The organism is Fictibacillus terranigra, assembly GCF_030412265.1.
Lineage (GTDB): Bacteria > Bacillota > Bacilli > Bacillales > Fictibacillaceae > Fictibacillus_C > Fictibacillus_C terrinigri.
On sequence record NZ_JAUHLN010000002.1, the window covers coordinates 1,089,106 to 1,315,841 of the forward strand.

239 protein-coding genes, 17 pseudogenes and 4 riboswitches (1 of these 260 running past the window's edge) are annotated in these 226,736 nt (G+C 44.4%); of the genes and pseudogenes, 72 read left to right on the forward strand and 184 right to left on the reverse strand.

Annotation, left to right across the window (positions count from 1 at the left end):
• The 4 genes from QYF49_RS13480 to QYF49_RS13495 all read right to left on the reverse strand — a co-directional run.
• A protein-coding gene (locus QYF49_RS13480) for an aminotransferase (RefSeq protein ID WP_290400093.1) crosses the window boundary here: on the reverse strand, positions 1–427 show its beginning. Its footprint begins 746 nt before the window's first position; only the first 427 of its 1,173 coding nucleotides appear in the window; its start codon is at positions 425–427; its stop codon lies beyond the left edge, outside the window.
• On the reverse strand, positions 424–918 hold the full coding sequence (locus QYF49_RS13485; RefSeq protein WP_290400094.1) for an Lrp/AsnC family transcriptional regulator: 495 nt from the start codon (positions 916–918) through the stop codon (positions 424–426). The genes QYF49_RS13480 and QYF49_RS13485 overlap by 4 nt, the downstream gene beginning before the upstream one ends.
• A 719-nt stretch (positions 919–1,637) precedes the next feature.
• Complete coding sequence (locus tag QYF49_RS13490) at positions 1,638–2,963, reverse strand: GntP family permease (RefSeq protein WP_290400095.1); 1,326 nt, start codon at positions 2,961–2,963, stop codon at positions 1,638–1,640.
• A gap of 146 nt (positions 2,964–3,109) precedes the next feature.
• Positions 3,110–3,697 carry a GNAT family N-acetyltransferase gene (locus QYF49_RS13495; RefSeq protein ID WP_290400096.1) on the reverse strand — a complete coding sequence of 196 codons (588 nt, stop codon included), beginning with the start codon at positions 3,695–3,697 and terminating at the stop codon, positions 3,110–3,112.
• A gap of 127 nt (positions 3,698–3,824) precedes the next feature.
• Between QYF49_RS13495 and QYF49_RS13500 the strand changes: the two genes are divergently transcribed.
• A complete protein-coding gene (locus QYF49_RS13500) occupies positions 3,825–4,724 on the forward strand; it encodes a DMT family transporter (protein ID WP_290400097.1) in 900 nt (299 codons plus the stop codon).
• Positions 4,725–4,831: 107 nt separating this feature from the next.
• Positions 4,832–5,365, forward strand: a complete 534-nt coding sequence (locus tag QYF49_RS13505; RefSeq protein ID WP_290400098.1) for a DinB family protein — start codon at positions 4,832–4,834, stop codon at positions 5,363–5,365.
• A gap of 48 nt (positions 5,366–5,413) precedes the next feature.
• On the opposite strand, the gene QYF49_RS13510 is transcribed toward QYF49_RS13505, so the two are convergent.
• The gene (locus QYF49_RS13510) at positions 5,414–5,917 is read right to left on the reverse strand and encodes a GNAT family N-acetyltransferase (RefSeq protein ID WP_290400450.1); all 504 of its coding nucleotides are present in this window, start codon (positions 5,915–5,917) and stop codon (positions 5,414–5,416) included.
• A gap of 268 nt (positions 5,918–6,185) precedes the next feature.
• Positions 6,186–6,725, reverse strand: coding sequence for a DUF1697 domain-containing protein (locus QYF49_RS13515; protein ID WP_290400099.1), 540 nt, complete (start codon positions 6,723–6,725; stop codon positions 6,186–6,188).
• 194 nt (positions 6,726–6,919) lie between these two features.
• Here QYF49_RS13515 and QYF49_RS13520 point away from each other — a divergent pair, with 194 nt between their 5' ends.
• Positions 6,920–7,378: a NucA/NucB deoxyribonuclease domain-containing protein gene (locus tag QYF49_RS13520; RefSeq protein ID WP_290400100.1), complete on the forward strand. Its 459-nt coding sequence runs from the start codon at positions 6,920–6,922 to the stop codon at positions 7,376–7,378.
• A gap of 46 nt (positions 7,379–7,424) precedes the next feature.
• Positions 7,425–7,820 carry a competence protein ComJ gene (comJ, locus tag QYF49_RS13525; protein WP_290400101.1) on the forward strand — a complete coding sequence of 132 codons (396 nt, stop codon included), beginning with the start codon at positions 7,425–7,427 and terminating at the stop codon, positions 7,818–7,820.
• Positions 7,821–7,894: 74 nt separating this feature from the next.
• Here comJ and QYF49_RS13530 read toward each other — a convergent pair whose 3' ends face one another.
• The 6 genes from QYF49_RS13530 to QYF49_RS13555 form a co-directional block, all read right to left on the reverse strand.
• Complete coding sequence (locus QYF49_RS13530; RefSeq protein WP_290400102.1) at positions 7,895–8,206, reverse strand: hypothetical protein; 312 nt, start codon at positions 8,204–8,206, stop codon at positions 7,895–7,897.
• A gap of 19 nt (positions 8,207–8,225) precedes the next feature.
• A complete protein-coding gene (locus QYF49_RS13535; RefSeq protein WP_290400103.1) occupies positions 8,226–9,188 on the reverse strand; it encodes an aldo/keto reductase in 963 nt (320 codons plus the stop codon).
• 17 nt (positions 9,189–9,205) lie between these two features.
• The gene (locus tag QYF49_RS13540) at positions 9,206–10,057 is read right to left on the reverse strand and encodes a pentapeptide repeat-containing protein (RefSeq protein WP_290400451.1); all 852 of its coding nucleotides are present in this window, start codon (positions 10,055–10,057) and stop codon (positions 9,206–9,208) included.
• A 61-nt stretch (positions 10,058–10,118) separates the two neighbouring features.
• Positions 10,119–10,979, reverse strand: a complete 861-nt coding sequence (locus QYF49_RS13545; RefSeq protein WP_290400452.1) for an aminoglycoside 6-adenylyltransferase — start codon at positions 10,977–10,979, stop codon at positions 10,119–10,121.
• A gap of 25 nt (positions 10,980–11,004) precedes the next feature.
• Positions 11,005–11,259: a hypothetical protein gene (locus QYF49_RS13550; RefSeq protein WP_290400104.1), complete on the reverse strand. Its 255-nt coding sequence runs from the start codon at positions 11,257–11,259 to the stop codon at positions 11,005–11,007.
• Positions 11,260–11,337: 78 nt separating this feature from the next.
• The gene (locus QYF49_RS13555; protein ID WP_290400105.1) at positions 11,338–12,588 is read right to left on the reverse strand and encodes an MFS transporter; all 1,251 of its coding nucleotides are present in this window, start codon (positions 12,586–12,588) and stop codon (positions 11,338–11,340) included.
• Between the two features lie 404 nt (positions 12,589–12,992).
• On the opposite strand from QYF49_RS13555, the gene QYF49_RS13560 reads away from it, so the two are divergent.
• Positions 12,993–13,163 (forward strand): hypothetical protein, encoded by a 171-nt coding sequence (locus tag QYF49_RS13560; protein ID WP_290400106.1) that lies wholly within the window; start codon positions 12,993–12,995, stop codon positions 13,161–13,163.
• Positions 13,164–13,221: 58 nt separating this feature from the next.
• Here QYF49_RS13560 and QYF49_RS13565 read toward each other — a convergent pair whose 3' ends face one another.
• The 3 genes from QYF49_RS13565 to QYF49_RS13575 form a co-directional block, all read right to left on the reverse strand.
• Positions 13,222–14,184, reverse strand: coding sequence for a LacI family DNA-binding transcriptional regulator (locus QYF49_RS13565; RefSeq protein WP_290400107.1), 963 nt, complete (start codon positions 14,182–14,184; stop codon positions 13,222–13,224).
• Positions 14,185–14,272: 88 nt separating this feature from the next.
• Positions 14,273–17,620 carry a GH36-type glycosyl hydrolase domain-containing protein gene (locus tag QYF49_RS13570; protein ID WP_290400108.1) on the reverse strand — a complete coding sequence of 1,116 codons (3,348 nt, stop codon included), beginning with the start codon at positions 17,618–17,620 and terminating at the stop codon, positions 14,273–14,275.
• 23 nt (positions 17,621–17,643) lie between these two features.
• Positions 17,644–19,809 carry a glycoside hydrolase family 3 N-terminal domain-containing protein gene (locus QYF49_RS13575; RefSeq protein WP_290400109.1) on the reverse strand — a complete coding sequence of 722 codons (2,166 nt, stop codon included), beginning with the start codon at positions 19,807–19,809 and terminating at the stop codon, positions 17,644–17,646.
• A gap of 434 nt (positions 19,810–20,243) precedes the next feature.
• Here QYF49_RS13575 and QYF49_RS13580 point away from each other — a divergent pair, with 434 nt between their 5' ends.
• From QYF49_RS13580 to QYF49_RS13590, 3 genes are all read left to right on the forward strand, one after another.
• Positions 20,244–21,503 carry a sugar ABC transporter substrate-binding protein gene (locus tag QYF49_RS13580; protein ID WP_290400110.1) on the forward strand — a complete coding sequence of 420 codons (1,260 nt, stop codon included), beginning with the start codon at positions 20,244–20,246 and terminating at the stop codon, positions 21,501–21,503.
• A gap of 86 nt (positions 21,504–21,589) precedes the next feature.
• Entirely contained in the window at positions 21,590–22,474 is an 885-nt protein-coding gene (locus tag QYF49_RS13585; RefSeq protein WP_290400111.1) for a carbohydrate ABC transporter permease, read from the forward strand.
• Positions 22,475–23,356: a carbohydrate ABC transporter permease gene (locus QYF49_RS13590; RefSeq protein WP_290400112.1), complete on the forward strand. Its 882-nt coding sequence runs from the start codon at positions 22,475–22,477 to the stop codon at positions 23,354–23,356.
• Positions 23,357–23,454: 98 nt separating this feature from the next.
• Here the strand turns inward: QYF49_RS13590 and QYF49_RS13595 are convergent, their stop codons facing one another.
• Positions 23,455–24,798, reverse strand: coding sequence for a glucoamylase family protein (locus tag QYF49_RS13595; RefSeq protein ID WP_290400113.1), 1,344 nt, complete (start codon positions 24,796–24,798; stop codon positions 23,455–23,457).
• 248 nt (positions 24,799–25,046) lie between these two features.
• Here QYF49_RS13595 and QYF49_RS13600 point away from each other — a divergent pair, with 248 nt between their 5' ends.
• A complete protein-coding gene (locus QYF49_RS13600) occupies positions 25,047–25,472 on the forward strand; it encodes an acyl-CoA thioesterase (protein ID WP_290400114.1) in 426 nt (141 codons plus the stop codon).
• A gap of 46 nt (positions 25,473–25,518) precedes the next feature.
• On the opposite strand, the gene QYF49_RS13605 is transcribed toward QYF49_RS13600, so the two are convergent.
• Positions 25,519–25,917 carry a hypothetical protein gene (locus tag QYF49_RS13605; RefSeq protein ID WP_290400115.1) on the reverse strand — a complete coding sequence of 133 codons (399 nt, stop codon included), beginning with the start codon at positions 25,915–25,917 and terminating at the stop codon, positions 25,519–25,521.
• A 548-nt stretch (positions 25,918–26,465) separates the two neighbouring features.
• Positions 26,466–26,597, reverse strand: coding sequence for a hypothetical protein (locus QYF49_RS13610; RefSeq protein WP_290400116.1), 132 nt, complete (start codon positions 26,595–26,597; stop codon positions 26,466–26,468).
• A 181-nt stretch (positions 26,598–26,778) separates the two neighbouring features.
• Here QYF49_RS13610 and QYF49_RS13615 point away from each other — a divergent pair, with 181 nt between their 5' ends.
• On the forward strand, positions 26,779–27,231 hold the full coding sequence (locus QYF49_RS13615) for an SgcJ/EcaC family oxidoreductase (protein ID WP_290400117.1): 453 nt from the start codon (positions 26,779–26,781) through the stop codon (positions 27,229–27,231).
• Between the two features lie 102 nt (positions 27,232–27,333).
• Here QYF49_RS13615 and QYF49_RS13620 read toward each other — a convergent pair whose 3' ends face one another.
• The 9 genes and pseudogenes from QYF49_RS13620 to QYF49_RS13655 all read right to left on the reverse strand — a co-directional run bounded on the left by QYF49_RS13620 (position 27,334) and on the right by QYF49_RS13655 (position 34,602).
• Positions 27,334–27,702 carry an SET domain-containing protein gene (locus QYF49_RS13620; RefSeq protein WP_425589573.1) on the reverse strand — a complete coding sequence of 123 codons (369 nt, stop codon included), beginning with the start codon at positions 27,700–27,702 and terminating at the stop codon, positions 27,334–27,336.
• A 96-nt stretch (positions 27,703–27,798) separates the two neighbouring features.
• Positions 27,799–28,772, reverse strand: a pseudogene (locus QYF49_RS13625) (polysaccharide deacetylase family protein).
• Entirely contained in the window at positions 28,729–29,046 is a 318-nt protein-coding gene (locus QYF49_RS25780) for a competence protein ComK (RefSeq protein WP_354005826.1), read from the reverse strand. The pseudogene QYF49_RS13625 and the gene QYF49_RS25780 overlap by 44 nt, the downstream one beginning before the upstream one ends.
• Entirely contained in the window at positions 28,964–29,251 is a 288-nt protein-coding gene (locus tag QYF49_RS13630; protein ID WP_290400118.1) for a competence protein ComK, read from the reverse strand. The genes QYF49_RS25780 and QYF49_RS13630 overlap by 83 nt, the downstream gene beginning before the upstream one ends.
• 291 nt (positions 29,252–29,542) lie before the next feature.
• Complete coding sequence (locus tag QYF49_RS13635) at positions 29,543–29,752, reverse strand: hypothetical protein (RefSeq protein ID WP_290400119.1); 210 nt, start codon at positions 29,750–29,752, stop codon at positions 29,543–29,545.
• A 257-nt stretch (positions 29,753–30,009) separates the two neighbouring features.
• Entirely contained in the window at positions 30,010–31,020 is a 1,011-nt protein-coding gene (gene lsrB / locus QYF49_RS13640) for an autoinducer 2 ABC transporter substrate-binding protein LsrB (RefSeq protein WP_425589590.1), read from the reverse strand.
• Positions 31,021–31,077: 57 nt separating this feature from the next.
• Positions 31,078–32,073, reverse strand: coding sequence for an ABC transporter permease (locus QYF49_RS13645; protein ID WP_425589591.1), 996 nt, complete (start codon positions 32,071–32,073; stop codon positions 31,078–31,080).
• An 88-nt stretch (positions 32,074–32,161) separates the two neighbouring features.
• Positions 32,162–33,097 (reverse strand): annotated as a pseudogene (locus QYF49_RS13650) (ABC transporter permease subunit); the annotation flags it as partial.
• A complete protein-coding gene (locus QYF49_RS13655) occupies positions 33,094–34,602 on the reverse strand; it encodes a sugar ABC transporter ATP-binding protein (protein ID WP_290400122.1) in 1,509 nt (502 codons plus the stop codon). The gene QYF49_RS13655 and the pseudogene QYF49_RS13650, both read right to left, overlap by 4 nt.
• 194 nt (positions 34,603–34,796) lie before the next feature.
• Here QYF49_RS13655 and QYF49_RS13660 point away from each other — a divergent pair, with 194 nt between their 5' ends.
• From QYF49_RS13660 to lsrF, 4 genes are read left to right on the forward strand one after another with little or no spacing between them, the layout of a single operon-like run.
• Positions 34,797–35,759 carry a sugar-binding transcriptional regulator gene (locus QYF49_RS13660; RefSeq protein WP_290400123.1) on the forward strand — a complete coding sequence of 321 codons (963 nt, stop codon included), beginning with the start codon at positions 34,797–34,799 and terminating at the stop codon, positions 35,757–35,759.
• The gene (gene lsrK / locus QYF49_RS13665) at positions 35,744–37,306 is read left to right on the forward strand and encodes an autoinducer-2 kinase (protein ID WP_290400124.1); all 1,563 of its coding nucleotides are present in this window, start codon (positions 35,744–35,746) and stop codon (positions 37,304–37,306) included. The genes QYF49_RS13660 and lsrK overlap by 16 nt, the downstream gene beginning before the upstream one ends.
• A gap of 36 nt (positions 37,307–37,342) precedes the next feature.
• Positions 37,343–37,705 carry a cupin domain-containing protein gene (locus tag QYF49_RS13670; protein ID WP_290400125.1) on the forward strand — a complete coding sequence of 121 codons (363 nt, stop codon included), beginning with the start codon at positions 37,343–37,345 and terminating at the stop codon, positions 37,703–37,705.
• Positions 37,706–37,709: 4 nt separating this feature from the next.
• Positions 37,710–38,504: a 3-hydroxy-5-phosphonooxypentane-2,4-dione thiolase gene (lsrF, locus tag QYF49_RS13675; RefSeq protein ID WP_290400126.1), complete on the forward strand. Its 795-nt coding sequence runs from the start codon at positions 37,710–37,712 to the stop codon at positions 38,502–38,504.
• A 548-nt stretch (positions 38,505–39,052) separates the two neighbouring features.
• Here lsrF and QYF49_RS13680 read toward each other — a convergent pair.
• On the reverse strand, positions 39,053–39,802 hold the full coding sequence (locus QYF49_RS13680) for a gamma-glutamyl-gamma-aminobutyrate hydrolase family protein (protein WP_290400127.1): 750 nt from the start codon (positions 39,800–39,802) through the stop codon (positions 39,053–39,055).
• A 301-nt stretch (positions 39,803–40,103) separates the two neighbouring features.
• Positions 40,104–40,862, reverse strand: a complete 759-nt coding sequence (locus QYF49_RS13685; protein ID WP_290400128.1) for a TrmB family transcriptional regulator — start codon at positions 40,860–40,862, stop codon at positions 40,104–40,106.
• Between the two features lie 143 nt (positions 40,863–41,005).
• On the opposite strand from QYF49_RS13685, the gene QYF49_RS13690 reads away from it, so the two are divergent.
• Positions 41,006–42,178, forward strand: coding sequence for an MFS transporter (locus tag QYF49_RS13690; RefSeq protein WP_290400129.1), 1,173 nt, complete (start codon positions 41,006–41,008; stop codon positions 42,176–42,178).
• 227 nt (positions 42,179–42,405) lie between these two features.
• Here QYF49_RS13690 and QYF49_RS13695 read toward each other — a convergent pair whose 3' ends face one another.
• On the reverse strand, positions 42,406–44,229 hold the full coding sequence (locus tag QYF49_RS13695; protein ID WP_290400130.1) for an APC family permease: 1,824 nt from the start codon (positions 44,227–44,229) through the stop codon (positions 42,406–42,408).
• A 111-nt stretch (positions 44,230–44,340) separates the two neighbouring features.
• Positions 44,341–44,486: riboswitch (cyclic di-AMP (ydaO/yuaA leader) on the reverse strand.
• 142 nt (positions 44,487–44,628) lie between these two features.
• Between QYF49_RS13695 and QYF49_RS13700 the strand changes: the two genes are divergently transcribed.
• The 3 genes from QYF49_RS13700 (at position 44,629) to QYF49_RS13710 (ending at position 46,039) form a co-directional block, all read left to right on the forward strand.
• On the forward strand, positions 44,629–44,766 hold the full coding sequence (locus QYF49_RS13700; protein WP_290400131.1) for a hypothetical protein: 138 nt from the start codon (positions 44,629–44,631) through the stop codon (positions 44,764–44,766).
• Between the two features lie 141 nt (positions 44,767–44,907).
• On the forward strand, positions 44,908–45,483 hold the full coding sequence (locus QYF49_RS13705; RefSeq protein WP_290400132.1) for a hypothetical protein: 576 nt from the start codon (positions 44,908–44,910) through the stop codon (positions 45,481–45,483).
• Between the two features lie 280 nt (positions 45,484–45,763).
• Complete coding sequence (locus tag QYF49_RS13710) at positions 45,764–46,039, forward strand: hypothetical protein (RefSeq protein ID WP_290400133.1); 276 nt, start codon at positions 45,764–45,766, stop codon at positions 46,037–46,039.
• On the opposite strand, the pseudogene QYF49_RS25785 reads toward QYF49_RS13710, so the two are convergent.
• The 3 genes and pseudogenes from QYF49_RS25785 to QYF49_RS13730 all read right to left on the reverse strand — a co-directional run bounded on the left by QYF49_RS25785 (position 46,029) and on the right by QYF49_RS13730 (position 48,144).
• A pseudogene (locus QYF49_RS25785) lies at positions 46,029–46,638 on the reverse strand (hydrolase). The gene QYF49_RS13710 and the pseudogene QYF49_RS25785 overlap by 11 nt on opposite strands.
• A gap of 3 nt (positions 46,639–46,641) precedes the next feature.
• Positions 46,642–47,487 carry a 1,4-dihydroxy-6-naphtoate synthase gene (locus QYF49_RS13725; RefSeq protein ID WP_290400454.1) on the reverse strand — a complete coding sequence of 282 codons (846 nt, stop codon included), beginning with the start codon at positions 47,485–47,487 and terminating at the stop codon, positions 46,642–46,644.
• 9 nt (positions 47,488–47,496) lie between these two features.
• Entirely contained in the window at positions 47,497–48,144 is a 648-nt protein-coding gene (locus QYF49_RS13730) for a futalosine hydrolase (protein WP_290400136.1), read from the reverse strand.
• A 151-nt stretch (positions 48,145–48,295) separates the two neighbouring features.
• Between QYF49_RS13730 and QYF49_RS13735 the strand changes: the two genes are divergently transcribed.
• The gene (locus tag QYF49_RS13735) at positions 48,296–49,162 is read left to right on the forward strand and encodes an MBL fold metallo-hydrolase (protein WP_290400137.1); all 867 of its coding nucleotides are present in this window, start codon (positions 48,296–48,298) and stop codon (positions 49,160–49,162) included.
• A 12-nt stretch (positions 49,163–49,174) separates the two neighbouring features.
• Here QYF49_RS13735 and QYF49_RS13740 read toward each other — a convergent pair whose 3' ends face one another.
• The 8 genes and pseudogenes from QYF49_RS13740 to QYF49_RS13775 form a co-directional block, all read right to left on the reverse strand.
• Positions 49,175–50,389 carry an MFS transporter gene (locus QYF49_RS13740; protein WP_290400138.1) on the reverse strand — a complete coding sequence of 405 codons (1,215 nt, stop codon included), beginning with the start codon at positions 50,387–50,389 and terminating at the stop codon, positions 49,175–49,177.
• On the reverse strand, positions 50,386–51,423 hold the full coding sequence (locus QYF49_RS13745) for an ArsR/SmtB family transcription factor (RefSeq protein WP_290400139.1): 1,038 nt from the start codon (positions 51,421–51,423) through the stop codon (positions 50,386–50,388). The genes QYF49_RS13740 and QYF49_RS13745 overlap by 4 nt, the downstream gene beginning before the upstream one ends.
• 131 nt (positions 51,424–51,554) lie before the next feature.
• Positions 51,555–53,304, reverse strand: a pseudogene (locus tag QYF49_RS13750) (alkaline phosphatase D family protein).
• Positions 53,305–53,637: 333 nt separating this feature from the next.
• Positions 53,638–54,369, reverse strand: a complete 732-nt coding sequence (gene tatC, locus QYF49_RS13755) for a twin-arginine translocase subunit TatC (RefSeq protein ID WP_290400455.1) — start codon at positions 54,367–54,369, stop codon at positions 53,638–53,640.
• A gap of 72 nt (positions 54,370–54,441) precedes the next feature.
• Positions 54,442–54,624 carry a twin-arginine translocase TatA/TatE family subunit gene (locus QYF49_RS13760; protein ID WP_290400140.1) on the reverse strand — a complete coding sequence of 61 codons (183 nt, stop codon included), beginning with the start codon at positions 54,622–54,624 and terminating at the stop codon, positions 54,442–54,444.
• A gap of 179 nt (positions 54,625–54,803) precedes the next feature.
• Positions 54,804–55,439, reverse strand: a complete 636-nt coding sequence (locus QYF49_RS13765) for a DUF1345 domain-containing protein (protein WP_290400141.1) — start codon at positions 55,437–55,439, stop codon at positions 54,804–54,806.
• Positions 55,440–55,571: 132 nt separating this feature from the next.
• Positions 55,572–56,036 (reverse strand): DinB family protein, encoded by a 465-nt coding sequence (locus QYF49_RS13770; RefSeq protein WP_290400142.1) that lies wholly within the window; start codon positions 56,034–56,036, stop codon positions 55,572–55,574.
• Positions 56,037–56,100: 64 nt separating this feature from the next.
• Positions 56,101–56,289: a hypothetical protein gene (locus QYF49_RS13775; protein ID WP_290400143.1), complete on the reverse strand. Its 189-nt coding sequence runs from the start codon at positions 56,287–56,289 to the stop codon at positions 56,101–56,103.
• A 183-nt stretch (positions 56,290–56,472) separates the two neighbouring features.
• A riboswitch (SAM riboswitch) is annotated at positions 56,473–56,587 on the forward strand.
• Positions 56,588–56,708: 121 nt separating this feature from the next.
• On the opposite strand from QYF49_RS13775, the gene QYF49_RS13780 reads away from it, so the two are divergent.
• Complete coding sequence (locus QYF49_RS13780) at positions 56,709–57,542, forward strand: MetQ/NlpA family ABC transporter substrate-binding protein (protein WP_290400144.1); 834 nt, start codon at positions 56,709–56,711, stop codon at positions 57,540–57,542.
• 174 nt (positions 57,543–57,716) lie between these two features.
• On the opposite strand, the gene QYF49_RS13785 is transcribed toward QYF49_RS13780, so the two are convergent.
• On the reverse strand, positions 57,717–58,151 hold the full coding sequence (locus QYF49_RS13785; RefSeq protein WP_290400145.1) for an NUDIX hydrolase: 435 nt from the start codon (positions 58,149–58,151) through the stop codon (positions 57,717–57,719).
• Positions 58,152–58,295: 144 nt separating this feature from the next.
• A complete protein-coding gene (locus tag QYF49_RS13790; RefSeq protein ID WP_290400146.1) occupies positions 58,296–58,808 on the reverse strand; it encodes a PIG-L family deacetylase in 513 nt (170 codons plus the stop codon).
• A 150-nt stretch (positions 58,809–58,958) separates the two neighbouring features.
• Between QYF49_RS13790 and QYF49_RS13795 the strand changes: the two genes are divergently transcribed.
• Positions 58,959–59,699: a YqjF family protein gene (locus tag QYF49_RS13795; RefSeq protein WP_290400147.1), complete on the forward strand. Its 741-nt coding sequence runs from the start codon at positions 58,959–58,961 to the stop codon at positions 59,697–59,699.
• A 52-nt stretch (positions 59,700–59,751) separates the two neighbouring features.
• Here the strand turns inward: QYF49_RS13795 and QYF49_RS13800 are convergent, their stop codons facing one another.
• The 3 genes from QYF49_RS13800 to QYF49_RS13810 all read right to left on the reverse strand — a co-directional run bounded on the left by QYF49_RS13800 (position 59,752) and on the right by QYF49_RS13810 (position 63,417).
• Positions 59,752–60,594: a manganese catalase gene (locus QYF49_RS13800; RefSeq protein ID WP_290400148.1), complete on the reverse strand. Its 843-nt coding sequence runs from the start codon at positions 60,592–60,594 to the stop codon at positions 59,752–59,754.
• A 145-nt stretch (positions 60,595–60,739) separates the two neighbouring features.
• Positions 60,740–62,407, reverse strand: a complete 1,668-nt coding sequence (locus QYF49_RS13805) for a ribonuclease J (protein WP_290400149.1) — start codon at positions 62,405–62,407, stop codon at positions 60,740–60,742.
• Positions 62,408–62,556: 149 nt separating this feature from the next.
• The gene (locus tag QYF49_RS13810) at positions 62,557–63,417 is read right to left on the reverse strand and encodes a manganese catalase family protein (RefSeq protein ID WP_290400150.1); all 861 of its coding nucleotides are present in this window, start codon (positions 63,415–63,417) and stop codon (positions 62,557–62,559) included.
• Positions 63,418–64,014: 597 nt separating this feature from the next.
• On the opposite strand from QYF49_RS13810, the gene QYF49_RS13815 reads away from it, so the two are divergent.
• Both QYF49_RS13815 and QYF49_RS13820 read left to right on the forward strand, forming a co-directional pair.
• On the forward strand, positions 64,015–65,166 hold the full coding sequence (locus tag QYF49_RS13815) for a cation:proton antiporter (protein ID WP_290400151.1): 1,152 nt from the start codon (positions 64,015–64,017) through the stop codon (positions 65,164–65,166).
• A 377-nt stretch (positions 65,167–65,543) separates the two neighbouring features.
• Positions 65,544–65,774: a hypothetical protein gene (locus tag QYF49_RS13820; RefSeq protein ID WP_290400152.1), complete on the forward strand. Its 231-nt coding sequence runs from the start codon at positions 65,544–65,546 to the stop codon at positions 65,772–65,774.
• 17 nt (positions 65,775–65,791) lie between these two features.
• On the opposite strand, the gene QYF49_RS13825 is transcribed toward QYF49_RS13820, so the two are convergent.
• The 9 genes and pseudogenes from QYF49_RS13825 to QYF49_RS13865 form a co-directional block, all read right to left on the reverse strand.
• Entirely contained in the window at positions 65,792–66,496 is a 705-nt protein-coding gene (locus QYF49_RS13825) for a YjjG family noncanonical pyrimidine nucleotidase (RefSeq protein ID WP_290400153.1), read from the reverse strand.
• Positions 66,493–66,960 (reverse strand): DMT family transporter, encoded by a 468-nt coding sequence (locus QYF49_RS13830; RefSeq protein ID WP_290400154.1) that lies wholly within the window; start codon positions 66,958–66,960, stop codon positions 66,493–66,495. The genes QYF49_RS13825 and QYF49_RS13830 overlap by 4 nt, the downstream gene beginning before the upstream one ends.
• 20 nt (positions 66,961–66,980) lie before the next feature.
• Positions 66,981–67,679 carry a Crp/Fnr family transcriptional regulator gene (locus QYF49_RS13835; protein WP_290400155.1) on the reverse strand — a complete coding sequence of 233 codons (699 nt, stop codon included), beginning with the start codon at positions 67,677–67,679 and terminating at the stop codon, positions 66,981–66,983.
• A 25-nt stretch (positions 67,680–67,704) separates the two neighbouring features.
• The gene (locus QYF49_RS13840) at positions 67,705–68,130 is read right to left on the reverse strand and encodes a DMT family transporter (RefSeq protein WP_290400156.1); all 426 of its coding nucleotides are present in this window, start codon (positions 68,128–68,130) and stop codon (positions 67,705–67,707) included.
• A gap of 128 nt (positions 68,131–68,258) precedes the next feature.
• Positions 68,259–68,741 (reverse strand): DinB family protein, encoded by a 483-nt coding sequence (locus QYF49_RS13845; protein ID WP_290400157.1) that lies wholly within the window; start codon positions 68,739–68,741, stop codon positions 68,259–68,261.
• Between the two features lie 195 nt (positions 68,742–68,936).
• Entirely contained in the window at positions 68,937–69,296 is a 360-nt protein-coding gene (locus QYF49_RS13850) for a VOC family protein (RefSeq protein WP_290400158.1), read from the reverse strand.
• Positions 69,297–69,308: 12 nt separating this feature from the next.
• Positions 69,309–69,765, reverse strand: a pseudogene (locus tag QYF49_RS13855) (AraC family transcriptional regulator).
• Positions 69,766–69,944: 179 nt separating this feature from the next.
• Positions 69,945–70,499, reverse strand: coding sequence for a TVP38/TMEM64 family protein (locus tag QYF49_RS13860; RefSeq protein WP_290400159.1), 555 nt, complete (start codon positions 70,497–70,499; stop codon positions 69,945–69,947).
• A 116-nt stretch (positions 70,500–70,615) separates the two neighbouring features.
• The gene (locus QYF49_RS13865) at positions 70,616–71,911 is read right to left on the reverse strand and encodes an alkaline phosphatase (RefSeq protein WP_425589574.1); all 1,296 of its coding nucleotides are present in this window, start codon (positions 71,909–71,911) and stop codon (positions 70,616–70,618) included.
• 70 nt (positions 71,912–71,981) lie between these two features.
• On the opposite strand from QYF49_RS13865, the pseudogene QYF49_RS13870 reads away from it, so the two are divergent.
• Positions 71,982–72,247: pseudogene (locus tag QYF49_RS13870) on the forward strand (chromate transporter); the annotation flags it as partial.
• Positions 72,248–72,350: 103 nt separating this feature from the next.
• Here the strand turns inward: QYF49_RS13870 and QYF49_RS13875 are convergent.
• The 9 genes from QYF49_RS13875 to QYF49_RS13915 all read right to left on the reverse strand — a co-directional run bounded on the left by QYF49_RS13875 (position 72,351) and on the right by QYF49_RS13915 (position 77,354).
• Positions 72,351–72,557, reverse strand: coding sequence for a helix-hairpin-helix domain-containing protein (locus QYF49_RS13875; RefSeq protein ID WP_425589575.1), 207 nt, complete (start codon positions 72,555–72,557; stop codon positions 72,351–72,353).
• Positions 72,557–72,889, reverse strand: a complete 333-nt coding sequence (locus tag QYF49_RS13880; protein ID WP_354005839.1) for a dienelactone hydrolase family protein — start codon at positions 72,887–72,889, stop codon at positions 72,557–72,559. The genes QYF49_RS13875 and QYF49_RS13880 overlap by 1 nt, the downstream gene beginning before the upstream one ends.
• Positions 72,890–72,893: 4 nt before the next feature.
• The gene (locus QYF49_RS13885) at positions 72,894–73,136 is read right to left on the reverse strand and encodes a dienelactone hydrolase family protein (RefSeq protein WP_290400160.1); all 243 of its coding nucleotides are present in this window, start codon (positions 73,134–73,136) and stop codon (positions 72,894–72,896) included.
• Positions 73,137–73,196: 60 nt separating this feature from the next.
• The gene (locus tag QYF49_RS13890) at positions 73,197–73,346 is read right to left on the reverse strand and encodes a hypothetical protein (RefSeq protein ID WP_290400161.1); all 150 of its coding nucleotides are present in this window, start codon (positions 73,344–73,346) and stop codon (positions 73,197–73,199) included.
• 94 nt (positions 73,347–73,440) lie between these two features.
• Positions 73,441–73,632 (reverse strand): hypothetical protein, encoded by a 192-nt coding sequence (locus QYF49_RS13895; RefSeq protein WP_290400162.1) that lies wholly within the window; start codon positions 73,630–73,632, stop codon positions 73,441–73,443.
• Entirely contained in the window at positions 73,629–74,375 is a 747-nt protein-coding gene (locus QYF49_RS13900; RefSeq protein ID WP_290400163.1) for a type II toxin-antitoxin system SpoIISA family toxin, read from the reverse strand. Before QYF49_RS13900 ends, QYF49_RS13895 begins: the two co-directional genes overlap by 4 nt.
• Before the next feature lie 468 nt (positions 74,376–74,843).
• Positions 74,844–75,404 (reverse strand): hypothetical protein, encoded by a 561-nt coding sequence (locus QYF49_RS13905; RefSeq protein ID WP_290400164.1) that lies wholly within the window; start codon positions 75,402–75,404, stop codon positions 74,844–74,846.
• 23 nt (positions 75,405–75,427) lie between these two features.
• Positions 75,428–76,432: a hypothetical protein gene (locus tag QYF49_RS13910; protein WP_290400165.1), complete on the reverse strand. Its 1,005-nt coding sequence runs from the start codon at positions 76,430–76,432 to the stop codon at positions 75,428–75,430.
• 160 nt (positions 76,433–76,592) lie between these two features.
• Complete coding sequence (locus QYF49_RS13915; RefSeq protein ID WP_290400166.1) at positions 76,593–77,354, reverse strand: alpha/beta hydrolase; 762 nt, start codon at positions 77,352–77,354, stop codon at positions 76,593–76,595.
• A 199-nt stretch (positions 77,355–77,553) separates the two neighbouring features.
• Between QYF49_RS13915 and QYF49_RS13920 the strand changes: the two genes are divergently transcribed.
• Entirely contained in the window at positions 77,554–78,756 is a 1,203-nt protein-coding gene (locus QYF49_RS13920) for an aminotransferase-like domain-containing protein (protein ID WP_290400167.1), read from the forward strand.
• Between the two features lie 41 nt (positions 78,757–78,797).
• Here the strand turns inward: QYF49_RS13920 and QYF49_RS13925 are convergent, their stop codons facing one another.
• From QYF49_RS13925 to QYF49_RS13970, 10 genes are all read right to left on the reverse strand, one after another.
• Positions 78,798–79,487: an N-acetylmuramoyl-L-alanine amidase gene (locus tag QYF49_RS13925; RefSeq protein WP_290400168.1), complete on the reverse strand. Its 690-nt coding sequence runs from the start codon at positions 79,485–79,487 to the stop codon at positions 78,798–78,800.
• 290 nt (positions 79,488–79,777) lie between these two features.
• Positions 79,778–80,506, reverse strand: a complete 729-nt coding sequence (locus tag QYF49_RS13930) for an amino acid ABC transporter ATP-binding protein (RefSeq protein ID WP_290400169.1) — start codon at positions 80,504–80,506, stop codon at positions 79,778–79,780.
• The gene (locus tag QYF49_RS13935) at positions 80,503–81,147 is read right to left on the reverse strand and encodes an amino acid ABC transporter permease (RefSeq protein WP_290400170.1); all 645 of its coding nucleotides are present in this window, start codon (positions 81,145–81,147) and stop codon (positions 80,503–80,505) included. The genes QYF49_RS13930 and QYF49_RS13935 overlap by 4 nt, the downstream gene beginning before the upstream one ends.
• A gap of 59 nt (positions 81,148–81,206) precedes the next feature.
• Positions 81,207–81,965, reverse strand: a complete 759-nt coding sequence (locus QYF49_RS13940) for a transporter substrate-binding domain-containing protein (RefSeq protein ID WP_290400171.1) — start codon at positions 81,963–81,965, stop codon at positions 81,207–81,209.
• Positions 81,966–82,293: 328 nt separating this feature from the next.
• Positions 82,294–82,716 carry a VOC family protein gene (locus QYF49_RS13945; protein WP_290400172.1) on the reverse strand — a complete coding sequence of 141 codons (423 nt, stop codon included), beginning with the start codon at positions 82,714–82,716 and terminating at the stop codon, positions 82,294–82,296.
• Between the two features lie 105 nt (positions 82,717–82,821).
• Entirely contained in the window at positions 82,822–83,268 is a 447-nt protein-coding gene (locus tag QYF49_RS13950) for a DUF5085 family protein (RefSeq protein WP_290400173.1), read from the reverse strand.
• Positions 83,265–83,726 carry a DUF5085 family protein gene (locus tag QYF49_RS13955; RefSeq protein WP_290400174.1) on the reverse strand — a complete coding sequence of 154 codons (462 nt, stop codon included), beginning with the start codon at positions 83,724–83,726 and terminating at the stop codon, positions 83,265–83,267. The genes QYF49_RS13950 and QYF49_RS13955 overlap by 4 nt, the downstream gene beginning before the upstream one ends.
• A 29-nt stretch (positions 83,727–83,755) precedes the next feature.
• Positions 83,756–84,547, reverse strand: a complete 792-nt coding sequence (locus QYF49_RS13960; protein WP_290400175.1) for a hypothetical protein — start codon at positions 84,545–84,547, stop codon at positions 83,756–83,758.
• A gap of 33 nt (positions 84,548–84,580) precedes the next feature.
• Positions 84,581–85,723: a WXG100 family type VII secretion target gene (locus QYF49_RS13965; protein WP_290400176.1), complete on the reverse strand. Its 1,143-nt coding sequence runs from the start codon at positions 85,721–85,723 to the stop codon at positions 84,581–84,583.
• 177 nt (positions 85,724–85,900) lie between these two features.
• On the reverse strand, positions 85,901–86,929 hold the full coding sequence (locus QYF49_RS13970) for a serine hydrolase domain-containing protein (protein ID WP_290400177.1): 1,029 nt from the start codon (positions 86,927–86,929) through the stop codon (positions 85,901–85,903).
• Between the two features lie 210 nt (positions 86,930–87,139).
• On the opposite strand from QYF49_RS13970, the gene QYF49_RS13975 reads away from it, so the two are divergent.
• Entirely contained in the window at positions 87,140–87,280 is a 141-nt protein-coding gene (locus QYF49_RS13975; protein ID WP_290400178.1) for a hypothetical protein, read from the forward strand.
• A 303-nt stretch (positions 87,281–87,583) separates the two neighbouring features.
• On the opposite strand, the gene QYF49_RS13980 is transcribed toward QYF49_RS13975, so the two are convergent.
• Positions 87,584–88,093 (reverse strand): GNAT family N-acetyltransferase, encoded by a 510-nt coding sequence (locus QYF49_RS13980; protein WP_290400179.1) that lies wholly within the window; start codon positions 88,091–88,093, stop codon positions 87,584–87,586.
• A gap of 39 nt (positions 88,094–88,132) precedes the next feature.
• Entirely contained in the window at positions 88,133–88,657 is a 525-nt protein-coding gene (locus QYF49_RS13985; protein ID WP_290400180.1) for a DinB family protein, read from the reverse strand.
• Positions 88,658–88,849: 192 nt separating this feature from the next.
• Between QYF49_RS13985 and QYF49_RS13990 the strand changes: the two genes are divergently transcribed.
• On the forward strand, positions 88,850–89,167 hold the full coding sequence (locus tag QYF49_RS13990; protein WP_290400181.1) for a hypothetical protein: 318 nt from the start codon (positions 88,850–88,852) through the stop codon (positions 89,165–89,167).
• Positions 89,168–89,200: 33 nt separating this feature from the next.
• Here QYF49_RS13990 and QYF49_RS13995 read toward each other — a convergent pair whose 3' ends face one another.
• The 5 genes and pseudogenes from QYF49_RS13995 to QYF49_RS14015 all read right to left on the reverse strand — a co-directional run bounded on the left by QYF49_RS13995 (position 89,201) and on the right by QYF49_RS14015 (position 94,043).
• On the reverse strand, positions 89,201–91,642 hold the full coding sequence (locus tag QYF49_RS13995) for a DEAD/DEAH box helicase family protein (protein ID WP_290400182.1): 2,442 nt from the start codon (positions 91,640–91,642) through the stop codon (positions 89,201–89,203).
• Positions 91,643–91,966 (reverse strand): nucleoside triphosphate pyrophosphohydrolase, encoded by a 324-nt coding sequence (locus QYF49_RS14000; protein WP_290400183.1) that lies wholly within the window; start codon positions 91,964–91,966, stop codon positions 91,643–91,645.
• A 280-nt stretch (positions 91,967–92,246) separates the two neighbouring features.
• Positions 92,247–92,384 (reverse strand): annotated as a pseudogene (locus tag QYF49_RS14005) (TetR/AcrR family transcriptional regulator); the annotation flags it as partial.
• A gap of 286 nt (positions 92,385–92,670) precedes the next feature.
• Positions 92,671–93,075, reverse strand: a complete 405-nt coding sequence (locus QYF49_RS14010; RefSeq protein WP_290400184.1) for a hypothetical protein — start codon at positions 93,073–93,075, stop codon at positions 92,671–92,673.
• 626 nt (positions 93,076–93,701) lie between these two features.
• On the reverse strand, positions 93,702–94,043 hold the full coding sequence (locus tag QYF49_RS14015; RefSeq protein ID WP_290400185.1) for a VOC family protein: 342 nt from the start codon (positions 94,041–94,043) through the stop codon (positions 93,702–93,704).
• A 227-nt stretch (positions 94,044–94,270) separates the two neighbouring features.
• Here QYF49_RS14015 and QYF49_RS14020 point away from each other — a divergent pair, with 227 nt between their 5' ends.
• A complete protein-coding gene (locus QYF49_RS14020; RefSeq protein WP_290400186.1) occupies positions 94,271–95,215 on the forward strand; it encodes an aldose 1-epimerase in 945 nt (314 codons plus the stop codon).
• A gap of 110 nt (positions 95,216–95,325) precedes the next feature.
• Here the strand turns inward: QYF49_RS14020 and QYF49_RS14025 are convergent, their stop codons facing one another.
• Positions 95,326–96,276 (reverse strand): nucleoside hydrolase, encoded by a 951-nt coding sequence (locus QYF49_RS14025; RefSeq protein ID WP_290400187.1) that lies wholly within the window; start codon positions 96,274–96,276, stop codon positions 95,326–95,328.
• 350 nt (positions 96,277–96,626) lie between these two features.
• On the opposite strand from QYF49_RS14025, the gene QYF49_RS14030 reads away from it, so the two are divergent.
• On the forward strand, positions 96,627–96,839 hold the full coding sequence (locus tag QYF49_RS14030) for a hypothetical protein (protein WP_290400188.1): 213 nt from the start codon (positions 96,627–96,629) through the stop codon (positions 96,837–96,839).
• A gap of 12 nt (positions 96,840–96,851) precedes the next feature.
• Positions 96,852–97,025, forward strand: a complete 174-nt coding sequence (locus QYF49_RS14035; protein WP_290400189.1) for a hypothetical protein — start codon at positions 96,852–96,854, stop codon at positions 97,023–97,025.
• Between the two features lie 151 nt (positions 97,026–97,176).
• On the opposite strand, the gene QYF49_RS14040 is transcribed toward QYF49_RS14035, so the two are convergent.
• The 24 genes from QYF49_RS14040 to QYF49_RS14155 all read right to left on the reverse strand — a co-directional run bounded on the left by QYF49_RS14040 (position 97,177) and on the right by QYF49_RS14155 (position 117,838).
• Entirely contained in the window at positions 97,177–97,848 is a 672-nt protein-coding gene (locus QYF49_RS14040) for a YflT domain-containing protein (RefSeq protein ID WP_290400190.1), read from the reverse strand.
• 162 nt (positions 97,849–98,010) lie between these two features.
• Entirely contained in the window at positions 98,011–98,547 is a 537-nt protein-coding gene (gene cobO, locus QYF49_RS14045) for a cob(I)yrinic acid a,c-diamide adenosyltransferase (protein WP_290400191.1), read from the reverse strand.
• Positions 98,544–99,308: a uroporphyrinogen-III C-methyltransferase gene (gene cobA / locus QYF49_RS14050; RefSeq protein ID WP_290400192.1), complete on the reverse strand. Its 765-nt coding sequence runs from the start codon at positions 99,306–99,308 to the stop codon at positions 98,544–98,546. Before cobA ends, cobO begins: the two co-directional genes overlap by 4 nt.
• Positions 99,301–99,936: an NAD(P)-binding protein gene (locus tag QYF49_RS14055; protein WP_290400193.1), complete on the reverse strand. Its 636-nt coding sequence runs from the start codon at positions 99,934–99,936 to the stop codon at positions 99,301–99,303. Before QYF49_RS14055 ends, cobA begins: the two co-directional genes overlap by 8 nt.
• The gene (locus QYF49_RS14060; RefSeq protein WP_290400194.1) at positions 99,937–101,475 is read right to left on the reverse strand and encodes a cobyric acid synthase; all 1,539 of its coding nucleotides are present in this window, start codon (positions 101,473–101,475) and stop codon (positions 99,937–99,939) included.
• Positions 101,468–102,844 carry a cobyrinic acid a,c-diamide synthase CobB gene (locus tag QYF49_RS14065; RefSeq protein ID WP_290400195.1) on the reverse strand — a complete coding sequence of 459 codons (1,377 nt, stop codon included), beginning with the start codon at positions 102,842–102,844 and terminating at the stop codon, positions 101,468–101,470. The genes QYF49_RS14060 and QYF49_RS14065 overlap by 8 nt, the downstream gene beginning before the upstream one ends.
• Positions 102,845–102,864: 20 nt before the next feature.
• Positions 102,865–103,992, reverse strand: coding sequence for a cobalt-precorrin 5A hydrolase (locus QYF49_RS14070; RefSeq protein WP_290400196.1), 1,128 nt, complete (start codon positions 103,990–103,992; stop codon positions 102,865–102,867).
• Entirely contained in the window at positions 103,989–104,762 is a 774-nt protein-coding gene (gene cobM, locus QYF49_RS14075) for a precorrin-4 C(11)-methyltransferase (RefSeq protein WP_290400197.1), read from the reverse strand. The genes QYF49_RS14070 and cobM overlap by 4 nt, the downstream gene beginning before the upstream one ends.
• Positions 104,762–105,463 (reverse strand): precorrin-2 C(20)-methyltransferase, encoded by a 702-nt coding sequence (gene cobI / locus QYF49_RS14080; protein WP_290400198.1) that lies wholly within the window; start codon positions 105,461–105,463, stop codon positions 104,762–104,764. Before cobI ends, cobM begins: the two co-directional genes overlap by 1 nt.
• 1 nt (position 105,464) lies before the next feature.
• A complete protein-coding gene (gene cbiE / locus QYF49_RS14085) occupies positions 105,465–106,673 on the reverse strand; it encodes a precorrin-6y C5,15-methyltransferase (decarboxylating) subunit CbiE (RefSeq protein ID WP_290400199.1) in 1,209 nt (402 codons plus the stop codon).
• Positions 106,657–107,772 carry a cobalt-precorrin-5B (C(1))-methyltransferase gene (locus tag QYF49_RS14090; RefSeq protein ID WP_290400200.1) on the reverse strand — a complete coding sequence of 372 codons (1,116 nt, stop codon included), beginning with the start codon at positions 107,770–107,772 and terminating at the stop codon, positions 106,657–106,659. Before QYF49_RS14090 ends, cbiE begins: the two co-directional genes overlap by 17 nt.
• A gap of 3 nt (positions 107,773–107,775) precedes the next feature.
• Positions 107,776–108,423 carry a precorrin-8X methylmutase gene (locus QYF49_RS14095; protein WP_290400459.1) on the reverse strand — a complete coding sequence of 216 codons (648 nt, stop codon included), beginning with the start codon at positions 108,421–108,423 and terminating at the stop codon, positions 107,776–107,778.
• On the reverse strand, positions 108,423–109,199 hold the full coding sequence (gene cobK, locus QYF49_RS14100) for a precorrin-6A reductase (RefSeq protein WP_290400201.1): 777 nt from the start codon (positions 109,197–109,199) through the stop codon (positions 108,423–108,425). Before cobK ends, QYF49_RS14095 begins: the two co-directional genes overlap by 1 nt.
• Positions 109,196–110,098, reverse strand: coding sequence for a sirohydrochlorin chelatase (locus tag QYF49_RS14105; protein WP_290400202.1), 903 nt, complete (start codon positions 110,096–110,098; stop codon positions 109,196–109,198). Before QYF49_RS14105 ends, cobK begins: the two co-directional genes overlap by 4 nt.
• 11 nt (positions 110,099–110,109) lie before the next feature.
• Entirely contained in the window at positions 110,110–111,732 is a 1,623-nt protein-coding gene (cobJ, locus tag QYF49_RS14110; RefSeq protein WP_290400203.1) for a precorrin-3B C(17)-methyltransferase, read from the reverse strand.
• 1 nt (position 111,733) lies between these two features.
• Positions 111,734–112,435 carry a HoxN/HupN/NixA family nickel/cobalt transporter gene (locus tag QYF49_RS14115; protein WP_290400204.1) on the reverse strand — a complete coding sequence of 234 codons (702 nt, stop codon included), beginning with the start codon at positions 112,433–112,435 and terminating at the stop codon, positions 111,734–111,736.
• The gene (locus QYF49_RS14120) at positions 112,435–112,824 is read right to left on the reverse strand and encodes a (2Fe-2S) ferredoxin domain-containing protein (RefSeq protein ID WP_290400205.1); all 390 of its coding nucleotides are present in this window, start codon (positions 112,822–112,824) and stop codon (positions 112,435–112,437) included. The genes QYF49_RS14115 and QYF49_RS14120 overlap by 1 nt, the downstream gene beginning before the upstream one ends.
• Positions 112,825–113,021: 197 nt before the next feature.
• Positions 113,022–113,209: riboswitch (cobalamin riboswitch) on the reverse strand.
• Between the two features lie 90 nt (positions 113,210–113,299).
• Positions 113,300–113,521 carry a hypothetical protein gene (locus tag QYF49_RS14125; protein WP_290400206.1) on the reverse strand — a complete coding sequence of 74 codons (222 nt, stop codon included), beginning with the start codon at positions 113,519–113,521 and terminating at the stop codon, positions 113,300–113,302.
• 185 nt (positions 113,522–113,706) lie between these two features.
• Positions 113,707–114,696: a DUF4003 family protein gene (locus tag QYF49_RS14130; RefSeq protein WP_290400207.1), complete on the reverse strand. Its 990-nt coding sequence runs from the start codon at positions 114,694–114,696 to the stop codon at positions 113,707–113,709.
• A 73-nt stretch (positions 114,697–114,769) separates the two neighbouring features.
• Positions 114,770–115,027 carry a VOC family protein gene (locus tag QYF49_RS14135; protein ID WP_354005827.1) on the reverse strand — a complete coding sequence of 86 codons (258 nt, stop codon included), beginning with the start codon at positions 115,025–115,027 and terminating at the stop codon, positions 114,770–114,772.
• 176 nt (positions 115,028–115,203) lie between these two features.
• Positions 115,204–115,626, reverse strand: coding sequence for a VOC family protein (locus QYF49_RS14140; RefSeq protein WP_290400208.1), 423 nt, complete (start codon positions 115,624–115,626; stop codon positions 115,204–115,206).
• A gap of 95 nt (positions 115,627–115,721) precedes the next feature.
• Positions 115,722–116,240 (reverse strand): histidine phosphatase family protein, encoded by a 519-nt coding sequence (locus tag QYF49_RS14145; RefSeq protein WP_290400209.1) that lies wholly within the window; start codon positions 116,238–116,240, stop codon positions 115,722–115,724.
• A 26-nt stretch (positions 116,241–116,266) separates the two neighbouring features.
• On the reverse strand, positions 116,267–116,431 hold the full coding sequence (locus tag QYF49_RS14150) for a hypothetical protein (RefSeq protein ID WP_290400210.1): 165 nt from the start codon (positions 116,429–116,431) through the stop codon (positions 116,267–116,269).
• Between the two features lie 189 nt (positions 116,432–116,620).
• A complete protein-coding gene (locus QYF49_RS14155; protein ID WP_290400211.1) occupies positions 116,621–117,838 on the reverse strand; it encodes an MFS transporter in 1,218 nt (405 codons plus the stop codon).
• A gap of 199 nt (positions 117,839–118,037) precedes the next feature.
• Between QYF49_RS14155 and QYF49_RS14160 the strand changes: the two genes are divergently transcribed.
• On the forward strand, positions 118,038–118,634 hold the full coding sequence (locus tag QYF49_RS14160; protein WP_290400212.1) for a YczE/YyaS/YitT family protein: 597 nt from the start codon (positions 118,038–118,040) through the stop codon (positions 118,632–118,634).
• A gap of 48 nt (positions 118,635–118,682) precedes the next feature.
• Here the strand turns inward: QYF49_RS14160 and QYF49_RS14165 are convergent, their stop codons facing one another.
• Positions 118,683–119,900, reverse strand: a complete 1,218-nt coding sequence (locus QYF49_RS14165; protein ID WP_354005840.1) for a dicarboxylate/amino acid:cation symporter — start codon at positions 119,898–119,900, stop codon at positions 118,683–118,685.
• 78 nt (positions 119,901–119,978) lie between these two features.
• Positions 119,979–120,287 (reverse strand): hypothetical protein, encoded by a 309-nt coding sequence (locus QYF49_RS14170; RefSeq protein ID WP_290400213.1) that lies wholly within the window; start codon positions 120,285–120,287, stop codon positions 119,979–119,981.
• 73 nt (positions 120,288–120,360) lie between these two features.
• On the opposite strand from QYF49_RS14170, the gene QYF49_RS14175 reads away from it, so the two are divergent.
• The 6 genes and pseudogenes from QYF49_RS14175 to QYF49_RS14200 all read left to right on the forward strand — a co-directional run bounded on the left by QYF49_RS14175 (position 120,361) and on the right by QYF49_RS14200 (position 125,228).
• Entirely contained in the window at positions 120,361–120,519 is a 159-nt protein-coding gene (locus tag QYF49_RS14175) for an FAD-dependent oxidoreductase (protein WP_290400214.1), read from the forward strand.
• Between the two features lie 51 nt (positions 120,520–120,570).
• Positions 120,571–121,314, forward strand: coding sequence for an alpha/beta fold hydrolase (locus tag QYF49_RS14180; RefSeq protein ID WP_290400215.1), 744 nt, complete (start codon positions 120,571–120,573; stop codon positions 121,312–121,314).
• A 235-nt stretch (positions 121,315–121,549) separates the two neighbouring features.
• Positions 121,550–122,302 carry an IclR family transcriptional regulator gene (locus QYF49_RS14185; protein WP_290400216.1) on the forward strand — a complete coding sequence of 251 codons (753 nt, stop codon included), beginning with the start codon at positions 121,550–121,552 and terminating at the stop codon, positions 122,300–122,302.
• A gap of 121 nt (positions 122,303–122,423) precedes the next feature.
• Positions 122,424–123,764, forward strand: a complete 1,341-nt coding sequence (locus tag QYF49_RS14190; RefSeq protein WP_290400217.1) for an APC family permease — start codon at positions 122,424–122,426, stop codon at positions 123,762–123,764.
• Positions 123,765–123,775: 11 nt separating this feature from the next.
• Positions 123,776–124,585, forward strand: a complete 810-nt coding sequence (locus QYF49_RS14195; protein ID WP_290400218.1) for a creatininase family protein — start codon at positions 123,776–123,778, stop codon at positions 124,583–124,585.
• Between the two features lie 123 nt (positions 124,586–124,708).
• Positions 124,709–125,228 (forward strand): annotated as a pseudogene (locus QYF49_RS14200) (YfiT family bacillithiol transferase).
• 48 nt (positions 125,229–125,276) lie between these two features.
• On the opposite strand, the gene QYF49_RS14205 reads toward QYF49_RS14200, so the two are convergent.
• The 6 genes from QYF49_RS14205 to QYF49_RS14230 all read right to left on the reverse strand — a co-directional run bounded on the left by QYF49_RS14205 (position 125,277) and on the right by QYF49_RS14230 (position 132,589).
• Positions 125,277–125,942 (reverse strand): O-methyltransferase, encoded by a 666-nt coding sequence (locus QYF49_RS14205; protein WP_290400219.1) that lies wholly within the window; start codon positions 125,940–125,942, stop codon positions 125,277–125,279.
• Positions 125,943–126,086: 144 nt separating this feature from the next.
• Positions 126,087–126,338 carry an alpha/beta fold hydrolase gene (locus tag QYF49_RS14210; protein ID WP_290400220.1) on the reverse strand — a complete coding sequence of 84 codons (252 nt, stop codon included), beginning with the start codon at positions 126,336–126,338 and terminating at the stop codon, positions 126,087–126,089.
• Between the two features lie 7 nt (positions 126,339–126,345).
• A complete protein-coding gene (locus tag QYF49_RS14215; protein WP_290400221.1) occupies positions 126,346–126,504 on the reverse strand; it encodes an alpha/beta fold hydrolase in 159 nt (52 codons plus the stop codon).
• A gap of 262 nt (positions 126,505–126,766) precedes the next feature.
• Positions 126,767–129,982, reverse strand: a complete 3,216-nt coding sequence (locus QYF49_RS14220) for a DEAD/DEAH box helicase (protein WP_290400222.1) — start codon at positions 129,980–129,982, stop codon at positions 126,767–126,769.
• A gap of 158 nt (positions 129,983–130,140) precedes the next feature.
• On the reverse strand, positions 130,141–130,680 hold the full coding sequence (locus QYF49_RS14225) for a GNAT family N-acetyltransferase (protein WP_290400223.1): 540 nt from the start codon (positions 130,678–130,680) through the stop codon (positions 130,141–130,143).
• 409 nt (positions 130,681–131,089) lie between these two features.
• The gene (locus tag QYF49_RS14230; RefSeq protein WP_290400224.1) at positions 131,090–132,589 is read right to left on the reverse strand and encodes a multicopper oxidase family protein; all 1,500 of its coding nucleotides are present in this window, start codon (positions 132,587–132,589) and stop codon (positions 131,090–131,092) included.
• Positions 132,590–132,827: 238 nt separating this feature from the next.
• On the opposite strand from QYF49_RS14230, the gene QYF49_RS14235 reads away from it, so the two are divergent.
• Entirely contained in the window at positions 132,828–134,357 is a 1,530-nt protein-coding gene (locus QYF49_RS14235) for an FAD-dependent monooxygenase (RefSeq protein WP_290400225.1), read from the forward strand.
• Positions 134,358–134,382: 25 nt separating this feature from the next.
• Positions 134,383–134,664, forward strand: coding sequence for a hypothetical protein (locus QYF49_RS14240; protein ID WP_290400226.1), 282 nt, complete (start codon positions 134,383–134,385; stop codon positions 134,662–134,664).
• Positions 134,665–134,693: 29 nt separating this feature from the next.
• On the opposite strand, the gene QYF49_RS14245 is transcribed toward QYF49_RS14240, so the two are convergent.
• Positions 134,694–135,416 carry an SGNH/GDSL hydrolase family protein gene (locus tag QYF49_RS14245; RefSeq protein WP_290400227.1) on the reverse strand — a complete coding sequence of 241 codons (723 nt, stop codon included), beginning with the start codon at positions 135,414–135,416 and terminating at the stop codon, positions 134,694–134,696.
• Positions 135,417–135,787: 371 nt separating this feature from the next.
• Here QYF49_RS14245 and QYF49_RS14250 point away from each other — a divergent pair, with 371 nt between their 5' ends.
• Entirely contained in the window at positions 135,788–136,552 is a 765-nt protein-coding gene (locus QYF49_RS14250) for a MerR family transcriptional regulator (RefSeq protein WP_290400228.1), read from the forward strand.
• 45 nt (positions 136,553–136,597) lie between these two features.
• Here QYF49_RS14250 and QYF49_RS14255 read toward each other — a convergent pair whose 3' ends face one another.
• A complete protein-coding gene (locus QYF49_RS14255; protein ID WP_425589592.1) occupies positions 136,598–136,882 on the reverse strand; it encodes a WGxxGxxG family protein in 285 nt (94 codons plus the stop codon).
• Between the two features lie 41 nt (positions 136,883–136,923).
• Here QYF49_RS14255 and QYF49_RS14260 point away from each other — a divergent pair.
• A pseudogene (locus QYF49_RS14260) lies at positions 136,924–137,277 on the forward strand (DUF3231 family protein); the annotation flags it as partial.
• Between the two features lie 33 nt (positions 137,278–137,310).
• On the opposite strand, the gene QYF49_RS14265 reads toward QYF49_RS14260, so the two are convergent.
• The 3 genes from QYF49_RS14265 to QYF49_RS14275 are packed head-to-tail and all read right to left on the reverse strand — an operon-like array spanning position 137,311 to position 138,862.
• The gene (locus QYF49_RS14265; RefSeq protein ID WP_290400230.1) at positions 137,311–138,111 is read right to left on the reverse strand and encodes a cytochrome c oxidase assembly protein; all 801 of its coding nucleotides are present in this window, start codon (positions 138,109–138,111) and stop codon (positions 137,311–137,313) included.
• On the reverse strand, positions 138,108–138,599 hold the full coding sequence (locus QYF49_RS14270; RefSeq protein ID WP_290400231.1) for a DUF2243 domain-containing protein: 492 nt from the start codon (positions 138,597–138,599) through the stop codon (positions 138,108–138,110). Before QYF49_RS14270 ends, QYF49_RS14265 begins: the two co-directional genes overlap by 4 nt.
• 50 nt (positions 138,600–138,649) lie before the next feature.
• Positions 138,650–138,862 (reverse strand): hypothetical protein, encoded by a 213-nt coding sequence (locus QYF49_RS14275; protein WP_290400232.1) that lies wholly within the window; start codon positions 138,860–138,862, stop codon positions 138,650–138,652.
• Positions 138,863–138,943: 81 nt separating this feature from the next.
• Here QYF49_RS14275 and QYF49_RS14280 point away from each other — a divergent pair, with 81 nt between their 5' ends.
• From QYF49_RS14280 to QYF49_RS14290, 3 genes are all read left to right on the forward strand, one after another.
• Positions 138,944–140,296 carry a TrkH family potassium uptake protein gene (locus QYF49_RS14280; RefSeq protein ID WP_290400233.1) on the forward strand — a complete coding sequence of 451 codons (1,353 nt, stop codon included), beginning with the start codon at positions 138,944–138,946 and terminating at the stop codon, positions 140,294–140,296.
• A 23-nt stretch (positions 140,297–140,319) separates the two neighbouring features.
• The gene (locus QYF49_RS14285; RefSeq protein WP_290400234.1) at positions 140,320–140,982 is read left to right on the forward strand and encodes a potassium channel family protein; all 663 of its coding nucleotides are present in this window, start codon (positions 140,320–140,322) and stop codon (positions 140,980–140,982) included.
• A 139-nt stretch (positions 140,983–141,121) separates the two neighbouring features.
• The gene (locus QYF49_RS14290; protein WP_290400235.1) at positions 141,122–141,661 is read left to right on the forward strand and encodes a dihydrofolate reductase family protein; all 540 of its coding nucleotides are present in this window, start codon (positions 141,122–141,124) and stop codon (positions 141,659–141,661) included.
• Positions 141,662–141,732: 71 nt separating this feature from the next.
• Here QYF49_RS14290 and QYF49_RS14295 read toward each other — a convergent pair whose 3' ends face one another.
• Positions 141,733–142,803, reverse strand: a complete 1,071-nt coding sequence (locus QYF49_RS14295; RefSeq protein WP_290400236.1) for a permease — start codon at positions 142,801–142,803, stop codon at positions 141,733–141,735.
• 164 nt (positions 142,804–142,967) lie between these two features.
• Here QYF49_RS14295 and mnmH point away from each other — a divergent pair, with 164 nt between their 5' ends.
• From mnmH to bioA, 5 genes are all read left to right on the forward strand, one after another.
• Positions 142,968–144,020, forward strand: coding sequence for a tRNA 2-selenouridine(34) synthase MnmH (gene mnmH / locus QYF49_RS14300; RefSeq protein ID WP_290400237.1), 1,053 nt, complete (start codon positions 142,968–142,970; stop codon positions 144,018–144,020).
• A 355-nt stretch (positions 144,021–144,375) separates the two neighbouring features.
• Entirely contained in the window at positions 144,376–146,163 is a 1,788-nt protein-coding gene (gene pepF / locus QYF49_RS14305; RefSeq protein ID WP_290400238.1) for an oligoendopeptidase F, read from the forward strand.
• A gap of 144 nt (positions 146,164–146,307) precedes the next feature.
• Entirely contained in the window at positions 146,308–146,892 is a 585-nt protein-coding gene (locus tag QYF49_RS14310; RefSeq protein WP_425589576.1) for a biotin transporter BioY, read from the forward strand.
• Positions 146,871–147,593 (forward strand): dethiobiotin synthase, encoded by a 723-nt coding sequence (gene bioD / locus QYF49_RS14315; protein WP_290400240.1) that lies wholly within the window; start codon positions 146,871–146,873, stop codon positions 147,591–147,593. Before QYF49_RS14310 ends, bioD begins: the two co-directional genes overlap by 22 nt.
• A complete protein-coding gene (gene bioA / locus QYF49_RS14320) occupies positions 147,574–148,950 on the forward strand; it encodes an adenosylmethionine--8-amino-7-oxononanoate transaminase (protein ID WP_290400241.1) in 1,377 nt (458 codons plus the stop codon). The genes bioD and bioA overlap by 20 nt, the downstream gene beginning before the upstream one ends.
• Positions 148,951–149,213: 263 nt before the next feature.
• Here the strand turns inward: bioA and QYF49_RS14325 are convergent, their stop codons facing one another.
• The 16 genes and pseudogenes from QYF49_RS14325 to QYF49_RS14395 form a co-directional block, all read right to left on the reverse strand.
• Positions 149,214–151,634, reverse strand: coding sequence for a transglycosylase domain-containing protein (locus QYF49_RS14325; protein ID WP_290400242.1), 2,421 nt, complete (start codon positions 151,632–151,634; stop codon positions 149,214–149,216).
• A 481-nt stretch (positions 151,635–152,115) separates the two neighbouring features.
• Positions 152,116–152,247, reverse strand: coding sequence for a hypothetical protein (locus QYF49_RS14330; protein WP_290400243.1), 132 nt, complete (start codon positions 152,245–152,247; stop codon positions 152,116–152,118).
• A gap of 32 nt (positions 152,248–152,279) precedes the next feature.
• Positions 152,280–152,459 (reverse strand): hypothetical protein, encoded by a 180-nt coding sequence (locus tag QYF49_RS14335; RefSeq protein WP_290400244.1) that lies wholly within the window; start codon positions 152,457–152,459, stop codon positions 152,280–152,282.
• Between the two features lie 55 nt (positions 152,460–152,514).
• A pseudogene (locus QYF49_RS25790) lies at positions 152,515–152,721 on the reverse strand (GNAT family N-acetyltransferase); the annotation flags it as partial.
• Between the two features lie 293 nt (positions 152,722–153,014).
• Positions 153,015–154,469, reverse strand: a complete 1,455-nt coding sequence (gene proP, locus QYF49_RS14340) for a glycine betaine/L-proline transporter ProP (protein ID WP_290400245.1) — start codon at positions 154,467–154,469, stop codon at positions 153,015–153,017.
• Between the two features lie 137 nt (positions 154,470–154,606).
• Positions 154,607–156,088 (reverse strand): MFS transporter, encoded by a 1,482-nt coding sequence (locus tag QYF49_RS14345; protein WP_290400246.1) that lies wholly within the window; start codon positions 156,086–156,088, stop codon positions 154,607–154,609.
• Between the two features lie 56 nt (positions 156,089–156,144).
• Entirely contained in the window at positions 156,145–157,584 is a 1,440-nt protein-coding gene (locus QYF49_RS14350; RefSeq protein WP_290400247.1) for an aldehyde dehydrogenase family protein, read from the reverse strand.
• Positions 157,585–157,606: 22 nt separating this feature from the next.
• Positions 157,607–158,662, reverse strand: coding sequence for a homoserine dehydrogenase (locus QYF49_RS14355; protein ID WP_290400248.1), 1,056 nt, complete (start codon positions 158,660–158,662; stop codon positions 157,607–157,609).
• Positions 158,652–159,899: a M20 metallopeptidase family protein gene (locus tag QYF49_RS14360; protein ID WP_290400249.1), complete on the reverse strand. Its 1,248-nt coding sequence runs from the start codon at positions 159,897–159,899 to the stop codon at positions 158,652–158,654. The genes QYF49_RS14355 and QYF49_RS14360 overlap by 11 nt, the downstream gene beginning before the upstream one ends.
• A gap of 35 nt (positions 159,900–159,934) precedes the next feature.
• Complete coding sequence (locus tag QYF49_RS14365) at positions 159,935–161,134, reverse strand: cystathionine gamma-synthase family protein (protein ID WP_290400250.1); 1,200 nt, start codon at positions 161,132–161,134, stop codon at positions 159,935–159,937.
• A 14-nt stretch (positions 161,135–161,148) separates the two neighbouring features.
• The gene (locus QYF49_RS14370) at positions 161,149–162,153 is read right to left on the reverse strand and encodes a cyclodeaminase (protein WP_290400251.1); all 1,005 of its coding nucleotides are present in this window, start codon (positions 162,151–162,153) and stop codon (positions 161,149–161,151) included.
• Positions 162,154–162,171: 18 nt separating this feature from the next.
• Positions 162,172–163,359: a M24 family metallopeptidase gene (locus QYF49_RS14375; protein WP_290400252.1), complete on the reverse strand. Its 1,188-nt coding sequence runs from the start codon at positions 163,357–163,359 to the stop codon at positions 162,172–162,174.
• 556 nt (positions 163,360–163,915) lie between these two features.
• The gene (locus tag QYF49_RS14380; protein WP_290400253.1) at positions 163,916–165,607 is read right to left on the reverse strand and encodes a PucR family transcriptional regulator; all 1,692 of its coding nucleotides are present in this window, start codon (positions 165,605–165,607) and stop codon (positions 163,916–163,918) included.
• A gap of 143 nt (positions 165,608–165,750) precedes the next feature.
• Complete coding sequence (eutB, locus tag QYF49_RS14385) at positions 165,751–166,755, reverse strand: hydroxyectoine utilization dehydratase EutB (protein WP_290400254.1); 1,005 nt, start codon at positions 166,753–166,755, stop codon at positions 165,751–165,753.
• A 151-nt stretch (positions 166,756–166,906) separates the two neighbouring features.
• The gene (pulA, locus tag QYF49_RS14390) at positions 166,907–169,819 is read right to left on the reverse strand and encodes a type I pullulanase (RefSeq protein WP_290400255.1); all 2,913 of its coding nucleotides are present in this window, start codon (positions 169,817–169,819) and stop codon (positions 166,907–166,909) included.
• Between the two features lie 132 nt (positions 169,820–169,951).
• Positions 169,952–170,707 (reverse strand): DUF2161 domain-containing phosphodiesterase, encoded by a 756-nt coding sequence (locus tag QYF49_RS14395; RefSeq protein WP_290400256.1) that lies wholly within the window; start codon positions 170,705–170,707, stop codon positions 169,952–169,954.
• 207 nt (positions 170,708–170,914) lie between these two features.
• Between QYF49_RS14395 and QYF49_RS14400 the strand changes: the two genes are divergently transcribed.
• The 3 genes from QYF49_RS14400 (at position 170,915) to QYF49_RS14410 (ending at position 173,813) form a co-directional block, all read left to right on the forward strand.
• Positions 170,915–172,318, forward strand: coding sequence for a hypothetical protein (locus QYF49_RS14400; protein ID WP_290400257.1), 1,404 nt, complete (start codon positions 170,915–170,917; stop codon positions 172,316–172,318).
• A gap of 130 nt (positions 172,319–172,448) precedes the next feature.
• Positions 172,449–173,210, forward strand: a complete 762-nt coding sequence (locus QYF49_RS14405) for a SurA N-terminal domain-containing protein (protein WP_290400258.1) — start codon at positions 172,449–172,451, stop codon at positions 173,208–173,210.
• Between the two features lie 147 nt (positions 173,211–173,357).
• Positions 173,358–173,813 (forward strand): cupredoxin domain-containing protein, encoded by a 456-nt coding sequence (locus QYF49_RS14410; protein WP_354005841.1) that lies wholly within the window; start codon positions 173,358–173,360, stop codon positions 173,811–173,813.
• Positions 173,814–174,154: 341 nt separating this feature from the next.
• Here the strand turns inward: QYF49_RS14410 and QYF49_RS14415 are convergent, their stop codons facing one another.
• From QYF49_RS14415 to QYF49_RS14430, 5 genes and pseudogenes are all read right to left on the reverse strand, one after another.
• Positions 174,155–175,405 carry a helix-turn-helix domain-containing protein gene (locus tag QYF49_RS14415; RefSeq protein WP_290400260.1) on the reverse strand — a complete coding sequence of 417 codons (1,251 nt, stop codon included), beginning with the start codon at positions 175,403–175,405 and terminating at the stop codon, positions 174,155–174,157.
• 187 nt (positions 175,406–175,592) lie between these two features.
• Positions 175,593–175,775 carry an aspartyl-phosphate phosphatase Spo0E family protein gene (locus QYF49_RS14420; RefSeq protein ID WP_290400261.1) on the reverse strand — a complete coding sequence of 61 codons (183 nt, stop codon included), beginning with the start codon at positions 175,773–175,775 and terminating at the stop codon, positions 175,593–175,595.
• 198 nt (positions 175,776–175,973) lie between these two features.
• The gene (locus QYF49_RS14425; RefSeq protein ID WP_290400262.1) at positions 175,974–176,180 is read right to left on the reverse strand and encodes a hypothetical protein; all 207 of its coding nucleotides are present in this window, start codon (positions 176,178–176,180) and stop codon (positions 175,974–175,976) included.
• On the reverse strand, positions 176,152–176,268 hold the full coding sequence (locus QYF49_RS26105; protein WP_486599197.1) for a mannosyltransferase YkcB-related protein: 117 nt from the start codon (positions 176,266–176,268) through the stop codon (positions 176,152–176,154). The genes QYF49_RS14425 and QYF49_RS26105 overlap by 29 nt, the downstream gene beginning before the upstream one ends.
• Positions 176,254–176,702, reverse strand: a pseudogene (locus QYF49_RS14430) (glycosyltransferase family 2 protein); the annotation flags it as partial. The pseudogene QYF49_RS14430 and the gene QYF49_RS26105, both read right to left, overlap by 15 nt.
• A 334-nt stretch (positions 176,703–177,036) precedes the next feature.
• Here QYF49_RS14430 and modA point away from each other — a divergent pair.
• Together modA and QYF49_RS25795 are read left to right on the forward strand one after the other, a co-directional pair.
• The gene (modA, locus tag QYF49_RS14435; protein WP_290400263.1) at positions 177,037–177,834 is read left to right on the forward strand and encodes a molybdate ABC transporter substrate-binding protein; all 798 of its coding nucleotides are present in this window, start codon (positions 177,037–177,039) and stop codon (positions 177,832–177,834) included.
• A 71-nt stretch (positions 177,835–177,905) separates the two neighbouring features.
• Positions 177,906–178,241 carry a hypothetical protein gene (locus QYF49_RS25795; RefSeq protein WP_354005828.1) on the forward strand — a complete coding sequence of 112 codons (336 nt, stop codon included), beginning with the start codon at positions 177,906–177,908 and terminating at the stop codon, positions 178,239–178,241.
• 58 nt (positions 178,242–178,299) lie between these two features.
• On the opposite strand, the gene wrbA is transcribed toward QYF49_RS25795, so the two are convergent.
• From wrbA to ybaK, 9 genes are all read right to left on the reverse strand, one after another.
• Positions 178,300–178,911, reverse strand: a complete 612-nt coding sequence (gene wrbA / locus QYF49_RS14445) for an NAD(P)H:quinone oxidoreductase (protein WP_290400264.1) — start codon at positions 178,909–178,911, stop codon at positions 178,300–178,302.
• An 82-nt stretch (positions 178,912–178,993) separates the two neighbouring features.
• Positions 178,994–179,770 carry a rod shape-determining protein MreC gene (gene mreC / locus QYF49_RS14450; protein ID WP_290400265.1) on the reverse strand — a complete coding sequence of 259 codons (777 nt, stop codon included), beginning with the start codon at positions 179,768–179,770 and terminating at the stop codon, positions 178,994–178,996.
• A gap of 253 nt (positions 179,771–180,023) precedes the next feature.
• Entirely contained in the window at positions 180,024–180,878 is an 855-nt protein-coding gene (locus tag QYF49_RS14455; protein WP_290400266.1) for a dimethylarginine dimethylaminohydrolase family protein, read from the reverse strand.
• A gap of 148 nt (positions 180,879–181,026) precedes the next feature.
• Positions 181,027–181,872, reverse strand: a complete 846-nt coding sequence (gene mle, locus QYF49_RS14460) for an alpha/beta fold macrolide esterase (protein WP_290400267.1) — start codon at positions 181,870–181,872, stop codon at positions 181,027–181,029.
• A 261-nt stretch (positions 181,873–182,133) separates the two neighbouring features.
• On the reverse strand, positions 182,134–182,649 hold the full coding sequence (locus tag QYF49_RS14465) for a YbaK/EbsC family protein (protein WP_290400268.1): 516 nt from the start codon (positions 182,647–182,649) through the stop codon (positions 182,134–182,136).
• A 114-nt stretch (positions 182,650–182,763) separates the two neighbouring features.
• On the reverse strand, positions 182,764–182,976 hold the full coding sequence (locus QYF49_RS14470) for a hypothetical protein (protein WP_290400269.1): 213 nt from the start codon (positions 182,974–182,976) through the stop codon (positions 182,764–182,766).
• Between the two features lie 15 nt (positions 182,977–182,991).
• On the reverse strand, positions 182,992–183,435 hold the full coding sequence (locus QYF49_RS14475) for a GNAT family N-acetyltransferase (RefSeq protein WP_290400270.1): 444 nt from the start codon (positions 183,433–183,435) through the stop codon (positions 182,992–182,994).
• A gap of 480 nt (positions 183,436–183,915) precedes the next feature.
• Complete coding sequence (locus QYF49_RS14480; protein ID WP_290400271.1) at positions 183,916–184,500, reverse strand: undecaprenyl-diphosphatase; 585 nt, start codon at positions 184,498–184,500, stop codon at positions 183,916–183,918.
• 159 nt (positions 184,501–184,659) lie between these two features.
• Positions 184,660–185,136 (reverse strand): Cys-tRNA(Pro) deacylase, encoded by a 477-nt coding sequence (ybaK, locus tag QYF49_RS14485; RefSeq protein ID WP_290400272.1) that lies wholly within the window; start codon positions 185,134–185,136, stop codon positions 184,660–184,662.
• 136 nt (positions 185,137–185,272) lie between these two features.
• Here ybaK and QYF49_RS14490 point away from each other — a divergent pair, with 136 nt between their 5' ends.
• Positions 185,273–185,536, forward strand: a complete 264-nt coding sequence (locus QYF49_RS14490) for a phosphotransferase (RefSeq protein WP_290400273.1) — start codon at positions 185,273–185,275, stop codon at positions 185,534–185,536.
• Positions 185,537–185,616: 80 nt separating this feature from the next.
• Here QYF49_RS14490 and QYF49_RS14495 read toward each other — a convergent pair whose 3' ends face one another.
• On the reverse strand, positions 185,617–185,982 hold the full coding sequence (locus QYF49_RS14495; RefSeq protein WP_290400274.1) for a winged helix-turn-helix transcriptional regulator: 366 nt from the start codon (positions 185,980–185,982) through the stop codon (positions 185,617–185,619).
• Between the two features lie 147 nt (positions 185,983–186,129).
• Here QYF49_RS14495 and QYF49_RS14500 point away from each other — a divergent pair, with 147 nt between their 5' ends.
• Positions 186,130–186,765, forward strand: coding sequence for an FMN-dependent NADH-azoreductase (locus QYF49_RS14500; protein ID WP_290400275.1), 636 nt, complete (start codon positions 186,130–186,132; stop codon positions 186,763–186,765).
• Positions 186,766–186,815: 50 nt separating this feature from the next.
• On the opposite strand, the gene QYF49_RS14505 is transcribed toward QYF49_RS14500, so the two are convergent.
• Positions 186,816–187,226, reverse strand: coding sequence for a hypothetical protein (locus QYF49_RS14505; RefSeq protein WP_290400276.1), 411 nt, complete (start codon positions 187,224–187,226; stop codon positions 186,816–186,818).
• 241 nt (positions 187,227–187,467) lie between these two features.
• Between QYF49_RS14505 and QYF49_RS14510 the strand changes: the two genes are divergently transcribed.
• Positions 187,468–188,547: an NADH:flavin oxidoreductase/NADH oxidase gene (locus QYF49_RS14510; RefSeq protein WP_290400277.1), complete on the forward strand. Its 1,080-nt coding sequence runs from the start codon at positions 187,468–187,470 to the stop codon at positions 188,545–188,547.
• Positions 188,548–188,671: 124 nt separating this feature from the next.
• Here the strand turns inward: QYF49_RS14510 and QYF49_RS14515 are convergent.
• Positions 188,672–189,061: pseudogene (locus tag QYF49_RS14515) on the reverse strand (GNAT family N-acetyltransferase); the annotation flags it as partial.
• Positions 189,062–189,192: 131 nt separating this feature from the next.
• On the opposite strand from QYF49_RS14515, the gene QYF49_RS14520 reads away from it, so the two are divergent.
• Together QYF49_RS14520 and QYF49_RS14525 are read left to right on the forward strand one after the other, a co-directional pair.
• Positions 189,193–189,621, forward strand: coding sequence for a cell wall hydrolase (locus tag QYF49_RS14520; protein ID WP_290400278.1), 429 nt, complete (start codon positions 189,193–189,195; stop codon positions 189,619–189,621).
• Complete coding sequence (locus tag QYF49_RS14525; protein WP_290400279.1) at positions 189,602–190,033, forward strand: YolD-like family protein; 432 nt, start codon at positions 189,602–189,604, stop codon at positions 190,031–190,033. Before QYF49_RS14520 ends, QYF49_RS14525 begins: the two co-directional genes overlap by 20 nt.
• Before the next feature lie 34 nt (positions 190,034–190,067).
• Here QYF49_RS14525 and QYF49_RS14530 read toward each other — a convergent pair whose 3' ends face one another.
• Positions 190,068–190,889, reverse strand: a complete 822-nt coding sequence (locus QYF49_RS14530) for an STAS domain-containing protein (protein ID WP_290400280.1) — start codon at positions 190,887–190,889, stop codon at positions 190,068–190,070.
• A gap of 228 nt (positions 190,890–191,117) precedes the next feature.
• Here QYF49_RS14530 and QYF49_RS14535 point away from each other — a divergent pair, with 228 nt between their 5' ends.
• Positions 191,118–191,654 carry a GNAT family N-acetyltransferase gene (locus QYF49_RS14535; RefSeq protein WP_425589593.1) on the forward strand — a complete coding sequence of 179 codons (537 nt, stop codon included), beginning with the start codon at positions 191,118–191,120 and terminating at the stop codon, positions 191,652–191,654.
• A 44-nt stretch (positions 191,655–191,698) separates the two neighbouring features.
• Here QYF49_RS14535 and opuFB read toward each other — a convergent pair whose 3' ends face one another.
• The 5 genes and pseudogenes from opuFB to QYF49_RS14560 form a co-directional block, all read right to left on the reverse strand.
• On the reverse strand, positions 191,699–193,213 hold the full coding sequence (opuFB, locus tag QYF49_RS14540; protein ID WP_290400282.1) for an osmoprotectant update ABC transporter permease/substrate-binding subunit OpuFB: 1,515 nt from the start codon (positions 193,211–193,213) through the stop codon (positions 191,699–191,701).
• Complete coding sequence (locus tag QYF49_RS14545) at positions 193,206–194,174, reverse strand: ABC transporter ATP-binding protein (RefSeq protein WP_290400283.1); 969 nt, start codon at positions 194,172–194,174, stop codon at positions 193,206–193,208. The genes opuFB and QYF49_RS14545 overlap by 8 nt, the downstream gene beginning before the upstream one ends.
• Positions 194,175–194,281: 107 nt before the next feature.
• Positions 194,282–194,503, reverse strand: a pseudogene (locus QYF49_RS14550) (sensor histidine kinase); the annotation flags it as partial.
• 125 nt (positions 194,504–194,628) lie between these two features.
• A pseudogene (locus QYF49_RS14555) lies at positions 194,629–194,787 on the reverse strand (ABC transporter transmembrane domain-containing protein); the annotation flags it as partial.
• Positions 194,784–195,152 (reverse strand): ABC transporter transmembrane domain-containing protein, encoded by a 369-nt coding sequence (locus tag QYF49_RS14560; protein WP_290400284.1) that lies wholly within the window; start codon positions 195,150–195,152, stop codon positions 194,784–194,786. The pseudogene QYF49_RS14555 and the gene QYF49_RS14560, both read right to left, overlap by 4 nt.
• A gap of 542 nt (positions 195,153–195,694) precedes the next feature.
• Between QYF49_RS14560 and ppc the strand changes: the two genes are divergently transcribed.
• Positions 195,695–198,454, forward strand: coding sequence for a phosphoenolpyruvate carboxylase (gene ppc, locus QYF49_RS14565; RefSeq protein ID WP_290400285.1), 2,760 nt, complete (start codon positions 195,695–195,697; stop codon positions 198,452–198,454).
• Between the two features lie 62 nt (positions 198,455–198,516).
• Here the strand turns inward: ppc and QYF49_RS14570 are convergent, their stop codons facing one another.
• The 6 genes and pseudogenes from QYF49_RS14570 to QYF49_RS14595 all read right to left on the reverse strand — a co-directional run bounded on the left by QYF49_RS14570 (position 198,517) and on the right by QYF49_RS14595 (position 202,002).
• Positions 198,517–199,338: a prohibitin family protein gene (locus tag QYF49_RS14570; RefSeq protein ID WP_290400286.1), complete on the reverse strand. Its 822-nt coding sequence runs from the start codon at positions 199,336–199,338 to the stop codon at positions 198,517–198,519.
• On the reverse strand, positions 199,307–199,471 hold the full coding sequence (locus tag QYF49_RS14575; protein WP_290400287.1) for a hypothetical protein: 165 nt from the start codon (positions 199,469–199,471) through the stop codon (positions 199,307–199,309). Before QYF49_RS14575 ends, QYF49_RS14570 begins: the two co-directional genes overlap by 32 nt.
• 64 nt (positions 199,472–199,535) lie before the next feature.
• Positions 199,536–199,913, reverse strand: a complete 378-nt coding sequence (locus tag QYF49_RS14580) for an ATP-binding cassette domain-containing protein (protein ID WP_290400288.1) — start codon at positions 199,911–199,913, stop codon at positions 199,536–199,538.
• A gap of 179 nt (positions 199,914–200,092) precedes the next feature.
• Positions 200,093–200,530: a DUF2512 family protein gene (locus QYF49_RS14585; protein ID WP_290400289.1), complete on the reverse strand. Its 438-nt coding sequence runs from the start codon at positions 200,528–200,530 to the stop codon at positions 200,093–200,095.
• A 137-nt stretch (positions 200,531–200,667) separates the two neighbouring features.
• A pseudogene (locus tag QYF49_RS14590) lies at positions 200,668–201,680 on the reverse strand (HTH domain-containing protein).
• Positions 201,681–201,798: 118 nt separating this feature from the next.
• Positions 201,799–202,002 carry an alpha/beta-type small acid-soluble spore protein gene (locus QYF49_RS14595; protein WP_290400290.1) on the reverse strand — a complete coding sequence of 68 codons (204 nt, stop codon included), beginning with the start codon at positions 202,000–202,002 and terminating at the stop codon, positions 201,799–201,801.
• Positions 202,003–202,131: 129 nt separating this feature from the next.
• Here QYF49_RS14595 and QYF49_RS14600 point away from each other — a divergent pair, with 129 nt between their 5' ends.
• Entirely contained in the window at positions 202,132–202,968 is an 837-nt protein-coding gene (locus QYF49_RS14600; protein ID WP_290400291.1) for a deoxyribonuclease IV, read from the forward strand.
• Between the two features lie 38 nt (positions 202,969–203,006).
• On the opposite strand, the gene QYF49_RS14605 is transcribed toward QYF49_RS14600, so the two are convergent.
• Positions 203,007–203,729, reverse strand: coding sequence for a TraR/DksA C4-type zinc finger protein (locus QYF49_RS14605; protein WP_290400292.1), 723 nt, complete (start codon positions 203,727–203,729; stop codon positions 203,007–203,009).
• A gap of 170 nt (positions 203,730–203,899) precedes the next feature.
• A complete protein-coding gene (locus QYF49_RS14610) occupies positions 203,900–204,118 on the reverse strand; it encodes an alpha/beta-type small acid-soluble spore protein (protein WP_290400293.1) in 219 nt (72 codons plus the stop codon).
• Between the two features lie 175 nt (positions 204,119–204,293).
• Here QYF49_RS14610 and QYF49_RS14615 point away from each other — a divergent pair, with 175 nt between their 5' ends.
• Complete coding sequence (locus QYF49_RS14615) at positions 204,294–204,725, forward strand: SRPBCC family protein (protein WP_290400461.1); 432 nt, start codon at positions 204,294–204,296, stop codon at positions 204,723–204,725.
• The gene (locus QYF49_RS14620; RefSeq protein ID WP_425589577.1) at positions 204,725–205,054 is read left to right on the forward strand and encodes an ArsR/SmtB family transcription factor; all 330 of its coding nucleotides are present in this window, start codon (positions 204,725–204,727) and stop codon (positions 205,052–205,054) included. The genes QYF49_RS14615 and QYF49_RS14620 overlap by 1 nt, the downstream gene beginning before the upstream one ends.
• A gap of 31 nt (positions 205,055–205,085) precedes the next feature.
• Here QYF49_RS14620 and QYF49_RS14625 read toward each other — a convergent pair whose 3' ends face one another.
• The 4 genes and pseudogenes from QYF49_RS14625 to QYF49_RS14640 all read right to left on the reverse strand — a co-directional run bounded on the left by QYF49_RS14625 (position 205,086) and on the right by QYF49_RS14640 (position 209,906).
• The gene (locus QYF49_RS14625; protein WP_290400294.1) at positions 205,086–205,928 is read right to left on the reverse strand and encodes a YitT family protein; all 843 of its coding nucleotides are present in this window, start codon (positions 205,926–205,928) and stop codon (positions 205,086–205,088) included.
• A 215-nt stretch (positions 205,929–206,143) separates the two neighbouring features.
• On the reverse strand, positions 206,144–207,778 hold the full coding sequence (locus QYF49_RS14630) for a SulP family inorganic anion transporter (RefSeq protein WP_290400295.1): 1,635 nt from the start codon (positions 207,776–207,778) through the stop codon (positions 206,144–206,146).
• A 26-nt stretch (positions 207,779–207,804) separates the two neighbouring features.
• Positions 207,805–208,393 (reverse strand): annotated as a pseudogene (locus tag QYF49_RS14635) (beta-class carbonic anhydrase).
• Positions 208,394–208,826: 433 nt separating this feature from the next.
• Complete coding sequence (locus QYF49_RS14640; RefSeq protein ID WP_290400296.1) at positions 208,827–209,906, reverse strand: hypothetical protein; 1,080 nt, start codon at positions 209,904–209,906, stop codon at positions 208,827–208,829.
• A gap of 427 nt (positions 209,907–210,333) precedes the next feature.
• Between QYF49_RS14640 and QYF49_RS14645 the strand changes: the two genes are divergently transcribed.
• From QYF49_RS14645 to QYF49_RS14655, 3 genes are read left to right on the forward strand one after another with little or no spacing between them, the layout of a single operon-like run.
• Positions 210,334–211,719, forward strand: a complete 1,386-nt coding sequence (locus QYF49_RS14645) for a DUF2254 domain-containing protein (protein ID WP_290400297.1) — start codon at positions 210,334–210,336, stop codon at positions 211,717–211,719.
• Between the two features lie 46 nt (positions 211,720–211,765).
• Entirely contained in the window at positions 211,766–211,966 is a 201-nt protein-coding gene (locus QYF49_RS14650) for an alpha/beta fold hydrolase (RefSeq protein ID WP_290400298.1), read from the forward strand.
• 18 nt (positions 211,967–211,984) lie between these two features.
• Positions 211,985–212,893 (forward strand): DNA-3-methyladenine glycosylase family protein, encoded by a 909-nt coding sequence (locus QYF49_RS14655; RefSeq protein ID WP_290400299.1) that lies wholly within the window; start codon positions 211,985–211,987, stop codon positions 212,891–212,893.
• Positions 212,894–212,904: 11 nt separating this feature from the next.
• On the opposite strand, the gene QYF49_RS14660 is transcribed toward QYF49_RS14655, so the two are convergent.
• A complete protein-coding gene (locus tag QYF49_RS14660; protein WP_290400300.1) occupies positions 212,905–213,831 on the reverse strand; it encodes a S66 peptidase family protein in 927 nt (308 codons plus the stop codon).
• A 206-nt stretch (positions 213,832–214,037) separates the two neighbouring features.
• Between QYF49_RS14660 and QYF49_RS14665 the strand changes: the two genes are divergently transcribed.
• A complete protein-coding gene (locus QYF49_RS14665) occupies positions 214,038–214,211 on the forward strand; it encodes a hypothetical protein (RefSeq protein ID WP_290400301.1) in 174 nt (57 codons plus the stop codon).
• Between the two features lie 28 nt (positions 214,212–214,239).
• On the opposite strand, the gene QYF49_RS14670 is transcribed toward QYF49_RS14665, so the two are convergent.
• The 8 genes and pseudogenes from QYF49_RS14670 to QYF49_RS14705 form a co-directional block, all read right to left on the reverse strand.
• On the reverse strand, positions 214,240–214,605 hold the full coding sequence (locus QYF49_RS14670; protein ID WP_354005829.1) for a DUF2325 domain-containing protein: 366 nt from the start codon (positions 214,603–214,605) through the stop codon (positions 214,240–214,242).
• Positions 214,589–214,684, reverse strand: a pseudogene (locus tag QYF49_RS14675) (ATP-binding cassette domain-containing protein); the annotation flags it as partial. The pseudogene QYF49_RS14675 and the gene QYF49_RS14670, both read right to left, overlap by 17 nt.
• An 85-nt stretch (positions 214,685–214,769) precedes the next feature.
• Entirely contained in the window at positions 214,770–215,909 is a 1,140-nt protein-coding gene (gene ssuD, locus QYF49_RS14680) for an FMNH2-dependent alkanesulfonate monooxygenase (protein ID WP_290400303.1), read from the reverse strand.
• Entirely contained in the window at positions 215,906–216,511 is a 606-nt protein-coding gene (gene ssuE / locus QYF49_RS14685; protein ID WP_290400304.1) for an NADPH-dependent FMN reductase, read from the reverse strand. The genes ssuD and ssuE overlap by 4 nt, the downstream gene beginning before the upstream one ends.
• Before the next feature lie 13 nt (positions 216,512–216,524).
• Positions 216,525–216,857 carry a hypothetical protein gene (locus tag QYF49_RS14690; protein ID WP_290400305.1) on the reverse strand — a complete coding sequence of 111 codons (333 nt, stop codon included), beginning with the start codon at positions 216,855–216,857 and terminating at the stop codon, positions 216,525–216,527.
• 28 nt (positions 216,858–216,885) lie between these two features.
• The gene (locus QYF49_RS14695) at positions 216,886–217,890 is read right to left on the reverse strand and encodes an aliphatic sulfonate ABC transporter substrate-binding protein (protein WP_290400306.1); all 1,005 of its coding nucleotides are present in this window, start codon (positions 217,888–217,890) and stop codon (positions 216,886–216,888) included.
• Between the two features lie 196 nt (positions 217,891–218,086).
• Positions 218,087–218,941, reverse strand: a complete 855-nt coding sequence (locus tag QYF49_RS14700; RefSeq protein WP_290400307.1) for an ABC transporter permease — start codon at positions 218,939–218,941, stop codon at positions 218,087–218,089.
• Positions 218,942–218,966: 25 nt separating this feature from the next.
• On the reverse strand, positions 218,967–219,734 hold the full coding sequence (locus QYF49_RS14705) for an ABC transporter ATP-binding protein (RefSeq protein ID WP_290400308.1): 768 nt from the start codon (positions 219,732–219,734) through the stop codon (positions 218,967–218,969).
• Positions 219,735–220,038: 304 nt separating this feature from the next.
• A riboswitch (SAM riboswitch) is annotated at positions 220,039–220,143 on the reverse strand.
• A 184-nt stretch (positions 220,144–220,327) separates the two neighbouring features.
• Here QYF49_RS14705 and QYF49_RS14710 point away from each other — a divergent pair.
• Together QYF49_RS14710 and QYF49_RS14715 are read left to right on the forward strand one after the other, a co-directional pair.
• Positions 220,328–221,206, forward strand: a complete 879-nt coding sequence (locus tag QYF49_RS14710; RefSeq protein WP_290400309.1) for a VanW family protein — start codon at positions 220,328–220,330, stop codon at positions 221,204–221,206.
• Between the two features lie 91 nt (positions 221,207–221,297).
• Positions 221,298–221,591, forward strand: a complete 294-nt coding sequence (locus QYF49_RS14715) for a hypothetical protein (protein ID WP_290400310.1) — start codon at positions 221,298–221,300, stop codon at positions 221,589–221,591.
• Positions 221,592–222,095: 504 nt separating this feature from the next.
• Here the strand turns inward: QYF49_RS14715 and QYF49_RS14720 are convergent.
• Together QYF49_RS14720 and QYF49_RS14725 are read right to left on the reverse strand one after the other, a co-directional pair.
• Entirely contained in the window at positions 222,096–222,836 is a 741-nt protein-coding gene (locus QYF49_RS14720) for a GNAT family N-acetyltransferase (RefSeq protein WP_290400311.1), read from the reverse strand.
• Between the two features lie 183 nt (positions 222,837–223,019).
• Complete coding sequence (locus QYF49_RS14725) at positions 223,020–224,021, reverse strand: ketoacyl-ACP synthase III (protein WP_290400312.1); 1,002 nt, start codon at positions 224,019–224,021, stop codon at positions 223,020–223,022.
• Positions 224,022–224,145: 124 nt separating this feature from the next.
• On the opposite strand from QYF49_RS14725, the gene QYF49_RS14730 reads away from it, so the two are divergent.
• On the forward strand, positions 224,146–224,751 hold the full coding sequence (locus QYF49_RS14730; protein ID WP_290400313.1) for a winged helix-turn-helix domain-containing protein: 606 nt from the start codon (positions 224,146–224,148) through the stop codon (positions 224,749–224,751).
• 32 nt (positions 224,752–224,783) lie between these two features.
• Here QYF49_RS14730 and yunB read toward each other — a convergent pair whose 3' ends face one another.
• Positions 224,784–225,512 carry a sporulation protein YunB gene (yunB, locus tag QYF49_RS14735; RefSeq protein ID WP_290400314.1) on the reverse strand — a complete coding sequence of 243 codons (729 nt, stop codon included), beginning with the start codon at positions 225,510–225,512 and terminating at the stop codon, positions 224,784–224,786.
• Positions 225,513–225,772: 260 nt separating this feature from the next.
• Positions 225,773–226,150 carry a peptidoglycan-binding domain-containing protein gene (locus tag QYF49_RS14740; RefSeq protein WP_290400315.1) on the reverse strand — a complete coding sequence of 126 codons (378 nt, stop codon included), beginning with the start codon at positions 226,148–226,150 and terminating at the stop codon, positions 225,773–225,775.
• A 197-nt stretch (positions 226,151–226,347) separates the two neighbouring features.
• Here QYF49_RS14740 and QYF49_RS14745 point away from each other — a divergent pair.
• A partial coding sequence (locus QYF49_RS14745) for a hypothetical protein (protein WP_290400316.1) occupies positions 226,348–226,736 on the forward strand: 389 nt, incomplete at its 3' end.

Here is a 226,736-nt window from a genome sequence, read left to right on the forward strand (position 1 = left end):
CCGGAACTCCGCCGGCGAGAGTGACCGTTGGCGCATACGAAACGAAGCTAGGTTCAACCACTATGACTTCCTCACCGGGATTAAGGATCGCACGGAGCGCTATATCGATCGCCTGTGAAGCGCCGACCGTAACAATCATTTCGTCCTCTGCCCGGTAGGATACCCCAAACCGTCTTCGCATATAGCGGGAAATCTCTTTTCTTAGTTCCGGGAGTCCTGCATTTGCAGTATATGCAGTGTATCCCAGTTCAAGAGAATGATAGCTTGCCTCAATCACGTTCCATGGGGTCACAAAATCCGGTTCGCCAACCCCGAGTGATATAACGTTCTCCATGGATGACGCCAGGTCGAAAAAACGGCGGATGCCGGACGGCTTAATGGATTTTACCGTTTCAGAAAGGTATTTAGAACGTTGTTCTGTAATCATGGCGACACCACAATTCGTTTATCTTCCTCATCTTCACTGAAAACAAGACCGTCATGCTTGTATTTTTTCAGTATAAAATGAGTGGTGGTCGAGATGACAGAATCAATGGTTGATAGTTTCTCAGAAACAAAACGCCCCACTTCAGCCATCGATTTCCCTTCAATCGATACGGATAAGTCATAGACACCTGACATGAGGTAGACCGCTTTCACTTCAGGGAAACGATAAATGCGCTCAGCTACTTTATCAAATCCGACTCCTCGCTTCGGTGTAACCTTGACATCGATCATGGCCGTTACTGCGCCTTCATCTGTCCCTTTTGTCCAGTTGATAATGGCTGAGTAGCCTAGTATAACCTTTTCATGTTCAAGCTTTTCAATCATTTGTATGGTTTCTTCTTCTGAAATGCCCATCAGCCTGGCGACCGTCGCTGTTTCCAGCCGGCCATTTTTTTCAATGAGCTGCAGCAGTTCTCGTTCTTTCGCATCCATTCCAATCACTCGCTTTACTTATTATATGTTGAACATTATAACAAATCAAAAGACACTCGCCATCCGGATTTTTTAATTTAATGCTTTGGAATTTTTTGTTTCTTCTAGTAAACTTTTAACTATATATCACTTAAGGAACTGCAAAGCTTTTTCAGCCTTTCCATCGCAGGTCAGGTCGCTGTCGTGCTAGCAGGCTTCCTGACGGCCCAACTCATCTATTTTTTTATGATCAGACATCGCTATTTGCGAAATTTGAGGAAATCATTAATTTAAAGCACTATACTTAAATATGAATCAATATACACTAAGGGTCTGTATCTTCGGTTACCAAGCAATCGTCGATCCGGACTCATTTACATTGTTCTTTCAAATATAAAAAGACATCTAGTCAGATGCCTTTTTTAACCAATTTTAGCTCAATAAGAGAATATCCTCCTTACAAAGCAGCGCTTAGATCAGCGTTGCTTTTGAATAATACACCGTTTATTTGAAAACCTTTTAGAAATGCGAAAACAGCCTCTTTATGATCTATGCTCTAGTAATTCTTCCTAGAGATCCACTTTAACGGCAAACACTTCAGCCGCATCTGTATCATTGCATTACTACCTCAACTTTGTACTGCTCCTCTGGTTCCTGCATAATACACCAGCGGCCATTAAAATTTATTTTTATAGATAAAAAAAGATAGCAGGAATAATCAATCCTACTATCTAGTCATCCTATACAAATAAATTGAGCAGCAGTGCCCCGCCAAAAGCGACGAAAGAAAGGATGGTTTCAAGCACGGTCCATGTTTTGAATGTCTCGTTCACCGTTAATCCAAGATATTCTTTCACCATCCAGAACCCTGCGTCATTGACGTGAGAGAACATGAGTGAGCCTGCACCTGTCGCGATAACCAGCAGTTCAAGGTTAACTCCTGACATGTGTTCAATAATTGGAGAAACGATCCCCGCAGCTGTCGTAAGCGCTACAGTCGCTGATCCGGTAGCAATCCTGATCAAACCTGCAATCAGGAAGGCCAAGACTAGCGGAGAAAGCGAAAGGTTCTCAGACATTTGCCCAATGGTGCTGCCTACACCGCTGTCAATGAGGATCTGTTTGAAACCGCCGCCGGCTCCGATGATTAAGATGATCGATCCGACCGGAAGCAAACTTTCTTCCGAGAATTTCTTAAGCATGTTCCTGTCCATTCCCTGACGGATGCCCAGGAAATAAAACGCAGCGAAAACCGCGATCAGCAAGGCGATGATCGGGCTTCCGATAAACGCCATAATCTTTTCTGCACTTTTGGATATTGACAGGTAAGGTGCGATTGCAGCTAATACCATCAATAGGACTGGCAACAAAATAATGAAGAATGAAAGTCCTGTACTAGGAAGCTTTTTATAATTTGTATTGAATCGGATCAGTTCAGCTTCGCCCTGTGGGACCACGCGTTTATGGATCCATTTTGCAAAAAGCGGCCCTGCAATAATTGCCGCAGGAATCGCAATAATCAAGGAATAGATCAAAACTGTACCAAGATTTGCTTTGTAAATGCTAATGGCTGTTAACGCACCCGGATGCGGAGGAACAAGCCCGTGAACAATGGATAGACCTGCGATAACAGGCAGCGCGATCAATAAGATATTTTGCTTTGTTGTCTTATGGATGGAGATGACGAGCGGCAATACAATTAGAATTCCAACTTCAAAGAACACCGGTATCCCGATGATAAAGCCAGAGAAAAGCATGGCCCATGGAAGTTTCTTCACTCCGAACTTGCGCACAAAGAAATCTGCGACCTGCATTCCCGCACCTGATTCGGCCATCATTTTACCTAAAATTGTACCTAGAGCCAGGATACCGACCAAATGCCCTAACACACCGCCTACCCCGGTCTCGTAGGCGCTTACAATCTTGTCCAGAGACAACCCTGTCGCAATAGCCAGGAACAAACTGGCCACGAGTAAACTGATAAATGCATGCCACCGTAACCAGGATACACCAAGAATAACGATTATAATGGCGAGTAACGTTACGAGAAGTAAATAAGCGTCCAAAACGGTTCCACCTTTCTTAGAAAACCCTTTCATTTACGTAAGGCTTCTGTTGCTTGATTTAAAAATTAACACGCTTAATCTTATCAAAAAATTGCACAGTTTGCACGACTATTTGCTTATGGGCTTTTTTACCAGGCAATGCTCGTTCACTCCTGCTTAGCATTCCTAAAATAAACGAGATGATCGGTCCATTCCCCAAACTCAAAAATAAAAGCTCTCCTTACGCATTCGAATTCCATACCTGCTGATTCAGCTAATTTGATGGAGGCTGTATTATCCATGTTGATGTGTGCTTCAATCCGGTGATAACCAAGCTGGGTAAAAGCCATGTCTAGAACGGCTTTGACTGCTTCTTTTCCATAGCCCTGCTGCCAGTATGTATTTAAAATAGTATAACCTATTCTTCCCCACTGAAATTCATTTCTCATCAAGGTAGAGACATCTATTACGCCTACATGGGCACCATCTTCGATTTTGAACACACCGAGAATATAGGCTTCGTCTTTATTCATAAAGTGCAGGTGCTTTTTAACCATTTCATCAAACCAGACTTCGGTATAATCAGACAAGTCGATCTTGCCTTCATCAAACTTATTGAGCGCTGCATAACAATGGGCATATTGATGATACCAATTGCTATAATCAACCGTTTTATAAGGTCTGATCACTAATCGTTCTGTCGTTGCCTCCAGATTTCCTATACGAACCATTGTCTTCAGCTCCAACCGTTTCATTTGCAAACTCTTCCAATTATAGTAACAAACGTTAATGGAATCGAAAAGAGACAAGAGACCTTTCCTTTTTTAGTCATTTGCATTACGATAATTAAGTTGAAACCCTAATGAGAAAGAAGGAAAATACATGATTCGATTATATGGAGCACTTGCAGGCTTAAGCCTCATTTGGGGATTATCTTTCGTTTTTATGAAATGGCTGCTTGAGCCTGCAGGTGTATGGGGAATCGTTTTTTTACGTACACTGGCGGGGGCGGTGATTCTTCTCCCAATAGTATGGAGCAAGAGAAAAGAGATACAGAGTAACCTTCCTCTCAAATGGCTTGTTATCATCGGAATCTTCAACTGCGGTCTCGCCTGGGGACTCATTTCGTTAAGTGAGACGGTCATTCAGTCCAATACCGCTTCCATCTTAAATGCGACCACTCCGATCTGGACGGGTTTAATTGGTTTCTTTTTGTTCTCCTACCGGTTAAACAAACAGCAGTGGATTGGCATTCTCATCGGCTTTTTCGGAATATTGGTCCTTATGGACTTTCAATTTGGCCATCTTTTCGGAACTCAGTTTGTCGGGATCGGCACGATGCTGCTTGCCGCCATCTGTTATGGCCTATCCGGCCAGCTCACCAAAAGATATTTGTCAGGAGTCGGTGTTACGGTTATTACTTTTTTCACGTTATTGACCGGAGCTGCGGTCGGCCTGATCGGCGTTGTTTTTACAGAACCGGTGCATTTCCAGCAGCTTCTTCATCTTAAGCCTTTGTTTGCCCTGATCGGCCTCGGCTGTTTTGGATCCGGCCTTGGACAGCTCATTTATTTTTACTTGAACAAGAATGGCAGTCCAGAATTTGCTGCTACTGTGACCTATCTTATCCCGGCAAGCGCCATGATCTGGGGATATGTACTGTTGAGAGAACCGGTAACTCCCAATTTAATTATCGGCCTCCTTATCATTTTTGCCGGAGTCTACCTTTCATCGAAGAAACCGAAGGCCCGCAGTGCGGCCGAACTAAAGAAATCTTCATAACCATAGCAGAAAATGCGCGCTCATGCTGGTTTACGCGCCGATTCACGCTAAATACGCGCCAAACCATACTTGGCAGCCTTCCACGTATCTAAGGAGATGGTGAAAATATGAGAAGTAAACCAAAAACTAATGAATATGATTCCTATTATGAGAGATACATAGCAACGCTGCCTAACCAGGAGATCGTGACTATTCTAGAAGAACAGGCTGAACAAACACAGCAAATGGTTCAAGGGCTTTCTGAGAAACAAGCACTTTTCAAGTATGGTCCAGATAAATGGAGCATAAAGGAAGTCATCGGCCATATGACGGATACAGAGCGAATCATGTCGTATCGTCTTCTTTCCATCGCACGCGGCGATAAAGGATTGCTTCCCGGTTTTGATGAAAACGCCTATGTGGAGCAGGCCTCCTTTAACCGAAAGCCTCTTTCTGATTTATTGCAACAGTATCAGATCGTCCGACAGTCCACGATCCTGCTGATTAAAAGTATTGAGGAAGAAGCCTGGACACGAAGCGGAAACGCAAATGGTTCAGAGGTTACCGTCAGAGCCATAGCTTCTATCATCGCCGGCCATGAGAAACATCACCTCGTCATTTTAAAGGAGCGTTATTTTGGAAGTAAGGCTTTTCCAGGGTAATAAAAAAACTGGCTCTCATCACATGAGAGCCAGCATGCCTTACTGTATTTACTTCAGAAACAATTCCATATGATCTTCATCGTAATAAACGCTTCCAACCTGCAACGCTCTTGTTTCAGTTCCGTATGATACAAAACCCAAGCTGCTGTATAGCCTTTTTGCGCTTTCGTTGCTTGAAACAACGGTCAGGTTGACCTTCTCGATCTCTTTCATGTCCTTTGCTTTTTGTATGGCAGCCTCCATTAACACTTTGCCTGTTCCTTTTCCTCGGCTGCGGGAGGTCACATACATGGCAAAAATGTTCGCTTTATGGCTCATTTTTTTATGCCTTTCCTGCATTAGAGTAACCATACCGACCATGACTCCGTCGAGAAAGGCACCGAACGTATGGCTCCCATCAGCGCTGAAATTTCCTTTCACTTGCTCTATCGGATTCTTTCGCTTTACGGCTTCCTCATAGCTCGTTGCGAATGCCTCCGGAGAAAGCATCAATGCCTCCAATCTCAGTGTCCAATATTCCTCTGCGTCATCAGCTGCCAGTTCTCTTACTATCATTTGTCCCCTCCTGCTTTTTCAACTCTTATATAGAAAGCCAGCTTAAGGATCCCCTCTGGGCGTGCGCCCATACATCTGCCTGTTCAAGCACCTGCTGACCGGCCTTTTGATTGCGGAATTCTCAAGGCGATAATTCGCATGTAAGATTCGTCTTCTTCATAAGAAAGCACTCTAAACATTGCGGGCATCAAAAAGCTCTCCGTCTTATCTGCAGTTCAAGAATATCCATCACTCTGCTTCTCTTACTGCCATGTATTTCCCCTCCTCATTGTTGGTCAATGGCCTTTCCCATCGTAGCCATCTTATTCACCGTGTTCCAATTTCTCATCGTTCCAGGGATTTTTAATTTCTGAACAGGAAACTTAATGTCCCTCATGCTTTTTCGGTATAGCAGGTAGAGTTCCCGGTTCATCACTTCATAATCGAGATCCTCGTTCTTATAGGGAACGAGCACGTCAACCGCAGCATCAGCAGGCTTTTCTGACAGGAAAACGATATGAAGTGTCTCTCCATCCTTCAGTTCATCAGCCTTAAATGGAGCCTCTTGAATGGCATCCTCCAATTCCTGCTGAGTTCTCAGCATAACGGTTACTTCAAAACCGAATTCCTCAATAATTTTAGATTCTATTCTTTTCTGAAGCCGAGTCTCCTCTTCAGCTGACTGAAAGATTACATTCCCGCTCTGAATATAGGTTTTAACGTTTTGAAGCCCTAATGATTCCAAAAGCGCACGCAGTGTCTCCATCTTTATCTTTTTATGACCCCCGACATTAATTCCCCTGAGCCACGCTATATAGGTTTTCATATATTTCTCCTCCTTTTGCTTTATGGATAAAAACAAGTTTCCCAGGACAGCTTTCCTAATTTTTTATGAGGAACAACGTCAATTCTACATTTGGCCTATCTACCGATAAAATCCCTTAACATTCCATTAAACCTAATTTAATGTTATAGACCTACAATTTAGGAGTAAGAGGACATAAATCCATTTGGAGGGTGATGAAAAAATTTTTTCTGCAAGGGAAGAAAATGAAAGCCTTATTGTTCAGCGTGGCAGCTGCAGCAGGTATACTGACTGGAGTAGATCATCTATCGTCCCAAAAGGAAACTCAAACGGTTCAAGCTGCTGCCGCTTACGACAAAACCCTTTATTTCCCATTATCACGTTACCCTGAAACCGGTGACCACATTCGTGATGCCATTGAAGCAGGACATTCTGCCATATGTACGATAGACCGTGACGGGGCAGACCAGCGACGGGAAGAATCCCTTGCCGGTTATCCTGCAAAAACAGGGTATGACCGTGATGAGTGGCCGATGGCGATGTGTGAGGAAGGCGGCTACGGGGCTGACATCCGTTACATATCCCCATCCGATAATCGAGGTGCAGGCGCCTGGGTGGGCAATCAGGCCGAAAATGATCCCGACGGAACCAGGGTTTTATTTATCGTTCAATAAGGTAAACATAAAGAGCGATTAACGAGCTTAAAGGAGGTACGCCGATTTGATCAGTAAGCTAACTGTTTCCTATTCCCAATTGATTGTATACAACAAAGGAATCATGAAACCCTTTTTAGACTGGACAGATGCTGATATTAAACGGGGATATATACTGGGTGAAGGGGTCATTTCATTCGAGGCGGTTTCCGATTACAAATGTGAGATTGCTGTCTCCTCACCCATGCATTATGACGAAAACGTAAATTCCACCCGAACATTTTCTCTCCCATTTATGGTTGAATCAGAAGGGATTATGGTCTCAAGCGTTGGGGCGAACAGCCTGGAGTTTACCATTGAACCTGGTGAATACACACTATATGTTGATACTATTCCACTTGAGCAGCCAAAAGCGAACGGTCTCTATAAAGTGCGTTATGAACTTCAGTTTGTGCCAAACTAAACCGAGTCAAAAAGGCAGTGCACTCACAGCACTGCCTTTTTGTATGGTCCGAATAAGACCCAAAAACTCTCTTTTTATAGTTCCCCTCGTTTTGCATTTCGGGGATCATGTACGAGAGTCCGGCTGTGAAATTTGTTGTTCATCGCGTTTTTCCGCCATGCTTTAGTAGAATCATAGTATTCCTGGTTCAGGTCAACGGTAGAGATCAAGATCCCTGCTCTATTCTTTGCAAGTCTTCCTGTTGTAGCCCCATCCGGCCTTATGAAGAAACTCCCCCAGCAGCTGATCCATGCATAGTTGTTTGCAGCATAACTGACATTGTGGCCGGCATCGTAATTTCCGGTAAACTTCTTCCATGATTGTAGGCCTTCACACCGAAATTTCAATTGACGCCTCTTTTAGATTCTATTTCAATCGATTTACTTCCTCCAGCATGTCCTCGGTCCAGCGCCAGTCACTGATCTTAACCGCGTCAGTGACATGATGAACCTTGCTGGCTCCAACAATGGCAGAGGTGACCGCAGGCTGGTTTAACACCCAAGACAGTGCGAATTGTGAAAGACTTACCTCGTTTCTTTCAGCCATTTCACGATACTCTCTAACGAGTTCAAAATTGCGGGGAGTGAAATAATTTTGTATGAGCCGTTCTCCCTTCGCCGCACGGCTTTCTGCTGGAACATCTCCGGCAATATAATATTTTCCGGATAACATCCCCCTGCCTAATGGGCTGTATACCATCACACCAACCCCTTCAGACTCACAAAACGGCAGCAGCTCCTGTTCAATCTCCCGTGACAGAAGGTTATATTGCGGCTGTACGGAAGCATACTTCTCAAGATTCATCCTCTCACTGATCCCATGAGATTTCATGATCTGCCAAGCAGCATAGTTGGAACAGCCGATATACCTTACTTTACCGCTGCGGACAAGATCATCCAGCGTCCGAAGGGTTTCTTCCAAAGGTGTGGTGTGGTCAAACAAATGAACCTGGTACAAATCAATGTAATCCGTTTGCAGCCGGTTTAGAGATTTTTCAACTTCCTTCATAATGTGAGCTCTGGAAAGACCAGACTCATTCTTTCCGGAGCCCATACGAATACCTACTTTTGTTGCCAGCACGACGCGATCTCTTCTACCTTTTAATGCCCGGCCGATAATTTCTTCAGACTCGCCTGTTCCGTATGGAATCTCAGTGTCCTGGCCTTTTCCATAATAATTGGCCGTATCGATAAAGTTAATCCCTTGTTCCATTGCACTGTCCAAGATGGAAAGCGATGCCTTTTCGTCAATCCACCGGCCAAACGCCATCGTTCCTAAACAAATCGTTGAAACATCCAATCCTGTACTGCCCAGTTTTTTATATTGCATCCTTTCACCTCTTCCTTCTATTCCCAATGGCTCGGCGTTTGAAGCATGGACGGAAGCTTCGTCCGGCTGTTTCCCCTCGCCGCATTCACTTGAGCCTGTGTGAGAAAAAGACTGCTTGTCAGATCCGCTCCTCTTAAATCGGAGTCTCGAAAATCTGCCCCGATCAAATCACAATCCCTTAAATCCGCTTCCCTTAGATCAGCAGCAATAAAAAAAGCACCTCGGAAATCAGCTCCTCGGAAATCAGCCTTTCTCAGAGCCGCTCCCATAAAGTCCAGCCCCCGGCCAAAGGCTTTCCTTCGCACAGCATGTTTTGGGGTGGATGCAAGCTGACGGCGGTGCCGTTCACTTGCCTTTAGAAGAAGCTCATTGACCACTGCCCGGTGTGCAGGTATATCCAGTTCTATTAAATCTTTTGGTGCAAGCCGTGTCAGTCTCTCTGTCTCTTCAAGAACCGATCCCAAATCACCAAGGATGGGAAAGGATGTTTTTAATGACCTAGCCTCCTCCAGGTACCAGAGCATTTCTTGCAGCTGCTGCATTTTAGGAAAAACAGAGAACATCATGCGGGCACGTTCCGGATTCGTTTTCCAGTCCTTTCCTTCGAACGTCATTTGCGAAACCATTTGTCCTGCGCCAAAACAATCAAAGACCGAACAGCCCTTAAACCCTTCTCGCCTTAATTTTTGGTGAATCGAACATTTAAAATCTTCCGTTAAATTTGAACACGGAACGCCTCCATCTTTATTGACGGGGAAATCGGCTGATTTAGCAAAAGACAGTGCGGTACAGCAGAGCCCGAAGCAATTTTCACAATCAGCACGAAGTTCCTTCCGTTTTGCACGAACCTCGTTCGTACTTTGAATCATCTTAGACAACGGTATCCCCCTCTCTAATAAGTATAAAAGAAACCCATTGTGTTTGTAGAGTTTAATACATCTTTTCCGCATCGAAAGGAAGGTGCCGGACGTGTCTCAAATATGCCGTAACGTGATGATCCTCATCTTCCGCATAGCGAAACCCTAAACGTCCCGCAAGGTCTTGCGACGTTCTCCGGAACAGCCTTCCCATCTCAAAAAGGGCCTCCCAGATATTTTCATACTGTCCATCTGAATAGGTTTGCAGCAACTGTCCATACATCTCGGGCTCAAGGTAAGATTTAAAATACTTTCCGTGCTTTCCGGAATCCACCGAGAAATCATGCCTCAATCCAATCTGCCATTTCAGCATGAGTATAAGCATATTACGGACTGGACCGTCAAACATTGCCTTGGCATAAGGCAGCTCTTTTCTCCATAGTCCTTTGGCAATATAAGTGCTGACCCACCAGAACTCGTTGCAGCAATCCAGGAATTCCCTTTCTGACGGACACTTCGTTATGTAGTCCTGATCACTTGGTTCAGGAAGTTCAGGCAATATGCCGTCTTTGTCCAGGATCACCTTACTCAAGCTGTCATGGACCAAATCCTGAACCTTTCCAGCTGGGTAAAATGTAAGATCGATGCGCATACCATCCATAAATTGCATCAGATATGTATACTTCCCGCTGATTTCCCCCAGCTCTGCGGTACCCATTGCCATTGCATCAGGTGTCTGCATGATCATGATTTCACCGAATGGTCGTATCCAGTTCCGGTTTTCAATATAATACGCCACATCCTCTGTAATAAAAACAACATCATAATCCTGAAAAATATCTTTTGGTGCGTTGGGGTTCACACGAGAGCCATTTAAGATCACAGCTCGAATCCGTTTTTCTTTGTTAGCGAACTTTATTATTTTTGCAAGCATGTTTTGTTTCACCACTCCCCCGCTGCTACATTCCTTTTCTTCGGCCTTTTTTCTTTTTTAATTCGTGGATACTGGTTACATTGTCCTTATGTTTATTGGAAGAATCTTTGGATCCCGGGTACATTGCTGCGGCTGCGATCATGCTGAACAGCAGCAGCACAGACCATAGGGCTTTTTTAACCCAGGCAATATCAATCCAGACGGTCAGCAATCCAATGAAAATGGTCAACACGAACAACGCGATCCACACTTTATATAAAGAGTCGCCCTTTTGCTTCATATCCTCACTCCTTCAAACACGGCTTCCTTCTAAGATATGAAAAAAACGCCCGGTTCTATAACCAGGCGTTCATCCCTTCTATATTTCTCCTCTGATTTCCTGCTTTACCTCACGCTTTTTCATAAGAGGCAGCAAGGTGGCTACTCCTACAAAAAGAAGGAGAGCAGCTACTTGATAGATCAGAATGATCGATACGTGCGTCTTCATCCAGCCGGCAACTGACATCGTGATGACCATCGCTCCCATGAAAAGCGGATTTAGGATGCCATTTACACGCCCGATAAATGCTTCTTCAGTATTTTGCAGAATCATCGTGTTAATTCCGATATGGATGCATGGCATGAAGAGTCCGGAAAAGAATTGAGCGGCAAGTGTCAGCCAGAGGACTTTCGACATGCCCATTCCGATAAAGCCAATGGCGCTCGCCGCAAGCCCCATCGCAAGCAGCACTTGAGGCATGATTTTCTTCGACATCGAAATGGTAAGGCCGCCTCCAAGAATCATACCAATTCCAAAGGCTGCCATCAGCCATTGCAGCTGTTCTTTAGGAAGTCCAAGCCGTTCAGTAATCAAAAAGACACCGAGCGGCTGGGTTAAACCGATCGCAAGTCCGGCAGCTGCAAAACAGCCACCCAGCAAAGACAAAGGCTTGCTTCCCAACACATAGCGGAAACCGTCCTTCATCTCCTGCATTAATGTTGTTTTGACTTTTACTTCTTCAGCTTCACGGTCAGGCGGCAATAGTGAAAGGATACCTGCCGATAACAAGAACGCTACTCCCATCACTCCAATTGCAGCCATAATCCCGAAGTGCTGATAGATAAATGTTCCGATGATCGGTCCGAGAATCATAAACAGAGCGAAAACCGTTTGATACATGGACATCCCCATCTGAACAAGCTCTGCCGGAACATGGAGCTTAAAGAGCTTCATGCCGGATGGCTGCGAGAACTGAGATAGGATGGAAGAGACAAGAGTCGCAAAGAAAATGACTTTCCAGCTTCCCAGCAGCAAGGTTAGAAGAACGGCAAATACCGATACAGCACTTAAAAGGTCGCACCATACCATCGTCCGCTTCGGTCTCCAGCGGTCAGCAAATGTCCCTCCAATGAAGGAAAACAGAAAGATCGGTGCAAATTCCGCTACTGAGATGAGGGAAACCGCCACCGGATTTTCGTTCGTCTTTTCAATAACATACAGCAGGATGGAATAGTTCCTCACCCATATGCCGATCTGCAGAAAAAAGACAGACAGCAAGATCGTCCGGATAAACCGGTTCTGAAATAGGGCACCCATACCAACTTTTGGTGTAGCTGTTGTTTCGTTCATAAAAAATACCTCCTGATCCATCATTCTGGACAGGAGGCTTTTTGAAACGCCGCAATAAGACAGAGAACATGCACACAAGCAGGGCACATATCTTTTGGGCACAAAAAGGCTGTACTAATCCTATCCAGAAAAATAATGATCGTAATTGTTTATACGAATGTTTTTTCAAGGAATAAGATTAGTTGTTCATCGCCCTTTGTTCACCCTTCCGATTTTTAATACTTTCATACTACTTCATTATAGACCGAAACTCAATAATTTTTCATAAATTTAGGCAGAATTTCCAAAAATAACACAGAAAGTTCATCAAAGGAGGAAAACAGAATGAAAAAACAGCTTTCAAAGATGTAACATGGACTCGAAGCTATATTGTCAGCGCGTTCGCCGGATTAGAGGTGAAACAAATGTTATACATTCATCTGAAATTTGTTAATGACCAGGCTGTCGCCCGTCTTAAAAAGGATTGGAGCGGGGACAATAGAGCATATGATCTGGGCGATGACCATATCTTGAAGATGGCAGATATGTTAGCTGAAGGGATTGTGAAGCAGTTCCAAAACCACTTTCGACAATAGGAAAAGGAAGGCAGCCGGTTAACGGACGCCTTCCTTTTTTTAAAACAATATGGCTCTCCTAGAGCCTGCCGACGGATTCACCCTCGACAAGCGTTACGCCGACTTTCTTTGCAGCTGCTGATTCTTTTCGAATCAATTTAATCAGCTGCTCGGCGGCTGCTGATCCCCACTCCCGCTTCGAGTAATCGATGGTCGCTAAACGCGGATGAGTATAGTGGGCAACCTCAATATTATCAAATCCGATAATATGAATATGTTCTCCTATCCGGTATTCAGTCTTGGATAAGTAATTATACATGCCGATCGCCATCTCATCGTTCAGACAAAAGACAGCAACGGGTCCGGAGAAGGATTCAGCGATTTCCCTCGCCGCTTTTTCTCCCGATGGCTTATTAAAGTCTCCGTTGATAACCGTATAATCAAGCCCGTTCTTTTGTGCTGTCACCACTGCCTGTTTCAAACGTTGATTGGAATCAAAGGAATCTTTCGGACCTGTCACGATGATGAGCTTTTTATGTCCCAGATCTAAGGCATAATCAACCGCGAGCTTCGCTCCGGTTTTGTTGTCGAGCAACACTTGAGTGATATTATCATGTTCCAATTCACGGTCTAAAACGACGAGCTTATGTCCTCGGTCTGCGTAACTGATCAGTTCTTCACTTGAAAAGTTGGCATCCAGGATGATAGCGCCATCAATCATTCCTTCAGGAAGAAAACGATGGGATTCTTTTCCGCTGCAAACAATCAGCTCATACCCGTGGCAGGAAAGCTGATCGAGCATCCCCTGCTGCAGTTCCCCGTAAAAAGCCCCGCTGTAATTCGTTAAGAACACACCCGCAATTTTCGTTTCCCGTTTCTTGAGTGTTCGGGCGGCTGCATTGGGTATATAATTTAATTCCTTAGCGATCGCTAAAATCTTAGCCGAGGTTTCCTGAGTAACTTTCTGGCTTCCATTCAAGGCGTAAGATACCGTTGAAATGGAAACACCCGCTTTTTTTGCAATATCCTTAATACTAACCACCTGGGCACACTCCAATCTGTCAATGAAAACGCTATCTTCATTATATAACGTTTTGTCATTATGATGGCAATTTCTGTTAGAGTTACGTCTACAGCCTTACGTCAATTATATTTGTTTCCGCATCCGTTTTTAGGACAGCTTCAAGTTCGCTCAGCGGTATCGTAAAACCGCCTTTACGGTACCGGTTCGACAGGCGGACGGCCGATATCTGTTTACCATTGACGGATACACTGCTCTCCGCATTCCCATTGAGATGATAGCGGAATGAAACCGGCACACCGTTAACGTGGAAATGAAAGACAAGTCCATCCAGTCTTTTCGGAAGAACAGGATCGATTACAAGTGTATTTTCTTCTTTCCGGACCCCTAAACAACTTGAAATGAGCTGGTTCATAAAGATTCCTGGTCCGCTCGAATAAATGCGCCAGCCGCCTTTTACAGGAACTTTTCCTGCACGGAGTTCATTAAAGCGGTCCTGTGCTTCATAGCGCGTGTTAAATTTACCGTCCGAACTGCTGAAGTACGCGTTGCTTTGTCTTCGTTCTGCGTTCGGCACTACGCTTTGAATCCCGATCGGGTTGATGAGAGACAGCCCATCCCATGCTTCTTCAGTTTTCCCGAGCTTGGCCATTGCCTCTACAAAGCGAATATGAGCATGAACATATTGAAGTCCCACTTCTCTTCCGAAGTTGGCTGCCTGTTCTGCACGTTTAAAATGAGTGCTTACACCTCCTGCATAATGGGCAGGGCGGTTCATGAGCCTTACACCATCCGGGCAGAACATGTGCTGTTTGATCAGTTCATAATGTTCCTCTGCTTTCTCCGGACTTAAAAGCTCACTGATCATACTGCGTGTCATAGGCAGAAGCCGATACTCGATGCCCGTCTTCCTATCCGTTGGGTGCAGCATCAGTTCTTCTTTTCCCGGCTCTTCCATGTATATGAAGCCAGGAATGACACCCGCTGAAAGAATGTATTGATTAAAATCAGACTCAATTCCTTTGGCCAGGGCCTTCAGCTCGTCCGCTTGCACTGGATCAAAATCTTCAAGCTGTTTGGAAAACTGCTTTATTACCTGGTAGGTTAATGATACAGTCCAACTGCTGACCATATATTGCTTGAGCTGTTGATTCGCTGGCTGGAGGGTATCATCCCAATCTCCATCTCCATAAGACGAGAGATGAGTACCATGCAAAAAGTTGTTCTTAATATACTCAATCTGTTTTTTTACGTGGGCAATAAGAGATTGTTTTTCGCTGGTGAATTCGCCGCTATTTTTAGTGTAAGGGATGAGATCCTCAAGCACGCTGTAATCATTTGTCGCTTTTAAATAATCACTGAGCGTCTTCAATGGCCAAACGATAATATCCCCGTGGCTCTCCTGCTGCTGTATTTTGTAATAACGGTCAAACATAAACCACTGCGGCCAATTGCCTGTACTTTCGTACTGGTGGGAGTAGACAGTTTTAATGATTTCACGGATAGCATCATAATTTTGCGTTGCTGTAAAATATTCTGCCGGCCCCTGGCAAACGTCCCTCGTTCCCCACGCGGCGCCCCCATACTGTTCCAATCCGTGCGGAACAGAATAATGAACGAGCATGTTATGTGTATACCACCATGAGATCGCGTTTACCTTCTGCAGTTCTTCGTTGGACGCTCCATGGCGGCTTACATGAAAGCCGTTGTTCACCTTTCGATAGAATTCCCGGAATCGCTTTATTTCTCTTTCTGGATCTTTCTCAATAAACAGGGACTTTTCTCCAAAAAGCTGCCCCTGAACAGATAGCGACCAATGACTGGCTTCCTCCAGTTCAATCACGGCGAGTGAACCCGAACCTGGTTCAATGCTGTCTCCAAAAATCCGTTCGTCTCTTAACTTCATCCCAGTACCTGTTATCTTCATGTCATAACGAAGCTTGGGATAAGCGGCTGCGCTATCAGATGATTTATCGGCAATGAACGAGAGAACGTTTCCATTTGTCTCCATATGATACGGAACATCATATTCATTGTTGTTCATGGAGATCTGATTCGTTACGAGAAAACGGTAACGCTTCCCGCTCAACGAATGGACGTCCATGTGAATTTCAGGACAATCCACTGTGGTGTAACTAGTAATTCTCAGTGTATCATCAGCGGTTTTATAGAACCAGCGGGCATAATTAAATCCAATCTCGTAGGCCGAAGGCATCGTGAGTAAACGGTATTGCCCATCCATCTCCACATAGATGCGCTGCCCAGAGGTTTTCATCACATTCAGAGGATTCCTCGTGTTCGTGATCATTTTATTAAACGAGGTATTCCCTTTAACGATGTGAGAGTTGAAGACTCCATACATGTAGGAGGTGGACGTGATCACTTCTTCCGTTATTCCTACATTGTTTCCGGACACAATAATATGTCCGTGCGGCCGCTCTACAATCCGCTCTTTCGCCTTCAGCACCACATGCTCATAGGTACCGGTAAAAAAGGAGAGCAGTTCATCACCATCATATTCTTCCATCAGGCGTTCAGGATACAGATGTTGAACTTCCTTTTCTGTATAAGAGAGAGACGAAAGCGGATCCCCTAACAGGGACGATCGCTTCACTTTGCCTAAAGTTGTAAATTCTTCTTGCTTTAGATTCTTAATCCCTTCCCATGCCATTTGAATTTCCTGTTGATAGTCTAGCTCTGCAACGGCCTCTGTATGATTTTCTTTATACAGCCCGTAAAAAACAAACTGTTCTTTTCCCGAAAGTGATACCTTGGACGACTGAAGAGCAATAAATCCAAATTCATATTGATAGATTTCATTTGCCAGTTCGTCTTTTTTCAAGATTTCTGGTTCATCATTGTCTTTATAGGAAAGACCGAAGAACTGAAATCCGTCCGTGGAAAAACCGGTGCTTTTCGTTAAAGAACCTTGCTGCAGATAAGGAAAGCCTACAGAGTTTGGCTGGTTTTGCCGCGAACATACAACATATCCTTTTTCTTCGTCTTCAAAAACCGAGTGATCTACATATTGAGAGACGAATGCCTCGTTTGTCCTCACAGCCCCTTGATCAGCAAGACCGATATCCTGTGCATAGATAATATCAATCGTCACACCGTTTCCTGCCGTTTCTACCTCCCAGAACCATATCCCTTGTTCGGTCGGAGAAAAAGTAACCTTGTAATCTATTTCGGCGATCGCTCCTTCCCAAACTACTTGAGAGTCCGTATGGCTGATTTTGCTTCCCGAACGGCTGCCAAGCAACGGGTAAAATTGAATGCCTCCCTCACTGTGAATCCGGAGATACAGGTTATTCAGCGACCCATCAATAGGATTGGACTGCACTTGATTTATCATGATCCCTTGATGAACGGCTTCAAACAGATCTCCGCTATTTAAAAATGTAAATCGGTAGTTTCCAGTCTGTATTTCGAATGTGGAAGTTGTCTTGGTGGTCATGGATTCCCCTCAAATCTATCGGATTATTTTACTAACTCAAATGTGGCTTCCTTTACGTTGACACTGTCTGGACCCACGAAAACGGTAAAAGTCCCTGGATCGCTTGTAAACGTTAAATCGGAATGATAATATCTCAACTGATCTTCTTTAATGGAAAAAATGATCTTCTTTGTCTCCCCCGGAGCAAGTACTGCTTTTTCGAATGCTTTCAGCTCCTTCAACGGACGGACAACATCTCCTGCCATGTCCCTCACATAAAGCTGAACCGTCTCTTCTCCTTGCCGCTCTCCTGTGTTCGTGACCAGAACGGAAATCTTTATGGATTCCCCCGCCTTTAAGACAGGATTTGATAATACCGGTTCTCCAAAATGGAATGTTGTGTAGCTTAAACCAAATCCGAACGGGTAAAGCGCCTCGTTCGGCACATCAAGGTACTGAGATACGTATCGTACTTGTGCATCTGGAGCTCCTTGAGGTCTTCCTGTATTGAAGCAATTATAATAAACCGGCACCTGTCCGACGGAATGCGGAAATGACATCGTCAGTTTTCCTGAAGGATTGACATCGCCTAAAAGAAGGTCGGCAACGGCATGCCCTCCTTCTGTTCCAGGGAACCAGGCTTCAATGATAGCGTCTGACTGCTCGGCAACATCACGAAGATCGAGAGGACGGCCGTTAAACAATACAGTAACAATGGGTTTCCCGATCCTTCTTATTGCAGCGATCAATTCGCGCTGAACCTCAGGCAGCCTGATGTCGCTCCGGCTGCCAGCTTCCCCGCTCATATCCGACTTCTCACCAAGTGCAAGAACAAGAACGTCCGCATGAGCCGCTATGTCGAGTGCCTCCTGCAGTTCCTCGTGTGTTCCGGTCTCAACGCCACAGCCTTTTGCAACGGATAACTTGTCTGATGTCATCCTGCCCTTTAGGCCGTCATACAGTTGAACCGCTACTTCTCTTGAACCCTTCCACGACCATGGTCCAAGAATATCCCCGCTTTGTGCAAAAGGGCCGATAAGTGCAACCTTCTTGCCGGATTGAAGGGGCAGAACATTGTTATTTTTTAAAAGAACACAAGACTTGGCTGCAAGCTTTTTCGCCACCGCTCTGTGCGGCTCACTCATAATTACTTCGTGCTCTCCATGTTCATCTGTTCCGCGATGTGGATTTTCAAACAGTCCCAGTTTTTTCTTTAATGCGAGAATGCGGAGGACAGCTTCATCGAGAAGTTCTTCTGATACCTCATTGTTTACAATAAGCTCCTTTAAATGATTGACATAGCATACGGTCATCATTTCAATATCCACGCCGGCAGCAAACGCCTTAGCCGCTGCCTCCCTTTCATCCGCAGCCACCCCATGAGGGATCAGTTCTTTCACCGCACCCCAGTCTGAAATCAAGATGCCGTCGAAACCCCATTCCGTTCTCAATAGTTCACGCATCAGCCTTTTATTTCCGGAGGCCGGAATACCCTCCACTGTGTTGAAAGCAGTCATAACCATCTCACAGCCCTCGTCTAACGCCGCTTTATAAGCCGGCAAGTACATTTCCCTCAGCTGACGCTCAGACATGTCCACCGTATTGTAGTCACGACCTCCTTCTGCCGCTCCATATGCAGCAAAATGCTTTACACAAGCAGCCACCCTGTTGGTGTCAGAGGTTAAGTCTTTTCCTTGAAAACCGCGTACGAAGGCTCTTGCAAATTCACTGTTTAAGTAAGGATCTTCGCCGGTAGATTCCATTACTCTCCCCCACCGAGGGTCACGTACAAGGTCCACCATTGGAGCAAACGTGACATGAACACCTGAAACAGAGGCTTCATAGGCGGCAATCTCCGCACTTCTTTCTGCCAGTTTCAAATCCCATGAGCAGCCAATAGCGAGCGGCACGGGAAAAATGGTCTTAAACCCGTGAACGATATCAGCCATGATCAACAGAGGAATGCCTAGCCGGTTTGATTTCAGATGCGCTTCCTGTATTGCCCGTACTTCTTTCGCACCGGATGCCCCAAGAACCGATCCGCAGTTTCTGACCGTATCCTTTGTCACGCCCATTTCTGCCATCGGTCCAGTAATCTCCCCCTGTTCGTTTGATCCTTCAAAAAAAGGGGTAGCCAACTGCATGAGCTGGGCCACCTTCTCATCAAGTGTCATTTCCTTTAAAAGAGAATGCAGCGTCTGGTCTTGCATTTCAACTCCTCCATTCGGTTCAAATAAACGTGCTAGTTTATTGGTTTCATAGCAATTACGTAGAAACGTTTCGATTTATATTCAAGAAGCATTATAAAGGGTGCCCGAACTCATCGTCAATGTTGGGATTGAAACGTTTCACTTGTTGATTTTCCTGAATCCCTTGATGCTGAAGGGATCACCAGGCATCAATAGTTAGAAAATTTATTTTTTTATAAAAAGTTTTTGAAAATTGTGTTGTAAACGATTACACTATGAATTATAATAGCCCTGTCGAAACGTTTCAATAAATTTGCAAATTCGAATAACACTATATTTTTTTACAAGAAATAGAAACGTTTCACCAAAAAGTATGGTTTACTGGTAGATACCTGCAATACAGAAGTAAAATGAGGAAAGACAAAAAAATTGATCCATGTACAGGGGGAACGAATATGAAAAACTGGTTACCTAAACTTAACAAAAAACTAGTTGTAGGATCGTTGGCAGGAGCTTTGCTCGTATCAGGGGCACTCACAGGCTGTTCATCCGGTTCATCCAGCGGCGGTAATACGGTGATCAACGTATGGGGTATGGGAGAAGAAGCCAAATCCCTTCCGAAGATCGCAGAAGCATTCGAAAAAGAAAACCCGAAAATTGATGTAAAGGTACAGGCTATTCCTTGGGAAACGGCTCACGACAAATTGCTTACAGCTGTTGCTGCAAAAAAAGGTCCGGATGTTTTGCAAATGGGGACCACATGGATTCCTGAATTCGGCTCTGCAAAAGCCCTGATGGATTTAAAGCCCTATGTCAAAAAGTATCCTGAACTTGATTCATCCAATTATTACGAAGGATCTATTGAAACGACCAAATATAAAAACCAAACGGTCGGTGTTCCTTGGTATATTGATACCCGTGTCCTCTTCTACCGAACGGATCTATTAAAGAAGGCCGGCTTCAGTGAAGCTCCAAAAACGTGGGAAGAGCTCAGTGCTGCTGCTAAAAAGCTGTCAGAGCGGGGCAAGAATAAGTATGGCATCAGCCTTGATGTGAAAGAACAGAGCTTAGGCTTTATGTTCGCCCGGCAAAACGGGGCACAATTGCTCGATGCCCAAGGGAAACCACATTTTAACGATCCGAAGTTCGTTGAAGCCGTCGATTACTTAAACAGCTTCTTTAAAAACGGTTCTGCGCCAAAAGATGCAGGGATTGATATCGTGCAAGGATTTCGTGGAGATGGGATTCTGCCGATGTTCATCAGCGGGCCTTGGATGGTTAAGCTTATAAATGATCAAGCTCCGGATTTGAAAGGGAAATGGGCCACGGCCGTTCTTCCTAAAAAGGAGAACAATCTATCCGCACTCGGCGGCTCTAACCTTTCTGTCTTCCAATATACAAAACATAAAGATGCTTCTCTGAAGTTCTTGGCATTTATGAACAAGCCTGAAACCCAGCTGAAGTGGATGAAAATGACGAACTCCCTTCCTTCTGCCAAAAAAGCATGGGAAGACCCTTCATTAAAAGAAAACAAATTTTACACCACCTTTGGCGAGCAAATGAAGGGTTCTAAGCCAATGCCGGTTATCAAGCAATGGGAGCCGATCGCGCAAGAATACTTAAGCAGCTTCGAAAAAATTTATCGCGGGCAGACCACACCGAAAAAAGAAATGAACGTGTTCAATAAAAAAGCAGAAGATCTATTAAGTAAATAAAGGAAAACGATGATAACTAGCAGAGCATTCTGCTAGTTATCCCTTTACTATTTAAATGAAATTGCTTGCGCAGAAAGGAGCGAAACATGAAAGCCATTAACACTAAAACACCTTACCTCTTTATCGCACCGGCTCTCCTTCTTTTAGGCCTCTTCTCACTGTTTCCAATCGTCGTTGCATTAGTCATCAGTTTTACGGATATCAGCCTGGAAGGTTTGGGCGACTGGTCGATGATTCACTTCGTTGGCTTGGATAATTACGCTCAAGTATTTAAAGATCCGATCTTTATGAAGTCCTTATTTAATACTATTTTTTATGTCGTCATCGGCGTTCCTTTGGTTATTGTGTGCTCCCTTGCCATTGCCTTGTTGATTAACTTCGGCAAGTCACGGATATTCCGGGCATTCCGGGTAATCTTTTATATGCCATCCATCACCAACGTCGTCGCAGTAGCCGTCGTATGGAGCTACCTTTACAATCCGCAGCTTGGACTCTTTAATTATGTTTTGAACTGGCTTCACCTTCCTTCCGTTCCATGGCTCACTGATCCGACGATGTCGAAAGTTTCGCTGATTGCCCTCGCGGTCTGGAGAGGGATCGGTGTAAACATGATCATCTTTTTAGCTGCGCTCCAAGGGATACCAAAAACGTATTATGAAGCGGCGCAGCTTGACGGAGCAACCAATTGGAAACAGCTGACGAAGATTACATTGCCGCTCCTGCGCTATGCGATCTTTTTCGTTTCCATCACCACCATGATCGGCTGGCTCCAATTTTTTGAAGAGCCACTCGTCATGACAAAAGGCGGCCCACTGGACAGTACTACTTCCGTCGCTCTGTTTATTTACAAAAATGGCTTCCAGCTCAGTAACTTCGGATATGCCGCTGCCGGTTCGTTTGTTTTATTTATCACAATCATCATTATCACTCTGCTTCAATTCCGTTTGCAGAAAAAGGAGGTGGATTATTAGATGGGGAACTTAGAGATGAATTCGATAAAAGCTAAACCAAAAGTAAACGCGTCCGTCAAAGCACGAAAAACGGCAAGCCTGCAGCAATGGACCACGGGCATCATATTGGCTCTTGGTGGTTTTCTCGTCTCTATTCCATTTATTTGGATGATTCTATCCGCGTTCAAACCAGAAATGGAGGTCATGCAGATCCCACCTACCTTCATCCCCAATGAATTTACGCTGGAAAATTTTACGAACCTTTTTGAAAACATGAACTTTACGGTATATTTGCGCAACACAATCATAGTGGTGCTCTGTTCATTTGTGGGCTTATTTCTTAACGCCATGGCTGGGTATGCGTTTGCGAAATACCAGTTCAAAGGACGGGAAAAATTGTTTTACCTTGTTCTCGCTACGATGATGATCCCAGGGCAAGTTACGATGATTCCAGTGTACTTGATCTTGAACCAGCTTCATCTGACCAATACAATGGCAGGGATTGTTTTACCGGGGCTAGTTGGCGCTTTCAGCATTTTTTTGTTCCGACAGTTCATGTCTACCATTCCAGACGAACTACTTGAAGCCGCACGTTTGGACGGAGCGAGTGAATTTCGGGTATTCGCCCAGATCATCCTTCCAATCTCAAAGCCTATCCTTGCTGTTCAGGGCATCCTGACGTTCATCGCAGGCTGGAACAGCTTCCTCTGGCCGTTGATTATCGCCAATGATGAGAAACTGTATACCCTTTCCGTCGGTCTCTCACTGTTGAAGGGACAATACGGAGGGAACTTCGCCCTGCAGATGGCGGGCTCTACTTTTATGGTCGTGCCGATTGTGATCATTTTCATGCTGTTCCAGAAGCACATTATTGAGGGTTATACCATTTCCGGGATGAAGTAGACCATGCACGCAGACTTTTCATCGTCTGTGTGTTTTTTGTTGCTCTATAAAAAAAGAACGGTATTCCCACCAAGGGAATCCGTTCATCATTCATTGAATCATTGGATAGAAAACTTTTCGTTTCTCAGCAAGTCTACCGGTTTTTTCGCAATAGGATCGTGATGGAAGTAATTGCGGATGACATCTTTCTTCACATGGTTCGCAATCGATACGATAATCATCCCCTGATCCAGTGCAAGGTAAGCTTTGGTCACTTCCCCGCTCTTTACATTGACGGAATCAAAGAATCCATATTTCCCGTAAGCGTGCAATTTTCTCAACTCATCAAGATTTTTATGGACGGCTGCAGGCGCATAGTCGAGTGCAAGAAATGAAGCATGAGCCGTTACCGTTCCATCATCTTTATATCCTGAAGTCCCAAGCGGTGTTGCCGCGAATTCACTATATCCTTCAGGAGTGGCAGCAGGAGAGAATCCCCACGCCGGATAACCCTTCTCCTTGGCGAAAGCCATTTGCATATGAACATGCCGTGCGTTATTTAGCCCGAGAGCATCTTTGCCGTATTTTTTCTCGTTCAGCACGAGGCCTGGCATGAGTCCCTCAAACATGCTTCCTCCCCAACTCGGTACATACTTCACACTATTATACTCATAGTGACCTTCAAAAACAGAGACACCGTCATATACTTCTGTTGGGCCCATTGGAATTTGTGACTGCCAATCCCATTCCGAAGGCAATGTTCTGAACATTTTCCACCAGTGCTCTTTCGGTACATCTCCTTTTCCAATCGCGATATAGCTGCCCAGCCTTGGCTCGGTATAGAACATTCCATAATGGTGGTCTGTCAGTTTACCGGTTACGACGTCATAACCCCCGCGGAACTGTCCGACTTCCGGATCGTAAAGTGTAGTGTAATTCATGGCGTTCACGAGCTTGCTCGTTAGCGGATAAAGCTCATTGTACGCTTGGCCAGCCGTCATCAATCCTGCCGTCAGCCAGCCATTATCTACCTGTGAAATAAATTGGCCCCAATCGGTTTTAAGAGAACCGTCCGTATTGTACCAATTGTAAAATAATCCGTTCCACTTCTTTAAACCATCCAGTGTATGCAGGGTGGTCCGGATTCGCTGAACGGCTTCCTTTCGCGTAATAAACCCCAATTCCTGTGCTGAGATGGTACTTAAGAGATACATGGAAATATTGGTTGGTGAGGTATGCTTGGCTTCTTCTGCCTTACCGTCTGGAAACCGCATCGCATCACTCGTTAACCCTGTTTTTGGATCGGTATAATCCACAAAATAAGAGTAAGAACTTTTTGCGATCGCTTTCAAATCATTTTTGAATGCAGCCTGGTTAAGGGTAGACGCCTGTGCCGGTGCGGATATGCACACTGTAAAAAAAACGCAAATTACTGCCATCATTAATTTCATCAGCCCGTTCATTTTTTCTCCCTTCAATAATTTTATCGAAACGTTTCACCAACATTTTACCATCCCGCATTTTTAAGGTAAACCCGTTTTCTGAATCTTTCGTCTGTTCAGACAAAAACAGGTCCTTTGGCGCCTGACAAAGGTTCTACTGATAAGCGAATGAAAGGCTTGGACCATGTACAGGCCGAAATTGGCAACTTCATGTGATGAGAAGTACAATAGAGCTAAAAAAGTAATTACGGTTGGAAAGGACAGACACTATGTACATAGCCACTGCAGAAATTCAGCTGACTTATGCTGACACTGATATGATGGGCATCATCTACCATGGAAATTATGTTAAGTTTCTTGAACTGGGACGTTCTGCACTCATTGCAGAGGCTGGTTTTGATTATCTTGAAATGGAACAGCTCGGTTACTATGCCCCTGTGTATAACCTGGAGATTACGTATAAAAAACCCATTCGTTTTGGAGAAAGAGTATTCGTAAAGACTTGGATAGAAGAAAATAAACGTTCTAGAACCGTTTATGGATTTGAAATTGTAAAAGGAATCGAGAACGTAGAAACATGTGCCATAGGGACAACCACCCATATCGTAGTTCACGGAAAAAACTTCAGACCCGTTCCCTTCAATAAAGCGTTTCCTGAATGGTTTCAAAAATACGAAGAAATCAAAAAGCGATAAGACTAAAAACGTAACGGAAGGCCTTATAGGCCTTCCGTTTTTCTTCTTATTTAAGCTGCCACCATCGTTTTTTGGAAGCTTCAACAAGCTGTGCAATCGCCTCTTTTGCTTCAGAGATCTGTTCCTTAATCGAAACCAGTTCTTCCTTAAGCTCACTGTTTTGATGAGTGAGCTCTTGGAGCTGACGTGAAAGCCACTCCATCTCACTGTTTTGCTGATCATCATCTGTGAGAGAATCGGCGGCTTGAGCAAATCCCAAATTTCCAAGCAGTCCATCCTCTTTTAATAAGTTTGCCGCCATCATCATCATGCTGTTAAGGTCAATGGTATCATCATCCTTGGCCAGAATACTTCCAGCCAAATTCATAATGCCATTAACATCCAATGCTTCGCTGCTGCTAACCTCTTCACTCTCTTGTTCTTGAATGTCTTTTTTTTCAGTCATGCCGTTCGCTCCCCCTGTTTGCATCTTAGGCAAATATCCATAAACATCGTATGCACCACAGAGGAAATTTGTTAAAAAAATATCAATACTCTTGGATGGTGCCCCACCTGTTGTAAGAGAGGAGATGGAGTTGTACCATGCTGTATACCAAATCCATAAGCTCAGGAACGAAATGAACATCGCCTCGCTCCCACTGTTCATTCCATACTATCAGATTTTCCCGAATGTATTGAATTTGTTCCTGTTTTTTTTCGTGCAGCAAACTCAATGACATGCAATAGGACATTAAAATGATTGACTGACAACAGATCGGTCCTGTAGCATTCCTTAATGGCATCTTCAGCCGCGTCTTTGCGGACGTGAGCAACGTCTGTTCGATCGGGCTTATTGCATTTTTTCAAAGTTTTCCGATTGCTTCATGGCATTTAAAAGAAAAGCATAGGGAAATGCGGCAGTATTTTTTTTAACGTACAGAAATGCAAATAAAAATCTCCGGACGCATGAGCTCCGGAGATTTTTAACATAAGGGGATCTAGTTTCTATGCTGATTAAGCACCAAGAATGGCTGTGATCGCATCCCGGATAATTGCTTGCTGCTCTGGCGTACCGAGAAGTACCGCTACGAGCAATGCAACCAAAAGGAGTAATGCAAGCACGATGGCGACTAGATTAATAGACATTCCCTCACCTCCTTTAAAAAAAGGATATAAGGGGACCCTTATGAAACTAGTATATGCCCTTTCTAGTAAACCTTTTTGTGCAGCTGTCCCTATCAGCAAAAAGAGGCTGTCCGGCTTGACGAATTTCACAGTTAGGGCGAAGCTATAAGTATACTTATAGATGTTGTTGGAGGGATTAATTATGGGAAAATCATCGCTTGAAGACGTCATTCAGCTATACCGGGAATTGATCGGAGCGTGGAACAAACGAAACAGCGACGGTATGTCGGAGCTCTTTTTAGACGGCGGCGAGATGATAGGCTACGACGGCAGCCAGATCAACGGCAAGAAAGAGATTTTTTCTCACCTTGAACCGATCTTCGCGAACCACCCCACCGCAGCTTATGTCTGCAAAGTGAAAAGCATCAAACTGTTAAGCAATGAGACGGCTCTTTTACGGGCGATCGCAGGAATGGTGCCGGACGGGAAAGACGAGCTGAATCCTTCCCTCAATGCTCACCAGACCCTCCTTGCCGTTAAAACAAATGGAACGTGGAGAATAGAACTCTTTCAAAATACACCTGCCCAATTCCATGGCCGTCCGGATCTTGTTCAGCGAATGACGGATGAATTGAGGAAGCAGCTATTTGAATGAGCCGGCTTAAAACCCGCAGATGTGTCCTTGTTCCGATTGAACCGACACATTTTATAACCGAAACAACAAGGAGTACCATTCAAAAAGGGTACTCCTTTTACTTCATATGGGCTTAAACCAAAGCTCCCTGTCATCCTCAGGGTCTCCATTGTAATTAACAAGGATTTCTTCGCCTTCCCGAATGTCTTTATAAGCATAAAAATCAATGTTTAATTCTTTTTTTTTGAGTTTATACCTGGCGTTTGGCGTATAAGAATGGTTAAACAGTGATCCGTATCCAAGCGCTATCGCGTAACCATCATTCCAGTTAAAGACATAATCCGCCAATACCGTTTTTATCATATATTTGCACTCTTCCTTCGGGCTTGCTATAACAGGAGCACGATGAATCAGCTCTCCTTTTTTTATGTTCCGGGTGGCGAAAATCCCCCGGCCAAACCGTGATTTCCTCACTTCAAACAATGTAAACAAAACCTTTCCTTCATTGATTGTTTTGTTCATTATATTCAAAGCGAAAAAGCCCGGTACGGGACAAAACAAAAAGGGCTGGATATATAAGATGGCTTTTCAGGAGGGACGGCGAAAAATCTTGAACGGCTCCAGCTCGGAATCAGCAGGAAAGAGCGGAGTGAACTTGGGATCATTTTGCATTAAGTCAGAAACGGTTACACATTTGAATCCCCTTTTCTTCAGCTCAGGCAGCACGATATTTAATGCATCAATGGTCTGCCTTCGATTACCGCCTGAATCATGCAGCAGGATAATATCTCCATTATGGACATTCGAAAGGATATGGTTCGAAATGTAGCCGGCTCCCGGATTACGCCAGTCTTTTGGATCCTGATGCCACGACCAGAGAATGATTTTATACCCATTTTTACTGGAATAGTTAATAATTCTTTTATTCAGTGTTCCGCCTGGTGGCCGAAACAGCTTCACTTCCGTATGCTGAACCTTTTGTATCATCTGTTCCGTTTTGTTTACTTCTTTAGAAAACATTCGTTTAGAAGAAAAACAAAAATTATGGGGATGGGTATACGTGTGATCTCCCAATTCATGGCCTTCTTTAATTTCTCTTTTTATGATATCCGGGTTGTTTTTCATATGCCGCCCGACAAGAAAGTGGCTTTTGCATCATACTTTTTTAGAACATCCAAAATCTTCGGAGTGTATTTCGGATTCGGCCCATCATCAAATGTGATGGCTACTTCTTTTTTGGGCGTTGGAATGTCCCAGATGACCTGTCCCTTTTTCTCATAATATTTCCGTTCTACTTTATAGCCAAAGACAGGAGAAGACGGCTGCAGCAGTATAAATCCTGACATGATCCCCAATAGTACAGTCAACCATCTCTTTTGTATCATCACCCGTTTCCCTCCCGTCCAATTCCTGTTTATGATGAAGCAAAACGGAGAAAACAATCCGTATAAATGAAAAAGGCACCACCGTTTACATAAGGTGGTGCCTGGCACCCTTACAATTTCTTTTTTGGTTAAGTTAAGGCCGGAAAAACCTTTGAACAAAAGGTGTATTATTTTCATTGATCCGTAGTTCCAATATAAAACGATAATGTGTGGCACGATGGATTTTAGCTTCAAGCGTACTTTTAACCTGGTTGACTGAAATGAAGGTATCATTTGAAAAGATGATGTCTGATGTGTCAGAGGAGGTTGCCATGACCTGCTTTACATGAGCCTGGGCAATCCAAATGCAAGTGTCGCTGTTCGGAGATTCAAGAGGTATAAAAAAAGATGCCAAGCTGCTCACTGATGACGATCGGAGCACGTGACCGAATGCCCATAATGAGTGATGCACCGTCTTTCCGTCCCTTATAACTCGATCCGTAGTAGCCGCAGCTAAATGTAACAACAGCCTTTGGCTTCCCGCACACACACAGTGTTCTGTCCCTTTCAAGAACCTTCGTATGTACTTTGCCGTACTCATCGTAGAAAGGCAGTAATGCCATGGTCTCTGTATTGATCCCATACTGTTTTTTTGAAACCATCACCTTATTTGTCATTAACCGCTTACCCCTCTCAATTTGAAAGATCCCCAGCCCCCTGGTTAATCTAAAACGGCATCCTATCTCAATCACATTCCTCCTTTCTGTGAACGAACGGGGTTCACAACTTAATTATACCAAAAATTCTGAAATTTTCTACAGCATTTTACAAAATCATCCTTTTATCTGTGAAAAAAGACTCATTCCTACACAAAAAAAAGTGTCTGTTTCAATTTTTTTCAGAATAAATTCCTTCACTTCCAGGCCATAATCTTGCTGAAACAATGCAGCATATCCCGGCCTCCTCCGTTATTTCTGTTCCATGGCCTCCGCTTTTTTTATTCGGTCCCACTGCTTTCTCGCATCTTCTTTTAACTTTTGGTTCGTACTGCTGTTCAGATCCTGAGCTGTTGCTCTCACCAATCGCTTTCCCTGAAAGTCCATAAATTGAATGATAATTTCATTAGTAACCGCCATCCTTTCCTTATACATAAAATGATAGCGAATGTGCTCATCCAAATTTACCACCCCCTAACAAACGAACATTTGTTCTCATTATAAAATAACACTCTGCCCTTTACAATGTATTTTTAATTTATAGTACAATTTCTATATATTGGATATAAATGGTATAATTACAATTCATATGACCGTCCTCTTCTCATTAATTCAAAAACAGGAGGGTGATCTGATGAAAAAGTTTTCATATTGCGGCCCAATAAAACAGGGAGACTCAGAACTGAGTCTCCCTCTTCATTGGCTGGCAAACAGAAGCACTAAAAATTATATTGATCAATATTGTCTTTTGTAAAAATCACACGTTCAGGCAACAGGATGATGCCGCTGTCTTTAGCGGTATAATCGTACCCCTGAACGGTATTCGGCTCAATTTTTACTTTCCCGATTCCAGGTACATCGAACGAGTCGCCAACTTTTAGATGTTTTCCTTTGACCGTCATCAGATAGGAAACGTAGGCAGCGAGCGCTCCCTGCTGTTTGACATCCCATAAGCCAAATTGTTTTACCGTACCTCGTTTAACAAAATCCCGCATGACATTTGGTGTTGAGAATCCCGTTACCGTTACCTTTCCGGATTTTTTCAGATTTTCAGCGGCTTGTGCCATGGCCGGCAGAGCCGTCGCATCCGGACAGATGACCGCATCTACATCAGGATAGGTTTTCAAGATCCCTTCACCCACGGATAATGATTTTTGGGCATTATTCTCACCATACTGGGTGGTAACTATTTTCCATCCTGGATATTTTTTTGCGATGATGTCTTTTGCTTCCTTGACCCATTGATTTTGATCCGTAACCGTCGGGCTGGAATAGAAAAAAGCTACTTTGCCTTTATCTCCGATCTGAGAAGCCGTCATATCAATGAGAAGCTGCCCAAGCTGCTGAGGAGTACCCTGGTTAATATAGAACGAACGGTCCTTTGGATTCACATCTGAATCCCAGGTCAGCACCTTAACTCCTTTTTGCCTAGCACGCTTCAATGTTTGAGAGAGGCCGTCAACAGAGGTGGAAGATACCATGATCGCATCATACCCCTGGTTCACAAAACTGTTAATGTACTTGACTTGCCCGGAAACTGTAGCTTCTGAGGGGCCGTCATATTTCAATTTAACACCGAGTTTGTCAGCCATTTCCTTTGCCCCTTCACCACCAGAAGTGAAGAACCCCACTCCAGTCAGCTTTGGTATGAACGCAAGCTTCACATCCTTGGCCTCCTTGGCCTTTTGTTTGGTGTCACCGCTGCTGCAGGCTGCCAACAATGAGATCATTAGTGCAAAAATAAGGAACAAGGATAAGGCACTTCTTCTTTTCATCTCATTTCCCCCTTAGTACATAAGATCAGACGAATTCGATTTCCTTTGCCTAAACCATTGCATGACTTTCTGAAATGAACTTTGCCTTGCCATGACTGACAAGATGAGCATCGCTCCAATGACAATACTCGCCTGTTCACTCGTCAGACCGATCGCTTGAAGGCCATACTGCATAAAACCGATGACAATACTGGCCAGCACTGTACCTGCGATCGATCCTCTGCCGCCGATAATGCTCGTTCCTCCCAGAACCACTGCAGTAATAACAGGCAATACAGCTTCAGAACCTAGATCTGCACGTGCTGAACTGAAGTAAGATGTGAGCAGTATGCCGCTTAAACCACCTCCCAATCCGGATAAGATATACGTGCTTAGCGATATCCATTTGATGCGCAAGCCGCTATATAAGGCAGCCTTGCTGTTAATACCGACAAGATAGACACTTCTTCCATATTTCATAAAGTGGAGCAAAGTACAAAAAGCAGCAGTCATAACGAACAAGAACCAAACCGGGTTAGGAACTCCGAGGAAGCTTCCATTGCCAAGCTGCACGAACGCATCCGGAAACCCGCTGATTCCTTCATAGCCGGATGCCTTGGATCCGCCGGAAATAACAAGTGCTAATCCAGAAAAAAGAAACATACTCCCTAATGTCACCACAAGCGGCTGTACTCTGCTGTACAAAATGATCAGGCCATTGAACAAGCCGGCAGCCAGCCCGCAGAAGATCGCAATGATTACAGCCAGCCAAACATTCACTCCATGTGACCAAGAGACTCCCAGAATGATTGAGCAAAGACCCATGATCGAACCGATGGAAACATCAATTCCTCCTGAGATAATGACAAGTGTCATGGGAATAGCCGCTATGCTGATAAACATAAAATCGTTCATACTGAACAGAAGGTTATTCACATGAAGAAATCCCGGACTAATCCATCCAAAAATGGCAATTTCAACAATGAATAGAAGCAGCAGAAAGAACTCCCATCTATAGAACCACTTTATCTTCATATCCGTCCTCTCCTGACTTCGGTAGTTTAGAACGGTTCATATCTTCCTGTTCCTGCTTTTTCTTTTTTCCGTTTCCTTTCAGCCAAAGCTGAAACCGGCTGTCACCTGTCACGATTAAAAGAAGAAGAAATCCCGATATGGCATTATTCCAGTAAGCCGGAACCTTTAAAAAGACTAAAGAATGATTGATCACCTCAAGAAAGATGGCTCCCAGCGCTGCACCAAATAAAGAACCCTGGCCTCCTGACAGACTTACACCGCCAAGTACGGCTGCAGCAATGACCTGTAATTCAATTCCTGAACCTGTTTGATTCGGTACAAAACCGATATTCATGACAAACAGACAAGCAGCAATCGAGGCCGACAGACCCGAAAAAGTAAAGGCAAGCACTGTAATAAAGCGGACAGGAAGCCCGATCAGCCTTGCTCCTGCCTCATTATCTCCTACAGCATAAAAGTAACGGCCCACCGAAAATCTTGAGAGAAAAATAAAGGCCAATACAGCCGCAATCCCCCCGATCCAAACCGGAAGCTGGATGCCTAGAAAAGCGGCCGCCGACAGTTCTTTAAAATAGTGCGGGATGTCCTCGATCCATCTTCCCTCTGTATAAAACAGCATATAACCCCTTACAATCCCGAGAGTCCCCAGTGTCATTATGATAGATGGGATGCGAAAGAATGAAACACCCAATCCATTGGCCGCCCCAATGCATAAACCGATAACCAATGCTGCACCTACAGCAAGATATCCTGACACCCCATGAGAAAGCAATATTCCGCAGACAGCTGCAGAAAGACCCATTGTTGATCCGACGGATACGTCAATATTCGCTGTTAATAAAACAAAGGATTGCCCAACCGCTAAAACGAGCAGGATCATGCTGGATTTTAAAATCAAACCGAGAGAATCCCCGCTTGTGAATGCAGGATTAACGATCCCAATACAGCCCACAAATAAAAAGATGAACAAAAGGATAGACGCCTCTCTAATTTGCAACAGCCTCGAAAGAACCTTCATGGAGCAGTTACCTCCTCTTCTACACCGAAGGAAGCACTCGTGATTTGATCAAGTGTAATGGCATCGTTCTCCAGTTTTTTGACGAGCTTTCCTTCGTGCATAACCCAAACATGGTCACTCAGGGCCATTATTTCTTCAGGATCAGAGGAAATAAGAACGATGCTGATTCCTTTTTTCTTCAGCTCTGAAATTAATTCATAGATATCCATCCGTGCACTCGCATCGATCCCTCTAGTAGGCTCATCAAACAGAATGACTTTTGGATCGGCAGCGAGAAATTTTCCTAACACAATTTTTTGCTGATTTCCTCCTGATAGAGACTCGGCAGACTGGCAGCTATTTAACGCCCTGATACTAAGCTGTCTGAGGTACTGTTCCGCTATCTTTTGTTCTTGCTTAAACGGAAGGAACCATCCTTTCCCTTTATGCAGTATGGCTGAGGTTAAATTTCCTTTTAGCGAAGCAATCGAAAATACGCCATGAGCACTCCGATCTTCCGGTATATAAACGAGGCCTCTGTCGATTCGCTCTCTGACAGATAAAGTGGATATATCTTCCCCGTCGAGAAAAACTTCTCCTGAAACACACTGTGATATGCCAAAAATCGCTTCGGCGAGTTCAGTCCTCCCTGCCCCGACAATTCCGGCAATCCCTGCCACTTCACCCCTCAACACATTGAACGACACAGACCGAAACCGCTTTCCAAAAAGGGTTTTAACAGTTAAAATTGGAGTTTTGTCCTCTGTCTTTTCCTCCTGTTTACAATGATCTACTGACATTGTTGAACCAAACGTTTTCCCTTCCGGCATCAGGTTCTGAATCAGCTTTTCATAGGAAAAATGAGAAACTGGGCCTGAAGCACTGATCACTCCGTCGCGCAAAACGGAAATATGATGAGCAAGCTCAAAGATTTCCGAAAAGCGGTGTGTAATATATACAATTCCTTTTCCGCTATGTGCCAGCTGTTTGACGATTTTAAAAAGGCTCGAAATTTCATGGTGGGTTAGTGTCGAGGTCGGCTCATCCAAGATCAGCAACTCAGCATCACGCATTAGCCCCCTCAGTAATTCCACCAGCTGCTGCTCGGCAATGGACAGGCTGGAAGCTAAACGAGAAAGATCCAAATTCCATCCCAGTGTAGAATTTAGTTCTCTCATCTTTTGTTTCAACACTTTCTTCGTCTGTTTGAGGCCAATCGAAATGTTTTCCTCCACGGTCATATTCGGAAAGATTAATGGTTCTTGCGGAACGAGGTAAACACCTTTCTTATGTGCCTCTCCAGGAGAGTTAAACTGCACCGGCTCCCCTTTCATAAACAATTGTCCGGAGTCTGCCTGATAAAGCCCCGTAATAATTTTCATTAACGTAGATTTACCTGCTCCATTGCCTCCTATCAATGCATGAATTTGGCCGGATAATACATTCATGTCCACGCCTTTTAACACGAGATTCTCAGAAAATTGCTTTTTGATCTCCGACATTTGTAACAGGGATTCCTTACCCATTGAATTCACCTGCCTTCCAATCAAACAATTTTTATACCATTTAGTTTTTGTTCGAAAAGAAAAGTTGTATTTGTAGCATTTTATCTTACTGAATGATTCCTTAGAACCAATTTTCCATGCATTGAAGGCGGTCATAATCATTTTTGGCAGAACATATGTTGAAGCAACGGTCATATGTGGAAAGGATGGAACACATGAAAAGATCCACTTATGAGGAGAACTTGGTTGTAAAAGTTGCTTGGCACTACTATAAAAACAACCTGACACAAAATGAAATTGCGGATCTGCTCGATCTTTCCCGAAACAAGATCGTCCGTATGCTGGAAAAAGCGCGGTCTGACGGAATTGTCCAATTTCATATTCGGGGAAGTGAAGCCAACTGTTTGAGTACCGAAAGAGAGTTTATCACAACTTTCGGGCTATCCGATGCCTTCATCATTCCAACTCCAGCATCCAGCCTATCAGACTCGTTGGCAAAGGCTGCCGCACAGTACCTGGAGAGCACCCTGGCGTCAGAGCAGCTTCTTGGGATCGGGTGGGGGGAAGCCGTTACACGGACACTGCAGCACCTGACACTTGATCCCGCTTCCAATGTATCCATTGTTACGCTGACTGGAGGAGTGAACTATTATTTTCAAAAAAAAAATTACTCTCTTGATGGGGGGCTGAGCAAGTTTCAGGGCCGATTCCACATCATTCCTGCACCGTTTCTTGCCTCGTCACAACAAATGGCATCAAGTATTCTTTCCGAGCCTTCTGTGGGTGACATCCTCGAACTCGCCGATGTATCCTCTGTCATACTCGTCGGAATCGGCGGATTGTCACCCGATGCCACCATTATTAAAGAGGAAAAAATGACCTTAAAAGAAATGACCTCTATCAAAAAACAGAATGGAGTCGGCGATATCCTCGGCCAATTTTATAATGCAGCCGGTGAGCTTCTTACCCTCCCACACCACGATCGGTTGATTGGAATACCTATCTCTAATCTAAAAGGATTGAAAAATGTAATCGGAGTCGCAGGAGGAGAGACGAAGATCGACGCCATTTACGGAGCTTTGAAAGGGGGATACGTTCAAACGCTGATCACCGATGAAGAAAGTGCGATTCGATTAATGAAGAAGGAGGCGACAAAAAAAGAATGGATGCCATCCTAGCACTAGATGCTGGAACAGGAAGTATTCGTGCAGTTGTATTCGATACGAAAGGCAAACAACTGGCAATGTCACAGCAGGAATGGGATCATCCAGCAGATCCGCGCTTTCCCGGCTCCATGAACTTTGATGTAACCGAGAACTGGAGAGTAACGGCCGAATGCATCCGGGCGGCCATACAGGAATCCGGGATATCACCTTCATGCATCAAAGCAATCAGTGCAACAAGCATGCGGGAAGGTTTTGTTCTGTATAACAAGGAAGGTAAAGAGATTTGGGCGTGTGCCAATGTGGACTCTCGAGCTTCAGAAGAAGTTTCAGACTTAAAACAGCTGCGTCCGTTTCTTGAAGAGGACCTGTACAGCCTTTCCGGCCAAACCTTTGCGCTGGGAGCATTGCCTCGTCTTTTATGGATCAAAAAAAATCAGCCTGAGATCTATAAGGAAACAGCTACTATCACGATGCTGAACGATTGGCTCCTTTATAAACTTTGTGGAAAATTGCAAGCCGATCCTTCCAACGGGTGCACAACCGGCATTTTTAATATAAAAAAACGGTGTTGGGATGAGCAGATTACCAAGGAATGCCAAATAAAAGGCAATCTTTTTCCTCCTGTCCATGAAGCGGGGACTTTACTTGGCCACGTTACACCAGGAACAGCAAAGATCACCGGATTGACTGAAGGTACAGCAGTATTTTCAGGAGGTGGTGATGCTCAACTTGCCTCCGTCGGTGTCGGAGTAGTGAAGGAAGGGCAGACCCTTGTTTCAGGAGGAAGTTTCTGGCAGCAAGAAGTCAATGTGGCTCTGCCTGTCCCCCATCCTGAGCAGCGTATACGAATCAATTGTCATGTATTGTCCCACCTATGGCAGTATGAAACCATTGTCTTCTTCCCAGGCCTCGTCATGCGCTGGTTTCGGGACGCCTTTTGTACAGAAGAAAAGAAACTTGCAAAAGAGCTGGGCAGAGATCCCTATGAATTGCTGGAAGAACAGGCAGCCGAAGTTCCGGTCGGTTCTTATGGCATCACGCCTATTTTCTCGGATGTAATGAATTTTATTTCCTGGCGGCATGCCTCTCCTTCTTTTACGAATCTTTCCCTCGATCCGGAACGGTGCGGCAAAAAAGAGTTATTCCGGGCGATTGAAGAAAATGCAGCCCTTGTGACACTGGGAAATTTAAAAATGATACAGGGACACACCGGTTACTATCCTGATGAAGTCATTTTTGCCGGAGGCGCCTCTAAAGGCAAGCTATGGTGCCAAATTCTTTCCGACGTACTCGGAATCAGGGTGAAGGTTCCGCTTGTGAAAGAAGCGGCTGCCCTCGGAACAGCGATCGTTGCTGGCTATGGAGCGGGCATCTACTCTACTATTGAAAAAGCAGCCCTTGAGATCGTCCAATGGGAGAACATCTATGAACCGAATAAAGAAAATCATGCTCTCTATGCGAAGGTTTTTGAGAAATGGCAGGCCATCTACAAGGAACATCTGTCACTCTCTGACCGGGGACTGACCAAACATATGTGGAAAGCACCTGGTTCTGTTTGACAGCTCATAAATGCAGATGAAAAAGGGGTGGGTGTTTTGCAGAAAGTGAATGAGTCAGAAAACGATTTTCGCTTTGGAGATCACGGTCCTAAATATTTAACGAAAGGGCCTAACGTAGACCTGGGCGTCGTTGTCCTGAAGCCCGGCCAGGATTTCCCGAACCACTATCATACCACGTGTGAAGAAATTTTTTATGTACTAGAGGGGTCTATTGATTTCTATATTGACGGCGTCCGGTTTCCAGCTAAGCCCGGCGATATGCTTCAAGTCCGGCCAAACGAAGCACACTACCTCATCAATCAATCGAGTGAAAACTTTAAAGCGGTTTTCATTAAATCACCGCATATACAAGACAAAGATTCTGTTGTTGTCGACAATCCAGATCTTGAGAAGGAGTGATCCTATGAGTTGGGGATTAAAAAACCGAATGAATCAAATACTGCCTGAAGGAAAAGCAGTTATGCTTGCCATTGATCACGGCTATTTTCTCGGTCCTATTCACGGACTCGAGAAACCGGGAGAAACGGTAAAAGAGCTCCTCCCCTATACAGATTCCTTATTTGCGACAAGAGGAGCCCTTTCTGCCTGCATACCTGAAACCTGTGAAAAACCAGTGTTATTAAGAGTATCAGGAGGTCCCAGCGTCGTAGGCAAGGATTTGGCAAATGAACATATCGTCACTCCAATGAAAGAAGCCATCCGTCATAATGTCGTTGGAGTGGGTGTTTCTATTTTTGTGGGCTCAGACTATGAAACTCAAACGGTTTCAAACTTGGCCGCTGCTGTCACCGACGCTCACGACTACGGCATACCTGTCCTTGCCATTACTGCCGTTGCAAAGGAGCTGCAAAAACGTGAAGCCCGCTTCCTGGCCCTTGCCTCACGAATTGGAGCAGAAATGGGAGCTGATATTATCAAAACCTATTATTGCGATAACTTTGAAAAAGTAACGAGCACGTGCCCCGTGCCAGTCGTCATCGCTGGCGGGCCCAAGCTGGCCACTATGAAGGACGCCTTGGATCTGACCTATAATGCGATGCAGGAAGGAGCTGCTGGTGTTGATATGGGCAGGAACATCTGGCAGTCAGAGCACCCGGGCGCCATGATTCAGGCAATCCATCAGATCGTCCGCAAGAACGCGAGTGTAAAAGAAGCCCTGGAAGTTTACGAGAATGCGGCGAATGTAAAACTGAAATAAGCGAAAAAGCACCGGGCTGGTGCTTTTTTTGTTCGCCGGGAAAGAGTTAGATATCCACCCGTAACGGGTACTTTCTTATTTAAAAACACAGTTATTGACAAAACCTCAAATTACCGCATCTGAAGCTTATTTAGTACTGTTTATTTTATGGAGAAAGTCACGGCGAGGAAAGACAAGACGATTTAATAGTAAAAATAATCGAATTTGGTTTACGGATTTCTACTAAATTAGGATATAAACCATAGGGAATATTTTTTTGTTGGAAAACAGTTCAATAGATAAGTAACCTGGGAAAAAGTTTGGATAATCTCTGTCCAAGGGTTGCTTCAAAGCACAAATTTCCCATCTTAGATATAAACTCTATAACATGGGATGGCTCCAGTTTTTGTCAGATTCCAACATTGGTGGAGATGAAGGCGCGCCGCTTCCATTTCAAGAGTATGTCCTGAACCAGCACCTCTCATTGTTCGTCCCCCCAGAAAAAAACTAAAAAAGAGCTGATGAACAGCTCTTTTTCGAACGCATTTCTTATTCACAGGATTGCTGCATCAAAGAGCCGACTGCTTTTTTTCCATCAAGTCATGGCACTTTTGCACAAAACGAACAAACATTTGATGCATCTCATCGCTCACGGCTGTCATATCTTCCGGATGCCACTGAACCGCTAGCATCCAGCTTTTTTCTCGATCCGTGCTTTCCAGAGCTTCAATCACCCCGTCAGACGAACAGGCCACAGCTTTTAAGCCCGGCGCCACTTCATCTACTGCACCGTGGTGAAAACTATTGACCGAAATTTCTTCCGTTCCAAGAATTTCGGATAAAAGAGTACCTTTGTCTACACGGATGGAATGAGTAGCAGCCGAACGTGCACCATCCTGATAATGTTTAATTACATCCTCTTTCTCATCATTCAGATCCTGAATGAGCGTTCCTCCCAATGCTCCGTTCAATACCTGAATTCCCCGGCAGATCGCGAAGATAGGAAGATTTTGCTCTTGCGCATAGTGGATGAGATTAATTTCTGTTTCGTCCCGTTCCGGAATCACTTTTCCAAGGTTCGGATGAGGTTCAGCTCCGATCTTTTGGGGATCCATATCCTCTCCCCCGCTGAGCAATAGGCCGTCACACAGGGCGGTCCATTCTTTCACGGTCTCTTTGTCACCCATAGGAAGTATCACGGGAACGGCGCCCGCATTCATAACGGCTGTCGCATAGCTATAATGTAAATAAGCCGTTTCCTGACCTCCTAAATCCTTTGTTGAGCATGTAATCCCGATCACCGGTTTCTGATTTTCCACAATAACAACTCCTGTCAGATTTACGTTATAGGAGTCAATACCCGTTTTAGGACGATCTCAATTCGTTAAATTTCTCCAAATAAATGGCCCTCGCTAAGCGAGGGCTTCTTTATATCTCGGCTTGCCGCATGTTTTGGTTACGTGCGAATTTTGTAGCTTTACCATCCACTTTTTGTCGATTATTAGCCACTTTTTACAGTTGACGTGCGGGTTTTCACTGTTTACATGCCAAACACAGCACGTTACATGCCAAACTACACATCACACCCGCCAATCATTCACCTGCCATTGCCTAACAGAGCTAATATCTTAAGTTCAACAGCACATTTCTGACCGCCTCATCCTTCATCACGGTGTCTTTGTATTTTCTGGTAATTTCTGTGAGTGCCACATCATGATAAAAGAATTCCGCAAAAAATTTGACGAGAGGGCGTGATTTGGTCCGAATGGCTTGCCATGCTGTGTCTTCCATACCCGCAAACAGCATCTCCTCTTCATCCGCGATGAGAATCCTGCTCCTCTCCAACGTTCCATGCTGAGTATCCGGTATTAACGTCGATACGTCAGGAATTTTCGTGGTTAGTTCACCGATCACATGCATTTTTACAGAGACGCCGTTCTTATATTTCTCTTCAAGTAACGGGAGATAGCCTGCTAAGTCGTCCGCCCATCCCGAAATGATGATCGATTTTTCGGCTTTCTCTATCAGACCTTGCAGGACAGATTGAATGGACTGGTTATCTTTCAGAGTCCATACCCGGTCATCGGTTACTGTTTTTTTAATTTGTGCTTCTCTAAGCTGCTGTACATTGGTCTCAAAGTCTGCTTTGAGCTTTTTGATTGTAGCCTCGATCGGCAGCGCTGTATAGAGCCGCTTTTTTTCTACAGTTGATTCCAGGATCATTCCTTTTTCAGAAAGACGGTGCAGCACCTCGTACACTTTGGAACGCGGGACCCCGGACCGTTTCACAATTCCAGTCGCATCCAGCGGCTGATCCTCTGAGATTAATGACTGATATACCTGGCTTTCATATTGGGTAAATCCGAATTGCTGCAGCATGTTATTGACTCCTTGACTTTAATCGCTATGTAAATGATAACACAGACTCTTCCAATTTATGTACAGCCGAATTTTAATCTTGTTTTTCTTCGCGTAAATGTTACTATTACAGTGGTAACTTTTTATACAAAGGATGAAGTGCTATGAATAAACGTGTTTACTTATTAACGATCGTATCGTTTGTAGTGGGTATGGTTGAATTAATTATAGGCGGCATATTGGATCTTGTTGCAGAAGACTTGAACGTCAGCATCGGCCATGCGGGTTATCTCATCACTGCCTTCTCGCTTGTTTTTGCGGTGGCCTCACCCGTTCTGTTGATGGCCACATCAAAAGTGGAAAGAAAGAGATTGACGCTGATTACACTACTTGTGTTTTTCGCTGCAAACGGCATCGCGATTATAAGCCCCTCGTACAGTGTACTGCTCATCGCCCGTATCTTATCAGCAGCGAGCGGCTCATTGCTTGTTGTTCTGTGCATTACCATGGCATCTAATATCGTTTCAGAACAGTATCGCGCCCGGGCAATCGGTGTCGTGTTCATGGGAATCAGTGCTTCTCTCGTGCTGGGCGTCCCGATCGGCCTAATGCTCGGAAATGCATTCGGATGGCGAGCACCCTTTATATTGATCGCCGGGCTTACTCTTCTTTCCATGGCCGGCGTGTACTTCTTTATGGACCAGATGGAGTCAAAGCCAGCGGTTTCGCTCGTTACACAGATTAAGACGCTGAAAGACCGAAAGCTTCTGTTCGGCCAGTTAACATCTTTTCTCTTCTTGGCCGGTCATCTGACTCTTTACGGATATTTAACGCCCTTCTTAAAAACAGCTCTCGGCTTGAACGGAACGTGGGTAAGCATCGTGTATCTCGTCTTTGGCTGTGCGGCTGTAGCCGGTGGAGGAATCGGAGGTTATCTTGCTGACCGTTTGGGTACAAAACGGTCGATCATCGGGTTTATTATTCTTTTCGGGATTACGATGTTCGTCATCCCTTACACAACCTTTTCGCTTCCTCTTTTCTTAGGCGTGATGATTATTTGGAGCATGCTCAGCTGGGCGATCACACCTGCGATGCAAAGCTATTTAATTGAATCTTCCTCTGCTGAAACATCTGATATTCAGCAAAGCCTGAATAACACCGCGCTTCACTTTGGAATTGCGTTCGGTTCAGCCATCGGCGGTTTTGTGATTGAGCAATCCACCGTAGAATCGAATGCCACTGTCGGGGGATGTTTCATCATTTTCGCACTGGCTGCGGCACTGATATCAATGTCAGAAAGCAAGCGCAGGGTGGCGTCGGTAAACAATCACACCTGATGGGCAGCGCTAAAGGCTTGGCTTAGAATTACTCACGGTTTTGATGGGTTTACTCCCGGTTCGACACGATTCACTCACGGGTTTGCCTCTAATACTCACCGTTTTGCGAACTTTACTCACCGTTTTACATGGTTTACTCACCATTCACATCATTTTCAAAAAAAAATAATAAACAAGAAAAACACTTCCGCGGAAAAACTCCTCGGAAGTGTTTTTTATTCGATCCATTATTTTTTGAAGCGGTAAGGAACAGTCGCAATCACTACATCCCGTTTAAAGAGCAGATACGCCCGGATGAGCAAGCTTGACTGGTTATGAAGAATATTGTGCCAGCTTTTCTTTGTGATGAACTGAGGAATCAATACCGTTACTTGGTAGTTGTTTTCACCGGCCTTATGCTGAACAGTATCAATAAACTTCGTCAATGGCTGAATAATGCTGCGATAATGAGAATGAAGGGTAACTAGACGAACATTCGGCTGCCACTTCTTCCATTTTTCCTCGAACACTCTCTCGTCTTCTCGCTCAAATGACACATAAACGGCAATCACCTGGTCTGTTAAAGAGGTCGCAAAGTTTATGGAGTTTTCCACAACCTGTGTAATGCCTGCGACAGGAACGATAATGACGTTTCCTTCGATTTTCTTCGGCATATGATTCGGATTAATTCTTAATTGTTGTCCTACTAACTCATAATGTGTTTTTATCTTATGAAAGATGATCACAATGATCGGCAAGAAAATTAGGACCGGCCACACCTGTGTGAATTTAGTCAAGAAGAACATCAGCGTTACAGTTAAACTGATGAGCGCCCCAGTGGCATTGATGATAAGCTTTGTCACCCATCCTTTTGGTTTTTCCCTGACCCATTTCACGATCATGCCGGACTGTGACAAGGTGAACGGGATAAACACCCCGACAGCATACAGTGGAATGAGGTGCTCCGTCTGTCCTTTAAACAGGATAATCAGGATAATGGCACTGACTCCCAATGTGATGATGCCATTGGAGTACCCAAGTCTGTCACCGCGAATCGTAAACATCCGCGGGATAAATTTATCTTTTGCAAGGTTAACAGCGAGCAGCGGGAAAGCAGAATATCCTGTGTTTGCCGCCAAAATGAGAATTAATGCTGTGGTCCCCTGAATAAAATAGTACATAAAGTTTCTTCCAAATGTCTCATCGGCAATTTGTGAGACGACGGTTTCCGTTACACTTGGAGTAATTCCATAGTAATACGCCAAGTAAACGATGCCCGAAAACAGGATTGCCAATAATCCGCCCATGGCCATCAAAGTCTTTGAAGCATTATTCGGTGCGGGATCCTTGAAGTTCGGTATCGCGTTAGATATGGCTTCCACACCTGTTAATGCGGAGCTTCCTGAAGCGAAGGCCTTCAGCAATAAAAACAGACTGATTCCGGCAACCGGCGTTCCAACAGACGTATGTAAGTCAGCAGGTACATGCCCAGTATAAATCTGATACAATCCCACCCCGATCAGGATAAATAAAGCGGCAACAAACAGGTAAACGGGATAGGCTAAGATTGAAGCCGATTCTGTAACTCCCCGGAGATTTAGTGTTGTAAGAAACAAAACAAACACAATCGCAATCGGTACAGTATAGGAATGCAGTGCAGGAAAAGCGGACGTTATCGCATCTGTACCCGCTGACACACTTACCGCTACAGTTAAAATGTAATCAACGAGCAAGGAACCCCCTGCGATTAAACCTGGATTCACTCCGAGATTATCCCTGGAAACAACATATGCTCCACCTCCATGAGGATAGGCAAAGATAATCTGCCTGTAAGATAGAATAAGTGCAGTTAAAAGAATGAGTACACCGGCAGCAATTGGAATGGAATACCAGAATGCGGCAGCACCGACCGTGACCAAGACGATCAGTATTTGTTCGGGACCATAGGCAACAGATGATAATGCATCTGAGGAAAGAATCGCTAGCGCTTTTGTTTTGTTAAGCTTTTGCTCTCCTAACTCATTTGATTTGAGCGGCCTTCCGATTAATAGTCTCTTTAAATAAGAAAACACTGTTTTTCCCCCACTGATAAAAATTTTGTGTAAATATGAACGTGAAAAAAAAGCCCCCAAGCCAATTTTAATAGACTTGCGGACGTGTGTTTACCTGTCTCACAAGCTTCATTTCTTTCTCATTAACGCTTACGAGGTTAGCTGTCGGATTCGGGCCATTGAGTAGCCCTACCTGTTTAAGGATTCACCCCTAGGACTTTTATATAAGCAGCCCGTATTGGTTCCCCCGCACCTAATGGTTTAAGCGATTTAAGAATTGAAACTCAGATAATAATACTCCTCTCTTGAAAAAATGTAAATACCGAGATTAAAAACTTTTCCTAAAGGTTATTTTAAAGATGTGAATAATATTTAATATACAAAGAAATTTTGAACTTCCCGAAAAAAGGAGGATTTAAAATGTCTAAAAAAGATGGGCCTTTATTCTCAGATGAGTTCTTGGATCAACTTGCGAAAGAGATTAACGAACAATATGGCGGTCCGGAATTTAATCAAGGCGACACTGAACCCGAAACGGACACAGAGGAATTGACATAAATCACAGCTAAAAATCCCGGCTTTCTGTTCCTATGCCCCTTGTCCCCTGTTGAGGATTCATTTAAATTAAGGAATGCATCCTCCTTTTGTGACTATATTGTAATATCACAACGGAATGTGAATCATGCAGGGGAGGTTTTTATGTGCTTTTTTAAGAGAATGGACCCCCTTGTTCAAAGGGCAGCCAATTCTTTTCAGAACCGTTTTTCTAAAACCGCTTTACTCGTTCTCGTTTCCATTGCTTCTGCGATCACTGCACTCATACAATCTGCGGGTGGTACCCTGCCAGCGGTCGGACTCATCATCAGCCCCTTTTCCACCCTGCCTGTTGTTCTGATCACCATCATTTCTCCGCTGCTTGGGATCTACACCTTCTTTTTAACAGGCCTTCTCCTATTTCTCGTACAGCCTAGTGAACTATTGATTTTTCTTTTTACAACCGGTCTTCTTGGAGTAGGACTTGGTCACGGCTTTACCTTTTTTCAAAGACGTATCTTGATTGCATCCATCGGATCCCTTTCTCTTTTTCCTGGAATCTGCATCATGCTTCTCGGATTTCAATTTCCTCTATTCGGACCCGAGTTCCAAAGTACCTCCAGCTTTTATTTTTGGCTGTCCCTCTTTCTTTTTTCGTGTGGGTACAGCTTGGTTTGGGTGGAAATCACATTCCTTATTTTAAAAAAATATGTGAGCAGGCGGCTGAGGTCTAAACCTTAAAAATTCTCCAGATCACCCCGGTGGAAGCATCCGGCCCAAACGCCCTTCTGCTGCCGCCTCGATCCTGTGGCCTTCTTTCACGGCAATATCCCCTGGAGTGATCTTCCTTTCGCGCTCCATAGCCTCTCGCTCCTACTCTCGTAGTACAGTATGGATATTCATCCCGTTCAGGCCTTATTCTCGAACGATTGATCTTTCTTCATGATCTCCTCACAATTACATATTTTTCTTTCCCCTTCTCATACTAAGAGCAGGTATGTCAGTTGGGGGGGAAAAGCGAATGGCGTCATTTTGGAAAAAATCTAAAAGATTGTCTTCTCAAGCGCCTACCGAGGGGTTGCGCAAGATGAATCGGCCTGTTTTTCCAACATCGAGCAGCCTCAATGAGAATAAAGAAAAAATATTAGATTACCTGGATCACTCTCAAGACATCGGCAAAAGAGAGCTGACCTTTCAGGGCAAAAGTGCACTGTTGGTCTTCTACGTACCGCTCATGGATTCAGTTAAGCTGCCAACGGTAAAGGCAAGAATTGATTATAGAGGAATCACCAATTAAAAAAAGAAGGACGAACTGCGTCCTTCCTTCTTTTTAGTTCACTTTGCGTATTTGTTAAAAATTCATCGGTTGTCCTTACCTTGCCGATTTTCGGAAAAATAAAGCGGCAGGATGCGTCATGCTCTTCCTGGCTGAATGAAACCATCGCGTCTGTTATAAAAACTTGGTTGTATCCAAACTGGAAGGCTTCTCTCGCCGTACTTTCCACCCCGATGTTTGTAGCAATTCCGCAAAGCACGATTGTGTCAATTCCGCGGCGTCTGAGCTGAAGATCAAGATCCGTACCGAAAAAAGCTCCCATTGGCGCTTTGTTACGACATAATCGTCTTTTGCAACACCAAGCTCAGGTGCAAACTCAGCCCAGTCCGCAGGCCGTTCAGAAGAAGCCGCAGGCTGGTCAGTCGCAGGTTTCAAAGCATCTTTTCCATCATGAAACTCTACGTTCACGAACGAAATAAACCTTCATTTTGGCGGAACCGCTTGACCAGTTCGGCAGCTTTCGCCACTACCTCTGGTCCACCAGGAATTGGACGATCCCTTTTTGAAGATCGATAAGGACGAAAGGCGGTTTTTTGAAAATCGATGTGCAGTGAATCCATACGTTAGTCCTCCTTTTTGAGAAGTGCAGAATAATCCCTTTCCGGCACGAGACCCTCATTTGCCGCGCGAGTCAGCAAAGAAATGATGGCTTCATAGCCTTTTTCTCCCAAATCAGAGGTAAATTCATTCACATAAAGGTTGATGTGCTGCTGTGCTACATCGAGTGATAGTTCGCTCGCATGCTGCATGACATATTCTTTTGAGGCCTCAGGAAATTCCCACGCATAAGCGACGGAAGAACGAATCCATTTGGTGATGGACTTCGTATCCAGGGACTTGCGCACAATAATCGCACCTAGCGGAATTGGCAATCCAGTATCCTCTTCCCACCAGTTGCCCATATCGGCCAACAGGTTTAAGCCGTAATTTTGATAAGTAAAGCGTGCCTCATGAATGACAAGCCCAGCATCGATTTTTCCTTCTTTAACCGCCGGCATGATTTGGTCAAACGGCATCACAACCGTTTCTCCGATTCCACCGGGTACATTTTGTGCTGCCCACAAGCGGAACAACAAGTAAGCTGTGGACCGTTCACTCGGCACGGCAACCTTTTTCCCAGACAGCATGCCCGGGCTTACATCACCGTCATGATTCACAAGAACAAGCGGGCCGCAGCCTCGCCCGAGTGCTCCTCCACAAGGAATCAAGTCATAATGGTCCAGCACCCAGGGTAGAGCAGCATATGAAATCTTCAGGATCTCTGGCCCTTCCTGACGGGCAGCCAGCCGATTTGTTATATCAATGTCAGCATAGGTCACTTCAAATTCCGGGGTGCCTGGCACCATTCCATGGACCAATGCGTGAAACACGAACGTATCATTTGGACATGGTGAAAAGGCGATGCTCATTTTACTCATCTATAATACCTCCATAAAAACTTTACTTGCAGATTCAAGGGATTGCAGCGCATCTTTTATCCGCCATGCTTCTCGGTCACGGGGACCAACCGCATTGGAGATCGCCCGGATTTCAAGCACCGGGAGATTATACTCCTGTGCCGCGCAGGCCACTCCGTATCCCTCCATAGCTTCAGCCGCTGCTTCAGGCTCACGCACCATTAATTCTACCGTCGTTTCTTCGGTGCCTGTCACCTTTGAAAGGGTAAGAATAGGTGCTCTCTGAACGTCCTGGCCATCCCTGGACAGTGCCGATGAAATGGCGTGTACTAAGCCCTCATCGACCTCTATCCTGGTCGAAGAGCCAATTCCCAGCTCGTCCATGCTCAGGAATCCTTCAGGAGATTCAGCCCCTAAATCAGCACAGACGATTTCACTGGCGATCACCAATGAACCAATATCAGCTCTGCCGGAAAAACCGCCCGCAATCCCTGCATTTATCACGAGTTCATATGTATTGGCCGTTAATGCCTTCATTGTATTGATCGCTGCTGCTACAGGGCCAACACCAGCGAGTACGACATCCACTCGATCATCCTTCAATCCCCGAAGAACGGCTTCCTTTTCCGCCTGCACCGACGTCATAATCAGTATCCGCCCGTTTTTCATGTACCTTCCTCCTGTTCCCTATTTCAAAGTTAGCATTTATCCTTCTGTTATTTCCACTTTCATGCTCTGGGCAAATTGGATGTCCGCATAAATTATACCGTATGGATAACCCTATACGAGTAGAGAAAAAATGGAACGGAGGATTTTGAATATGGATCAAGTGGAAGGCAGTGCTTCTACCAATAAATACATTCCTGTCAGTTCAGTGACTTCGGGCGAAGGAATAGAACTGGCACCGGATATCTATAGCTTTACCAATCAGATCGTTAATCTTTGTTTTATCGGAAACCCTGAAAATGACCAAGGCTGGGTGCTCGTTGATGCGGGTATGCCTGATTCAGCTGAAAAGATCATCCATGAGGCCGAAGATCGCTTTGGAAAAGGGGCACGTCCGAAAGCGATCATACTCACACATGCCCATTTTGATCATATCGGCGGCATCATTGGCCTGTTGAACAAGTGGGAAGTCCCTGTCTATGCCCACCGGTTTGAACTGCCTTATGTCACTGGTGAAAAAGATTATCCAAAGCCTGATTCTTCTGTGGAAGGCGGGATGGTCGCAAAAATGTCCTTTTTGTTTCCTCACGAGTCCATTAATCTCGATCAACGGGTAACCGCTCTCCCCGAAGACGGGTCCATACCCGAAATGCCAGGATGGCGCTGGGTTCATACACCGGGCCATACCGAAGGCCATATTGCACTGTTTAGGGATTCCGACCGGGCATTGATCGCCGGAGATGCGTTTATTACTGTAAAGCAGGAGGATCTATACAGCGTCATTACACAGCAACTGGAGATCAGCGGACCGCCCCGTTATTTTACCCCCGACTGGATGACAGCCTGGAAATCGGTGAAGACACTGGAGGCCTTGCACCCCTCATTAGCGGTAACAGGACATGGTCGCCCGGTTAAGGGGGAATGGCTCTCTGAAAACCTCGCAAAACTGGCCCGGGACTTTGAAGAGATTGCCATTCCCGACTATGGAAAATATGTTGATGGTCAAAATGCGGAACAATAATAAACAGGCGCATTAGCCTGTTTTTTTTTTATGTAAGGAATGAATTCTCCCGTTTTCCCTAATCAGAAAAAATAAACCGGGCAGAACAATGACCGCTCCGATGATCATAAAGGTCTGGCGTGCGGAAAGCTGAAGGAACGCCGACGAAGCAAACAAGATACCCAAGGGCATCGTCGCTCTCATGAACAGCAATCGTACAGCACTTAACTGGGCCAATCGCTCACGGGGAGCCTCTGTCTGGAATCTGGCCGCACTTTGGGCATTGAACAGCGGGAATACAAGGCCTCCAAACAACTCGCACATCCACGCCACAGGGATGGAGGTCACCACAAAGAGAAGCAAGAAGGATAGCCCTCCCCCAACAAGCCCGGCATACATTGTCCATGGTGATTTTGGTATTCGCTTTAATAGCAAGGTTCCTATGGCATATCCGACTGGAAAAGCTCCTGAGAAAACACCATACTCCCACCGCTCACCGTTAAGATCACCCCGTATGAATGGAACACTTAATACCATGGCAGCTCCAACCGCAAACTGTACACTAGATGAAAGAAGACTCAATTTAAGGAGGTCCGGATACTGAAAGAAGGTCCTGTACCCCACCTTCAGCTCTGACCACCAGAACTTTTTGCTCCACACAGCGGTTTTCCTCGACCCAACTGCCGGAATGCGGGAAAGAGCAATAAAGCTGACAAAAAACATGAAGGACGACAACGCGTAAATCACTGGGATAGGACTGAACGCGAGCAATAATGACGTGAAGCCAGGCGCAAGAAAACTCATAAGCCGGACTGTCCCATCGAGCAGTCCATTTGCTTGCGCCAACTTCTCTTCCCTGCAGATGTCAGGCAAAAGAGAAAACGACAGACTGGCGTAAATCGGCTGCATCAAACCTAAACAGCATTGCAGGACCACCAGTCCAACAATGGTCATCATAGGCGAATCGAGCAGCGATCCGGCCAGCGGCAGCAAGTACGCACCCATGCGGATGAGCTGAACGTTCCGGAGCACTTTCTCTTTCATCACATGATTAAAAAAAGGGGCACAGATTCCCTGAAGCGCCAGAGAAGGAAGAAAGTAAACGAGCCACAAGGCTCCCATCCATTCCTTAGAGCCTGTCAGTTCATAAAGAAGCAAGCCGTTGACGATCCCCCCTGCTGCTCCTCCGAATTCAGACACAAGCTCACCGGCCCAGAGCGCTTTGAACGGCCTTGAGCAGCTTTTCATTCTTCTTTTCCTAAATACTGGGTTAATTTTTTCGAAAACGACTGGATTTGTTTCACATTTGCCGAATAGATTCCCTTTTCAGCACTAACGAACTTTGCCGCTTTTAAAAGGGAAAGCTGATGATGAAGCGTCGTTTTTGACATGTGAAACTGCCCGCTCAATTCCTGCAGAGATAATGGACCTATCTGCAGCTGAAAAAGGAGTTTCAATCGAAGCTCGTCTCCAAGCGCTTTATGCCCCCGGATCAGATCGCTGGAAGGTACCCCTGGCTCAGCAAAATATTCTTCATTTACCGGGTAAAAGAACAGCATGGTGTCAGGCGTCCGCAATTGCAGAACCCATGGACGGTAAGAAACATGGGGGACAAGCTTAATATTCCAGACAGATGGCTCGGGAACATACTTCACTCCGCCTGTTATACGTTCGATCTCCTCCAAAGGAGCATCCAGCTTCACGGTTTGTTTCGTTTCATGAGCCAGTGCCTGCATCCATTTCTCCCAAAAAGGCTGAGTACTGATAAAGCCCTGCCACTCTTCCATCACCGTTATCATCAGCAAACTTAGCTCACCGCATGATTTTTCTCCAAGCAATCGAACATAGTCTTCCAAGTAATCGTGTCCTTTAAAGTACGCCGCATATTCTGTAAATCGGTTCTTCTGGTGAACATGAAGCGGGATCTCTTTTCGAGAGGCTTCGGCATCCCTGTTTTTATAAGGCAAAAGCGTTTCATAAAAGGCTTCCTCTGTCATAGCCTGCAATTGATTCGAGAATTCCTGAATGGTTCCTGCGTTCCATCGGTTTTGAAGAAGAAGCATGGCGTACCACAGGTTCGTTTCCTGAATAGCTTCAAGATGCTCCAGAAGCGAACGGTTCATTTCCCCTTTCCATTGCTTCCACTCCTCGTCCAAATCAAAGGAATGCCTTAATTGAGCGTAAGTGTAACCGGCAATACCTAGTATGACTTCCCATACAGATGAAGACTCAATGACGACATGGGTGTTGTCAGCGGGCTGTGCAGATAAAAGGTGTTTCATGGCGTTCCATCCCCTTTCTATTGATTCACTATTTATATTCTAAATACAAAGAACGGTATTTTCAATATATTTCGAATATTAATTCAAAAGAAACACAAAAGCGCCTTTACACTTTTGTGTTTATCAGTCCATTATTGTTTTACTTTTTCCTTGATTTGTCCCATCTGTTTATTATGTGCATGGGTATGAGCCGTAAAACGGTCTTCCTCTACCTGTTCAGAAATCTTAAGCCCTTGTGGGACAGCGGAAGCTGAAACCCTTTTCAGCCCCATCTGATCTTTTTGGTACACATAGGACGCTCTTGTAGATACAGCGGCACCCGGCTCTGTGACAAAAGGAACAACCCGATAGTCCGCCTGCCATTGTACAGGTGTCACCTTACAGCGAACATACCCTCGGTAGTCGTTAAAGAATTTGATATGCGGATTTTGTTCCAAAATATGATCAGTATCCTTTCGCTTATCAGCTCCATTTCCACCAGAAGTGATGGAAGTTCCAACAAATTCAGCACCGAAGATCGGCGACTTCGGATTATTAAAATCCGTATGCAGGTTGGACGCCCAGCTGGCGTGAACATCACCGGTTAATACAATCAAGTTGTTCATATTTTTTCCTTTTACAAAATCCATGACCCGCTGGCGCTGAGCCGGATAGCCATCCCAGGAATCCATGCTGTAGACAGGAGCACTGCTTGTCCCAAAGTTCCATTGTGCAAAGAAGATCTGCTGTGCAAGTACATTCCAATGAGCCTTGGAAGTGCTCAGATTGTTAAAGAGCCAGCTTTCCTGCTCCTGACCCATCAGTGTGCGGCGAGGATCCAATGATTCAGGCGACTGTGGTTTGTTTCCGTCTCCGTTGGCTTGATCCGATCGGTACTGGCGTGTGTCGAGTACATTGAAGGAAGCAAGGTTTCCGTACGTGAAATTTCGGTATAAACGCATGTCCGGACCGTTCGGAAGCGATGTTTTACGGAGAGGCATATGTTCATAATAGGCTTGGTATGCGGCTGCACGCCGGATGATAAAGGCTTCCACAGATTGTCCTTTTTCAGGAATTTTGTCCGCATAGTTATTTTCAACCTCATGATCATCCCAAGTGACGACCCATGGGAAAGCAGCGTGAGCAGCCTTCAGGTTCGCATCAGACCGATACTGCGCATGGCGGTTACGGTAATCATCCAGAGACATGATCTCTGCACTGCTGTGTGTGCGGACATTTCCCGTTGCCGAGACATACTCGTTCGGTCCATACTCATAAATATAATCACCAAGATGGAACACAAGGTCCAGATCCTCCTCCGCCATATGCTTATAGGCGGTGTAGAATCCGTGTTCATACTGCTGGCAGGACGCAAAGGCAAACTTTAAATTCTTTCACGGCGGAGCCAGCAGCCGGCAAGGTCTTTGTTCTGCCGATCGGACTAAATTCATAGCCGGACTTAAAACGATAATAATAGACTTGATCAGGTTTCAATCCGCTTACTTCAACATGTACAGAGTGTGCGAGGTCAGGCCTTGCCAGCTCAGTTCCGTGCTGAACGATATGGCGGAAACGCTCATCTCTGGCAATCTCCCATTTTACTGGGACAGCTTCCCCCGGCATCCCGCCCCCATTCAGAGGTTCCGGAGCAAGTCGCGTCCACAGCACAACACCATCAGGCAGCGGATCACCTGAGGCCACTCCCAGGGTAAAAGGATAGCTTTGAAACTTTGGAGCCGCATTAACTTCAAACCCTCCGATGGACTGTGCGAGCACCATACCTAGAGATAACCCCGCGATTTTGCCGGTCCCTTTAAGAAAGCTTCGACGATCAAACTTCTTGTCCTGATTCTCATCGGTCAATTTCTTAATCCAATCTTCCATATGCCTCTCATCTGCCATACGAATTCCCCTCTCATTGTAAAAAGTAGCTTACGAGGCCATTTTAAAACCTGTTTGTGAATCTACCGTTAAGGTATGTAAATGCCAGTTTTTCAAAAAGGCCTTTTTTCTCAGGACTTTTATCATCCCCAAGATCTATTATCAACAGCAACCGGTGATTGAAAGGATAAACTTAACAAACACGGGACTTTCGCCCGGGTAAAATTTAATAACCTCTTTAAAAAAAAAACAGAGTGCGAGCAGCACTCCATTTTTAGATTGGCGCGTATTTTGGAAAGACTGGATCATCAAATGAAGAGATCCGCGCGTATTTCAACCCAATTGGCGCGTATCTCACGAAGGTTTTCTAAGTTCCACTACGTTATCTTCCTGTTTCGCAAGCTTTTTACGGTAAACAATCTTGGATAACGTGATGCTGAACTCATACAGAACCAAAAGCGGAATCGTGACCAGAAAATCGGACATGAAATCTGGCGGCGTAATCAGAATGGCGATCAGTACTAAAACAAAATAAGCGATCCTCCGTGCTTTTGACAGAACTTGTGGATTTACGAGTCCGACTGAAGTCAGGAACATAACAACGAGAGGAATCTCGAACAAAAAGCCAAACGGCAAAGTAAGATTTATCATAAACCGGAAATATTTCTCTGATGTGAAGAAGGTCTGAAACTGCCCATGTGACAAAGAAAGCAGAAAATCCAGCACCATCGGATAAACAACGAAGTAACCGAAAGCAAGGCCGGCGATAAACAACAGGAATAAAGCCGGTATGTAGGACAATGTGGTCTTCGCTTCATGTTTAGAGAGAGCCGGCTTCACAAACATCCAGATTTGGTGCGCGGCCACCGGAATCGTCAATGCAATGGAGATGACACCGGATATCATAAAATACACCCACAGAATATCACTTGGGCCCAGAACCGCGAGCTTCTCATCCAGATCCCTGATCAGCCAGTGATAGATATCCTGGACATAAATAAAAGAAACGATGAAAAATAAAGCAAATGTTCCCAAGGTAATAATCATCCGTTTTCGAAGCTCACTCAGATGATCCACTAGCAGCATATCTACATCCTTCAAAGTTTTCACCTCACCGAATAAGAGAAAGGAGATGACGACGGCCATCCCCTTCTTCTATTATTTTTGTTCTGCTCTTTCTTCCTTTTCGTCCGGACTCATCAAATCTTTGGCAGAGTTCTTAAATTCCCTGAGTGTGCTGCCAAACGCCCGTCCGATCTCAGGAAGCTTGGAGGGCCCGAAGATGATTAACGCAATCACTAACATGATAACCAAGCCAGGTATACCGATATTTTGAAACATTGCATTTCCTCCTTAAGGTTCGATGCCCTTACGATTATCGTTCATCTCCTACCATAAAGAAGTTTTGTTGAGAAACTGTGAAGAAAAATTTAACATTTGATAAATTTAATAGGCTAGTCAATAAAAGTTGGTTTTCGTGGAGTGTGATGGAACCGGCTAGTGGAGGCAACCGCCGTCCCTTAAACCATATTAATCGCCCGTGCCGACACTACGACAAGCGTAACCAGTGATATCATCGATTGTGTCATCATCAGAAGTTTCGCCCGCCGGGAATATACAGCTGTATCCGCCGGGCTGAAGGCGACACTTGTATTGAACGCTACAAATAAATAATCAAGAAAATTCGGCTTCCATCCTTCCCACTCAGGAAAAGACGAAGTCATCTGGGGAAAAACAATTTCCGGTTTCCCTGGATTTTCGGAATTTCTTCGTATGGGACCACCTTGGTCAATCTCCCAGTACCATATGGAAAAAATGAGCACATTCGCCGACCATAGAAGAGCGGCGCATTGAAACAGTTCAGATGCGCTCGGTTTACCAAAAAATAAAGAACTTACCAAATCCACCATACTGCTCATCAGAGCGAACGTTAAAAATAGAACCCGAAGGATGGTAAACTTCCTTGACCATAAATCATGTTCGGAGCTAACCGCGAAAAGTAAAGGAATATAAAGAATAAAGGCTATACAATAGACCGGCCAGTTCGGGCCGATTGTCACCGAATTGGATAGAAGTTTAAAAAGGATTCCGATGATGACGATCGCAACATCAGACGGCCATCGGTAGTCTTTGTGCTTACTCATTTTCCATTTCATAAAGACCGCCAACTTAAAAAAGGTAGTCAATATACAAAGACCTGCTTGTCCTCATATACCGCCACCTTATACTATGTCATCGAAAATAGAACGGTGATTCCGGCAACCTGTCATTCATTCGGGTATCCGGCTTTATTCAAAAAGCGGTATTTTCGGATCTCTGCCATTGATAACCAGTACCGTCTGAAGCTGGCCACGATGGTGGTAGATATGACCAAGGATTTCCAGCATCCATTCGTATCTTGAATAGGAAACACCCCACCAGGAGGTCGTGACGGCTGACCATTCTTCAGTCGAAAAACGCGCCGTATTATCTTTTAAAAAGGCAAAATGAGCAAGCAGCGTCTCCTTTATCTCCTTTTTGGTCTGCGGCTGGTGCCTTTCATAGAACTCCTCCATCTCCTGCCGGGTGGCCTCATTCATGATCAGGAAATCCGCTTGGCAGATCACTGCCAGATGGGCCAGCAGTTCCCGTACCGTCCTTTTCTTCTCTCCCAGTGAAAGTTCCAAGTCACTTTCATTTAAAAACTCCAAGATTTGAACAATCGACTGGTTGGTGATCTCAAGCTGATGCATAATTGGCTTTACGAATTCCATGAAATCTCCTTTCTGTCTTCACGATAAACAAAAAAACCCTCGATTAAGGGTTTCATAGTGAAAATTAAACGCCTGTGCGACGATGCTGGTTGTTCGCCTTTTTCGTCTGCTGGCTTTTCATTGGTTTCGTTGATTTAACTGGGTTGGTGGAAAGCTTCCCACCGGCTTGATGCTGCTTTTTTTCAGCCAGCTTTTGCTTGATCGCTTCCTGATAGCTCAGCTTTTTAGGCTGCCCGTTCGTTTCAGATGACATATATCCTACCTCCTTATGCCGTGTAGATCATATTGTAATGATATCGTCTTCTGCACGTTTTGTCTGCAATTTTTTTACACATGAACAGTCCGTTTTCGGTGCATCGACAAGTCTTCTAGGAAAAAAGTCATTGACAATGATTTGAAACCCTGCCATAATATGAAGTAATTTGATATGAGTACACTCTTATTAAGAGCAGGTGGAGGGAATTAGCCCTATGAAGCCCGGCAACCATTCATGCTGAATAGCCAGCATGAAAACGGTGCTAAATCTAACAGCGAAAGCTGAGAGATGAGAGGTCAGCGGATTTATACTGAAGCCCTCTGTCTCTCTTTGAAGACAGGGGGCTTTTAGTTCGACTCCACGCTCTCCAAGGCAGTGTAGGTTTATCAAAAAAATACATGGGGGTTGGGGAACCAATGAGATTAAAAAAATGGGGATTATTATTACTGGGAGCACTGATTGCAGCAGCATTAACGGCATGCGGATCATCAAGCACGAGCGGCGATGGGAAAAATCCGGAAAAATTGACCGTCGGCGCCTCAAATGTACCACACGCCGTCATATTAAAAGAGGCCGTTCCGTTGCTGAAGAAAAAAGGAATTGATCTGAAGATTGTTAAGTTCCAGGATTATGTTCTGCCAAACAAAGCACTCTTCAATAAAGAGATCGATGCAAACTACTTCCAGCACATTCCTTACCTGGAACAGCAATTAAAAGAAAACCCTAAGTATAAATTTGAAAACGCCGGAGCGATCCACATCGAACCAATGGGCGTTTACTCTAAAAAATACAAATCGCTAAAAGAATTGCCAGACGGTGCAAAAGTCATCCTTAGCAATTCCGTTGCTGAGCATGGCCGTATCCTTTCAATCTTTGAAAAAGCTGGCTTGATCAAGTTGAAGGCTGGGGTCGGCTACAAAGCACAGTTGAAAGACATCGTTGAAAATCCGAAGCATCTGAAATTCAAAGCAGACATCGAGCCAGCTCTTTTAACAAAAGCCTACCAATATAACGAAGGTGACGCGATCGTCATCAACACGAACTATGCGATTGATGCAGGACTCAATCCGAAGAAGGATTCCATCGAGCTCGAAGGAACAGATTCTCCGTTTGCCAACATCATCACTGTTCGTAAAGGCGACAAAGACAAAAAAGCAGTCAAGACCCTCGTTGAAGTGCTTCATTCCAAACAGATCCAATCATTTATTGAAAAAGAATACAAAGGCGCTGTACTTCCGGTGTCCGAATAAGAAAAAATGCCTGGAGAATAATCTCCAGGCATTTTTCGTTTTGACGTGTTTGGCACGTAAAACGGGAAAAGTGGACTGTAAATGTTGAAAAGCCGCATGTAACTCCCGAAAAGTGGATCGTAAACCATAAAAACCGGCTTGTAAATCAACTGGTCCTTCAAGGAAAACGCATTTTTAGCCGGACACCGTTCCACGATGATCATATGCGATTGAAACGTTGGCTTTGATCCTTTCTTTAACCCCATCCGGCAGATACAAATACGGCTCTGCTGCCTCATGATTCATCCATGCTACTTCCTCGATCTCATCGGGACTCAGGATCCCCATTTCACCCCCAATGATTTTTCCGAGGAACGTAAAGAAAATCACATGATGTCCTCTTTCTTCAAAGAAGGCTTCAGATACTCCAAATAAATGTTGCAGCTCAACCTCCAGACCCGTTTCTTCTCTTACTTCACGGATCGCACCTTGTTCAAGTGTCTCCCCCTCTTCCACAGCTCCCCCTGGGAGTGTGTAGTAGGATTCTTTTTCTCCGTAGTTTTTAACCATTAGAATATTTTCTGACTCTTCATCCCATAACAGCACATAGACGACATCAACTCTCTTCATTTCATGCTCTCCTCTAAGCGTTTTCTTCTTATTTCTTCTCCACGATCAGAAAACCTCTTTTTGTCATCAAATGACCATTGATGTTCAGGGCCGAAAATAAAAAGAACTTCCCTGTACGGAAAGTTCTTTTATAGCACCCGCCACTTAATTCACCTTAACCGTGCGCGCGATCGCAATGAGGCTCAACAGCTGTTCTATGGCCGGTTTTTGGCTTTTGTACACGTCAAGAAGCTCCAGTTTACGCTTAAGGATATCTACTTGTAATAGTTCCTTGACGTTAAAATCAAACATATAGAGATTTTCCTTTACTATTTTATGCATGATCTCCGCTACTGCCTTGTGTTCAGGATGTCCATATTCTCCATACAGGTTATGGGTTACAATTTTTTTATAATCCCGTTCATTAACCACTCTTGAAAGGTCTTCCTCCAGTTTTGGGCGGTTCACGTGCTCCGTCCAGGCATCTTTATAATTCCACATCTCATATTCTGCTCCAACGAGTTGCATAGCCCGTTCAAACTCTTGCCGCCTTTCCTCATTATCTCCATCCGTTACACATACTACTTTCCAGCCTTCTTCTTGGATCAATTCATCTCCGCCGAAGAATAGTTCATCATCCGGATGAGCAACGACCATTAGTTTATTGGTTTCTGCCATGATTTATTTCTGCCTCCTGCATGATATCACGTAATATCTAGTTATCCGTTTCCCTTTCACGGCTGCCATTAAACTTGCTCACTCTATGAATGCAATAGGTGCTTTGAGGGAATAAACCTAGTATATTTCACAACGCAGGGAGGCTCCCCCATGAAACCTGAATCCATATTAAAGCATACTGAACACCGGCCATTCCCTCTTCCCAGAGGACCATGGTTCATGACCCAGACATGGAATCATGTATTGTTTGCTCACTGGCCACTACCTGTTGAGGCTCTCCAAAATCACATCCCCTCTTGTCTGGATATTGACACGTATGAGGAGACGGCATGGATCGGAATACTGCCATTTTTTATCGATCAATTCCATGCCAGGTTTCTGCCGCCAATACCGCGGGCAAGTTCTTTCCCGGAGTTGAATGTGAGGACCTATGTGAAATACAGAGGCATCCCTGGCATCTATTTTTTCAGTTTAGATGCCGCACAACTTCTTGCTGTGAAGGGAGCCAGAACTTTCTTTCATCTGCCTTACTTCTATGCTGAAATGGAGCTGGATCGAGTGGACAGAAAGAACATCATTTTCACAAGCAAAAGAGAAGGCGGCGGTTCCGAAATACTTTTACACTATCGGCCTGTATCGAGACCATTTGCATGCAAAAAAGATACGCTGGAGTATTGGCTGACTGAGCGATACCGGCTATACACAACACATAAAAAAAGTTTATATTTTCAAGACATCCACCATCTTCAGTGGCCCCTTCAAAGAGCAGCTGCGAGTTTCCGAAAAAATTCGGCGATTTCTGGTATCGAATTACCGTCTGTCAGCCCCATTTTGCATTACGCGGATTCCCAAAAGGTATTATTTTGGCCAATGCACCGAATTCGGAAGTGATGGTCACAAATCAAAAAGAACCGCTCCAAATACAGAGCGGTTCAAAGTATTTCTATTTTCGTTTCAATAATTCTTTATCCAGGTCATGGTGCACTTCCGAAGCAGGAACAGTTGGATTTGGTATATTTCCTTCAGGATCGGGATCCGCATAATATTTAAAATCCCCGGTTCCGTCCGGTGCGCTGCCTGTCGCCCACAGGCCTTCAGCTGATTGTTCGCCCTCAGATAAGTTCCAGAACTTGTAGGCTTCTTCCTGTGCTTCCATTTCCGCTTCTGGCGGGAAGGTTGCTGGTACAACAACACCATTCTTCTCTTCCAATTCTGCGATCGCTGCCATCCATTGATATTGGTGATAACGGTCTCGTGCAAGCATCTTTCTGAATGTTGCTCGGACCCCTTCGTCAGTGGTCATGTGGTACAATCGCGCAACCTGAAGGCGACCCTGGCTTTCAGCATGCAGGTTAGAACGCATGTCGGCAAGCAAGTTTCCGCTCGCAACGATATACCCTGCATTCCATGGCACTCCATTGGAGTTGGTTGGCAGCCCGCCAAGTCCGCTGACGAGCAGATGCTGTGGATTTATTCCGCCCATGATCGCCGCCATATGAGGATCTTTCGCTGCTTCCGCCTGGTCTGCAGGAGATGCCCCATCCATTAATTGGCTGATCAAAGCACATAACATCTCGACATGGCCAATCTCCTCCGTACCGATATCCATCAGCATGTCCTTATATTTTTCTTCTCCCCTACAGTTAAAACCTTGAAAGAGATACTGCATCATGACGGTCATCTCACCAAACTGTCCGCCTAGAACCTCCTGTACCTGGCGTGCCAGCATGGGATCAGGACAGTCGACCTTTACTTCGAACTGAAGTTCTTTTTGGTGCCTAAACATTTTGCTCCTCCTTTATAGGTTTCTTACTCTCTTCTTCTTCCCCAATATGAACTGGAACAAAACACCATTTTTCTCTTAAAAAAAGAAAATGATCCGCAACATATTGGATCATTTTCAGAAAGCACCCCTAAGCTGCCCGTGAAGTTTAAACCTCAATAATAATAGGCAGGATCATCGGCCTCTTCTTTGTCTCTTTAAACAAATAGTGACCCAATTTTTCTTTAACCTCTTTCTTCAGAACGTTCCATTGATGATGGTTTTGTATTAATAGGGAATTAACGGTTTTTGCGGCGATCTGATTAATCTCCTTCAACAGTTCTTCCGACTCCCTCACGTATATAAAGCCCCTGGTGATGGTATCCGGTCCCGTAACGATTCTGCCCTCTGTTTTGCTGATTCCTATAACAATGATCAGCATTCCGTCGGCGGACAATTTCTGCCTGTCTCTTAATATGATATTTCCTGTACTTCCTATGCCCAAGCCATCAATGTAGATGTTACCTGCAGGAATCGTCCGGGTCTGGGACGCCTGTCCATCTTTTAAATCGAGAACATCACCGTTTTTTAAAATGAACATGTTTTGTGGATCAATGCCAATGGATCCTGCTAACTGACAATGATGATGCAGCATCCTGTACTCTCCATGTATAGGAACAAAATATTTTGGCTTCATTAAGGTAAGCATAAGCCGCAGCTCTTCTTGATAGGCATGTCCGGACACATGCATCCCTGTAGAACTTCCTGACCCATAGATGACTTTTGCTCCCAAATGGAACAAGTTATCAATAATGCGGGAGACCCCTCTTTCATTACCCGGTATGGGCGAAGATGAAAAGATGACCGTATCACCGGGCAGCACTTCAACATCGCGGTAACTGGAATTTGCAATTCTTGATAAAGCAGCCATTGGTTCTCCCTGGCTTCCCGTACAAAGAATGGCTACCTGTTCGGGTGAATAGAAGTTCATACTCTTTGGTTCGATCAACATGTTTTCTGGAACCTCGAGGTAGCCTTGATCGATGGCAACAGACACTACATTCACCATACTTCGTCCCAGAAGAGCAACTTTTCGGTTCGTAAAATGAGCCGCATTGATCACCTGCTGCACACGATTCACATTTGATGCAAATGTAGAGACAAAGACCTTCCCGCGAGCTTGAATGAAAGCTTCCATCAAATGCTCACCAACGATACGTTCGGAAGGGGTAAAACCTGGTTTTTCAGCATTTGTACTCTCAGATAAAAGCGCCAGCACTCCCCTGCTTCCGATTTGGGCCATTTTATGAAGGTCAGGAGGCTGATTATTGATCGGTATTAGATCAAATTTAAAATCTCCTGTATGAACAACACAACCCTCAGGAGTATCGAATACCATGCCTACACAATCAGGGATACTATGGTTGGTTTTAAAAAATGAAACATGAATATATTCGAAATCCAGCTTCGTCTCTGAATCAATTTCCACAAGGGATGCTTCCGCTAAAAGATTGTGCTCCTTTAACTTGATTTCGATTAACCCGAGGGTCAAACGCGATCCATAAACGGGGAGATTTAGTTTTTTTAAAAGATAGGGTATGCCGCCGATATGATCCTCGTGTCCATGGGTCACCAGTAAACCCCGGATTTTATCCTTGTTATCTTGAAGATATGTAATATCAGGAATGATCCCATCTACACCTAATAAGCTCTCATCGGGAAACTTAATTCCACAATCAATGATGAGGATTTCGTCTGAGTACTGGATCGCGTACATGTTCTTGCCAATTTCATTTAATCCGCCTAATGCAAAGATAGAAAGCTGCTCACTTTTCACTGATTTCCCATCCTCCTTCAATTGAGCATCTGGCTCCAACTAAAGCATTCTCAATCTGCCTTTTTTTTATGCTGGGTCAGTTCATGAGATATATGTGAAATAGAAAAAGCCCGCAGCGCCGTCTTACCGACCATCCGCAGGCTCAATCGTTATCTGTTCATATCACTGATTCCAGGACTGTGCTCATTTGGCATTTCGGGAAGGACAGGTACCGGAAATCCTTTTGGAGGATCGGTCACTTTCAATTCACCAGCATTGCGGCTCGGTGACTGGCCTTGGAAAATCTCACCCATCCTGGTCTGATCCAATCTGAAATTAAACTGAGCATTGTGGAAGCCCATATCCACATATTTTTTGCATTCAGGGTACTTATTAATATCATAATTCGGTACAGGGAAAAGTTTCCCCCAATCGACACCAAGCGTCTCTAAGGCTTTTGCAAACGCATTTTGGTGAGCATTGTCCCTTACGATCAGAAACGCGAGGGTTTCACGGAAGGCTTTATTCGTACTCATCTCATAGATCCTCGATTTCTGAAGTACTCCTGTTGATTCAAGAACGAGGTTATCCAAAAGATCGCTGATGAGGTTTCCATGACAATAAACCCAAGAACCGTTCCAAGGATTTTCAGCAGCATCTTCCGGAACGGAGCTCTGTGCCCCTATAATAAAGTGATGGGGGTTGCTGTTCACACCCAAAACCGCTTCATCTAAAGGTGCCCCATCTGCTCCTGCATTACCAACGCCAGAATCCCCAGCTCCATTTAATAACTGGTTGATAGTATGCTGAACAAGCTCAACGTGGCTGATTTCTTCTAAAAATACACCCCGAAGCAAATCACGGTATTGAAGGGCGTTTCCCCGGAAGTTGGAGCCTTGGAAGAAATATTGCATCATGGTCCGCATTTCCCCAAACCTGCCTCCTAATATTTCCTGCAGAACTTTAGCTGCTGCAGGATCCGGTTTATCCACCTCAATGATGTTGATCAGATCCTCTTTATAAAAATACATCGGGCAAGCCCCTCCCAAAACATGTTAACATCCTGCAGAAGAAGATGTCTTATATAACTTGCTCTAGATACAATCGTTTATTCGAGTTGGAGAGCTTTGTCATTGATATCCACCGGCTATCGAGTGCAGTTTTTTCCATCTCCATTCATCTGTCTACATCTTCCGTAAACAAGCATCCATTGAGGTTTCATCCCCAATGCTCCATGATCAATACATTTCATACTTGCCTTTACTACCAATGACCGTTTTTTCTCAAGATCCCATCGGGCTTCATTTTTATATGGCTCTGAAATATCCTCCCGTCTTCTTCGAATTCCCACTTTTGAGCATGAATATGATCGATTGCCGTTTGGCAATAATAAATGTGAAGATCCACAGGGTTTGGCTGTTCCTCTCTAGTTAGATTCTTCTTACATTATTTCGCTGCATCCAAATAAAAAAATCAACTCTTTTTGTAAAAACTCTGCCGATATGGTATACTATAGGTAACAAAATAAACGGGAAGACTTGGAGGAGCCTGTCACCAAAGGGATTACTATGCCCTTGGTGACAGGCTCCTTTTGTGTTTATTACTCCTATTGGAAGGTGGTCATTTATATGATATTACTGCAAATCGCCATCATTTTAATCGCTTCCAAGCTGGCGGGGAGCTTTAGCGTAAGGTTCGGTCAGCCATCTGTTCTTGGCAAACTGATTATCGGGATCATTCTGGGACCAGCGGTATTGGGATGGATCAATGAAACGGAAACATTAACAGAATTTAGTCAAATCGGTGTCATTTTACTGATGTTTATTGCCGGGCTGGAATCCGACGTGGATGAGTTTAAACGAACAGGTAAAGCCTCAACATTTGTGGGCTTTGGGGGAATCATCGTTCCTCTCGCACTAGGATATGCGGCAGGTATGGCAATGCATTTATCTGTTATGGAATCTCTCTTCTTAGGATTGGTCCTCTCTGCAACAAGCGTAAGTATTTCTGTACAGGCACTCAAGGAAATGAATAAGTTAAAAACTCCGGAAGGAATCACCATCCTGGGAGCAGCAGTCATTGATGATGTGGTCATCATCATCGCTTTGGCAATTTTGATGAGTTTTTCCGGCGGTGACGTGAATCTTTCGATGGTTATCCTGAAGAAAGTTTTATTCTTTGTGATTGTCGTTCTTGCAGGATGGAAGATCGTTCCTTTATTCTTGAAGAAATTTTCTTCTCTAAAAGTGACAGAAACAGTGATATCTTCAGCTCTTATCATTTGCTTTGTTTTTGCATATTTCGCTGAATATACTGGTGTTGCTGCCATCATTGGTGCGTATATTGCCGGTGTGGCCATAAGTGTAACAAACTTTAAGCACGAAGTGTTTGAAAAGGTCGAAACCATTGGATATTCTATTTTTGTTCCTATTTTCTTTACTTCCATTGGTATAACAGCAGAGTTTTCAGGGATTATGGAAAATATGGGTCTTATCGTTACCCTTAGTTTAATCGCGATCCTTACAAAATTAATCGGAGCTTCAATCGGAGCAAAAGCGGCTGGATTCGGCTGGAACAGCTCATTGGGGATTGGTGCAGCCATGATCTCCCGCGGTGAGGTAGCGTTAATCATTTCCGCTATCGGATTAGAAACGAAGCTATTGAGCCAGGAAATGTTTACTGTGATTGTTGTCGTTGTTCTTGTCACCACTATTGTAACACCGCCTATGATGAAAGTCTTTTTCAAATCCACTGCTCAAAAGGAAAACAATATCGCGTAGAAATAAAAAATGGACGGCCGCTGCCGTCCCGCTTTGATTCGATTTAAGCTTCGCCCTCTCTGCCTGGAAGAAAAGGCGGTAAACTGAGGGCCAACGATCGCGAATAAAATCAGACCCCCTATATCGGTAAAATCAATGTGCTTAAAATCATTCAAAAAGGTTCAAGTTACAGACTCTATCGTTATGGTCGTGACTGTTATTACTGTAGTAATCACTCATAATCTATCAATAGGGGTTATGTTCGGGATCATACTGAGTGCAATCTTCTTTGCCTCTTAGATTTCGAAAGTAAAGGTAGCCAAAGTGATCGGTACCGTGCCAAATAAGACAATTTACCAAGTTTCTGGACAGCTTTCTTTGCTTCTGTTACCGGTTTTGTGAATAGTTTTGATTTCAGAGAAAATGAAGCGGAAGTTGATATTGATTTTTCAAACGCCCACTTATGGGACGATTCGGCTGTTGGAGCCGTAGACCGGGTGGTCATGAAATTTCATCAGTCTGGTATTGCCGTAAACCTGAAAGGGCTGAATTCAGAGAGCAGCAACCTTCTTGACAATCTGGCGATTCATAGCCGTGCTGAAAGCCTTGAAAGAGTCTCTAATCTTTAATGCAAAAAACACGTTGTTCACACAACGTGTTTTTTTATGCCCAAAATAGAATACAGCTCATCAAGCCTTTGGATTTCATAGGCAGGCTTCGTATCGGTTGAATTCCGATTTTTATTTGGATTATACCAGCAAGTGTCGAGCCCGGCCATTTGGCCGCCTTTCATGTCCGCGTTCAGTGAATCACCGATGATGAGTCCATGTTCTAAAGAAAAATTCGGGATGCGCGCGAAAACATAATCGAAGTATTCCTTCATTGGTTTTTGATAACCTGTATCCTCGGAAACAAAGATTCCCTTAAACAGGGGGTGCAAGCCAGAACCTCTCAGGCGTTTCTCCTGTGTCCTGGAAACTCCGTTCGTAACGATATACAGATCAAAGTGATCCTGAAGTGAAGCAGCCAGCTCCAAAGCCCCTTCGATCAGCTGGTTTCCTTCACTTAAAAACTCACGATAGATTCCTTCCAGGACAACTCCGTCCGCCTCATGGCCATACTCTTTGAATAACATAGAAAAACGCGTGTTCAGAAGCTCATCACGGTCCAGCTTTCCTTCCTCAAACGCTCTCCATAGGCCCTTGTTGATTTTTTTATAACGTGTTTCAAGCTCAGTCGTAAACGAAATCCTTTGGTTTTCACATAACAAGCGAAGGGCCGCACTTTCAGCAGCGTCAAAATCTAACAGGGTATTATCGACATCAAATAACAAGGTTTTGTATTTTTTCATGAGGCTTTCTCCGATTGCTGTGACTCTTGCTGTCCGCTGAATTTAAATACGAGGATGCCGCCAATGATAATGAGTACACCAAGCAGCTCCTTCAAAGTGAAAGGTACAGGTTTCAAACCCATCGCACCTATAGAGTCTAAGAAAAGGGCAAAACCAAGCTGTGAGGCGAGAACAATCGAAATGGCTATCGTTGGACTGAGCCGTTTCAGCCCCTGTACAACACAGGTAACCACGCCAACACCGATCACCCCGCTGAACCAATACCAGGTTTGCATATGATGCAGACGGAATAATTGCTTCCCTTCAAAAAGAAGGCCAAGTGTAAATGATGCTAAGAACCCGAGCCCCAAAACTAAAACATTGGTCGCCCATGATCCGGCATGTTCATTGACTTTACTGTTGAAGATATTTTGCAGGCCAACGAGTGAGCCTGCGATCAATGCAAAGATGATCCCTAAAAGCATACCCTTCTCTCCCGCTTTCTTTATTCATAAATATTATCATTCGCCAGTCTTCTCAAGCCTTCCCGGTCTTTAACCAAAATCCCTTTACTGTTCCGATCAACCAGACCTTCATTGCAAAATTGCCGGATCACCCGGTTCATATGCCTGTAGCTCGTTCCGATCAGGTTCGCGGCATCCTTAAGGCTTCCTGCACTGTGCTGTCCAGTTAACAAGGAATTCGATTCATCAAAAGAGACCGACAGCAGGTAGCTGGCCAATCTGACTTCGACAGGATACAGCAGATTAAACCGCAAAGAATTGGACTTCACATAAAATTTATCTGTAATGATCTTCAGCAAAAATTGCAGGAAAGCCGAATCTTCACTTGCATATTTTTTCAGCCAGCGCTGATGAACCCCGATCATCGTGACAGGGGATACCGCCTCGACGGTGTTCACGGTATCCGTTCCCCTTACGTATTCAATATCCCCAATCAGTTCAAGCGGTGTCTTAAACGATAGGATGAGTGTTTTACCCTCTGGAGAGGTCGTAAACACTTTTACTTTTCCTTTTACAAGAACGTAGAGATATTCCGACGGTTCTCCCTGTGAACAAATGTTTTCACCACGGTTGAATTGATAAAGCTTCAAATGCGGCATCAATTGCGGATTAAACAGACAGTCGATCTTATATGCACGCATAAAAGAATTCAGCTGCTCACGATTCTTTATTTCTTTCATCCAACTAACCTCCAGCGGGTAAATATCACATGCTTAATATGAGCACACCTGCTACCATCATACCAATACCGATAAACTGAGGCAGCCTCATTCGCTGTTTCGTGACGCCGAACCAGCCGCAGGTGTCCGTCAGAAACGCTACACTCAGCTGCGCGATCAACAGCGCGGAGATGGTCAGCGTCACGCCGACCTTGTGGATGGCTGTCACATTACTGAAGATAACAACCGCAGCAAAAGTTCCTCCGAACAAATACATCGGTTTCACACGCTTGAAATTTTGCCATGTCCGGTCACGGAATGAGACCATCAAAACGACCGCCAGGATAAATCCTGTCATCTGGGTGATGGTTGCCGCTTGCCATGTGCCGATATCCTGGCTGATCCGCGAATTGGCCACCCCTTGCAGAGTAATAAAAATACCGCCAAACAATGCAAAAAGTATTCCCTTCATCCTATCTCTCCCCTATCTGATATACAGCTTTATTATCAGGGATATCAATGGAAAAGGGGAAGGACATATGTCCCGGCAATGGTAAAAAACAAAAAAAGAGCTGTTTTCGGTTAACAGCTCCCCAACTGCTATTTTATTTTCATGCTAAGTCCCCGATTAATGAGGTTGGCGCTAACCGGCTTTTTCCCTATTTCCCGCGCCCAAACAGACAGCTGCCCGATGTGATGAATTTCATGGGCGATCACGTGACGCATGATTTCTCCATGGGTGAATATGACTTTGGTTCCGTCCGGCCGCATATCCTGAAGGATTCGGTCTTCCATGCCATCGTTCCAGGCTAGTAGAAAGTTTCCTACTTCAGGCTTAAATTCAGCATCCAGTTTACGCACCTTTTCAAGTGACCGGTAACCATCAAAGCTCTCCTGAAAATCCGGTTTCTCCTGCATCCCCCGAATCCAGCTCCACTCCACATCAATGATATGAAAAAGGGTATGTAAGATCCCTCCCACTCCTCCAATGCGTGCCTTAAGCAGCTCATCCTGTGGAACATCCTCACACCATTTATACCAATCTTCCCTGACTTGCCAGTTGTAATGAAACAACGTCTTCATGACTCTGCCTCCTTATCCAGACGGAACTCAATGAGCCAGCAATCCCTCTTACCGTCCAGTTTCTGTCGATTACTGTCCACTTTTTGTCGATCACAGTCCACTTTTTACAGTTTACGTGCGACTTTTCCCAATTTACATGCCAAACACAGCACGTTACATGCACTTAGGAATATACAAGAAACTACTCCTTTTAACTCAACTGCTAGAACATGTCACTTCAAACAAAATGTCGTTCAGTGCATGGAAATAAAAGGTATACCCGCCCCGGATCACTCTTGGATGATTGCCAACAGAAATATCCGCGGCTTTTAGCTGTCCGTAGATTTCATCCACTTTTTCGTTCGTGTCCACATAAAATCCTACATGAAAACCATGTGGATATTTCGGAGGGTCTTCTCCCGTACAGCTAAGTACAAGAATAAATCCGTACCCGTCATCCAGCACTCTGATTACGTGGCTATTATCCATTGTTGTTTGAAAGCCAAAAAATTCTTCAAAAAAATGCTGTGCTTCAGCTAAATCATTCACACAAAGATTCAAATGGTTTAGCTTCATGCTCCACCTACCTCACCCGCATTTTTTTATGGGAACGAACAGATCGATCTTGCATCTCCCTTCCGGATCCTCTGCAGGATTATTCAGGTTAAATTCCAAATTATGACGAGTAAAATCAGGCTCATACATATTGGCTGGCAGCCATTCAGGATATATGAACTGAGATGCAGGATTCAGCTTATCCGCTGTGTCATAAAAGGAATACACCGCATACGATCCGCCATCCAATGTCTTAAATGAAACCCAGGATGCTGTTCCTTTTGAAAATCGACTGGAATAGTCACACAGGCATCGTGAAGGCATTCCTGCGCTTCAACGACCGCGGGATTATCAAAAGAGATTCCGATAAACTGCTGCGTTGGGGGGACCAACTCATTGCCGATCGCCCATTGAAACAATTTCTCCCAATGCTCCGGAAGCTCAAAATATGAGCCGATTCGTCTAAATACGCAACTTCAACTTCCTGCAATTCTTTTACCCGCTACTTTCATCATCCATTCCCCTTAACTGTTATAGTCCTCATTAAATTTTCGCCAAAGCCACATCAATCCCTTCCTCCCTACTATGAGGCTATGTTTTCCCCAACAAAAAAAGACACCAGGATGAGTTCTCCCGATGTGTTTTTTAGGTATTTTCCCAACATGAGCCTTACCGTGTTTTAAGCCTTTTCCACACCAGTCCGACGAGAATGCAGGAAATGATGGCTGTAAACAGCTTGCCTTCCCACGTCCAATGAATGACCTGATAAACCGAATATCCTTCAATCAATAGGGCCGGTACTTTACCAATTGAACTGGCAGCCACAAATATAAGAAGAGAGGTCTTTCCAATGGCGGCGATGAACGTGACAAGGCCTGACGGGACAAACGGGAGAATTCTAAGAGCCAGAATCAACAAGAACGATTCTTTTCCTTCAGCTTTCAGTAATTGTTTTACTTTCGGATGAGAAAATCCTTTTCGATCAGCCAATCTTCGGAAACCTTTTCTATACAGGAGGAACGAGATAATGGCTCCGAACGCCTCACCGATAAATGATACAGCCATCCCTTCCCAGAGTCCGAACACGGCAAGGTTAGCAGCTGTTACAAACACACTGGGAACGACACCCAAAACACTGACAAAAATATTAACCGCTATACTTACCATAAATGCAATATGATCGCAGGCGGTAAGCAACTCGATCATGAAATCCTTTAATTGCATATCGATTCGTCCCTATTTTGAGTTTACAAAAAGTATATAAATACCATCTCATAGAGTCAATCAAATCGAATAAAAAACGCCCAGAAGGTTCTGGGCGTTTTTTACCATGCTTTTATCTATTTATTAAGACCCATCGCGTCTCTCATCGCCTTAAAGATGTTAGTGTTCTCGTACGTACCTTCCAGTTTTTCTGCCCCAGGCCCTTGAGCGGTCAGCGGTACTGATTGACCGCCATGTTCTTGAGTAGTCCAGTCAAGTGTGAATTTTTGATTAGAGTGAGCAGCCGTATATGGACCGTCCTCCTTGGACGTATGGTCGCCACTTTCATCCTGCGGGTCCACTTCTTCAATGGATAAACCGCCGCATTCATGGTCAGCCGCAACGAGTACAAGGGTATCAGGATGCTCTTTCGCATACTCTTGTGCGATTTGTACAGATTTGTCCAGTTGCTCGCCAGCTTTCATCATCAGCTTGCCGTTGTTTTCATGAGACATTTCATCCGTTCCTTCCTCTTCAACCATAAGGAAGAATCCTTTTTGATTTTGAGAAAGTGTATCGATCGCTTTTTTCGTCATGTCAGGCAACGGTACGACGGGATCGTAGAGGTCGCCTTCACCTTCTGGATTTTGTTCGAACATTTCTTCATTGGCAAAAAGACCAAGCAATCGATGGCTTTTCGAACCTTCAAGCTCTTCTTGATTTGTCACATAGTCATAACCAAGTTTTTCTGCCTTTTCAACCAGATTTCCATGTGTTCCTTGGCTGGCTTCCTCATTGTCTTTTGCCGGGTGATCCTGAAATTCCCCTTCCTCGCCTTTAGGGTACCAGTAATCTTCACCACCGCCAAGAAGGACATCGACCTTGCTGTTTTCCAGGTATTGTTTGGCAATGTCACTTTGCTTTTTACGATCGGCTACATGCGCGCCTAAGGAAGCAGGGGTAGCATCAGTAATTTGACTGGTAGTCACAAGTCCTGTTGACTTCCCAGCCTCACTGGCCAATTCCAGCACAGATTTTACTGGTTTTTTATTTTCATCTACTCCAATTGCTCCGTTAAAAGTTTTGACTCCTGTTGCCATAGCCGTTCCTGCCGCTGCAGAATCAGTGACAACGGATGTTGAATGTGTATGAACATTTCCTGAATACGGCATTTTGTTCATCGCGAGCTCACCATTCATACCTTCAGCAGCTAAACGGATGGCTTCCCTGTGAGAAGCACCCATACCGTCTCCAACAAACATGATGACATTTTTCGCTTTATTCGGGGATGCGTTTCTTTTTTCTTTTGCATCCGCCATATGATTCATACCAAAAGATGTAATCAGTGCTAATGAAAGTGTTGCAGCAGCGATTGTCTTCTTTTTCAATACTTCCACTCCCCTTTTCTCTGATGTGCCTCCATTGTAGGACATAGGTGTAAAGGGGCAATAAAGGTTTTGTAACGATAAAAAGAAGTTTTGTTAACGAATTGTAAAGCCGTGGATTTTCATGCCCGCCTTCCTGCTCGTTTCTGGCACCCTTCCTTTTTGAAATGCATTACGCACAACCCGAACGTAAAAGGAGCCTTCATGGGTGCGAACGCTTCGGTGGTGGGTATTTTAATCTCGGCTTTTTACTTACCCATTTGGACGGGTTCCATTTTGGCGCCGATCGACTTCGCTTTGGCCGGATTGCTTGCAGGCTGCCACCGTGGATGATCGTTGCTCTTAGGGATTGTGGGAGGAACCTTACTGTCTTATGCTTCATGAGGATTTCAAGATTCTGATAAATAATCTTCCTCGGGAAAATGGAGACAGGCATAAGTTGGATGATATGTGGAATATCTTTAAGTTCTGATGTTTGTATCCGCATTTATTTTTTAGCAAACGAGAGTCCTTTTTGAGCGAGGGCTACTCTCAATTGTTCCATCGTTTTCGGACCCATACCATGAAGTTTTGACACTTCAGCTTCGGTAAGATCCGTCAATTGTTCAAGCCCTGTTATACCTGCTCCAGCAAGCGCGCGCTGTGCCGGCTTCGACATTTTAAATGGAAAATGACTTTCAATATTTTGAGCCACTATAATCGCTCCTTTTTAAGAAATCGATCGAGATGATAAAAGGCATGATGTGCTGATTCTTCGTTAAAATTTGGTCCATAACAATCGCTAAATCCATGCTTTCCGTCAAATTTATAGATTTCAGCTTCTTTTTTCTTCAGCACTGTGATCAGCTCGTCCACAGCGAAGGATTTCTCCTCTTCCGGAAAAAATAACAAAACTGGGCACTGTGGAGAGATTTCTGTATAGTTTCGAATACGTGAACCGTAAAAACCAGCCATACCGTCCACTCCCTTTTCTTCACTGCATAACCAGGCGACGGTCGCCCCTACACTAAATCCGATAATAAAGATCTTTCTATGTAGTGGCGTTTACTTTCCTTAATGAATTCTTTGATTTCAAAGGAAGCCTTCGCAAAACATAAGCAAGATTCTCCTCACTATAATGAAAAGGGGTTTCCCGCCCCAATAGATTCGGCGAGATGACATCAAACTCCTGCTGAGAGAAGCATTCACAAACTTCTATCATGTGCTGGTTTAACCCATAAATTTCGTGAACAACGATGATTAATATATCCGTTTGATTCTGTATGATCAGCACATATTCAACCTCCCGAAAAAAACATAAAAAAGAAAGGGTTTACCCTCTCTAGTTAATGTATTATTTTCCGGCAATGAACGTCCACCGTTTTTTTCTCAAACTCTTTAAGAAAGACAGGATCGAATAGTTTTCTTCCTGCAAGGCTTTTTCATAATGAGACAAGGTCGGCTTAGGTCCTTGAATCCGTGAGACAAATCGTTTACTTTTCACAAACTCCCTCCAACGCCACGGAATGTTTGCTTTAGTATATGCAGCAAACCTCTCAGCATACAAAAAAAGACAGCGGATAGGCCCGCTGTCTTTGCTATTTTCGTTTAAAAGTGCCCCGTCTGGTTCCCTTTTGGATGATTCGTTCGTTCTCTTCCATGACCTGCATGGTGTGATGGCTGATGCCAACTTTCGGAAACTGAATTCTCGGCTTAAAAGTAATCCCTCTTCGCTCGCTGTTCTTCAGAGATACCGGCTGGCTCCCCATAAGATCGAGTCCGCTTGTCATTCATCATCACTCCTTTCCAGTGCTTGTACAAGAATATCGTAAGTAGCCAAAAGGATTCCGATTAAGGATCCATCGACATCACTTACTTTTGCGGTTGAAGAGATTTTTATCACATAAATCTCATCTTCAATATTAAAAGGATAAAACGCAAAGTTGTCTTCCTGATTATAGTATGCTTCAGCTCTTGATAACGTGGATTGGATCAGGCTCGCATTCGTATAAGCGGCCAGTGCTTCGTTCTTCTCTTGCGGGGTTTCAAAAGGCAATATAGTAAAGCTATGGCCTTCCTTTTCTACATACGACTGAAGAACGAGTTTCAGTCCATATAAATAATGTTCCTTATTTCCATAATACGCAGTGATCCCTTCCGTTTTCAAGATATACAGCGCATTATTTACTTTCGCCCGCAGATCGTCCAACAGCATCTGATTGTTCTCCACTGATCGCGTGATTCGTGCTAGTTCATTATTCCCGATTTTTTTCAGGTACAAACTCAGGAAGATGAAGGCGTCGATCAAGATGAACACCACGAGAACGACTAAATAGTTATCCCAATTTGTAAAAATGCTTTGAGGCTTTCCTGTCCAATAGATCAGGGCACCAAATATGTAGATGACATACCAAAGCTTCCGGATGGCATCCAATTTCTTTTCAGCTTTATCTTCATCATTCCAGTAATAAATAAGATAGGCTCCGATACCAAGGAAAATCAGCCAGACAATTATTCGAAAGAACCAAATCAAAGTCTCTTCCCCTCCAATTCCAAGCTGTCTTACATACCATTCCATTTGGGGTGTGAGAATTCCTTCCTGGTGCCATGGGATTGATCACTGGACAGGAAGAAGAATTGCATCAAATTCGAAATCATTGATTCTAATTCGAAACAATTGAACAAACTCCAGATAATTGAACCTTACTGAAGAGTCGGCTAACTCCACACGACCTTAACGTCAAACAGCTACCCCTTCCTTAATGTCCCCTGATGAAAAAACATCTGCCAGATCCCTTTTGCTTTCCTCCAAAGAGAACTTCTTAAGCTCTTCAGCCCATTGTTTCATCATTCAATTCATATGAGCGTGTACCACCTGATCAGAAAGCCTAAGAATTTCAAAGTGAGACACATTCATCACCGGCAAACCTAAATATGTTCTTTCCCAAAAAGCCTTATGGAAAAGAGCCCCAGATGGGCCATCCAGAGCTCCAGTATAGTTCTATTCTATATCTTTAAATGTTCCGGCGGGAACATCAAATGACCATTTTTTTCCGTCTTTTGCCTGAAGTGTTAATATAAATTCTTTGGCATCAATAATTCGGACTTCGCCATGTTTGCTTGGGGTCTTGTATTCTTTTTCTCCTATATACTTGCGTTTGTCACCTTCCGATCTGACGAAGACATAGCCTTGCTCGGGATCATTGATCAATGCGCCGGCTTCTACCGTCACGTTTTTACCTCCCATTTCTCCATTCTTGATCGGGCTGACCCAGCCATTTTTGAATTTAGCTTTATGGTCGTTTACCGGGTCTTCTACATGCGTCAGAATTTGAGCTGTCACCGCACGATCATGCTGAACAACAAGCGGCCCGTTTACTCCATCTTTCTTGGAGACGCTGTCATTGCGTGCTTTATCTTTATTCTGAGCTTTCCGCTCCATAATCTCTCTTTTTTCTTTTGGAAGACCATCATAAGTGTCAGAAGCAGACACATGGTAAAAAGCAACTCCTGCTCCAAACAAAACAGCTGTCGTTACAAGTGAAATTGCAATTTTTTTCATGTCTTTTCACCCCTCTACTGGAATTAATGCCAACGGATATCGGTTGATAGTATTGGATAATTGGTTGCAGACTTTGTTTTTGAATCACTGTATAGTTCGCTGTAAAGCTGGCTCCAGCCCTGGCTCGGCGTGTTATCGAGCTCCGAATGGCAACCTGTACTCGTACATGCAGCATATTGGGTTAAAGAAGCACTGAATCGCATTGGTTTAGCAGCAGTGACGGCAGAATATTTGGCAATATTCTGCCACTGTTCGGCCATGTCGCCGCTGTTATCATAAACTTCCGGAAGCGGCCATGCAGGGGATGCTCCCCAGGAAATATATTGAATATCTTTGTAGGTCCAGCCGTTATTGCACGAATAATTAATCGTGCCTGAGTTCAAGTTGGTATGATAGCATCCGTCCGCAGAACCATAATTATAGAGTGAATAGCTGTTAACAGAATCATAGCCGTTCACCCACTCAATGGTAGTCGATGCAGGATCGTACCCCGGTTCCATATCGTTGCCGCCATCTACTTCAACCTGATCTGAATAAGAATTCATGTTATTATGGCTGTTAATATCATCGATCATATTGGCAAAGTTCTGGCCGCCTTCATATGTTACGGTATAGGAGTTGTTCGTTCCGACAATGATATGAACCGTGGATAGTGAATCACTCGCTGTGCCTTTCCAATACCCGCGGGAGTATGCTTCAACGGCTGCCGCCACTTGAGTCAATGAAGCATCGGGCATCCCGAAAAGAGATAAACTCGTTGGCGAGGACTGTCCACCGAAATCGAGAATGACCATACTGTTCTGAGTTCCTGCTTTCTTATAATCCGCGAGGCCTTTTTGGTATCCCATATCATAAAGCGTCACGGTATCAACTGTATCCATATAATAGCTTTGCGCTGCCGGCGGCGGTGCGGAAGCGCTTACATTATTGACTGGCAGTATATATCCAAAACCAAGCATCACAACCATTGCTATTAAAACGAATACTTTACCCATGTACTGGCCACGTAACCCCACTTGCTTGTTCATCACAATCCCCTCTTCTTATTTGACTTAAAAGCAGCAAAACGTGCCTGCCCCCCCTTTTAGAAATTTTGTACATAAAAGGAATTCGTTCGAATTATTGTTTTTATTTACTATTTTATGATAATTTTCTAAAAATTATAAAAAGGAAGTTGACAATTTCTTATCAGCTTCCCTTACATTCTTCTTCCCACTCCAATTCTTCCAAAAATCGATACACGTCTTCATGCAGCCTTTCTTTTTCAGGTCCTCTCGTCACAAGATGCGGAGAGTTTTCATACCAGATGAGCGATTTTTGATCAGACGAGATCCTATCATAAAGAAGGTCCGCACTTTCCAGGTTGACGGGATGATCCTTACCCGCTTGTACAATGAGTGCCGGACATGCGATCTCCTGAATGTGGTTCCCTGCTTCCTCAATCACACCTTGTACGGTTCTCACCATTTCTGATGAGCTCGGCTGCAAGCTCAACCACTCTTCTTCAATCTGTTCGGCTGGAGTTCTCAGGATCGTTTTATATCTTCTCGTAAAAAGGCTGACGTGCTTCCTCAAGACTTCTTCGCTTTTCGGCTTAACTGGCGCACACATGGAAACGAGCCCTTTTACCGGAAAAGTATACGCCATCTGCAGCGCAAACACGCCGCCAAGGGAGAGGCCGACAACGGCAATCTCTTCATGACCTTGCTTTTGCAGAAAGCGATATCCGTCAACGACATTCTCCCACCACTGGCTGGCCCGAGTCGTGACCAATGTTTCAGGGGTTTCTCCATGGCCTTCATACAACGGGCCATGGCAGCTGTAGCCTTTCTTGTTCAAAAAACGGCCAAGCTCCCTTACATCCACGGTGTTTCCTGTAAATCCATGCAGCAGCAGGACAGCCCGGCTGCCCCCTCGAAAGGTAAACGATTTTGCTGGTACCATTTTCATAACTGTATCCTCCGATTCATTTCTCTCCTGATTTTACTCTATCACATCACAAACCAGTAGAATAATTCATGAACTGACCACTTAATTAGTAATTATTTGAAAATTCTCACATAATTTTATAGGAATTCATGAAATTCCATTGACTTTCAAATTAGAAAGAGTAAAATGTTCTTTAAAACTTTAAACTGAGGTGTCACTGTTGAAGTACTCATTTGCCAACCGTATTTATTCATTACAATCATCTGCCGTGAGAGATATTTTAAAAGTTGTAAACCAGGAAGGCGTCATTTCATTTGCCGGCGGCCTGCCGGATGATCAGCTGTTTCCATTGGAAGGCATTGAAGAAGCCTTTGCCAAAGTGTTTGCATCTGGAAGACACGCACTCCAATATATGGAAACGGAAGGATACCTGCCGCTTCGTGAAGTGATCATTGAGCGAATGGCTCGAAAAGGGATCAAGAACTACACCACCAAGGACGTGATGCTCACGACCGGTTCGCAGCAGGTCATCGACTTGTTTTCCCGTGTCATGCTGAATCCAGGGGACGTCATCCTGACGGAAGACCCTACGTATCTAGCAGCCCTTCAAGTGTTTAAATCCTATGAAGCACGTGTCATTGGTGTCGCTTCGGATGAGGACGGCATGATTCCTGAAGACTTGGCCCATAAAATCAAGGAATACAACCCAAAATGCATATACGTCGTTCCTACCTTCTCCAACCCTGCTGGAAAGGTCTGGTCTCTCGAACGCAGAAAACAGCTGCTTCATGCGGCACATAAGCATAAAATCGTTGTCCTGGAAGACGATCCGTACGGCGACCTTCAGTTCAACCGCGAGGAAACATACACTCCGCTTGCTGCATTGGACGATGGAACCTGTGTCCTGTACACGAGCACCTTTTCCAAAACGGCCGTACCCGCGCTTCGTACGGGCTGGGTCGCCGGGCCGTTCCAAATTGTCCGCATGATGTCGCAGGCCAAACAGGCAAATGATCTTCATTCCAACTCTCTGTCTCAGCAGGCCCTCTATCATTTCTGTACAGGATTTGATATGGATGGCCATATCAACCGCCTGATCACCGAATATGAGACACGGATGAACGTCATGTACCGCTGTTTGGAAGAAGCCAACCTTCCAGGATTGAAATTTACGAAACCAAAGGGCGGCATGTTCTTCTGGGTTGAGCTCGACGAACATGTAAATACGACGCTTCTTCTGCCGGAAGCAGTCTCCCGAGGTGTTGCGTATGTACCTGGCGAACCGTTCTTCGCCACCTTGCCAAAAGCGAATACATTGAGACTAAACTTTAGCCATCCGACGATTGAACAGATCGAGAGCGGAATCTCGGTAATGACTGGCCTGTTTAAAGAATCGCTGGAGAAGGATGTTGTTTATTCATAAGATGAAAAGGAACCCGGTGTCTATACCAGGTTCTTTTTGTGTTATTTCACCCGCAGGCTTTGTCCTACATAGATCGTGTAGTCACTGTCCAGGTTGTTCCATTGCTTGATTTTGGTTACTGAGGTGCTATAGGTCTTGCTCAAGGAATAAACAGTATCCCCTTTGATGACGGTATGATATACCGCTGTTGGCTTTTTGGTAAGTCTGAAGCTTTTCACGATCCCATTCACATGAGCACGTGCAATGCTGCTAATAAAAGAACTGGATTTTAATTTTGTGGCATCTGCTGGCGTATCGATAAATCCATTTTCTGTCAGCACCGCCGGCATGTTCGATTCCCGGAGCACATGAAAATCTGCCGTTTTCTTACCGCGGTCCCTGAAATCCGCTAAGTCGATGACGGCATCGTGAATGTTAGTGCGGTAAGTTGTGGTTGGTGCACTTGTGCCGGGATAAATATAACTTTCAAAGCCTGTCCCGCCGCCTGCATTGATATGAATGGATAGAAAATAATCGGCATCCCAGTTGTTGGCTGCATCGGTTCTTTCATCTAACGAGACGAATTCATCACTCGTTCGGCTCATCTTCACTTCCACATTATTATATTCAACCAACAGAATATTTTTGATCCGTGTAGCAATCTGCAGGGTGAGATTCTTCTCCTGAAGGCCATTGCCGATGGCTCCTGTATCACTGCCGCCATGCCCAGGGTCAATAAAGATTTTAACCATCTGCCAAACACTCCCCGCTAGTAACTTGAGAAAAGACTAATCTCATTCTCACTATTATTCTATGTAAAAAATCTAGTAAAGGTTTGGGCTGGTACACCCTATTGATTTACAAAACGGCTCTAAATAAAAGACGCCTCTGGTTCAAAAAATTCAAATAGCTTCAAGTACTCACTAAAACTTGGACATACTTATAGGATAGTGTAAATTCATTGTCTTATTATTTTTTTATACAAAAAGAACCCTGTTTAAACTTTAAACAGGGTTCTTTGTATATTTGGAGCTTCCTATCGTTATAACACTTTGCTTAAAAAGGATTTGGTTCTGTCATGCTGAGGGTTTCCAAACAATTCACTTGGCACGTTCTCTTCAACAATATAGCCGCCGTCCATGAATAACACACGGTCGCCCACCTCGCGGGCAAAACCCATTTCGTGTGTCACCACGACCATGGTCATCCCTTCTTGGGCTAATTGTTTCATGACTTCTAATACTTCCCCTACCATTTCGGGATCGAGAGCAGACGTCGGCTCATCAAACAGCATGATTTTTGGGTTCATCGCAAGCGCCCTCGCAATCGCCACACGCTGTTTCTGACCGCCTGACAATTCGCCTGGATAGCTGTTTGCTTTTTCTTTTAGTCCGACCTTTGCCAGCAGCTCCATACCTTTTTCATTCGAAACCGCCTTGGACACCGAACGTACTTTAATAGGTGCAAGTGTTACATTCTCAAGGACCGTCATGTGCGGAAAAAGGTTAAAGCTTTGAAACACCATTCCGATATCCTGTCTTACTTTATTAATATTAATTTTCGGATCCGTAATGTCCTGGCCTCTGATGATGACTTGTCCGTCCGTAATATCCTCCAATTTATTAAGGCAGCGGAGGAACGTACTCTTTCCTGAGCCTGAAGGACCAATCACACAAACTACTTCTTTTTCTTGAATTTCTGCATTGATATCTTTTAAAACTTCTAACGTTCCGAAAGATTTCTTTAGATTGCTCACTTGGATGATGCTCATCTTAATTCAAATCTCCTCTCGAGGAAGTTCGCCAGCAGGGAAAGAAGATAGATTAATATAAAGTAGATGACGCCAACAACAAACCAGATTTTAAAAGCCTCAAAGGTAGCCGATGTGGCAACTTCGCCTTGCTGTGTCAGATCGGCAATTCCAATGATCGATAACAGGGAAGTATCCTTTAAGCTAATAATGGCTTGGTTTGTAAAGGTCGGCAGCATTCTTCTGACCGCCTGCGGCAAAACGATGAAACGCATGTTCTGAGATCCCGTTAACCCGAGAGAGCGAGCCGCTTCGGTTTGCCCTTTATCGATGGATTGAATACCGGCCCGGATAATTTCAGCAAAGTACGCGCCAGCATTAAGGCCAACCGTTACAATTCCTGCTGTTGTCTTGTCCATGGAAATCCATTCGAAAGAGTTAAGCCCAAAATAGATAAAAAACAATTGCACCAGAATGGGTGTACCTCGGATGGCATCAATGTAAATTTTAGCGATCCAATTCAATGGTTTAACCGGCGAAAGACGAAGCAGCGCCATGATCAGGCCGATGATCAACCCTAAAATAAGTGATGCGATAAATATATAGACAGTAACTTGAAGCCCTTCCAGCAAATAAGGCATTGCTTTACTAATTGCATCCATAACATTTTCTCCTTTCAAAAATACGGCGCGCTAAAAGCGCGTCGTATTGGACTAACCTACTATTCTTTTAAATATTTTTTGACGATTTCGTCGTATTTGCCGCTTTTCTTTAAATCTTTAAGACCTTTGTTGATCTTTTTCAGCACTTCTTCGTTCTCGCCTTTCAGTACGGCAATACCGTATTGGTCACCATTTAAGCGGTCGCCTACAATCTTTAGGCCAAGATCCTTCTGTGCAATCGCATAGGCTACAACCGGATAATCTTCAATCAGCACATCGGCATTGCCATTGGCAACTTCCTGGAACATGGAAGGGCTGTCGTTAAATTGAACAACCTTAGCATTTTTCTTTTTCGCCAGGTCTTCGGCAAACTTGGCACCGGTTGTTCCTTTTTTAACCGCAATGGTTTTTCCTTTCAGATCATCCGGGGTTGTAATGTTATTGTTGTTCTTAGCTACGACAAGAGTAAGTCCGGCCTTAAAGTAAGGATCTGAGAAATCCACCACTTTTTTTCTTTCTTCCGTAATGCTCATACCCGCAATGGCAATGTCAAGCTCATTGGCTTGAAGGGCAGGGATAATCCCTTTAAAATCCATCGGCTCCAATTTGATTTTAAAGCCTTCTTTCTTAGCGATCTCAGTGATCAAATCAATATCGATCCCTTTTTGTTTACCGTTTTCTTCAAACTCAAACGGAGGGTAGGTGGTATCAACCCCAACTTTATACTCCTTGTTTTTGGCGTCTTCTTTACCTCCGCCACATGCCGCTAACAGCAGTGACAGGATCAAGACCAGACCGACTACACTTAGTTTTTTCATCGTAATCCTCCCCTATTATGTAAAATAAATCCCGACTTTTAGAATACCACAAATATAGAGAAAATAATGATAAATATTTTGCAGAAGGAGCTGACCAGATTCTGGTATCAGCTCTAGAGACAAAAAAAAGGCCGCTGAGCTGACTTTACACATTTTGTCGTGTAAATCAGTCCCAGAGACCGATTTTTAATTAGTGGGAGGGTGCACTTACCTTAACCTGCTGTTTTCCTAAATTTACCTGTTAATAAATTAAAAAACGCTTTAGGCACATTTTCAAAGCCTTACTTCCTTTTGCTAGCCAATCTTCATGACCTCCCTTTATTTAAAGTTACTCCCCAATCTCCCACGCTGGATTCCAGACGACTTCCCACAAGTGGCCATCAGGATCTTGGAAATGCCCTGAGTATCCGCCCCAGAACGCGTCATGCGGCGGGTCGGTGATCACAGCACCTGCTCTTTCAGTCTCTACCATCACCTTGTCCACTTCTTCCTTGCTGCCCACATTGTGGCCCAGCGTGAATTCTGCTGGGTTTGGCGTACCCTGAACAACTTTCGCTTCATGTGCAAGATCCGCCCGATTCCAAACGGCGAGCTTTATCCCTGATTCCAAGTCAAAGAAAGCCACCGCGCCATGCTCAAACTCTGTTCCGATAATTCCTTCTGTCTGAAATCCCAATCCGTCCCGATAGAATTTTACTGACCGTTCCAAATCATTGACACCTAACGTAATAACCGTAACTCGTGGTTTCATCTAAAAAACCTCCTTTAGGTTAGAGTTCATAAAAAACCCTGATATCTCTTGGTGGGAAAAATCAGGGTGATTTATACTTCAATAAGAATTTTTTTATATTTTTATTTATTCCTCACTAAACACCGAAATCTTTACGTCGACATACTGAATGGATTCATCACCTCCAAAGATATGATAGATAGGTGATGCTAAATTCAATTTGTTATCTACCATATATTGAAACAACTCAGCATAGACAAACTCCGTTAAGGTTTCGTAATTCCCTGTAAAACGCTTCATAAGCATCTCATCTACATAATAATAGCTTCTAAAGGTAAGAGATTCAGAGGAAGGAATTTTATCTTCATGAACAGGCATGAACAATTCAATATACATGTTTTCATCTGTCGGTATATTTTTTAACGCGTAAAACATGGGTCCCTTTATCGTTAAATGGACTTTTGCAATTTCTGATAATAGATCCTTAATTACGTCCTCCATCTCACTGTAATGGAAGAAATATTCCTTTGATACCACATTGGAGTAGGTTATGCTTTGATCTTCAGCTATCATAGGGCGGGCTCACCTACTTCTACAATAGGTGCATAGACATCCAGCCATGTTTCTCCAAATACATCCAAACAAACATGATAAAAGCTTGGATCGAGTGTAATACGATTCTTTTCCGCAGTCTCTTGAATCAATTGATACACTTCTTCTATGCTACCGTCTTCATCTGTAAAACGAACGCATAAAGCTTCCTCAATGACTAAAGCGTCAATATAATTATAGGCCGAACCTTTGTCTATTTCTACTCGGTCATTCACAGGTACAAAGTATGTGAATTTCGCAGAATCAGTATCATCCTCTAAGGCCTTGAATTTGAAAAGAACAGGCCCTACGGGATAGATTCCATTGTTTACGACCTGGCTCCTTAGAGCGATAGCCGGAAGCAGCCATTCCTCTTTTTTCACCACGTGAGTAATACTGATTAAGTTTAATAGCGATAAAGATTTATATTGAACTTTCAATAAGACCACTCCTCTCCTGCTCTCACTACTTAGTTTCTTCTTTTTATTTGCTTTTCGATTGTGTTTTTTTTCATGGCTCTATTCTCACGCTGATATTCTTGCCAAGTTATGTTGAAAGAAGGGAATTTACGTTTGCAGTAGGACAACAAATGAAATTCAGCTGTACCTACAGCAACACCATAAAGTATGACCGATAGAACAAAGTAAAAAATCATATTCCCCAATGAAGTTTCACCAAAGTTATGTACATAAATTAAGATCAATAAAACGAAGGTATAAACTAAGGCTGCAATAACCGTATAAATAATGGTTTTATTGAAAAATCCAGAAGAGTTCTCTCCCTCATTAAAAGCTCCATTTTCAGCTAGTTTAAAAGTATTTAGGGTACATACAATATGAGTCATTATTCCGCCCGCTATGAGTAATCCAACATAGACTAATGTAAGAGAATCAGTTGGAAAATCAAAAACTTTATGAATCACTACCGCCACAAATCCAATAGTTGCGAGTTGAAAAGAATAAAACAAGGTCACTTTTGAAAGCGACTTTTGAAACTTTATAAACCTCTTTGGTTTTGAATAGAAGAATAATAAGACGATCTGCAAGCTGTAAAACAAAAGCTCAACAATAACTACTATCTTTTCAAAAGCAGTTGGAAAAGCAGCCCAGCCAAATCTAACTAACCCAAGAATAATAAAAAACATAACCATGGAACTCCAAATGATCGTTCCATACATAAATGAAACATTATTAACAGGATTAAGCCGATTTTTGGATGTAACTTTAAATTCAGATAAGTCTTCTTCTTTAATGTTCCACATATATTTCTCCACCTTAATAATTAACGAGTAATTCTACCAGAAAACAGAAGCAATCTTATGTGTTACTCCCTTTATCGCTTTTTTCGTGCCGCTAACAATGCTCTCTCCTCCAAGGAAGTCCGATTTATAATTCATTGCAAAGGAGGCAGCAATACCCACACCCGCGCCGACCACCGTTCCGACAGGTGGTACAATTAACGAGCCTACAGCAGCTCCGGCACCGGCTGAAGCAGCAATTGAACCAATATCTACTGCTGAATCTGTAACGATATCAGCCGCATCCATACCTTGCCAGCCGTCTTTTTGTGATTCTATGACATTACCGGCAACGGATAATGCAGATCCTACCACAGCTAATCCTTTTACTGCTTTTCCAACTTTTCCAACCTCTTTAAAGGTTGATTTCCATTTTGCTGGATTGAGATTTTTCAAACTGTCGGCATACGATGATTTAAAGCCATTCAATGCTTGTTTCCCGAAAGCTTTAGTAAATCCAATTTTTCCAAGATCTTTTTTAAACTCTTGATGTGCTACAAAATCCGGTAATTTATAGATCGTTGCCTTTGCTTTTTTTATTTGTGATTTAGTCGTTTTTAAATCATTAAACTTAAAACCATTCCGAATATATTTCATGAAAGCATCATCGTCTTTATTTAGCTTTAGCATCTTGGCTACTGTTACTAAATCTTTATTATTTAGCGCGGATAAGGTATACGCTCCTCTTCCCTTTCGGCCGGCTGGGTCAAAAAGAGTTTTGAAATCATATTTCCACTTAAGATACTGGCTAATCGTTAATGCAGTAGAAACCCTTCCATATTTAATACTTTTACTTACATTAGAAACCCCTTGCCTTACTGTAGCAAATAAAGTACCACTCAAGAAACTAGTAAAGCCGTCGGCACTAAACAACTGCTGATCCGCCTCACGAAACTTAGTTTCCGTTTTCTTCACGGCATCCTGTGCGCTATGTAAAAGTGTACCATAATGCTCCATCTGTTGGACCAGGCTGTTATAAAGCGGACTGATCGCTGATAGATTTATCCCCTGGCCAAGGCTCTGCATGGAATCATAATTTAATTGTAATTGAGCTTTGATTTCTTTGCTTTGTTCGACTAGCTTGCCGACATCGGAAGCGAGTGCTTTGAGTTCATCCGGTTTCACATTTACACGACTCATTACTTTTCTCTCCTGCCTTTCTTCTCTCTTTCTATTGTAAAAAAGAAAGAATGCTGATTATAGTGACTAATTTACTAAAAACTCCCACTTCCTTATTCCCCTTCCTTCAAACCAAAACCCAAATAATACCAATAAAATAAAAAGCAGTCCATCCCGATGGAATAGCACTGCTCGTACTTAAGACGTGATCTCTTTCATCACTTCACTCTCAATACCTTTGATCATTTCAAACGCACCCCCTGACTGATTACTGCAAACAGAGATGCTGAGTGAGGAATGCTTATGGAAAGCGGCCCGAAAATTCACACCTGGGTCGTAGCCCATCAAAATGTATTTCGTCACTGCATGGTTTTCAGTCTTCATCCAGATTCCATATCCATAGGCAGTAGAGTCATCAACCATCGTATGAGGGGTAAGCAGCTGTTGAACGGTCTTTTTATCCAACAACCTCCCTTCTGTTAATGCCTCCCATAACTGAATCATCCCACAGGCCGTTGTATAGGCCCCGCCGTCTGGTCCTCCTTTTGCCGGCAACGAGAATATATTCGTCTTCCAGCTTCCATCGCTTTGATCGATATAGCCTAAAGCAGTTTTCGACGGCAGCCTGTCTGTTTCGAAGTAACCAGCATCCAGTCCGACTCTCTGAAATATATTTTTCTCTACATAGTCGGTGAACGACATTCCGCTTACTTGTTCAATGATCAAGCCAAGCAAGATAAAGCCCGCGTTATTGTAGTGAAACTCGCTTCCAGGAGAGTGCTTCATCCTTTCATTTTGAAAGAACGGTAAAAGGTCTTCCGGACCACGGACATGATACATCGGCTTGTTGATCCATAGTTCCTCGTAATCTTCCATTACTTCTTCATCAAAGTAATCAGGAATACCTGAAGTATGAGTCAGCAATTGATGGATGCTGATTTCCTGAGAAAAGTGAGGGAAAAACAGGTTTAAACAATCTCCCAACAAAGAATGATAGGATACTCGCCCCTCTTCAACCAGCTGACAAATCGCAATAGCCGTAAACAGTTTACTGCCCGACGCAATTCCAAACTTTGTATCACTTACGTTGGTCATCATCTCCGAACGGTTCGCCAGTCCAAAACTACAATCTGCCAGGATTTTGTCTCCCTGCTTTACGAATACCGATCCTGAAAAGTGAATTTCAGCGGCCATCGATTGTATGTATTCAATAATCTGCTTGTTCATAACTCTTCCTCCACTATCTATTCGTTATTCAAAACTTTGACATTCTTTTACCAAATCCTCCTTTTGATCACTAAGTTGCTTTTCTAATTTCTTCATATTTAATAAAATGAAAGTATCCAATCTATCTCGTCCAATGAAACACCACAAAAAGCCGAACCAATAATCATCGTAACCTCATACCCTTACGTTGCAAAAGGAGGAGGTGCAAAAGTGATGAAGAAGGCAGGTTGGATTCCGGTGTTTTTTATTATTACGATGCTGATTCCGACAACCGCGCATGCGGGCTGGGATTACCAGGGCAGTGATGGCTTTACGAAACAAAGCAAGAATCTCAATGCGGAAGCAGTTTAAATTCTGTCTGGGCAAAAAAAGGAAAGAAGGAAGCTGCCGGCTGATGGAGGAGGATCCTTTTAATCCGGATGGCTGGGTCTCCTATGAAGAAGAAGATCCGACTGGCTATGAACCAAGCTTCCTAATCACGGATTCGATAGCAAAGGCTGTATCGTATACCACAATATTAATAAATATGTGGACGGAACAGATGGACAAGCGGAGATGTATATCAAGAAATGGCCGGAAGGGAATTCAAAGGTCTATGCTCATGAATAATTTGAACGACAAAAAGAGCATCGATGCTGATGCTCTTTTATGTGCCTATTCAAGATTCAGCCGCCAGTTGTTGCACTGCATCATGCTGCCGGGAGGGTATTCAAACTGACATTCATTCACGAAGGTAAAGCCCAGCTTGCGGCAAATGGCATTTGAAGCTTTGTTGCTGACAGATGGAAAGGCATGAAGAAATCTGTGCTTTTTCTCAGATCTCGCTTCCTCAATGGCCGCAGTAACCGCTTGGCTGGCTATGCCTTTTCCCTGAAAGACAGGCAGAACACTCCAGCCGATCTCATAAACAGTTTCATTCTCCCAGACACTTTCCCAGTAACCGACAGACCCTGCTGTTTCACCGTGATTGAGGATGACCGTGTACATACAACCCCTGTCACCGAGTTCCAGATACCGCTTATGGCGGGCAAGGATGAACTCCTCACTCTCCGGTCCGCCAAGATGCTTTGTCATTTCAGATGTATTCAACTGATACAGGAGCTCGAGATCCCTGTCCGCCTCCGTCCACGGCCGGATTTGAAGTGAAATGGTTCCATCCTTCATTCCCTTTTCCTCCCATTGATAGAAGGCTACATAATTTTATTATACCGGGCTCTTAAATCCGTTTCTTGAAACATATAAGTATAATCCGTAATCCTGCATGACAGACGAATGCCCTTCCTGTCTTAGCATGGCAGCTGCATTTCCACGGTGATAATTGCCGTGTGTGGAGATATGGAAGATTGTTTCGGTTGGCGTCGTATCGAGCAGGCCAGCGTACGGATTATCAACCGTGAATACTTTTTCCATATCGTTTTGCTGGATAAAGGCTTTGTATTTCTCGGTAAGCTCGTTGTACATCGTTTCCATCTCCTGAAGTGCACAAGAATCTGCCTGCAATCGGATTTGATCATTGTCACCCCATACTTCTTTCATGTCTCTCCCGTTCATAACCTCCAGCCACAATAAATCCGTGAGATAAATGTGGATCATCACTGTTTGAAGAGATGGAAAAATGCTTGGCTTTAATTCTTTTTTGTATAAATCCTCTGGAAGTTCTTTTAGGCGTTCAAAAATTTTTGCGTTTGCCCAGGCATGATAGTCATACATTTCCTTTGCTTGGTCCATACCGAAAGCCTCCCTTTGGAAAAAGATTCTCAACCCCCTATGTATTCAAGGAAAAACAGCCAATCCCTTCAACTAAGGAAATATTTGGTCATCTCTCCCATTCACCCCCACAAACCATGCTTTTCATTATAAATATGTTATAGAGTACATAAAAAGCAACGCTGAAAAAGGACGCATGAAGGAGGCAAGGCCATGGAGCCTTATGTAAAAGAAGCTCTGCTGGAGTGGAAAGAAGAAATGGAGATCCAAAAGCGAGAAATCGATGAAGAGTACGAAAAAGTAAAGACCGAACTTCAGCTTTATTCCTATAAATTCGGAATCACCAAACAAGTCCTGCAATCCACGATCAACGAAGAAATGATCCGAAACATCAAGTCCACCTACCAGGAACCATTCGAGGAAAAATACAACGAGCTCAAGCAGCAATTAAAGAAGCTTGAGGAGAAGCGGAATGTATTTTTAATGTTTGTGGAGAAGATTGAGGGTGCGGGGGTTAAAGAACAGGATTAATGAAAAAGCGCAGCTAAGGGCTGCGTTTTTTCATTAATGTACAAGTAATTTAAGGTTCTCATCTTTTCTCTCAAAGTGTTCATGCAGCCTATACTCACATATCTGTCTTGTCCACTCAAAAACGATTTCATTATGATTGATTGGCAGTTGAATCTTAATGGAAAAAACACCTTGATTAAACGCGGTTAACCCTTTCGAACTCCCGCTCCATTTAGTCATTGGCATATTGGCAATAAGCTTGCTGACTTTTTGTTCGTCATATTGCCAAAGCTGTTTTGATGCTTTATCGGAGAAGTCAATCCGTTTCCGATATTCCTTTTCCGTCATATAACGATGGAAATATGGAGCAACTTCATTTGGTGTAACAGGAACCAGCCAGTTATCCAAGCCTTTGCTGAGCATAAAGTTTAAAACAACCATTTTATAGCTTTTCGCCATACCCGTACTCTCAACTTCAACTAGCCAGGTTTCATTCTCCAAGAAAGCATTTTTTTCTTTTTCTGTTAATTCATCTGCCCAATACAGAAAACCCGGATAAGATTTAAATTCCTGCCTGTATTCCCTGCTGTTTGATCTGCCATGTAAATGAAGCTCCAAATAGGTCGGACGCCTTCCCAGCTCTTTTTTGAGTTCAATGTAATCCCAAAAAAGTTTATCCTTCTTCGGCTGACGTTTACGATTCAGTTCATTGAGCAAATTAACTGCGGCCAATTCAATATTCAATTCACAGCCTGGAGGAACAGCAGGTATTGAGGCTTTCTTACCATTTTTCTCTTTTCCAGGTTCGGTATTAAACAGTTGAAGTTTAATGTCCGCATTTCGATAGTTTCCAATCAAATCAATAATGACACAATGATCTTTCCCGGCAAACAGCCTCAATCCCCGTCCAACCTGCTGGGTGAATACAGTAAGTGATTCGGTCGGCCTTACAAAAAGAAGCGTATCAACCGAAGGAATATCAACACCCTCGTTGAATAAATCTACCGTAAAGATCATATCGAGAGCTCCCTCATCCAACCTCTTTATCGCTTCCCCGCGTGTAATGCCCACTGTTTTAGAGTTTAGACTTACTGTTTGATATCCTTGTCGGTTAAAATACTCCGATAGAAAATTCGCCTGCCGGATCGACGAGCAGAAGGCAATAGTTCTTGATTGTTTATAAGATTTCCATGCTTTCAAAACTTTATCTGCCATATCATCACGCAGCTGCACCAAAGCCAGTTCTTCTTCATCATAACGTGTACCCAGCCATGTAATTTGGGAAAAGTCTGTGTCATCATATATACCGTAATAATGAAAAGGAGCAAGCCACTTCTTTTCAATGGCTTCAATAAAATGCAGCTGATACGCAACATTTCCATCACAAATAGCATATACATCCTTTCCATCCATTCGATCTGGCGTCGCAGTGATTCCGAGCAGGAATTTAGGCTTAAAAAAATCAATTACTTTTTGATAAGAGCCTGCCGCTGCATGATGGAATTCATCTACAATAATCAAATCAAATTCACCCGGCTCAAACCTTGCTAGATGTCTATTGATTCCAAGTGAATAAATAGAGGCAAACACGCAATCTGCGTCACCTTCTTTATCCCTTCCATAATAAAGACCCATAGAGCGTTCAGGCATAATATTGCGAAAAGAATTCTTAGCTTGTCCCAATATTTCTTCACGGTGTGCAATGAAAAGAATTCGCTTGAATTTTCGAGCAAAAAAGCCTGCGAGATATGTTTTACCCAATCCGGTAGCCATCACAACCATGGCTTTACTGTAGCCTTCCTCAAGTGTTGTGCTCAACATCTCAAGAGCTTCCTGCTGAGCAGGCCGTGGGGTTAACTGTCGATATAAAACTGGCGGTTCCCTAATAATTTCCGGTTGCCCACTAACGGTTGGCAATGTCAAAACCTCTTCTTCTGATTTTGTCCATTGCAGCAGCAAATTGGGATGTCTTTCATGGTACTTCTCATATTCCGTACGGTAATCTTTTAAGGTTTCCTGATTAATAGTAATTGTTTGTTCATGGTGAAAGGTCTTACTAAATGCATCGAGAGCCTCGAGGTAAACTTCCTGAGCCACTTCATTATTAATAATCAAGCTCCATTCCACACCGCTTGTTAAGGCAGAATTGGAAAGATTGGACGAACCTACAATAAATGAACCATCACCGTCCGTATTTTGAAACAGATAAGCTTTGGGATGAAAAGATCGTCCATTGCTTCGATAGAGCTGAATTTCTATTCTGGAATCAATTTCAATCAATCTTTCAAGTGCCTCAGGCTGAGTGACAAATAAATAGTCCCCTGTGCAAATCTTCACTTCTGCCCCTCTGTTTACCGCTTTTTTTAAAAAAGGAGCCAGCAAGCTGACTCCAGATTTCATGATAAAAGAGGTGAGGATATAAATGGAACTGGCTTCATTCAGCAGGCCTGTAAGCTGTTCTCTCAGGTTACCAGTTACGAGTTTAATATTGCGCATTTAATCTTCCACATCCACTAGGAAAATACGTTTTTCAAAACCGCCGCGTTTTTCTGCTTTTTGCTGGCGTACACGTTCCACCTCGGAAATATCAGACCCATGAATCCGTGCCAATGAATGCATTAATTCTAGGAGATCAGCAAGCTCTTCAATTGCATTTTCATCGTTGGGAGCAGATGCATATTCATCCAGCTCTTCATAGCATTTCTTCTTTAATTCTTTTATGTATTCATCTTTATCCAAAATTGAAGTTTTGAATGATTTTCCTGTACTTGTTATAACTTCCGGTATTCTGTCACGGACAAGTTTATTGTAGGTTGGCATAAAAAAGAACCTCCTCTTATTTGGATAAAATCTTCTCAAATGACAAGCTTATCTTAACATATCCTTTATTTTGTTAACTACTTTTCTTTCAAAAAGCCCCAAAACCTTAAATAAACAGGCATCGGGACTTTATCAGGAACGCAGGGGGCTGCGTACGTGTTAACGTTGATGACCTAGGGTGACTAAATTGTTGTCTGAACCCAACATCGCAATACTTGTATGGCTTCATATACTTTGTTTCGATCAGTTCGACTGTTTTGAAAAGCTCCTCTTTATTTTAAAAAAAGTGAAACACATATGGTTGTGTTACTCCTACCGCTTTAGCAACCATAGCTGTAGTTGTTTTATAATATCCAAGTTCCGCAAATAGTCCTACTGCTTTATCGATGATTTGTTCTTTGCGATTGCGGTCGGCCAATACTTCCCTCTCCTTTTATTTATTAATAAATAATAGATGATAATGGAAATAGTACGAAAACTTCATCTTTACCTGCGATACCTTTATGCTCATCATCTTTTACCTAACTAACTTAGTTTTTATACATTTTGCGTCTTCTTAATTCCTTGTTGGACAATGTGAAATTTCCTTGCAGCTGAACAGCTTTTTTCTAGATGCTCTAATGCCCCTGAACAGGCCGCCGGCTCATATGACAAATTGGTTTAAATTAATTTCTCAGGTTACTGTCGGTTTAACTTGTTTGATATTAAATACTATAAACATCCCCATGAGACCCACAGGACCTCCAGTTGTCGTAATCGCCGTCCATCGTTTCCACAACGTCTCCAAAAGGCCCGCTGGATCTCCATTCTTTGTCATCGCCATTATCCGCCGTCTCCGGGACGTTTTGTGTCTGATCGTTTGCGGAAGAAAAACAACCCTCTATATCTTGCTCTCTGTATATACCGTATTCATTGTCCCTATCGTCTTCAGGCAGCCGATGAGATTGTTCCATTTCATCCATGATGGGCCATTCATTGAATGGCTGACCACAGTTACAGATTGGAGTATTACCGAACATTTCATCGTTCATTTCATCCATCATGGGCCATTCATTGAATGGCTGGCCACAGTTACAGATTGGGGTAGGATTGAACGTTTCATCGTTCATTATTGGTCCCCTATCTTCCATTTCAGAGAAAAAACCGGTGCTGCCCATCATTTCCATAATAGAATCAATGTTACCTCTAAAACTACTCGGGCTGCTGCTGGAGCTGCTAGATCTCCTGGAACGCCTTGAGCTGCTGGAACTGCTTCTTGTTGATTCGTTTTTCATGTTATAACTCGAGCTAGGAAGGGTACTGGATTCCGTTGCCATCCAGCTTGATGATTCATACCTCCAGTAATATCTGGGGTTACTTGAACTGCTGGAACTGCTGGACTCAATGGGTTCACTGATATTACTTGGTTCGATTTCAATGCTCATAATGTTTGAACTGTTGCTTGATGATTCGCTTATATCGTTTCTCCTTTTACGGATGATGCGGACGTTATCCTTTGTCGATCTTACAGGAGTAACCCAAGTTCGACCGATATAACAGCTGTCTAATGACTCTTTTCTTTTTTCAGACATCATATAGCCCCTTTCACGTTACTATATTCAGTACGAATGTTTGTAGAAAGGGACAAGTATCATTATTTTTAAAAATGGACGGGTTCATCCCCTTCACAATTCTATGTTTAAAATGGAAAAAGCTGCCTTATTGGCAGCTGACGAATATTTAACAATCATTCTTTCTATTGACTAAGCACTTCGACTGTAAACCCTCCTGGTGCCTCCACATAAAAGGTATAGCCATGTAACTGTTGAGGAGGCTTTACATCGAATCCATCCTCTTTTAACCGTTGATTGATTTGGTCCACTGATTCTTTATTTTCCTGGGCGAATCCAATGTGAAACGTTTTTGGATACTGAACGTCGTTCCCCTTCATTAAGGTAAATACGAAACCATCGTCATCAAACAAGACCGCAAATCCATTCCCACGGCTTGCTCTACATGTTAGACCGAAATATTTTTCTAAAAAACCCCGTGCAGCTGAGACATCCGTAACCGTTAGATTAAGGTGATTAAGTTTCATTCTTCCACCCCTTCTTCATTTGGTTTGATCAACTCTTCAAAATTATAATAGATGAAAGAGAAGCATGATCACAAATCGTACGTTCTTGTGAAAATATTTTGAACTGTTTTAAGATCATTCCTTAACTTTTAGCCTATGGCCATCCAATGGACTGATCAGATAAAGGCTTGTATTGAGCAGCATAAGGGAATACTACTATCGACACTGAACTTGATGGAGGTTTCTAAATGAGTGTGAAAAGGATCCAATTCTTGGATGAAACGGCATATGCCATTGAAAACGAGGAACTAAAGGCGATTGTTCTCCCTTCCCAAGGATGCAATCTGATTTCAATTCTTGATAAAAAGACAAACACTGAAATACTCAGAACACCAAAAACCAGAGCGGAATACGAAATGAGAAGGATGGTGTTCGGGACACCTGTACTATTCCCCCCAAACCGAATTGAAGATGCTGTGTTTGACTATAACGGCAGGAAATACGAGTTGGCGATGAACCGGCCGAAAGAGAATGTTCATATCCATGGGTTTGTTCATGATAAGGAATGGCACGTGCTTGATTCAGATCCTAACCACCCGAGATTAAAAACACAGCTCCGATCAGTTGAACATCCGGACATCCTCAATCAATTCCCTCACGATTTTACGATCACGATGACGATTGAGGCCGCGGGAAACGAAGTGAAACAAACGACTGAAATTACAAATAACGGCGACTCGCCTATGCCCTGTGGAATCGGCTATCATACAACGTTTCAATTCCCCCGTGAAGCCAAATTATTTATTGATGTAAAAGAAAAATGGCTGCTAAATGAGCGCCATCTTCCTACAGGGGAGTTGGAAAGTGCCGCAAACAAAAAAGATCTTTCAGAAGGAACCTCCCTGTCTGGAGTGGCGATGGATGATGTTTTCTTAATGACCGAAAACAGGACGGCAGCCATTGAACTCCCCGGCCAAGGCATCAAAATGTTCTACTCTCTTTCAGATGGATTTACCCAATGGGTGTTATTCACAGCGAGCGGCAAGGAAAACCTGCTTGCCGTTGAACCGTATTCCTGGGTCACCAATGCACCGAATTTGAAGGAGCTTCCAAGAGATTTAACGGGTTTGGACGACATTAAACCGAAGGGAAAAAAAGAATATATCTCCAGATTTAAAATCGAACATAACTGATGACACTCAAGGGAGTTCTTCAAATAAAGAAGAGCTCCCGTTTATTTTGATTAATTTAATAAGAAAAGCTGCCTGTCATGGCAGCTGGATGGTAAGCAGCACCGACCCCTCTATCTCCAAGATAAAAGAGTATCCATAATGCTTTTTTTAAATGCTTCATAATTAAAATGAGTAGCCACACTATGTATTTTGAACTCTGGGTTTACTGTAAAACGCAAATCGGCAATGCTTTGTCCAAACCCATCCCCTCTATCTGGAATTACTTTTATAGGAATTCTTGTAATGCTAACAAAATTAGGATTTAACAGATACCAAATTGTCATAAAATCATGCATAGGACTTCCTTTTATGCCCGGATTGGATTTCGAGTAAAAATGGTAATAGTAGTCCAACATCGGTTTAATTATGAGTCCGGCAGGGTCCTTCGTTTTTTGGTGAAATCGGTGAATGGTTTGAACCATTTCGGGAGTAACAAGTGCATACTGAGTGATGTTTAAAGGGATAAGCGTCAAATTTTTTGCATGTTGCAAGACCAGGTTCGCTGCATAAGGATCAGAGTGAAAATTGGCTTCAGCTACCGCGGTTACATTTCCAGGAACAAAGAATGCTCCTCCCATGCAAATATATTCCTTAACGTTTCTCATCTTTTCTAAATTTAGTACAAATGCGGTTGCCAATGAAGATAGTCTTCCAAGGTTGATGATTGTTAGATCCTCTATATTCGCATCAATTAACGGATAGATATCATTAAAAGGGAATACAGGATAAGGTATATCGGGAGGCGTGATGGGTCCTAACCCCATTTTTCCGTGTACTTCAGGAAAATACTGTACCGAAATACCCGTTAAAGGGCCGGAAGCACCAAGAAATACGGGTACTTTTTCTTGTCCCATAATAAACTTTATATAATTAATATTCCTAATAACATCCACTCTGGATACATTTCCATAGTCAGCTACGATACCTATTATTTGCACTTCTTCTTTACGGAAGAAGGCATATATAAGGGCAAAAGCATCGTCTATTCCCAAATCTGTAAAAAGAAGAACCTTTTTAGGCATACATATTCCTCCATTTCTACAAATGTATATGACACCAAAGATCATTGATATGACCAAATGGATATCTTAACTATTGTTGTAAAAACATCGAGAGAGTGATAGTCTTAGAAAAAAAGTGTTTTATCTCTTTATAACGGCCGCGATAACCAAGTTCGTAACAACATCTGCAAGATATTCTTTTACTTCTCAAAGCGTTAGTCCGAAGGATGATTAACGCTTTTTTTTCCTCCTGATTGAATGAAGGATTTTTATTCTGAAATTGCCATTTTTCTTTTGAACTCTCTCTTTCCGTTCTTGCCTATAAGAAAAAGCTTTCCATCAAAAAAATATATGGAAAAAGGAATGATTTAATGAATAAGGTTGAATTATTAAGAAACCTGCACAAAGCCAGTCGAGGCAATTTGTTTTCAATAGAGATTCCTAAGGCTACAAAAGAAAATGGAAGAAAGATTGAAGAAATGGTCGGAGAATTACAAACAGAAGGAAAAATCAAACTAAGAGAATGTGTACAGCGTGACTACTCAGTTTATTTACAAGGAATATTGAAGTATGCATCCGAATAATCGGGAGGAAATATGAGATTTTTGATACTGGCTGGCTTAGTCTATGTTTTTGTTTTTATTCTGAACATGCTTTGGCCGGAGCAAAATATGACTTTCAAACCGATCATCACAGGTCTTTTTACGGGCGGTGCCGTCTACCTTTCCAGCAAATGGTTGACTTCCAAAGATAAGAGCAAAGATGCGTAACCTTTTTTGAGCCTTTATCGGTATAGTCATCGGTGGCTATTTGCTGTTCCATGAAATGAAATTGCATGATACACGGGCCATCGTTGTTGTCGAGATCTTCATTGGTTTTTTCAATAAAAAAGGCACCCGACTGGGGATGCCTTTTCATCTTCTAAAACAATTTATCTTTGTCCGAGTTTCTTGGTGTTGTTCTTGTGCGGTCTCTCAACTCATCTCCCTTATTCGTTCCCCCTTCATCTGGATAAAGTTCTCGGTCTGTATGATCCGTAGTATGATCCGTAATATCGGAATTTGACCGGTACGACCGCTCAATGTCATCCACTAAATCAAAATCTCTGTGATCATTTACATTGCTGCCTGCGGTGTAGCCATCTCTGGTATCTTTGACATCAGAGGCTATTCTGAAGGTTCCATAATCCATTCCGGCACTTGCAGGGTTAACAGACGTTGAATCATCGGAATGAAGATCGCGGTCTGAATCGACCATCAGCAGAATTTTTCCTGATTCCACTTCTGAAGCATAGGATGCGGCTTCCCGGTCAGGTATTCCGTAATCTGATAATTTTTCTCCCAGGCTGTTCTTGCTTTTCATGTACTCATCATCCAAAAAGGCAGCTTTTAATTTGTCCAACAAAGATTCTTTATGAGGTTCTTCCACATTTTCAACCGTTGCACCGGTGATGGTTTCAACGGTGTCCGTGTAATGATCATGATTCGTGACTACAGAGATCTCATCTGTATCATACCCTCTTGATTGCAGTTGCTGTACCGCACTTACCGCCGCTTCCTCTGACTCATAAACACCAATTACATGTTTACCCATGAGAATTTCCTCCTCTTGTTAAAATGATTTGCTGTGGATTAAGTACCCGCATGGATGTTTTGTAAACAAAAATAAGCAAACTTTTCGGTTTTTACGATAAAAAAACCTGCCTATCATTTGATAAGCAGGTTTTAACTATTTAATTGAATTGATCATTCCTGCCTAAAATTCGATCCCTTTAATGGCAGGAATTCCTTCATCATAATAATGCTTGACCGGCTGCATCTCCGTCACAAGGTCCGCGATGTCAATGATCTCTTGTTTCGCGTTTCTTCCCGTCAAAATGACGTTCATGCCTGAAGGCCGATTTTTGATACTGTCAACAACCTCATCGAGTGGCAGGACATCATCGACCGGAAACTTCTCGATCGAAAGGGCATTATTGATTTCGTCGAGGATGATTACATCGTACTGAGTAGAGCACAGCTTTTCCTTTGCCAGCTTCCAAGCGGCCTGGAGCGCTTCGCGGTGCTCTTCAGGTGTTTTCGTCCATGTAAACCCGACACCGGTCTGGATCATTTCGATGCCGATCTTGTCAAACATTAGCTTTTCACCGTATGTGCGGGTTGGTGATTTGATAAATTGAAGGATGAGGACTTTCTTGCCTCTCCCTGCTGCCCGGAGTGCCAGACCGAGAGCCGCCGTTGTTTTTCCTTTTCCATGGCCGGTATACACCAAAGTCATCCCCCGCTGGCTCATGCAAACACATCCACTTTATCGAACCATCTGATTTTCTCCCGCAGCTGAACGACTTCGCCGACGATGATCATGGCCGGATGGGAGATGGCCGCTGCCCTTGCCTCACGCTCAATCGTTGCAAGTGTACCGGTGACCGTCCGCTGGTGTTTGGTAGTCCCCCATTCAATCACGGCCGCAGGAGTATCGGGACTTTTCCCATGACTGACGAGTTCTTTGCAGATATTCTTCAAGTTCCCGATGCCCATATAAAAAGCAATCGTATCGCTTCCTTCAGCGAGCGCCCGCCAATTGATGAAATCCTGTCCCTTCTCCTTTCGGCCATGGCCGGTGACAATGGTGAACGAACCGGCATGATCCCGGTGAGTGACAGGGATTCCCGCGTAGGCTGGCGCGGCGATGCCTGCCGTTACACCAGGTACAATTTCGAATGGGATATCATGCCCGGCGAGAATTTCCGCTTCTTCCCCCACTCTTCCGAACACACACGGGTCGCCTCCCTTCAAACGGGTAACGGTCTTCCCTTCCATCGCTTTTTCCACTAACAGATCATGGATCTGTTCCTGGATGAGTTCGTGCTTTCCAGGCAATTTTCCGCAATAGATGAGTTCTGCATCCCGTTTGGCATAGTTTAGCAGTTCTTTATTGATAAGGCGGTCGTAGGCAATGACGTCTGCCTTTTGGATGCATTCCATCCCATATACCGTAATGAGCTTCGGATCCCCTGGACCTGCTCCAACAAGGTATACTTTGCCTTTATTCATCTTCCCTTCCTCCTTCCGAGCATAATGCCAGAAAACGCTGCTCTCTTTCTTGGCCGCTCATATCCTGAAACTCTTGATCAAGAATTTGGGTTAAAATGCTTTTCCTTCGTTCTGGCTCTCTAATCACTGACTTCACATGGATACGGCAACGATCCAGAAACTCAAGGTATTCACCAAAGGACTCGTCGTAGCTTGAAGAAAGTTCTTTTGTAATTCTTTTGGCAAGTCCCGGGCTCGCGCCTGAAGTGGAGACAGCAACCGTCAGCTTTCCCTGGCGAAAAAGAGAAGGCAGGATAAAGTTTCCTTTCGTTTGATCATCACTCCGGCACAGCAGCTGCTCTGGATCGGCCGAATCTTGAACTTTTTGATTGACGGCTGGCTCGTTGACAGCCGTAATGACGAGAAACGCCCCATCCGTATCGCTCGGTTCAACATTCTTTTGTTTCCATTGGATCTGCTGATCGGCCGCCCATCGTGAAATCTGTTCTGTAGCGACAGGACTGATCACCGTAATATCCGCATCAGCTTCCAGCAAGCCCCGGATTTTACGTTCAGCGATGGTGCCGCCGCCTACGACTATGGCCTTTTTCCCTTGGATGTTCAGCATGATCGGATAGTAATGGCTCATCTACTTCACTCCTTGTCCACTGCTTTCCTGCATCAAGAGCCGTTTACCACTGTAGTCTCTCATGGTTTGATAAATCTTGTCCAGATCAACATGCTCTCGTACATGTTCGGCGAGGAGATCAAAGCTTTCCTCCCGCATGGCGTTGAATCTGACAGGATCCTTCACCTCGTCTAATCCTTTTCGCTTTCTGACAGAATTGAGCAAAGCCGTTCGAAACTCATCGTTATGGAACAATCCATGAAAATAAGTACCGATGATCCGCTCATCTTCACTCTTCGCTCCATCTGTCTCCCCGTTTGCGGTTTGGATAAAGGAATTCAGACTTTCGGTTGAACGGGAGATTCCCATATGAATCTCATAGCCCTCCAAGTCATAGCATTTCTCACCGTATAGGGCAGTGCCCTTTGAACGAATCGTTGTTTTTTCTGACGACAGCTCTGTATGTATTGGGAGCATCCCCAATCCTTCCGCATTTCCTAATGGGGTTTCCACCTGTTCAGGATCACTCACGCACCGGCCCAGCATCTGATAGCCGCCGCATATTCCTACTGTGGGTATATCGTTATGTTTTATTTTATCAAAAAGTCCGCTGCGTTGGAGAAAAAGCAGGTCCTCGATCGTGTTTTTACTGCCGGGCAGGACGATGAGATCCGGATGCTCCAGCTGATCCCCATGTGTGACGAAGCGGACCGAACAATCAGGCTCCGCAAAGAACGGATCAATATCGGTAAAGTTTGAGATCATCGGATATTGGATAACAGCAATGTCCAGGCTCTTTGTGTCATCCCTTTCCCGTCTGTAACGTTTGAGGACTACCGAATCTTCTGCCTCAATCGTCAAGCCTGGGAGGTACGGAATAACCCCGAGTACAGGCTTTCCACTGTAATTCTCGAACCAGTGAAGGCCCGGCTTCAGCAGGTTGATATCACCGCGGAACTTATTGATGATGACTCCGGCCACCCGTTCCCGGTCCCGATCAGAAAGAAGCTGCAGGGTTCCTACCAAACTTGCAAAAACGCCGCCTTTTTCAATATCACCAACAAGGATGACTGGCGCCTCTGCCATCTGCGCCACACGCATGTTCACCAGTTCCCTGTCATTCAGATTCACTTCAGCTGGACTTCCCGCACCCTCGATGACAATACAATCAAACGATTCATAGAGTGCAGCCAGTGAATCTTTAATCAATTTCAGACCTGTATGAAAAAATGCCTCGCGGTAATGGAAGGCATTCATGTTTTGATAGGGCTTGCCATGGACGACAATCTGTGAATCGTTCTCCCGGCTCGGCTTGATCAGGATCGGGTTCATGTCCGTCGTCGCCTCGACACCTGCTGCTTCTGCCTGGACGCCCTGTGCTCTTCCAATCTCCTTGCCATCGATCGTTATGTAAGAGTTCAGCGCCATGTTCTGTGACTTGAATGGCGCTGTCTGAAGCCCATCCTGAGCAAAAATACGGCAAAAGGCGGTGGTGATCACGCTCTTTCCTGCATCAGAATGAGTACCTTGAATCATGAGGGAAAGAGGTTGTTTACACATACTGTTTCCGCTCCAGACATTGCTTTATCCAGTTTTGCGCCATTTGCGGAAAGGAGGCAAAATGGAAATGAGTGTATCCTGCGATCAGATTGCCCATCATGCAGCCTTCATCCTTGCTTCCTCTCATGCCTTTCGTCTTGTAGGCATACGGGACGTCTTGATCGGAGTGATACGTGGAATAGTGAAACTCATGGCCTTTTGCTGTTTGGCCGTCCTCCAACAGAAAGTTTCCCGGTTTCCCGGTGATCTCCCTGTAGCCGAGAGCCGCCCTCTTGTTTTGCATAACCACTGTTCCAGGTATGATCCCAGCCATCGGGTGGCACTTTCCGTCTGTTGTTTGAAGCTCCTCCGTCAGATACATGAATCCGCCGCACTCCGCCAATGTCGGAAGGCCAGCCGCAATCGCCTCTTTTACGGATTGTTTTACTTCTTTATTTCCCGCTAATTCCTTAGCGAACTCCTCGGGAAAGCCTCCGCCAAGATAGAGCGCTTCCGCATCTGCCGGCACCTTTTCTCCATTAAGGGGGGAGAAGAACTGAAGCTTTGCCCCGTATGATTCGAGCAGTTCGAGGTTCTCCTGATAGTAGAAGTTAAAGGCAGCATCCTTTGCCACCGCGAGTTTTATTAAAGGATTCTCTCGTTTTTGAAAGATGGAAGGTTCGATTCCTCCATCCATCACTGACGTTTCCGCCAGCTCCATCAGGCGGTCCAAATCGATCGTTTGTTCAATGAGCGTTCCCAGTTTTTCAAAGAACGAATCCAAATCCCCTCGCTCGATGGATGGGATGAGGCCGAGGTGCCGTTCCGGTATGTTTAAGTCATCATTCCTTTCCAGATAGCCGATCACCGGGACACCGCATTCTTGTTCGATGGCCGTTTTCACCAGCTTGTAATGTCCCTTGGAACCCACTCGGTTTGCGATGGCTCCAGCGATATTCACCTCTTCAGAAAGACTTTGAAAACCTTTGACGATGGCAGCAGCGCTTCTCGCCATACTGGCACAGTTGACGACGAGCAGGACTGGACTTTGCGTGATCACACTGATTTCTGCCGTGCTCCCCGCGTTCGATCTCGGGTCCTTTCCATCATAAAAGCCCATGACCCCCTCGATGATGGAGATATCGGCACCGGCACTCCCTCTTCGGGCAATCTCCTTTACGGCCTCATCTTTCATCATCCAGCTGTCCAGGTTTCTCGAAGTCCTCCCGGTTACCGCTGAATGGTAGGTGGGATCAATATAATCCGGGCCGCATTTAAAGCCCTGAACGGTGTATCCCCTGCTTTGCAATGCACTCATGAGCCCGATCGTAAGCGTTGTCTTGCCGACACCGCTTCCGGTTCCGGCGATCACAATTCTTCTCTCACCCATCCTGTCCACCTCCTGTTTGCTTATTGATATGGAATGACGGCCACGGATATGGTCACGTTGCCTGACTTCTTTTTCACCAATTCAAGAGAGCTCGCACCACTGGCCAGACGGGCCGCCGGTTCACTTACGCCGTAAGCACCCGTATACTTATGAACGGTTTCAGACGGATCGGAAATTTCAACCGCATTCAGCTCATCCGGTGTATAACAGACAAAGCTCCAATTATTTTTCTCAACCGTCTCCAATAACCCCTCTTCGTCCTTCTTCAGATCGATCGTTGCAATCCCTTTTACACTTTTCACAGAAAGATTCAGTTCATCCAGCGTTTCCTGAATGACAGACTGTATTTCTTCCGCAGCTGTTCCGCGGTTGCAACCCATGCCGAGAATGATGACTTTCGGGCGGTAGAGCACTCCGTTGTCCAATATCCTTTTTTCCTCTTCCTTTAGGTGGCGGTGTGTGATGACCAGGGCGGCATCCGGCTGATGCTGAAGTGCTTCAGCGATGGATGGGTACGGCCTGATGTTGGCCGGAAGCGGGCGGTCATGCTCCCACCAGCCCTTTTCTCCGGATTCCTGAATGACAGCAACGTGTTCTTCGTTCACAACCGATGCTGACACGGGTGTAAGTTTCTCTGCTGAATCCCACACCCAGCCGAAGCGTTTGCCGAACAGATCGACCGGAATCGTCTTTTGTACATCCGAAGCAGTCGTGATGACCGGCTCAGCTCCGATTGATGCCGCGATTTCCTTTGTGAGCTCGTTCGCCCCGCCAAGGTGACCGGATAGGACCGAAATGGCAAACTGCCCTTTATCATCCAGCACGACGATGCCGGGATCGGTCTTTTTGTCCTTTAACAGCGGTGCGATCATCCGGACGACCGCCCCCAGGGATATAACGAGTACTATGCCTTTATAGTTTTTAAAGAGAGAGGGCAGAAGCAGGCGGACACTGCCTTCAAACATCTGGATGTTCTTCTCCTGTTCATCCCCCTTTTCGAATTTCTTCATATAGTACAGATCAGACGACTGAAAGAGGCCTTGCAGCCTCCGTGCCAGTGCCACACCATGCTTTGTAATGGCGACGAGCGCATAATCATTGGCTGTTCGAACCTCGGGCTGGATTCCTTCCTGAAGCACATGATTCATGATGGGACTCCTTTTCGGAAGCCATGGGTAAAGGTCTTGTCATACAGCTTGGAACGGAAATCCTTCTCGTGAATGTTTTCATCCAGCGCCCAGCCGGCCAAAATCATGACCTGTTTTCTCATGCCGTTCTGCTTCAAATCTTCATCCAGGCTCTCAAGCGTCGTTCGTACGATTTTCTGATCCGGCCAGGAAGCTTTATACACGGCAGCGACCGGTGTCTCTTTGCTCCAGCCCGCTTCCAGGAATTCATTCACGATCTTCTTTGTCAGCGTTGCGCTCAGAAACAGACAGATCGTGCAATGATGACTCGCGAGATCTCTGAGCTTCTCCCGCTCCGGCATTTTCGTGCGTCCCTCCGCTCTCGTGAGGATCACCGTCTGTGTCAGATCAGGGATCGTAAGTTCGGCACCGACTGCGGCTGCAGAAGCAAACACTGAGCTGACCCCAGGGATGATCTCCACCTCAATGCCTTTCCGTTTCAACAAAGAGATCTGTTCCAGGGTGGCTCCGTAAACCGCAGGGTCGCCGGTGTGAACCCTTGCTACCTTTTTGCCTTCTTTTACGTATTCGGCCATCTTCCCGACCATCTCTTCCAAGTGCATGCCAGCCGTCTTGATGACTTCTGCATCCTCACTTGCCCGCTCAATGAGCGCCTCGCTCACGAGCGAATCGGCGTACATGACGACATCCGCCTCCTGAAGAGCGTTCAGCCCTTTCACTGTAATGAGGTCCGGATCACCGGGGCCTGCTCCGATAATCGTTATTTTCATTATTTTCTCACCACCATTAATGTTAAGTATTCGAGCTCAGCATGATCGAGCTCATCCATGTTCCAGATCACCTCTTCCTCGGAGGTTACTTTTGTCACAACGGATGCTTTGTCTATCAGGTCAAGCTCGCGTAAAATTTTCAGCATGAGCGGCATGACCTTCGCTACTTTTATAAAAAAGATGCAATCATTCTCTACGATCGCTTTTTTCATCGTTTCGTAGTCATCACGAGCCGGAATGATCGCCACATGCTCGTCCCCTTCTGCAAGGGCAAGGCCAAGTGCGGAGGCTGTTCCATTGATGGACGAAATTCCTGGAACAGTTTGAATGGTGACCTCAGGGTGACGCTCTTTCATCATGTTCATCATATGTATGAATGTGCTGTACAGGAGAGGATCTCCTTCTGTGACGAAGGCGACGTCCTTTCCTTCGCTCAGCTTTTCATAGACCGCTTCCACCGTGTTGGACCACTCCCTCTCCAGAATGACAGGGTCCTTCGTCATCGGAAAAACGAGGCCGAGCATCTCTTTTTCTTCCTGCTTCAGATAAACATCGACAATCTTGTGGGCATAGCTCTTTGTGCCTTTTCTTTTCTTTGGATAAGCGATGACCGGTGATTCCTTCAGCTTTCGGAAGGCTTTTACCGTCAATAGTTCCGGATCACCCGGGCCAACACCAAGGCCATATAACGTTCCAACCATATTAATCTCCTTTTTTCCTTGTGGCTGTAATGATATAAATCGGATTCAATGCATCAAATCTCGTTAAATTTAAGATGGGCTTGCTTCTGGATACTTGGGTAAGCGTGATGGCAGTCTCATAGCTTCTATTCTTGAATCCTTCCACCGCCTGAGCGAGGTTTTCGATCGTTACCGCGTTCAGAACAATTCTTCCGCCAGGCTTGAGGCGGCTGCAGCAAACGTCCAGGATTCGGTCCATGCCTCCGGCTGTTCCCCCAATAAAGACCGCGTCGGGATCCGGGAATTCGTCCAGCCTCTCGGGTGCCTTTCCTTGGACGACAGTCAGGTCGGCACGGAATTTTTTCATATTTTCATAGCAATTTTCCAGGTCATGCTCGTTCTTTTCAATGCCAAATACAGCACCTTCACGGGCAATCTTGGCCGCTTCAATCGCTACAGAACCCGTACAGATCCCGATGTCCCACATCGTACTGTCTTCTTTCAGTCCGAGCGCTCCAAGGCTCAATATACGGATTTCTTTTTTGGTGAGCAGGCCTTTTTCCGGCTTCCGCTGAAAAAACTCCTCATCCTCTATGCCAAAACGCCATGTTGGACCTTCTGACCGCTGTTTTAAAATGACGACGTTCAGCGGCGAGCCTTCCCAATCGGCCATTTCCTCCAGTGTGAGACGAGTACAGCGCTCTTCACTCCCACCCAGATTTTCTGCGACAAACGCTGTATATTCTGTCATGCCAAATGATAAAAGATAGTTGGCGATCGCAGCTGGTGTATTCTCCGCATCGGTTAACAGCGCCACCTTCTTCTTTCCGTCAATGCGCTGGGCCAGCCCCTTCATGCTGCGGCCGTGGACACTCGTGACATAAGCGTCCTGCCAGCTTTCGTTCATCCTGGAGAAAGCGAGCTGAACAGAGCTCATATACGGATGAATCTCCACTTCTGTCTGCTTGGAAAGATAACTGCCGATGCCATAAAAGAGCGGATCTCCTGATGCAAGAACGACCGTCTTCCTCTCTTCCTGCTTCAATCGTTCCGTCATCTGCTTAAGCCCGCCCTTGATGACTGCCTTCTCCCCTTTGTATTCCGGGAAGAAGGACAGCTGGCGCTCCCCGCCCATCAGCAGTTCGCTTTCCTGAATCATCTCCTGATATTCCGGAAGAAGCCCCGCTGCTCCTCCATCACCGATTCCAATGATTTTAATCCTGGCTGTCATGTCGTTCCGCCTTTCCCAAAAAATCTCCTTTTAGCGTATATAAACTGGTGGACACCGTAAGGCCGCCCTTCATCTCTTTCAGTGCGTTGTCACAGCAGCTTGCACAAAGCTCGTCAAAAAAGGAAGTGACACCGTTCGCTGCCATGAGATCACCGACCTGTGATGCCGTGTTTGCCTCCTTTGCCTGCTGAACAAGCTCCTCACTGGCACCGGCTCTTTCAGCAACCGAAGAGAGAAACCCAAAATCGATCGGCGCGCTTTTGGAGTGGACCATCATGACTCCCTGGGCGACCTTCGAGAATTTCCCCATCATCCCTACCATGGATATGTGTTCCATGGCCTGCCTCTTACACTCTTTTAGCGTAAAACCGACAAAGTCTCCCATTTCAATGAATGCTTCTTCTGGTAGTTCCGGATACTCCTTGATTCCGTATTTCTCGCTGCGCCCGCCGGTGGTGATGACCACATGCCGGCAGCCGCTTGCTTTTGCGACTGAGATCGCCTGAACGATACTGGCCTTATAGGCTGCAGATGAAAAGGGAATGACGATGCCTCTTGTGCCAAGAATGGAAATGCCTCCGATGATGCCAAGCCTTCCGTTCAGCGTCTTCTTGGCGATCTCTTCTCCATCCGGTACCGAGATGACGATTTTGATTCCTCTTTCAACACCAAAGGCGTCCAGCACCTCTTTCGCCGTTTCACGGATCATCTTTCTTGGAATTGGATTGATCGCGGCTTCACCGACAGGAACCGGCAGCCCTTCTTTCGTCACTCTTCCCACACCAACTCCGCCGTCGAGTATGATTTCCTTTCCCTCCGTCCAGGACACCTCGGATTTGATGAGCGCCTGATGGGTGGCATCCGGATCATCTCCAGCGTCCTTGATCGTGCCGGCCTCCACTGCTCCCGCTCTCATGAAACAGCTGTCCATCTGAAAGGTGGCAAACTTCTTTACAGGCAGGTAGATCGTCGCTTCGGATTGCGGCTCTCCCGTAATGAGGGCCGTCAGGGCAGCCTTGGTGGCTGCTGTGGCACAAGCCCCCGTCGTATAGCCCTGCCGGAGGTTCTTTTTATCCTTTTCTGCCGTCTTGCTCTTCATGGTTTAGACCTGTTCTGCAAGAAGGGAAATCGCGTTCAATGCGGCAACCGTAACCGTACTGCCGCCTTTGCGTCCAAGGTTCGTAATATAAGGGATATCAAGCTTCGCCAATTCTTCTTTCGATTCTGCCGCTGATACGAAACCGACGGGCAGTCCGATCACCAGCCCCGGCTTCGCTTCTCCCTCTTTAACGAGACGAATCAATTCGAGGAGAGCAGTCGGTGCGTTTCCGATGGCAAAAATTCCGCCATCCGCTTCTTTGATCGCTTTACGTATGGATATGATGGCGCGAGTGGTGTTCAGCCTCTTTGCTTCCTCCATTACGTCCGGATCCGAGATGTAGACCCTCACTTCACCGCCGTATTTTTCAATTCGGGGCTTGCTCACACCGACCTGTACCATCTGCACATCTGCCACCACTTTTTTTCCGTTTCTGATCGCTTGAATGCCCGCCTGGACAGCATCCGGATGAAACAGCATGCTCTTTCCGAGCTCAAAATCGGCAGACGCGTGGATGACACGGCGAACGATAGGATATTGCTCCTCTGTAAAGTGATGCTCTCCAATCTCTTCATCAATCATCTCAAAGCTCCGTCCTTCAATTTGCTGCGGCTGGACGGTCAGCGGTTTAAATTCCGTTTTAAAATCCATCATGCCAATACTCCTCTCCATTCCCGGGAAATATGATTTACGATTTCTTCAAAGTTCGAATAGCGATTCTCATACGTGATCTTCGGCCGTTTAATCATTACGACTTGAATGCCCATTTCCAGAGCTGCTTCTACTTTTTCATCGACGGCTCCCTGTTTGCCGCTTTCCTTCGTCACCATGACGGTAACGTTAAACTGCTGAAACAGCGCCTTGTTGAAATCTTTGGAAAAAGGCCCTTGAATGGCGACGATGTTTTTTTGCTTAAGCCCGAGCTCCTCGCATTTCTCCATGTTGTCTTTTCTCGGCAGCATTCGGGCGATTAAAGTAGTATCCGGAAGATCCAGCAATTTTTCTGTAAACGTTTGAAGCGTCTTGCTTCCGGTCGTCAGCATCACCACTCCGCCAATCCTTGCCGCCTGATCTGCTGCCTCTTCATATGTGTCGGCGAGGAGCAGGTTGTTATCATGATAGCTTTGGGTATCCCGCTCATAGCGGATATAAAGGACCCCTTTTGATTTTGCTCCGGCCATTGCGTTCTTGCTCGCTTCCTCAGCGAACGGATGAGAGGCATCGACCACGGCTGTGATCTTATGTTTTTCAATAAAGGTGCCGAACTCTTCCTCATCCAGCCGTCCGGTATGTACGTCCAGCCCATGTTCTTTAAGCTCGCGAGCGGCATTCTCCGTTACGACCGTAGCAAGAAGCGGATATCCCGCCGCCTTGATGGTTAATGCGAGCTCCCTCGCATCGCTCGTACCTGCGAGAAAAAGGATCATACCTTTTGCTCCTCTCCTGCGTGAGTATGTTCATGATGATGGTGGTGGTGGTGATGCCCATGGACGTGGTCATGATCGTGGTGATGATGATCAATATGCTCCATCGCATCCAAACGGTACTGGCATGTATCACAATTCATCTTCACTTCCCCTTCCAGTACTTCTTCGATGCGGTCTAGAATAATGGTTTGCAGGTTCGGATGAAATCCAAAATAGTGGGCGAGCTGGAAAGTATGCGCTGGATATTGTTCCTGAAAATCATCCACCAATTTCTCCAGACGGTTGATCAGGATTCCGGTGAATAAGAAATACGGAAGTATGATGACCTTTTTCGCACCAAGCTTGATGCAGCGCTCCACCCCTTCCGCAATGAGCGGATCAGTCACACCCATGAACGCCGGCTCGATGATCTTGTAATTCAGCTTCTCCCACAGTAGCCTTGTGATTTTATACAGATCGCTGTTGGCATCAGGATCACTGCCTCCGCGGCCCAGCAGGATCACGGCCGTATCTTCCTCGGGAGCGTTCGTGTTTTCTCCAATCTCTTCCAAACGGCAGTTCAGGATATCCAGTGCCGCTTCATGGATGCCAATCGGCCTTCCATACGTGAAATTCACATGCGGATAACTTTCTTTCGCTTCATCTATCGCAGCTGGAATATGGATTTTGGAATGTCCCGCTGGGAGCAGCATGATCGGAACAACTGCAACTGAGGTCGCTCCCTTTTTGACACACGCCTCGATTCCCTGGTGAATGTTTGGGCTCTCAAATTCCAGGAAGCATGTTTCTACGAGCACCTCATGGTTTACCATTGGCTTAATCCCTTCGATAAATGCCCGCACCTGATCGTTTCCTTCTGCATCACGGCTTCCGTGGCCTACCATTAAGATTGCGTTCATTGTTTTCCTCCTCAATCCCCGCATGGCGCAGGTTCCAGTTCGATGACCGGGGCCATGTCTCTATGTTTGAATCCGCCTACCTGTTGTACGCGTTTAAAGAACTTGAAGAACCGTTCATTCGGATGGCCTTTTTCCTCGTATTCCTGAATGATGGACGTTACGATGCCGACGAGCTTCTCCGGCTCAATTCCTTCCATCACCGGCTGAGCGGAATGGGCTGTCCGGCTCAGAGGCTTGCCTCCCAAGAACAGATCGAATTTCCCTTTGCGGAACACGATGCCGATGTCTTCCTGAACACCCCCATAGCAAGCCATACCGCATCCGTTAAAGCCGAGCTTCAGTTCTTTAGGAAGCGGCATTCCTCCAAGCTCGTCCTGCAGCTGCTCCACATAAGGAATGGAATCATATTTTTCACCGTCACAAAAATCACACGCTTTAATCTGCAGAACATCACCTGCCGGCAGCAGCAGAAATCCTTCGGCCTCCAGCTGTTCGGTCACCTGTTCCGGCTTGTCCGTCGACAGCTGTACCTTGATCAGATGGTGGGGGGTATATTCCATCTCCCCATGTTCGCCTACGACTTCGGCCAATGTCATCAGCTGCTTGGCCGTAAACTTCTTGTTCACGAGGCCCGGACTCACTCCAAATTCCAGGATGGATTCCACACCGGATGGAACAGGAGATTCTTCTTTTTGCGGTTCCGTTTGATTACCAGACGACAAAGCGAGCGCTTCTGTCGCCAACTCGAGAGCAGAGGCCTTCTGAGTCTCTTTTTCTGGCTGATGTTCTTTCTCCGGTTCCTCGTCCTGCAGCGCCCATGGTTCATTCTCTTTTCGAAGGCGCTCATGCGGTTTCAGCCGCTGTTTTTCTGTGTTCAGTGTGTATTTCCGTTGATAGCCCCTTGGCGTGATCAGTTTATTGCTGTCATACAAAAAGGTCTGTGAGTTGCCAACGATGACCGTTGTCAGCATGCCGATCTCGTGATCAAGCATCTCTCTTAAGCTGGTGATGACAACGTCCTCCCTGTCCCGGTAGGCGCTTTTCACCAGCCCAACCGGTGTATCCGGTGAACGATGCTTCAGCAGGATGGTTTGAGCTTCTACGATCTGCCTCGTACGGCGTCCGCTTTTTGGATTGTAGAAGGCAATGACAAAATCAGCCTGTGCCGCTGCCTCAATCCTCTTTTCGATTAATTTCCACGGCGTTAGATGGTCGCTTAAGCTGATCGTACAAGCATCATGCATAACGGGTGCGCCGAGCAGTGACGCGCAGGAGTTAATCGCAGAAATGCCTGGAATGACTTCAACCTCTACTCCAGTTTCTTCTTTCCAGCCTTTTTCAACAAGCACCTCATAGACGAGGCCGCTCATACCGTAAACTCCCGCATCACCACTGGAAATTACAGCGACCTTCTTCCCTTCTTCCGCCAGTTTGACCGCAGCCTGAGCCCGGCTGACTTCCTCTGACATTCCGGTGCTGATCACCTTTTGATCCGTGATTAACCCCTGGATCAGTTCCACATAGGTCTTGTAGCCAACAATGCAGTCACTTTCCTGAATTGCCTGCTTCGCCCGCTCCGTAATATGGTCATAGCTTCCTGGACCGAATCCGATGATCAAGAGTTTCCCTTTCAATTTAAAATCCTCCTTTCAGCAGTTCAGCCATCATATAGACCCCAAGGCCTACACTGTAAAAACCGGTTATACAGCCTAATACGATGTAAAATCCTTTCTTTATGCTCGCCTTCATAAATCCCCACGTGAACAGAAACGTTACACAGATGGTTGAGAACAGCAGTCCGACAACAAACAATACGAGCTGAGCCGTTGCACCGGAAACACTCCCTAATCCGGCTGCATGTGAGACAACAGCGATCTGTGTCGGGCTTTCTACACCGATTCCATGGATGATTCCAATAATAAAAGCTCCGATGATGCCAAACTTCGTCAGGCTGGAATCCTCTTTGTTTTGGGAGCCTGTGACCTTTCTTATGTATTGCATGACAATTTCCAGTCTGCTTTTATATTCATAGTCCTGCTTGCTTTGGAAGATGGACAGCAGGATGATGGCACCCAGCACGATTAAGGTGACACTGACCGAGAGTTCCAAATAGCTTTGAGCACTGGCTGGCATCTTCGCTCCCACATAGATCGAAAGAAGGCCGATAAAAAAGACGATGGCCCCATGGCCAAGAGCGTACATGATTCCCAGGGACAGCTGCCGTCTCCGTTTCTTTTCACTGCCGACCATATCTGCAATGGCTGCGACATGATCCCCATCCAATCCATGGCGCATGCCTATGAAGATCGCAAGCATGGCAAAAGTGATAAGTTCCATCAGCGGACAGCCTCCTTTTTTTCTCCCTTTTGAATCCCTTTGGTCCAGCCATTTTCTTCTGTCAGGGAGAATCCGTTCTCACCGTACTCGTAAATGAGGAGCTCTTTCACCTTTTCTCCTTTTAACAAATGGCCTTTTACCATTTCTCGGGCGGCATGTTCATCCGGCATTTTATACCATGCTCCCTCCGGATAGACGATCGCAACACAGGCGTCCTTGCACCGGCCATTACATCGGGTTCTTGTCGTATGCACCAAAGCATCGAGATCCTGCTTCTTAATTTCGTCCCTGATTGCCTGAGTGACTTCCTCGCCGCCTTTCCGCATACAGCTGGATCCGTTGCAGATCAATACGTGGCTCATCGTTCCATTTAAGTTCCAAGTCGTCATCAGATCACTTCCTCTTGATTTTTTTTGCACGCAAAAAAGGGCGACTCTATATGTCAGCCCCCTAATAAAATACCGTTTCATCATAAAACGGTAACGGAAGGTTAGTAGACAAATAGGTCACCCTATATCGACTCATGCCAAATCATTCAATCCATGATTTCCATTGCATGTTAACACATCATCCTCCCTCCGAGAATCGTATTACTCATTTAAAAGCAGGTCTCCTGGCTCGCATATCAACTGATTCCTGTTTCCTTCCCAGCCTTTTGGCCAGTGGTTCGTCACAAGATCATCCATGCTTACAGTAGCGGGGGCTGCACCGGACTCGCACCGGTTTCCCTATTATCTCAATGTAAACTTGAGCACTCTTAAACTTCTATTCAGTTATAAATCCCGTTGCCATTAAACCTACTATACTTTCACGATATTCACAATAGTTTTTTATTTTGGGCATAAAACTAAATCGACAAATTTCTCAATAGATGGGGCCGCCGCCGACTTCATATAAGTAGTTCAAGCATACTCCCACAATCAGTAATCCAACCGCTCCAATAGCCAAATACATGAATAAGAGAAGGATCCCGTTATCTTGAGAAACGATCTTCTGAAACACCTTTGCACTTCTAAGCTGTGCACGTACCCAAAGCATAACGCCAAAACCAATGATTGCGCCAATGACAGAAAAGATCTCGAGCATTGTGGTTTCCCCTTTTCCTTAGTACCTTAATTTATGCAGGAAAAAAGGAAAAAGGAACAACCCGCGTTCAATCCAAAGATCTCTATAATCCGCCCAGCCAAGCGTATTTAGCGCAACACCCCTTAGAGACTGGTGCAGTGAGTGAATAAAAAAGAACTGCCCCTGCAGTTCTTTTTTTAGGGGTACTAGCTTCCTGCACTCGAGGAAGAAGCTGCAGTTGTGGCAGCAATGGCTGCAATCGCCGCTGCTTGCTGTGCTTGCATGATTGCCTCGATGGCTGCAAAGATTCCGGCCCCGAGCAAGGTAGTGTCATGCATCTTCTCACTCAGTAGGAAATTGGCCGCCATTAGGATATTCATGTCTTTATGCCACTTAAAATGCTTCTCGTCGCTTAAACGGTCTGCGGCTTTCAAAACAGTCGCCACTTCCTTTTCCCCTTCTTTTAATAGAGCGAGGAGACCGGTCAGCGGATAATGCATCCCTTTTGGCTTTTTCCACTGTGTTCTGAAGGCATCTGCCACTTTTGTACATTGTTCGATAAGGGCATCCGCCTTATTTTCGTCCCCTAGAGACAGGATGTGGCTTAAGAACTGCAAGTCATTCCCTTTCGCAAATCCTTGCTGATTCAGACATTTATAGAAATACTCGATCTGTTTCATCAAATCGTTTACCGTTCCTTCCCGTTCTGCAAGAAGGACGGCCAGCGGATAATCTGTACTGGAGGTAAGAAAAAAATGATTGGATGACATCCCTTTGTACACTTGCATAACTCGTTCGATGTCCTCCATTCTGCCATTTTCGATTTGCTCCAGCATCACTTGAGCTGCAATATAAGTAGAGGCACCCCTGCTGAATTTACCAGCGACCATCTTTTCATACACTTCAAGCAGGCGATGGAACTTCTCTTCAGAATTCTCAAAACGCACATCGAGCATCGCGGCTGTTGTGTAACGATAGGAAGACTTTAGCGTATTGAACGCTCCTACCTGTTCTTTAATATAATCGCTCAATGACTCAAACCGCCTTAAATCAAACGGTTTTTCGTTGATCACATACATGGAAGCGATCATCATGAGCGTTTTTGGGTCACCCATTTTCCATTTAAACGCCGTTTTCAGCTGACTGTATATATCGGTATATGTAGTAAGCTTTTGTTCAAAGGATGGTGTCAGCATGCCTTAACTCCCCTTCCAAATTTCCGACTAAACCAATTTACGGATCTGTTATAGGAAAGTTTCAAATGATTACCTATAAAACTTCTTCTGAAATGAGGCCAAAGCCAATTCTAGCCGGATCGACCAGGTAAGCTAGATAAAATTCTTCAAATTCCATCTTCTCCCGAACGATGATCGCTCCGTTCTCTTTTGCTTTTGAAATTGCCTCATCAATGGATTCTACTTCGATTTGAATCCGAGTACCATGCGGAAAATCGTGAGGTCCTTTTGCTATTCCTCCATCGATTTCTTCTGATCGATCCTCTCCTGTGGCAACAACCGATAGTGCCAACGAGGTTCATCCACCTGCCATCCAAAAACATTTGAATAGAATGCAGCTGCTTTTTCCGGTTCCTGACTATTCATTTCAGATCTAACCACTCTTGCCATTTTAAATCCCACTCTGTTTAAGTGGAATCAAACATAAGTAAAAAAAGCCGCCTAGGCAGCTTTTTTATAACGATGTATTTATTTTCCCAGTGTTGAGATTTGCCAAGTCACTCCGTATTTATCTTTAAGCTGGCCATAAGATGGGCTCCAGAAGGTTTCCTGCAGCTCCATGATCACTTTTCCGCCCTCTTTTAACTTCTCAAAAATTTCTTTGGAGTTTTCGGCGCTGTCGATTGTGATCGCTACTGTTACTTGGTCTCCAGTTTCATAGGGCATCCCCGGGAACGTATCAGATAGCATCAAGTCATGATCTCCTACTTTTAAATGGGCATTCATAACACGGTCTTTTGCTTCTGCAGGAACAGGATATTCCGGATTCTCCGGCTGATCGCCGAAAGTTTGTACAGATAAAACCTTCGCATTTAATGCCTTTTCATAAAACTTAACAGCTTCTTGTCCATTTCCATTCGTTACTAAATAAGGATACAGCCCTACGATCATATCAGACACCTCATTTTATTATTTTTCGAACGTACGTTCCCGTTTATATTACTACAGATATAAAATAAGTGCAACACCCTACTGCCTAAATTTTCTTATTCATTTTTTAAGTGGGAGGTGCAATTTGTGAATCGGATAAGTTTTCCGTGACGAGTGTACTCAAGCAGATGCATGCCTGTATTGTCAGAGTGAAACCAAACAGTATTGCCGGAAGGCAGCCCCACGAAGCTTTCAATGATTTGTGTGATCATGCCTCCATGAGAAACAACGGCCACTCTTTTAATATCCTTGCCAAGTTCTTTAATCGACGATAAGTTACTTTCACCCCTCAGCCTGAAATCAGTTTTAGATTCATTTTCCTGTTGTTCTTTAAGGTTCTCTATGTAGGTTACCGGGCAGCCTGTTTTTTTGGAGAGTCGATCAGCAGCCTGTCTGGCTCTGATCAGGGTACTGCTCCAAATCACATCAGGCAGAAGTTCTGTACACACACGAAGTGCCATTTTATCCACTTGATCAACCCCTCGGCGTGTCAGCGGCAAATCAGTTGAGCCTGTGTAGTCTTCTTCTAGAAAATCATCTTCTGATTCCCCGTGCCGAATCAACAAGATCTGCATGAGCACCTCCTAAAAAAAGAACCGAGTTACATCGGTCCTCCATTGTATGAACTATTATTTTTCGCATTCTCTGATTCTAAAAGTCGAACGGAGTCATCCTCTTGGAGTGCAGTCTTTGTTGCTTTGCTGGAATATACAAAAAATCCAATCATAACGGCCGCCGCGATCAACAGCAGCAAGAACCAAGCCATTAGACTTACCTCCTTTTTTTAATCTCTCTCTGCTCTACCTTATGAAGCAAATCAGCAAATGATGAAAAAAAGCGGAATAGCGCCTCATCATCACTCTTAATTAATTTCTCTGTCCTACAGAATATTCCTTCTAACGAATTAAATGTACTTTACAAAAATGGCCGGTACCTGGCTTTCTTCAAACAAGTATTATTTCGCCAACATTACTGGCTTTCTTTTATTTCGGCTCACTTTCGACCGGTATTGCATCAGTATGATCGAAGCGATAACGAATGAGCTGATCCCGAAGCCGATCACCATCTTTTCAAAACCAATCGTATCCAGGAATAACCCGGTTAACAGCATAAGAATCTGAAAGATAATGTTGTCGGTCATTCCTTTAATGGAGAAAAACCGTCCATGATAGTCAGAAGGGATGTCCGTTTGGAAAATAGTCGTGGTCACAGGGAAAAGCATACCCGCTGAAAGGCCGAACAGGCCAAACGAAACAACAGACATCGCGGGATGAGCCGCTAAAAATAATGATGTATGAGCCGTCGCGATAAGAAAGGTGATGCCAAACAGAAACGGCAGCCGCGGACGTTCGCGAAAGAACTTTCGGGCCAGAAAGGTACCAAGAAATACACAAAGCCCCTCTGTTGTATAGAGAATCCCTTTAATACCGGGATTGTGCTGGATTTGGCTGATCTCGATGACCATCAAGTTAAAACCAGAAAGAAATAGGTAAGGCGGTATGAGAAGAAAGATACCGTATACGACCTTCGATTGTTTTCTCACGATAGGATAAAGTTCTTTTAACGTAGTGAAGAAGTTCTCTTTCTTTCTGTCTGCTGACTTCTCCTTCACTTTTCCCTCTACTGAAATGTAAAAAGTCGAGAGGAGGAGTATTACATACGTTACAAGTGTCAATGTATACATTGCTGTCAGCGACATACCGACGAGCATTGCTCCCCCAAGCGCTGTCCCTGCGATTCTTGCACCTGTAAAAATGTTCATATATACACCGTTTGCCTGCAGAAGTTCTTCTTTTCTCACAATCAGCGGAATGAGCGTCTGCATGGCGGGATTGGAGAACGTTCCCGCGATTCCGATGATGAACGTGTAGATCAGCATCCACCAGACATTTTCATAGGCAATGGCCAAGTACATGAAACCGATTGCAAAGCACCTGGCCAAACCGGCATAAATGAGGATTTTCTTCTTATCTCCACGGTCAATGATCCTCCCTGCCATGGGAGCAAGAAAGATCCCGACCAAAAATCCTGACAGAATGATCAGTGCCTGTAAAAAGGATGACTCTACGTTCTTCTGCAAAAATTCAAGGTTGCCGATAATCCCGACCCATAGACCGGTACTCGAAACGGCGACACCAAACATAAGTAATAAAAAGTTACGGTTCTTCCACATTCCATTACCCCTTTCCCGATACATCACACATATTTAACATTACCACCATATTTTAACATGAATGGCGAGGAACGGGATAAAATTGGGTTCTAAATCCGCACCCGACGGATTTATGGAAGACAAGACCCGGCATATAGTAATGAAGATAACCCTTGGATCATCTGAATCCAGGGTTTTAATTGTTAAAGGGGCCATAGATATGATCAAAAGAAAATTATCATTCTTTACGATAGGTATTCTTATACTCTCGCTTGGCATCGCACTAACCATTCTTTCAAAATCCGGCACTTCCCCTTACGATGCACTTCTCGTTGGATTGTTTCGAAGCATTGGGCTTACTGTAGGCTCGTGGGAAATTCTCATTGCCCTGTTGATGATCTATTTAAATGCAGCTGTTTCTCGAAGCCGGCCCGAATACTTAGCATTAATGACGGCTTTCATCACCGGGGCTGGCATCGATTTCTGGCTCTTCACCCTTCAAAACTGGCTGATGCCCATTTCCTGCTTCTCTCAATTCTTGCTGCTCACTTTAGGCATGGTGGCCATTGGTATCGGAACATCCCTCTATTTACAAGCCAAATTTGCACCTATTCCCCTGGACCGTCTTATGCTCATTCTTCAAAACCAGGCTGGCTGGACGCTCGCTTTATCTCGTCTGGTGATCAGCATTGTGATTCTTATACTCGCCTTTCTTCTCCACGGCCCCATCGGCATTGGAACGGTTTTGACCGCATTTTTCAATGGAAGCATTCTTTCCTTTTTCATGCCCCTCGCCACGAAATTGTATAAAATTTAGATGGATGATCGAACCGCATCTGCCTTTAAAAAAAAGACGGATGGCTCGTTAGCCGCCCGTCTTTTTATTCTTATCCCAGCGATTGATCACTGCTGCATTTGCCGTGCTTCCAATGACGTTCAGTGCAGTTCGGAAACCATCGGTCAACCGGTCCACTCCCGCAACGATTGCAATCCCTTCAAGGGGCAAGCCAGCCGCGGACAATACAGTGGTCATCATAATGATGCCTGCACCTGGCACACCAGCTGTACTGAAGGAAACAAGCAGGGCACTGATAAAAACTGATGTGATTAAAGAAGCGGTTATGGGTACATCAAAGAATTGGGCAATGAAAAGAGCGTTGAACCCTTGGAGTATGGCCGCTCCATCCCGTTTAACAGCTGTACCAAACGGCAGGGCAAAGCTGGTGATTTCTTGTCTCATCCCGTAATGGCTTTTTGCGTTATCCATGGATACTGGCAGCGCGGCATTAGAGCTTGCGGTGCCAAACGCCAAAGAGAATGAAGGAAAAAAGCTTTTAAAGAAATGGTTTGGCTTGGCTCCAACGATCAGTAGAAACAGATAGTAGATCACCGTCATCACAATAATCGCTGCTATTAAACCAACGACATACAACAGAAGCTTTTTTACGATACCGAAGCCTTGCGAGGCAATGACGGAGGCTATTAAAGCAAACACACCGATCGGAGCCACCTTTAATATGATTTGCAATATTTTTTCCACGATCGCATACACACTTTCAACCAAAGCCCTAAAAGGTTTGGCTTTCTCCTTTACGAGATTCATGGCTGCTCCGATTAAAACCGCTGAGATAATAACCTGCAGCAAGTTTGCTGTACTCAAAGCTTCAAAAGGATTCGTCGGTACGATGCCTACTAACCAGTCCACTAAGGATTGGCTTTTCTGTGTTTTATCCGGTGCTTCCGCCATTTTTGAAAGAGAGATCCCTGTACCTGGCTTGAGGACCGCCGCCATGAGCATGCCGATCGCGAGGGCTATCGAGCTGGTGATGATATACAGCGGGAGGAGTTTGGCAGTATATGAACCGATCTTTCCCGTTCCCTGGAGACTTGTCAGTCCTATGATCAGTGACGTGAATACGACAGGAACGACAATGAATTGAATGACTCGAATAAAGGCTTGTCCGATCGGTGACAGGACATAATGATCAATCTTCCCAACATGACCGGGAACCAATGCATGTAAGAGAACGCCCGCAAGAATACCCAAAATCAATCCTGCAAGAATCTTTGTTGATAATTTCAGTTTTCTCCCCTCCTATTTCATAGTTATTACATTGGTTTACTATATAATAATTTGCCGATCGTCCAAAGATGTTGCTTGTCATTGATAAAGTGACTGAATGCTCTTCAGGTCATGAAGCAACAAGCCAATCTCCTCACTGCTCAGCCTGACCGGCATCGCATCATATAGAGTAATGACCTGACCATCCAAGTCATTTTGATGCTTCTGAAGATAACCGTAAAGCTTATTTAACTGGCTCACGGATAGGGTGGATTGTGTGGCCAGATGTTTCACTTGCTGCAGTGAAAACTCGTTCATGCTCACATCAAATTCTCCTGAGATGATGTTTCCGTTCATTTGCATGTGATCTCTCCCTTCTTTATTTTTTTTTAGTTTACCCTTCACCATGAAAATTCCTCGTCTTTTGTCACAGAAGATCGCTCTTTCTCGTCTTGCTTATAAAAGAGAAAGTGGTGATCTTATGGAAACATTTGAAACAGTGATCATTGGCGGAGGGATCGCCGGGCTTATAGCAGCTGTCTATTTAGCCAAAGCCGGTATTTCAACCGTGGTCATTGAAAAAGGAAATCGCCGCATATCACTGCCTAGTTGTCAGGAATGCGGTTTATGTTCATACTAGAAAGGTATACTAGAACCTCTTCCGTACCGGGAGAACATGTGGAGGATTTACTTGAATAAGAAACTGAAGCTTGTCCTTATCATCTTGCTGCTCTTGCTTGCTGTCTATGCCGGCGGTTTTCTCATCTGGACCCAGAAGACCTTCGTGCCTACCGCTCAATTGAACCAGTTAGTGGACGTAAAAAAAGAGGTCCTGCATCAAGACGACCTGTATATTTTCAAACCGAAAAATATGAAACCCACGGATGGCATCATTTTTTATCCTGGTGCTAAAGTGGAACCAGCCGCATATTCCTACTGGGCAAAAAAAGTGGCTGATGCCGGGTATCTCGTTGTCATTCCAAAAATGCCGCTGAACCTGGCATTGCTCGGCAAAAACAGAGCCGACGAAGCGATGAAAGCCGATCCTGCTATTAAGAAATGGTATATTGCCGGCCATTCAATAGGAGGACCAGCAGCTTCCGCTTATGCTCTAAAACACCCCAATAAGATTAAAGGCATCATCTTCCTTGGTTCCTATACAACGGAAGGTTCAAATTTATCAAAAGCCCGCTTTCCTCTCCTGTCCATTTATGGAGAACGGGACGGATTGACAACAAAAGCAAAGATCAATGGCAACAAATCTTTTAACCCGGCAAATACAACCTATTATGAGATCAAAGGCGGCAACCATGCCCAGTTTGGCATGTACGGTCCGCAAGCCGGGGACAAAAAAGCGCGGATTTCCAATAAGAAACAGCAGGATGAAGTGATTAAAGAAATGATCTCCTGGCTCAATAAGAAAAAACAGCAATAACTAATGAAGTGCACCACCCTTGTTATCATTCTCTACAAGGGTGGTGCACTTGCGATTAGGGTGCAATATTTAGTTTTTCTACCATCGTAAACTAGAAAGATAGGATGGAAGTGCTGTACTTTATTGATCTAAAGCGTGTTCGCCCAAAACTACCACTGGACTTTCACGCTTTTCCTTGGTAGTTTTTGAAGAGAGCCTCATTTTCTATTATGCATCGGTAAAGGAGACGTTCTGAATGGATAAAAGCAGTAAAAATGGAAGTGTGGAAAAAGCTCTCAGCATCTTGGAGTTCTTTTCAGAAAACACTCCCTTTTATACGTTGCAGCAGCTTTCCAAGGAATCCGGATACCCAAAGACCACTTTGTTCCGGTTATTGTGTTCTCTGGAGAAATTCGGTTATATCAGAAGAGCACAAACCAAAGGTGAAATACAATTCGGCCTTGGCTGGAGTTTTCTAGAAAAGGCCGCACTCGTAAAGGAACAGATCAATTTGAAGGAACTGGCCAAAAATATAATGATCTCTTTAAGAAACAAAACGAATTTAACGGTACAATTAGCGATCCAAGATGGAAGAGAAGCGGTCTACATAGAGCAGATCCCTTCCTTTCAGCCTATTCGGGTCTATCCTGAAATCGGGCGGCGGGTCCCTTTACATTCAGCAGCCTGTCCACGGATCCTCTTGGCTTATCTTCCCGAGGAAGAGCAAAAGGGATTCTTAGAGTTCCATAACTCTCTTAATACAATGAAAAAGGAAGACATACGAAGTGAATTGTCCATGATAAAGCAACAAGGATTTGCGATCAGTAAGGGAGAACTTGCTGTAGGGACAATGGCGCTGGCTGTTCCCGTTTTTGATGCACAGAACGAGATCATAGCATCTCTGAGTGTCATTGGGTTAGAAAATGATCGTCTCTTTTACGATACTTCAGAGCTAATTAGCAACTTGAAAGAAGCTTCTTCCAGTATTCTATCGGTGCTAAAAAGTTAAACACGTGTACACGTGTTTTTTTGTAAAAACAGAAGGAAAGTTGTCAGAATGGTCGAACTAATTTTAATATACGGAATAATTATTCCTATATTCGGAATTAAAATAATGGGAGGGCATGCTGGTGAATCAACAAAATCTAAAACGATCACTTTCTTTTCTTGACCTTTACTCACTCGGTGTAGCTGCACTCATAGGGACGGGTATCTTTGTCCTTACGGGAATTGCTGCAAAACCAGCTGGAGCTGGCTTGTTTTTAAGCTTCCTCATCGCAGGGGGCATCGCCATTTGTACCGCGTTATCTTTCGCAGAGCTCTCAGCAATGTATCCACAGGCAGGAGCAAGCTATGTATACTGTAAAAAGGCTTTTTCCACATTGGGACAAGGAACGGGAAATATAGTAGCTTCCGTTGTCGGATGGACGCTCATGACCCAGTATATCGTTGTTGGTGCCGCTGTTTGGCTTGGGTTTGGACTTTATGCGCAGTTTTTCCTGCCCGGTCTGTCCGTTACGGTATGGGCTGTCATATTGGGCGTATTGACCGTCACTCTTTTATATCTTGGCATCTCTTTTTCAAAATCCGTTATTAATCTGTTAGTCATTGTAAAAGTATTTGCTCTTCTTTTATTTGTTGTGCTCGGGATTCTTCACCCACAACTTGCAATGCCCATTCATCAGACACCTTTTCTCCCACAGGGGTTTGGCGGACTAATGGCAGCGGCAGCAATTATTGCTTTCGGACAGATTCATATCGATGCTATAACCACCGTTGCGGAAGAGGCAAAAAATCCCCATCGTGATATTCCGAGGGCGACTGTGTGGGCAATTGCCACCGTTGTTGTCTTATATGCACTAGTGGGCTGGGTCTCCGTGACTCTTGTTCCTACCGACGTACTTCCTACCCTCAAAGCACCATTAGCTTCAGCTCTTAATGTTGTCACCTCTGGATGGGCATCAAGTTTTGTGGCTGCAGCTGGGATTGCAGCGACGATTACTTCGGGTTTAGGCTGTATGATCGGAGGTCCCCGTGTAGGGCTGGCCATGGCGAGAGAAGGTCAATTATGGTCTTCCTTCGGAAAAATTCATCCGAAATTCAAATCACCGAGCACGGCAACCCTTATTACAGGGGCTTTTGCCATCCTGCTAACACTTACGGGAAATCTCAGCCTCGTGGCTTCAGCCGGCGTATTTACCGCTTTAATGGTTTTTATTGCAGTTAACGTAGCAGTTATCATTCTTCGTTATAAAGAAAAGAACACAAAAAGGCCCTTTAAAATACCTGGAGGGCTCCTTTTCCCAATCCTGGGAATTGCCGGCACGATTGTGGAATTGTTCTATTTGGATCCAAAGGCTATTTTAATGGGTGCTGCGTGGATGGTAACAGGTATCATCGTTTACTTATTTTTTAAAAAAGCGGGAACACACCAATCATTTGATTCAATGACTGATCATAAAAAAGTGTAGGAGGGTTTCTTTTGAAAAGTGTTTGGTTACAAGAAAACAAATGGGAAGACGTACAAAATTACTTAAAGGAAAAGCAGACGATTATTGTTCCATTCGGCAGTGTTGAGCAGCACGCCCGTCATCTGCCCATGGGGACCGATTCTTTTGTAGCGATCAAGGTCGCAGAAGATGCTGCAAAACAAACAGATACGCTTATCGCACCACCAAACTGGGTAGGCTGGGCTCCTCATCATATGGCCTATCCCGGTACCATTACCTTAAGGCCAGAAACACTAACAAATCTGATGCTGGATGTTTGTGAAAGTTTAACTTATCATGGGTTTCAAAAAATCATTGTAATCAACGGCCACAGAGAGGCAAATCTTCCGCCATTAAAGATCGCGGCCACCAAACTGAGAAATAAAACAGGGGCTTTTATCTGTATCGTGGATCCGTTCTATTTTGCAGAATCCATAGGTAAAAAGATTAGAAAGTCAGAGCCAGGGGGAGTCGGCCATGCGGATGAAATGGAGACTTCACATATGATGCACCTTTTTCCGGAGCTTTGCAATATGGAAGCTGCGGTTAAAAACATTCATGAGAAGCATTCCTTCTTAAACCATGATCCGTTTATCGATGGGGATCGTATCTTCTTGCCGAGTGATGTAGCGACGTATCGCGAAAGTTCAAACCATATCGGGGTAGTTGGGGATCCCTCTGTCTCTACTGCAGAAAATGGGGAAATCTATCATAAAGAATTGATTGCCAATATGGTAGAGTTGATCGATTATTGTAACACTAAAGTGGAGGTAACCTTACGCAACCAGAAAGTTCCATTATAAGAAGATAAAAATGTTAAGGGGGAGTAGATCAAAACTGCTTTTGATCTACTCCCCTTTTTAATGGTGCCAGGCACCATTAAGGATGAACTAACAATCTACTATATAACGTAAGGAGCAACGGGAATGATAGATTTACGCTATCCGATTGGATTATTTTCACTCGAACAAAACGTTACAGCTATTAAAATTGAAGAGTGGATTCTGGATCTTGAGAAAGCGCCTAATCAGTTAAAAGAAGCGGTCCAAGATTTATCTGAAGAGCAATTGGATACACCTTATCGGCCAGGTGGCTGGACGATTCGCCAGGTTGTCCACCATCTGCCTGACAGCCATCTTAACAGCTATATCCGCTTTTAAATTGGCGCTCACTGAAGAGAATCCCGCCATCAGGCCATACCATGAAGATCGTTGGGCTATGCTTCCTGATTCCAGGCTGCCTATTGACGTTTCCATCTCATTGTTTGAAGCGCTCCACGCAAGATGGACCGTACTGCTTAGATCGTTAACTGCAGCAGAACTTGAAAAAACGTTCACTCACCCTGATTCCGGTGTTGTGACGCTGGCTCAAAACATCGGTCTATATTCCTGGCACAGCCGCCATCATATCGCTCATATTACTTTACTTCGCCAGCGTTCGGGATAGTGAACGCAAAGAAAAGCCAATGGCCACATTGGCTTTTCTTCGAGCAACTCACTCTTTCACAATACCGAATACAAAACCATCGTAGCCTTTGCTTCCGACTGTCTGCATAGCTGTTGCTTCAATTTTCGGTTCAGTGGACAACAGATCCAACAATGCCCTCGATCCCTGAACACTGCTATCCTGGCTGTTTTCTTCCACTACTTTTCCGTTTCGTACGACATTATCACCGATGATCAGGGTACCCGGCTTTGAAAGTTGAAGTGCCCATTTCAAATAATGGGGATTGTTCGGCTTATCCGCATCAATGAAAATAAGGTCAAAGGATGAATATCCTTTCCCGATAAGCGTTGGCAAGGATTCGAGCGCAGGGCCTACGATTACTTCGATTTTTTCATCAAGCCCTGCTTTCCTGATATTTTCACGAGCGACCTTTGCATGTTTTTCACTGTATTCCAACGTAATAAGCTTTCCGTCTTCCGGCAGTGCACGCGCCATCCAAATGCTGCTGTATCCGCCCAGTGTTCCTATTTCTAGAATATGTTTTGCTCCTCGAAGTTTAGCCAATAAATAGAGGAACTTTCCTTGACTGGGCGAGACATCAATTGAAGGCAGGCCAGCCTCACTGTTCGCCTTCAAAATATAGTCCATATCCGGATCCGCTCCATGAAGCTTGGAGTTGAAATAGGCATCCACATTGCTCCACGTTTCTTCCATTTCTCTCTCTCCTTTTTTAACAGCTGGGGATTGTAACACCTTTATTTTCGACATGATTCCAGCTGGTCCTGCCTGTCATGAAAGCAAAAGAAGACTGTTTTGTTCAGCCTTCTTAGTGTTGCCTCACCGCTTCAGCTCCTGATCTTAAAAACTCGTCGAGTACATTGGAATTTGTTTCGGTTCTTCAACGCTGGGGGCATGGCCAGATTTCTCAAATACTACAAAATCAGCATGAGGAATCAGACGGGCTACTTCCTTTCCATCGTCTGGAGGATTCAAGCCGTCATATTTCCCGCTGATTACGAGAGTATCCGCAGTGATCTTATGTAAATCATCCCGAAAATCAAAATTCTCAAGCGCTTTGTTGGCGGCTTCCTGCTGTTGTGGAGTGAGCACAGGAACGTTAACTGCTTGCTGTTGAGGATGTTTTCCCAAACGCCTTGGCAACGACCAGGATCAGCTTCTCTACGCGCTCCGGTACAGCAATCGCTACCCCTTGAGCAACGTAGCTGCCCATAGAGACGCCCAGAATTTCGCTTTTTTTAATCTCCAGGTGATCCATTAAGCGATTACATCCTGTATATGATCTTCCATCGTATATCGACGAATTTTTTCCGACTTGCCATGGCTTCTGGAATCGATGGCAATAATTCTAATTGTTCAATTTCCAGGCCGAACATCTGATGGTCCCCGCCAAGTCCATGCAACAAAATAAGGTGCCTGCTTTCATACTCTTCGTAATAACAGGTGAATTCCGTTTACCTTAACTTTGGGCATCTCGCTTCCCCCGTTTTCGAGCTCCGTTTATTATCTTCCTCTTCGATTCATAACATTAAAATCTCCCGAATGTCTTCTTCGGTAAGAGAAGAGGATGATTTCTCCCCTGTACCTATAATTTCTCCAATCAGATCTTTCTTTCTCTCTTGAAGTTCGTTCATTTTTTCTTCGATCGTTCCTCGTGCAACCAGTTTGATGACCTGTACGGCATTCGCCTGGCCCATACGATGGGCACGGTCAGCTGCTTGATCCTCGACAGCAGGATTCCACCATATATCATAAAGGATGACCGTATCGGCACCCGTCAAGTTAAGGCCCGTTCCCCCTGCTTTTAATGAAATAAGAAAAAAATCACGTTCTCCCGCATTGAATCGGTTGCATAATGCTACACGTTCCATGGAGGGAGTTTGTCCATCCAGATAGAAAAAAGGGAGCCCCTTGTTCGCCAATTCTCTTCCGACCAGCTCCAGCATCTTCGTAAATTGGGAAAAGATCAGTACTCTTCTGCCGGAAAGTTTGGATTCCTCAACAATCTGCATTAACTGTGTAAATTTCGCTGATGCCCCTTTGTAGCTATCGACGAATAACGCCGGGTGGCAGCAGATCTGGCGTAATCGCGTCAAACCGGCAAGGATTTTTATGCGATTCTTTCGCAGCGTATCTCTGTCCAAATGTTTCAGTGTGTCATGGCGGAGCTTCGCCAAATAGGCAGCATACAGTTTCTTCTGTTCTGGAAGCAGCTCCACGGATTCCAATGACTCCGTTTTTTCAGGAAGCTCCATGAGGACATCCTCTTTTAACCGTCTAAGCAAGAATGGCGATATCCGCCGATTGATGGTTTTTCGGGAAAGATGACTGAATTCCTTTAAACCCCTTAACAACTCAGGAAAAACAACATGAAAGATCGACCATAATTCTTCCAGAGCATTCTCCACTGGCGTACCCGTAAGCGCGAAACGATGGTCTGCCCGAATCTTCTTCACTGCCCGTGCGGTTTGTGTCACTGGATTCTTGAATGCCTGTGCCTCATCAAAAAATACCGTGTGAAAGGCTAGTTTTTCATACCATCCTATATCCTTGCGCAGCAAGGGATATGAGGTGATAATCACATCGTGATCCAATATTTGCTTAAGGATGTCGAATCTCTCTGTTTTATCGCCATCTGCCACAACCGCTTGCAGGTCTGGAGCAAATTTTTTTATTTCACTCAGCCAGTTGTACGTTAAAGAGGACGGGCAGACAATGAGGACCGGAGACTTCTTTGCACGAATATCCTGAAGCACCGATTCGATGAAAGTGATGCTTTGCAGCGTTTTTCCCAAACCCATATCATCAGCAAGGATACCGCCAAATCCGTATCTGGCAAGCGTTTTCATCCATTGGTATCCTTTTCTCTGATAATCTCTCAAGATCGGTTCCATGTCTCTAGGTACTTCGAACTCCAGGCTGTCCGGATTGCGAAGCTCTTCCAAGAATTGAAGGAATGATTTTTCCAATTCAAACATATGATCCTCAGCTGCATCCAGCATTTGCATCCCTTGAATGAACGGCAGTTCGAGGCCTTTTTCCAAATCATGATTTGGAACAGGCAAAGCATGCAGAAAACGCTGAATTTCTTCAAATTCACGCGTTTCTAATGAAAGAAGGGCGCCGTTTCTCAAACGGTAATATTTCCTTTTCTCCTCAAGTGCCAAAAGAACATCTCGTATTTGTCCTTCAGGAATGCCATCGATCGCAAATTTGAACTCCAGCCAATTGGTCCTTTCTTTTTTGAGCTTTACTCTAATCTGCGGCCGTGCATTCTCCCTGAACATACGATTTCTCACAGCGGTTGTTGCATAGATTTGGACAAACTTTTGCAGTTTAGGAACGACATGATATAAAAACTCATACTCCAGCTCTTCATTATTCAAAAAATATCCGCCATCCGTCTTGGCAAATGAGCTTTTCTCCATAAGCTCGAGGATCAATTCCTCTTTCTCGACATCTCTGATCAGTTTTGAGTTCTCCTGATGAGCACGCCTTTCCAACGGATCAATGACGATATGATCATACTGAAACTCAAGCCCTGCAAGGAGCCGGTTTTTCACGCGATCCAAGTATAGCTTGGCCACTAACGGTATACTGGCAAACTGCTCCGTTATCGCACGGGACACTTGAACCAATCCGAGGCGTTTCAAGCCTGGAATGACTTTTTCTAAAAAAATTCCCATTTGCTTTTGTGAAATTGGTATGATATTCGTTCTTGATGCATCCAGCATTCGTTTCAGTTCTGAAAGTCGAGCGCAGTCATCACTTTTTAACGGAAACAATCTCCCCTCAGACAGGACTGAGCGATAGGAAGGTAAGACAGCCATCTGACTTAGTCCTTCAATCTTCAACTGATAGTCCTTCTCCTTGGACTCTTCAAAATCGAACTGTAAATTCAGCGGTTCCTTCGATGTCTGAAACTGTTTATGCGTGCTGCCATACTCCATCTTTACGATCGGCGCTTTCTCAAGCAGAGGCAGAAGGCCTTCCCACGAAGAAGGATTAATAAATAAGAGGTCGTTATGGGTTAACCCGTTCGGTCGTTCAAACAGTTCGTACATATACACCTGTTCATCATGCATGGTTTTTGTAAGGTGTCGAAGGACCTCATCGTTTTCTTTTTCAAAACAATGATGGATTGGTTCATAAGTGAATGAAAGGGAAAGCGGGGCAGCAGACCCTTTTTCCATCCGCTTAAGAAAATCCCGGATATGCTGAACCTTAACCGGACCGATTTTGACACTTATCGCTAACCCGGTTTGTCCTTTTCCGATCTCAACAGGTTTGCAGGTAAATCCCACATCGAGCACCTGCCTTTTTTCGAAATGAAGCTGATGCTTGCTCGCTGGCTTCGGCTGATCATGAAAAAGGCTCAAAAAGTCTTCTGTCAGTTCTTGATCCACCAGAGATCCCGCAAGATTCCCACCTGAAATCACAGGGTTCGTTCCGCGTTCCTGGTGATGATAAATCATCAGCAATACCGCTGCTACGTGCTGGCAATCTTTTTGGAATGAAGCAAGGGTCGGGCAGCTGCACTCCGACCGAAAACTTCCATTCGGTTCACATTCAATGGTGACGTGAAAATCCTCTGTACCCGTAACTGTTGCTTTGCAATTGTCTGCACTGTAAAGATCGAAGTTCACTTTATCCGCTCGATAAAAAGAGTCTCCCTTTTTGAAGGAGACCGTACCGCACTTTTCTTTGATGATGCTTTGGTTGAGTTTGATATTCAAATGATCTGGCCCCCTTCACAAGGATGTTTCGACTCTGCTAGTTTCATGATAGTAAAAATCCTCAAAATATGCGAGCACTTGATTCAATAGATGTTTTATGGTCAGTATTCTCACGGATAAGGTAGAAATATTCCCCATAAACTCATGACAAAGGAATTTTAATAAAGATAGCCTAATAGATCAAGATCTCCTTCACTCCATTTGGTCATACCGACTTGCTTAATCATTAACTCTTCAAGATCTTCAATACCTATACCTTTTGTAGCTTGGGTTTCATCATTAATCTGAAGCCATTTGCAATTATTTCTTACTGGTTGATACCCATTTCTTACATATAAGTTTATTTTATCGGCAAATAAGAGTAAAAAATCAATATTGCGTCCCTGAGAAAACCTATCAATTTCTAAAAGCAGCCTTGAGCCCACACCCTGTGACCGGGCGTTTCGCGAAACACACAAATCAATTACTCCGAGTATTTTTACGGCTTTTCCGTTTAAATTCATCACTCTGTAATCCAGCCCGACATGTCCTATGAGCTGATGTTCCTGGTTAAAGGCCAGAAATCTAAAATGCGGCAACTGCTTAAAATAAATCCTATCCGTCGGATACACCTCTGGAAAACTTTCAGTTAATAATTGTTGTATCTTCATCGAACGCTCTTTACTAATGTCATATTCAAATACTTTATCTATTTTCAAGTTACCTCTCCCCTGTGAAAATTTTCGTAATAACATTCTACATCATCCTTATTCATACCTTCTACCAGTCTGCCGAAATGAAAAGACATGGATTTTCATCAAGAAATTCCATGTCTTCTAATCGATTGACTTTTACCTTTTTCCTTCAATCGTCAATCTATATCAAATCCGATATAATGGATTGCTCTTGTCATGTGTAATGATCTGGTCCATGTTCCGTGGCCAAGTATAGGATAGTTTTACTGAGAATGGGTGTTTTCAGAAGAGAACATTACGGAACAGGACCCGAACGGCGAAACCGTGGACAATTCATTTCCACTGGAAAGAATGATTAAATATAAATGTAGAGAGGAAGAGATAATCATCTCTTCCTCTTCTTATTCACGGCTGGAATATCAGTAACCTTAACCTATTCGTTTATTTTGTATCTATAGGTATTGGGAGGGATGATTTTCAACGGTCTCATCATATCATGGTCTTCATGCTCTAATCGATGACAGTGCCATACATAGTCTCCAGAAAACGGCTCAAACTTCATAATAATTCGAACGGTTTGTCCTGGACCTACAAGAACAGTATCTTTTAAACCGAAATCAGCTGGGATAGGGTCCAATAATCTTCCATTCTCATCGTAACGATCAAGGACACGGAAATTAACCAGATGTACATGAATAGGATGTATGCCAGGGGTTAAATTCACTAACTCCCATACTTCGACAGATTTAAGCAATGGTGTTTCTGTCACTGGATCATCCCATTTTTTATCGTCAAATAAAAGCATAAGACGTCCAAATTCATCTTGTGAATCCTGCAGTGTTATGCGTCTTACTTTTCTTACTCTGTTTAATGGAATAGGGTCAATTCTGGTTAAGAGAGATGGCACTCTGCTTTGATCAAGGGAGGCTAAATTCTTAGTGACTTGGAATTCCATTACCTCACCGGTGGGATTTTCTAATTCGAATCCATTTTGCAAAACTACTTTTTGCCCCGCTGACTCTGAGAAATCAACGACGATGTCAATTCGCTCCGCAGGTGAAACATCCAAACTGTTTACTTTAATTGGCCGTTCGACAAGGCCTCCATCAGTTCCGATTAAAAAGAAAGAACTGAGGTTGCTTAATTGGAACTTGTATGTTCGAGTATTGGAGGCATTTACTAAACGAAATCTGTATTTGCGGGGCTCTACTTTTAAAAATGGCCATACTTTCCCGTTGACTGAAATGGTATTCCCTAAAAACGAAGGAACGATAGAAGGATACGGTAAATTTGGGGATGGATCGTCTGGCTGGGCAGGATAAAAGAGCGAACCGTCTGGATTAAATGATCGATCCTGTACGATAAGCGGTATTTCGTATTTACCCTTTGGAAGCGGCAGTGACCTTTCTTGTTCATCGCGAATGAAGTAAAGACCCGCAAGACCTGCATACACATTCAGACGGGTAATCCCAAGTGCATGGTCATGATACCATAGGGCAGTTGCACGTTCTCGATTCGTATAATGATAAATCTCTTTTACGAAACTAGGACCTGTTTGTTTAAAGTTTCTCGTAAACCATGCTTCGGGATGACCATCGCTAGCTGGTTCACTGGGGCTTCCGTGCAGGTGCACCACCGTTCGTACTTCGGGATTGTGATGGGCTCCGTGAATGGTTTTATCGACTGGCAAGAAATGTTTTGCTGGTAAATTGTTTGTCCATCTCACATATACAGGTTGATTTTTTTCCACATTAAACGTTGGACCTGGTACTAACCCATTATAGCCCCATACTTTCGTTTTAGGTAAATCTCTATGAAACTTGTGAAGGGTTTCAAGCATACGTACATTATAAAGCGGCTTTCCTTGATAGGTTACATTTGGTTTGATGATGGAGGGAATCGGAAGGGAGTCAACAAATTTTTCTAGTTCCAAACATTTTTTTCTCCTTTTAAAAAGATTTTGTCTTTTCTATTATCAATGCTTATCTAATGAATATTGCTTGTTCACATGTCCCATATCAGTCTTGAAATATTAAATGAATATGAATATCGTTTCTAGTTATTCAGCCGTCATTCGGGAAGAGTTCTCAATCATGTTGACAATGGAAGCCAGGTGAGAAAAAATGTTTAAAAAGCAACATTATAAGGGATGAATCTAGGAGGCCGTTGGAATGAATACAAGCGTCTTGATCGTTGGAGCAGGGCCCACAGGCCTTGTCCTCGCGCTTCAGCTCAAAACATACGGAATACCGTTCCGGATTATCGAAAAACATTCGGGGCCGGGGAAGGCTTCCCGGGCATTGGTCGTACATGCACGAATTCTTGAATTTTATCGTCAGCTTGGTATTGCCGATGAGGTGGTGAGCCTCGGCATCCCGTTAAAATCGGTTCACCTCCGTGAAGGATTGAAAGAAAAAGCGGAATTTAAATTCAGTGATCTTGGCAAGGACATCAGCCCCTATCCATTCGCGCTAAGCCTGCCCCAGGATGTCCATGAAGAATTTCTGGTGGATCAGCTTAACCAGTCTGGCATCGGGGTTGAGTGGAACACAGAACTGATCTCGTTTTCGGAGCATGAGAAAGGGGTACGCGCCATTATCAAAAAAGGCGGGCAGGAAGAAGCCATTAACGTTGACTACTTGTGTGGCTGTGACGGAGCACACAGCACCGTTCGCCATGGACTTCACTTCGACTTTCCCGGCGGTACCTACGACCAGCTCTTTTATGTGGCAGATTTGGAATCAACGGAAGACGAAGTGATGGACCGATCGCTGAAGGCTCATTTTAATGATCATGGTTTTTGCTTGTTCATGCCGGTCCGAACAACTGGAATGATTCGGCTGATCGGCATCATCCCGCGTGAGCTGGAACAGAGATCTGACATCACATTTGAGGAAATTCAGCCTTATGCTGAGCAGCAAACAGGCCTGACCATCAAAAAGGTCAACTGGTTCTCCACTTATCATGTTCATCACCGAGTCAGCGAACATTTCAGAAAGGGAAGATGCTTCATTGCGGGTGACGCCGGCCATATTCACAGTCCAGCCGGCGGCCAGGGAATGAACACCGGGATCGGAGATGCGGTTAACTTATCATGGAAGCTTGCTGCAGTCCTTCATCATAAAGCAGATTCCTCAGTCCTTGATACCTATGAGACCGAACGGATTGCCTTCGCGCGCACATTGGTCTCCACTACTGACCGCGCCTTCCAGACTATAGTCGGGCGCAATACCCGGAACCGGCTCATCCGTAATGTACTGATCCCGTATGCCGCTCCTATTCTGCTCGGTTTTGCAGCTGCTCGCAGAGTCCTTTTTAACACTCTTTCTCAGACACGGATTGAATACAGGGACAGCGAGTTAAGCACGGGCATTGCTGGAAAGATCCGTGGCGGTGACCGCTTGCCCTGGGTGCAAATGGAGAATGGCAATAATTTTGATGTTTTAAAAAGTATGGATTGGCAGCTTCACATATATGGGAGGATTCAAGACAGAATTAGAAAATTTGTTGGCAAAGAAGGGTTTCCTGCCCATTCCTTCCCATGGCATCACTCCATGGATGATACAGGACTCAAAAACAATTCACTCTACCTCATTCGTCCGGATGGGTATGTTGCTTATGCTGATGAGGAACAAAACGTTGAGAAATTGAAGCACTTTATCGAGAAGTTTAACCTCTCCCCTTTTAAATCAGCCAAATAGCGAAAACATAAAAGGAGCCGTGCCGGTGAATACGAATGGAGATTGTGGATATCCCAATTTTTTGTTTTCAGAAAACCAGCTTTCAGGTGTCATTGATCCTCAGCCTTTCATTGGACATACGATCCATGATCTTGTGTTTGCGCTTTTTTGCTCTATCCTGACCATGTGGAAGTACGATGATCAAGCACTCTCTGAGGAAGTGCTGCTCAGACTATTTTCACGTCTGTCCAGAAGCGCCCAGCACCATCCTGAAGACCTTCCGGAATATAGAGAGGCCTGGGATAGGTGGAAGACTCAAATCAAATAAAAAAAGAGGACATCCAAGTCCTCTTTCTTTTACTTCACATCCTTCTCCATTACATGCCAAAACTGTTTTGCAATAGCTTTGTATCCTTTAACATTCAGATGGTTATCTTCAGGATTCGGCATATATTTTTCGAAATGGGAATCAATTTTTCCTCCTGTTGGAACATACAAATCTCCGTTGGACCCTGCCTTCTCTTCAATCGCGGAATTTAGTGCATCGTTTAACGGCACCAAGAAATTTTGGCTTTCCTTGTCATAATAAGAAAATGGATTGTAATACCCCATCACATATACATGCACATCCGCATTCAACAGATCAATTTTTTCCAGGATGGTTTGCAGGTTGGCCTTAGCCGCTTCAATACCTTCCCAAGCATTTCTCGGATCAGTCATTAGTTTACGGAAGAGATCATTGGCTCCAATATTGATGGTAATATGGGTCGCTCCACGAATTTCCTTTATAACTTCAGGGTTAGCAAGAACATCATTTTTTAATTGTTCAGAAGTATATCCTGGCACCCCGAAATTATCATAATCTTTAAGACTGACATTTGATCGTTTGAAATAGCTGCTTATAAAATCCGGATAGCTCTTGTCAATGTCACCATAAGGGGTCATTCCTGCGGCTATCGAGTCTCCTAAAGCGACATACTCCACATTTTTTTGGCCTTCCTGATGGTCGGCATAGGCGGTCAACGGGGCAAAAGAGAACAGCGTACTCGCCGCCAGCAATGCGGCAAAAGATTTTTTCATTCATAATCCTCTCCTCTTTAATGGTTACCCATTCTATATGACGCGTTGAAAATGGAAGCAGCCCGAAGATCTGTTGTTCTTGCTCCAATGAATCAGGCCTTGGAACTTTAGAACAGGTACGTTGGACACATTCTCTCCTTTCAGATTTTTTTCCTTTAAAGATACGACTAAAGTCCTCCTCTAAATTAGCTTTACCATGATTTTATGTCTGTGATGACCGGAGAACTCATGTAGTATTACTTTAACCCCGCTCTCTTGAACAGGGGTTTTAATTTTTTTATAACTTGAAATGCGTTGTAAAAGAATATAAAAATGGGTTTGACATTGACGCAGCGTCAAGGTGTACATTTAGGAGGTCAGGAGGTGATCACATGGAATATACGGTGCAAAAGTTAGGAAAGCTGGCCGGAATCAGTACGAGGACCTTAAGGTATTATGACGAGATTGGCATCCTTAAGCCGGCAAGGATCAATTCGTCAGGCTACCGGATTTATGGCCAGTCCGAAGTCAACTGTCTGCAGCAAATTTTATTCTACCGGGAGCTAGGGCTCAGTCTGGAAAAGATTAAAGAGATCATGAGTGATCCTTCCTTCAACGGGACCGAAGCTCTTATCAAACACCGTGAGAAGCTTCTTGACAAGAAAAAGCAATTGGAACTTCTTATTGAGAACGTGGAAAAAACAATTGCTTCATCTGAAGGGAGAATGACGATGACGGATCAAGAAAAATTTGAAGGCTTAAAACAAAAGCTCATTGATGATAACGAAAAACAATACGGGAAAGAGATTCGTGAAAAATACGGGGAGGAGACGGTTAATCAATCCAATATACAACTGAAAAATATGACGCAGGAACAGTATGAGGAGGTTACACGGCTAGGGGATGAATTGAGGGCCGCTTTGTCAGAGGCTTTTAAAACCGGAGACCCTGCAGGAGAACTGGCTCAAAAAACAGCCGACCTTCATAAGCAATGGCTCTGCTTTCACTGGAGTGAATACAATAAAGAAGCACATGCGGGTCTGGCGCAAATGTATGTTGACGATGACCGCTTCAAACAGCACTATGACAAAGACCAGCCAGGAACAGCCGAGTTCTTAAGGGATGCGATTCAAATTTATACTGGAACAAAGTTATAATCAAAAAATACCCCATTATGCATCACATGGGGTACTTTTATCGTCTTAGCGCGTTGATTCTTCCCGGTCTCTGCGTCTAAGTCCTAGAAGCCCCGCTAAACCAAGAAGTCCGATCCATTCCCAGTTAGAATCATTATCGTTGTTATCGTTAGCCGTAGTGACATTTCGAGTAGCTGGAGTGCGATCGTTATAATTATCGTTCGTAATATCGTTTGTCATATTTGTGCCACGGTCCATCCTGTCCGTACCACGTTCTGCAGAGGCTGGCATGGAAAAGGTGAAAATGGAAATAGCCATTGCACATACAAAAGCTGTGATTTTATTCATTATGGTGTTCCTCCCTTCCAACCCTTATCTTTTCCTTAAATGTTCAAGCCATGAAACAAGAAATTGAACAGGTCGAAAAGGTGCTAAAAGCCAATGGAATTGGTTTACCGCCAGCACCCCCCGAACGTCCAACAGCTTCTTTAGGAAGCATTCCTGCAGGAGCCCGCTTTAACGATGCTGAAATTACAGCATCTGTTGCAAAAGATGGAGGAGCAGGATTAGTTGCTTGCAGCCAAATTATGGGGCAATCCATCCGGGAAGATATCGGAGCAATGTTTGGACAGTTCCACATGAACAAAGCCCAGTTCGGTGTACGTCTATAGCGCATGATGAAAGAAAAGGGATGGTTGGTTCCTCCTCCCCTTCACCTTGAAATGCCCGAGGCTGCTCACGCGTAGCACCTAATGAAAGTGAGAGGTGCCAGAACCGAATCAAAAGTCGGTCACTGGCACCTTTTTTGTCACCGTTCTCACGGATTTATACCATTGTTGACAAAAAACAAGGATCAGAACAAGATCGATCATGTCTCCCCCGTAGTACATCAGCATGCCTCCAATTTCTGCCTCCTCCCTTGAAACACCAGGCGGAGGATAGGCATAAAGGAATTTCGAAAGGATTCCATGGCCGGCAAGTGCGGCTACAAACACAACGGCACGAACCATATAACTGTACCGGTGGAAAACAGGATCAATGTAGATGATGGATAAAGTAAAAACGAGTCCAGCCAGAAAGATGTGCAGATGGACAAGAACAAACAACCACTGATGCTCATGCATCAAAGGATACAAATCCATTGAATAAAGCACCCATAGCCCGCCGATGTTGAAGACAGACGCAATAAGCGGATGTGTGGCCAAGCGAAACGGCCAAAGCTTCAGAATGAATGATAATTTTCTTGCATAGATCACAGGGAGTGTCCGAAACACAAGCGTAATGGGTGCCCCAAGAACAAGAAGCAGCGGAGCCAGCATGCCGAGCAGCAGATGATTGGCCATATGGAATATAAAATGATGTTGGGCATACACGGCGAGTGGACCAATGTGCGGTGCAGCTGCACATCCTATTCCTCCACACCATAATAAGTAACGGTGAAGCGGCCATGATCTTAGATGTTTCCACCGGCTTGTCGTCACCCCGGCCATTATGTATAAAATGATAAGCAGCAAAGCAATGGACAACAGCATGTAATGTGAGACACTCCAATATTCATGATTCATTTCTGCGTGGTTCATTGGAAACGCCCTTTCTGCCGAATCGTCCCTTTCCCTGCCGCCGAAATGATTGCCGTTCCGATCCCGATCATGGCCAATGCGAAGATGTTCCAGATCATGTCATAGTAAAACACGTTATCCACATAGCGAATTTGGTGGAGGAGCATGAGCTTATGCTGGATGATCCCGTCATACAACTGAAACACCCCCGCTCCTAACAGTACGCCTCCCCACCACCGCTTAACATGCCATGCCTCTCGTCTCTTTAAATCAGCTAACATAAAAAGTGCTCCGATCGTGGAAAACCAGCTGAACGCGTGAAAAAGTCCATCTGAAACCAGACCAATCTCAAGGGTAGACTTATCGTAAAAATGATGCCAATGAAGCAGTTGATGGAAGACCGTTTCGTCAATAAATGCGATCAATCCTATCCCGAACAGCAGGCCAGACCAAAGACTGCGTCTTAAATAAATCCCGGACACTTTATGGTTTCCGCTCTTATCTGCCATTTTAGCCCCTCTTCTTCCATATTCTTGATTTAAGTAGTTATACCCTTTAACTAGTAAACAAAAACAATGTCTTTCTGCTTTCTAACAAAAGAACGGCCGTCTGCCGTTCTTTTTGTTTTTACCATGAAAATAGCAATAATTCCCGCAATGAGCCGGCGCCCAAGACTGCCAAATGAAGCAAAGGCATCGGGCAGATAGAAGATAAAAGCAGGTGCGAATAGTTGATCATTCTTGAGGATAATGATTAATACAGCTAATTTCATTAATATGTGAATGACTCGGCTTTAAAACATGATAATAAAGGGTAATACATAATCACTATTTTCTGAAAGGAAGGTGCGACTATGCCAGATGATAAACGGAGGAAGCGCTTTATATGGACCCCTCCTAAAATACTCGTATTAGGATTTGCTGCAATCATTATTTTCGGAAGCTTTCTGCTTTGTTTACCGATGGCGACCCGTGATGGAAACGGAATGTCGTTTCTTAATGCCTTTTTTACTTCGACTTCAGCTACATGTGTGACGGGGCTGATCGTCACGGACACGGGTGATACCTTTACCGTTTTTGGGCAGCTGGTCATCCTTTCTCTCATTCAGATCGGCGGTTTGGGCTTTATGACCTTCTCCACATTTTTCGCACTGATCATCAGGAGAAGAATATCGTTTCGAGAACGTCTTCTTCTACAGGAAGCGTTAAATAATGCCTCGACCCAGGGAATTGTGAAAATGGCAAAAACGATTATCCTGTTTACGTGTGTTTCTGAACTGATTGGAGCCATCTTGCTTACTCTACGCTTTGCCATGGACATGCCGGTAAAGAAAGCCATTTATTTCGGGATTTTCCATTCCGTATCCAACTTTAATAATGCCGGCTTTGACATCATGGGAGGATTCAAGAGTCTGACGGAATATAAAGAAGACCCCATCGTTACGCTCACGGTTGCGACTCTTATTATCCTTGGAGGGATTGGGTTTATTGTTGTCGGTGATCTCATTGAGCATCGAAAAAAACTAAAAAATATTTCGTTACATACCAAGGTCGTCCTTTCCACCACCGCTATCCTGATTGTGGCCGGCACTATTCTTGTCTTCCTGCTGGAGATGCAGAACAGCAGGACTCTTGAGCCGCTCTCTCCGGCAGGCAAGTGGCTCGCATCCTTTTATCAGGCCGTAACCCCACGGACAGCGGGATCCAATACCTTAAACATTCCGGATTTGACTCATCCTACTCTCCTGCTCACCATTATCCTTATGTTTATCGGGGCTTCACCGGGGTCGACCGGAGGCGGGATTAAGACGACGACTTTCGTGACCCTGTTTGGGGCCGCCTGGTCTCAAATTAAAGGAAAAGAGGATGTGGTGTTCTTTAAACAGCGGATTATTCCGACCATGATTTATAAGGCGTTGACCGTTATCTTAAGTGCATTGATTCTTGTCATCGTCGTTACGATGCTCTTATCGGTCACTGAACATGAAAATGACTTTTTAAAAATCTTGTTTGAAGCCGTATCCGCATTCGGAACCGTAGGGCTGTCCATGGGACTTACACCGGACCTTTCTTCATTTGGAAAAATCATTATTGCTCTCACGATGTTTATCGGAAGGCTAGGACCGCTCACGGTAGCCATCGCTCTGGCCAAACGGAATGAAAGGGAACTCTATCGCTATCCAAAAGGAAAATATATGATCGGCTAACATTGAAAGAGAGGGAAAAGCACATGAAAAAACAGTATGCCGTTATTGGACTTGGACGGTTTGGCTCACATTTGGCGAGAGCACTATATGAGGAAGAAAACGAGGTTATCGGCATTGATATAAGAGAAGATAAGGTGGAAGACCTACAGAATGACTTGAGCCAGGCATTTATCGCTGACAGTACAGATGAAGACAGTATGAAGAGCCTCGGTCTCCGTAACTTTGATGTAGTGATCGTTGCGATCGGGGATGACATGGAGGCGAGCATTTTAACGGTCGTTCTGCTAAAAGAATTAGGTGTGCCCTATATTGTCGCCAAAGCACTCAGTAAACGGCACGGGCTGGTACTGACCAAAATCGGCGCTGACCAAGTGGTTTTCCCTGAACGGGATATGGGGCTCCGGCTGGCTCAAAACCTCATGCACCCGAACATCATCGATCAACTCAGATTATCGGACGATTACAGTATAGAAGAAATTAAGGTTCCTTCAGACTTGGTCGGACAGACCATTCAAGCATTGGACATCAGAGCTAAGTATCAGCTGAATGTCATCGCCATCCGCCATACGGATGAAGAGGTGTCGATTGCTCCGGGTCCTGATTATTCTATAAAAAACGGAGACCTGCTCGTCATCATCGGCAAGAACAAGGATTTAAATGAGTTATCTCAAAAGTTGAAAGAATGACAGAAGCCGTCCCCAAAAAAAGGACGGCTTTTTTAATCGCACTTCATTTTTATTTTATATGACAATAGATGTCATATTTGTTTGCTACGCTGATCATACGGAAATATTCCTATCATTCAGTATAAGGGAGAGGGTAACGATGGAAATACAAGCCAAAACGAGAAACTTGGTATTTTACGGTGCGACCAGTGTGGATGGCTACATTGCACGAGACGATCATTCATTGGATTGGCTAATAGGTACAGATGGAGAAGAAGAAGCTGGTTATGCTGAATTTTATGAAACTGTGGATACGATTTTAATGGGCAGAAAAACGTATGAACAAGTGTTACTTCTTTCACCCAGGCAATTCCTTTATAAAGGAAAGGAATGCTATGTTTTTTCTCATACAATGACCGGCTCTAACGAGTGTGTAAATTTCATCAATGAGGATATTGTAAGCTTCACGAAGGCTTTAAAGAAACAAGAGGGCAACCGAATATGGATTGTAGGCGGGGGCGAAGTGCTGTTCCCTCTTCTTCAGGAGAAACTTGTTGATGAGTTTTTTATTCAGATTGCTCCAACTATTATTGGTCAGGGAATCCCTTTATTTTTGCCTGGGAACCACGAGCATAAACTGGAGCTTTTGGATGTTCGCCGCTACAAACAATTGGCTGAGCTGCATTATGTGTCCAGATGAATATCTTTTAATAAAAAAAACCACAGGGCTTCCTGTGGTTTTTGATCATGAAAAAATGGTACAACAGAACCTTAAAGAACAAACATTCCTGTGATTCCGCATAGCACACCTAAAACGACGACAGATATTGTGACAAACAATAATACGCGTTTAGGATAGGATCTGGAAACGATGAGCAGCGACGGTAAACTGAGAGCAGGAAGTGTAATGAGCAAAGCAGCCGCAGGTCCTGCCCCAAGGCCTACGAGCATAAACGTCTGGATGATTGGAATTTCGGCAGCGGTCGGTATCACAAAAAGCATTCCGACAAGAGCAAATCCAATAACAGCAAACAAGCTGTTGGTCGCCGCTTCACTCAGCTGCGGGAACAGCCAGACACGTGCTGCGCCCAGTAAAAGTACAGAGAAAATGTACGCAGGTCCGATATGGAGCAGCATCATGCCCAGGCTTTTTATCCACCGGCTGAAGAAAGGTCCATCCTCTTCCTGAAAAGTCTCGCCTTCAGGCACTTTCTCCAAATCCACTGGAGCAGCATTTTTTGCAAACCGATTGGCAAAGTAGCTGACACCAAACACGAGGATTAAACCGAAGAATAGCCGAAGCACCGTAAATTTCCACGATAGCACAAACGTCATGAATATTAGAGTCGCCGGGTTAATGGTCGGATTGCCGAGCCAGAATGCAAGGCTTGCCCCGATCGACACTTTCTTTTTGCGCATGCCAACGGCCATTGGTGCCGCACAGCAAGTACACATCATACCCGGAATGGACGCCAATCCCCCTGCTGCCGTACTGCCAAACGATGTTTTCCCAAGTACTTTAAGAAGCCAGCGGGACGGCAGCAGCACTTGAATTAATGAACCAAGTAAAATTCCGAGCAAGGCTGCTTTCCATACCGATTGAAAATAGACTTTGGCATAGTCCCATGACGCAGCCCATGGTGAACTCGATGCGGATTGGTCGCCAAGGATGGAAGGGCCAATGGAATGAGTAGCCGATGCCGAGATCGCTTTTTGAAAATACGGCCACCATTTAACATACAGCAGTCCGGCCGCAGCAATCGCCATGAAAATGACGATGAACCAAATGGCGTCTTTGCTGCTTATTTTTTCTTTCTGAACACTATCATTGAACTGAGACATAGCTTCCCCACCAAAATTTATTATGATCTATAGATTCGGTAGTATTATATCACAGTCCATGCAAAAATAAGTTTTTAAGGTTTCAAGGAAACGGCTAAAATGAAAATAGAGAGGAATTACTATATAATAGGAAGTAGACGTGCAGTATAGAAAGGCGGAAAGAAATGTTTCAGGATATTGCTATTGAAGAGCTTATGTCAGCCTACAATAAAAAAGAGATCACCGTTATTGACGTACGTTCCCCCTCTGAATTTAAGGATTCCACGATTCCGGGAAGCTTGAATATCCCTCTTTTTAATGATGAAGAACGGGCTGAAGTTGGGACGCTGTACAAACAGCAAAGTGTGGAAGCCGCAAAAGAAAGAGGTCTTGAAATCGTCTCTGCCAAGCTTCCCGCTTTGATCAAAGAATTCTCCCGGATCGCCGGTCCGAAGGCTGTGTTTTGCTGGAGGGGCGGAATGAGGAGCAGAACCACTGCGACTGTACTCGACCTTATGGGAATTCGTGCTTACCGTCTGCAAGGCGGTTTTCGTGTGTACCGGCAGTGGATTGTAAAAAACCTCGAAAAGATGGAGTTCGCGCCTGAAGCCTGCGTTATCCATGGAAATACTGGTTCCGGTAAAACATTAATCCTTCAAGAGCTTGCAAGCCAAGGGTTTCCCGTGCTTGATCTTGAACATTTGGCCGGCCACCGCGGTTCCATTTTTGGAGAAATCGGTCTTGAGCCGAATAACCAGAAAATGTTTGAATCTCTTCTTTTTCATAAGTTGTCTGCTTTGAAAGATACTTCATATATTCTGATGGAGGCTGAGAGTAAACGAATCGGAAAAGTCGTGCTGCCGAATTTTGTAACGAAAAAAAAACAGCAAGGGCTTCATATTTTCCTGGATATGCCGATTAACGAGCGAGTAAATCATATTCTTGAAGACTATCTCCCTTGGGATCACCATGACGAATGCGTTGCGGCGTTTCAGAAAATCAAACGGCGCATCCATACACCCATCGCTGCTCAGATTGAAGATGACCTGAAGGAAGGAAACTACCATTCAGCCGTTCGCCTGCTTCTTGAGCACTATTATGATCCCCGTTACGAACACCGGGATGATGAATATCCGGAAGATCAGCGGATTACCTTAAAAGTGAATAATATTTCGGAAGCCATTGAACAAATTAAACAAGTGCTTCAAAAAAGAAAGCCGGCACATCAGATTCTGTGATTTCTCACAGCGTGTGCCGGTTTTTTACTCATTTTTCATCCTTCATCGGCCGTGAAAATGCTGGATGATTCCATTTATTATCGTTTTTTTAAGAATACCAAATATCTCCTATTGATTAAGGCCACTCTGCCATCTTCAATCCATACGGCTGAGTCTCTCGTTCTACTCTTTTCTGTCATTGTTGGTTTTCTATCTATTGGTTATTTTCCAATCCTGTTCCATTCTTTATCTTCCTCTTATTTCCTTTGTAAGAAGGAGAATCGGCTTCATAAGTCTAATAAATTCAATAATCATATTATGGGACCTATAATACACTTAAGAGAATAAAGATATTTCATGCAGAGGAGTTACTCATATGACCACATACCAATCAAGAAATGACGTACCTGAACAAGAGAAATGGAACCTTAACGACATTTATCCTTCACTTGCTCAATGGGAAAATGATTTTGAACAAGTGAAGGCAATGGCTGAAGAATTAAAGGCGTTCGATGGAAACATTCATTCAGGAAAGTCACTGCTTGAATATCTCACAAAACAGGAAGAACTCTCCCACACCTTCAATCTCGTTTATGTGTATGCGATGCTGAATGTGGACGTGGATACTCGAAGCTCGGATTCTCAGTCCTTGCTGGATCGTGCCAAGCATGCCGGAGTGAAGATCAGCTCGGCCACTTCCTTTTTCATGCCTTTCCTGTTAAGTCTGGAAGAAGCTCAGCTGAAGCAGTATATTTCGGAAGAAGAAGGATTGAACTATTTTGAAGAAGACTTGATTGATTCTTTTCGCTATAAAACGCATGTTTTGAGTAAAGACCAGGAGAAGATTGTTTCCCGTCTTGGTGAAGCGCTCTCCTCTCCAAGCGGCACATACAGCATGATCAACAATGCGGATATTAAGTTCGGCGAAGTTACGGATAAGGACGGAAAAAAAGTAGAACTTACACGCGGAATGTATTCCAAACTGATCGAGGATGAAGACCGTGAAGTGAGAAAAGAAGCCTATAAGGCGTATTATGAGCCTTATCTCGCTTTAAAAAATACGATCGCTTCCACGCTTTCATCGGCGATAAAAAATAATGTCTCGCTTGCAGAAATCCGCAATTATCCTACTGCCCTGGAAAAAGGTCTGTTTGGTGATAACGTACCGAAGGAAGTCTATGAAAATCTGATTGCTACTACAAAAGAAAACATTCATTCCATGCACCGGTACACGGAGATTCGAAAAGCTAAGCTGGAACTCGATGAGCTGCGGCAGTATGATTTAAGCGCTCCTCTAGTTAAAGGTATCAAGCTGGATATTCCATATGACGAGGCCTATGAAACGATGGTCAAGGCTCTCGCACCGCTCGGCGATGATTATATTGACCGGTTGAAGGAGTTTAAAGATGCCCGTTATATCGACGTCCGGGAAACACGCGGCAAACGGTCTGGTGCCTATAACCTTGGCTTATATGGTGTCCATCCTTTCGTGCTGTTGAACCATCAGGATGACTTGGACAGTCTGTTCACACTTGCGCATGAGATGGGGCATGCCATGCACAGCCATTATTCAAATAAGCATCAGCCGAGAATCACAGCGGGCTACAGTATTTTTGTTGCTGAAGTCGCATCTACCGTAAATGAAGTGCTTCTCATCAATTACCTGCTGGAAAAGGAAACAGACAAAGACCTTAAGAAGCATCTGCTGAACCACTTTATTGACCAGTTTAAAGGTACCCTGTTTACACAGGTGATGTTTGCCGAGTTTGAAATGAAAACCCACGCTTTAGCGGAGGAAGGACAGCCGCTGAATGCAGAGGCCTTCAGCCAAATCTATGAAAATCTATTCAGAGAATATAATGGAGATTCGGTCGTATTCGATGAGGAAGTAAAATACGGCTGGTCACGCATTCCTCATTTTTATCGTCCGTTCTATGTATATAAATACGCCACAGGTTTTGCTTCAGCGATCCACCTCGCCACCAAGATTTTAGAGGGCGATAAAGAGACATTAAGCTCTTACCTGGAGTTCTTAAAAAGCGGAAGCTCCGATTATCCGCTCGAGCTGCTGAAAAAGACCGGAGTAGAATTGACTACCCCTGAACCGATCGTCAACGCACTGAAACGCTTTGAGGAATTGGTCGAAGAATTTGCAAGATTATAGTAGGTTCAGTTAAGGCCCTTTATCTAAGGGTCTTATTTTTCGTTCTAATTGTCAACCTTTATTAATTTTAGGTTGACAATTAATTTGCGAATCAGGCAAACTTGTACTAGGATTTTAACAATCTTCCATAAGGAGGTGATCGTGTTGAACGCAAGAACCATATCCTATGTTGCTTTGTTTGCAGCCATGACCGCGGTGGGGGCATTAATCAAGATCCCCATCCCATATATCCCTTTTACCCTTCAGATCCTATCGGTCTACCTGGCAGGTGCCCTCCTCGGGCCGAGATTGGGTTTGATCAGCCAGCTGTGCTACGTATTGATCGGGCTGATCGGCCTGCCTGTTTTTGCGGATGGCGGCGGAATAGGCTATGTATTTAAACCGACATTTGGTTATTTAATCGGCTATGTCATGGCCTCCTTTGTGAACGGCTGGCTCATCCATCGGTATCAGCTGGTCAAAGTGAAGTCCATTCTGGCTGCCAATTTAGCCTCTCTGCTGACCGTCTATCTTTTTGGCTGTATATGGCTTTATGCAGCGATGAACTGGTTCATGCAAACATCGTTTACATTCAATCAAACCATTCTGTATGGTTTCTTGCTTCCCGTACCCGGTGATTTGCTCCTATGCTTTCTATGCACTTTGTTCATTGTGCAGACCCGCCCCCGAATGGGACGATTCATAATCAGAGAGGAGAATGCTAAACCATGGGCCAAGCCTACTTTGTAACCGGAACCGGAACCGAGATTGGGAAAACGGCGGCGACCACCTTGCTGTACTTATCCCTTACCGCGATGGGCAAACGCGTCACCATCTTTAAACCCTTTCAGACCGGCCTTAATCACACAAACCATACATATCCTGATATCTCCTGGTATGATGAACTGCTCGGTTTAAAAGACTGCGGCATGTATATGCTCGAGCCAGAAACCTCCCCTCACCTCGCCATCAAATTGGCCGGTGAAAGGATTGATGAACAGCGTATCATCGATCATATTCAATCGTTAAAGGAGGAGTACGATATTGTTCTTGTCGAGGGAGCCGGCGGAATCGCCGTTCCTCTTATTGAACATGAGACACACTTTTACATGACTGCCGACCTGATCAAAGATTGCGGACTGCCGGTCATATTCGTTTCAGCCAGCGGACTCGGATCCATCCACCATGTTCTTGCCACACAATCGTATACTGCCATGCGGAACATCGAGATCAAAACGATCATCTTTAACTTTTATCAGCATGAAAACATGATCCATAGGGACAATGTTGAAACGATTGCCAAGCTGACTGCGCTGAAACCGCTTTTGTGTATTCCGGCCTTTAATAATGTCAAAGACGATCTGCCCGGATATACCCATACACTTTTAGAAAACCCTAACTATATACAGCAGCTGAAAGAGGTGTTTTTCAATGCGTATCCCATACACTGACCTGGAACAATGGGACAAAGAATATGTGTGGCATCCATTCACACAAATGAAAACCTACCGTGAGTCCAAACCGCTGATTATTGAGAGGGGAATGGGCAGCTACCTCTATGATACAGAAGGCAGGCGATATCTCGACGGGTATGCCTCGCTATGGGTGAATGTCCACGGACACAGTGAGCCTGAGCTGAACGAGGCACTCATTCAGCAGGTAGAGAAAGTCGCCCATTCCACTCTTCTCGGTTCAGCGAATGTGCCCTCCATTCTATTAGCGAAAAAACTGGCAGAAATCACGCCCGGCAGCCTGTCCAAAGTATTCTACTCCGACACAGGAGCAGCCGCTGTTGAGATCGCGCTGAAGATCGCCTACCAATACTGGAAAAATCTCGATGCAGAAAAATATGCCGGCAAAAATAAATTCATCTCATTGAATGAAGCCTATCACGGCGATACAGTTGGTGCGGTTAGTGTCGGCGGGATGGATCTGTTCCATCGCATTTTCCGACCGCTGCTCTTTGACCGCCTCCCATCCCCGTCTCCCTATCCTTACCGGATGGATGACCTGGGAGATGAAGAAGCAGTTAAAGACTATTGCCTATCGAAACTTGAATCACTGTTAGAAATACATTCTGCTGAAATTGCCGGAGTTATTGTGGAGCCGCTTGTGCAGGGGGCAGCCGGAATTTTGACACATCCAGCAGGATTTTTAAAAGGAGTGGAGCAGCTGTGCCGTTCATACGATGTGCTTTTGATCTGTGATGAAGTAGCAGTCGGGTTCGGACGCACAGGCACTTTGTTTGCTTGCGAGCAGGAAGATGTTGTGCCTGATTTAATGTCTATGGGCAAGGGAATTACCGGAGGATACATGCCCCTTGCCGCCACCATCACTCATGACAAGATCTTTAATGCCTTTTTAGGTGAAAGGGAAGAGCATAAAACGTTCTATCATGGCCACACCTATACCGGGAACCAGCTCGCTTGCTCACTCGCGTTAAAAAATATTGAACTGATTGAAAAACGCGGCCTTGTAGCGGAGGTCTATGAAAAAGCGGAAAGGCTGTCCGCAAAATTGGATGCCCTGTATGAGCTTCCCATTGTCGGAGAAGTGCGGCAGCGAGGATTAATGATCGGTATAGAAATTGTAAAGGATCGGACGACAAAGGAGGTCTTCGGTGTCCAAGAGGACGTCATCTCCCGTATTATCCAAAACGCACGGGACAAAGGACTGATCATCCGGGAGCTCGGACCGGTCATCACGATGATGCCCGTCCTTTCCATGTCAGATGAGGAACTAAGTATGATGGTGGACATCACGTATCGATCCATTCAAGAGGTTGTTCAAAGTTTGTCCGTTCGATAAGCTGCACGCTGTTTTTATGAAAATGATGGGTTTTGCAAGTATTCTTTGTCGAACCGTAAAGATCAAAACAATCTGTAAGGTGAGGTACTATAAAAGCTTTTTGACAAGTTAAGGGCCTTCCCCATCGGAAGGCCCTTATTATTACATCTCTTTTTTGATTTAAAGTAAGTCATGATATACTCGATGGCTTCATTACTGTTTTACGAAACAGGTAATCCTTTCTAAAAAAGCTGGAGCTTCTCATCAGCTCCAGCTTTTCATGACTATTCTGTTTGCGTGGTCTTTGAATCCAAAGAACTTGGCTTCGCATCCTCTGGTTTTTTCGTATTATTGTTCTCCTGTGGCGGCTTTGTTCCCGGATCCGTTGGTTTATCTCCTGTACCTGGATTGGTGGTTCCATCTCCTGGTTTCTCTTTAGGCGGTGTGGTTGGTTCGGTCGGCTTATCCTGATCGCCGCCTTGATCACTTCCGCCCTGATCATTTCCGCCCTGATCTGTACCGCCATTGCCTCCCTGATCGTTGCCGCCTTGATCATCCTTTGGCGGTGTCACCGGGGTAGCCGGATTGGTATTTCCATTATCTTCAGGCTTTTTCTCCTCTTCTTTTTTCTTCTGATCTTCTTCTTTTTTCTCTTTTTCTTGGACTTGCTTTTCTTTTTCAGCATCGGTTGACGAATCTTCTTTTTTGTCTTCCGTTTGGCTAGGCTGTGCTATGGCCGGGATGGATGTTCCTTGAACGTACAGCTCAGATCCCCTCGTAACAACAGATCCCGGCTTTTCAAAATCGGCAGTAAGCTTATTTTCTGAAACGTGGGATACCAGTTCTTTAAAAATCAGCTTAGCGATCACTTGATCTTCCTTCTTCACATAAGCATCCTGGCCAGGGTGATCGTATCCCGTCCAGACCGCCGCTGTGTAGCGTGTGGTATAGCCTACGAACCAGGAATCTGTCGATCCGTTGCCATATACGTTGCTCGGAAGGTTCGTCGTTCCTGTCTTACCGGCTACGTCCAATCCTGGAATCTGTGCCATTCGTCCTGTTCCGTTGCTGACAACACTCTTCAGCATATCCGTTACCATATAGGCAGTGTAATCGCTCATCGCCGTTTTGGGCTCATGGTTAAACTGTTTCACTACTCCATTTGGGTACTCAATCTTGCGGAGAGTAGTCGGCTGATGATAGACTCCTTTATTTCCAAAAGCAGAATACGCACCGGCCATCGTTAATGGGGAAACCCCCTTATTGAATCCTCCGATCGCATAGGACGGATAGATGGTATCCAGCTTAATACCCAGGTTTCCTGCAAACTGTTTCGCGTTCGCTTCTCCAACGGCCTGGAATGTTTTAATGGCTGGAATATTATAGGATTGAACGAGCGCTTCTCTCATGGTCAGGGTACCATGATAAGTTCTATCCCAGTTCTGGAACTGTTTTCCGTTGATTTCCAGCGGTTCATCCTTGATCGGTGTATTCGTCGACCATTTAAGGTATTCTATCGCAGGACCATAGTCAAGAATCGGTTTAATTGTAGATCCTGGCTGCCTTTCTGTATCGGTCGCATAGTTAAATCCTCTGATTGCCTGTTTGTCGTCTTCCCGCCTGTTGCCACCTATGGCGCGTATTTGGCCGGTTTCAGTATCCAGCAGAACGACCCCTGCCTGGAATTTATTGTCTGGATACCGGATATAATCCTCAGTTGACAAGATCTTTTCCGCTTGAGATTGGGCATCCTGGTCGAGCGTCGTGTAGATTTTCAAGCCGCCTTCAAACAGTTCCTTTTCAGGGATGCCCTCTTTCCGTGCATCTTTAATGACCTGCTGTAGGAACGCTTCATATCTCTGCTGAGACTTTTTAGGTTTAACGAGCATTTTCTTGATCGGCTGCTTCTGAGCTTCCTCTTTTTCCTGCTCCGAAATATATCCGTTCTTATGCAAAAGCGAAAGTACGACATTCCTTCGCTGCTCCGCTAAATCAGGATGTTCGAATGGATTGTATCCGCTCGGCCGCTGGGGCAATCCGGCAAGCAATGCGGCCTCTCCGATCGTCAGTTGGTCGAGTGACTTATCGAAATACGTTTTGGCTGCTGTTTTAACTCCGTAGGCACTGTTCCCGAAATAGATTTTATTCAAATAGAATTCCAGAATCTGATCTTTCGAATATTTGCGTTCAAGCTGTACAGCCAAATAGGCTTCCTGTATCTTTCTTGTCACTGTCTTTTCTGGAGATAAGAAAGAGTTCTTTACGACCTGCTGTGTAATGGTACTTGCACCTTCAGAACCAAATCCGTGAGTAATATTGGAAAGGACGGCGCCCGCGACCCTTTTCGTATCAATTCCATTATGTTTGTAAAAACGAACATCCTCTGTCGCAATAAAAGCATTCCGAACACGGGGCGGGATATCCTTGATGGAAACATAATCCCTCTTTTCCTTCCCACTGATCGTAACGACCTTTTCATTGTTCATGTCATAGACGGTAGACGTCCGCGAATACTTTAGATTTTCCGGGTTCAAATCAGGCGCGCCCTTTGCAACTGAAAATACAGTGGCGCCTCCACCAATAACCACTACAAGAAAGAGAACTAGAAAAGTTAGTGTACTGTATGTAAGGAATTTCCGAAAACGTTTTGGCCTTTTGTTTTGTTTTCTTCTTTCCAATCGTGAAGCAGAATTTTTCTTTTCCATCATTAACTCTCCTTAAATTGTTCCAAGCTGTTCCCTATGCTGAAATAGATTATTTTTCCTAAACACCAATTTTATACTATTTTAATAGAAAATAATACGTAAATAACTCAGAAATGTTACATTTTTATTACAAACAGTACTGAAGTACTAGTTACCCTTTTTTTCCACTTTTTAATCTATATGAATCAAAAAAAGAACAAGAACTGGATGTCTTGTCTCAAAAACTTCGTCTGGCGGTATGCAGGTTCAGACTCGTTTGTTATCACTGAATCCTCAGGATAATAAAAGGATACGTTCTTATAGCTCCATGCATATTTGCTCTCGGAAAAGTATTTGCCAAGAGAGATGGACTTCATTTTTTGATGATCAATATAGATTTTTTTATTCCTTGGTTTCTCCGTATCGAACCCATAAGCCAGCAAATCATTGGCAAAATGCATACTGCCTTTATTGATGCTCTCATAAAACCGATTTACATCCGTTAAAGCTGTTTTATATTGGCCAACACGTCTTGTTTTATTAAAAACTTAAATGATAGCCGTAATTCACCATATAAATAGAGTCCGGCTGCGAGAAAGATTAATAGAATGGCAGCGCCCCATCTCTTCTTCATCCACGATCCCCATTTCCTAAGAGCTAAGATGGCTATTTTAAGCGGTGATCCTGCTTGATGATTTGATCTAACTTTTGTTCAATCTGAAGAAGTCTATCTCTCTTTTTCTTTTCGCTTTTTACAAAGGTGAAAACAATTATTAAAAACAATATTAATGGAATGAACATAATTACCGCACTTCCATATCCAATCATGTTAAGCATCAAATGCATCAACCACCTCCAACCTTCCAATTACTTACAGTTCACCATCATAATTGTTCCTTTCTCAATTCCCAATTAAGCATTTCTCCCTCTTGCCCATGTTCAGCTTCTTCAACACGCGGAGGGAAGGCTCATTGCCCTTCAGACATTCAGCAATGACACGGTTCACTCGATCCGAAGAAAAGGCCCGATCAACGATCGCTTTTACCGCCTCATTCGCGTACCCCTTCTGCTGAGCAGAAGGAAGGATTCCATAGCCAACCTCAACTGTGTGATTCTCATCCGGCTTGCCTTAGACCCGATATCATCGATAATTTTGCCCGTTTCTTTCTCAGCAACAAGCCAAACGCCCCAACCGTACAGCTCGGGATCTTGTTCACTGAGCAACTAGATCCGATTTGATTTCTGATTGGATAGGCATCAGGCGACAGTGATTCTATATATGTATTTCGCAAACACCTTGCCGCCGATTAAAGGTGAACCGGCCAGCAATATCTCGAGTTTGGCTCAATTCCATCAAAAAAGCTGCCGAGTCACTCGACAGCCTTCTTCAAAAATCCAGTCTTACGTGTGCTTGCTCTCTACAGTCAATGCCTGATCATCTTCAGGCTCTTCTTTTTCCCACCATAAAGCTTCTTCCGGGTCTTTTAATACTTCTTTAATTTCACTAGGATCCTCAACAGCAGGGAGAGAGCCTCTCAGCGACCGGCCGGCGGTTTCTTTGACAAAGAAGACCACAACCACGATCCCAATCATACAGACTGCCATTAAGTAATAGGCCGGAATCATATTGTTACTGGTTTCCTTCACCAGCCACGCGACAATAAGCGGGGTAGTGCCGCCAAAAATGGATGTGGAAAGATTATAGGTTAGGGCCAGTGAACCATATCTTACATTCGTAAAAAACAAAGACGGAAGGGTTGCAGGAAGCGTTCCTTGGAAAGCCGTGAGCAAACACCCAAGAATCAGTACGCCAAAGAAGGCATTATAACCGTTTTCATTCCCTGCCAGCATAAACGCTGGAACACTTAAAACGATGGTCAGGATCAAGGCCCCTATGAGAATTTTATTTCGGCCGATTCGGTCTCCTAAATATCCCATGCCCAAAACAAATGGAATCATGATCACCATCACGATCAATATAAGAAGCAGGCCTTTTGTTTCTCCATAACCTAGCTGTTCGGACAGATAGGACGGCATGTACGTCAGGACCATGTAGACAATCGTATTGTAAAAGAGCACGACCCCGACGCAGATTAATAATGATCTCCAATGATTAACGATAATTTCTTTAAATGATGATCGGTTTTTCTTTTCCTCTTTCTTCTCCTCCATGGCCTGAAATGCCGGTGTTTCCTCAAGATGAGAACGAAAATACAAACCGATAAGGCCAAGTGGCGCAGCAATAAAAAATGGAATTCTCCATCCCCAATCCAGCATGGTTTCTGATCCAAGAATAAAGGTCAGCAGAGTGACGAGGCCAGATCCTGCAATATAGCCGGCCAAGGTGCCTACTTCGAGCACACTGGACATTACACTGCGTTTCTTATCAGGCGTAGATTCTGCAATGAAAGTCATTGCGCCTGCATATTCTCCTCCGGTTGAGAACCCTTGTACCAGCCTTGCAGCGAGCAGAAGGATAGGTGCGGCAATTCCAATGGTAGAATAGCCCGGAATGAGCCCGATGGCCAGTGTGGCAATTGCCATCATGATTAAAGTAAGAGCCAGGACCTTCTTTCGGCCTAGACGATCACCCATAATGCCAAAAAATATGCCGCCGAGCGGCCTCGCAATAAAAGCCACCGCAAACGTCGCAAAAGCATAGATGACCTGAGCGGAAGAATCGACCTCCGGAAAAAAAACTTTGCCAATGGTAACTGCTAAATAAGAATAAATGCCAAAATCAAACCATTCCATCGCATTGCCTAGCGAGGTACCTAAAATCGACTGCTTTGCGATTTGTTTATCAACGACAGTGATATCCTCTCTTTTCAATCTTTTACTTTTTTTTTCACCCACAGCGTGCCTCCTAAATATAAAATGATTAATAGTTTCTCCACTAAACCTTTTCCCTAATTGCTGACACGCTAATCATGACTGGACAAATAGAATAAAATCCATAAAAAAGCTGCCGGGTTTCCCCGACAGCTTCTGTTTTATTGAATATTGCTTACATTTTTCTGCTGAGATCCCAAAATGCTTGGGTCAAGTTTTGCTGTTGCTTTTTCTTGTTTCTTCCTTAATTCTTCCTTCCACCAAAATGCTTCTGCGGAATTTGCCAACCGTTCGTCCACTTCACTTTCATGTTCAACTGCAGGATTGGATCCCCTTAATGAACGGCCCGCTGTTTCTTTTACGAAAAGGGCAACGATCACTAGTCCAATGACACATACTCCAATTAAATAATAAGCAGGCAGCATGTTGAAACCCGTGGCTTTAACGAGCCATGCGACAACCAGCGGTGTTGTTCCTCCAAAGATGGAGGTGGATACATTGTATGTGATCGCCAATGAACCATAACGCACCTCTGTAAAAAACAAGGATGGCAAAGCAGCAGGCAGGGTCCCTTGAAAAGCCGTGAACAAACAGCTCAGGACCAGCAGACCAAAAAACGCGAATATGCTTGAACCCGTTCCCATCATAAAAAATGCAGGGATACTAAGAACGATGATGCCGATCAGCGCTGTGATTATCAGCCGGTTTCGTCCGATGCGGTCACCCCAATATCCCATCAGCAATACAAAGGGAATCATGGCGATCATTACGAAAAGGATAAGGACCAATCCCTTTGTTTCCCCAAAACCGAGCTGCTCTGACAAATAGGACGGCATGTAAGTAAGGATCATATAGTTGATGGTGTTATAGAAAAATACGACACCAATACAGATAAGAAGAGAACGCCAATGCTCAGTAAAAATATTTTTTACGGATTTCTGCTTCTTGGTCTCCTTCATTTCCTGAAACGCAGGTGTTTCTTCTAAATGCGACCGGAAGTATAACCCAATCAGTCCTAATGGAGCAGCGATAAAGAAAGGAATCCTCCAGCCCCATGCAAGCATGGTTTCAGATCCAAGCAGAAAAGTAAGCAATGTCACTAAACCGGATCCAGCTATAAAACCAACGAGCGTTCCAACTTCCAGGAAACTCGACATGAAAGTTCGCTTTTTGTCCGGAGTGGATTCAGCAATAAAGGTCATGGCGCCCGCATATTCTCCCCCCGTTGAAAAACCTTGTACCATTCGGGCAAGAAGCAATAAGACAGGAGCTGCAGCACCGATTGTAGCATAACCCGGGATAAGGCCTATGCTTAATGTGGCGACCGCCATCATGATCAGGGTGATGGCGAGGACCTTCTTCCGTCCGATACGGTCTCCCATCATTCCGAAGAACATACCGCCGATCGGCCTTGCAATAAAAGCTACTGCAAATGTTGCAAAAGCATAGATTAACTGGGCAGAAGGATCGATCTCAGGGAAAAACACTTTACCAATCGTTACTGCTAAATAAGAATAGATGCCAAAATCAAACCATTCCATCGCATTGCCGAGAGATGTTCCAAGTATTGATTTTTTCGCAATTTTGGTATCAACAATCGTGATATCCTCTTTGGTCAGCTGTTCGTTTTGTCCTCTTTCCATATCGTACCTCCTCAAATTACAGTTATCTTGCTCTCTCCTTATCCCTCTTTCTTTTTTTAGTTTGACAGTTTATAGCAGACCACTTTAGGCTCGGTCATGTCTTGAATCGCGAATTTAATGCCTTCTCGCCCCAAGCCTGACTTTTTCACTCCTCCAAACGGCATGGCGTCGATCCGGTAATCGCTGCTGTCATTGATCATGATGCCTCCAACTTCCATCCTGGCGATCGCTTTTTGTGCTTTATCGATGTTTTTTGTAAAAATGCCTGCCTGCAGCCCGTAGCTGACTTCATTTGATTTTTCGATGGCCTCGTCTACATCCGTCACTTCATAAAGCATCACTACAGGACCAAAAATTTCTTCCTTAGCCACCGTGCTTTCGTCGGGAATGTTCTTTAACACCGTCGGATAGTAGAACGCACCGTCCCGTCTCCCTCCAGTCAGCAGCTCAGCACCTTTTTCAACCGCTTCATGGACCAGCTTCTCTACACGCAACGCCTCCTTTTCCGAAATCAAAGGGCCGATATCGGTATCCTCAGATAGCTTATCGCCTACACGATATTGGTTGGTACGTGCCACGAAGGCCGACTCAAATTTCCGCATCACACTCTGCTGTACGTATATTCTTTGGACGCTCAGGCAGTTTTGCCCGGCTGCCCAATATGCTCCGGAAACGGTTGATTCAACCGCCGCTTCAAGGTCGGCATCCTCCAGAACGATCACAGGAGAATTAGAGCCAAGCTCCATGCTGATTTTTTTCAAGCCAGCTTTTCTCACAATCTCTTCTCCTGCCTCCACTCCTCCTGTAAAGGAAATCATTCGGACAGCAGGATGGGTGACCAGCACATCGCCAATTTCATTTCCATGTCCCGTGATAACGGACAAGACTTTTGGAGGCAGCCCCCCATGGGCAAAAGCTTCAGCGAGTAGCAGCGCACTTAGCGGAGTGACAGTAGCCGGCTTAACGATGATGGCGTTTCCTGAGGCAATGGCCGGGCCTACTTTATGGGCGACCAGGTTCAGCGGATCATTAAATGGAGTGATCGCTCCAATGATGCCAATGGGAAAACGCTGATAGTAGCCGACCCGGTTGTCGTTCCCTTCCATCTGGTCGAACGGAATGGTCTCCCCGTGTATCCTTCTTGCCTCTTCTGCACTGATCCGAAGGGTCTGAATGCATCTTGCGGTTTCCTTTGCTGCCTCACGTATCGTTTTGCTGCCCTCCCTTGCAATCGTCAACGCGTACTTTTCCTTATGGTTTTCAATGTAGTCTGCCGCTTTATGAATGACGTCCATCCGCTCATATACCGGCATGGCAGCCGCAATCTTGGCCCCTTCCCTGGCCTGTTCAATACAAGCCAGCATGTCTTCTTTGGAGGCCGCCGGGACCGTGTCTATGAAGCTGTTATCCTGAGGATCTCTTACCACAATCGTTCTTTCACGGTGCACCCATCTTCCGGCTAGATACATTTTTTGGCCAGCAACCTGAGTCGTCATCAACATCCCCGCCTTTCTCAGTTTAAATGTTTACAAGTCTTCTTTCGCGATCAATGTTAATTAAATCGATTAACAAGGAAAAGCCTGTCTCCACCTTGCCCGCCCCTGCTCCGCTCAGCGTAACCGTTCCTAAAAGGTCACATTCGTAAGCAATGGCGTTCACAGCTCCGCTGATGGAAGCAAGCGGATCAGACATATCCACTTTTTCTGGGGCGATGGAAGCATCAACCTTCCCGTTTTCTTTACGGGCTTTTGCCAGCAGTTTCCATCTTTTCCCTTCGGCTTTTGCCTCCTCTATATCCTTCGGGGTAAGATTTGTGATACCGCGGCATGAAACTTCCTCTACCCGAAGAGGTTCATTCATCACATAGTTCGCGAGAATCGTAATCTTGTACCGAGCATCATAGCCTTCAACATCGCTGGTGGGATCAGCTTCTGCATACCCCAGCAGTTGTGCTTCTTTCAAGGCTTCATCATACGTAGCTCCCTCTTCTTCCATCTTGGTTAAGATAAAATTGGTCGTACCGTTTAAAATGGCGCGTATTTCCGTGATCTCGTTTCCTGCCAAAGCGGAAGCGGGCATCCTTAATGAAGGCGTTCCGCTCATGACGGTCCCTTCAAATCCCCAGTACACGCCTTCCTTTTTTGCCAGCTCAGAAAGCTCTTTATACGCAAGGGCAACCGGGCCCTTATTGGTCATGACCACATTTTTTTTCGCCAGGAATGCCGTTCGGCAATGATCGATCGCAGGCTGTCCTGTCCGGACATCGGTATATGAAACCTCAATAACCGTATCCGCGTTGCTTTCACGTATCGTTTTCAGGCTGTCCCAACCGGTTACGAGGCCAGGGGACGGCGGATAGTTTTCCAGATTTCCCGTCTCCTGCAGCACTTGTAAAACCGTATCGATGTCCAGTCCGTTCGGATGATAGATTGCACCTTTATTAAAATCTGAGATGGCCACAATTTCCGCTTCAAAATGCTCGTTGGCCTTTAAATCTTCATGCTTGTCCCTCAGAATTTCAGCCAATCCCTGTCCGACTGTTCCAAATCCAATAAAAGCAAGTTTATGTCCCATAGGTCTCTACCTCCACCTTTTCACGGCTTGGCAGGAATACCTCGCCTTTTAAATACTTTAATGCTGTCTGTGCCAGGATCGCTGTCCCGATCGGCAAGCAGTTTTCATTTATATCAAAAAACGGAGTGTGCAATTCTCTCTGATCTTGTCCTTGCTCGGAACATCCCAGAAAGAACATGGCACCAGGAACTTTTTGTGTTACATATCCAAAATCTTCTCCGCCCATTCCAAACGGGCCTCTTTTAATCGTAATTTCGGGATACAGCTCTCTTGCCGCCTCCATAAACCACTTGTTGATCATTTTATGATTGTTCAGCGCAGGTTCGCCCCGGTCCACTTTGAACGAGTAATCCCCGCCTAGTGAATGAACAATGGAAAACGCCTTTTCCAATTCTGAGGCGAGCAAGCCGCGTACTTCAGGTGTATAGCTGCGAATCGTTCCTGTTATGGATACCTCGGTAGGAATGATATTGCTTGCCGAACCCGCATGGATCTCCCCAATGCTGATCACGGCTGAATCCATTGCAGAGACTTTCCGTGCCACAATGCCATGAAGGGCCTGCATGACCGGGCCCAGCATCCAAATAGGATCGGTTCCCTGCTCAGGATAAGCACCGTGCCCCCCTGTTCCATAAATTTTTCCCTGGAACACATCAACATTGGCCATGCTGTACCCATCGTTCACTTGAATGGCGCCAGCCGGAAGCCACGGGCACATATGGAGCGCAATGGCGGCATCTGCTTCATCATAAACTCCTGCCTGAACCATATAAGGAGAACCTGACAGACCTTGTTCATCAATGCTTTCTTCTGCCGGCTGAAACATAAATTTTACCTTGCCCTGTATTTCTTCCCGTTTAAATGCATCTGCCAGAAGGCTGGCAACCCCAAGCAGGATGGCAGTATGAGCATCATGTCCGCAGGCATGCATCACACCATCGTTCCGTGATTTGTAACTCAATTCGTTTTTCTCATGAATGGGCAAGGCATCCATGTCTGCGCGGATGGCGATGACCGGTCCTTCCCCCGAGGAAAGGGTTCCAACAACTCCAGTGGGAACCCCCACTCCGATCTCCGTTTTCATTCCGGGAATCCGTCTTAATGTTTCCGCCACCAGGCTTGACGTTTCAAATTCCTGAAAACTGAGTTCAGGGTTTTGATGGATCTGCCGCCTCCATGCGATCAAATTTTCATTCAACTCTTTAACCGAAGCAGCAACAAACTGATGATTTGCCATTTGTCATTCATCTCCTCAAACACACTGGCTATCTCTTAGACCTTTAAAACACTTTCCACATGTTGAAAAGCCTGTTCAAAGTCCGCAATAATATCTTCGATGTCTTCTATGCCGCAGGAGATGCGGATCAATCCTTCAGGAATTCCCATCGCCGCCCGTTCTTCCGGTGTACATTCCACGTGGCTTGTGGTACGTGCAGGCCCGACCGTTGTTTCCACAGCGCCGAGATTGGCCGCACGGTTCGCAAATTGCAATTTTGGAAGCAGGTCCCTGACCGTTTCGACGCCTCCTTTTACCGCAAAGCTGAGCATTCCGCCAAATCCCTTCATCTGCTTTTTCGCAATTTCATGGTTTGGATGGGTCTCAAGCCCTGGATAGTAGACTCCTTCTACTAATTCTTGTGTTTGCAGGAACTTAGCAAGCGCCATTGCATTTTCGCTTTGCTGACGTACACGCAGGTGAAGGGTCTTCATACCCCTCAAGAGGAGGTACGCCGCCATCGGATCCATCGTAGCTCCGTTTATTTCACGGAAATGGTAGATTTTTTCCACCAATTCTTCCGGCCCGCAGACTACTCCTCCAAGCGCATCCGCATGTCCTCCCAGGAATTTGGTCGCACTATGGATGACTAAATCTGCTCCGAGAGCGAGCGGATTCTGGTTGATTGGTGTTCCGAACGTATTGTCTACCACCACTAACGCACCAGCTTCACGGCCAGCTTTCGCCATCCTCTCAATGTCTGTAATTTTAACCGTTGGATTGGTTGGTGTTTCCAAATAGAGAATGCTGCAGCCTTTTGCTACTTCTTTTTCAATCTGTTCATGGTTGCCGGTTTCACATAACACAACCTCGACCTGCTGGCGGGGGAGGAACTCGGTAAATATTTTGTTTGTTCCGCCATAGGTATCTTTGATGGAGACGATTCGGTCACCAGGCACTAAAAAAGTAGAAAGTGTATTGCTGATCGCAGCCATTCCTGTTGAAAAACTCGTAGCCGCTTCGGCTCCTTCGAGAATTTTTACTTTATCTTCAAAAGCCTGGACCGTCGGATTTGTGTTTCGTCCGTAAATATGCCCTTTTTTCTTGCCGATCGCAACATCATACCATTCATCCATATCGTCGTAGCCATACGCCACACTAAGAACGACCGGCACCTGAGTCGCCCCGTGCACCAAATACTCTTTTTCTCCTGCCCATACAGACTTCGTTCCTGCTTTTATGTTGTGGTTTGCCATGTGATCACTCCTCGTTAATTTTTAAAGGCTGGTACTTTGTCTTCTATTTTCAAACCAAGTCCTCGTTGCACCATTTCTTGAAAAGCGAACAAGGCGATGGCGGTATCCTGTACTCCTGTTCCGGTTAAATCACAAACCGTAATCTGTTCCTCATGCTGCCTGCCCTCTGCCTTTTTTGAAGTAAGCTCGCCGAGTTCAACGATGGGGTGTTTACGGGATAACAGTCCTTGATCAAATGCATGATGAAGTTCGCCTAACCGCTCACATTGGGCGATGGTGTCGCAAACAAGCCTGCCAGCCTGTGCCAATACTTCAGCTTCGAGTTCCTGCTTGTGCTCCGCGTCCGATCCCATCGCTGTAATATGAATTCCGGGATGGAGCCATTCCGCTTTGATCACCGGGTCCTTGGCCGGCGTTGTCGTAATGACGGTATCGCTGTTGCGTACGACTGCCTCTGCGCTATCGACCACTTTAACCTCAATCCCAAGCTCAGCTGACATTTCCTCTGCGTACACCTTGGCCCTTTCCTCTGACCGTCCAAAAATGAGCACCTCTTGAAAATCCCTTACGAGCCGCAGGGCTTTTGCCTGGTATCTCGCCTGGCTTCCTGTGCCGATCACGCCCACGGTTTGTATTTTCTTTCTTGATAAATATTTGGCAGCAATGGCCCCCGCGGCAGCTGTACGAATGTCGGTAAGATAACCGTTATCCAGCAGGATTGCCTGCGGTACGCCTGTTTTTGCACTGATGAGCATCATCAATCCGCTTCCGCTCGGAAGGCCGATCTTGTAATTGTTAAAAAATCCAGAGGACACTTTAATCGCAAACATGCCTTTCCCTTCGACATAGGCGGTTTTCACGTCCACTTCTCCGTTCTGGTCGTGAACATCGACCCTCATGATGGGAGGCATGGTTACTCTATGCTCTGCAAGATTCGTAAAACCATCCTCGACCACGGATAGAGCTTCAAGATTTAGTGAAACGTGCTGCCTCAATTCATGTTCTGTAAAAATAAACATCCTGTTCTTTCACTCCCTTCATGTTCGTTCCAATACACCGTCCCTGATAACCAGCTGTCTTGGCAGTGAAGCAAAGGTCTCGCAGCCGTTATCTGTCACCCGGAAAGATTCGCTGGCTTCAAATCCGTATTGGTCCAGCCAGATTCCGGGGATCAGGTGGAAGGTCATATTCGGCTGCAGAATGGTTCTGTCTCCCTTTCGGATGCTCGCCGTGTGCTCTCCCCAGTCTGGAGGATAATTTAGTCCCATCGCATAGCCGAGACGAGATTCTTTAACGATGCCGCTTTTATGTATCGTCTTTCTCCACGTCTCTTCAATTTCTTCACAGGCAATTCCCGGCTTGATCATGTCCAGGCATGCGTTCAGTCCTTCAACAACAACATCGGATAGAGCTTTGAGCCCGTCGGATGGCGGCCCGATATTTACTGTTCTCGCCAGCGGCGAATGATACCGTCTGTAGCAGCCTGCCAGTTCCAAAATGACGGAGTCTCCTTTTTTATACCTGTCATCCGTCCAGGTTAAGTGTGGAGTAGACGTTTTTTCTCCTGAAGGCAGAAGGGGCACAATGGCCGGATAGTCACCACCGAAGTTTTCGGTCCCTTTGATCTGGGTATGAAAGATCTCGGCGGCCACATCGCATTCCCTGACGCCTTCACCGATGAGCCCGATTCCTTTCATCATGGCTTTTTCCACAATTTCAGCCGCGCGTTTCATATACGTAATTTCGGCATCTGATTTTACGAGGCGAACCCAGTTCACTAATAAAGTAGCATCCTTAAATGAAGCATTGGGCAGACCCTTCTTTAGCTGTTCATAACATTTTGCCGTAAAATAATAATTGTCCATCTCCACACCGATTGAACGCTTGTCCTGCCCGATCTGCTTTAGGATATCGGCAACAAAATCCATCGGATGCAGCGTGGCCGATTGGACGTAATCATCCGGATAAGGGATCAGGTTCTCATGGTATAGCCATGACGTCGCTTTTGCTCCATTGGCATCCTGGCCGCGGCCGATCCAGATCGGCTGATCTTCGTCATTAATGACGATCAGCATCTGATGGACATAGAACGACCATCCATCATATCCGGACAAATAGTTCATATTGGCCGGGTCAGTAATCAGGAGGACTTCTATCCCTTTCTCTGCCATGCTTTTTTTCGTTTTATAAATTCTTTCCTGATATTCGGTTGTCCCAAATGACATAGGACCTTCCCTCCTGTATTCAATTATTATTAGAATTTTATGAATAATCAATTTATAAATCCAGTATAGAATATCAGTCATCGTTTCATCATCTGCAAAACTGTATGAAGTTTTTGTAAAAGTTTTAGTCAAATTATCAGAATAGCTGGCACAATAAAAAAAGGGCTGTCGAAATTAGACGAGCCCTTAAGGAATGTTAAATGATCTTGGAAAGTAAATACGTCCAGTGTCCGGTGGATCTCTTTTTCTCCATGAACAGTGGACATGCTGTACGATTCATCGGTTTGGTATAAATCCCTTGGGTCAGCAAAGAGAAATCCGATTCTTTTCTCATGGGAAAATTCGATTGTTGAAAATCACGCGTTGAGTCTGATTAATAGCCTGATTGCCTACATTGGAAGGGAAAGGGTGGATGACGCGCAGGAACGTCTGAAAAAACTTGAGCATGTATGGGAAAGGTTCGAGGTCTTTCATAAAAAAATAATAAATAACAAAAAACAAAGACCTTGTACAAGTCTTTGTTTTTTTATTGTTTGGCTGGACTGCCGTTTACTTTTCACAGGATTGAGCTGGCTTCCGGCAATCCCAGCTTCCATGTTTTAATGCTGAGATCCAATAAAAATAAATCATCCGTGTCGATCAAGGAAAGCCCAGTCAGAGTCTCTATTTTACGCAGCCTGTACAACAGGGATTGCCTGTGAAGATTTAGCAGGCGAGCGGTCTGGCTCACATTTCCGTGGCATTCATTGTAGGTGGTGAATGTACCGATAAGATCCATGGTGCGCTGCTGGTCATATTGAATAAGCGGCTCGATGGCTGATACGATGATCTCTTTCATTTCTTTGTTCTGTGCGAGCGTCAACAATACCCGGTCAACCTTTGTGTTCTCATACAGTACCCGGTGTCCTGCTCCCTTCTTATTTCTTCCAATCTGCAGAGCTGTCTTTGCCTGGTCAAATCCTTTTTTAAACCCTGCAACCTCCTCCTGATGAGCACCAATTCCCCATGAAATAATGACATCAGGCAGCAGATTCCTGAGACGCCTCTCAACCAGATCCAAAAAGTGATGCGCCGGGTTCTCATGGCTTGTCATTTCTACAAAGAGGATCAGTTTTTCTCCTTGATAGGTCATCATGACTTCTTTTTTAAGAGATTGGGCCGCATAATTAATTTCTTCCTCAATGTAACGGATCATGCTGTCAAGCCAGTGAGCATACGAATCATAGTGCTGTTTTCTTTTTTTAAACAGCAGTTCCAGGTTCTCAGGATAGCCCGCGATACATATATAAGAGAGCTTGAGATTAAATCCGAGCAATTTTGCTCTGGATTCTGCTTGCTCGCGCGATGAGAACTCTCCCTTTGCCAATTCCTGAACAAAATCACTGCGAAGACGCATCTCTGTTTCTTCTATGGCGTTTTGCCGAGACAGCCAAAGCGCGATCGTAGTAGCTGCATGTTCGAGCACGTTCACCCGGTACTGATTTAAAAAGTCCTCGATCAAATCATTCGGGGGCAGAACAAATAAATATCCTTGTATATCTCCTGAAGCCTTTAGTATTGGCAATTGGACAATGGTCTGACCATCCCTTTCAACGAGATGGAACTTTTGATACATCGGATCCTGTGGCAGAACAGCGTGTTCAGTAGAGATGCAATCTTTAAGATCATAGAATTTCCATCTGTCATCAGGCTCGTACGTCTCAGACCTGTCCTGGACGACTCCAGCTCTGTCCGTAATAACGAGAGGACAGCCAATATGTTTTTGAATAAAACCGGATATTTCATTAAGACTTGTTTCCTTTAAAATCAATTGAAGGAGTTCCTGCTGAACTCTTTCAGACTTTTCCCGGTCTTTATACTGCATGTCATTGAGTGCGTGAAGTACATCTTCAATGATTGTAGAAAAACGGATTTCCCATGGAATTTCAATAATGATAAAATTATGCTTTTCCGCCATCTGTATCACTTCTTTGGGAACATCATATATGTACCGCCCCAAAGCAATAATAAGTGCTGAAGCTTTCGATTGAATGATATCCTCAACGAATTTTTTGAATAACAATACATCATGGCCGCACCCAATGGCTGTGCTCAGGACCACTTCATTTTTGCGGACAAAATTTTCTACAGGCATCTCAATAACAGAAATCCATTGAACATAACGCTCATTCAGGATATGGCCGCCCATTCGTACCCGGGCATTTTTCATGATCTCAAAGTTTAGTATATCTCCTACTGACAACCTCATATGAACCCTCCTGACCGCAAGATATTTCTGATTAAATTATACATATTGTTAAATATAGCACACCATCATATTGGAGGTTTTTCCTATATTTTTTATCACAAAACGAAATCATCCTCTATATCTTGCGGAAAAGTGGAGAATTTTCAAGATGGTGAGTAGGAAGTAAGTACGTGCTGTATGACAGAAAGATCAACATTATGGCCTGTGATAATGACAGCAATGGCTCCTTCCTGATCTTCTATTTTATTTCCTAATAATGCCGCGATCCCAGTACCGGCCGCTCCCTCCATGATCATTCGATGATGATCCATCATAAAGGCCATGCTGTATGCGATCTCTTCTTCAGGAATTAATAAAACCTGGTCCATATACCTTTTCACCATTTCAAATGTATATTGATTGTCCAGCCCTATACCTCCAAGCAAGCTGTCTGCAAGAGTATCCTTTTCTGGTAAACTTATGGGTTTTCCGGCTCTAAGGCTTTCGTACATTACAGCGGATTCTTCCATGGAGACCCCCGTTACCCGAATGCTCCTGTCATTTGACTTTAGAGCCATACCGATGCCGGATAGCAGCCCCCCTCCGGAAAGCGGCACGATCACATCTGATAAGGATGGTATATCCTCCAGCAATTCCAAACCGATGGTACCCTGTCCAGCGATAATATACGGATCATCGAATGGCTCAATCACGGTCAGCCCCTGCTCTTTTACTAATGCAAAGCATCTTTCGCCGGCCTCATCCTGGCTTTCTCCACAAAACTCAATGGCCGCCCCCAATCTCTTGAGCGAATCGACTTTTGCTTTCGGCACCCGGTTGGATATACAGACAGTAGCCTCAATGCCCAGCTTTTTCGCTACAAAGGCTACAGCCATTCCATGATTTCCAGTAGAATACGTTGTAATCCCTCTCTTTTTTTCTTCTTCACTTAAACTTAAAATTTTGTTCGCTGCCCCCCGGACTTTAAATGCTCCAGTATCATGAACGGTCTCCAGTTTAAGATAAACCGGCCGTCCTGTTCTTTCAGAAAGAACAAAGGATTCGACTGCAGGTGTTTTTTTAATAAGGGAACCGATTCTTTTTCTAGCTTCCAATATGTCTCGTATCGTTACTTCAGCTTGCCGGCTTGACGTTAAATTGTTATTCATATTTGTACCCTCCTCCGGTGTCAATCCTACTTCGCATTATATAGTAAGAATATTCTGTAATCTACTATTAAAAGTGACTAGTGAACGAATGCAGTTTTCATACAAAATGACATTAAAAAAGCCGCCGGGTACTCCTCCGGCAGCTTATAGATTATTTCCCTTCTAGGACGACAGCACTCAATGCAGGTACACTTATTTTATTACCGAGCAAAACACCTAGTGATTTGTTTCCGGCATTTTCGCCGTTTACAAGTACCTTCCAAGGGCCTGCTGCCGGGAGAGAAATCGTTTGAGCGTCAACATTGGCGTTATACACGACAACCAGATCCTTGGCTCTGTCTTTGTTCGCATGGCCTTTAAGTTCATAGGCGACAGTATTCTTTGGAGCCGGCAGGAAGGATAAATGGCGCCGGATATCCTGTGCCGTTCTCATACGAAAAGCCGGATGGCTCTTGCGAAGCCTGATCAAGCCTTTCATGTAATTGACTTCCTTGCCGAAGTCGGCACGGCGCTGCCAGTCGAGCTGGTTCACTGAATCAGGGGACTGATAGCTGTTATGATCGCCGCCTTTCGTTCTCATGAACTCCTGTCCGGCATGAAGGAACGTAACGCCCTGTGAAGTCAATATGATGGAAGACGCCAGTTCGTGCATCTTTTTACGTGCCTCGATGGAGCTGTCAGGATTGGTCAGCTGCAGTTTGTCCCATAAGGTGTGGTTATCATGCGCTTCCACATACGTGATCACTTGCTGCGGATCCTTATAACTCGCCATGGTGCTTGGGTAATCGATGCCTGCTTTAACGCCTTCCTTAATGGTATCCCCGGTACTTGGTTTGCCGTTCACAAATCCTTTATCTGTATCATTGAACACACTGCCTTTAAGCCCGTCACGGATATTGTCATTGAAATGCGCAATCCCTGGCATTTTTCCGGCATTCTTCTGGTTGGCTTTGGCTGCTGGATCAATCGGTGTGTTGAGGTCCCACCCTTCACCAAGCACGATCATCGAAGGATCGATTTTGTTTAATGCTTTTCTGACTTCGTTCATCGTTTCAACGTCATGGATCCCCATCAAGTCAAAGCGAAAGCCATCCAGATTGTATTCTTTCGCCCAATAGCTCACTGAATCTACGATGAATTTGCGCATCATCTTCCGTTCTGAAGCTGTATCGTTTCCTACACCAGTACCGTTCGCCAACGTTCCGTCTTCGTTGTAGCGGAAATAGTAACCCGGTACAAGCTTCTGGAAGTTGGACTCCCCGGCGGAAAACATATGGTTATAGACGACGTCCATGATCACGCGGAGATTGTTATGGTGCAGCGTGTTCACCATCTGCTTCATCTCTCTGATCCTGACGGCGGGCATGTAAGGATCCGTAGAATAGGAACCTTCTGGTGCATTATAGTTCTTCGGATCATAGCCCCAGTTGAATTGCGGTATATCGAGTTTCGTTTCATCGACTGAGTTGTAGTCAAAGACCGGCAGCAGCTGAACATGCGTAACCCCGAGGTCTTTAATATGGTCTAGTCCGGTCTTTACCCCTTTTGGACCTCTTGTTTTTTCTTCAGCAACCCCCAGGAATTTTCCTTTATGCTCGATGCCGCTCTTCGGATGCATGGAGAGGTCTCTGACATGCAGCTCGTAGATGATCGCATCTTCAGGAGTGAGGGCTTTCATTCGTTTGCGAAAATGCCTCGGATCCGTTTTATCCAAATCGATCACTGTCCCCTTGTTTCCGTTAACAGTAACGGCACGGGCATAGGGATCCACCGCTTCATTCCACTGGTCGCCGATCTTCACTTTGTACGTATAGATCAATCCCTCTTGATTTCCTTTTAGTGCAGTCACCCAGGTCCCGCGCTCAGACTTCTTCATCGGCAGCTCGGTGCCATTTTCGCCATGCCAGGTTTTATACTTAACCAGCCTAGCTTCACTGGCGGTTGGCGCCCAAAGCCTGAAACTCGTTTCTTTTTTCGAATACGTGTTTCCTAGATCATTTCCGCTGTAAAAAAACTGCTGATCAAACTCTGGTGTTCGGACGACTTTACCTGTCTGTACAACAGCCTCTCCGAAATCGTCCTTAGCTATCTTGTAAACTTTTGTGAGATCCAGATTCCTTGCCGTAATGACCTTCACCTTGTTTGTAAACTCACCGGCTTTGCTGTCAAAAGGAACCACTTCTTTTATGTCCGCTCCTCCTGAAAGTGATAAGCCGTGATTCTTAACATCTAACGGAAAGTTCGTTTCAAAAGTAATTTCGTTAAACCCGTCGATGCTTGCTCTTACAATCGTCGGTGCACGGTCGACCAAATCCTTGTCATAGTAAATACGCTCCTGCCCTTGTGCGATCCATATTTCAGCAGAACCGTCTTCTTTAAAGTTCGTCACATAACGGTCTCCGAATTCTTTGTCGGCCCACTCGTTTCCAGGAAAGCTTTTCCTTACGATCAAACCGATTTTGTGAACGTCCTTTAAGTTTTTCATCTGAATGTTGGCTACTTTTCCGAAATCATCTTCATCAGTGAATGGAACGGATTTTCCTTCAGCGTTCTCCGGCCAGGTCCATAAGTTCCAGCCTTCATATTGGTCGTCATAGCGAAAGTAGTGAACCTTCACATCGATATTTTCATAGGAAGGCAGATCACGGTACTCTCCATCCGGCGGCTCTGTATAGGTGTTTCCATCCCCGGCCTTTACCCAGACTTCCCCTTCTCCGGCCGCAATATCGATAAAACGATCCCCGCCATCCTTTTCCCAGCTGTCAGTTCTAACGATAAAGCCGACTTTCTTATAGGCACCGCTAAGTTCGATTTCAGCTACTTTTCCAAACTTGTCCTCTCCGGTAAACGGATAGGCTTTTCCTTCTCCTCCTTCAGGGAAGACCCATAGATTCCAATCCTTCGTATTGTCCTTTGCTGCTTGATAGTGTATGGTGACTTTCGTTTTTCCACCTGCTGCCGTCTCCGCAAACGATTGCACAGAATGGAAAGAAAAAAGCCCGCCGATCACCAATGCAATCATTGAGAGTAACGCCGTAAACCGTTTGAGCGATGCCGACTTCATTCCTTATCCTCCCTTAAATATAGAAAATGAGATTTCAACCATAACTTTACCATGATAAAGGAGCGAATGAAAGCGTTTGCATTAACTTGTTTCATAGATAGGAAAAAAGGCTGATTCCTGAATAAAAACGGATTAGGGGCTAGCCTCATCCGTTTCGGATGCTGCGTTTTTCAGCAACTCGCGGTAATAATTCACTTGATCAGGAAACAGAGTGATCTCTTTCTTCCCTGTTTCGCTGACCGCATACAGCCCCCTGGCAATTTTCTCGTACCATCCGTAATAATTTTTGTTCAGGATCGGCAGCGTTTTTTCGCCTGTCCCCAGCTTCCTCAGTGCTCTTGGGGATAACGGTCCGAACTGTTCCAGCAGGAAGGCAATCTGAATACAATTTTCTTTGTAGGCGGTCATGAGCTTCGTTTTGCTGCTGCCTCCAACGTTGTAGTCACCGTTTCTTCCTTTGATTTCTTCCAATAGCTTTACTCTTTTTTTCTTATAGCCCTGCTTGCTTTTTACCCGATCAAAAGCACCAGGTGAAAGAACGGGCTCCACAACCGGGCCGCTCTTTGGAAACGAAACGAGGAGCAGGCCGAGCTCCAGCCTTCTGATCAGGTGAAGGATATCCTGCCACTTTTTTGATCTCCTGTTATACTTCGGCTTCGGAATGGCGATATAGACGAGATCAGTCAGCCTCTGCCTATTCACGGCCTGAACAAGAAGATCAACATTCAGATTAAGCTTCAATTCTACAAGGATCAGCTCCTCTTCCTTTACCACAGCGATGTCACAGTGGTTGACCTCACCATACACTTCAAACCCTTTTTCCATAAAAAAATCCCTGACTGGTTCATACAAGTCTGTTTCGTAACGTTTCTCACTCTTGTTCTTCATGAAAACCCTCTGCCTGTCTATTAGTTACCTTTAATGCTAACACAAAAAAGGGTGCAGTGCGGATCAAGTGCCTTGCTAAGGAATAGCTGGGGCTTTTGTCACATGAAATCTTCTCACCACTTCTCCAACTAAACATATTCTGTAATTACCATCACCATGGGCATATGCCCCTTAAAGGAATATGGAACGATGAAGGGAGAGAAGAGAATGGGCGTTGAACTTGCAGCGCTTCATTGGATTTATGTCGTGTTCATCTTTTTAATTATTGGCTTTATGGTATTAAGACGGGATACGACTCTGGTCTGTATCATTGGAATCTTCTTAATTGCCATAACTGCTACTGGCTCGTTAAGCGCTTCAGTCAGCAGCATCTTCAACAGCTTTGTCTATGCCATTACCGAGCTGCTCTCAACCATCCTGGTCATCTCCATTATCGTAGCGATGAGCAAGACGCTGACGGCTACCGGCATCAATGATGTGATGATCTCACCGTTTTCAAAGCTGATACGGACTCCGGCTCTCGCTTACTGGACCATCGGCATTCTCATGATGGTCATCTCCTGGTTTTTCTGGCCATCTCCTGCCGTTGCTTTAATGGGAGCGGTTCTACTGCCGGTTGCCATCCGAGCAGGTTTGCCGGCGCTTGGCGTAGCGATGGCGATGAACCTGTTTGGCCATGGTATTGCCCTTTCAGGCGATTATGTCATCCAGGCTGCTCCTAAACTGACTGCGGATGCGGCGGGACTCCCGGTCAGCCAGGTTATTCAAGCGAGCATCCCGCTCGTGGCTGTGATGGGAGTGGTAACAACCCTAACCGCTTTCTACTTTTTAAAACGGGATTTAAAATCCGGGAGATTAACCGCAACGACTGGATTGTCTTCAGTCGCAGAGCCGAAGGAACGGCTCCAAAGTCAAAGCAACCTTCTTTCTGACGGCCAAAAACGCTTATTTGCTCTGCTGATTCCTCTGTTGTTTGCTCTGGATGTTGCAGCCATGTATATCCTTCATCTTCAAGGTGGTGATGCAACCGCACTGATCGGCGGCACTTCGGTGTTCATTCTCTTGCTCATCACGATGGCGAGCCACAAGAACGAAGGATTGGAAAAAACCACAAGCTATCTGATTGAAGGTTTCCAGTTCGGTTTTAAAGTGTTTGGCCCTGTAATTCCAATCGCGGCCTTCTTTTACCTGGGAGATGCCGGCTTTACAAAAATCATTGGTGATGTTCTCCCAAAAGGTTCTCATGGAATCGTCAATGACTTAGGTGTCGCGCTTGCTTCAGTCGTGCCCCTAAGCAATGAGGTCGGCGCTGTTACCTTAACGGTTGTGGGGTCCATCACCGGACTCGACGGCTCAGGTTTTTCAGGCATTTCACTGGCCGGTTCGATTGCTGCTTTATTCGCGCACTCGATCGGTGCAGGAGCCGCAACACTTACCGCCTTGGGGCAGATTTCGGCCATCTGGGTAGGAGGCGGCACGTTAATCCCGTGGGCACTGATTCCTGCTGCAGCCATCTGCGGTGTTGATCCTTTTGAACTGGCAAGGCGTAATCTTTTGCCGGTTGTCATCGGTCTCGCAGTTACCACCATTGTCGCTATGTTTATCATCTGATCAGTAAGGGAGATACTTACAGTATAACGCTGTGAGATCTTCTTTTTTTCTGGCTCCCCCCCTATCATTTCACTTTTTGTCTCATATCCGTTATAATGCGCACCAAGGATGTTTTGAAAGGAGTGGAATGATGAAAAAAATCATTTCGATATTAATGGTGTGTTTATTGGCCGTGGCATTAACGGCTTGTGGATCAAATGATAAAGAGAAAAAGGCTTCGGACAACGATAAAACGAAAACGTCCGAAGCTCAGAAAAAGCAAGAAGAACAGATGAAGGAAATGCAAAAAAAGCTTGAAGCACAAAAAGTGGCCAATGGTAAGGTGGTCGCGACAGTAAATAATGACAAGATCATCGGCAAAGATTACAACCAGGCGCTTTCTTCCTCTCAAATGCAGATGCAGCAGATGGGACAAGACCCTTCTTCAAAAGAAGCATCAAAACAGATCAAGAGCCAGACTATTGAAAGCTTGATCGGGCAATCACTGATCATGCAGGATGCGAAGAAGAAAGGCTATAAAGCATCTTCAGCTGAGGTGAACAAAGAGCTCGAAAAAACGAAGAAGCAATATAAAGGCGAGAAGAACTTTAACAAAGCCTTAAAGCAGGCGAAGCTAACGGAATCTGAATTAAAAGATCAGATCACAGATGGCATTACTTCTCAAAAATATATCGATAAAGAAGTGCCTGCCGATACAGTGACAGACAAAGAGATTCAGGATTACTATAACCAGTACGCGAAACAAGGTACAGGCAAAGGACAGAAGCCTCCAAAACTGGAAGAAGTAAAGCCCCAAATCAAGCAGCAGCTTGAACAGCAAAAAAAGCAGGAGAAATTGATGAGCCACGTTAAAGAGCTTAAGAAAAATGCAAAGATTGATATTAAAATCTAACGATGATTTGGAGGGATGACATTATGTCATCCCTCTTTGTTGCGGATTCGGCTGATCGATTTCTTTTCAGAAGCGCTTCATTCTTTCTAAAAAAGTAACAACTTATCCCTCTTCCATTCATATAGTTGAAAAGACAAGCTCATGGAGGTGGGATACTTGAAAATACTATATGTTCCAAAAAAGTGGATACTGGCCATTATCCTATTCATTTGTCTCGGGATGGGAACGTGGTATGTGGTTAAACCGGAAGCGGTAGAGACGGCGGGTTCACCAGCTGCTTCAAAACGGCTGGTCATCAACATGGTTACTGGAGAATTTAAGTCCCAACTCGAAAATGGCAAAGAAATTGAGGCTTACAGGTGGGATCCAGGGACGATTCATATCCCGTATGATCAGCCAGTGACCTTAAGCATTTATGGCGTGAACGGCAAAGAGCATCCGTTTTTTATTGAAGGAACAGATGTGAAAGGAACGGTAGTGAAAGGAAAAGAAACCGTGCTGCATCTGCGGTTTAAAAAACAAGGCATCTACCGATTAATCTGCAAAACTCATTCGGATATCTCACACAACGGACCAATGATCGCCTATCTTGTCGTGGATTGAACAAGATGAAAAAAGCATGCTGATGTCTCCATCAGAATGCTTTTTTCATTAGGACTTCCTTTTTCTTTCCTTGCAGATCAAATCGATCGATCACGTTCTCCCTGCCCCTTCCAAAAAACCCAATAAAGCTAGCCGGAGGATCGGTCGCCAGAGTGAATCGAGATCCGTCAAGATACAAGCGGTATTCCTTTATCGTTGTCCTCGTGTTTTTTGGAAACATGAAGCTTGCATGATCGTTGTTTTCGCAAATACCTTTTTTGGAGAAATATTGTCAATAGAAAAACTGACCGGTTCTGAGTTGGACGGAGCCTGATTTGGTGTAGTCGGGTTATCTTTTTATTCTATAAAGACTCTTTGTACAACTGATTAAGTTTTGCATAGTAATGATTGGCATGTTTATAAGAAAACTTGTTGGAATAGTAGATAGCCAGTTCCTCATACATTTCAATCAGATGTAAACGGTCCTGTATTTTTTCTAAGTATGGAATAGCCTTTTCTTCTATAAATTGCTGATATTCTTCGGTTTGTTCCAGATCATGCAATTTGTAATCCATTGTTTTTAGTCGAATAAAGCTAGGAGTATTAATTTCTTCCCCTGTAACTTTTAAGCCTTTTCTAATCCACTGTTTGGCTTCTCTTAGTTGTCTTTTCATGTAGTAGCTATAAGCAATCAGGCAGATGGTTAACGCCGTGTTTATCCCCCTCTTCTTTCGGAGGCTTTCTTTTAATACAGATATTGCCTCGTCATATTGTTCAGCCTGATAATAGGAATGTCCCATGTTGTGAAGGATGTTTGGCAGCATCGCTTTTAATGTGGGGTTAAAAGTTGCTGCATTTAAAGCGACGAGGTAGTGGGATTTGGCCGCTTCAAAATCCTTCAATCGGCTATAGGCAATACCCAGTGTAATATGGCAATCCAGGCCTTTAGAATAATTGGCTTCTGCATTGAATGCTTCCAGTGCTGTTTTTGCGTAATAGAGAGCTTGAGAAAAATAACCCAACCTGCTGCTGATACTGGCTATTTGGTAAATTAAATCCGGTTCTAAAATGTTGAGCTTGCTTGCTAATAAGTAAGCTTTTTTATAAAAATGTAGTGCTGTTTTGTAATTATCCGTTAAATATTCATAAAGGGCTCTGAACTGAAAAATATAAAACTCCATCTCAGTGGTATACATTTTTTTCATTTCAGTCAGCTTTTCGAGCTGTTCTTTTGCCTTATCCAAGTCCTCTATATACATAAAGTAGCGTGCTGAAAAAATTTGAAAAAGATTGACTAGACCAAGATCATTCAATTGGTTTACTTCGGTCTGAAGCTCTTCAAACTTCCTGTGTGCATCGTCTGCATTTCTGTACTTTATATCCTGATACCAGTCATAGATTTCTTTTTTAAGATGATTGACGACCTCTTCACTGACAATAGAGGTTTGGATGTCTAACCGTTCACACAACAACTGTAATATTTCAGGGCTAGCCGTTATGCTGTTGTTTTCTATCTTACTTAAGTATGAAACAGAACAGATTCCTTCACAGGCAGCTTTTTGGGTTAAGCCTTTTTTAATTCTGTAAAAATAGATTTTTTTGCCGTCAATCACGTGCTGCCTCCCCCTCACATCATTAAAGACAGAAAATATTTCTTTGTAAAAATTCTACCATATGTTTACCAATACACATATATGCTAGTGAGAGTTTAGTACATAAGAAGGTATAGTGCAGGAAACAGGGGTAGGATAAGAGAAATAAAAAATCGGATGAGGAAGGAATACAATCAGGGGCAAATCACTAAATCTTTTTCAAGGGATGTATAGAAAGCAGTTTCTGATAACAGTTTAACAGTTCATTCAGTTCATTTCCCCGGCTGACGGTCTCCTCGTTATGAAAACCTTTCTCCATCGCTGAATGAATTACTTCTGTTCTCTTATTCTCTATTAACTTTAGTAATTCCCTATTTAACGCTGGACTCATGCCGTTCACTCCTGATTGAATAAGATATTTCTAACCCCCATCATAAATCAAAAAATAATCCAATAGTAGTAAAGACCGGCTTTCACAGGTTGAGAAATTTTATAAAAAACGAGCCGTTCTCTAGGTCATTTGGCGGGAAGTTTCTCAACCTCCTGCCGAAAAAGCAAAAACAGCGGCTCTTTGGAGGAGCCGCTGAGTTTATCCTTTGTATACATATAGAGCTTGGTCTTGAACAGATCCAGAGCGAAGAGTATTCTTTTCTTTGTTCGAGTTCCATTCACTCGACGGCACTTGATCACAATTTTTCTTGATCCAATCCGTCAACTTTTGGCTTCCGCGACCCATCGCCCCTGTCTGCCGGAAACCAAGAAATATTTCACTTCGCCTGCTTTGGCCAATTTTCACTGCCCGAAAAACCTCCCATTGCCATAACGGCATGCTTTGTATTTAAGATGATGGGAGCGACTGACAGTGAGCTTTCCGTATTTGTCATCCGTCGCAACGTCCGATAGAACAGGGCAGCTGTCCGTTTCTTAAAAAACGTTTCCCCTTTCCTTGCCGTCCTCTCGGCATATACGACATCAAAGCCCTCTCTCCATTTATTGATCATGGCAGGGATCAATTCTGGAGGATCCTGCAGATCAGCATCAATAATGATGACCGCATCTCCTCTCGCATGATCCATACCAGCCGAGATAGCGACCTGATGGCCAAAATTCCGGGAGAATTCCATCGGCTTTACCCGGTGATCCTCTTGTCTGATCTTCAGCAATTGTTCTGAGGTCGTGTCTTGGCTTCCGTCATTCACAAAGAGAAACTCATAATCGCTTCCTGTTGAATCCATGACCGTTTTCAGCCGGTGGTACGTTGTTCAATAACCTCCTCTTCGTTGAATGCCGGGATCACGACCGATAACATGCCGTTCATTGTTTCCATACTTCCTCTCATCCTCTCTGTCCGAAGCAACATTACAGCCACTTTAAAAGGAGAAGTTTAACTCTTCCTTAAGATAAAAGAAAAAACCAGATTCCTATGAACAGAATCTCGTTTCTCTTATTTTTCATTGATGATGTGCACGGTAAGATGCAGATCATAGACCTACAGCCGGCTTAACTGGGATTTAAAATCCGAAGAAGAAAGGTCTAGTTTTAATTTTCATTCGATTTTTGAAAAGCGAGGTCGTATTGTTCCTGAACCACCGAAAGTTATAATCAGTTATACTAAGAAAGAATTGAAAATTGTAAATCGGAGTGATCTTACCATGAAAAAAACAGTTGGTCTGCTTCTTCTTCTCTTTTTGTTCACGACAATTACGGCTTGTACAGGCCAATCGGACAAGGATGAGGCTTCCAAACAAAAACAAACCGTCAACTTAACGATTTCAGCTGCAGCCAGCCTTAAGGATGCCCTTACAGACCTGCAGCATACATACGAGAAAAAGCATCCATTCGTTAAGCTTCATTTCAATTTTGGCGCTTCGGGTACATTGCAGCAGCAAATCTCACAAGGGGCACCTGTCGATCTGTTCTTTTCTGCAGCCCAGGACAAGTTTCAGGCTCTTGTGAAGGATGGCAGTATTGAAAGAAAAGAGGGGGCAAATGTAGTAGGAAACGATTTAGTTCTGATTGTTCCAAAAGAATCTGAATCCAGTATAAAGACATTCAATGATTTAAAGAACAGCTCTGTTAAAAAGATCTCGATCGGGACTCCTGAAGCCGTGCCCGCCGGCCAATATGCACTGGAAACTTTTAAAAACATGAAGGTATGGGGAAAAGCGAAACCAAAGCTCGTCTATGCAAAGGATGTACGTCAAGTCCTTTCCTATGTGGAAACGGGAAATGTTGATGCCGGAGTCGTTTATCGAACGGATGCTCTGGTTTCGAAAAAAGTGAGCATTGCAGCATCAGCCGATTCAGCCTCTCACAGTCCGATCGTTTATCCATTAGGAGTTATTAAGGATTCGAAACAAAAAGCAGAGGCAAAAAAACTGTACACATTTCTTAAGAGTGAGTCGTCCGTAAAGACACTTGAAAAATACGGATTTAAAAAGATCCATTAAGAAAAGCATTCATAAATAACAAGTCCTTTCCATACACATAGATAGTATGCCTCAGAACAGGAGGTGAAGAATTGCATGTTAAAGTGATTAACCGCAAAATTGCTGTTCATGAACTCGACATTATGGGGGTCAGTATTTCCTCCATCCTATTGATCGGTGATGCAGAATCGATCTCATCCGGTTCAGCCTTTGATACTCCTCCTACCTCACTCGTTGTCGGTCCTTTGTTGACACCGATTCAAGGTACACTTCAAAAGAAACCGCCCACTCCTGAAACTCCCGCACAAGCTGGAGCCGGTCCCGCTGTACCATTGACCCCTGCCCAAGCTGCCGGCCCGTCAACTACAAGCGGTGCAGCACCTAGTGCACAAGCGCTCTCTTCTGGCGGAGGAGCAGCCCCGACATAAGGAAAAACGTAAAGCCGATTCTCTCCCATAGAGAATCGGCTATTTTTTTTGTTATTTTTTATTGATTCCCTTTTTTGACCCAATCCGCAACCGTCACTGTCCGTTTCGCCTGATGAATGACGGCGTCCTTCACATCTTCCTTCATGTTTCCGTTTTGGTCTACCGTAACACTGGTTCCATATGGATTTCCGCCTGCGCCGTATAACACGGGATCCGTATATCCCGGTGTCGCTACGATCGCACCCCAATGGTACATCGTCGTATAAAGAGAAAGGATTGTAGCTTCCTGTCCGCCATGAGGGTTTTGAGCAGATGTCATGGCACTGGCCACTTTATTCACCAATTTTCCGTTAAACCATAGACCACCTGTCGTATCAAGAAATTGTTTAACTTGTGCAGGCACATTCCCAAAACGGGTAGGGATGCTGAATATGAACGCATCTGCCCATTCTAAATCATTCAGAGATACTTCCGGAACGTCCCTCGTCTCTTCTGCATGCGTCTTCCATGCGGCATTGGATTCAATCGCCTCAGGCGGAGCAAGTTCCGGCACCTTTAAAATTCGCACTTCTGCACCTGCTTCTTTTCCGCCTTCCGCAGCCCAATTCGCCAGCTTGTAGTTGGTTCCCGTAGAACTGTAATAGATGACCGCCAGTTTGACATTTGACATGCTTCCCATCTCCTTCATTAATAAAGTACATACCACTAAAATAGCCTATTGGGGGTACTTTAAAACGTTTAGAAAAAAGAGATTATTGATGTGCCGTCGATCTGAGAACGACGACCTGATTGATGTCATAAAAATCGGCAGATGGTTTAATGTAGGCAATGTTTGTAAGTCCGTAGGGATCCGGTTTGACCTTCACGATGGTTCCGATATCCAGGTTAGGAGGCAGAATTTCGCCCAGTCCTGACGTAACGACCTTCTCGCCCTTTTTAATGTTTTTATTTAAAATATCTCGTACCATTAAGTATTTATTGCTTGAGTCATACCCGTTCAGGATACCGTTGACGTTCTTTTTTCCTTTGATGGAAGCAGAGATGCGGTACCTTTTGTCTTTGCTGCTGAGCAGCTTAACTTCGGAGCAGGTGGGTTTTACGTCGGTTATTTTTCCGATCAATCCGTCCTTCGTAATCACCGCCATATTGTTTTGAACTTTGTCCTGGCTTCCTTTATCGATCACAACGGTTTCATACCAGCTGGATGTGTCTGAATTTCTGTACATCACGCTCGCTTGAAGCGGATCGTACTGTTCCACTTCTTTTGTTTTGTCCACAACCGCTTGAAGATTTTTGTTTTCTTTTTCAAGCTCCACCTTTTGTACAGAAAGAGATTCCTGTTCCTGCAGCTTTGATTTTAGTACTTTATTTTCATTTTCGATGGAAGACATATCTTTCACATTATCGATGACATTAAGAATGGGTTGTTTTCCAGGAATTTTAATGCCTGTAAAGTAATAGAGCAGTAAAACGGCTAACACAGCCGAAAAAAATATCAAGAGCAGAAATTTAAAACTAAGAAATCTCATGAATGAAAATTCACCTTTCATGTTATGGTTTCAATCATAGCAAAAGGCAGCATTAATTTCTGTTCTGCTGCCGCATGCACGTCCATTTATTTCATCAATACTCCTACCGCATATTAACATAGATTGATAGCCAACAGATCAAACAATACTACCATTTTATCGTGATTTGTCAAATTCGGTGTGAATATTTGGTGCCAGGCACCTCCATTACACAAGTGTGTAAATGGGGGGCTTGGCACCAAACCGTACCATCTCATTTTCTTAATATGGGCATTGTGCAGCAGCGGAAAGAACCGCCGGATTTGATGATTTCGGACAAGTCGACTTCAATCACTTCGTATCCTCTTTTTCGAAGGTTGTTGTTCACCTGAGGATTTACGGGCAGGCTGAACACTTTTTTATTCCCAATGGAGAGTACGTTTGTGCCTAATGAGAACTGTTCTTCCTTGCTCACTTCGATCAAATCGTACCTTTTCGCCAAGAAATCCAATTCCTTTTTACGAAAAGCAGATGGAAACACAAGCGCCTGAGTCGGAGATAGTATGTTGAGCACACAATCAAGATGTAGATATTTTGGATTAAACGGCAAGGAAACCACTTCATGTTCTGGTATCATTCCTCTTAAAGATTGTATGGATGAATGAGCGGTCCTGCTGCTTACACCTACATAAATAGTACGTTTATCAACAAGTACGTCACCGCCCTCTATCTTTCCTCCATTGATTTCTCGAAGGCGTGCGTTTTTATTCTTCAGCCAGTTTTTTAATACAATTTCTTCTCCTCGTCTGATCTTGCTTCCCATTGAAGAGACAAAAATAGTGGAATCCAGCGTAAAACCAATATCCCGGGTAAATACCTGTTCTGGAAATTCCTGACGCGGGGGGAGTTCAATCACCTCGACTTCATGGGCACGCAAAGTACGGACGAAGTTCCGGTGCTGTTTGGCAGCCAGTCTCTTATTAATATTTTGATCTGCATAATGACGCTGTGTTTCATTAATTACTTCAGAGATATGCATGTATTTTGGTTCACATACAATCACGCGGGCGAGTGAATCATACTCGCTCCTGCATGATACTGTTTCCGTTCGTTTAAGTGCGATGGACATTCTGTACCCCCGATATAAGAGATTTAATATGACATTTCCCTTTATGGGCTTGAAATTAAACAGAATTCTTTAAATGAATGACAACCGCACAAACAAGCAGCCGGCGATAAACTCGCTTTGGCTGCTTGCTTCTAATCTCGTATACCTTCTATTTTTTCGAACTCAGCTTTACTACTGAGTCTATAATTTTACCCCAGTCTTCACTATGGATCTCATGCCCCGCTCCTTCAAGTGTCACCAATTCAGCATAGGGAATGGATTTTGCGAGAGCCAAACCATGCTCATACGGCAGAGCAGGGTCCTCTGTACCATGAATGATGACCGTTGGCACCCTGATTTCTCCCATCCTATCAAAGTACTCCCCGCCGCCCTGAAGCATAGCGTGATTGAATCGGCTCGGTAGTTGTTTCGCCCGGTTCACTTCCCGTTCTGCCAGCTTGTTCATACGTTTCTGCTCAAAAGGCTTAATTCCCGCTAACGTTTTCCAGCCATCGGCAAGATAGGTGATAACGGACTGACGATCTGACCAATCGACAGAAGCGCTATTCGTATGATAGTCCAGAATACGCTGATCCATCGGCGGCAGCTTCTCCTGCTCCGTTCCAAATACACTTGAAGCAATCGCTGTAAGGGTAAGAACGCGTTCAGGAAATCGTAAAGCCAGAATCTGGCCGATCATTCCCCCAAGGGACATTCCTACGATATGAGCTTTCTGAATCGAGTAAGCATCAAGGACACCCATCGCATCATCTGCCAGATCTGTAATCGTATAATTGGAGGTCCCTGGTTCATAAACCGTCGATCGTCCCACATCTCTATGATCGTATCGTATGACGAACTTTCCTTGATCAGCAAGCCGTTGACAAATTTCATCGTCCCACCAGTCCAATGACGCCATCGCTCCCATAATGAGAAGCACAGGCGGATTTTCAGGATTACCAAAGCTCTCTGAACAAATTTCCACATTGTTTATCCCCAATATCTGTTCTCTCATGTTTTCGTTACCTCCGTAAAATTTATTATCTATTCGCCGTCGGTTACCATGGCGCAGATCAATAAACGCTTCCCGGAGTATTGGCCTGCACCTTGAATTATCGAATACGAACCCACTTGATAATCATGACGAGGCCTCCTTTACACTGTCTTTTTAAGGGCAACCGGCCCAGCTTTTATTGTAACATGGTTTTCCTGAATTTTACTTGAATCCTTTTCCCTATCTAACCTCTTGCTGGCCTCATTTTTCTTCGATCATTTATTATTGATTGCTATTTATCGTTTTTTTCTCAACACTTGCCTCTGCCTCCCAGCCTTTGCAAACATCAATCCAGCCCTTGGCATTGGAATATTCGTAGATCTCATCAATTGTCAGTTGAATCGCTGAGTTTGAACTGCCGCATGCCGGGAAAAGGGTTTGAAACCTTTTCATCGATTCGTCCAGATAAACAGCAATCTCGTTTTTTAAACCAAAAGGACAGACACCGCCTACCGCATGCCCAGTCTGCTCAAGCACCTCTTCAGGTGAAAGCATTTTCGCTTTAAAACCGAACTGCTGGCGGAATTTCTTGTTATCGATCTTAGCGTCCCCTGCTGCTGTGATCAGCATAGCGGTTCCATCTTCTCCTTTGAATGATAGCGTCTTGGCGATCCTGGCAGGGATGACTCCAATCGTATCGGCAGCCTGTTGGACGGTTGCACTTGATGCATCGAATTCCATCACATCTTTTTCACGGTTCCATTGCTTTAAATGAGCTTTAACGCTTTCAATCGACATTTCCATCATCCTTCCATGCTGATATAAGATAGAATATAACACTTTTTTCAGGAAACAAAAAGGAACCTCCTGTCCGGGAAGCTCCTGAGATAATATCGATATCTTCATTCTTCATCATATCGTTAAATTCACTGGCACGTGTTGCGGCGTCTGCTGACTTTGCCTTTCGCTGCGTCCAAGTCGTTTACCGCTAATGAGATGAAACCCTTCAGCCTCCACTTGCCGGATGGATTGTTTTAAATGGTCATGAAGTTCAGGCTGTACACCGGATGAAGGAGCGGTAACCCCGATGGAAGACTCATTTGGTAAAAGCGGATATGTGATCATAAACGAATCCTCCTTTTAAAGCGCTCTCGTCATGACGAACCGGTTCTCGTTCACTCTGTAACCATTTTTCTCGTAAAACAATTTTGCCAGACCTTGCTTAGCCGTTAATAAATAAAGACTTGGAATCTCTCTTCGTTTCAATTCTTCTTCAAACCGCTTCAGCATTTTAGAGCCATACCCCTTCCCTTGAATGTTGTTATTCACACAGAGCTCAGCAATATAGAACGTTAATCCGCTATACGTCCTTTTGCTGTTTCCAGCAATAAATCCAATAAGCTGGCTGTTTTCATAAAATACAAATCCGAGAAACTTTGGTGTATTCATCAAATCAGCTAATCTCTCTTTTGCTGTTTCTTCGGTCCAGCTCTCATTCCACGGACTGCGGTTAAATACATCCTGATACAGCTCAACACAAGCATCCAAGTGCTCTTCCTCCATAAAAATCATTTGTTCAGACACAGGCACTCCTCCTTTCTTTTCAAGGACTATAAAAACTTAAGTAATCAGCAGCATGCCCCACCTTCCGGATCTATAAGACTCTGTCCCATCTTCCAAAATTCCATGCTTAACTCTTAAATCCATTCTAATGGAACAGGTACAATTTAGTAACAAAAAAGCAGCTAGTTGCTGCTTGGAAAAAAGATGAATGATATTGAGTCATTTATTATGTATTAGCCACTAGTTAACTGGATGTAAGGAGAATTTTAGCCTTTTCTGCCTTGTGCGGGCAAAGAAGGCGATTGAACGGCCTTCTTTCACCTGCAGAATGATTATGCTACATTTTTTTGTTCAAAATACAGATTTTTGTTCAAAATGTTCACAAAATCTGTTTGATGTCCAAAAACCCGCCATTTATGTTCAAACCGTTTATACGCAACATCTTACGACGGGATTCGACCCAATCATTCCTAAAAGAAGTAGACCTCTAAGCCTATATGATCAAAAGTTCTCCACTCTCTCCTTCGTATCGCTTTTTGCATAACGCTTCATTAATGGTTTGGCAAATGGCAGCAATGGGATGATTTTATAGACAACCATTGACGAGATCATACCTATCAAAGCACCTGCCGCTACATCGATCGGATAATGTACACCGACCCAAACACGGGAAAAAGCCACACAAAGTGCGAGAAGAAGCCATATTACACCTTCTTTCCTTCTAAAGAGCCAAATCGATGTACATATTGAAAAAAAGATGATGGTATGATCACTTGGGAAAGAATTATCGATTACGTGTTCGACCAGTTGATGCACATTCGTCAGCTCTGCAAAAGGCTGATGATGAGAATAGGCCAAACCTGCAAATTTTCCTAGAATCTCCGCAATTCCACAGCTCATAATAGCAAAAACAATCATCAGCCGGTTCCGGTTGGAGCGGGTGAGACAGTACCCGATGACAAGGATTCCCAATGCATAGGGCATATACTCCGCTAGAAACACCATGACAGGGTTTGCTTCTGAAAAACGGTCCGCCAGTTCATTGATACTTCGGAAGGTTTCATTATTAAATTGTGTAAGTGACATTCTTTGTCCCCCTTTTACTGATTCATCCTTTTTCCTCTATTTTTATTTTATGACGGAACACAGCCGCCTAACTATGGATGGACCTTACACTTACTTACAAAGCTGTAAGGTTACCATAAAAAAAACAGAACCCTTATTTTGGTTCTGCTTTTTCATTGATTACTTCGTGATCGCTGCATATTTCGCCTTGGTCACATTTTCTAAATCCCGCGGCGACAGTTCAATTTGCACCCCGATTTTTCCGCCGCTAACGATGATGGTTTCTAATGACTGTGCTGACTCTTCAATGATTGTCGCCAGCTGTTTTTTCATGCCTACGGGCGAGCAGCCGCCGCGAATATAGCCTGTGACGGCCAGTAATTCTTTGACAGCAATCATCTCCACTTTCTTTTCGTTGACCGCCTTAGCTGCTTTTTTCAGGTCAAGCTCGGCTTCAACCGGTATGACAAAGACATAATGTTCCTTGCCAGCGCCTTGTGCAACAAGTGTCTTGTATACGATTCCAGGTTCCCTGCCAATTTTATGAGCTACAGATACTCCGTCAATCTTGCCGTCCTCTGTATTGTAATTCATATTCTCATACGCGATGTTTTCTTTATCCAAAATTCTCATCGCGTTCGTTTTGTTCTTTTTCATATTCTTCTCCTTATTTCCTGTCTCTCCCCCATTATATAGTACTGCTTAGGTTTGCCCCTTGTTTTTTATTCGCTTGCAACAAGGAAAAAGATAACTCTTTTTAAAGGACGTAAAAAATCTGCAGCTTTATGAACAGGTGGATGAACTGGAGCATTGGGTTCAAGATGCAGAGCAACAGGATACCGCTCGACACCCAGTTCTTGTGCATGGTGATCTCCATATCCGCAACATAACAGTGGATGACCAAGGTAAGATTTCAGGAATCATCGACTGGAGGGATGATCGTCTACAGTTTTCTTCCTCCCGAAGGCCGGGAGCCTTTCTTTCAAGAGGAACTCACACGTTTCAAGGCGCTCTATACGACTGTTCTCCTTATGCTTTATGGACATGGGCATCTTGACGCAGAATTAATAAAAGCCGCCAGTCACAGCTTGGACCTGTTACGCTTGTGACTGGCGGCTTTTATTCTTATTATCCCAATTAATTCGCTTCTCCATCAAGTGAAGCGCCTTGTTCATTTTTTAGTTTCATATGCTCAACATGGGCAGCGCCCCAATGGTGCATAGCATCCATCACCGGCCCTAAACTTTTGCCATATTCCGTAATGGAGTACTCCACTTTCGGCGGGATTTGGGGGTAGACCACCCGCTGTACAATATCCTGCTCTTCTAATTCACGCAGGTGAAGCGTCAGCATTCGTTGAGTGATATCGGGCATGAGTCTTCTTAATTCGTTAAATCTTAAAATATCACCGGAAAGCAAGTGCTGTATGATAATCGGCTTCCATTTACCAACGATCATGTCCAATGCGACAACGACCTGACATTGTTCTGGATTTTTTTTCATGAAACGGCTCCTCCATTTTTACAGTACCTTTTTTTATACTATACCACATGAATGTGCCTACTTCACAAATCTGTGCCTATGCTTAATAATTGCTTATGCAGGTAATTTACAATAACTGCTCTATATCAAACAAAAGGTGGAATACAAATGGCAAAAGTATTATACATTACTGCCCACCCGCATAATGAAAGTCAATCTTTCAGTATGGCTGCAGGTAAGGCATTTATCGACACTTATAAAGAAGTGAATGCCGGCGATGAAGTGGTGCATATCGATCTTTATAAAGAAAATATTCCTCATATTGATGCTGATGTATTCAGCGGCTGGGGAAAACTTCAAAGCGGTAAAGGATTTGAAGAACTGTCGGCTGACGAGAAAGCAAAAGTCCAGCGTCTTGGTGAACTGAGCGAACAGTTCGTTGAGGCGGACAAATATGTTTTCGTTACACCTTTGTGGAACTTCTCATTCCCGCCAGTGATGAAAGCTTATCTTGATTCAGTTGCTGTTGCAGGTAAAGCTTTCAAATATACTGAAAATGGGCCAGTGGGTCTTTTGACGGACAAAAAAGCTCTTCATATTCAAGCTCGCGGCGGTATTTACTCTGAGGGTCCTGCTGCAGAATTTGAAATGGGGCACCGTTATTTGAATGTAATGATGAACTTCTTCGGCGTTCCTTCATTGGAAGGCGTATTTATTGAAGGACATGCTGCCATGCCTGATAAAGCGCAAGAAATTAAAGAAAACGGAATTGTGCGTGCTAAGGATGCTGCACATACATTTTAAGCTTATAGAGAAACAAGGCGGTGCTTTACAGTGGCCGCCTTGTTTTTTTATTAAAATAGCATCTCGTGAAACGCTTCTTTAAGGTAACTGTTCAGCAGGGGAATCGTAAATTCCTTGTCATATCGTTCAGAAGCTACCCTGCTTCCATCCCACCCCAGAGTGTCCAGTTCTGTCGTCATCTCGCCGCCATTCTTCAACTGTACCAGGATCGTACCGTTTGGTGTCCGTTCAAAACTGAGCACCGTCTGCTTAATCATGATTTGTGCAAAAACACCCGGGACGGCTTCATTGATCCGGATATTAATCTCATCCGTCTTTTCTTCCACTATTCTTAACTTAAACTTCATATCACTAAAGAAAACATTAATAGAATGCTGGGTCTTATCAATATGAACCCTTGCTTTATGGTCCAGCATGTACATTTCTTTAACCTTCTGGATCAATTTTTCTGAGTATGACATAATCCACCTGCCTTTATCTTTCTATGGAATTACATTCGCTAAAAAGGAAGTTTTCCCTTCTCATTTCTGTCTGAATTTCTCCTTTTGCGTCATTTTTTGTCCATGATTATTTCTGCCGATTAAGGGAAAAATACAAGCTGTCGTTTATACGAGCGCCAGGCAAATTATTTTATCAGGTTATTTTGATTGTGTTACTATGATTTTGTTTTCAACTATTAAAAAAACAGAAGGAGACTTTTCAATGCCACACCTTTTTTCTCCGCTTACTATCAAAGATATTACGCTCAGAAACCGAATTGGGGTTTCTCCTATGTGCCAATACAGTGCCGAGGATGGGATGCCGAATGACTGGCATTACGTTCACTTAGGCTCTCGTGCTGTAGGGGGAGCTGGTCTTGTCATCGTTGAGGCGACCGCCGTGGAACCTAGAGGCAGGATTTCGCCAGAAGATCTTGGCATCTATACGGATAAGCATATTGAGCCATTCAAACGCATCACCTCTTTTCTGAAAGAACACGGAGCTGTACCCGGCATCCAGCTGGCACATGCCGGACGGAAAGCATCAACGTACAGCCCTTGGAAAGAAAAAGAGCAAAGTACAGCCGGAGTCCCGAACGATCAAGGCGGCTGGGATGTAGTCGGTCCGAGTGAGATTCCTTTTAGTGAAGGATATAAAGAACCCAAGGAATTAAGTATCGACGAAATCAAAGAGATTCAGGAAAACTTCCGGCTGGCGACAATCAGAGCACGCGAGGCGGGCTTTGAGTGGATGGAATTTCATGGGGCGCACGGCTATTTGGCACACAGCTTCTATTCTCCGATCTCTAACAAGCGAACGGACGAATACGGCGGCTCTTTCGAGAACCGTATCCGCTTTTTCTTAGAGACTGTACGCATCATGAGAAAGGAATGGCCGGAAAACCTCCCGTTCACCGTCCGTATCTCCTCAACAGACTGGGTGGATGACGGCTGGACAATAGAGGATTCCATCGAGCTGGCTAAACGCCTCAAAGAAGAGGGTGTGGATCTCGTGGACTGCAGCTCAGGCGGAAATCTCCCGAAAGCACCTATTCCTGTCGGTGCTGGCTATCAGAATCTATTCGCCGAAAAAATACGTGAACAAGCGGGTATTCCTACTGCAGCTGTAGGTTTGATCACACAAGCCATGCAGGCTGACGAAATCATCCGCAACGAAAAAGCGGATCTTGTACTGCTAGCACGTGAGCTGCTTCGTGATCCATACTGGCCACTGCGTGCTGCGGAAACTGTGCATCAGAAAGGTGCGCTGGACATCCCCGTTCAATATGAGCGAGGCTGGTAAACATGAAAACCCGGCAAGGACCAAGGTTCCTTGCCGGGTTTTCATTGATTTCATAAAGAGCTGAGAATCGATCATCAGGGTTCTTTATTAACTTATACATCATGATCGTTTGCAGCGGCTTAAAGCCCATTTTTTCATACACACCTTTTGCAAAGTTCGCATCAAACACATTCAATCTTACTTCTTCATATCCATTTCCCTTCAACGCCGTGATCCCGGCTTCTACAAGCTTCTTGGACTGGCCTCTTCCTCTATATTCCTGATGAACGTAGACATCATAAATAAAACCGATCTCATTGCCAGTAAAGTAGTCGGTATTACGGCCAATCATAATCCATCCAGCTACTCTGCCTTGATCTTTGTAGACGAGGTGATAGGTCCCCATCTCTAAGATGGATGAAAGCATACACTCAGCCTTTTCCTGTGAAAGAACACCTTTCCCCTGCATTCCTTCATTTGCAGACAGCGAACATTCGACGTATTCGCGGGTTGCTTGCTCAATCATTCGAATCATCCCTTCTTGAATCTTTCTCAATGCGCTGGAAACAAATAGGATGCTTCTTTTCCTAAAAATTACTGAACTAGGGGTAATGGACCAAACTTATTCTTTATATAGTTTAAAGAAGGTTTCTTGGAGGTGATACCGTGGCTGTCGTGCAAGCCAGCAGCTCAGATATTAATTTGTTAGCCCGATTGCTTCGAGCGGAAGGAGAAGGAGAAGGCGTCCGGGGAATGCAGCTGGTCGGAAATGTTGGAATTAACAGGATCCGTGCCAATTGTTCCGATTTTAAAGGACTGAGGACAATTCCTCAGATGATTTACCAGCCCCATGCATTTGAAGCCGTAACACACGGTTATTTTTATCAATCAGCAAGAACGAGTGAAAAACGCTTGGCAAAGCGAGCGATTAATGGAGAACGTTACTGGCCGGCAAAATACAGCTTGTGGTATTTTCGGCCACAGGGAAATTGTCCGTCCACCTGGTATGGCCAGCCGCTTGTTGCCAGATATAAACTTCATTGCTTCTATCAGCCCCAACCGGAAGAGTGCGACAATGTCTACAATACGTTTTAATGCTTTTAGCAGGCTGGGATCATACAAACAGCCTGCTCCTTCTTGTTTAACAGATAATTCCAGTTCGGCCGATGTTATTCGTGACCGTGGTGACATAAAACGGAAGACAAGCTTGATGCTGCCGGAAACCGTAAGCCAGCTAAATCACTGGTTTCTGAAGGAATATTATGAAGAGGAAGAACCGTTTTCTGATGAACAGCAGCTTGAAGAGATGAACGAATGGATGTTAGATCCTATGGAGTTTGCGTTCCCATTAAATTTCTCGGTGGTTGAGAAAGGCCTCTCGGAAATAAAAGGAATGATTCATTACATGGACGAATCAGCGCGCAAGCTCAGAATCCTTGACAAGGGTGGTCAATTGCGTCATCTTTCGCTGAAGAATATCAAGAATATATCGAAAGCCGATCAGTAAGAAAAATAGGTGCCATTCACGGCGCCTGACACCATTAATTCAACGTCTTTTTTCCAATGGCCTGTTTCACGTTTCCATAGACTTTGATCGAAGTAAAATCAATCCCGGCATTTATAATTCTGCTGGCCAATTCAGGGCGTATCCCTGTAACTGCGATATCGATTCCGAGCAGAGCCAAAACACTGTGTACAGTAAAAATGTGCCTTGCCACTTCGGTATCAATGGTAATAATACCTGAAAAATCAAGAATAAGATATTTGACGCCCAAAGGAGAAATCTTTGGAACCACACGATTTAGCAAGTGGTCCGATCGATTGGAGTCTATCGTTCCGATCAAAGGAAGAATGGCAATTCCGTCTTGTATGGGTACGATAGGTGTTGATAATTCCATGATCTCTTTTTGTGCTTCATGAATGACACGGTCTTTATAGCGTTCAAAAGCGATCACCGTTTCATTTATACTGAGATCCAGCATCAGATTCACTCTTTTGATGACCATGACGACTTCTCTCGTATTCAATCCAAATTCCATGCCGATGTCCGTCAAGAAATCTGCTAACACCATACGGGTATCCGTATAACGAATGATAATTTGGGAAATTTCCAGCTGGCTTCTTGCCGCTGTTTCTCCGTTACCCTTACTCCATGATAACAGCGCCTCAGGAACAGAGCCCTCCTGGCAATCAAGGGATTGTGCTAAAAACACTAAAAACTCATCATACATTGATTTAGCTTGATCGATCTCCTCTTCCGGAACATCAAAACGAAATCTGACGACAATCTCATCAACAATGTCTGAAGCGAGTGTGCCAGAGTTCTCCAATAGATAATGCGCCATAGTGATGAAAGAGTTCATGAACGTACACTCCTATATGTTTAATATCCATTCAGCATGGAGGAATTGATATTTTAATGGTTATTGATAACAAAAGTAATAGTCATATTGTAAACGGCTAGACCTCATTATAGCTTATTTTGTCACGATTGTAAGGGTTTCTTAGAATTGGAAGGATGAAACTCCCTTCTGCCCGTAATTGTTTTATAAGTATGGTACGATATAGGCTAAAAAGGTGGGAAAATGAGAATGGATGGCGAACACTTCTTTTTAAAGCTTCTTGATCCATCCGATAGCGAAGCACTGCTTCAGCTGGAAGTAGACAACCGTGAATTTTTTCAAATGTATAGTCCGCTAAGAAACGATGAATTTTATACGCTGGAAGGACAGCGGGAACGGCTGGAAGTGATCAATAAGATGAGGGAAATGGGTCATCAATACACGTTTGGGATCTTTTTAAAAGGATCTGAAGAGCTCATTGGCGATGTTTCATTGTTTAAGATTGAGCGTGGCCCTGCACAAACGGGAATGCTCGGTTACTGTCTCGATCATCATCACAATGGTAAAGGATATATGACGAAGGTCGTCAAACGGATGATTACGTTTGCGTTCAACGTCAAGAAACTTCATCGTATCGAAGCGGGTGTGATGCCTCAAAACGCTGGTTCCATCAAGGTATTAGAGAAAGCCGGATTCCATAGAGAAGGCATTGCTGTAAAATCAATAAAAATAAACGGAAGATGGGAAGATCATCAAATGCTTGCCATCATTAATGATGCCGAATGACCTCACCTAAAAAGACCGCTCGAATTAAAGAGCGGTCACTTTACTTATAGAAGGTTTTCTTTCTCTAAGTATTGCTTTGCCACCTCATCAGGTGACATGCCATTAACATTCACTTTGTAGTTCATCTCCCTCATCTCGCCGTCTGTAATTTTATTGGAAAGTTTATTGAGGGCTTTTTTTATTTCAGGATACTTTTCGGCCGTTTCCTTTTTCAGGAGAGGTGCTCCTTGATAAGGAGGAAACAGGTGCTTGTCGTCTTTTAAAACGGTCAGATCGTACTGACGCAGCTCACTATCGGTGGAATAGGCGTCCACGACATTAATATCTCCTTTTTCAACAGCGTTGTACCTCAGCTTTGGTTCCATCGTTTTAACGTTAGCAAGCTTGATTCCGTATTTCTTTTGTATGCCGCGGTAGCCATCCTCCCTGTCAGCAAATTCCAGCGTAAAACCTGCATTAATATTGTTGCTCGCCTGTTTAAGGTCGGAAATGGTTCTAAGGTTATACTGGTCCGCTGTCTGCCGGGGAACCGCCAAGGCATATGTATTGTTGTATTTCATTGGACGAAGCAGCTGCATATCAAATTTATCCGCCATCCCTTTTCTTGCCTGCTCGTACACTTTTCTGCTGTCCGTGCTTGAGGCTGTTTCTTTTAAGAATTCAGAGATCGCTGTTCCTGTAAATTCTGGATAGACATCGATGCTTCCTGATTTTAGCGCATTGAAAACAAAAGATGTCTTCCCCAGTCCAGGCTTGAGTTCAACATTCAAGTCCGTGTCTTTTTCAATTAAGAGCTTGTACATATTGATTAGAATTTCAGGCTCTGAACCGAGCTTTCCGGCAATTACGATATCTTTTTGTTCACCCCTCATGGCGAAAGGAACAATGACGACGAGCAGAGCGACAACACCCAGAATCCCAAAGGTAGTCATAGACCGTTTAAAGGTCATACGTTCAAAGCTTCTGAGCAGAAAATCAAACAGGATCGCGAGCAAAGCAGCCGGTACTGCCCCGAGGACGATGAGCATGGAATTGTTGCGGTCGATGCCAAGCAGGATAAGGTCTCCCAGTCCACCTGCCCCTATTAATGCAGCGAGTGTTGCGGTACCGATAATCAGAACCATCGCCGTCCGAATTCCCGCCATGATGACCGGCATCGCCAGCGGAAGTTCCACCTTGATCAGCCTTTTTCTGCTGTCCATGCCCATCGCTCTCGCTGCCTCAATCAGTGATGGATCCACTTCTTTGATCCCCGTATACGTGTTTCTTAAGATAGGAAGCAGCGCATAGACAACGAGCGCGATGATCGCCGGTATTTTACCGATCCCGAACAGGGGAATCAACAGTCCGAGCAGAGCCAATGACGGTATCGTCTGCAGGACCGCGGTCACTCCGATCACGGGCTCAGCGGCTCTTGGCCTCTTGGTGAGAAAGATGCCGAGCGGAATAGAAATCATTACGGCAAATAAAAGTGCAATAAAGGAAATCTGTATATGCTCGAGCAGTGCGCTTGCCAGCGCACCTTGTCTATCTTGAAAAACCTGTAAGAAATTATTCATGGCCGCCGCTCCCTTCCTTTAGATGATCGGCAAGATATTGAATGACGGCCTGCCTGTTGATGGTGCCGATGACTGCGCCTTGTGCTTCAACTCCAAGCTTTTCTTCCTTTGTTAAAAGTGCCAGTGCATCTTTTAAAGAAGATGATGCAGGTATTGTTTTGAGCTGATCGGGGAAAATTTCATCCTTCCTCAAAGGTTCCGCAATACGGGAAAGATCTGCCATTGCTTCAAAACTCCCTTTGTCATTTCCAACAAAATTTCTTACGAATTCATCCGCAGGCCGCTGTATAATGTCTTCTGGTGTTCCTACCTGAACCACTTCTCCATCCCTCATTACACAGATTCTGTCACCCAGCTTTAACGCTTCTTTCATATCATGTGTGACGAACACGATGGTCTTCTTAATGCGGCGCTGCAGGCTGTACAGGTCCTCCTGCAGCTTTTCACGGCTGATCGGATCGAGGGCGCTGAACGGTTCGTCCATCAGAATGATCTCAGGATCTGCTGCCAAAGCCCGCACCACGCCGATCCGCTGCTGCTGGCCGCCAGACAGTTCCTTCGGTTTGCGGTTTCGGTACGTTTTTGAATCTAATCCCACCATGTCCAGCAGTTCATCCACACGTTCATGAATTCTCTCCTTGCTCCATCCTCTTAGCTCAGGAACCACTGAAATGTTTTCCTGGATGGACATGTGGGGAAACAGGGCGATCTGCTGAAGAACGTACCCGATGTTCCAGCGCAATTCATGGATATCATAGTCACTGATCCTCATGCCATTGATCAGAAGAGTGCCCTCTGACAGTGTGATCAGCCGGTTGATCATCTTGAGCATCGTTGTTTTGCCGCATCCGCTTGGTCCGATGACCACGAAGAATTCGCCCGCTTTGATTTCCAGATTTAGAGATTTGACCGCAGCTGTGCCATCTTGGTACTTTTTCGAAACGTTATCAAATTTAATCATTCACCTGCTCCTTAAATATAAAGTAGCTAAACATCTATAATATATAAAAAGCCGGCACAACACTACACCTGTTCGGTTATGTGAGCCAGCTCTCCATTTTATGTTTATTATTCTACAGCCTCAGGAAGATGGACAGTGAAAATAGTCCCTTTTCGCAGTTCGCTCTCGACTTCTATCCGTCCATCATGCATCTCCACAATTTTTTTTACGATAGACAATCCCAGGCCGCTTCCTTCAGCCGCTCTGTTTCTGGATTTATCCGATTTGAAGAATCGTTCAAAGTTGTGAATCTTATCTTTTTCTGAGATTCCAATTCCGTTATCCTGAATGGATCGCCTGGTATTTTCCTTCCTTGATGCCGAAAATGAAGAAGGTTCTGAATCCCGCTTCTGCCGTTTTGATATTCCTTCTCCTCCGCATTTGAAGATTTCACAAGACGGATTTCCATAAGCACTTTACTAAGTATCCCAGTGAATCTCGCATTCTCGTCTTGTGTGGCCTTTGAGATTTTATGCATTTGCTTGCCAATCGGAATTATAACCAGCATGGCGACCGGTACGATGACTAACGTGATGAGCGTCAGCTTCCAGTCGAGGATTAACAGAAAAATCACAGAGCCGATGATCGAGATGATACCTTTAATAAAAATTTCGTAAAATGCTCGGATGCCAGATTTTTAATCACAGCGGTGTCGTTAGTCATCCGGCTGATCGTTTCCCCGGTCTGGTTATGATCGTAAAAAGGAATGGGCAGGGAAATCAGTTTTCTCCATAACCAGTCGCGGATTCCGGCCACGATTCCATTGCCAACCATACTCAACAGATAGACAGATATTCCCCCTGCTGCGGCACGTGCAAGCAGTACAGCCGCCAGCAGCGCGATCTGACCCCCTTTTAATGTTGATAAAGAAAATTCATCCACAAAGTTTTTTGTAAAAAGCGGAACACATAAACCGACAAGTGTCGTAATGACACTCATGACAATCGCCATACCGCGGATTGATCTTTTTTATCAGATCAATGAACTGCTTCGAGCTTACATTATTCTCTTTTTTCAAGTTCATCACCTTCATTGGCAAAATTTGTCCCTTCTCCCTTTACTATACCGGAAAGAAATGAACAAAGTATGAACGGCATACGCTGCTGTTTACCATTTTTGCAGAATGTCTAAATTGTCCCATATTTCCTCTGAACACGGGACAAACTGATATAGTAAACACATCCCAACAACCCCTTTTCATATTTTCAGACGTAAAACCCGGTCATCGGGCCTTTGATGATATTCTTTTATCAAAATCCCTTGGGCCGGGTCTTTTTTTTTGGACGATTCTTTTGAATCCGCTTACACCTAGAACTGTTATAGTTTTTTTTGATCCTAAAGTTACACAGTTTCACCTCCATCTCGTATTCTTTTGTGAAAATCTAGACAATTTATGATACAATGCCTATAAATCGAAATATTCTAATAATAGAACAGCACCAAAATAAAAGAATGACAGCTAAGAAACGGAAGGTGAGACGATGACAACAATTACAGAAACAGCAAAATTGGAACAAAGCAGTTCACCCCTCCGCCGAGATGTAAAATCTCTCGGCCAGCTGCTCGGAAATGTTCTGGTTCATCAATGCGGGCAGGCACTTCTGGATAAAGTTGAAAAAATAAGAGAAATGACAAAATCTCTTAGGAACAATGACCGGTTATCCTATCAAGAACTGAAAAATGAGATTGCCAGCTTAAAGCACCCAGAGCGCCAGCAAGTGATACGGGCGTTTGCTGTGTACTTCCACCTCGTCAATATCGCTGAACAAAACCACCGCATCCGGCGCAGAAGAGAATACCAGCTTAAAGATGGACATCAGCCTGGGTCATTGGAATACACAGTCACCCAGTTTAAAGAAAACGGCATTAACGCTGAAGTCATTAAGAACGTCGTTGAGAAACTTTCGATGGAGCTGATTATTACTGCCCATCCGACAGAGGCGACAAGGCGCAGTGTGCTGGAAGCCCATAAAAGAATCGCTCTTCTGCTTCACCAGCTCGACCAGAACGTGCTTACTTCCCGTGAGAGGGAGGAGCTCAATGAAAAATTGCTTAACGAGATTACCATCCTCTGGCAGACCGATGAATTGCGTCACCGAAAGCCGACCGTGATGGATGAAGTAGCAAACGGGCTTTACTATTTCGATGAAACATTATTCGAGGTTCTTCCGCAGATCCATCAGGAGCTGGAAGACACGCTGCAGGAACATTATTCAGCTGAGGACTGGCATGTGCCAAACATTTTGCGCTTCGGTTCATGGATTGGCGGTGACCGTGATGGAAATCCGAATGTCACCCCTGCGTTAACATGGGAAACATTAAAGAAACATCGTAAACTCGCGCTAAGAAAATACCATCAGGCCCTTACTAACCTCATGAAGCAGATGAGCCAATCTTCTAAACATGTGGCGGTTTCTCAGGAATTAAAAGATTCCATTCAAAAGGAATTATCCATTCTGCCGGTTGAAGAACAATGGAAAATCGAGCATGAAGTATACCGATGCAAAATTGCGATAATGAAGAAAAAGCTGGAGCTCGTCGGCAAAAAGAAAGACGGCTATAAAAGTTCTGAAGCGTTCTTAAAAGACCTTCAGCTTATAAAACGCAGCCTTCTCGGACATTCTCCGCAAGGCTTCCGTCTTAAATGCCTGGACCAGCTCATTCGGCAGGTTGAATTGTTCGGCTTTCACCTTGCGACACTCGATATCCGCAATCATAGCGGGGAGCATGAAGCGGCGATCAGTGAGATCTTTCATTCTGTGAATCTTGCTGACGACTATTCGAGTCTGACGGAAGAAGAAAAAGTAGAACTGTTAGGGAAAGTATTACAGGATCCCCGGCCATTGCTTCTTCCCTACGCTGAAGATTACTCTAAAGAAACAACGCAGATTATCGATGTCTTCCGGATGATTAATAAGGCCCATGAGGAATTTGGCGACCGGTCAATAGAGGTATATTTAGTCAGTATGACAGAGTCGGTAAGTGATTTATTGGAAGTCCTTGTGCTAGCCAAAGAAGCAGGAGTTTATCGGCTTCATGCTGACGGTCGGGTAGAAAGCAAGCTGAATGTCGCTCCCCTCCTCGAAACGATCGATGACCTGATAGCCGGTCCAGCCATTATGGATAAGCTGTTTTCCATGGATTTTTACCAAAAACAGCTGAAGGAGCATGGCAATACACAGGAAATCATGCTCGGTTACTCGGATGGAAGCAAGGATGGGGGCACGTTGACGGCCAACTGGAAGCTGTATAAAGCTCAGCAGGAAATCCATGAGGTGGCCGATCGATACAATGTCCGTTTAAAATTCTTCCATGGCCGCGGCGGATCGCTCGGGCGCGGTGGCGGACCGCTCTATCGCAGCATTCTATCACAGCCTTCTGAAACTCTGGGAGACGGCTTTAAAATCACCGAACAAGGTGAAGTGCTGTCTTCAAGGTATTCACTTTATGACATTGCCTATCGCAGCCTTGAGCAGGCAACCTCTACCATGCTCTCTGCAGCTGCTAACGCTTCTAAAGATGCCGAGCAGAACAACAGCCGAACGAAAGCATGGGAAGAAGTCATGGAACGCATCTCTGCGGCTTCACTCAAAAAATATCAGGAGCTTGTCTTTAAGGACCCAGACTTCCTGACATACTTTAAACAAGCGACTCCTCTTCCAGAACTTGGATCTCTCAATATCGGTTCCCGTCCCATGAGCCGTAAAGGGAGCGAACGATTCGAAGATCTCCGGGCCATTCCATGGGTGTTCGCCTGGACACAGAGCCGCCAGCTCCTTCCCGCCTGGTATGCGGCTGGCACTGGGCTTCAAAGCTTTATGGAAAGCGAGGATCAGCGGGATCTTCTGAAGCAAATGTATCGTGACTGGCCGTTCTTCCGTTCGACCATCGATAACCTGCAGATGGCATTAATGAAAGCTGACTTAACCGCTGCAAGGGAATATACTGCAATGGTAAAAGACCAGGAGATGGCGAAACGGATTTTCTCTGAAATTGAGAATGAATACCGCCGCACGACTGAAGCGATCCTTTTCATCACCCAGCAGGAGCATTTAATGGACCAGCTGCCAAACATTAAGGAATCCATCAGACTGAGAAACCCGTACGTTGATCCACTAAGCTTCCTTCAGGTTGAATTGATTTCCAAACTGCGTGAAGACGAGCCATTGGACGAAGACCTGTTAAGGGAAGCATTGCTGACCATCAATGGGATTGCAGCCGGACTGAGGAATACCGGCTGAGTATAAATAAAAACAGCCATTCGTTCATCGAATGGCTGTTTTTTATGGTTTTTTGCCTGCCTCTATTTTTCGTCGATCGGCAATTGAATCAATTGATTGGAACCGGTGGCTTTCGGCATCTTGCCATCCCATTTCTCAATCCATTTATTCTGAATTACTTCTTTTGAGATTGATTTCTTTATGATGTCATTGTAGTCAGCAACCCCTTTTGCTTCAATCTGTTTCTTGGCTGCTTCTGCTTTGGCGATCTTCAGCTCAATCTGCTTACGTTCAAGCTCCTGGGCTGCATCCACTCTCTTGTCAATGGCCGCTTGTGTTGACTTATCAGGCTTTGGCACGCCAAGCGTCAGGTTGTTGACATTAAAACCGAGCTTTCGGACATCTTCTGCAAAGATTTTCTGAACGTCTCCAGCGGCTTCTGATGATTTCTCACCATATGTATCAATTACAGAATATTTAGCGATCGCTTTACGCCCTGCATCCCATAATCTTGTTCTTAGATAAGAGCCTTCAATTTCTTCAATCTCAACCGGACCGAATTTGTTAAAAACATTCACGACTTTATCGGGCTGTATGCTGTAGTTATAGGCAAAGTCAATCGTTACACTCTTCCCGTCAGAAGTAGCTACCTGTATGTTGCTATAATTTACAGTCTGCATCCTTACGGGGTAAACTGTAACCTTGTCAAACAACCCTACCAGGTGCCACCCTTGGCCGAGCGTATCCTCCTGAACGCCCCCATTCGGGCTGTAAACAACACCGACGTATCCATTTGGAATCTTTTCTATGAATAATGATGTGAGCCCGACTGCAAGAAGCAATGCAATTCCAATGATGACTCCCCCTAAAACTCTACGGTTTTTCCCCTTTTTGCTCTTCTCCATCCTGTTCCTCCTGCAGTTTTTCTTTTAATTTTGTTGCCGTAACACCCACTTTTTTAAACGAAGGAGATAGGATTAGCCATACACCAAAACAAAGTACCAGCACAAGAAGCATTGAGCCGAGCCATACTTTCATTCTTCTCCCTCCCCTTTACTATTATTGCGATGAATCCTAAATATGTCATTATGGAACTCTCCTACTATAGCATACCGGCAACTCCCCTAAAAAAGAACAACTGGGATTCCAGCTGTTCTTTCCTCGCAGATTTCTGTTCTTGACGCCAATCTTCAATGTTCCAAACATGAGTGATCCTGTCTTTAGAGAAGTCTGGTTCATGTGATACAAGCAATACCGCTCCCTCATATGTTACAAGAGCTTCTTTAAGAGCTTGTTTGGACTGGGGATCCTGAAGTTTTCCATACTCCATTAACAAAGACTCCAGCAAGGTGGATTTCCCAGATCCGTTTCTCCCCGCCAATCCTGCGTGTTCACGCGGCAGCAGCAGGAAACAGATATCTTTAAAATTCAGCTGATCTCCATACTTATGGGTCATATATTCTACTGATAAAATACTCATTTCATTCTCTCCTTTGCTTATTCCTTGCAAAGCTAACAGAGAGAACAGTATGATAAAAAACTATTGAATTTTTGGCAATAAAAAGGGGGTAAGGCGAATACGCCTTACCCATTGATTATTTTATAACATAAGAAGGGAACGGCGATTTTTCACCTGCAAACAAATCCATGAATGATCCGTCACTTTTTGCGGGTTGGATCTTCGTCCTTTGCAAATTCTGTAACAAACCTCAGCTTTGGAGTGGCGCCGTGGTGCCTGATCTCCCTTTTTTGTTCTGGCATGTGTTTGAGCAGATAGCGATGAACATAAACCTCCGCTGCAGTAATAATAGCAGCTGAAATGGCGCTTCCCCAGGCAATCTGCAGATAGCCATGAAGCAGAATCGACCCAAAAATCCACACGATCGCATACGTTAAAATAAATTCTGCCCATAATGTATTGGTTTTGCCGATTCGCGACAGCAGGATGCGGTCAGCCAGGATGTAGGATACGGCCGTTGCTGTAACACTGAAAGAAATGATGTCAGCCAGTGTTGCATCGAAAAAAAGATCAAGCCCAATAGAAAATGCGATCAAGCTCACGATAAATTTTAATAAAATTACTTTTGCCTGTTCCAATGATAAAACCTCCCTTTCCTGCTACTAGTTTGCAACAAATAAAGCAGGTTCATTCTTTTTGGCAAAGAATTTAAACATGCAAAAAAAGCTGGTGCGCATCATAAACTGTACCCCTTGTAAAGGACATTGTAAAAAAACTAGGCTACTTTAAGAAGATGATCTCTGTATTGAACAGGGGTCATCTCAGGGGTCATCTTTTTCATATTCCATTGGTATCTGTCGTAATTGTAATAGCGAATGGCATCTTTTACTTCTTGTTGGAGCTCTTTTAAGGTTTCACACGATTTTACCTCAAGCAGGTCCTTAAGGACTCCCTGTTTAAATTGTCTATTCAGCAGATTGGGAACCACCTTGTGCTCCTGTGTCGCTTTGATCGTCCGCTTGTATGGATTGGCTCTCCGAATAGGGCATTCAATCCCGTATTTCTTCATGATCCTTCGGATTAATTTAAGGTTTGCGACAACACCAAATTGAGCAGCCAAAACCATCTTGATCTGCCGTGCCCCTTTCTTGCGATTCTTAAATTTGTACGCCTTTAGAATCAAGTCGCGCCAGGCCACATCCTTTTTCTCCTTCACTTTTCTTCGTTCTACTTGTTCAGCTGAAAAATAGTTATAATAACCCTGACGGGATACACCAGCGACTTTACAGAGGTGGGAAACCATTCCTTTTAAGTAGTACTTCTCAATGACAGATTGGATCAGATTGAATTTCTGGTCCGCTGATACCTTTATTTCTTTTTCTTTTGACCCCTTTCGGCAAAGCGAATCTTTTTTAATAGTTCGTTCTCTGCTTTCAACAAATTATTTTCGGCCTCTAGTCGAGCAAACTTATCTTCGACGGATAACTCTCCGTCCTTAGATCGGCCTGAATTGCCTGCCCTTGTATCACGGAGTCCCATAACACCTTGATTACGATAAGCCAATCGCCACCTGTTGGCCGCAGCCTTAATACGTTCCATTCCAACAATCTCTATATCAAATCCACAATCTTCGAAGATCTCTCTCGGAAACTTCCCCTGATTATTTTCAGTGATAAAGATCTCTTTAAATTCGTCTGTATAGGTAATTCCTTTGGTGCTTACTGACTTTACATAAGGATTTTTGGATAATAACTCGATGTCTTTTTTCGAGAATAATTTTTTACTCATACTCTTCTCCCGTACCATTTTTTCTTCATTGTACATAAAAAGACCCTCTGCAGTAGACTTTTTTTAAGTGTCTACTACACAGGGTACAGTTTATCACTGCGGCCAGCTTTTTTTAGAATTAGCGAGTAAATCCAGAAAGCTGCTGCTGAGCAGTAGCCACCAGACGTTTGGTGATTTCTCCGCCTACTGATCCGTTTGCACGGGATGTTGTATCAGCTCCAAGCTGAACACCAAATTCAGAAGCGATTTCCCACTTCATTTGATCAAGTCCCTGTTTTGCCCCTTGGACTAAAACATCATTGTTATTTCCACGTCTTGCCATATGTATGTTCACCTCCTTTTTGTTAACTTCTCTCTAAAAAGGTTTTTTAATGCAAAATTGAATGAAAATATTTCCTCCGCTAATGATAAAAGCAAATCGTCTATTTTATTAGTATGGGGGAAGTAAACCATGATATTCGGCAGCCATGTCAGCATAAGAAACGGCTATTTCTCGGCCGCTCAATATGCCGCATCCATTGAGGCACGTGCTTTTCAATTCTTTCCTAAAAACCCCAGAAGTCTCACGATCAAACCATTTAATCAAGAAGATGCTGAACGGTGCAAGACCTATTGCCAGCAGCGGCAACTTGTGTCCATCGCGCATACTCCTTATCCTACCAGTCTTACTCCGCATGAGGATAAAAAGCAGCTGACCATTGATTCTCTCGTAAACGATCTTGAAATTGCAGAGGCATGTGGTGCGGCAGGGGTAGTCGTTCATTTCGGCACCAGGATCATCAATAATGCTCCGCTATCATCTTACCGCCTAATGATTGCTATGCTCAACAAGGTGCTTCAGCACTGGGATGGCAAATGTAAAATACTGCTCGAAAATAATGCAGGAAAAGCGGGTTCACTTGGAGTAACGATGGAAGAACTTGTACAAGTAAGGAATCTTACAGACTTTCCGGAGCATATCGGTTTTTGCCTTGATACATGTCATGCTTTTGCAAGCGGGCTATGGAATGGGGACAATTGGCAAGAAATCGTGGAGAATGGTGAAAAACTGGGATATTTTGAGCATTTAAAGGCTATTCATCTTAATAATTCGAAATATCCATCTGGACAGGGAAAAGACCGCCACGCCAATCTTTTTCATAATGGAAAGATCCATAAAGATCAGCTTCTTGGGCTCATCAATTCTCCTGTACTGTCTGGCCTCCCTTTTGTTCTGGAAACTCCTTCAGAAGAGGGAATAACTCATGCGGAGGAAATACAACAGTTACACAAGGAGTGTGGAAAATAAAAAACTCCCTGTATACTACAAAAGGAGTTTTTATCGGCTTACACATAGTCAGAGTCGTCATCCGTTAGTTCCTGATCCAACAGGAACCTCTCATAATCTTTATGCATTTTATTCGGGATGATACGGGTATTGCTGCCATCCATGTCTGTTGCAATGAAACCTTCAATATCCTCAACGTATCCCACATTTTCCTCTGATTCAACAAACATTTCGTTGTAATTGAGCATTCCGTTTTCGGAGAAATCCGATGGCGTCTCACTCGTTCCATAAACGGCTACATCCTGCCAGGAGTCTTCTGCATCGTAGAAGGTAGCATCTTTTTCATCATTATCGTATTTGCCATATGGCGGCATCAATACTTCTTCTTCGATTGGGCGGTCATTGGAACTCGTTTGTTCAAGGCTATGTTCTTTGCAGTAAGCTGTAGTAGGAAGGGCCTCCAGCCTCTCCGCGCTGATTGGCTGTCCGCACGTTTTACAAAATCCATATTCTCCTGCATCGATTCTTTCAAGAGCTTGCTGAATGGATTTCAATTCAGCTTCATTTAAATCGTTGAGCGCAATATCTTTTTGCCTCTCGAACAGTTCTGTTCCCAGATCACCCGGATGGTTATCATAATTGGAAAGTTCTTTTACCGAATCTTTCACAAGCTCCAATTCATTTCCATAATGACGGTTAAATTCCAATCGATCATTCAGTTCCTTTTGCATTTGCTCCAGCCGATCTTTAAACTGACTGATTTTCTGCTGTGACCACACCATGTTATAACCTCCGAAAGTAGAATCTCGTTCACATTTGTATTATTCAACACAAAGAGAACGCTCATACTTTTCAATCATTGGAAAAAAATAAGGACTGCCTATTTAAAATAGGCAGCCTTGTCCATTAAATATTCTGTTTTGGAGTTAAGCTTGAATGCTATATCCGCTAATTAGCGAGATTGTTGTCCACCAAATCCAGAAAGTTGAGATTGAGCCTGAGCTACTAGACGTTTAGTGATTTCTCCACCAACAGATCCGTTAGCGCGAGAAGTTTGGTCAGCACCAAGTTGTACACCAAATTCAGAAGCGATTTCATACTTCATTTGGTCGATAGCTTGTTGAGCACCTTGAACTAATAGTTCGTTACGGTTTCCACTTTGTTGAGCCATGTGTTTCACCTCCTCGATTGGTATACTTAAATTCTCTCTCTAATGGTGTTGAACCATACTATGTAATATTTGTAAAAATCAAAAGGCCATTGACATGTAACCAACTGGTTTTATATAATCCATAAAGTGAAACCATTTGGTTTTATATTTCCAATTAAAAAGAGAGGTTAAAATGATGTCCAATACGACTGAAGAACGATCAAAAGATATTCAATACTCGGAAATTTTTAATGCTCCCATTGAAAAAGTGTGGGAGACTGTCGCGACTGCAGAAGGAATCTCTTCTTGGTTTATGCCCAATGATTTTGAGCCGAAAGTCGGCCAGGAATTTCATATCCAATCTCCATTTGGACCTTCGCCATGTAAAGTGCTGGTCGTTGACAAGCCGCATAAGCTTTCATTTGCATGGGATCAATTTGGCTGGATCGTAACATTTGAACTAAAAGAAGAAGATGGCAAAACCCATTTCACACTCACTCATGGAGGTTGGGGCCACCCGGATGCCATCCTTCCAAAAGCACAGCAAAAAGTGTCCGCTGTCCGGGACAATATGAACGGCGGCTGGGCGAAAATTATGCAGAGCTTGAAGAAAACTGTTGAAAAATAATGAACACAGCTAAAAAGCACGACGTCTTCCAAGCAATCGCCGATCCCACGCGCCGTGAAATTTTAAAAATGCTTGCTGGCAAAGAACTTGCGATTACAGAAATAACGGTTCGATTCCCAATGAGCCGGACGGCAGTGTCCAAACACCTGCTGATCCTGTCTGAAGCAGGTTTAGTAAAAAATCGGAAGTCCGGCAGGGAAAAACTGTACACTCTTCAAGCCGAGCCTTTATCGGAGTTAGACCAATGGCTCTCCTACTTCGATCAGTTCTGGCAAAATAAAATATCCGTTCTGAAGCATCTGGTAGAAAATGAAGGTCAAAATTCATAGCAAAACCCGCCGTTTCCGCGGGTTTTGTTTTTTACCAAATATTCTTGAAGTTGCCGACAATCTTATGGGCAGGGATTGCCGAGATGAAGGCTGTCTCATCGATTTTCTTCACAATCTCGACAAGATCTGCCCATTGAATATTAACAATGACACATAATACAACCTGTTTACTCGCGTGAGAATAGGCGCCTTCCCCTTCCCACGACGTCACACCACGATGGAAGGCTTCATTTAATGCAGCTGAAACCTCAGTGCCTTTATCGGTGACGATCATGACAGAGCTTCGTTCGGCCACAGTCAGTATCGTATCGTATGTTTTCGCGCCGACATACATCGAAAGAATGGTGAACATGGCCGACTGAACATTAAAGATAACAGCGGAAACGGAAATAATAATAAAGTTCATAATCAGACCGAAGCGTGCAATCGAAAGATTCTTGTACTTTGCGATGACCCGTCCAAGTACATCAAGCCCCCCGTTGGAACCGCCTGCTCGAAGCATAATGGCTCCGCCAGCAAACGAAACCGCCCCTCCAAATATGGAAGCCAGAATGATGTTATGTGTCCACATCATCTTGATGGGAATAACGTGCAAAAACAACGAATCAAAACCGACGGCAAGCAGTGTATAGATGATGAATTTTTTGCCCAAATGAATATAGGCCAGGACGAGGAGCGGAATATTATAGAGAAAGTATTGTGTACCCACGGACCACCCCAGCGTATTGTAGAGGATCATACAGATTCCCATCAGCCCGCCCGAAAGCAGGTGAGCCGGAAGAAGCAGCGTATTCGAGCCTACTCCGATAAGGAAACTTCCAAAAATAATACAAAGCACTTCAAAGGCAATTCTAACCATTCTGTTCTCCATCATGTGCAACCCTTCTTTTCAAGCAATTATGTATTAAACGTATGTATCTTACTATAAAAAACTTTATGAATGAACAAAAGCAATTACTTCTCGTTTAATATTATCTTTATTGCCTGAGAGTAAACCTTTAAAGAAGAGAGCTGAAGGAAATGGTGCCAGGCACCGCAATTACACAAGTATGTAAAAGCGGTGCCTGGCACCAGTTTAGCAGAACCAATTCAGCTGATGTTCATAGACACCTCTTTTGTTCTGAGAAGTGTTTGAGCCCTTTGGAGCGCTTCTTCCATTCGATCGAAGAAATGATGGTGCCCGATTTTCCCTGCCAATCCTGTCTTTTCAAGCAGCCTCTTTGGGTCCGGCTGCAATCCCACGATGATGAGTTCCCCGTTCTGCCGAGTGACTTTATTCGTGAGGCTCAATAATGCGGCTTCAGCACTCGTATCAATGTATGGAACGTTTTGCAGTTTAAGAATAACGACTCCCTTTTTGTGCTTATTACTGACATGTTCTTCCAATTGATTGGTAGATCCAAAAAACAGCGGTCCGCTTAACGTAAAGACTTGAATCCCTTCATATTCTTGCTGAACCATACCGTTTTCTATTGTCTGGACTTTATTAATATGCAAAGAGCTACTCATTCTTCTGATAAACGCAGCGAATGCCAAAATTAAACCGGCAATAACAGCTGTTGCCAGATCCGTGAATACAGTAAGAAGAAACGTAATAAGCAATACCACCGAATCCATCGTTTTGGTTTTCAGTACATGCATAAACTGATTTCTCTCACTCATGTTCCAGGCTACTGCCATCAGGATAGGTGCCATACTTGCTAAAGGAATATGTGAAGCGTATGGGGAAAATAGAAGCAGGACCAGAAGTACGACCACCCCATGTGTGACCCCCGAAACCTTGGATACGGCTCCGCTTCTAATATTCGTCGCAGTTCTTGCGATGGCTCCTGTTGCTGGTATTCCGCCAAACAGCGGCGTCACCATATTTGCGATTCCTTGTCCGACCAATTCTTTGTTGCTGTCATGCTTGCTTCCTTCTTTCATTCCATCTGCCACCATGGCGGATAACAGGGATTCAATACCTCCAAGCAAGGCGATGGCGATGGCCGGCGGAAGCAAGTAAACCAATTTCTCGACGGATAGCTCAAAGAACTGCAACTCAGGCAATTTATTCGGTATATCGCCGAAAGTCGTTCCGATCGTAGGAATCTTGTCGGGAAACACCAGTAAAGCGAACAAGGTCGATCCCAGGAGGCCAACAAGAGCCGGAGGTATTTTTGTCGTCATTTTCGGAACAATAATCAGCAGGAATAGGCACGTTAGTGCAACCGCCACACTTTGCCAGTTGAACGTATAGATCTTGTCCGCGATCGCCATCATGTTCAGGTGAAACTCCTCATGCTTTTCAACCTTTTTCAAGCCTAAAAAGTTTGCGATCTGGCCAGAGAAGATAATAACAGCAATACCTGTAGTAAAACCTATGATGACGGGTCTCGGTATGTACTTAATGAGTGAACCCCATTTCAGCAAACCCATGATGACAAGTATAATCCCTGCCATAAATCCTGCGATCAGCAGGTTTTGAAAGCCATATTGCATAACAATTCCAAGAAGAATAGGAACGAATGCCCCGGTGGGACCGCCGATCTGATATTTTGAACCGCCTAAAAGGGAGATGAGAATACCGGCAATAATCACCGTATATAATCCGTTCTCCGGCCGGACTCCAGAGGCAATGGCAAATGCCATCCCAAGCGGAATCGCAACAATTCCAACGATGAAGCCTGCAACCAGATCTTTCCTAAAATCCTGAAAAGTATATCCTTTAAATCTGTTCAACATCTCAATAATCACTCCTCTTCCTCTGTCTATGATTCCGAACGGTACAACACTTGCTCTTCGAAAAGTTCACCTTTTACAGGGAATAACTCACCGGTATGCGGATCGATAACAAGCCCGTGGACACGAATATCTTCTGGGAGTAAAGGATGCTTCTTTATAAGATGAACGGTGTGCTCAACACTATGCTCCACTTTTTCAAAACCTGTCAGCCAGCTTTCAAGATCAATACCTGCTGAAGAGATCGTTTCTATTTGTTCTTTTTTAATACCTTTTTCGATTACTTTTCATGAAGGTTCGGTGCCTTAAGCCGGCCATACCACAATCGAGGTGACCGACCACACAAACTTCTGAAGCATTCAATTCATAGATGGCTACCAAGATGCTTCTCATAACACTGCCGAACGGATGTGAGATTACAGCACCCGCATTCTTAATGATTTTTGCGTCGCCATTACAAAGCCCCATGGCTTTTGGCAACAACTCGGTGAGCCGTGTATCCATACACGTTAAAATAACAAGCTTCTTATCCGGAAACTTTGTGGTCTCATACGCTCTGAACGCTTCCTCTCTAACAAAGGATTGATTGTGCTGAAGAATTTCTGAAATAATGGCCATTATTCTCTCTCCTTTTTCAGTTGAGTGTAAGGATTATAGCGCTCATTATACAGTGTAACGTGACACTGTACATTTACAGCATTGTAAAAAAAACTGGGTATGTAACCGCAATCATTGAAAAGAAATACATATTTTATGACAAAAGAAAGACAGGAATGATAATGTTAACGGGCTGAATGGTACAGGCTATGTGACTTTTTTCCGGGTCAAAAGAAGAATCATGATGTACACTGAACCCCATGTATTAATAATCTCCAAAGAGATATTAAGCAGGTTTGACGTTACAATAAACGAAAAAAAAACGGAAATCTATAGGGATTGTTCAAATTTTCCTTCAAAAAGCGAAAACCATCCTGAATAGCAAGAGCTGAAATTAAAAAAGAAGCATCCGCCAATGAGCGGATACTCCTTTTTATTGTATTCGAAAACAAAATTAGATCAGTTTGCTTGTATGAATGGCCTCCCGATACCCTGAACGTGTAAAATGAAACGATTCATCGAGAAATCCTTCCCGCTGAAGTGATTCAAGAGTTTCCTCCGGTATATTAATGGTCAGTTCATCCAGGCGTGCATTAATTTCACTTAATGATGCCGTACTTACAAAGTCAGGCTTAAGCAGACGAACAATTCCTTCAATTCTGGAATCCCGCTTTTGGAAAAGCTGTGGTGTTTTATTAATCGCCTGGGAAATCTTGTTCGTAAACTGTATGAGTTCCTGCTTAAGATTAGAGGCCTGAGTTTCTTTTTCCTGAAGCTGCTGTTGGAAATATTTCCTCTCTTCTTCATTCAGATCGGCTCTCGTATACAGCTGCTGGTAAATCTGGGTTTTATCCATCTCAATCTGTCTGAGTTCTTCTTCTTTAAGCCGCTGGGTTTTCATGTCTTCTTCACTCGGCTCATAACGGTAATCTTCATATTCAATCCTATCTTCTGTCTTCGGCCGTTCTTCCTCTGCTGCCCGCGACGTGACGGACGGAGCCTGAGGCTCCTCAAGACGTTCTTCAGCAGCAGGCTCTCTTTGCCCATCCCTGTCTGCAGCTTCCACAGCCTGTTCTTCCTGTACGTCCTCTGCCAGCTTATCATCAACCGGCGGTTCTTCATCAATGACCGATTTATTCCTCGTAGTTTTCACTTCTGCTTCAAGGAACGTTTCCTCTGGTTCGGTATGATTTTGATTTTGATCGTTTCTTGATGCCTGGGCTTGAGGAAATGCTTGTACTGCTGCAGGCTCATCCCTATTCAACTGAATGGAACCTTCCTCTAATCTGCGGACGAGGTCATTAAACTTTTTGTAAAACATCACTGAGATCGTCAACGCAAAAAGAGAAGCAAAGAGAGAAATAAAATCAGAGAATCGGAAAACAAAAGGCGAGGTGGCAATCTTATAAAAAAGTAAAAGAGCAAATGCACCAATAACAATAACCTTAAGCCAGCTTTCACGATTCTGAATCTGTTCACTTTTGCCAGAACCTCTGCTGCTTCCTCCAAAAAAAGATAATAACTTTTTATTCATAGCGTGTCCCTTTCTTCCACTGGTGCCAGGCACCAGGTAGTAAAGCCTTATGCTGCTATTACATAAATATCGAGAACTTCCGTTTGTTTTTAGGGGTTTATTATTCCTTTTACCCATTTTCCAAACCTTTAATTACCACCTCCTACAATATTTGTAATGCATTTATACCTTATTGCCCAGGTAAGCGGGGAGATCCTCAATTCCTATATTCAATTTTTCGTTCTGTAGTCCTTCTTACATAAATTAGAAGTGTAAAAGTGTGTTATAAAGGTAAAAGTTAACTGAATCTACCGTTGCTAGATGAGTGTCTTTATTGTGAAGCATTTTTCGATGCCTTTACGCTTTTGTTACAAAAGACACATGCCCGGCAGCACGATCGAACCATTTAATGCGGGTCAGGAATATCTTTCCATGAGGAGTGTATGATATGGCACAAGTAAGGCTGCTTGATAAATATTTACGAAGATATACACAATTGTCTGAACGGGAACTTTCCCATCAGCTCCAGACTAATTTATGGTTTACCCCTGTACTTTACATTTTTAATTCGTTTATTCTCTTGGCGATCGCATTCACAGCTGACTACAAGCTGAAGACCGGGGAAAAAATGTGGAGTATCTTTTCAGTGAATTATGATCTTACCCAGGCTCTGGTCAGCACCCTGACTGCAGCAACCTTAACACTTACCACTTTTACCTTCAACTTGATTCTAGTCGTTTTCACTACCTTTTCCGGCCAATTCTCACCCCGGATCCTAAAAAACTTTATCGCCAGCAAAGCCACACAGCGAATCCTGGGAATATTCACCGCCAGTTTTTTCTACATGCTTTTTTCCTTTTTGTTTTTAAACAAACGCTTTACTGAGCAGTTTTTTACTGTTCCGCTCATGGCGGTGATTCTCGCTTCTGTGTCCATGGGCACTTTTATTTTCTTCATTAATCATGCCGTTGCCTGGCTGCAGGTGAATAAAATGACTAACGAGATGAAAAAAGAATCATTAGCCATCGTTGATGGATCTCTTCAGAAGGAAATTGAACCCTACAGAGTAAAAGATACAGGGCCCGTTAAAAAATTGGTGGAGGACCTCGTAAAATCACCCGGCAATCAAATTAAATCGAATAAAGCCGGATACATCCAGCTTATTGATTTTGCTGAAATTATGGAGGAAGCTCAGAAAGACGACATTATTATTGAGCTGAAGCATGCGATCGGCGATTACGTGTTCAATACGACTCCTATACTTACCTATTGGAAAAGGCAAGGGCAAACAATTGATGAGTACAAATATCTCGCGTTTTTTAGTTTTGGAAAACGCCAGACGGAAGTACAGGACATCGAATTCAGTATCAACAAACTGGTTGAGGTCGCTATCCGCTCAGTGGGAAACTTCGACCCTAAAACAGCACAGAACGCGATATATCAGCTGGGTGAGCTCTTAACTTACATTTCATGTGTCGCTAATTTTGACCCTTATTTAGTTGATCCGAATGGACAGCTGCGTGTCATCCTTCAGGAAAAAGAGTTCAGTCATTACCTTTATAACGGATTGGGATATATCCGGCACTATTCTGAGAATAATGTGGTGGTCGGCATCGAAATTCTGAAAGTCCTGGATATGATTGCACAATCAGCAAATCCAAGAGACTATGAAGCGATATGGGACTTTGCCGTCTACACAGCCCAAGGATTTGAAAAAGACTTCCTATTCGGGCTTGATTATGAAAAATTCAATAGTGCCCTGTATGATATCGCGGTCTCCACAAAACATGAAGGAGACTACGAGCATCTGCGGGAAAAAGCAGGATCTCAATGAAAGTAAAGGAGGCAGCTGTTATGTTTAAAAACTTTGAGTTAAAAGAATGCAGTTGAATGAAGTCACGATTCGCGTCCGTATTGGCGGGGATGGCCCCCCTCTTCTTCTTTTGCACGGACATCCGCAGACTCATGTTATGTGGCATAAGATCGCCCCAAGACTCGCCGATGATTTTACGGTCGTTGTTCCTGACCTAAGGGGATATGGCGAGAGTTCCAAACCTACATATGATAGGCTATATAAATAAAAGATTAGGAGTTTGTCTATGTGGATTCAGAAGGGAAATCGGATTGAGATCGAACGGCATGATGTTCTTTTTGAAGAGTGTCTTCGTTATTTAAACCGGAACCAAAATGAGCTGCTGCATGAAGTAGATATAGAAAATAAAGTCATTAGGAAAGCGGTACGCTGTGAAAAAGAAATTGTTTTGATCCAGCTGGAAGCCACAGATCAGCATCTCCTTTTATCATTTCCATTACGTGTTCCTGATTCACGTTCAAAAGCCGAGATCGTTCATCACGTCATCGATTGGATGGACCTGGACCGCGATCTTGCCCCCTTCTACCAGTTGGCAAAACAGGATCATATCTTAAATCACATCGTACACGGACGGGAGGGGCTTCGGATGATTGGGGTCCCTGACCTGTTTGAGGCTATGGCCTGGTCGATCATGGGACAGCAAGTCAGCCTTCATGTGGCTTATTTGCTTAAGAAGAGGCTTGTGGAACGCTATGGGGAATCTGTGGTTTGCGAAGGAAAAGAGTATTGGACGTTTCCTGAGCCTGGCATCATCGCCAAACTTACAAAAGAGGACTTGCTCTCCTTAAAGTTCACGAACCGAAAAGCAGAATATTTGCTTGGGGTTGCTGACATAATCGCCACAGGTCAATTAAAAAAAACGGCGTTGCAGCAAATGCCTCTGCCTGTGATGGAGAAATCATTGATTGCCATTCGCGGAATCGGGAGCTGGTCAGCAAATTACGTGATGATGAGATGTCTGCGCCACCCTGATGCTTTTCCTGCAGCCGATGTGGGTCTTCATAATGCTTTAAAGAAGGTTATCGGTTCCCATTCCAAGCCAAGCCTTTCAGAAATCATGGAATGGTCTGAAAAATGGACGGACTGGCGAGCCTACGCCACATTTTATTTATGGATGGAGCTGGCGGCTGAATGAAAATGACAGCATTATGCATTGCTCACACTCGGCTCTAGAATCGTAAAGCGGTTGTTCACGGTATCCAGGTTTGCCTGGGCGCCGATCGGAATGGCCGCCTTATAATACCCATGCGCGGTTGTGACGTTAGTCATCAATGGTTTTCCAAGTGGAACCATATAGTTAGTAATGAGCTGATCATATGTTACTCCGTAAGCAGGTTCGCATCCTGTACATTCTCCCATCACAATGCCTGCACACTCCTCGAATGTCCCTGCTAGTTTTAAATGATCGATATAGCGGTAAACGGTGTTGATCGGTTCATGGGTTTCCTCGATTACTACAATTTTTCCGGCCATATCTATTTCATACGGAGTTCCTAATGTATCCACAAATGAAGTCAAATTGCCGCCAACAACTTCTCCTGTTACATTTCCCCTTACTCGGCTGATTTGTGGAATGCCAGGCGGATTCACAATTTGCCGTGGCGACTGGAACGTTGAAGTGGCCAGAAAGAACTGGTCATAGTTATATGCTGGTGTATTCAGATTAAAATCCAGAAGAAGAAGACTTTGCAAGGTCATTAAATCTGCATATTGATACAGCACATTCAGCAAGATCGTAATGTCGCTGTAGCCCGAGACGATTTTAGGGTTCTGCCGAATGACATCAAAATCAAGATAGGGCAAGATCCCTGCAACTCCTACCCCTCCTCTAGTCGGAAGAATCATCTTCACGTTTTTGTTCGTAAACATCTCCATTAGATCGTCCGCCCGCTGTTGATCCGTTCCAGCTAAAAATCCAGTATTCGCATATACATTTCTTCCAAGGACAATATTAAATCCAAGATTTCTCAGTGTCGTTATACCTTCATTAATTCTCTGGGCCGAAAGAGGGCTCCCGAGTGTCACAATTCCGATGGTGTCACCTCTTTGCAGTATCGGTGGTTTAACAGCCATAAAATCATCCCTCCATCAGCACGATCTCCCATCGAAATTCCATCATTTATGTATATTAAAGGGATCATTTTGCTATAACTGAATCTTTTTTATATCCTGCAAATGAATTTCTAAAAAGGAACAGGGAACAGAGCGGATACGTAGAAGTATATAAATATAACATCGTGCCGTTCCTGATTCCAAAAAAATAAGAAAGGGGAATTTGTATGAAAGAATATAAGGTTATTGAATCCAGCGGGCGGTTTACTTTCAGCCTGGAAACGTTAAAGGACCTAAACACTCCGTTATCCCGAGAGGAAGCCGAACAAATCAAAGAAAAGCTGGAAGAATGCGTCCCCTTCCAGCTCGAGGTTGTAAAAATTGATTCAACGAAAAATTGATGACCTGCCCATCGTATGGCAGGTTTTTTCATGTTAAAATGAAAGCCTCCTTCTTATGTTTTGTGTGATTATTTAAGATTTTTGTTTTTTCAAGTACCGCATAGATCGAGCACCAGGATCTCTTTGAAAAATAGATCGGTATGTTCTGTTTGTTAGCCTTTTTCTTAATTGCAGCTGAAAATTCATGATTAATAAAATCCGTTAGTACGAGAACTAAATTCACATGGCTGGGAATCTCCTTTTGAGACATTCTAGCTTTTCTTCCGCTCACATGAATGATTTCCTTTATCCCTTCATACTGCAGCTTCTTTGTAATTTTTCCAAGATGATCTCCGCCAACAATCATTAACGATGGCATAACAGCCTCTCCCTTCCCTAGCGGCGACAGGTTCATCCATGACAAGAAAATCTGGATTGAGTGCCATCGCTCTTGCGATGACGATCCTTTGCCTTTGGCCACCGGAAAATTCATGAGAATTCTCCAATCGCATCTTCAATCCTGATTGTTTTTTTCTTCCAGTAACATCTATTTTGTTTAAGCAAGTTTACTACAGTGCTTTATTTTGCTTTACTTTTCAAAGGGAGATACGTATTGGCTACCACTTCTCCAAACGAATGAAACGGGCGCTTCGCCTCCGTTTCTGGATGTGCGAGTTTAAGTCTTGGAAAGAGCAGTTCAGCCACTCGGTACGCTTCTTCAAGATGCGGATAGCCTGAAAAGATAAAGTGATCGATTCCAATATCCTGGTATTCTTTCATTCTCTGTGCAACCGTATCTGGACTCCCTACGAGCGCGGTTCCTGCCCCCCCTCGTACCAAGCCTATACCCGCCCAAAGGTTAGGACTGATTTCCAAGGAATCTCTTTTTCCATTATGAAGAGCAGCCATCCGCTTCTGCCCGACTGAATCATATCTTGAGAACACCCTTTGTGAAGCGGCGATCGTTTCTTCATCCACATATTGAATCAGCGAATCTGCCGCAGCCCACGCCTCTTCTTCTGTTTCCCTGACAATCACATGAAGCCGGATTCCAAAGCTCACCTTCCGTCCCTGCTGAGCTGCCAGCATCCTGACCCTCTCGATCTTTTCTTTTACCTGTCCAGGCGGCTCCCCCCAGGTCAAATAAACGTCAATATGCTTGGCGGCTACTTCTAGCGCCGCATCAGAAGAACCGCCAAAATACAGCGGCGGATATGGCTCTTGCTCTGAAGGAAGGAGTATTTTTCCTTTTTCCACCTTCAGATGACCCCCCTCATAGTCAACCACTTCTCCGGCAAGCAGCCCCCTCCAGACCGTCAAAAATTCATCCGTCAGCTCATAGCGTTCAGTATGTGATAAGTGCAATCCGTCACCGGCAAGCTCTACTGGATCTCCCCCTGTCACCACATTGATCAATAACCTTCCATCAGAAAGACGGTCAAAGGTGGAAGCCATTCTTGCCGCTAGAGAGGGAGAGATCAATCCCGGACGTACCGCGATGAGGAATTTCATCTTTTTGGTGGCCTGAATTAAGGAAGATGCGGTCACCCACGCATCTTCGCATGAGTGTCCCGTCGGCAGGAGTGCCCCTTTAAAGCCAAGGCTATCTACCGCCTGCGCAATTTGGCGAAGATAGGAGAGCGTAATAGGCCTTCCTCCTTCTGATGTTCCCAAATACCGGCTGTCTCCATGTGTCGGCAAAAACCAATATACGTTCATGCCTTATTCCCCTTTCCCTCAGTGTCTCCCGTAATCTGAAGTTCTCCTTTTTCTAAGTCCTTGATGTACCAATCTTTCTTTACCTCATCGATCAGTTCATTCAGTGATACGATCAGCCGTTTCTCGATTTCCGGATCAAACGTAACGTCATGGCCATTGTTATGCTGCAGCTGCAGATCGATTAAGTAAATACCATTTAATATGTTCCTTGCTCCAATCGCATAAAGGACCGGCTTTAACGCATAATCGATGCTCAAGAGATGAGCGATGGTACCTCCCGTTGCGATGGGCAATATCCTTTTTCCCGCTAGAATATCGCGTGGCAGCAGATCCAATAGTGACTTAAGGACCCCCGAATACGCTGCCTTATACACAGGAGTTCCGATAATGACGGCTTTTGCTTGCTTTATGCTCTTCTCAATTGCTTTCAGCTGTGGACTTTGAAAATTGCCAAGAACAAGATCCTCCGGCGGGACATCAAGTACAGAAAAAGATTCTGTTTCAAGTCCCCCTTTTTGAGCGAGCTCACTTAAATATTGAAGGACGATTCCTGTTCCCGAGGTTACCGATGGACTTCCCGATATGGTTACGATGTCTGCCAAAGTATATTCCCCCTTAAATGTTTTTTATAAAAAAGGTGTGCAGCGCTCTTGCCAAACCTCCTGTGCCGAAGGAAACGTGTGCTCCACGGCTTTCCTTTCCTTTCTTGCTTTGAACGTCGGACAGGAATTCAAGGATGTACACTCTGCGATAGAGAATGTTTCTTACTCCCTGCTTTGCAAAATAGTTTTCAATCGTGTTGTACAATCCTTTATTCACTCCGTATCTTTCTTTGCAAAGGCGTGTGAACTCAAGATCAGTTAAATTAACAAGGTGCAGCTGTTCCTTCGTGATCGATGCAACAAAGTTTTTTGGGCGGTGCCATTCTCTTAAAGACGCTTCTGCCATGTTCATCCCTCCATCAAAATGTTTGCTGTCACTCCTTCTCCAGAGCCTTCTCAACAAACCGGTTCTCTATCACTTTTGATGTATTGAGCTTTTTGTTGATGCCTCCGACTTTATACAGAAAATCAGCCTGATGCTGATGGGCTTTTGCGAACTCCTCTGTTGTCGGAGATAGGATTAAATCCGATCGCTTTAAGACCGTGCGGACAATTTCCGGATCCAGTTTCTCACGCTTCGCAATTTCATTTGTTACTTTATCCGGATGATGGATAAATTCTTGTCTGACTTTTTCATACGTTTTTAAGAAGACGACCGTTAAGTCAGGATGCTCCTTCGTAAACTGTGTTCTAGCCACGAGAAAGCTTGGCGCATTGATATTTAAGTCCTCTCCATCAGCGAGGGATTTTGCCCCTGTTTGATAGAGTGCAGTGGTTGCGTAAGGCTCCCAGGTCGACCAGGCATCAATGGAGCCGTTATCGAGGGCAGGCCTTGCTTCATCAGGCTGCAGCTGTACAATTTTTATATCTTTGTCGGTCAGACCTGCCTTTTCAAGAGCCATGTAGAGGAAATTGTAAGCACTGCTTCCTTTAGCAACGGCTATTTTTTTACTTTTTAAGTCCTTCAAATTTTTGATGCTGCTGCCCTTAGGAATGATGATGGAATTTCCTTTTTTTCCGTTGGTTGTTACCGCAATCGCTTTAAAGTCCACATCACCAGACTGCCCGGCAATAAGAGGCGTACCCCCAGTGGCACCGAAGTCCAGCCTTCCAGATGCCAGTGCCTCAAAGTGAGGAGGACCGCTTGCAAATTCGTTCCATTTTACTTTTACGCCTTCTTTCTCAAACGCTTTTTCAAAGTATTTCTTTTCACGGGCATAAGGAAGAACGCCGGTACTTCCCTGGACTCCGATATTGACCGTAACGTCACCTTTCTGCTCAGCGTTCGTACTTTGTTCACTACAGCCGGAAAGCAAAGCCATCAATAAAATCAATAGGAATACACCCGGCATGATTTTTCTCTTCGTTAATTGTGTCATCTGTTTTCTCCTCTCCTTATATGCAATCTACTCCTAAACTTTTAATTTTTAAAATAATTAAAATTCCAGTGTTTGATCCACGGTTGAGCTAGGATGGCTCCACGAAGCTTCGTGGTGGCCCATTCCTGTCAAAAAGGGATTAAGATGGAGCTGCCTTTTGTTTTGAGCCATACCGAACACCTCCTTTTATGATTTTTCACCCGATAAAGCTGTCGCGCCATTTCAGAAGCCGTTTCTCAAAATAGCGCACCAGTGAATCGGATGCTTTACCGAACACCGCAAAAATGATAATTCCAACAAAAACAACCGACGTTTGAGAAAATTGCCGCGCATCCATAATGAGGTATCCGATGCCTTCACTTGATCCCATCAATTCGGCGGCGACCAAAGCCAGCCAGGCCGCTCCCAACGACAGGCGCAGACCAAGAAGAATATTCGGCAATGCAGCCGGCAGAATGAGTTTTGTAATCTGTTTCCATTTGCTGAACTCAAGGATCTTTGCTACATCAAACAGCTTAGAGTCCACCCCGCGGATTCCCAAGAACGCATTCACATATAGCGGGAAGAATGCCGATTTTGAAATCAGCAATATTTTTGATAGTTCACCAAATCCGAACCAGAGTATGAACAAGGGGATCACAGCCAGCGATGGAATGGTCCGCAGCATCTGCAAGGTCGGATCCAGGGTTTGCTCTGTTTTACTTGAAAATCCAACAGCAAGCCCAGCCAAAAGCCCAAGCCCCCCTCCCAGCAGAAATCCTGTAATCGCCCGCAACAGACTGATCTTAAAATGGGTAAATAACTCTCCCGTGCGGATGAGATCTTTAAATGCAATGAAAATTTCACTCGGCCGAGGCAGCAAGGTGGCTGAAATCAGTCCATAGGCACCTGCAATCTCCCAGATGACAAGAATAAAAAACGGCAGTGCTAATCCTCTCACCCGATGGGAAAGGGGTGGTTTTTTTCGGTTTTTTGTTTTTACGGCGGACTCTTTTCTTCTCTGTTTTCGATCCAAGTTGGCTGTCGTTAATACTCCAGTCTGATCGCTCATCCTTTCATCTCCTTTGCCTCGTTTTTTATTGGAAAGCTTCTGATTGTTCGTTTTCTTCTACTTTTTCAAATTCACTCAATACCCGCTGCCGTATTTTTTGGAAGGCGGAATCCGTTTTCCGCCGGGGATGCGGCAGTTCGATCGGTATTACCTCCCGAATCGTGCCCGGCCGGGGATTCATAATAACAACTCGGCTGGCAAGATAGATCGCTTCATCAATATCATGTGTAACAAAGATCATCGTTGTCCGGTTCTTTTCCCAGATATCGAGGAGCACCTCCTGCATATGTGACCGTGTAAAGGCATCCAGGGCTCCAAATGGCTCATCTAAGAGGAGAACCTTAGGATTTCTAAGCAGGGCCCTTGCGATCGATACCCTTTGGGCCATTCCTCCTGACAGCTCTTTTGGATAAGCATTTTCAAATCCTTCCAATCGGACAAGCTTGATCAGTTCGCTTACTTTTTCTTTTGTTTCTTTTTCTTTCAAAGGCAAGTTTGCCGCAATATTTTTTTCAACAGTCAGCCACGGAAATAATCTTGGTTCCTGAAAAATAAATCCTTTATCGATGCTCGGCCCGGATACTTTTTGATTATCAAGCATCACAGCACCCTCATGCCTTGTATCCAAACCAGCAATTATCTTTAGCAGCGTGCTTTTTCCGCAGCCGCTCGGGCCGATCACCGTGATAAATTCACCTTTGTTCACACTGAGATCTATACGTTCCAGTGCTTTCATCACGCTTTTCCCCGTTTGGAAACTTCGATCCAGTTTTCTAATTTGCAGTAAAGTCATTACCAATCTCCCTTTCTTCTTTACGATTCGGCAAAAGAAAAACAACCGGAAACCTCCTTATTTTAGGAAAGCCTCCGGTCGTCCGGTCGACGCAATGTTTGAATGGCCGTGCTGCGAATAAAATTCCCCCTTTCAAATGAAAAAAGGTTCATGTACGAAAGAAAACCAAAGACCATGTCTGCGAATTTCAAGACACGGCCTTTGGTTTACCAATCAGCTGTACGATATTTTTTTACTCTTAAATAAAAAACCTCCCCTTACCTGTCACGGACGTGTAAGGGGAAGTGTATTGCATGTTCTTCCTTTCTTATCGTCCAAGCTGATGCTTGTTGGATTTGGCACAGTTCTCTGAAAGAGTCCGCTGCCGAGGTTTCATGGGGCCAATTCCCTCCACCTCTCTTAATAAGAAAAAATTATGTAGGTTTAAATCATATAAACCCCATCGGATTAATTGTTATTAAAACAGGTATAGAATACAAAGTCAATAACATTTTTGAAAAATCTAAAAACAGCCGGGTCGCCGATACATTATCAACCTTCTTACATAAAACGATTCAGCCTTCAACATACTAATTGTTGGGAGGTTATTCGTTATGTTGCTTTCTTGGTTAACCGGTATATTGCTGGCCGTCCAGCCCCTCAATATACCAGACAGCATTTCTTTAGTACATGAAGGGCAAACCATTGCGATTGTTGATCGAAAGGACTTCATGATCCCGCTGCCGGGTACGCCCGTTATCGACGGCGAGAAACTTGACTTGTTTACGGCAAAATTGGAGGGGCAGATCTACCGTCCGCCTCTAAACGCAAGGATCAATGAATCGGGAGGAATCACTTCTGAAAAAAAAGGATCCATGCTCTATAAAAAAGCGTTTAAAGAACGATTTTATATGAGTTTTTTCAGTAAGGGGCCTGTAAAACTTGAAATTCCTCAATTACCGGTCCATCCAAGAGTGGACAGCGAGCTTCTAGGAAATATTCGCACGAACCAACTTGCTCATTATGTTACCTATTTCAACCGTTCCAACGAATCCAGGAGCCATAATATTTCACTTGCTGCAAAAGCCATTGACAACCATGTCGTATTTCCTGGAGAAACCTTTTCCTTTAATGGTGTTGTAGGCAGACGAACATCGGATAAGGGGTACATGCGTGCCCCTGTTATCGTGCGGGGGGAGCTTTCGGAAGGAGTCGGCGGTGGAATCTGCCAAGTGTCCTCTACCCTTTTCAATGCAGTTGACCGGGCAGGACTTCATATCGTTCAGCGCTTTTCACACAGCAGGCTTGTCCCTTATGTACCGAAAGGGCGAGATGCGACCGTAAGCTGGTATGGCCCGGACTTTCGTTTTCAGAACCGTTTCAACCAGCCGATTCTTATACGAGCGAAAGCGTACGGAGGGAGCATGATGGTGATGATTTCGTCTTCTGACGTCATTCACGTGCCTCCAAAGAAAAGCACTAATATGCGGTAGGGACAGTAATTGTGTCAACATTGTTAACCATTGAGCAAACCCATTCCCATTTCATAATGGCGGTGTTAGAATAAACGAGGATTTGATCATCTTGGAGAGAAGTGATGACATGAAAAGTCTTCCGTTTTTCTATATGCTGTTCCTAATTAATGGATTGCTGCTTGCCGGTGGATTAGTCAGCCCGACTTACGTTGTTGTTGCCCGCTGGAGCATGGTTTTCTTTAATATCACAGCACTTGCTGCTCTCGTCTATTTCAAAGAACAAAGCAAGAGAAAAAGATGGAGCAATGTTTCACCACGGGGCCGTGTATTATGGTGGGGAGCTTTCTTGTTCAATATCGTTTCTGCAGCAAATGAAGTGCTGCATTCAGGACTGTTTCAATAATTGGAAATTACAGCTCAGCATAATGCTGAGTTTTTTTATTTTTCCGGGTGAATTTGGATGTTTGTCCTAAAGCGAATCAGGCCAAAGAATGGAGAGCATGATAAGCACAAAAGGGAGTTGGCGAGTTGTTTGGTTTTACAGAGATATGGAAATTTTTCTTATCATTTTTTTCATTCTGCCTGCCGTAATATTATTGCATGAATCCGGACATTACTTTTTCGCCAGAATCTTTGGAGAAAGGTCAGAATTCATGTCGGTACAGGAAATGTCATCATGAAGGTCGGCGCACTTCGTATCCATTTCAGGATGTGTTTGAAGCTAACCTTTTCTTTTACCAATTCACGTACTTTTCGTTTTAATACGTGTTCTTTTCCCTCATGCCTATGGAACAGGCGAACGGATACCCGAGTGATGGACTAGCGGCGCTTAATGCGATCAAAGGAATCAGTCTGGAAAAATCAAAATTAAACAGCCCGCCTGCATGCAGACGAGCTGTTATTTATGTTAAAAACACTTATAAAATACGTCAGTATACGCTTTTGCTTCACACCCGTTTTTCTCAAACACCCTCTGCATTTTTTGGTTGGCCAGGTGCGTACTTCCGATATAATATTCCGCCCCCATCTCTTTTAAGAACGACAAAGATTGGCCATGCATTTTCGTTCCGCTCCCTTTAAACCGTTCTTGCGGAAGCACTCCGAAATAAAACAATCTGCCTTCATTTGAAGTACCTGGTTCAATATGAGGAATGGAGATCCCTTTTGGGCCCTTATTATCATAAAACACCCGGCAGGAATATTCCCATCCGCTGCCAAGTTCCTTTTTTACGGACTGTAAGTGTTGTTCCATCGTAAGTGATGAAGGAGCATTGTCCGAAAGCAGCATGCATTCCCTCCATATTTCGATGAACTCGGCTTCAGTCAGGGTTTCATCTTTCAAAGAGAGCCATTGAAACATAGAGGTTTGGTCTTTTAATCCGCTTAGATTCCGATATACATCTACCTTGGAAGAGTAATAAACAAATCCCCTGCCGATTAATTCATTTGCAAGGTTCTCATAATCTCTGCCATCCCGTAATAGTACAGCCTGAATCCGCTGAAGGCTCTGCTTCTTGGCTCTCAGTAAAATTTGTGACAGCCCCTGCTTCCACTCTTCGGGCTTAAGCTCGGGATCTGCCTGTTCAATTATGATATACTCAGGGCTTCCATCTAAAATTTTCATACCGGGTAAATATGGATTACACATAAAGGAACGCCTTTCCCCTTTGTAAACACCTCAAAGTTTCCGCGTTTCGTTCGTACCACCTTCGTTTCCCATTGTCTCATCATTGCACCACCATCCACATTATTATCTGGCCTTCCATTCAACATATACTCCATTTGATTTTTATTTCCTTGTCCAAAACAGCCGCCCGTCAGCGGCTGTTTCTCAGTGTGATTGTTTCGCAGGATCAGGGCTCCATCGCAGCAATTGGCCGGCGTGTGTGAGCCCCCCGCCGAATCCATACAGCAAAAGGATGTCCCCATCGTTCAGCTTTCCTTTTTTTATAGCCAGATCCATCGCTAGCGGAATAGAAACCGAGGAAGTATTTCCGCAGAACTCCACGCTGGTGAGCATTTTTTCTTCCGGAAACCCTGCTTTTTCACAAATCGACTCAATCATTCTCAAGTTTGCGCTATGAGGTACAAACCAATCCACATCATCCAGCTTCATCGCCGCTTGATCTATAAGTTTATGAATACCCTCAGGAATGGTGCGGACTGCCCATTTGTAGACTTCTCGCCCATTCTGGACCATCTTATCTGTCTTTTCCATCTCCCACCCCTTCATGCTGGTGGAAAAATTCGTTCGGTACACATGTCTTCCTCCATCTCCTTTCGTCCCATAATGGGCAGAAAGAAAACTGTGATGTTCCTCATCTCTTTCAATCAAAACAGCTGCGGCTCCATCACCAAAAAGGATGCAAGTAGATCGGTCCGTATAGTCTGTTGCTTTTGTCAGCGTTTCAGCTGCTACAACTAAAATTTTTTTATGGAGGCCGGAGGTGATCAAACCGTTTGCCATATGAAGGCCATACGTAAATCCAGCACAGGTAGCATTAAAATCGTAGGCGAGGGTATGGGGAATACCGAAAAAGTCTTGAATTTGGCAGGCTACACTTGGAAAAACAAAGTCAGGTGTGGTTGTAGAAACAAGTATGGCATCAACATCATCAAGTCCCTTGCTGTAGCGTTCGGTTAATTCTTGAACAGCCTTTATAGCCAATGTGGAGGCAAACTCATGCTCTCCTGCCACTCTTCTTTCCTTCATGCCGGTACGCTGTACAATCCATTCGTCGCTAGTATCGACGAGCTTCTGCAGATCTTCGTTTGTCAGGACTTTCTCCGGTACATACGTGCCGATCGCTGTCAGCCGTGCTTTTGATTTCATATTCAGCCCCCCAAAAAATTTATAGGTTAGTATTATTACTAGGTACTAATTTTACAATAAGTTTACCACGAATCCCCAGGAAATCAATTAGTTTTCCCTGATAAATATTTTGTCGAACGATTAAGTGGCTCAATGGAAAACACAATCGATTGATTTAATGAAGATCTTCTCAGATCCCAGACGAATCAGGATTCTTCACCTCGCTTCCGAGCAGCCCGTAACGGTAAAACAGCTCGCCGGTGAACTGAACGAGCACCCTTCCAGGCTGTATTATCACGTGAAAAAGCTGCAAGACGCAGATCTTCTGGAAGTGGCGAAAACAAAACAGCTGGGTAATCTTGTGGAGAAATATTATCAAACCGTTAACATGGAAGGTGTGCTGTATAGAGGTGAACTCCAGGCACAGGCCGAACAGCCGGAAGTCGCACTTTCACTTACCTATCAATTAATCGATCCAGCGTTAAAGCTGTATGAAAAATCGCTAGCGAAGGTGAGAGAAGAAAAAGAGCTGGGGATTGAACTGAGTGAGCTCCCCTATCATGTAACGATCAATTCCTCGAGCGACCGCATGACAGCAAAAGAATGGCAGGAATCCTTTCCTCCCATCATGAAGGCATTGGGAAAAAAAGAGAAAAAAGATTTCGACTGGCCTGACGCCCTGGAAAAAGGCTCGTATTGTAATCCCAATTCATCTTGCTCCCTATCTCCTTCAGCCATGAGTAATTACTAAAATAAACTCTATCCATATGGCGATAGAGTTTATTAGTCTTTTTTGTTTTTATCTTTAATAATAGCTGGTTTAAATAGACCGGCGCCATCTCCATAGTATTCCGGAACATCTTGCGGCAAATACAAATCTCCAAGCTTCACATCGCTTTCAATCGCTTCTTTTTCAGAAGAAAACGGTACAACAACCTGTACATGTACTTTTAGATGAACATATACCTCAATATACGTATTGTTAATGCCAATATTTTTTGTCTTCGTTTTAAGCTCAGAATCTACATTACCCACTATGCTCATTTCGACCGGAATGGGCGGACCAACATCGGACAGCAAAGAATTATTAAACGCAGCACCTAGAGGGATCTGATAGACTACTGAATTTAGCCGGTTGCCGAACCTGTCTTTTTTGGTATGCTGCTGACTCTTAATTTCATCATGGATACTCTCGGTCATCTTCCCCAATATTTGATTAAACATCTGGTAATTCAAAGTATAAGCCGGGCGCTGTCCTTCCTCCTTGTTTGTGATGATCAGTTTATTCATATCAATTTGATCTCTGGTTTTAAGGATGGCATCGTTAATCGCTTCATCACCAATATTGTGAACTTCCGAACGGGCGATATTTTTTAGAATGGGCTGTATTTTATGGTCAACTAACCAAAAGGCAAAAATAGTCATACCGAGGAGCATGATCAACGAGTATAACAGCACACGTTTAAACGGCAGAGGTCCTTTACGCAGTTTCATTCGATGGCCAAACATCATACACCTCCTTCTTTATACGTACGTCCGGAAGAAAGCATTTATTCCTTGTACGCTAAGCGCTTCAGTATTGCCCAACAAAGAAAAACGTGCCTGATTCGGGCACGTTTTTCTTTGAAGGAAAGCTTATAAGGATATTTTTAGACGAAGGTACGTTTAATTCGCATATAACCGATACGTATCTGTTAATTTTTCACCATTACCATAGATATACGCTTTGGAAGGCGCGTAGAAATTAGAGCTATCGTTTTTCCAATGAATTCTTAGGGCCATGTATCCACCGGCTCATAGGTGTTCGTTCCTCTCTTTTCAATGAATTTGGAAAAACTGTCCCATGTCCGAGGACCCACTACGCCATCCGCGGCAAGGTGGTGTGTTTTCTGATATTTTTTAACAGCAGCTTCCGTTTTTGGACCAAAGATTCCATCGGAGTCGAAGACTGACGAATCAGTATAAGATCTGAGAACATTGATAATATACTGCACGTTCTTAACTTCCACGCCCCGTGCATCCTTGCGCAGGATTGAATTCTTATCCCAGTCCGCTGGGTGATGGAAGCCCGGTGCTGAAGCTGATGCTGTAGAAAAGGAGATCCCCCATGCCATGAGGACCACTGCCAAACCGGTAACGATTTTTTTCATTTTTACCAACTCCCTTTTTGTATGGATTTAATACCCTTTACAAATTTCCCCGCAGCCTGAAGATTCCCCCTCTTTGTAAAATTAATCCTTTCTTTCTTGAGGCCAATGCCCTGTTTTTGACCTGTATCTTAAGAATCAGTGTCCAACCACTGTTAGTCAGAATAGGATAGTTTGTACGTAAATAAGGAGGTTTCTGGATGAACCATTATTGCAAAAGAATGTATCCCCAATTCCCGGGCATGTTCCCCGGGATGCCTGGCGGACAACAGCAGGGAGGCCAGACTCAGCAAGGCGGACAACAAGGGCAGCAACAGATGCCGCAGTTTCCGGGCATGTTCCCCGGGATGCCTGGCGGACAGCAGCAGGGAGGCCAGACTCAGCAAGGCGGACAACAAGGGCAGCAACAGATGCCGCAGTTTCCGGGCATGTTCCCCGGGATGCCTGGCGGACAGCAGCAGGGAGGCCAGACCCAGCAAGGCGGACAACAAGGGCAGCAACAGATGCCGCAGTTTCCGGGCTTGTTCCCCGGGTTGCCTGGCGGACAGCAGCAGGGAGGCCAGACCCAGCAAGGCGGACAACAAGGGCA

Bases quoted from the DNA above. Each gene is read 5' to 3' on its own strand.
- QYF49_RS13905 (WP_290400164.1), bottom strand. From the start codon at position 75,404: ATGAAAAAAATTGCAATTTCACTTGTAACGACAGCTGTTTTGTTTGGA.
- QYF49_RS14120 (WP_290400205.1), bottom strand. From the start codon at position 112,824: ATGACGACTTGGAACTTAAATGGAACGATGAGCCACGTATTGATCTGC.
- QYF49_RS14380 (WP_290400253.1), bottom strand. From the start codon at position 165,607: ATGAGGTTGTCAGTAGGAGATATACTAAACTTTGAGATCATGAAAAAT.
- QYF49_RS14090 (WP_290400200.1), bottom strand. From the start codon at position 107,772: ATGAAGAGCAAGACGGCAGAAAAGGATAAAAAGAACCTCCGGCAGGGC.
- QYF49_RS13765 (WP_290400141.1), bottom strand. From the start codon at position 55,439: ATGAAATGGAAAATGAGTAAGCACAAAGACTACCGATGGCCGTCTGAT.
- QYF49_RS14455 (WP_290400266.1), bottom strand. From the start codon at position 180,878: ATGTCCATCGCACTTAAACGAACGGAAACAGTATCATGCAGGAGCGAG.
- QYF49_RS13655 (WP_290400122.1), bottom strand. From the start codon at position 34,602: ATGGGTAAGGAATCCCTGTTACAAATGTCGGAGATCAAAAAGCAATTT.
- QYF49_RS13630 (WP_290400118.1), bottom strand. From the start codon at position 29,251: ATGACAAATAAGGTGATGGTTTCAAAAAAACAGTATGGGATCAATACA.
- QYF49_RS14015 (WP_290400185.1), bottom strand. From the start codon at position 94,043: ATGAAACTTAATCACCTTAATCTAACGGTTACGGATGTCTCAGCTGCA.
- QYF49_RS14695 (WP_290400306.1), bottom strand. From the start codon at position 217,890: ATGACACAATTAACGAAGAGAAAAATCATGCCGGGTGTATTCCTATTG.
- QYF49_RS14370 (WP_290400251.1), bottom strand. From the start codon at position 162,153: ATGTTTATTTTTACAGAACATGAATTGAGGCAGCACGTTTCACTAAAT.
- QYF49_RS13785 (WP_290400145.1), bottom strand. From the start codon at position 58,151: ATGAAGAGAGTTGATGTCGTCTATGTGCTGTTATGGGATGAAGAGTCA.
- lsrK (WP_290400124.1), top strand. From the start codon at position 35,744: ATGGATGCCATCCTAGCACTAGATGCTGGAACAGGAAGTATTCGTGCA.
- QYF49_RS13595 (WP_290400113.1), bottom strand. From the start codon at position 24,798: ATGAACGGGCTGATGAAATTAATGATGGCAGTAATTTGCGTTTTTTTT.
- QYF49_RS13760 (WP_290400140.1), bottom strand. From the start codon at position 54,624: ATGTTTCAAAATATCGGTATACCTGGCTTGGTTATCATGTTAGTGATT.
- QYF49_RS13940 (WP_290400171.1), bottom strand. From the start codon at position 81,965: ATGAAAAAACTAAGTGTAGTCGGTCTGGTCTTGATCCTGTCACTGCTG.
- QYF49_RS14270 (WP_290400231.1), bottom strand. From the start codon at position 138,599: ATGGCAGATAAGAGCGGAAACCATAAAGTGTCCGGGATTTATTTAAGA.
- QYF49_RS14740 (WP_290400315.1), bottom strand. From the start codon at position 226,150: ATGAAAAAAATCGTTACCGGTTTGGCAGTGGTCCTCATGGCATGGGGG.
- QYF49_RS13985 (WP_290400180.1), bottom strand. From the start codon at position 88,657: ATGGACCAAGCAAAGGAAATGTATGACTATCATGCCTGGGCAAACGCA.
- QYF49_RS13980 (WP_290400179.1), bottom strand. From the start codon at position 88,093: ATGAAGGATGGAACCATTTCACTTCAAATCCGGCCGTGGACGGAGGCG.
- cbiE (WP_290400199.1), bottom strand. From the start codon at position 106,673: ATGACAGCCAGGATTAAAATCATTGGAATCGGTGATGGAGGAGCAGCG.
- QYF49_RS13995 (WP_290400182.1), bottom strand. From the start codon at position 91,642: ATGCGCAATATTAAACTCGTAACTGGTAACCTGAGAGAACAGCTTACA.
- QYF49_RS14125 (WP_290400206.1), bottom strand. From the start codon at position 113,521: ATGCTCGAGATCTTTTCTGTCATTGGCGCAATCATTGGTTTTGGCGTT.
- QYF49_RS14250 (WP_290400228.1), top strand. From the start codon at position 135,788: ATGGAATATACGGTGCAAAAGTTAGGAAAGCTGGCCGGAATCAGTACG.
- QYF49_RS14065 (WP_290400195.1), bottom strand. From the start codon at position 102,844: ATGGGTGAGAGAAGAATTGTGATCGCCGGAACCGGAAGCGGTGTCGGC.
- QYF49_RS13775 (WP_290400143.1), bottom strand. From the start codon at position 56,289: ATGTCATCTGAAACGAACGGGCAGCCTAAAAAGCTGAGCTATCAGGAA.
- QYF49_RS14345 (WP_290400246.1), bottom strand. From the start codon at position 156,088: ATGGAAAGAGGACAAAACGAACAGCTGACCAAAGAGGATATCACGATT.
- QYF49_RS13550 (WP_290400104.1), bottom strand. From the start codon at position 11,259: ATGAAGCAAAAGGGCGACTCTTTATATAAAGTGTGGATCGCGTTGTTC.
- QYF49_RS14330 (WP_290400243.1), bottom strand. From the start codon at position 152,247: ATGAAGAAGAGATGGGGCGCTGCCATTCTATTAATCTTTCTCGCAGCC.
- QYF49_RS14280 (WP_290400233.1), top strand. From the start codon at position 138,944: ATGCCAGATGATAAACGGAGGAAGCGCTTTATATGGACCCCTCCTAAA.
- QYF49_RS14140 (WP_290400208.1), bottom strand. From the start codon at position 115,626: ATGATCGTAGGGCTGTATCCTTATTTAGTAACGAATGGAAATGGACAA.
- QYF49_RS14645 (WP_290400297.1), top strand. From the start codon at position 210,334: ATGGCACAAGTAAGGCTGCTTGATAAATATTTACGAAGATATACACAA.
- yunB (WP_290400314.1), bottom strand. From the start codon at position 225,512: ATGATGTTTGGCCATCGAATGAAACTGCGTAAAGGACCTCTGCCGTTT.
- QYF49_RS14640 (WP_290400296.1), bottom strand. From the start codon at position 209,906: ATGAATAAAAAGTTATTATCTTTTTTTGGAGGAAGCAGCAGAGGTTCT.
- QYF49_RS13515 (WP_290400099.1), bottom strand. From the start codon at position 6,725: ATGAAAACCTATATAGCGTGGCTCAGGGGAATTAATGTCGGGGGTCAT.
- QYF49_RS14625 (WP_290400294.1), bottom strand. From the start codon at position 205,928: ATGATGGAGAACAGAATGGTTAGAATTGCCTTTGAAGTGCTTTGTATT.
- QYF49_RS14245 (WP_290400227.1), bottom strand. From the start codon at position 135,416: ATGAAAAAATCTTTTGCCGCATTGCTGGCGGCGAGTACGCTGTTCTCT.
- QYF49_RS14365 (WP_290400250.1), bottom strand. From the start codon at position 161,134: ATGGCAAACCACAACATAAAAGCAGGAACGAAGTCTGTATGGGCAGGA.
- QYF49_RS14580 (WP_290400288.1), bottom strand. From the start codon at position 199,913: ATGAGTATTTTATCAGTAGAATATATGACCCATAAGTATGGAGATCAG.
- lsrB (WP_425589590.1), bottom strand. From the start codon at position 31,020: ATGATCTCATTGTTGGCAGCCTGCAGCAGCGGTGACACCAAACAAAAG.
- QYF49_RS14480 (WP_290400271.1), bottom strand. From the start codon at position 184,500: ATGTCACTTACACAATTTAATAATGAAACCTTCCGAAGTATCAATGAA.
- QYF49_RS13735 (WP_290400137.1), top strand. From the start codon at position 48,296: ATGGATCAAGTGGAAGGCAGTGCTTCTACCAATAAATACATTCCTGTC.
- QYF49_RS14285 (WP_290400234.1), top strand. From the start codon at position 140,320: ATGAAAAAACAGTATGCCGTTATTGGACTTGGACGGTTTGGCTCACAT.
- QYF49_RS14235 (WP_290400225.1), top strand. From the start codon at position 132,828: ATGAATACAAGCGTCTTGATCGTTGGAGCAGGGCCCACAGGCCTTGTC.
- cobI (WP_290400198.1), bottom strand. From the start codon at position 105,463: ATGGTTGGAACGTTATATGGCCTTGGTGTTGGCCCGGGTGATCCGGAA.
- QYF49_RS14025 (WP_290400187.1), bottom strand. From the start codon at position 96,276: ATGCCTAAAAAGGTTCTTCTTTTTACAGATTTGGGAATAGACGATGCT.
- QYF49_RS13560 (WP_290400106.1), top strand. From the start codon at position 12,993: ATGTTATACATTCATCTGAAATTTGTTAATGACCAGGCTGTCGCCCGT.
- QYF49_RS13725 (WP_290400454.1), bottom strand. From the start codon at position 47,487: ATGAGCATCGCCTTTTCACCATGTCCAAATGATACGTTCGTGTTTCAC.
- QYF49_RS13700 (WP_290400131.1), top strand. From the start codon at position 44,629: ATGTCTAAAAAAGATGGGCCTTTATTCTCAGATGAGTTCTTGGATCAA.
- QYF49_RS14275 (WP_290400232.1), bottom strand. From the start codon at position 138,862: ATGAAATTAGCTGTATTAATCATTATCCTCAAGAATGATCAACTATTC.
- QYF49_RS13505 (WP_290400098.1), top strand. From the start codon at position 4,832: ATGAGAAGTAAACCAAAAACTAATGAATATGATTCCTATTATGAGAGA.
- QYF49_RS14060 (WP_290400194.1), bottom strand. From the start codon at position 101,475: ATGTGTAAACAACCTCTTTCCCTCATGATTCAAGGTACTCATTCTGAT.
- QYF49_RS14595 (WP_290400290.1), bottom strand. From the start codon at position 202,002: ATGGCAAGACGTGGAAATAACAATGATGTTTTAGTCCAAGGGGCAAAA.
- QYF49_RS14500 (WP_290400275.1), top strand. From the start codon at position 186,130: ATGGCAAAAGTATTATACATTACTGCCCACCCGCATAATGAAAGTCAA.
- QYF49_RS14725 (WP_290400312.1), bottom strand. From the start codon at position 224,021: ATGAAATCAAAAGCACGGCTGACAGCGATCGGCACGTATGTACCGGAG.
- QYF49_RS13555 (WP_290400105.1), bottom strand. From the start codon at position 12,588: ATGAACGAAACAACAGCTACACCAAAAGTTGGTATGGGTGCCCTATTT.
- QYF49_RS13740 (WP_290400138.1), bottom strand. From the start codon at position 50,389: ATGAAAAGCTGCTCAAGGCCGTTCAAAGCGCTCTGGGCCGGTGAGCTT.
- QYF49_RS14290 (WP_290400235.1), top strand. From the start codon at position 141,122: ATGGAAATACAAGCCAAAACGAGAAACTTGGTATTTTACGGTGCGACC.
- QYF49_RS13865 (WP_425589574.1), bottom strand. From the start codon at position 71,911: ATGTCCTACAATGGAGGCACATCAGAGAAAAGGGGAGTGGAAGTATTG.
- QYF49_RS14355 (WP_290400248.1), bottom strand. From the start codon at position 158,662: ATGGGACATAAACTTGCTTTTATTGGATTTGGAACAGTCGGACAGGGA.
- eutB (WP_290400254.1), bottom strand. From the start codon at position 166,755: ATGAATAACAATTTAACGTCAAGCCGGCAAGCTGAAGTAACGATACGA.
- wrbA (WP_290400264.1), bottom strand. From the start codon at position 178,911: ATGTCAAATGTCAAACTGGCGGTCATCTATTACAGTTCTACGGGAACC.
- bioA (WP_290400241.1), top strand. From the start codon at position 147,574: ATGCGTATCCCATACACTGACCTGGAACAATGGGACAAAGAATATGTG.
- QYF49_RS13575 (WP_290400109.1), bottom strand. From the start codon at position 19,809: ATGCAAGACCAGACGCTGCATTCTCTTTTAAAGGAAATGACACTTGAT.
- QYF49_RS14525 (WP_290400279.1), top strand. From the start codon at position 189,602: ATGTCTACAATACGTTTTAATGCTTTTAGCAGGCTGGGATCATACAAA.
- QYF49_RS13590 (WP_290400112.1), top strand. From the start codon at position 22,475: ATGGGGAACTTAGAGATGAATTCGATAAAAGCTAAACCAAAAGTAAAC.
- QYF49_RS14605 (WP_290400292.1), bottom strand. From the start codon at position 203,729: ATGGTGTGGTCACAGCAGAAAATCAGTCAGTTTAAAGATCGGCTGGAG.
- QYF49_RS14095 (WP_290400459.1), bottom strand. From the start codon at position 108,423: ATGGATTTTAAAACGGAATTTAAACCGCTGACCGTCCAGCCGCAGCAA.
- QYF49_RS14405 (WP_290400258.1), top strand. From the start codon at position 172,449: ATGAAAAAAATCATTTCGATATTAATGGTGTGTTTATTGGCCGTGGCA.
- lsrF (WP_290400126.1), top strand. From the start codon at position 37,710: ATGAGTTGGGGATTAAAAAACCGAATGAATCAAATACTGCCTGAAGGA.
- QYF49_RS14205 (WP_290400219.1), bottom strand. From the start codon at position 125,942: ATGGAAGAAACGTGGAGCAATGTGGATGCCTATTTCAACTCCAAGCTT.
- QYF49_RS14720 (WP_290400311.1), bottom strand. From the start codon at position 222,836: ATGTGTAATCCATATTTACCCGGTATGAAAATTTTAGATGGAAGCCCT.
- QYF49_RS13965 (WP_290400176.1), bottom strand. From the start codon at position 85,723: ATGAGTCGTGTAAATGTGAAACCGGATGAACTCAAAGCACTCGCTTCC.
- QYF49_RS14115 (WP_290400204.1), bottom strand. From the start codon at position 112,435: ATGGAACTTATCACTTTTGCCATGCTTGCGATCTTCATAGGCATGCGC.
- QYF49_RS13895 (WP_290400162.1), bottom strand. From the start codon at position 73,632: ATGACAAGCGGACTCGATCTTATGGGGAGCCAGCCGGTATCTCTGAAG.
- QYF49_RS14670 (WP_354005829.1), bottom strand. From the start codon at position 214,605: ATGAACCTGTCGCCGCTAGGGAAGGGAGAGGCTGTTATGCCATCGTTA.
- QYF49_RS13930 (WP_290400169.1), bottom strand. From the start codon at position 80,506: ATGAGCATCATCCAAGTGAGCAATCTAAAGAAATCTTTCGGAACGTTA.
- QYF49_RS14420 (WP_290400261.1), bottom strand. From the start codon at position 175,775: ATGAGTCCAGCGTTAAATAGGGAATTACTAAAGTTAATAGAGAATAAG.
- QYF49_RS13830 (WP_290400154.1), bottom strand. From the start codon at position 66,960: ATGCTTTTAGGGATCATCTTTGCATTGATCGCAGGCTCACTCGTTGGC.
- QYF49_RS14535 (WP_425589593.1), top strand. From the start codon at position 191,118: ATGGATGGCGAACACTTCTTTTTAAAGCTTCTTGATCCATCCGATAGC.
- cobO (WP_290400191.1), bottom strand. From the start codon at position 98,547: ATGAGCCAGCGGGGGATGACTTTGGTGTATACCGGCCATGGAAAAGGA.
- QYF49_RS14630 (WP_290400295.1), bottom strand. From the start codon at position 207,778: ATGTTGAACAGATTTAAAGGATATACTTTTCAGGATTTTAGGAAAGAT.
- QYF49_RS14035 (WP_290400189.1), top strand. From the start codon at position 96,852: ATGAGATTTTTGATACTGGCTGGCTTAGTCTATGTTTTTGTTTTTATT.
- QYF49_RS14400 (WP_290400257.1), top strand. From the start codon at position 170,915: ATGGGCGTTGAACTTGCAGCGCTTCATTGGATTTATGTCGTGTTCATC.
- QYF49_RS13935 (WP_290400170.1), bottom strand. From the start codon at position 81,147: ATGGATGCAATTAGTAAAGCAATGCCTTATTTGCTGGAAGGGCTTCAA.
- pepF (WP_290400238.1), top strand. From the start codon at position 144,376: ATGACCACATACCAATCAAGAAATGACGTACCTGAACAAGAGAAATGG.
- QYF49_RS14570 (WP_290400286.1), bottom strand. From the start codon at position 199,338: ATGGAGAAGAGCAAAAAGGGGAAAAACCGTAGAGTTTTAGGGGGAGTC.
- mnmH (WP_290400237.1), top strand. From the start codon at position 142,968: ATGTTTCAGGATATTGCTATTGAAGAGCTTATGTCAGCCTACAATAAA.
- QYF49_RS13840 (WP_290400156.1), bottom strand. From the start codon at position 68,130: ATGAAGGGAATACTTTTTGCATTGTTTGGCGGTATTTTTATTACTCTG.
- QYF49_RS14510 (WP_290400277.1), top strand. From the start codon at position 187,468: ATGCCACACCTTTTTTCTCCGCTTACTATCAAAGATATTACGCTCAGA.
- QYF49_RS14690 (WP_290400305.1), bottom strand. From the start codon at position 216,857: ATGGCAGAAGCGTCTTTAAGAGAATGGCACCGCCCAAAAAACTTTGTT.
- cobA (WP_290400192.1), bottom strand. From the start codon at position 99,308: ATGAATAAAGGCAAAGTATACCTTGTTGGAGCAGGTCCAGGGGATCCG.
- QYF49_RS13960 (WP_290400175.1), bottom strand. From the start codon at position 84,547: ATGTGGAACATTAAAGAAGAAGACTTATCTGAATTTAAAGTTACATCC.
- mreC (WP_290400265.1), bottom strand. From the start codon at position 179,770: ATGAGATTTCTTAGTTTTAAATTTCTGCTCTTGATATTTTTTTCGGCT.
- cobK (WP_290400201.1), bottom strand. From the start codon at position 109,199: ATGATCCTTTTTCTCGCAGGTACGAGCGATGCGAGGGAGCTCGCATTA.
- QYF49_RS14350 (WP_290400247.1), bottom strand. From the start codon at position 157,584: ATGACGACTCAGGTTGCTGGCCAAAAAATGTATCTAGCCGGAAGATGG.
- QYF49_RS13945 (WP_290400172.1), bottom strand. From the start codon at position 82,716: ATGAAACCACGAGTTACGGTTATTACGTTAGGTGTCAATGATTTGGAA.
- QYF49_RS14465 (WP_290400268.1), bottom strand. From the start codon at position 182,649: ATGTCGATTGAAAGCGTTAAAGCTCATTTAAAGCAATGGAACCGTGAA.
- QYF49_RS14010 (WP_290400184.1), bottom strand. From the start codon at position 93,075: ATGAACGATGAAACGTTCAATCCTACCCCAATCTGTAACTGTGGCCAG.
- QYF49_RS14495 (WP_290400274.1), bottom strand. From the start codon at position 185,982: ATGAAAAAAAATCCAGAACAATGTCAGGTCGTTGTCGCATTGGACATG.
- QYF49_RS13615 (WP_290400117.1), top strand. From the start codon at position 26,779: ATGGGAAAATCATCGCTTGAAGACGTCATTCAGCTATACCGGGAATTG.
- QYF49_RS14660 (WP_290400300.1), bottom strand. From the start codon at position 213,831: ATGGCTGTTAAACCACCGATACTGCAAAGAGGTGACACCATCGGAATT.
- QYF49_RS13815 (WP_290400151.1), top strand. From the start codon at position 64,015: ATGATATTACTGCAAATCGCCATCATTTTAATCGCTTCCAAGCTGGCG.
- QYF49_RS14150 (WP_290400210.1), bottom strand. From the start codon at position 116,431: ATGGCTTGGTTCTTGCTGCTGTTGATCGCGGCGGCCGTTATGATTGGA.
- ppc (WP_290400285.1), top strand. From the start codon at position 195,695: ATGACAACAATTACAGAAACAGCAAAATTGGAACAAAGCAGTTCACCC.
- QYF49_RS13910 (WP_290400165.1), bottom strand. From the start codon at position 76,432: ATGAACAAGCAAGTGGGGTTACGTGGCCAGTACATGGGTAAAGTATTC.
- QYF49_RS13705 (WP_290400132.1), top strand. From the start codon at position 44,908: ATGTGCTTTTTTAAGAGAATGGACCCCCTTGTTCAAAGGGCAGCCAAT.
- QYF49_RS14055 (WP_290400193.1), bottom strand. From the start codon at position 99,936: ATGAGCCATTACTATCCGATCATGCTGAACATCCAAGGGAAAAAGGCC.
- QYF49_RS14700 (WP_290400307.1), bottom strand. From the start codon at position 218,941: ATGAGCGATCAGACTGGAGTATTAACGACAGCCAACTTGGATCGAAAA.
- QYF49_RS14560 (WP_290400284.1), bottom strand. From the start codon at position 195,152: ATGAGTGTCATTACGACACTTGTCGGTTTATGTGTTCCGCTTTTTACA.
- QYF49_RS14185 (WP_290400216.1), top strand. From the start codon at position 121,550: ATGGATAAAAGCAGTAAAAATGGAAGTGTGGAAAAAGCTCTCAGCATC.
- QYF49_RS26105 (WP_486599197.1), bottom strand. From the start codon at position 176,268: ATGACAAATACGGAAAGCTCACTGTCAGTCGCTCCCATCATCTTAAAT.
- QYF49_RS13730 (WP_290400136.1), bottom strand. From the start codon at position 48,144: ATGAAAAACGGGCGGATACTGATTATGACGTCGGTGCAGGCGGAAAAG.
- QYF49_RS13610 (WP_290400116.1), bottom strand. From the start codon at position 26,597: ATGTCTATTAATCTAGTCGCCATCGTGCTTGCATTACTCCTTTTGGTT.
- QYF49_RS14215 (WP_290400221.1), bottom strand. From the start codon at position 126,504: ATGGATCACCTGGAGATTAAAAAAAGCGAAATTCTGGGCGTCTCTATG.
- QYF49_RS13845 (WP_290400157.1), bottom strand. From the start codon at position 68,741: ATGAAGACGTTGTTTCATTACAACTGGCAAGTCAGGGAAGATTGGTAT.
- QYF49_RS14295 (WP_290400236.1), bottom strand. From the start codon at position 142,803: ATGTCTCAGTTCAATGATAGTGTTCAGAAAGAAAAAATAAGCAGCAAA.
- QYF49_RS13770 (WP_290400142.1), bottom strand. From the start codon at position 56,036: ATGGAATTCGTAAAGCCAATTATGCATCAGCTTGAGATCACCAACCAG.
- QYF49_RS14650 (WP_290400298.1), top strand. From the start codon at position 211,766: ATGCAGTTGAATGAAGTCACGATTCGCGTCCGTATTGGCGGGGATGGC.
- QYF49_RS14375 (WP_290400252.1), bottom strand. From the start codon at position 163,359: ATGTCATTTGGGACAACCGAATATCAGGAAAGAATTTATAAAACGAAA.
- QYF49_RS13925 (WP_290400168.1), bottom strand. From the start codon at position 79,487: ATGGTTAAAATCTTTATTGACCCTGGGCATGGCGGCAGTGATACAGGA.
- pulA (WP_290400255.1), bottom strand. From the start codon at position 169,819: ATGAAGTCGGCATCGCTCAAACGGTTTACGGCGTTACTCTCAATGATT.
- QYF49_RS13495 (WP_290400096.1), bottom strand. From the start codon at position 3,697: ATGAAACGGTTGGAGCTGAAGACAATGGTTCGTATAGGAAATCTGGAG.
- QYF49_RS13545 (WP_290400452.1), bottom strand. From the start codon at position 10,979: ATGCTTGCAAAAATAATAAAGTTCGCTAACAAAGAAAAACGGATTCGA.
- QYF49_RS13810 (WP_290400150.1), bottom strand. From the start codon at position 63,417: ATGTATTTTTATAAAGAGGATCTGATCAACATCATTGAGGTGGATAAA.
- QYF49_RS14265 (WP_290400230.1), bottom strand. From the start codon at position 138,111: ATGAACCACGCAGAAATGAATCATGAATATTGGAGTGTCTCACATTAC.
- QYF49_RS13580 (WP_290400110.1), top strand. From the start codon at position 20,244: ATGAAAAACTGGTTACCTAAACTTAACAAAAAACTAGTTGTAGGATCG.
- QYF49_RS13660 (WP_290400123.1), top strand. From the start codon at position 34,797: ATGAAAAGATCCACTTATGAGGAGAACTTGGTTGTAAAAGTTGCTTGG.
- QYF49_RS13915 (WP_290400166.1), bottom strand. From the start codon at position 77,354: ATGAAAATGGTACCAGCAAAATCGTTTACCTTTCGAGGGGGCAGCCGG.
- QYF49_RS13800 (WP_290400148.1), bottom strand. From the start codon at position 60,594: ATGTTTAGGCACCAAAAAGAACTTCAGTTCGAAGTAAAGGTCGACTGT.
- QYF49_RS13745 (WP_290400139.1), bottom strand. From the start codon at position 51,423: ATGAAACACCTTTTATCTGCACAGCCCGCTGACAACACCCATGTCGTC.
- QYF49_RS14000 (WP_290400183.1), bottom strand. From the start codon at position 91,966: ATGCCAACCTACAATAAACTTGTCCGTGACAGAATACCGGAAGTTATA.
- QYF49_RS14105 (WP_290400202.1), bottom strand. From the start codon at position 110,098: ATGAACGCAATCTTAATGGTAGGCCACGGAAGCCGTGATGCAGAAGGA.
- QYF49_RS14600 (WP_290400291.1), top strand. From the start codon at position 202,132: ATGATATTCGGCAGCCATGTCAGCATAAGAAACGGCTATTTCTCGGCC.
- QYF49_RS13585 (WP_290400111.1), top strand. From the start codon at position 21,590: ATGAAAGCCATTAACACTAAAACACCTTACCTCTTTATCGCACCGGCT.
- QYF49_RS14575 (WP_290400287.1), bottom strand. From the start codon at position 199,471: ATGAAAGTATGGCTCGGCTCAATGCTTCTTGTGCTGGTACTTTGTTTT.
- QYF49_RS14710 (WP_290400309.1), top strand. From the start codon at position 220,328: ATGTTGCTTTCTTGGTTAACCGGTATATTGCTGGCCGTCCAGCCCCTC.
- QYF49_RS13790 (WP_290400146.1), bottom strand. From the start codon at position 58,808: ATGGCAGAAACCAATAAACTAATGGTCGTTGCTCATCCGGATGATGAA.
- QYF49_RS13795 (WP_290400147.1), top strand. From the start codon at position 58,959: ATGAAACCTGAATCCATATTAAAGCATACTGAACACCGGCCATTCCCT.
- QYF49_RS14705 (WP_290400308.1), bottom strand. From the start codon at position 219,734: ATGACTTTACTGCAAATTAGAAAACTGGATCGAAGTTTCCAAACGGGG.
- QYF49_RS14040 (WP_290400190.1), bottom strand. From the start codon at position 97,848: ATGGGTAAACATGTAATTGGTGTTTATGAGTCAGAGGAAGCGGCGGTA.
- QYF49_RS14130 (WP_290400207.1), bottom strand. From the start codon at position 114,696: ATGCTGACACCATCCTTTGAACAAAAGCTTACTACATATACCGATATA.
- QYF49_RS14145 (WP_290400209.1), bottom strand. From the start codon at position 116,240: ATGCAGATCTTGTTGATTCGGCACGGGGAATCAGAAGATGATTTTCTA.
- QYF49_RS13685 (WP_290400128.1), bottom strand. From the start codon at position 40,862: ATGCTGCAGCAATTCGGATTTACCCAATATGAAAGCCAGGTATATCAG.
- QYF49_RS13570 (WP_290400108.1), bottom strand. From the start codon at position 17,620: ATGACCACCAAGACAACTTCCACATTCGAAATACAGACTGGAAACTAC.
- QYF49_RS13710 (WP_290400133.1), top strand. From the start codon at position 45,764: ATGGCGTCATTTTGGAAAAAATCTAAAAGATTGTCTTCTCAAGCGCCT.
- ssuD (WP_290400303.1), bottom strand. From the start codon at position 215,909: ATGAACGTATATTGGTTTTTGCCGACACATGGAGACAGCCGGTATTTG.
- QYF49_RS13825 (WP_290400153.1), bottom strand. From the start codon at position 66,496: ATGAAAAAATACAAAACCTTGTTATTTGATGTCGATAATACCCTGTTA.
- QYF49_RS13780 (WP_290400144.1), top strand. From the start codon at position 56,709: ATGAGATTAAAAAAATGGGGATTATTATTACTGGGAGCACTGATTGCA.
- QYF49_RS13485 (WP_290400094.1), bottom strand. From the start codon at position 918: ATGGATGCGAAAGAACGAGAACTGCTGCAGCTCATTGAAAAAAATGGC.
- QYF49_RS14665 (WP_290400301.1), top strand. From the start codon at position 214,038: ATGAAAGAATATAAGGTTATTGAATCCAGCGGGCGGTTTACTTTCAGC.
- QYF49_RS14030 (WP_290400188.1), top strand. From the start codon at position 96,627: ATGAATAAGGTTGAATTATTAAGAAACCTGCACAAAGCCAGTCGAGGC.
- QYF49_RS13600 (WP_290400114.1), top strand. From the start codon at position 25,047: ATGTACATAGCCACTGCAGAAATTCAGCTGACTTATGCTGACACTGAT.
- QYF49_RS13500 (WP_290400097.1), top strand. From the start codon at position 3,825: ATGATTCGATTATATGGAGCACTTGCAGGCTTAAGCCTCATTTGGGGA.
- cobM (WP_290400197.1), bottom strand. From the start codon at position 104,762: ATGAAAATAACGATTATCGGAGCAGGCCCCGGTGATCCGGACCTCATT.
- QYF49_RS14505 (WP_290400276.1), bottom strand. From the start codon at position 187,226: ATGTCATACTCAGAAAAATTGATCCAGAAGGTTAAAGAAATGTACATG.
- QYF49_RS14470 (WP_290400269.1), bottom strand. From the start codon at position 182,976: ATGATCACATATCCGCTTTTACCAAATGAGTCTTCCATCGGGGTTACC.
- QYF49_RS13605 (WP_290400115.1), bottom strand. From the start codon at position 25,917: ATGACTGAAAAAAAAGACATTCAAGAACAAGAGAGTGAAGAGGTTAGC.
- QYF49_RS13850 (WP_290400158.1), bottom strand. From the start codon at position 69,296: ATGAAGCTAAACCATTTGAATCTTTGTGTGAATGATTTAGCTGAAGCA.
- QYF49_RS13950 (WP_290400173.1), bottom strand. From the start codon at position 83,268: ATGATAGCTGAAGATCAAAGCATAACCTACTCCAATGTGGTATCAAAG.
- QYF49_RS14070 (WP_290400196.1), bottom strand. From the start codon at position 103,992: ATGAATCATGTGCTTCAGGAAGGAATCCAGCCCGAGGTTCGAACAGCC.
- QYF49_RS14655 (WP_290400299.1), top strand. From the start codon at position 211,985: ATGTGGATTCAGAAGGGAAATCGGATTGAGATCGAACGGCATGATGTT.
- QYF49_RS14155 (WP_290400211.1), bottom strand. From the start codon at position 117,838: ATGTGGAAGAACCGTAACTTTTTATTACTTATGTTTGGTGTCGCCGTT.
- QYF49_RS14360 (WP_290400249.1), bottom strand. From the start codon at position 159,899: ATGGCAAATCATCAGTTTGTTGCTGCTTCGGTTAAAGAGTTGAATGAA.
- modA (WP_290400263.1), top strand. From the start codon at position 177,037: ATGAAAAAAACAGTTGGTCTGCTTCTTCTTCTCTTTTTGTTCACGACA.
- QYF49_RS14160 (WP_290400212.1), top strand. From the start codon at position 118,038: ATGATCAAAAGAAAATTATCATTCTTTACGATAGGTATTCTTATACTC.
- QYF49_RS14610 (WP_290400293.1), bottom strand. From the start codon at position 204,118: ATGGCTCAACAAAGTGGAAACCGTAACGAACTATTAGTTCAAGGTGCT.
- QYF49_RS13690 (WP_290400129.1), top strand. From the start codon at position 41,006: ATGAATAAACGTGTTTACTTATTAACGATCGTATCGTTTGTAGTGGGT.
- QYF49_RS14395 (WP_290400256.1), bottom strand. From the start codon at position 170,707: ATGAAGAACAAGAGTGAGAAACGTTACGAAACAGACTTGTATGAACCA.
- QYF49_RS14530 (WP_290400280.1), bottom strand. From the start codon at position 190,889: ATGAACTCTTTCATCACTATGGCGCATTATCTATTGGAGAACTCTGGC.
- QYF49_RS13540 (WP_290400451.1), bottom strand. From the start codon at position 10,057: ATGATTCAAAGTACGAACGAGGTTCGTGCAAAACGGAAGGAACTTCGT.
- QYF49_RS13520 (WP_290400100.1), top strand. From the start codon at position 6,920: ATGAAAAAATTTTTTCTGCAAGGGAAGAAAATGAAAGCCTTATTGTTC.
- QYF49_RS13990 (WP_290400181.1), top strand. From the start codon at position 88,850: ATGGAGCCTTATGTAAAAGAAGCTCTGCTGGAGTGGAAAGAAGAAATG.
- tatC (WP_290400455.1), bottom strand. From the start codon at position 54,369: ATGCTGCTAGTGGATCATCTGAGTGAGCTTCGAAAACGGATGATTATT.
- QYF49_RS14170 (WP_290400213.1), bottom strand. From the start codon at position 120,287: ATGGTGAAGGGTAAACTAAAAAAAAATAAAGAAGGGAGAGATCACATG.
- QYF49_RS14335 (WP_290400244.1), bottom strand. From the start codon at position 152,459: ATGCATTTGATGCTTAACATGATTGGATATGGAAGTGCGGTAATTATG.
- QYF49_RS13970 (WP_290400177.1), bottom strand. From the start codon at position 86,929: ATGAACAAGCAGATTATTGAATACATACAATCGATGGCCGCTGAAATT.
- QYF49_RS13835 (WP_290400155.1), bottom strand. From the start codon at position 67,679: ATGAAAGAAATAAAGAATCGTGAGCAGCTGAATTCTTTTATGCGTGCA.
- QYF49_RS13535 (WP_290400103.1), bottom strand. From the start codon at position 9,188: ATGCAATATAAAAAACTGGGCAGTACAGGATTGGATGTTTCAACGATT.
- QYF49_RS14545 (WP_290400283.1), bottom strand. From the start codon at position 194,174: ATGATTAAATTTGATAACGTTTCGAAAAAGTACCAAGATGGCACAGCT.
- QYF49_RS14020 (WP_290400186.1), top strand. From the start codon at position 94,271: ATGAGTGTGAAAAGGATCCAATTCTTGGATGAAACGGCATATGCCATT.
- opuFB (WP_290400282.1), bottom strand. From the start codon at position 193,213: ATGAATAATTTCTTACAGGTTTTTCAAGATAGACAAGGTGCGCTGGCA.
- QYF49_RS14615 (WP_290400461.1), top strand. From the start codon at position 204,294: ATGTCCAATACGACTGAAGAACGATCAAAAGATATTCAATACTCGGAA.
- mle (WP_290400267.1), bottom strand. From the start codon at position 181,872: ATGAGAGAACAGATATTGGGGATAAACAATGTGGAAATTTGTTCAGAG.
- QYF49_RS14175 (WP_290400214.1), top strand. From the start codon at position 120,361: ATGGAAACATTTGAAACAGTGATCATTGGCGGAGGGATCGCCGGGCTT.
- QYF49_RS14325 (WP_290400242.1), bottom strand. From the start codon at position 151,634: ATGGAAAAGAAAAATTCTGCTTCACGATTGGAAAGAAGAAAACAAAAC.
- ybaK (WP_290400272.1), bottom strand. From the start codon at position 185,136: ATGAAAAAGAACAAAACGAACGCGATGAGAATTTTGGATAAAGAAAAC.
- QYF49_RS13860 (WP_290400159.1), bottom strand. From the start codon at position 70,499: ATGCAATTAAAGGATTTCATGATCGAGTTGCTTACCGCCTGCGATCAT.
- bioD (WP_290400240.1), top strand. From the start codon at position 146,871: ATGGGCCAAGCCTACTTTGTAACCGGAACCGGAACCGAGATTGGGAAA.
- QYF49_RS14620 (WP_425589577.1), top strand. From the start codon at position 204,725: ATGAACACAGCTAAAAAGCACGACGTCTTCCAAGCAATCGCCGATCCC.